We start from the raw sequence: 226,082 nt of genomic DNA on the forward strand, positions 1-226,082 counted from the left end.
GCATGGATATCGGCGAGCGCGACGACGCGCAGCTTCAACCCGGGCGTCCAGCCGGGCGGCGTCAGGGTGTAGCGGGTCACGTTCAGCCGGGCCAACGGCTCGACGGCGAAGGCGTAACCGCCGAGCGCCGCCATGCTGGCGATACCGCCGCCGATCACTTTCAATAATCCGCGGCGGGTAATCATCTATTCGTCCTCGAGTGTCAGCCGGAACTGCGTCGCCTCGACCTCTTTCGGCGGGTTGAAGCCGATATGTTTCCAGGCATTTGCGGTCAAGATACGACCGCGCGGCGTACGCTGTATGAAGCCCTGCTGGATCAGGTAGGGCTCGATGATGTCTTCGATCGCATCACGCGGTTCCGAGAGACCGGCGGCGATGGTTTCGATGCCGACAGGCCCGCCGGCGAAATTCTGTGCGATCATGAAGAGATAGCGGCGGTCGAGCTGGTCGAGCCCCATATTGTCGACCAGCAGCCGCGTCAGCGCCTCGTCAGCGATCTTCCTGGTCACGGCTTCGGCGCGCGCCACTTCGGCGAAATCGCGCACCCGCCGCAACAGCCGGCCGGCAATACGCGGCGTACCGCGGGCGCGGCGGGCGATCTCGCGCGCGCCATCGTCTGTCATGCCGAGGCCCATCAGCCGGGAACCTCGGCGCACGATCGATTCCAGTTCCTCGACCGTGTAGAAGTTGAGACGCACGGGAATGCCGAAACGGTCACGCAGCGGCGTGGTCAAGAGGCCGAGGCGGGTCGTCGCCGCGACCAGCGTGAACTTCGACAGATCGATCTTTACCGAACGCGCCGCCGGGCCTTCGCCGATGATCAGGTCGAGCTGGAAATCTTCCATCGCAGGATAAAGAATTTCCTCGACCGCCGGATTGAGCCGGTGGATCTCGTCGATGAAGAGCACGTCGCGTTCTTCGAGATTGGTAAGCAAAGCCGCAAGGTCGCCAGCCTTGGCGATAACCGGACCGGAGGTCGAGCGAAAGTTGACGCCGAGTTCCTTGGCCATGATCTGCGCAAGCGTCGTCTTGCCGAGGCCGGGCGGGCCAACGAAGAGCACATGGTCCAGCGCCTCGCCGCGGTTCTTGGCCGCTTCGATGAAAATCTTCAGGTTGGCGCGCGCTTCCGCCTGGCCGGTGAATTCGTCCAGCGACTGCGGGCGCATGGTCGCATCGAGATCTTCACCGCGCTTTTCCGGCGTTATCAGACGTGCCGCGTCAGTCATGCATTCGTTCCAATTGGTCAGTCGTCATGGCGCAGGTACTCACCTGCGTCCGGCCCTCTTCCGTTCTGCCTTGAGCGCCCCGCCAAGGCAAGCGATCATCGCGCCAGTTCCTTGAGGCCGAGGCGAATGAGCTTGGCACTGTCGCCCCCCTCACCGCCATTCTTCAACGCGGCGGCCACCGCATTGGCCGCCTGGTCGCGTGAATAGCCGAGATTGGTGAGCGCCGAAACCGCATCCGATACCGGCGCGGACGCGACCCCTTCGCCGAGTTCCTGCTTGAGGCCGATCGAGCCCGACATCTCGCCGGCAAAGGACGGTGCCTTGTTCTTGAGCTCGGTGACGATACGAACCGCCACCTTGGGCCCGACGCCCGGCGCACGCGAGACCGAGGTCTTGTCCTGCAACGCAATTGCATTTGCCAGTTCGCCCGGCGTCAAGGTCGAAAGTACCGCGAGTGCCACTTTCGAGCCGACGCCCTGCACGCTTTGCAGGAGGCGGAACCATTCCCGCTCCAGCGCAGTCAGAAAGCCGAAGAGCTTCAACTGGTCCTCGCGCACATAGGTCTCGATGAAGAGCATCGCCGCCTCGCCGGCCGATCCGAGCTTGGACAGCGTGCGCGCCGAACAAAAGGCGACATAGCCGACGCCATGCACGTCGAGCACGACATGATCCTCGCCGATCTCGTCGATGGTACCCTTCAATTTGCCGATCATATGGCGTCTCTCGCGGTGGGCTGGGATGGTCGCTCAGACCATCGGAAAATTTCTTGTCTACAGTGCCGCGCGTCTACAAGACTCGCTAAGGTCGCTTTAACACTTTAGATCTGCTGCAACTACGCCATCAATGCGGCGAGCCGGCTTGTCACCGATTGACGGTTGTGAGCATGACAAATGGCGATGGCCAATGCGTCCGCCGCATCGTTGCCCTTGAATTCGACCTTCGGCATCAGAACCTTGATCATCATGTGGATCTGCTGCTTCTCGCCGTGGCCGACGCCGATCACAGCCTTCTTGACCGCGTTCGGTGCATATTCGGCGACCCTGAGGCCCGCGCGCGCCGGCACAAGCATCGCAATGCCACGCGCCTGGCCGAGTTTCAGCGTCGCGGTTGCATCCTTGTTGACGAAGGTCTGTTCGACCGCCGCCTCGTGCGGCTGGTAGCTGTGCACCACCTCGGCAAGCCCGTCGTGCAGCTGGCAGAGTCGCGAGGCGAGATCCATCTCGCCATCGGAGGTCACCGTGCCGGAGGCCACGAAGCGCAGCGAGTTGCCGAGCGTCTCGATGATGCCCCAGCCGGTACGGCGGAGGCCCGGATCGATGCCGATGATGCGAATCGTGTTCTGCATGAAATTCACCCTATGATGCTCGCCCGGACGCTGCCAGCAAAAAGTGAACAAAACAAAAACATACGCACAGGTGAGACGGGCTTCAGGATTTCTTCGCCACTGCCCTTGGATTGAGGAAAATTGAGCTTACATAGCCTTTCATCAATTTCCCTCAATAAAGGGCTCCATGCCATGGCGACTTTCTCCGTCCTCGATCTTTCCCCGATCACGCAAGGAGGCAGCATCGCCCAATCACTCGAAAACTCGCGCCGTCTGGCCCAGGCTGCCGAGGAAAACGGCTACCAGCGCTTCTGGCTCGCTGAGCATCACGGCATGAAAGGCATTGCCAGTGCGGCGACCTCGCTGGTGATCTCGCATGTGGCCGCAGCCACGAAGACGATCCGCGTCGGCTCCGGCGGCATCATGCTGCCTAACCATTCGCCGCTGGTGATCGCAGAACAGTTCGGCACGCTGGCCGCACTCTATCCCGGCCGCATCGACCTCGGCCTCGGCCGCGCACCCGGCACCGACATGCGCACCGCCCAGGCGCTGCGGCGCAACATGGAAGCAAGCGGCAACAACTTCCCGAACGACGTCGTGGAACTGCAGGCCCTGCTCGGCCCTGTTGCAGAGGATCAGAAGATCATCGCCGTTCCGGGCGCCGATACCAACGTGCCGATCTGGCTGTTGGGCTCAAGCCATTTCAGCGCTCACCTCGCCGGCATGCTCGGCCTTCCCTTCGCCTTCGCATCGCATTTCGCGCCAGACATGCTGCTTTCGGCGCTGGAGATCTATCGCGAGCGCTTCACGCCGTCCGAGACGCTCGACAAGCCGCATGTCATGGTCGGTGTCATGGGCGTCGCCGCCGATACGGACGAAGAGGCCAACTATCTCTTCACCTCGATGCAGCAATCCTTCGTGGCGCTGCGGCGCAATGCGCGCGGACAGTTCCCGCCGCCGGTTCAATCGATGGATGGGCTCTGGAGCTATGACGAAAAGATCTTCGTCGACCATTCGATGATGTATGCCGTCGTCGGCGGGCCCGAGACGATCCGCCGGAAAATCGGAACCTTCCTCGATCAGACGAAGGCCGATGAACTGATCATTTCCATGCCGATCTTCGACATGGAGGCGCGCCTGCATTCGCTTCGCCTCTTCGCCGACGCGCAGAAGGAACTCGTCAAGGCCGCATGAAGCCGCAATCAGATCGCTCCGAAGGCCGGTGCGATTTCATCCATGCGTGAAAAGAACCGATCCGGTCCGAGCCCCTGCAGAAAGTTCGGATCGGCATAGCCCCAAGAAACGGCGCCAGCCGCCACGCCAACCTTGCGCGCAGCCTCGATGTCGCGCGCCTCGTCGCCGATCGCCAGCACGCGCGCCGGATCAAGACCGGAGTGACGGATCGCCCGCTTGAAGTGCTGCGCCTTGCCGAAAAGCGCCGCGCCACACTCATAGAGATCGACGGTCGCCGCCACGTCGCCGAGCGCGGCGCGAATGCCCTCCTCCGCGTTCGAACTGACAATCGCAATGCCGATGCCTGCCGCCTTCAATCGCAAAAGCAGATCGGCCGCACCTGGAAACAGCCGCACGGACGCGGCCTCGGACGCCATGGCCCGGCGCATGAAGCCGGCAATCTGCGGCAGCTTCCACATTGGCACGCCGAGATGCGCGATGATCTCGCGATTGCCCATCGTCCTCAGTGACTGGAATTCCTCGACGGAAAGCTCGCGGAAGCCGTAGCGCCGTGCAGCACTGTTGCACGCGGCCATGAAGCTCGCCGCCGTGTCGGCAAGCGTGCCATCGAAATCGAAGATCGCGAAGTCATAGGTCATCGGGCCATCCAAAGAAAAACCCGTGCCCTTTCGGACACGGGTGCATATTCCGGTAACGATAGGCCGTCCGATCAGGCCGACAGCTTCGCCAGGATCTCGTCCGACACTTCGAAGTTCGAATAGACGTTCTGGACGTCGTCGTCGTCTTCGAGCGTGTCGATGAGCTTCATCAGCGACTGCGCCTTTTCTTCATCGACCGGCACGGTGTTCTGCGCCTTCCAGATCGCATTGACAGTCTCGGCTTCGCCGAGCGTGTCTTCGAGCGCCTTGGAAACGTCGCCGATCGCTTCGAAACCGCAGATGATGGTGTGGCCGTCCTCGTCGGTGGTCACGTCGTCGGCACCGGCCTCGATCGCCGCTTCCATCACCTTGTCGGCGTCACCGGCGGAGAGCTTGTAGGTGATTTCGCCGACACGATCGAAGGAGAACGAAACCGAACCGGTTTCGCCAAGCGCGCCGCCGGCCTTGGTGAAGGTCGAGCGCACGTTGGAGGCGGTACGGTTGCGGTTGTCGGTCAGCGCCTCGACGATAACGGCAACGCCGCCCGGGCCGTAGCCCTCGTAGCGGACTTCTTCGTAGTTTTCCGCGTCGCCGCCGGAGGCCTTCTTGATCGCCCGTTCGATGTTGTCCTTCGGCATCGACTGTGCCTTGGCGTTCTGGATCGCCAGACGCAGACGCGCGTTCATGGCCGGATCGGCCATGCCGGACTTGGCGGCAACCGTGATTTCGCGCGCGAGCTTGGAAAACATTTTCGAGCGCACCGCATCCTGACGGCCCTTGCGGTGCATGATGTTCTTGAACTGTGAATGGCCAGCCATGGCACCCTCTGCATGCATGAATTTGAATGGAATGGGGCGCCTTATAGTTTTATTGCTGCTTTCCGTCCAGCCGGGGCGCGGCTTTTCAGTCGGCAGAGACCTGCGCACGGCTGAGCAGAAAGCTGTGTCCGTCGTCGCGGCGACAGGAAAGGCCGGTGCGTTCGGAAGCACACGCGAACGGCCCCCGTGACCAGCTTTGCCCATAGTCGAGCACCTGAGCTGCCGAGCAGCAGCTCGGATCGCCAACGGCGTGATTGAGTGTGGCGGCCCCTGCACGGCCGAGCGTGGCGCGCACATAGCGCGGCGCGACGATATCGCAGGCAAGCTCAGGCCCACCGTCCTGAGGCTGGTACACCGCGGTGCCGCCGGCCGGCGTGTAGACGCAGCCGATATTGCCCGACGGCATCATGAACATCTCCTGTTCGCCCACGGGCTGTGCTGCCGTCTCGGGTAGACTTTGCTGCTGTTGTCCTTCGGGAGAGGGCATGCGCGGTGGCGGTGCGCCGCCCGCCGCGGCAAGGGTCGAAAGGGAGAGAAAAATCGAAACGCCGACCACAAGCAACTTCATTGGGCGATCCTGAGTGTTCAGACGCCCTTGAGAATATAAATCAATGGTTTGCTTGGCAAGGAACGCAACGATACTTTGATGCTGGCGCTGTCAGCGAAGCGTTTTTCGTAGTCGTCGCCGAACATGTCCAGAAAGGCGTCGATCGGCGGGCCACGGCGGTGCATCGGCAGGATCAGCGAGGCGCGCAGCCGGCTGACCACCCGGCTCATGCTCTCGGCACCCATGGTCAGGCCGCCATCGACAGGCACCATGAGCACATCGAGCCGGCCGATCTGGCGGTAGTGGCTGTCGTCGAGCTCGTGATGAAGATGGCCGAGGTGACCAATGCAAAGATCCGCTACCTCGAAGATGAAGATCGAGTTGCCATCGTGCTCCATTGCGCCACCCGCACGGATATCCGTCGTGACGTTACGGATATAGGTGTCGCCCACCACGAGGTCGTGACGGGCGGGTACGCCGTTCTCGCCCCAGCCATGCAGCACATTCTTGATCGCCGGGTCAGGCGCCAGCGTATAGTGGCTCGAATGCGCCTTGTTCATCGTCGCGACCGTCGGAGGCGACGAGGGCGCGAACCAGCCATTGTAATCGGTCGCGATCGACACGCCGTCTGGCGTCTCGATCAGAAAGGTGGAATGGCCGAGATAGGTGATCGTTACCTCACCGACCACGGCCTTTCCCTTGGTGGCAGCAACGGGCGTGAAGCTGGCGAAGGTCGCCTGCGGTATGGCTTCTGCAATCGCCTGGCACTGACTGACATGGCGGGGTGGTTGCTGCGCATGCGCGACCGACGGCCAGAACGCGTGAATGAGCCAGATGGCGGCGAACGTGTAGACAAGGTACCGGAGCATCAGCCTTCACCTCTCTCACTTGCTTTCTGACCTCGGCCCGAAGGGCACGTGGCAGATAGCCGTTGCACAGCGAATGGAAGCCTTTGCCTTCGCTCGGCCTGATGATGGCGTCACGGGCAGGGAGAGAATTGTTCAAGCGCCTGACCACGTCCAGTTACAAACGGCTGGTCCTGCTCACGTTTGTGTCACCGCACTTCAAGAGCGAGGAAGTAAACATGTCCCGCTCCTACGGCAAACGCCCCGGCATTTCTGCCGGGGCGCCGTAATGTACAGACCCGTACCCCTACTCGGCGGGATGGGCCGTAGGCTCCGCCGTCACCACCGGCTTACGCCGCCGGAATGACCTGAGCGCGACGTAGAAGACCGGCGTCAGGAACAGGCCGAGGAAGGTGACGCCCAGCATGCCCGAGAACACGGCCGTGCCGAGCGACTGGCGCATTTCCGCACCCGGCCCGGTGGCGATCATCAGGGGCACCACGCCGAGGATGAAGGCGAAGGCGGTCATCAGGATGGGCCTGAGGCGCAGCTGGCTTGCCTCCACCGCCGCCTCGATCGGGGTCTTGCCCTCGTCCTCACCTTGGCGTGCGAACTCGACGATCAGGATCGCGTTCTTGGCCGCAAGGCCGATCAGAACGATCAACCCGATCTGCGTCAGCACGTTGTTGTCGAGACCGCGGACGGACACGCCGACCAGCGCCGAGAGCACGCCGAGCGGCACGATCAGGATGATCGCGAGCGGCAGCACCCAGCTTTCATACTGGGCCGCCAGCGCCAGGAACACGAAGACCACCGACAGCGCGAAAATGAACACCGCGGTATTGCCGGTCTGGCGCTCCTGGAAAGCGAGTTCCGTCCACTCAAAGGTCGTGCCTTGCGGCAGGATCTGGGCGGCGAGCGCCTCCATCTTGTCGAGGGCTGTGCCGGTCGAGACTCCCGGCGCAGGGTTGCCCTGCACCGGAACCGATACGTACATGTTGTAACGCTGCACGAGCGTCGGACCGGCGGTGTCGCGGATTTCGACGAGCGTGCCCATCGGCACCAGCGCCCCGGTTGCGGAGCGAACCTTCAGCGCCAGAATATCGTCGCGCTCGATACGGTACTGCTGATCGGCCTGCGCCCGCACCTGGTAGACACGGCCGAAGGCGTTGAAGTCGTTGACGTAGGAGGTGCCGAGGTTGATCGACAGCGCCTCGAAGATGTTGGGGATCGGCACGTTGAGCGTGCGCGCCTTGTCGCGGTCGATCGCCAGGAAGTATTGCGGGCTGGAGGCTGAGAAGGTGGTGAACACCCCGGTCAGCCCTTCCGTCTGGTTGGCCGTACCCATCATCTGATAGGCAAGCCCCAGCGCGCGCCGCATGTCGGCGCCCTGCCGATCCATGATCTGCATCTTGAAGCCGCCGGAGTTGCCGATGCCGCGCACCGACGGTGGCGGTACGGCAATGATGAAGGCTTCCTGGATGCTCTGCAGGCTGCCATAGAGCTGGCCGATGATCTGGTTGGCACTCTGGCCGTGCTTCAACCGCTCTTCGAAACTCTCGAAGGGGGCGAAGACCACGCCCGAATTGGACGCGTTGGTGAACGTCGCACCGTTGAAGCCGGCAAAGGCGACGGCGCTCTTCACTCCAGGGACATCCTGGATGATCTTCGACGCCCGCTTGACCACCGCGTCGGTGCGGTCGAGCGAGGCACCGTCTGGAAGCTGGATGACGACGATTGCGTAACCCTGGTCCATGGTCGGCACGAAGCCGCTCGGCACGATCTGCGCCATGTACCATGTGGCGCCGAGCAGGCCCACAAAGACGAGGAGCGCCGCGGCCACTGCCGTCTTCGTCGACACCAGCTTGCGCACGATCCAGGCATAGCCTTCGGCCATTCGGTCGAAACCGTTATTGAAGCCGTTGGCCAGTGCCCGGCCGAAGCGCGTCAGCGGGTTGCGGCTCTCGTGATGGCCGTTTTCGTGCGGCTTCAAGAGGATCGCCGCCAGTGCCGGCGACAGCGTCAGCGAGTTGAAGGCGGAAATGACCGTCGCAACCGAGATCGTCACGGCGAACTGCAGATAGAACTGGCCGGCGATGCCGGGGATGAAGGCCGTCGGCACGAAGACGGCGGTCAACACCAGCGAGATCGCGATAACAGCGGCTCCCACTTCGTCCATGGTCACGTGCGAGGCCTCACGCGGGGTCATGCCGCGCGCGAGATTTCGCTCGACGTTCTCGACGACCACGATCGCATCGTCGACGACGATACCGATCGCCAGCACCAGGCCGAACAGCGTCAGCATGTTCAGCGAGAAGCCGAAGGCGTAGAGGAAGGCGAAGGTGCCGACCAGCGACACGGGGATGGCGACGATCGGGATGATCGCCGTGCGCCAGGACTGCAGGAAGACGAGAACGACGATGGCAACGAGCAACGCCGCTTCGCCGATCGTCTTGTAGACCTCGTTGATCGATTCCGAAATGAACTCGGTCGGATTGTAGACGATCCGGTATTCGAGCCCTTCCGGGAAATCACTCGCGACGTCGGTCATCACCTTCTGGATCTGCTCGGCAGCGTCGAGCGCATTGGTGCCCGGCCGCGAGAAGATGCCGAGCGCCACCGCCGGGCTGCCGTCGAGATAGCTGTTGTTGACGTATTCGCGGGCACCGAGCTCGACGCGGGCGACATCCTGCAACTGCACGAGGCGACCGGTTTCCGTCGCCTTGACGATGACGTAGCGAAACTGCCGCGCATCGCTGAAGCGGCCGTCGGTGGTGACGGTATACTGGAAGGCGCTGTCGCCCGGCGCCGGCGGACCGCCGATCGAACCGCCGGAGACCTGCACGTTCTGCTCGCGCAACGCTTGCACCACGTCACCGGCCGTCATGCCATAGGCGGACAGTTTTTCCGGATCGAGCCAGACGCGCAGCGCATATTCGCGCTCGCCGAACAGGATGACGTCGCCGACGCCGTCGAGCCGCACCAACAGATCGCGGATGCGCGTGCGGGCATAGTTCGAGACGTAGAGCTGGTCATAACGTTCGGTCGGCGAGAGCAGATGCACGACCATCATCAGGTCGGGCGAGCTCTTGGCCGTGGTGATGCCGATGCGTCGGACCTCTTCCGGCAGGCGCGGTTCGGCGATCGACACGCGGTTCTGCACCAGCACCTGTGCCTGGTCGAGATCGGTGCCGAGCTTGAAGGTAATCGTCAGCGCCATCGAGCCGTCAGCGGTCGAATAGGAGGACATGTAGAGCATGTTCTCGACGCCGTTGATTTCCTGTTCGAGCGGCGTCGCCACGGTGTTGGCGACCGTATTGGCGTCGGCGCCGGGATAGGCCGCCCGCACGACAATGGTCGGCGGCGCGATTTCCGGGTACTGCGCCACCGGAAGCTGGAAATAGGCAATGCTGCCGACGATCAAAAGGACGATCGAAAGCACCGAAGCGAAGATCGGTCGATCGACGAAGAAGTGAGCGAACCTCATTGCGTCGTCCCCGCCGCTTGCGCCTCAGGGGGAAGCTGAATCATCTCGGGCTTTACCTTGGTGCCGGGGCGCGCCCGCATCAGGCCGTTGACGACAATGGTCTCGTCGCCCGTCATGCCGCTGCGGATGACCCGATAGCCATGCAGTTTCGGTCCGAGCCGCACGGGCTTGGTCACCACCGATCCATCGGCTGTCACCTCATAGACGATCCGCTCGTTCTGGTCGGCGCCGATCGCCTCATCCGGAATGAGCACGGCCTTGTAGGTGTTCGAGCCTTCGATCTGCACACGGCCGAAGAGACCAGGCTGCAGCACCAGCTTCGGGTTGTCGAGACGGGCGCGCACGCGCATGGTGCCGCTCTGCGGGTCCACACGGTTTTCGGCAAAGTCGAGCTTGCCCTTGAACGGTTCCTCCTGCGAGTCGGCGATTGTGACGAGTACCTCGAGCGCACCGCCGCCTTCCTGCAACGCACTGCCGCGTTCGCGCGCGACCCGCGCATAGGACAAGAGCCGCCGTTCGTCGACGTCGAAGTAGAAGTCGATCGGATCGAGCGAGACGATCGTCGTCAGGACGGTCTGGTCCGCCTGCACCAGGTTGCCCGTCGACAGCAAGCGCCTGTCGACGCGGCCGCTGAGCGGCGCGGTTATGGTCGTGTAGTCGAGGTCGAGCTTGGCGCGCTCGACCGCCGCTTCCGAACCGCGCACCAGCGCCTGCGCCGAAAGCAGCGCACGACGATGATCGTCAAGCGTCGAAACCGACAGCGTGCCGGTGCCCGTCAGCGATTGCGTGCGCTTGAACTGGGACTCGGCGAATTCCAGCGTTGAGCGCGCCGATTCCAGGGTCGACTCGGCCTGGGAGAGGGCCGTGCGGTAGGGACGCTGGTCGATGACGAAAAGCTTGTCGCCCTTCTTCACCAGGGCGCCGTCGGTGAAATTGACCTCGTCGAGATAGCCGCCGATGCGGGCGCGAACCTGCACCTCGTCGACCGGCTCGAAGCGGCCGATGAACTCGTCGCTGTCGATCACGTCACGCACGACCGGCTTGGCGACGGTCACGACAGGCAATTGCGCGTCCTGTGCTTGGGCACCAACAGCGGAAAGAAGGGAAAGAGAAGCGCCGACGATCATCGGCAAATGCCATTTAGACAACATGCACGCCCTCCGAATGCACTTTGGATGGCGGTGAGCAGCCGGACCGACCAACCACCGCAATCCTTTGAATACTTCAGAACAGGACATGAGCGGAAAATCGCCGCATCACTCTCCCGCTCCGCACAAATACTCGGATCGGCAGCGACCCAAGAGGCAAAGTCACACAAGCAATTAAATGATACAGCGGTCCCCGCTCTGGGCCGGCGAACGCTGTTGGATCGAGATCGCCGGGCAGAGAGCGCCTGCTCCCGATTGTCCGGTGTCGGCAGCACAAGCCCGCAATTCAGGACTGCGGACGGTATTCATCACTGGAAAACACTCGAATACATCACGCCCCGGCCCGGCGTGATTTCGCGATAACCTGCCATCATTTGATGGGGTTGTCACCTTGAAAAAAATCAATTCCCGGAAGGCGATACGTGGCAGCGTGCGCTTCAACCGGAAGCGCGTTCGACAAGCAGGCGGTGCTGCTGGCTTCGTTTTTTAGGACCAGAAATCCGGGATCGTCTCGCCCAGCCTCGGGCCGAGGCGCAGCGGCGCGATCTTTTCGGCAAGCCCGGTGCGGTCGGAGATCTCGACGCCAAGCCCGCAGATGGTCGCGGGACCGGAGGCCGCCTCGAAACGCCCCTTTGGCATCTTCGAAATGAACCGGTTGAGCGGCTCTTCCTTGTCCATGCCGAGCGAGGAATCGTAGTCGCCGCACATGCCGGCGTCGCTCATATAGGCCGTACCGCCATTGAGGATCTGGTGGTCGGCGGTCGGCACGTGCGTATGGGTGCCGACGACGAGGCTGGCGCGGCCATCGACGAAATGGCCAAAGCACTGCTTCTCGCTGGTGGCTTCCGCATGGAAATCGAAGACAATCGCATCCGCCTGCTCGCCGAGCGGGCAGGCGTCGAGGATGGCTTCCGCCGTCTTGAAGGGATCGTCGAGCTCCGGATGCATGAAGACGCGGCCCATGACGTTGGCGACCAGCACGCGGGCGCCGTTGCGGGCGAAAAATAGGTTGGAGCCGCGGCCAGGTGTGCCGGCCGGATAGTTGGCAGGGCGCAGGAACTGATCGTGCCGTTCGCAAAAGACGACCGCTTCCTTCTGGTCCCAGACGTGATTGCCGGTCGTCACCACGTCGGCGCCGGCGTTGATCGTCTCGAGAAAGATGTCTTCGGTGATGCCGAAACCGCCGGCCGCATTCTCGCCGTTGACGACGACGAAATCGAGCTTGAGGTCACCAACCAGTCCTGGAAGCCGCTCCCAGACCGCCGTACGGCCCGTCTTGCCCACCATATCTCCCAGAAACAGAAGCCTCATGCTCGCTCAAATCCCACCAGGGCAGCCCGGCGGAAGCGCGTCAGCGGTTGTTGCGTCCGGAACTGCGTAAAACAAAGAGATAGAGCGTCTACACGATCCCGACCGCGCAGGAAACGCCTTAGATGAAATCAGCGAAAACCGCGCAACGACCTGCCGCCCCGACCTCTGCGGTCTCAAGGCTTTAGCCCACTCCACGGTCTTGGCGAAATGAACTCAGAAATGCCGAAACCCGCTCTCGGTGAGCACGGCGTCGAGCGCGACATCGTGCGGTTCGGCCGGCACGGATGTCACTTCCTGGCAGTCGAAGGCGATGCCGATCAGCTTTGGCAGGTGGCCCTTGTTGCGCAGCCGGTCGATGGCGCGGTCGTAATAGCCGGCGCCATAGCCGATCCGGTGGCCGGTCGAATCGAACGCGGAAAGCGGTACGAGCATGATATCCGGATCGAGTTCAGGTGCGTCCGGTCCCGGACCTGTCGTGCCGAATCCGGTGGCGATGACGTCAATGCCATCGAGCAATTCGCGGAAGATGATCGTCTGCTTGTCCATGATCACGGGAAGGCAGAGCCTGGCACCACGCTGCTTCAGCCGCGCCATCAGCGGCCGGATGTCGACCTCGGAGCGGATCGGCCAGAAGCCGGAGACGATGTGTCCGGGATCGAGCGCGATGACGTCGCCAGCGTGATCGGCCATGGTCAGGCTCGCTTCGATCCGCATCTCCGCCGACATTGCATCGCGCAATGCCAGCCTCTCCTTGCGCAGTGCTGCCTTCAAATCCCTCGGTGACATCGCGTCCTCTCCTGCCAACCCGCCGCCCGCCATCGTCGCCGGAGAAAATCACTTCCCGAAATGGCACAAGTTCCCCATCTCTCGCCGATTCCCGGGCCGGCCACCAGCCTGTTTACGCAATGGCATCTTTCGCCCACCCACCGGCATCGCCGCATTTGCAGCAGTTTGCGACAATCATGCCACCTCCTTCCCGGTTCGGCACAGCATTAGCTTTCCATTCATCATGGGCAAGGGTTCCGCTTTCGCGAAACATGAGCCGCGTGCAAATAAGGACACGATTTCAAATAATTAGCAGGAACTAATGCCCGTGTTCGATGTATGGACGCGCTCCTGCAGGCAGCAGTGGAAAAGCCGACGTCCATGAAGGACCAGATGAACGAACTCGACCCGTTGGAACTGCGTTGCCTGACGCTCGCCGCACGCGGCCGCACGCGCCAGGACATGGTGCGCGAGACCGACATTCCGCTCGATCGGATCGATCGGGCACTAACGGATGCCATGCGTAAGTTGCAGGCGGGCAATCTCGCCGAAGCGGTGTTTCGCGCCGCCAGGCTGGACCTCATCTCCTAGAGCATCCCGCTCTCAAGTGGAATCACTGGAGGCGGAAAGATGCTCTAGAATCAAAGTGCTAAAGCGTCTTTGTGCGTTCACCTGAACGCACGGCGCTCTAATCCCGTATCTGCCGGTAAGATCGCTCACAACAGCCAGTGCGACCGGTAGGCGATCGCCAGCTTTTCCCGCTGCATCATGTCGGCTGCCTCATGATAGATCCCCGCATCGCGCAGGAGCGCCGGCTTGCCTGATGGCACGTCCACCGGCACCTCGGGAAACAGGACGTCGCAAGACCATTGCATCGCTCGACGCCGGAGCGCGATGGAGGCTTCGGAAAACGCGAAGAGGACAAGCACGCTCATGGAGAATGACCCTGCGCAAGATGATCGAACCAGCCAATCTTCGTCCTCGCGTTGACATCTGACAAACGAATTGCGAGCATGGCTGCTATCAGAATTTCTGATGGATACAACCATGTCCCTCCCCCTCGACAGCGAATTGCTCAGAACCTTTCTTGCGGTCGTCGACACCGGCAATGTCACACGCGCCGCCAATATTGTCGGGCGCACGCAATCCGCCGTCAGCATGCAGATCAAGAAGCTCGAGGACATGCTCGGCGACGCGCTGTTCGAGCGCCACTCGCGTGGCGTCGTGCTGACGCCGCAGGGATTGCGGCTGCTCGACAATGCCAGACGCATCGTCACGCTGCTCGACGACACGGCCACCGCGATGCGCCAGCCCGCTCTCGACGGCGCGGTCCGGATCGGCATACCCGAGGAATACATCAACTCTACCCTGCCGAAAGCGCTCGGAACCTTCGCCGCCATCCACCCCGGCGTCGAAGTGACCGTTCAGCAGGGCGCTTCGATGACCAACATCGCGGCACTGGAAGCCGGCGAGCTCGATCTCGCTGTCGTCTTTGAACCCGGCGGGCGCACGAAGAACGAAGTGCTCATGATGGACCCGACCGTCTGGGTGACCTCGGAGCAGCACCGCACCGACGAGCGGCGACCGCTCCCGATCGCCACCTATACCTATCTGGAAGGCGGTTGGTGCGACGACCTCGCCCAGCGCAATCTCAGGAAATGCCGCCTGGAAAGCCGCGTGGCCTATGTCAGCCGCACGAGCGGCGGCTTGATGGCTGCAGTGGTGTCGGGCCTTGCCATTGCGCCGCTCGCCCGCAGCAGCATTCCGGCCGGGTGCCGCGAACTGACGGCCGACGACGGCTATGAAGTGATCGACCACTCCAACGTCGTGTTGCGGGTATCGAAAGCGGGGAACGGCAAGGACCGGATCGTCGAGGCCATGGCCGACGCCATTCGCCGGGCCTTTGCCGGAGATTGAACGGCTGCCTGAAGGGGGGGAGAAGGTGCGATCCACACAACCGATGGATAGTTTACGATCCCGGGTACCTACAAAGTAGGTGGGCGCCATGTGTCCAGACCCACGAGCCCGGACAGGGACGGCTCCCTTGAGATCGAGTATGGCCCCGGGGATTGTGGTTCCTGTCGGGAAGCGCAGACCGCAGTCGATATATAAAGTGTCTCGGTGCTTCGCGCCAGAGGCTCGCCACCGAAACCTTTAGCTTGCTGGTGTCGTGGTGCGGCCGTTCAGCTTGGCGGCAATGCTGTGGATCTGCGCGGTGACTTCGCTGAGGGCAGAGGCCAGCGCCTCCTCGCTCTTCATCTGGTCGGAAAGTGCGGCATCGCGACCATCAGTCAGATTGCCGACCTCGGCCTCGAGGCTCTTCAGCCGGCGGTTGACCTCGCTGAGCTCGTCCATGACCATGATGCCGGCCATGACGGTGAGGCGCAGATCGCCGATCTCGCCAAACTGGCTCTTGAGATGTCCGACATACTGATCGAATTTCGTGGCAAGCTCGGTCAGGTGACCTTCCTGCCCTTCCTCGCAGGCCATCCGGTAGGCCTTGCCGTCGATCGATACTGTGACCTGCGCCATGTCGCTTTATCCTAGCGGTCGAGCACCGCCCGAATGGTTTCCATCGCCGTCACGAGGCGGCGGGAAACCTCGCGGTTAACCTCCTCGAGCCGGTTCGCCCGGAACTGCGACTGGTCGAGTTCCTGTGCCAGTCGCGACCGGTCGGTGTTGACACGCCGAACCTCGCCTTCGAACTCGCCGAAATCCCGTTCCCTGTCAAACCGACCGTCGATCGCATTCTCCAGGGATTGCACTGCGTTCCGCAGTTCATCGATCGCCGCTTTGACAGTCTTTGCCGGCATGTGTTCCGAATACCTCGCCCGTGAGGCCGAATCGCCCGAATCCCGTCCGCCGCTTCGGCTCGATCTTTTTTAAACCTATTACGTAAGTCTCAACAATGCCAAGCTCCGCAAACAACTACGGAAGCTGTGGATGGATTGCGTAGCCGGCTTTCTTCAACGGCAGTGCGAAAGCTCTGTTGCATTGCGAGACAAGGACCGGAACGACCTGCCGTCAAATGGCCGCGGAAGGCCCGTATTTATTGACTCGCACGGCGCACCTGCTATGTGTCAGCCGCTTCTTGCGCGGTCTTTGGAGGATAGAGACCGTTCCCTGACCACCGAACGCAAAACGGAACAGTCATGATCTCTCGCGAAAAACACGACCGGATGGCAAATGCGATCCGTTTCCTTTCCATGGATGCCGTCGAGAAGGCAAATTCCGGCCACCCAGGCCTGCCCATGGGTGCAGCCGACATAGCGACAGTCCTCTTCACGCGCTATCTGAGCTTTGACCCCAAGAACCCCTCCTGGCCGAACCGCGACCGCTTCGTGCTGTCGGCCGGCCATGGCTCGATGCTGCTCTATTCGCTGCTCTATTTGACCGGCTACGAAGACATCACCATCGACGAGATCAAGAACTTCCGCCAGCTCGGCGCCCGCACCGCCGGCCACCCGGAATACGGCCACGCCGCCGGCATCGAGACGACCACCGGTCCGCTCGGCCAGGGCCTTGCCAATTCCGTCGGCATGGCGATCGCCGAACGCAAGCTTCGCGACGAATTCGGTTCCGACCTGATGGAGCACTATACCTATGTGCTCGCCGGTGACGGCTGCCTGATGGAAGGCATCAGCCAGGAAGCGATTTCGCTCGCCGGCCACCTGAAACTCAACAAGCTGATCGTCTTCTGGGACGACAACAACATCTCGATCGACGGCCCGATCTCGATCGCCGACTCGACCGACCAGCACGCCCGCTTCCGCGCCTGCCACTGGAACACCATCGCCGTCGACGGCCATGACCCGGAAGCGATCGCCGCCGCGATCGATGAGGCCCAGAAGTCCGACAAGCCGACGATGATCGCCTGCAAGACGACGATCGGCTTCGGTGCGCCGAACAAGGCCGGCACCCACAAGGTCCACGGCTCGCCGCTCGGCGCCGAGGAAATCGCCGCCACCCGCAAGGCACTCGGCTGGGAAGCCGAAGCCTTCGTCGTTCCCTCCGACGTGCTCGACGCCTGGCGTCTGGCCGGCCTGCGCTCGACCAAGACGCGCAAGGAATGGGAAGAGCGCCTCGAAAAGAGCGATGCCGAGAAGAAGGCCCAGTTCGTTCGCCGCTTCTCCGGCGAGCTCGAAGGCCGTCTGTCCTCCGCCATCGACGACTACAAGAAGAAGCTTGCTGAAACCAAGCCTTCGCCGGCAACCCGCAAGGCTTCCGAAGACGCGCTCGAAGTCATCAACGGCGTTCTCGCCGAAACCATTGGCGGCTCGGCCGACCTGACCGGCTCGAACAACACCAAGACGAGCCAGACCAAGTCGATCACGCCTGACGATTTCTCCGGCCGCTACATCCACTGGGGTGTGCGCGAGCACGGCATGGCCGCTGCCATGAACGGCATGGCGCTGCATGGCGGCGTCATCCCCTATTCCGGCGGCTTCCTGATCTTCTCGGACTATTGCCGCCCGTCGATCCGGCTCGCCGCGCTGATGGGCATCCGCGTCATCCACGTGCTGACGCACGATTCCATCGGCCTCGGCGAAGACGGCCCGACCCACCAGCCGGTCGAGCACATGGCAGCACTTCGCGCCATTCCGAACCTCCTGATGTTCCGCCCGGCCGATGCCACGGAAACGGCCGAATGCTGGCAGCTGGCGCTCGAAAGCCACAACCGCCCGTCCGGCATTGCGCTCACCCGCCAGAACCTGATGGCCGTTCGCACCGAGTATGAGGAAGAAAACCTCTGCGCCCGCGGCGCCTATGACCTGATCTCGGCCGCCGACGCCAAGGTGACGATCTTCGCCACCGGCTCGGAAATCGAAATCGCCGTCAAGGCCTGCCAGGCACTGACCGCCAAGGGCATCTCGACGCGCGTCGTCTCCGTTCCCTGCTTCGAGCTCTTTGCCGAACAGAGCGAAGACTACCAGCAGGCGATCATCGGCAACTCGCCGGTCAAGATCGCCGTCGAAGCCGGCATCCGCCAGGGCTGGGATCATTTCATCGGCAGCGACGGCGCCTTCATCGGCATGTCGTCCTTCGGTGCCTCCGGTCCCTACAAGGACCTTTACAAGCACTTCGGCATCACGCCCGAGGCGGTGGTCGCCGCTGCGGAAGCAAAGCTTTCCTGATCAAGTTGCGGGGCGCGCCGAAAGGCGCGCCCCGATTTTTTCGTACTACGTCATCCAGACAGGGAGAGACCCGATATGACAGTAAAAGTCGCCATCAACGGTTTTGGCCGCATCGGCCGCAACGTGCTCCGCGCGATCGTCGAATCCGGCCGCACCGACATCGAAGTCGTTGCCATCAACGATCTCGGCCCCGTTGAAACCAACGCCCACCTGCTGCGCTATGACTCCATCCACGGTCGTTTCCCGGCCGAGGTGAAGGTCGAAGGCGATACGATCACCGTCGGCGGCCGCAAGCCGATCAAGGTCACGGCGATCAAGGATCCGGCAACGCTTCCGCACAAGGAACTCGGCGTCGACATCGCGATGGAGTGCACCGGCATCTTCACCGCCCGCGACAAGGCTGCAGCGCACCTGACCGCCGGCGCCAAGCGCGTCATCGTTTCGGCTCCGGCCGACGGCGCTGACCTGACGGTCGTCTACGGCGTCAACCACGACCAGCTGACCAAGGACCACCTGGTCATCTCCAACGCATCGTGCACCACGAACTGCCTGGTTCCGGTCGTCAAGGTCCTGAACGATGCCATCGGCATCAACCACGGCTTCATGACCACGATCCACTCCTACACGAACGACCAGCCGTCGCTCGACCAGATGCACAAGGACCTCTACCGCGCCCGCGCTGCCGCTCTGTCGATGATCCCGACCTCGACCGGTGCTGCCAAGGCCGTTGGCCTGGTTCTGCCGGAACTGAAGGGCAAGCTCGACGGCACGTCGATCCGCGTTCCGACCCCGAACGTCTCGGTCGTCGACTTCAAGTTCGTCGCCAAGCGCAACACCTCGGTCGAGGAAATCACCAACGCCATCAAGGCTGCGTCGAACGGCGCGCTGAAGGGCGTTCTCGGCTACACGGAAGAGCCGCTCGTTTCGCGCGACTTCAACCATGACAGCCACTCCTCGATCTTCGCGATCGACCAGACCAAGGTCGTCGAAGGCAACTTCGTGCGTATCCTCACCTGGTACGACAACGAGTGGGGCTTCTCGAACCGCATGGCCGACACGGCGGTCGCCTTCGCCAAGCTCATCTAAGTCAGATGTTTCGCGCCCTTTCTCCAAAGACGGTCCGCTGGCGTCCGCTGGAAGGGGAAGGGCTCGAACACCTGACGCTGACGCAAACCGAAACAACCGACGGCGCGGTCATCCGCGCCGTCGGCGTTCTCATCGGCAACCGCGGCGGCACGCCCTATGGCGTGCGCTACCGGATCGATTGCGACGACACTTGGCACGTTCGCAAGCTCATGGTCGACACGACGGACGGCCGGAGCCTTCATCTGCGCTCGGACGTCCCGGGCCAATGGATGACGGCGCGAGGCGCTCCCCTTCCCGAGTTCGATGGTTGCATCGATATCGACCTCGCCGGTACACCCTTCACCAACACGCTGCCGATCCGCCGGCTCGGCCTCGATCGCCAGTCCGGCACTGTAAAGCTCAAGATGCTCTACGTGCCGTTCGACACGTTCGAGCCCGTCGTGGACGGCCAGCACTACACCTGCCTCGATGATTTCAGGCTCTACCGCTACGAGGCCGAGGATCGCAGCTTTGCCGCGGACCTGCCCGTGGACGAGGACGGCCTCGTCATCGACTATCCCACCCTTTTCCAAAGACTATCACCGGAGACTATCTGATGACTTTCAAGACCCTCGACGATCTGACCGACATCGCCGGCAAGCGCGTGCTGGTGCGCGTCGATCTCAACGTGCCGGTCAAGGACGGCGTGGTGACGGACGCGACCCGCATCGAGCGTGTGGCGCCGACCATCCGCGAACTGGCCGAAAAGGGCGCCAAGGTCATCCTGCTCGCCCATTTCGGCCGCCCGAAGGGTGAACCGGTCGCCGACATGTCGCTGAAGACGATTGCGCCGGCCGTCGAGGACGTGCTCGATCAGCGCGTCCACTTCGCCGCCGACTGCATCGGCGACAAGGCGAAGAACGCCATTGCCGAAATGAGCGACGGCGATGTGCTGCTGCTTGAAAACACCCGCTTCCACAAGGGCGAGGAAAAGAACGAGCCGGCCTTCGTCGAAGCGCTTACCGCCAACGGCGACATCTACGTCAACGATGCCTTCTCCGCCGCCCACCGCGCTCATGCCTCGACCGAGGGCCTTGCCCATCACCTGCCGGCCTATGCCGGCCGGACCATGCAGGCCGAACTCGAAGCGCTCGAAAAGGGCCTCGGCCAGCCGAAGCGGCCGGTCGTCGCGATCGTCGGCGGCGCCAAGGTCTCGACCAAGATCGACCTGCTGCAGAACCTGGTGACCAAGGTCGACGCGCTGGTCATCGGCGGCGGCATGGCCAACACCTTCATCGCCGCCAAGGGCATCAATGTCGGCAAGTCGCTCTGCGAGCATGACCTCGCCGACACGGCCAAGGCGATCATTGCTGCCGCCGACAAGGCCGGCTGCGCCATCGTTCTGCCGGACGACGGCGTCATCGCCCGCGAGTTCAAGGCCGGCGCCGACAACGAAGTGGTCGATATCAACGCCATTCCCGCCGATGCCATGGTTCTCGACGTCGGTCCGAAGTCGATCGCCGCCGTCAACGACTGGATCTCCAAGGCCGAAACGCTCGTCTGGAACGGTCCGCTCGGCGCCTTCGAGATCGCCCCCTTTGACAGGGCGACGGTTGCCGTTGCCAAGCACGCGGCCGCCCGCACCCGCCAGGGATCGCTGGTCTCGGTTGCCGGCGGTGGTGATACCGTCGCAGCACTGAACCATGCCGAAGTCGCCGACGATTTCAGCTATGTCTCGACCGCCGGCGGCGCATTCCTCGAGTGGATGGAAGGTAAGCCGCTCCCGGGCGTCGACATCCTCAAGCAGAAGTAACGCATCCAATCGGCGCGCGGACACAACCGCTGCGCGCCGGTCAACCAAGAAAAAATCTTGATTGTTCAATCGATTAAAAAATTTTAAATCGTTTTAGTCGCTTTTCTCGCCATTTTCCTGGACAATTTCGCCTGTTACTCGCGCCCTCGTTTGGAGCGTGGCGGCTGCCCTGTGCGCCGTCGGTCCGAAACTGTTTGTTTCAGTACCTGCCTGGTCCCTGGTGATCAGCGCTGTCTAGGGAGAAAAACATGAGCGAAAGACTGGAAGACATCGCAATTGCCATGGTCGCCAACGGCCGGGGGCTGCTCGCCGCCGACGAGTCTACGGCCACGATCAAGAAGCGTTTCGATACGATCGGCCTCGAATCCACCGAGACCTCCAGGCGCGATTACCGCGAAATGCTGCTGCGCGCCGACAAGGCGATGCGCAAGTACATCTCCGGTGTCATCCTCTATGAGGAAACCCTGTTTCAGCATGCCGTCGACGGCACGCCGCTGGTCGAAATCATCCGTGCCGCCGGCGCGATCCCCGGCATCAAGGTCGACGCCGGCGCCAAGCCGATGACCAATTTCCCGGCAGAGACGATCACCGAAGGCCTCGATGGCCTCGCGCAGCGGCTGGCGAAATATTACGAAGCCGGCGCGCGCTTTGCCAAATGGCGTGGCGTGATCGCCGTCTCCGATACCCTGCCGAGCCCGGGCGCCGTTCGTGCCAACGCTCATGCGCTCGCCCGTTATGCCGCCCTTTGCCAGGAAGCCGGCATCGTGCCGATCGTCGAGCCGGAGGTGCTGATGGATGGAGCGCCAGGCGACCATTCGATCGACCGCGCGGAGGAAGTGACGGAGTGGGCGCTGCGCACCACCTTCGAGGAACTGGCCGCCATGCGCGTCAGACTCGAAGGCATGATCCTGAAACCGAGCATGGTCATCGACGGCAAGAAGGCCCGCAAGGCTTCCGTCGCCGAGGTGGCCGAGCGCACGATAAGGGTGCTGAAACGCACGGTGCCTTCGGCCGTGCCTGGCATCGCTTTCCTTTCCGGCGGTCAGTCGACCGAAGAGGCGACGGCCCATCTTTCGGCGATGAACGCCACCCACGACCTGCCGTGGAAACTCACCTTTTCCTATGGCCGAGCCCTGCAGCAGGAGGCACTCAACGCCTGGCACGGCAAGGCCGACAACATCGGCGATGGCCAGCGTGCCTTCTCGCATCGCGCTGAGATGTGCAGCCTTGCGGCCAAGGGCACCTGGAAGAAGGATCTCGAGAAGGCCGCATAAGGCATGGTCGAGAGATGAGATCCGAGGGGCCGCAAGTCGGCCCCTCTTTGCTTCGGCTACATCCGCAGCAGGAATGCGTCGTCAACATCGCGGAGCGCCTGGACAGCAGGGCCAGCCAAGAGCTGGCTGCCCGTGCCGGATGGAACTTGTCACCGGAACAAGTTGGCGCCTTTGACGCGTGCGAACGCTGGCTTAAGTCTTGGCTTCACAGCCAACCGTAGAGAAAGCCGGTGCCATGACCTCCGCCGCCTCGCCACAATCCATCGCCTACGTCACTGTCGACGTCTTTACCGCTGAGCGTTTCGCCGGCAACCAACTCGCGGTCATCCCGGATGCCCGGGGCCTGAGCGACCAGCAGATGCAGGCGATCGCGACCGAGTTCGGCTACTCCGAAGTCACCTTCGTGCTGCCGCCGCGCGACCCCGCCAACACGGCGGAGGTCCGGATCTTCACGCCGACGATGGAAATTCCCTTTGCCGGTCACCCGAATGTCGGCACCGCCTTCGTGCTCGGCCGACAGAAGGAAATCTTCGGCCGTGTGCCCGGCGGCATCCTGCGCTTCGAGGAAAAGGCGGGGCTCGTCGAGGCAACATTGTCGCGGGAGAAGGGCGAGGTCATCGGTGCCCGCATCGTCGTTCCGCGCGGTCTGACGGCCGGCCCGGAAATCGACGCCGGGACGATCGCTGCCTGCGCATCGCTCACATCGGAAGCCATCAGCACGCGCATCCATACGCCTATCCGGCTTTCCGTCGGCCTGCCCTTCGCGGTCGCGGAAATCAGTGATATCGCGTCACTTTCGACGGCACGGCCGAATGTGACGGCCTTCCATGCAGCGAATGCGCGCTACAAGCCCGAGGAAGACAGCTTCAGCCTGTTCCTCTATGCACGATCGCTGCAAACGCCCTGGCAGATCCGGGCGCGCATGTTCGCACCGCTTGACAATGTCAACGAAGATCCCGCGACCGGCAGCGCCTCGGCCGCTCTTTCGGCCTATCTCGTCTCGCTGCTGCCGGATCAGGACATCGATGTCGAGATCGCGATCGAGCAGGGCGTGGAGATGGGCCGGCGGAGCCTCATCGGCGCTTCTGTCCGCAAACAAGGCGGCATCGTTCGCCAAGTCAGGCTTTCCGGCAATTGCGTCAGCGCGATGCGCGGTCTGATCGACCTGTAATGCTTTCCCGCGGCGACCGTTAGAGCATTTCACTGTTTCATTGAAACAGCGAATTGCCCCAACTGTTTGAAATTGCGCAATCCGGACGGAAAACCGTTTTACACTTTTCCTCGAATTGCTCTAGGCGGCCTCGCCGGGCTCCGGCAAAAGCTTGAGAATATCGGCGAACATATCCTGCCATTCGGCGTCGTCCATCTCGACGAAACCGAAGCCACGCAACAGGAAGACGCCCTCGGTGGCGAGGAAGGCGAGCCGCGCCCGGCGCCCCTCCTCCGTCGACAGGTCGATGCCATCGAGGCGAGCGCGGTACCAGGCGCGGTTCTTCGCCATATGCTCTTCCCGCTGCAGAAGTGCGGCCATCATGCCGGATGTGCGGGCATTGTCGGCCGTGTTCATTCGCGCAGTCACCGACGCATGGGCGCGCATCGCCTTGACCGGATCAGGATCGTCGCCGCCCTCGGCCGCAACCGCGGTGTCGAACTCGTTGAACCAACGCTCCATCATCGCGTCGATCAGACCGTCCTTGTTGCCAAAGCAATATTGCACGCCGCCCTTGGTGATGCCGGCCGCCTTGGCGACGGCATCGATCGTCAGGCCGGCAGCGCCGACGGCGTTCACGATCGCCTCCGCCGCATCCAGAACCTTGTTACGATCGATTGTTCGACGTCGTCCCATCTTGACTTCCTATTTCAAATCCATACGTACGTATTTAAATAATGACCCTGACGTTAACAAGACCTAGCCCCCAATTCCCTGTGGGTGGCCAATTGAGGTGTACTATGCATCCGCAAAATCGCTGGCTCGTTCTGGCCATCGTATCGAGCGCACTCCTTTTGATCGTCGTCGATATGACGGTGCTCTATACTGCCCTTCCCCGCCTGACCCATGACCTCGGCGCCAGCGCATCCGAGAAGCTCTGGATCGTCAACGCCTACGCCCTCGTCGTCGCCGGCCTTCTGCCCGGCCTCGGCACGCTCGGCGATCGGCTCGGGCACAAGAAGCCCTTCATCGTCGGTCTCGCGGTCTTCGGCGTCGCGTCGCTGATTGCCGCCTACGCGCCCACCCCTGCGATCCTGATCGGCGGGCGTGTGCTGCTTGCAGTCGGCGCCGCGCTGATGATGCCGGCAACGCTGTCGATCATCCGCCTCACCTTCACCGACGAGCGCGAGCGGGCGCTGGCGATCGGCGTCTGGGCCGCGATCGCCTCCGGTGGTGCCGCCATCGGACCGGTGCTTGGCGGCTTCCTGCTCGAATATTTCTGGTGGGGCTCGGTCTTCCTCATCAACGTGCCGATCGTCGCCATTGCCCTCCTGCTCGGCCTCGGCGTGCTGCCGAACACATCAGGCAATCCGAAACATCCGTGGGATGCACTCGGATCGTTCCAGATCATGGTCGGTCTCGTCGGTCTCGCCTATGCTGTCAAGGAAACCAGCAAGCGCGAACCATCGCTGGAAGCGGGCCTCGCCGCCGCCGTGATCGGTGCCATCGCGCTCATTCTTTTCGTGCGCCGCCAGCGCCGGAGCCCGCATCCGCTGATCGATTTCGGCCTCTTCCGCAATGCGGCGTTTTCCTCCGGCGTCGCTGCCGCGCTGGTCGCATCCGCCTCCATCGTCGGCATCGAGCTGGTCCTGAGCCAGCAGTTGCAGCTCGTGGATGGTCTTTCGCCGCTTCAGGCCGGCCTCTTCATTCTGCCAATCCCACTCGCGGCCTTCGTCGCCGGTCCGCTGACCGGCACCCTGCTGCCGCGTCTCGGCGCGGAAGTGGTGCTGCGCTCCGGCCTCATTCTCGCGGCCCTCGGTCTCGGCGGATACCTGCTGACCCATGAGGCCGGCGCGCTGACCCAGATCGTCACCCTCGTCGTCCTCGGCCTCGGCATCGGCGCCTCGATGACCGCCGCCTCCAGCGCCATCATGTTCAACGCCCCGCCGGAGCGGGCAGGCATGGCGGCATCGATCGAAGAGGTCTCCTTCGAGCTCGGCGGCGCGATCGGCATTGCCGTTCTCGGCACCGTCATGTCGGTCGTCTACACCGCCTTCCTCGTGCTGCCGGAGGGTGCAGCCATTTCACCGATGGCGCGCGACAGCCTCGACGAAGCCCTGCTTCTCGCCGAGAAACTGCCGGCGGATGTGGCTGGCGAACTGGTAACCCGCGCCCGGCTCGCCTTCGAGCAGGCCTTTACCGCAGTCGTGATCGTGGCGACGGCCATGCTCTTTGTCACCGGCGCGGCCATCTGGTGGTTGACGGGTGGCGGCAGCACTGCGCCGGCGGAATCCCGTCAGGCAAGCCACCACTGAAAGCAACCGCCGGCACCCTCCGGCGGTTAGCGCAACCCCGCCTCGCATTGCGCGATCGCCTCGACCATCGCCTGGAAGCGGACATGGTGGCGAACCGCGTCGAGGTCGGAATCCTGCTTGAACCAGAGCAGCTGGTAGCACGAACTCTGTGGCAGCAAGGTTTCGAGCAGGTCGAGCGCCGCGTCGGTATCGCCGAGGATGGAATAAACGCAGGCCGTATTGTACCGCGCGACCACGTCGTCGGGATCGATTGCCAGAGCGCGCGCCGCCCATTCCCGGGCGCGCTGGGCTTCGCCCATATGAGCGAGCGCCAACGCGCCGCGATGCGCGGGGCCGGAGTTTTCCGGATTGAGTTCCAGCGCCCGCTCTGCCCGAGATATCCCGATCCTTGCCCATTGCGCACGTTCGACGTCACGGCCGAGCGATTTATAGGCGCTCATGAGATGGATCGGCGACAGATAGTCGTCCGGCCGAATGTCAGCAGCGCGCTTGAAGAACTGGATCGCCGTTTCGAAGGCACCCTGCATAAACAGGAAACGGGCGTAATGGAAATTCGCCTCATAGAGGCCGGCATCGAGCGTCAACGCCCGCTCGAATTCGGCGACCGCCTCATCGTCCTGGCCGTCCTGGTGCAGCACTAGGCCGCGTGAGGCATGAGCCTCCGCAAGGTTCGGATCGATCTCCAGCGCTTTCGCGGTTGTGGAAAGGATGCTTTGCAGCGGGAATTCGTCCTCGTGCCAGTCGCGCAGCGCCGACTCGCAATCGGCGATGCCGGCATAGGCGCGGGCAAAGTCAGGGTCGAGCTCCACCGCCTTCAGGAACATGCGCCGCGCGAGCAGCAGATAGGAGCGGGTCCAGGCATGCGAAAACTGCCGGCCGCGCAGGTAGTAGGTATAAGCTTCGACGCTCGTGGTCGGGTCGCTCTCGATCGCTTGTCTCTCCGCCGGCAAAAGCTTGATCTTGAGCTGATCGACGATAGCGTGGGTGATCTCGTCCTGAATGGCGAAGATATCCGTCAGGTCGCGGTCGTAGCGGTCGGCCCAGAGATGGGTACCGGTCAAGGCATCAATGAGCTGGCCGGTGATGCGCACCCGCGAACCCGCCTTGCGCACGCTGCCCTCGAGGATGTAGCGGACGCCCAGTTCCTGGGCCACCTGCTTCACCTTCACCGACCGCCCCTTGTAGGTGAACACGGTGTTGCGGGCGACGACATGCAGCTTCGAGATCTTCGACAGATCGGTGATGATGTCTTCGGTGATGCCGTCGGAGAAATATTCCTGCTCGGGATCATGGCTCATGTTGGTGAACGGAAGCACGCCGACCGAGAGCCCGTAGCCGTCATCAAGCACGATGGGGCCGACCCCGCTTGGCGCCGCCGCAACTTTCGTCGGCGCACCGAGCGCCACCGAATAGACATGCACGCACGCGGCAATGTTCTTCAGCGTGTGCTCACCCTTGTCGATGAAGCCGATATCAAGGCGGGTGCCGACGTGATCGCGCACCGTGGCGGAAACGGCAACGCCGGATGGCTCCGCCAGCCCTTCGAGACGGGCGGCGACATTGACGCCATCGCCGAAGATATCTCCGTCCTCGACGATGATATCGCCGAGATGCACGCCGATGCGGAGTTCGATGCGCTTTAGCTGCGGCACACTTTCATTGCGGATCAGCATGCCGCGCTGAATATCGACGGCGCAGGCGACCGCATTCACCACGCTCGCAAATTCGACGAGAATGCCGTCGCCGGTCAGTTTGACGATGCGGCCCTTGTGGCGGTGGATCTTGGGATCGACGAGTTCATTCTTGTGTCGCTTCATCGCGGCGAGTGTGCCGGTCTCGTCAGCGCCGATCAGGCGGCTGTATCCCACGACATCGGCGGCGAGAATGGCAGCGAGACGGCGTTCCAAGAAACCCTCGAATTCACTTCCGGAGTGAAAGAGGTAATCTAGCGCGTTATTCCCCATCTGTCCTGCGCCCTTTTGTAGTTGTAGCGAATATACGTACAACCCAATAGCATCGCGCAATCGGCCCCGGAGTTTCCAAGGAAACGGGTAGTTAGAGGCAAGATGGCCCGGTTAAGGCCGGATCAGCACGGTCACCATCATCATGACGATGGCGAAGACCGCGATCTTCCAGAAGTCGCGGCGGCGGCGCAGGCCCGGGATCCCGAGTGGCCACAGAAGCTGGATAATCATTGCCAGGAGCAGGATAAGGGCGAGCGCCTTCTGCATATAGCCCTCGTCTTCCGGGAGGCTGCCTCAACCGGCAAAGCGTTCGCAACGCCGGCACACTTCGTCGCACGGAGCACCGCCTCCCCCAAGGACTAGCGATACGCTGCGCTTGGCAAAAAGGGCTAGTGTTTTCGCGGACGATTTGCAATGACCGGCGACCGCTTGTTTCGTTCAATCGTCTCCGGTCGAAGGAAACAGGCGGCAAATCAAGGCACTGTAATCAAAGCGCTGTAGAGAGAAACCGGCTGGCAATTCACCGGGCACCGCCCTAACTTGCTGACGGCAGAACGAATTTCGGATGGATGATGAGAAATAACCTGCTCCCGGTCGCCGCCCTCCTGCTCGGCACCTTGTTTCTCTTTCTGGGCAATGGTCTTCAGGGACTGCTTCTTCCCGTTCGCGGTACTGCTGAGGGATACCCGACCACCATCCTCGGTCTGATCGGTACGTCCTGGGCGGCCGGCTTCGTCCTCGGGTGCTTCTTCGCCCCGAATGTCGTCAAGCGCATCGGCCATGTGCGCGCCTTCAGCGTCTTCGCCTCTCTCATCGCCATCGTCGCGCTGTTGACCGGCATCATGATCGATCCGACCTGGTGGCTGATCCTGCGCGCGCTCACCGGCTTCTCCACCGCCGGCACGTCGATGATCATCGAAAGCTGGCTGAACGAGCGCGCCACCAATGAGAGCCGCGGCGTCATCTTCTCGCTCTATATCGCCATCACGCTTTTCGGCGTCGTCGGCGGCCAGATGATGATCCCCTTTGGCGACACCTCGACCAGCATCTTCTTCATGATCTGCGGCATCCTCTATTGTGTCGCCATGCTGCCGACCTTGATGTCCAAGGCCGCCTCGCCGCAACCGCTGAAGAAGGTCAGCCTCGACCTGCGCGGCCTCTACCGGAACTCGCCGGTTTCGTTCCTCGGCATCCTGCTCGTCGGCATCGCCAATGGCGCCTTCGGCACGCTTGGCGCCGTCTTCGGGCGACAGGCCGGCCTTTCCGACAGTACCGTCGCGGCCATGATGAGCGTGGCGATCTTCGCGGGCGCGGTGATGCAGCTTCCGGCAGGCCGCCTCTCCGACCGCATCGACCGTCGCTATGTCCTGGCCGCCCTTGCCGGTGTCGGCGCCGTCGCCGGCCTGCTCATCTTCCTGATCGAGCCGAGCCAGGTCTGGATCGTGCTGACGCTGATCGCAATCTATGGCGCCGCCGCCAACGCGCTCTATCCGATCGCCGTTTCCCACGCCAACGACTTCGCAACCGCCGAAGACTTCGTGAAGGTCTCCGGTGGCCTGCTGCTGCTCTATGGCATCGGCACGATCATCGGCCCGACGATCGGCGGTCCGGTCATGACGGCAACCGGTCCCTATGGGCTGTTCATGATTACCGCCTGCGCCCACATTTTGATCACAGCCTATGCCATCATCCGCAGCCGGATGCGCGCGCCCGTGCCGGTCGCCGACCGCGACGCCTTCTCGCCGGTCAATGCCGGTGCGCCGACGACACCGGAAAGCCTGCAGCTTTCGCCGCGCGCTGCCCCGTTCGAGGAAGCGCATAGCGAACCGGACAACAACCAGAAATGGGAGGATCAGACGGATGAGCCTGTTTGACGACGACCGACCACAAAAGAAGCTGGTGCACGAAATCGGCAGCGATCTTTCACTGCTTTCAGTCGATGAACTCACCCAGCGCATCGCCCTGTTGACGGAGGAAATCGCCCGGCTCGAAGCCGAGCGGACGCGCAAATCCGCGAGCCGCTCAGCCGCCGAAGGCCTGTTTCGCTGAGACCTTGCGGGAGCGGCCGCAGCGCAGCAAAACGAGGCGCGTTTAACGGCAAATTAAGCATTATCTGCGATTGTCAGGGCATCCGGAGCTTTCCGGTTTCAGACAATTTCTCCGACTGGCGAATGGGTCTGATTTTTCTCCCTGTTTTACCTTGAGAGCCGCTTTTCGCGGCTCTTTTTTTGTTTTGGCATAGCTTTCGCTAAAGAACTGTGGAGATTAACCCTTTCTTAAGAATACCCTTGCGCGAAATGCGCTATCGGATCATTCTTCGAGCATAGAGACGGCAAGGATTTATTTCCTATAACTGTCCACTACCTGACTGTCGTGATGCGTTTGAACCAGGGAAAACAGGTCATGTCCGAGAGAGGATTGAATACGGTCAGTTTCGCAGGACACGCAGCGTCCTCGGCACAATTCAAGACGCTCTATTCGGAAGGCATGGGTCTGGTCGAGGAAACGGCGACATATCTCGATGGTCCCGGCCGCGCCGCCTCGAAGGTTCTGCCGCGCATGGCGTCGGTGCTCTATGCAGCCGAGTCCATGCGGCTTACCACCCGCCTGATGCAGATGGCGTCGTGGCTGCTGCTGCAGCGCGCCGTCAACAACGGTGAGATGAGCCGTGACCAGGTGATGTCGGAAAAGAGCAAGGTGCGCCTCGACAGCTTCAACGTCGACAAGTCCGCTCCCGGCTGGGCCGAACTGCCGGAATCCTTCCGCGACCTTATCGAGCGCTCGCTGCGCCTGCAGAACCGCGTCGCCCTGCTCGACCGCGAAATCTACCGCCCGCACGAAGCCGCCGCCATCGTTCCGGACAACCAGAACGGCGTCAAGGCGCAGATCAAGCTGCTGCAGACGGCCTTCGGCACCAACTGATAGCTCTTCGCTTCAGCGTGCGGAAAACAGAACCCGGCCATCGCCGGGTTTTTTGTTTCTCGCGTCGCTGGTGTCACTATCGCGCGCGCCGCATCTTCGCCAGCAGAAGCAGCACCAGCACGCAACTAAGGAAACCAAGAGCCAGCGGCAGTCCCCGATGGCCAAGCCACTGCATGGCTAGTCCTGTCGCGGGCGACCCCACGATGCCGCCGAGACCCCACGCAACCGCGAAAGCCGCATTGCCGGCGATCAGGGCCTGGCCGGTGAAACGTTCGCCGAGCTGGATCAACGACATCGTGTAGATGCCGAACGAGACCCCGCCCCAGAGGAAGACGAGCGGCCAGACGAGCCAGGAATTGAAGGCCCATGGCAGCAGCAGGCACCCGACCAGCGAGACCAGCACACAGAACAACATCGCCCGCATCGAGCCCATCTGCTCGGCCATGCGCCCGAGAAATATCTGAAGCAGCGCATTGCCGGCGATGAAACAGGTAATGAGAGAGGCGATACGCTCCACGGTGCTTCCGAGCGTGGCACCATAGGTGGCAAGCATCGAAAGCAGGATCTGCTCGAAAGCGGCAGCGGTGAAAACCGCAAACAGAAGAAGAGGTGCCAGCGCCAGGAAGCCGCCGACGGAAGTTGCCTCGCCATCCTGCGGCATATCAGGCAGGCGCGGCACGACTGCGAGCAAGATCATGCCGCAGAGAAGGAAAGCCACGATGCCGATGAGGAAGGGCGACCAGCCCTCCGTGCCGACGAGGCCGAGCGACAGCGGACCGATGGCGAAGCCGCCCGAAACAATCGAAGAATAGAGCCCCATGATGCGGCCCCGGCGCGACGGCGGGGTGATCGTGATCAGCCAGGTTTCGCTGATCACGGAAAGCGGATTGGCAAAGAAGCCGAGCAGGAAACGCAGCGGCATCCAGGCCCAGAGCTCCTGGGTCCAGGCGATCGCGATCAGCGTTAGCGCGGCAAACAACGAGCAAAGAATAGCAAGCCACGCCGCGCCGAAGCGCCGAACCAGCGCCGGAATGAGGGGAGCGGAAACGATGAAACCCAGCGGCGTCATCGCCGCCGACAGGCCGATCAGTCCCGGTGTCGTTCCCTGCCGCTCCAGAATGAAGCTGAGCAGCGGATAGGTCAGCCCCTGGGCGACCGCGAACACCGTGACCGTTGCGATGGTGCCGGCGATCGCCGCCCAAAGGATTGGTTGTTCGCGCGGCAGGATCAGGTCGCGTAATTGACGACGCTGCGTCGCACGCAGAGACTCTTGGTCCGATATCATTTCGACACGCGCCTCATGCCTGCCAGAGATGTTTGGCGATTTCGATCTCGACCTGTCGCCTTGCGAGGCCGATATCGTCGATCAAATGCGGGTCGCTCCTCGAGACCCGTTTGAGGTCCCGGCGAAAACGGGCCCTCCTGTCCCAGGTCGCGATAACGCCTCTGAGCGTTGCGAGGCCGGCGCGCAAAGGCATCGGGTTTTCTTCGCGCACGCGTGCCTGATGCCGGAATAAAGGAATGGGAATGTGGTTCATGGCAGCCTCCATATCGGCCCGAAAGACCGACGAATTCTGCAGGACACGAACCGGGGCGTAATTAAGCGCGTCCAAAAAGTTCTCAAAAACCTCCAAACGAACTATAGATGCGCCCATGCAGGAAACGCGCTTCGCCTTTGGTCCCTTCGTACTTGATCCGGGTGCGGGAACGCTCCTCCGGGACGATGATCCTGTCGCGATCGGCTACCGTGGACTGAGGCTGCTTGCGGCGCTCGTCGGGCGGCCCGGCGAAATCCTGGGCAAAGCCGAACTGATGGATGCGGCCTGGCCGGAAACGGCTGTCGAGGAAGGCAATCTGACCGTCCAGATCGCGCAGCTCAGAAAGCTGCTTGGCCCCGCCGCCGATGGTGGCGAGTGGATCTCGACGATCCCGCGCGTCGGCTATCGCTTCACGGGAAGTTCGAGGACGCTCGGTGCGGCAAAGCGGCGCCTCCCCCTGCCGGACAAGCCGTCGGTCGCCGTTCTGCCCTTCGTCAACGTCAGCAACGATCCCGAGCAGGAGCCCTTCACGGATGGGCTGACCGAGGACCTGATCACCGACCTTTCGAGGATCCCCGGCCTGTTCGTCATCGCGCGGAACTCGTCCTTCGTCTACAAGGGCAAGGCGGTGGATGTGCGCGCGATCGCGGAAGACCTTGGCGTGCGTTACCTGCTGGAAGGCAGCGCCAGGCGCGCAGCGGGACGCGTGCGTATCAATGCCCAACTGGTCGACGCACTGAGCGCCGACCATCTCTGGGCGGAGCGCTTCGATCGCAGCCTGGAAGACATCTTCGCCGTTCAGGACGAGGTTACGGCCAAGATCGTGGAAGCGTTGCTCGGACAATTGCGCCCGCCGCCGCTGCCACGCAACCGGCCCGGCAACATCGAGGCCTACGATCTCTGCGTGCGCGCCCGCAGGTTGATGGATGATACGCCGCAGGCCGCCCAGGAAGCGCACCTGATGCTGACGCGTGCGGTTTCGCTCGACCCCGATTATGCCGAAGCCTACCGCTGGCTGGCGATGAACCAATGGATGGGACGGGTGCACTCCGGCGGACCGACGGAGGCCGCCCGCAGCCTTGCCCTGGAGCTCGCGCGCAAAGCCGTCACGATCGACCCAAACGATGCCGGCAGCCGCTGGATCCTGGCCTACCTGCTCGCATATGAGCGCAGCTTTACCGAGGCGGAGGCGGAATTCGCCAAGGCGATCGAACTCGACCCGAACGAGGCCGACACCTGGGCGGCGTTGTCCGACATCGACGTTCTCGCCGGGCGGGTCGAAGAGAGCCTCGCGCATATCCGCAAGGCGTTCCGGCTGAACCCGTTTCCGGCAAGCTGGTACTATCTGACGCTCGGCCAGGCGCAATATGCGGCCGGCGATTACGAGGCCGCTGTCGAGACGCTGCGCAGGGACGAGACCTATCGCACGAGCTCACGCCGGTTCCTGGCGGCAAGCCTCGCCCAGCTGTGCCGCCTCGACGAGGCGCATACGGAAGCGGACCTGTTTCTCGTCGCCAACCCCGGCTTCACGATCCGCCACTGGGCGGCGACCGAGCCGTTCCGTAACGACGCCATGCTTGCGCATTTCGTCGACGGCTTTCGCAAGGCCGGCCTTCCCGAGTGACGGGCGAGCCGGCGGCATCCTGATCGGCCAACAAAAAGCCCGGCGCGATGGCCGGGCTTTAAGAATGCCGAGAGGCGTTCGATTAGAGGCCGAGGCCTTCGAAGCGCTTCTTGAACTTGGAGACGCGACCGCCGCGGTCCATGAGCTGCTGGTTGCCGCCCGTCCAGGCCGGATGCGACTTGGGGTCGATTTCCAGGTTCATGGTGGCGCCTTCAGAACCCCAGGTCGAGCGGGTTTCGTATTCGGTGCCGTCAGTCATGACTACCTTGATGACGTGGTAATCGGGATGGATGTCTGCCTTCATAACGATCTTCCTAGAGTTCCAGGGTCCAATTGTCGCAAGGCATTGCGACTTCGAGACCGAACACGTAAATGAAGCCGCGGACCGGCTGAAGGGCCACGGCTTCCCAATTCGATGCCGTGCCTATACATCAAGGTCTGCGGGATAACAAGTGCCGCGCGGAAGACTCATGGGCAAAGCCTTTCCTCCGTGGTTGGCGAAAGGGGTCAAGTGTCCGAACGAGAAATCCAGGCGCCAGCGCGTAAATCCATCCGCCCGCTGGCCACGCTCCTACCTTATCTCGCCCGCTACCGCCATCTGGTCGTCGGCGCAAGTATCTCGCTGATCCTCGCCGCGGTCACGACGCTGGCGCTGCCGCTCGCCGTCAGGCGCATGGTCGACAACGGCTTCTCCAGTCCCGATTCCGGTTTCATCAACACCTACTTCTCGATGTTGATGATGCTCGCCATCGTGCTCGCTCTGGCAAGTGCGGCGCGCTACTACTTCGTCATCACACTCGGCGAGCGCATCGTCGCCGACCTCAGGCGCAACGTCTTCGATCGCGTCACCCGGCTTTCCGCCTCCTTCTTCGACGTCAACCAGTCCGGCGAGATCGTCTCGCGGCTGACGGCCGATACGACCCAGGTCAAGTCGGCGGTCGGCGCCACCGCCTCGGTGGCGCTGCGCAACCTGATCCTGTGTCTCGGCGCCATCGGCATGATGGTCTATACCAGCCCTAAGCTCTCGAGCCTGGTGCTGATCGCGATCCCGATCATCGTCTTCCCGCTTGTCGGCTTCGGCCGCTCCGTCCGCCGCCGATCGCGCGAGGCTCAGGACACACTCGCCAAGGCGTCCGCCTATGCCGGCGAGGCAATCGCCGCATCCCGCACCGTGCAGGCCTTCAATGGCGAGGCACTCGCCAACAACCATTTCGGATCCGCTGTAGAAGATGCCTATGGCGCTGCGCGCGCCGCGATCAAGGCGCGCTCGGTGCTCACTGCCTTCGCCATCACCATGGTTTTCGGCAGCGTCGTTGCGGTGTTGTGGTTCGGCGCGCATGATGTGCTGTCGGGCAATCTTTCCGCCGGCACCCTCAGCCAGTTCCTGCTCTACTCGGTCTTTGCCGCAGGCAGCCTCGGCTCGCTCTCCGAAGTCTGGGGCGAGCTCTCTCAGGCCGCCGGTGCCGCCGAACGGCTCAACGAACTGCTGACGGAGATCCCAGAGATCCAGGCGCCGGCAAACCCCGTCGCCATGCCCGCACCGGCCGACGGCGCCATCGCCTTCGACGACGTTTATTTCGCCTATCCGGCGCGACCCGACTACAAGAGCCTGAACGGCCTCAGCTTTGCGATCAAGCCAGGCGAGACTGTCGCCATCGTCGGCCCTTCCGGCGCCGGCAAGAGCACGGTCTTCTCCCTGCTCCTCCGCTTCTACGATCCCGCCAAGGGTGCTGTAACCGTCGACGGGCTCGATGTCCGCACGGTCGATCCGAAGGAACTGCGCGACCGGCTGGCGATCGTGCCGCAGGATGTCACCATCTTCGCCTCCTCGGTTCATGACAACATCGCCTTCGGCGTGCCTGGCGCGACCCGTGAGGCGGTGCGCGCTGCGGCCGTCGCCGCCCAGGCAGACGAGTTCATCAACCGCCTCGACAACGGCTACGACACGCTCGTCGGCGAACGCGGCATCACGCTATCCGGCGGCCAGCGGCAACGCATCGCCATTGCCCGCGCGATCCTGAGGAACGCACCGATCCTGCTCCTCGACGAGGCCACCTCGGCGCTCGATGCCGAAAGCGAGACGCTGGTGCAGAAAGCCCTCGATGGCCTGTTGCGCGAGCGCACGACGATCATCATCGCCCACCGGCTCGCAACGGTTCTGAAGGCGGACCGCATCCTGGTTATGGATCATGGCCGGATCGTCGAGGAGGGAACGCACGTCTCCCTCATCCGCCAGGGTGGCCTCTACGCCAAGCTTGCGCGGCTGCAGTTCGACCACGGCGCCGAGGCCCTGTTCGTCGCCACGAAAAACTGAGGCGTTGCGACGACGACCCTCCCGATTTCACACCTGGCAGTTGCCGGCTGAGAAGCGAGCCCTATTGTTATGGGGCCGGCCTGCCAAAGGCCGTTCTCTGCGGTTCGCAGACATGATCGGGAGGAAATTCGCATGGCATTTTCGCAACTGACCCGGCGCGCAACGCTGATGCTGGGCCTGATGGCGCTATCGGCGCTGCCCTTTAGCACCCCGGCCCTCGCCCAGGGCTTCCCGGACCGACCGATAACACTGGTCGTTCCCTTCGCCGCCGGCGGGTCGACCGACGTGGTCGCCCGCATCGTCGCGCAGAAAATGTCTGAAGACCTCGGCGAGCAGGTGATCGTCCAGAACGTCGCCGGCGCCGGCGGCAATCTCGGCGCGGCCAATGTCGCGCGCGCCGATGCGGACGGCTACACGATCCTGATGGGAACCGTCGCCACCCACGCGCTCAACCCGCTGATCCTCAAGACCAAGCCCTATGATCCGCAGAAGGACTTCGCTCCGATCTCGCTGCTGGTCATCGTGCCCAACGTGCTGGTCGTCAATCCGGAGCTTCCAGCCAAGAACGTCGAGGAACTGCTGGCGCTCTTGAAAGCCAAGCCCGACGAATACAGCTATGCCTCCTCCGGCAACGGCACGCCGCTGCATCTCTCCGGCGAGCTTTTCAAGAAAATGGCCGGCGTCAGCATGCAGCATATCCCTTACAAGGGCGCCGGTCCGGCGCTGAACGACGTCATCGGCAACCAGGTGCCGATCATGTTCGACAACCTGCCCTCGTCCTCCGGGCACATCAAGGCAGGCACGCTGAGGGCACTTGCCGTCACCACGGCGGAACGCGCGCCCTCCTTCCCCGATGTTCCGACGGTCGCTGAATCCGGCATCCCAGGCTATGAGACCTATACCTGGAACGCGCTCTTCGCCCCGGCGAACACGCCGCAGCCTGTGGTCGCCCGCCTCAACGAGGCAGCAAACAAGGCCCTGAAGGATCCCGCCGTCATCGAACGCATGAAGGAATTCAGCGCCAAGATCGTCGGCTCGACGCCGGAAGAGCTCAGTGCGCATGTGACGGCAGAACTGGCGAAGTGGACGCCGGTCGTCCGCGACGCCAACGTGCAGATGGATTGATCGTCAGCCGACTTGTCCAGACATTCGAAGCATTTGCCAAGTTTAGCTGCACGCTCCGCCGTCCCCTCTCCCCGCGTGCGGGGAGAGGGCTAGGGTGAGGGGCAGCCCAAAAGCGAGCGGCGGGAAGCGATCACACCCCAGCAGCACCCCGCCCCGCCACCCGGCCGGAAAAGATGCAACCGCCGAGGAAGGTGCCTTCGAGCGCATTGTAGCCATGCATGCCGCCGCCGCCGAAACCGGCGACTTCGCCGGCGGCATAGAGGCCCGGCACCGGCTCACCCGATTGTTCGAGCACCTGGCCCGAGAGGTTGGTCTGCAGGCCGCCCAGCGTCTTGCGGGTCAGGATATGCAGGCGAACGGCAATCAGCGGCCCGGCTTTCGGATCGAGCAGCCGGTGCGGCTTGGCAGTACGCAGCAGCCGATCGCCGCGATAGGCGCGGGCGCCGCGGATCGCGGTGACCTGCGCATCCTTGGAGAACGGGTTGGTGATCTCGCGATCGCGCGCCTCGATCTGTCGGCGTAGATGGTCGAGCGACAGCCGGTTCTCGCCCGTCAGTGCATTCATCGCCGGCACAAGGTCCTCGAGCCGGTCCCGGACGATGAAATCCTCACCCTTGTCCATGAAGGCCTGGACCGGCGCTGGCGGGTTCTTGCCGAGCCGCTTCAGGAGCAGAGAGATGCTCTTGCCGGTCAGATCCGGGTTCTGTTCCGAACCGGAAAGCGCAAACTCCTTCTTGATGATCGCCCGCGTCAGGATGAACCAGCTGTAGTCGTGACCACTGTCGCGGATCGCCTGCAATGTGCCGAGCGTATCGAAGCCCGGCATCGCTGGCGCGGAAAAACGGTTGCCGTCGGCGTCGCACCAGAAGGATGATGGGCCGGGCAGGATGCGGATGCCATGATCCGGCCAGATCGGGTCGAAGTTCCTGAGCCCCTCGGTGTAGTGCCACATGCGGTCTGAGTTGATGACCGAGCCGCGCGCCCGGCTGCTGATCTCCAGCATGCGTCCGTCGACGTGATGCGGCACGCCCGAGACCATGGTTGCCGGCGGTTGGCCAAGGCGCTTGCGCGGCCAATTGCGGCGAACGAGATCATGGTTGCCGCCGATACCGCCCGAGGTGACGACGATCGCACCCGCCGATATCTCGAAATCGCCGGAGACGTCGCGTGAACTGCGCTCGCCCCGCCCGACCGGATCCTCCTTCAGCAAGGCACCGCGGGCGCCCGTCACCGTTCCATCCGTGATGATGAGCTCATCGACCCGATGGCGGAATCGGAAGCGCACCAGACCGCGGCTTTCCGCCTCCCGCGTCAGCCGCACGAACGGATCGAGTACCGCTGGCCCCGTGCCCCAGGTGACATGGAAGCGCGGCACCGAATTGCCGTGGCCATGGGCAAGGCCGCCGCCGCGCTCGGCCCAGCCGACGACCGGAAACCAGCGCATGCCGAGGGAATGCAGCCAGCGGCGCTTTTCGCCTGCGGCAAAGTCGAGATAGGCTTCCGCCCAAAGCCGCGGCCAGTGGTCCTCCGGACGGTCGAACTGCGAAGACCCCAGCCAGTCCTGCCAGGCAAGCTCACGCGTGTCACGAATGCCCATGCGCCGCTGCTCGGGGCTATCGACGAAGAACAGACCGCCCAGCGACCAGAAAGCCTGACCGCCAAGGTTTTGTTCGCCTTCCTGATCGAGAACGATGACCTTGCGGCCAAGGGCGGCCGCTTCCGAGGCGGCAACCAGGCCGGCAAGGCCCGCACCGATGACCAATACATCGCAATCCACGAAATGCCCTCCCCTGCACCCCATACAGCGCCGCCATACGAATGGCTGCAGCAACTGTTACGCGTACGTCAAGGTCAATTCAAGGGTCGGGCGTTGGCCGCGGTATGTTTCGCGGCCGCGGCCTATTTTTCGGTCAGCTTGAGTTCGATGCGGCGGTTCTGGGCCCGGGCCTCCGGGGTCTCGCCCGGCGCAATCGGCTGATACTCACCGAAGCCGGCCGCGACCAGGCGATCGGCAGGCACCCCCTTCGAGATCAGAAATTTGACCACCGAGGTGGCACGCGCCGAGGAAAGTTCCCAGTTGTCCGCATAGCGGCCTGTTCCGGAAAGCTGGACATTATCGGTATGGCCGTCGACGCGCAGCACCCAGTTGATCTCCGCCGGAATCTCCTTGGCGAGATCAAGCAGCGCCGAGGCGAGCTTGCCCATCTCCGCCTGCCCCTCGGGATTGAGTTCGCTGCCGCCGGATGGGAACAGCACTTCCGACTGGAACACGAAGCGGTCGCCGACGATGCGGATGTTTTCGCGGTCGGAGAGGATTTCCCTCAAGCGTCCGAAGAAATCGGAGCGGTAGCGGTTGAGCTCCTGCACGCGCTGGGCAAGCGCCACGTTCAGGCGGCGGCCGAGGTCGGCGATCTTCGTCTGCGACGCCTGGTCCTTCGCCTCCGATGCCTGAAGCGCGACCTCGATGGCGGCGATCTGGTTGCGCAGCGCGGCGATCTGCTGGTTCAGGAGCTCGATCTGGCTCATCGCCCGGGCGCTGATCTCACGCTCGTTCTCAAGCTCCGAGCCGAGGCGCCCGATCTTCTGGTTGGCGACATCGGTACTGCCGGCGCCCTGATCGAGCAGCGCCTGCAGCCGCGAGCGCTCGCCTTCCGACTGGGACAGGGAAGCCTGGAGATTGGCGAGCGAATCCTCGAGATCCTGCTTGCCGCTCTTTTCGAGCGCCAAGAGCTGCGTGAGCTCGTTGATCTGGCTGTTCAGCCGGGTCAGCACTTCGTCCTTGCCGCTGATTTCGCGGCTCAGCAGAAACTGCCCGAGAACGAAGACGGTGAGCAGGAACATGATCGAAAGCAGGAGCGTCGACAGCGCGTCGACGAAGCCCGGCCAATAATCGATCGTGCGCTGCGTGCGGCCTTTGCGGGCGAGCGCCATGGATTACTCTCCTCCGGTCTCGTCCAACTGTCCGAGCTTGGCCGGCAATGACGACCTCTCGCTTGTCACGGCGATCCGCTCGCCTCCGATGCGCGACGACAATTTGTCGAGCGTCCTGCGCATCGCCTTGGCCTCTTCCTGCTGGGCTTCGATCCAGTCCCGGAGCATCTGCTGCTCGCCGCGCATATTTTTCACCAGGCCCTGGATACCCTCGGCAAGGCTTGCCATGGCGGCGGTCGTGCGCTGGCTCGAACCGCCCTCCTGGTTGAGGCGGACCAGCTGATCCGTAAGTTTTTTCAACTCCTCGACCGGCGCACCCGACGGCGCATCGAGCGCAGAAGTCAGCTCGGAGCCGACATCGGTCACGGAAGAAAGCCAGTTTTCAAGCTCGGTATAGAAACGGTTCTGGGCGCGGCCGGCCTGCAGATCGAGGAAGCCGAGGATCAGCGAACCGGAAAGACCGAACAGCGATGTCGAGAACGCCGTACCCATGCCGGTCAGCGGCGCCGACAGGCCGCTCTTCAAGGCCGCCAGAATGTCTTCGGTGGTTCCCGAACCGGCATCCAGCGATTGGATGACCGTGTTGATCGAGCCGATGGTGCCCAAAAGACCCCAGAAGGTGCCGAGCAGACCGAGAAACACGAGAAGGCCGGTCAGATAGCGCGAGATGTCGCGGGATTCATCGAGGCGGGTCGCAATCGAATCCAGAATGGAGCGCAGCGCCGTCGTCGAGATCGCCGTCTGACGGGCACCGATCAGTGCCCGCATCGGCGCCAGCAGCACCGGATCGCGGCCCACCTTGTCGGCACTGCCGGCGGCGCGAAAGGAGTTGAACCAGCGCACTTCGGGACGCAAGCCCAGCACATGGGTGAATACGAGCAGGATGCCGATCAGCAGCACCCCAAGGATCAAGCCGTTGAGGCCGGGGTTGGCCAGAAAGGCGTTGTGTGCCTGCCGAAAGAGGATTGCGCCCACGAAACCGACGATGATCAGGAAGACCACCATGGTCCAGAAATAGTGCATGGGGCTCGAAAGCTTGTGCGGATTATAGCCTTCTTCCATGCCTTCCCGACCGTTCCATCCGGACAGATGCAGTTTCGTCATGGGTGTAAGTATCTCCCGGTTTTTACTTGTCGGAACGGCGCGGCGCCGGCCCGGAGACTACTGCATAATTCCCGAAACCGAAATCGATTCAAGGACGAAATTCAGCCGTTCCCAAAGTGGGGCGACGGCCGCGACGCGCGTAGATAGGCACAGGCATGTGGCACTGTCGTGTTGCCCCATTCCGGATCAAGCGGAAAAACAAAGCCTCCGGCGGGTGAGCGCCGGAGGCCGAGCATAGGAATAGGGTCGCTGATTACTTCGTCGGCACCGGGCGGTGCACGACGTCGTTCAGCGCCTTGACGATATATTCGTTGCCGCAGACGACCGAACCGTCGTCGACCGGCTTGGCGCCGCCGTTGATATCGTGCGCCCAGCCGCCGGCTTCCCGGATGAGAAGCACGCCAGCCGCGATGTCCCAGGCGGCGAGGTCGCGTTCCCAGTAACCGTCGTAGCGGCCGGCGGCCACATAGGCGAGGTCAAGCGAGGCGGCACCCATGCGGCGGATACCGGCCACTTCGCCCATCACGTGGCGCAGTTCGATCAGGTACTTGCCGTGGTTGCCGCGGCCGAGATGCGGCGTGCCGGTGGCGATCACGGCATCGGAAAGATGCTTGCGCGAGGCGACACGCAGGCGACGGTCGTTGAGGAAGGCGCCACCGCCACGCTCGGCGGTGTAGAGTTCATCGGTCGCCGGGTTGAAGATGACGGCGCCGACGATCTCGCCCTGGCGCTCGAGTGCGATCGAAACGGCGAAGTGCGGGATACCGTGCAGGAAATTGGTGGTGCCATCGAGCGGGTCGACAATCCAGCGATGCGCGCCGTCGGTGCCGACGATCTCTTCACCTTCCTCGCCAAGGAAGCCGTAGGTCGGACGGGCCTTGAGGAGTTCCTCGCGGATGAGCTTTTCGGCCTTGCGGTCGGCCTGCGAAACATAGTCGCCCGGTCCCTTGAGCGAGACCTGCAGGTTCTGGACTTCGCCGAAATCGCGGGCCAACGACTTGCCGGCCTTGAAGGCGGCCTGAACCATGACATTGAGAAGTGCTGAACGGGCCATCTGGCGATCCCTTGATAACGAAGGCCGATCGAAAACAATCGATCGGACGTTGAACCTGCTTGACGGAACGCGGCCGCATTGCCGGCCCTACTTGCAAATTCCCTTGATCGGAACCGATCCAAGGAAGCAGGGCAAGCCGCAGATTGAGCTCCGTCGTCAAAAAACCGAGTGAATTCTCACTCCGCTCGCCGTCGCCGCCAACTGTCGCGGCACCACGAGCAAAACCGCGGCCTCAGAACCACAAATGGCCCGCAAGTTCAAGCGAAATAGCATTTCCGCCGAACGACCGCCAAAGATTCGACCGCGAGCGGCGCCGTTCAGCTCCGGCGATATTTGTTGGCGGCGCTGAGTGCCTGCTTCTGCTGCTCTTCGTTGAGACCGAGATAGAAGTCTTCGAGCGCGTCGTCTTTCAGACCGGCGCGACGCGAAAGCACATACCATTTCGCCGCCTCGACCGGATTGGGCCGGGTGCCGATGGCGTTGACGTAGAGATGCGAAAGCCGGTTCTGTGCAACCACGTTGCCGCCCTCGGCCGCCCGCCGCATCCAGCCGAAACCCTCTTCGAGATTACGCTCGCCGGCAATGCCCTCGATCATCCAGATCGCGATGTCGAGTTGAGCGGTGTCGTACCCCGCCCGCGCCGCGCGGATCAGCCATTCGCGCGCCCGCGTCCGCTTGCTTTCCTCGATGCCATCGACATTGACCAGGATCTGCGACAGCGCATATTGCGCATCCGCGATGCCCTGTTCGGCCGACTTTTCGTAATAGGGCATCGCCAGTTTCAAACCCTTGGGTCCGGGATTGTCGGCGACGAGCGTCTGGCCGTAGTTGAATTGCGCCGAGCCATTGCCGAGATCGGCCGCCTTCTTCATCAGCTCTTCGGATTTCTTCCGGTCGCGCTTGACGTAACGGCCCTCCATCAGGATCAGCGCGTATTTGAACATCGCGGCCGGATCGCCTTTTTCCGCGGCCTGACCGTACCAGAAGGCAGCCTGCTGGGGATTGCGCACGACGCCCAGTCCCTGCTGCAGGATCTCGGCGATCAGGGTCTGCGCCGCCGGGTCGCCAAGCTGCGCGCGCGGCAGCGCCAGATCCATCGCGGTCAGGTAGTAGCCGCGCTGGAACGCGCCATAGGCATCGTCGACCTTGCCGGTAAAGGGCTTTTCCGCTGGCAGTGCCGGCAATTCGGCACCCATGCGATCGAAAACAGTGACGCCGGACGATGGGACAGAGCCGTCGGCCGGCTTCTTATTGGGGCCGACAGCGGACTTGTCGTCTTTCTGGTCGGTCGGCGTCGCGCCCTCCGGCATCGCCGCCCCGTTGAAGGGCGTGATGCGGCCGCGCTTTTCGACGCCGGCGTCCTCGCCACTCTTCTGCTCCTGCGCATGCGCAGGCATAGCCAGGGCGACGGCCATGGCAACAAGGGAAAAACCTCGACTCAATCTGGAAGGCAGACGGCTCAACATCGAAACGTCTTAATCTTCAAACCGTGGCGCTTTTTCGTCAAGAAGTGCGTTGACCGCAGCAACGACGGAAGGCGCCTGGCCGGGTTCGCCGAAGACGGCAAGACGAAGCGCCACGAACTCAGCACCGGTCTCCGCCACCGCAAGTGCCGATTGCGGGTCCGTGCCGCCCATGACGATGCAGGGAATCTCGATCATCGACGCCCACCATTCGGCCAGCGCCAGGTTCTTCGGATGCGCCTCCGGCTTGATGTCGCCATCCGTCTTGCCGAAGAACACGTAGTCCGGGCGCACTTCGCCGATTTCCAGCGCGTGGTGACGGTCGGCCGCATTGCCCCCGCCGACGATCAGCTTCGGCGTGTGCTTCTCGACCGCCTCACCCAGCACTTCCGCATTGCCGGCAACGTGCAGGCCGTCGGCCTTGGCACGTCCGGCCACGCGGGAGTCACCCTCGATGAGCGCGGCGGCGCCGGCCTCCTGGATCACCGGCACCAGACGCTCGGCGTGCTTCTGGAACTCGGAGTCATCAAGTGCGTATTGCGGCACGATCACCGAGGCGACGTCGCCGCCCTTCAGGGCATCGGCGAGCACGTTTGCGCGTTCCGCCGCATCGGGCATGTCGGGCGCGATCAGCACCAGGCGGCAACGTTCTGTTGTCATATCAAGACATCCATTTCCGGCTGCATCCGCCAGGATGGCGAAACCAGCGCTCGATTTCATTTGGGAAAACCGATAGACGGAGACTGCAAAAGGATCAACCGCCCCCCATGCTTCCTGATCTCGACTTCTATCTTATCGCCATTCCGGCAGTTCTGCTCGTTGGCCTCAGCAAGGGTGGCATGGGGGAAGCGCTTTCGCTGATGGGCGTTCCGATCCTGTCGATGGCGGTGTCACCCGTCCAGGCGGCCGCTCTCCTTCTCCCGATCCTGATCGCGATGGATCTCGTCTCGCTTTGGATGTGGCGCAAGCACGGCGATCGCACCACCCTCTTCATGCTGTTGCCCGGCGCCATCGCCGGCATCTTCATCGGCTGGGCGACCTCGGCCTACGTCTCGCGGGACCTCCTTCGCCTGATAATCGGCCTGATCACCGTGCTCTTCGTGCTGCGATACGTCTACAATGTCTGGCGCACGCGCCTTGGCATCACCATCGCGCCGAAGAAGCAGCGGGCCGGTCCCGCAGCACTCTGGGGTTCCTTTGCCGGTTATGGCAGCTTCGTCGCCCATGCCGGGGGCCCGCCTTTCCAGATCTACGCGCTGCCGCTGCAGCTCGACCCGCGCGAATACACCGGCACCATCGTGCGCTTCTTCGCGATCCTGAATGCGGTGAAGCTCATCCCCTATTTCGCGCTCGGGCAACTGGATCTGAGCAACCTGAAAATCTCGGCGACGCTGTTTCCGCTCGCCATTGTCGCAACCATGTGCGGCGCCTGGATCGTTCGCCGCATGAAGCCGCAGATCTTCTACCCCTTCATGTATACCATGGCCTTCATCGCGGGCTCGAAACTGCTTTGGGACGGTATCAACAGCCTGGTCGCAGGCGGGTGAGCCGCGGACCCAAGTATTACGGAAATATTGCAAAGCAAAATTAGCATTTCGCATCGCACAAATTTCTTGCTGCTTCGCAAAATTTCGCCTAACGTCCGCGCATGACGATCGCGGACCCTTTCGATGCCATTGCGGACCCGAACCGGCGCCACCTGCTGGAGGAACTGCGGCGCGCGCCGAGAACCGTGAACGAACTGGCGGAGGGCCTGCCGATCAGCCGCCCGGCCGTATCGCAGCACCTGAAGGCCTTGCTGGATTGCAATCTGGTCTCGGTTTCGGCGAGCGGCACCCGGCGGATCTATGCGATCAACCGGCCGGGTTTCGACCGTCTCAATCTGTGGCTCGATCAGTTCTGGTCCTGAGCCCGGCGGCGCGAACGCTGCGCCCGAAAGAAACAGACCGGGCGTCAAGCCCGGTCCAAAATTCCGTATATTCCACTGTGGGGGGATTGGTTCTAAACCTTGTTGCGCCTACTCAGAGGGGAGATGGCGCCTCCCGATAGTCCTGGGAAATACCGTTGATAATCAGTGAGTCGAGGAACGAAGCCTTTCGATTTCGTCCTTGATGCGCAGCTTCCTCCGCTTGATGTCGTTGATCAGTTCGTCTTCCACCGACGGCTGATTCAATGCCGCATGGAGCTCCTGCTCCAGGACGCCATGTTTTTTCTCAAGCGTTGCAAGATGAGCCTCAACAGTCATTTGGCAGTCCCTTCCTTTTGCTTGCATCCGGCATGCGAATGCCGGATGTTCCATGGTTTGTAACCTTACTACTGTGCCATGCCATTTTTCATTTGTCGAAGGCGAAATGATGACGTCGGATAACTTCCCGTTACCGCCCAAGATGTGATAGAGCGACGCATGGAATTCCGGTTCGAGGAGGACTTCGCAACCGGGCTGATGGGGATCGCTTTGCATGCCGGACCAGGACCAGGCCGAACTCAGACTGACCGCCGCGCGGCTGAGGCAGGAACATGAAGACTACGACGCTGCCATCAACGCTATGATCGAGACCGGCTGCGACGCGCTGAGAATCCAGCGCATGAAGAAGAAGAAGCTGGCGATCAAGGACAAGATCAGCAAGATCGAAGACCAGATCATCCCCGACATCATCGCCTGAACGCGGAACAGGACAGACGTGATCGACACCACGACCCCACCCGTCGCCATCATCATGGGAAGCCAGTCGGACTGGGAGACGATGAAGAACGCCGCCGACACGCTCGACGCGCTCGACATTGCCTATGAGGCTCGCATCGTTTCCGCCCATCGCACGCCCGATCGGCTGGTCAATTTCGCCAAGGGCGCTCGCGACGAGGGCTTCAAGGTGATCATCGCCGGCGCCGGCGGCGCTGCCCATCTGCCGGGCATGTGCGCCTCAATGACGCCGCTGCCGGTCTTCGGCGTGCCGGTGCAGTCGAAGGCGCTTTCCGGCCAGGACAGCCTGCTCTCGATCGTGCAGATGCCCGCCGGCATCCCCGTCGGGACGCTGGCGATCGGCCGCGCCGGCGCCGTCAATGCCGCGTTGCTTGCTGCAGCCGTGCTCGCGCTCAGCGACGACGATCTCGCCGACAGGCTCGACGACTGGCGCGAACAGCAGACGATTTCGGTCGCCGAATACCCGGTGGACCAGGCATGACCACCATCGGCATTATCGGCGGCGGCCAGCTCGGCCGCATGCTGGCGATGGCAGCTGCCCGATTGAACTTCCGCACCGTGATCCTCGAGCCGCAGGTCGACTGTCCGGCGGCACAGGTGGCGAATGAGCAGATCATTGCTGCCTATGACGACGAAGCCGCGCTCAGCCAGCTCGCGACCGTGAGCGACATCATCACCTACGAATTCGAGAATGTGCCGGTCGCGGCCGCCGAACGGCTCGCCGCGAAACGACCTGTCTTCCCGCCGCCGAAGGCGCTGGAAGTCGCGCAGGACCGCCTCGTCGAAAAACGCTTCATCAATGACTGCGGCATTGCGACGGCGCGTTTTCACGCCGTCGACAGCCAGGCCGATCTCGAAGCAGCACTCGCCGATTTCGGCGGATCGGGCGTGCTCAAGACCCGTCGCCTTGGCTATGACGGCAAGGGACAGCGCGTGTTCCGCTCCGCAGCCGACAGTCCTGCCGGCGCCTTCGCGGAGCTGGGCGGCGTGCCCCTGATCCTGGAGAGCTTCGTACCCTTCGAACGGGAGATCTCGATCATCGCCGCCCGCTCCACAGATGGCACGGTCGCCTGCTTCGATCCGGCCGAGAACGTGCATCGCAACGGCATCCTCCACACCTCGACGGTACCGGCAGCAGTCGGCGACGGCACGGCGGACGCGGCCCGCAAGGCCGCCAAGGCGATCCTCGATGCACTTGGTTATGTCGGCGTCATCGGCGTCGAATTCTTCGTACTTGCCGACGGCAGCCTGATCGCCAACGAGATGGCGCCGCGCGTGCACAACTCCGGCCATTGGACGGAGGCGGCCTGCGTCGTCTCGCAGTTCGAGCAGCATATTCGTGCCGTCTCGGGATTGCCGCTCGGCAATCCCCGCCGCCATTCCGACTGCGTCATGCAGAACCTGATCGGCGACGACCTCAACGATGTCCCGGCATGGCTTGCCAAGGACGATGTTCTGGTGCACCTCTATGGCAAGACCGAAGCGCGCGCCGGCCGCAAAATGGGCCACGTCACACGGCTCGTCCGCGGCTGAAGACCGCAGAAATGCGGGGCAAGACGCCAAAATGGGGCGTCTTGTGGTTGACACCTTAGGGGGGACACGGTATGTGCCATCCCACCTTAAAGGAGCGCGCTGAACGGCGCGCTTTTGATTGTTAGAAGATACCGGGCGAATTTTCGTTCCCCGAAACCTGCGGATCAGGAAAATGAAGATCAAGAATTCGCTCAAGTCGCTGAAGACCCGTCACCGCGAAAACCGTCTGGTTCGTCGCAAGGGCCGCATCTACATCATCAACAAGTCGAACCCGCGCTTCAAGGCTCGTCAGGGCTGATCTAAGCCGGGTGGCAGACATCGCTTCGGCGATGTCCCAAAATTGATTATGAAGTTGATCCATGGCGGGCTAACATGCTCGCCATGCGAGTTTTTGTACCCCTGATTCTGGCGTGTTCCGCCCTGCTCGCCACCTCCATCGGAGCTGGCAGTTTCTCCTTCGCGGCGGAAGCATCGACCCAAACGGAATCGGCCAGCCTCACCACACCCAAGCAACGACTGGACGGCCTGTTCGCGGACCTCAAGAAGGAACGCGATGCCGACAAGGCGCGTGAACTCGCCAACCAGATCCGTGTGGAATGGCAGGATTCCGGCAGCGCCACCGTCAATCTCCTGATGCAGTGGGCCGACAAGGCCATCACCGACAACAAGCAGGCGGCGGCGCTCGACATCCTCGACCAGGTGATCACGCTTGCGCCCAACTATGTCGAAGGCTGGAACCGTCGCGCGACCCTGCATTACACGATGGGCAACTATCGGAAATCGATGTCGGACATCAACCGCGTGCTGACGATCGAGCCTCGTCATTTCGGCGCGCTTGCCGGCATGGCAGCGATCCTCGGCGCCTCCGGCAAGGACGAGCTCGCCATGCGGGCCTGGGAGCAGTTCCTGGACATCTATCCCGCCGATCGCAAGGCGCAGGAGCAACTGGGCGAGCTCGCCGAGAAGCTCGCCGGCAGCAAGACCTGAGCGAACGCGACACACTCGACTCTAGCCTTCAATGCCCCTCTGCACCAATGAAAGCACTCTTCTCGAAGTAGCGACAGCCGCTCGGCGTTTCATTGAGCCGATCTGGCTGGAATGGCACCGGGCTTGGGGTGGCGATCTCCCCGCGATCGCTTCACAATGGACCTGCGGCCGTTCGAGCCTGTTCCTGGCACGTGTCTTGATTGCCCAAGGCCTCGATGCCCATTGGGCCTCTGGAGCGCCGCAGAGTGCGCCTTCCGGGCCTGACATCGGCCCCTACGGCTTCTTCTGCGGGGAACGCTAGCAAAGCCATGCCTGGGTCGAATGCGGCGATTACATCGTCGACATCACCGCCGATCAGTTCGGCGCCCCTCCGGTGCTCGTTGTCGACAGCACGGACACCCGCTACAACAAGGGCGACCGGGATACCGCGCTGCCTGAGTTCGTGCTTGCCCGCCAGCGCGCCGTTGACGCCATCTGGCCACGATGGCAGTCGATGGGCTCCCCTGCCCCTGAAGCCTCTCCAACGCAGACGCCTTGACGGGCCTACGGACGCCGGAAGACAGATTGAGACAATGGTACCAGCCACATTCCTGCTCATTGGACTAGCGCTCGTCGGCATTGCCTACAGCCTCTGGCACGCGCGAGCCTTCACCCGGCGGTTTCCGAATGCCGGCGAACTGATCGACATCGGCGGTTATCGCATGAACAGCGTGCACCTGCCGGCAGGCGAGCAGGCCGATCTCCTGCCCGTCATCTTCATCCATGGCGCCAGTGGCAATCTGCTCGATCAGTTGCATGCCTTCGCCCCAGCCCTTGATGGCCGCGCCGAGATGCTGTTCGTCGATCGTCCGGGTCACGGCTACTCCGAGCGGGGCGGAGCGGAAAACGACCTTCCGGACGGCCAGGCGACGGCGATCGCAAAGCTGATGGAAAAGCGCGGCATCCGTCGCGCGGTCATCGTCGGCCATTCCTTCGGCGGCGCCATCGCTGCGAGCTTCGCCCTGCATCACCCGGAAAAGACGGCCGGCCTCATCCTGCTGGCGCCCGCGACGCACCCCTGGCCAGGCGGCATCGAATGGTACTATCGCCTCACGGCGCTCCCCCTCGTCGGCTGGCTCTTCGCCCATACGCTGGTGACGCCCCTGGGGCAGCGCCGCATCGAAGGCGGCACACACTCGATTTTTTCACCCAATCCGCGGCCCGACGACTACATCGACAAGACCGGCCCGCATCTGGTGCTGCGTCCGGCGACCTTCCGCAACAATGCGCGCGACATAGCCAATCTCCATGCCTATCTGACCGCGACGGCACCCCGCTACCGCGAGATCACGACACAGACCGTGATCATCACCGGCGATAGCGACGGCATCGTGCTGGCCGACATCCATTCCCGCGGGCTGGCGCGCGATATCCCCGGCGCGGAACTGCTGTGGATCGGCAATCTCGGCCACAAGCCCGACTATGTGGTCACGGACGTGGTCGTGGCTGCGCTCGAAAAGATGGCGGGCCAGCCGACGGATCTCGAGCAAATAAAAAGGCGGGCCGAAGCCCGCCTGATCATGTCGTCCGAAGCCATCGGCCAAGTCTGACCCGATTCGCACTTTGCCAAGGCTGCATCAGATGCCGCTCATGCCGTCCGAACCGATATAGGCGATGCGCAGCATGTTGGTGGCGCCAGGCGTACCCAAGGGCACGCCGGCAGAGATGATGACGCGTTCGCCGGGCTTGCCGAAGCCTTCGGCCGCAACGATGCGGCAGGCACGGTTGACCATATCGTCGAGGTCCGTCGCGTCCTCGGTGACGACGCAATGCAGGCCCCAGACGACCGAGAGACGGCGTGCCGTCTGGACGATCGGCGAGAGAGCGATGATCGGAACCTGTGGCCGTTCGCGGGCGGCGCGAAGACCGGTGGTGCCGGACGAGGTGTAGCAGACGATCGCGGCAAGACGGAGCGTCTCGGCGATCTGGTGGGCAGCGAGCGAAATCGCGTCGGCACCGGTTGCCTCCGGCGGCGTGCGCTGCGCGTAGATGATGCTGGAATAGTGCGGGTCGCGCTCGACGTTGCTGGCGATCGACGCCATGGTCGACACGGCCTCCACCGGATACTCGCCCGAGGCCGATTCTGCCGACAGCATGACGGCATCGGCGCCTTCGAAGACGGCCGTCGCAACGTCGGAAACTTCGGCGCGCGTCGGAACGGGTGCGGAGATCATCGATTCCAGCATCTGCGTGGCAACAACCACCGGCTTGCCAGCGCGGCGACATGCGCGCGTCAGCTGCTTCTGCAGGCCCGGCACCGATTCCAGCGGCATTTCGACGCCGAGGTCGCCGCGCGCGACCATCAGCGCGTCCGAAAGCTCGATGATCTCATCAATGCGGTCGAGTGCCTGCGGCTTCTCGATCTTCGACATCAGGCCGACGCGGCCGCGGGCGATCTTGCGGACTTCGGCCAGGTCTTCCGGCCGCTGCACGAAGGAGAGCGCCACCCAGTCGATCTCGCCGGTGGCGAGAACGGCGTCGAGGTCAGCGCGGTCCTTGTCGGTCAGAACACCGACCGCGAGCAGCGTGTCCGGCAGGCTGACGCCCTTGCGGTCCGAAATCTTCGTTCCCGCGACGACCGTGGCCACGATGCTCTTGCCGTCGGTCTTCTCAGCGCGCAGATGCAGCTTGCCGTCGTCGATCAACAGGCGATGGCCGGGCTTGACCGCTTCGAGGATTTCCGGGTGCGGCAGGTAGACGCGCGTGTTGTCGCCGGGCACGTCCTTGTTGTCGAGCGTGAAGGTCTGGCCGACCTTGAGATCCACCTTGCCTTCTGCGAACTTGCCGACGCGCAGCTTCGGGCCCTGAAGATCGGCGAGAATGCCGATCGGCCGACCACAGTGGCTTTCCACCGTGCGGATGCGCTGAACCAGCGTGCGCATCACGTCGTGGCTCGCATGGCTCATGTTGATACGGAACAGATCAGCCCCGGCCTCGTGCAGCTTCTGGATCATCTGCTCATCGGAAGACGCCGGTCCGAGCGTGGCGAGGATTTTGACTTTTCTGTTCCGCTTCATCAATTCTGGCTTTCCTGCGTGCCGGGCGTTTCGGAGAGCTGAACCATCCAGCTCCCTTGCCGCCCCGTGTCGTATTCCTTGAATCCCATGCGCTGGAAGCCGCGGGCGAAGCAGTCCTGAACGCCCGCGATCTTGAACTCGTTCTCGGCGACGCACATGTTGACGTCACCGGTCCAGCGGCCGCCGCGGGCCGCATCTTCCGCGTAGAGATAATAGTATCGTGACTCAAGCTCGCCCTCGATCAGGGTCGCGCAGGTGGTGGCCGGAACCTGCCACCAGCCCTCCGTTACCCAGCCTTCCTTGGCCCGGTAACCGATCGCCACGCCGACGAGATTTTGCGTGCCGTTGCAGACGCGAAAATCGGCGCGCGCTTCATCGGCAAAGAGAAATGAGCTTGAGGTTGCCAGGAAAAACAGGAGGATACCTCCCAGTGTCGTCAGCCCCGGCTTCGCTTTGGAAAAAGGATTTCTGGACACGGTTTCCGATGGAACTCCGTTTTGATTTGCGTGGCACTTTCTTGCGACGGCCAGCCCCGAAAGTCAACGTAACTCTAATCGATTACAATCGGCAAATTGCGTTCAAATTGCGCTAAACAGTTGCGCGTTTCTTGCGATTGACGCGCGTGCGTGCGATCAGCGAGGACGAGGCTAGACAAGAGACTGGACCGGCATGCAACACTATTCTCCCTATGAGATTATCGAAGCCAAGCCTGCAACCGGGCTCGTTTTGCTTGCCGACCACGCGATGAACCGGTTACCGGCCGAGTACGGCAGTCTCGGCCTGCCCGCCTCGGCGTTCGAGCGACATATCGCCTATGACATCGGCGTCGAGGCACTGGTGCGGCAGCTCTCGCGAATACTCGATGCGCCGGCCGTGCTCGGTTGCTTCTCCCGCCTGCTGATCGATCCCAATCGCGGCGAGGACGACCCGACGCTGGTCATGAAGATCTCCGACGGCGCGATCGTGCCCGGCAACCACCCAATCAGCGCAGAGGAATGGGAGAACCGGCTGAACCGGTTCCACCGCCCCTATCATCGCGCCGTTTCCGAGACGATCGGCCGAAGCGCCGAGGCGCATGGCGCGGCACCGCTGGTCATTTCGATCCACTCCTACACACCGGCCTGGAAGGGTGTGGCCCGCCCCTGGCACGCTGCCGTCCTCTGGGACAACGATCCGCGCGCCGTCCTGCCGCTGATCGCGAAACTAGAGGCGTCGGGCGATATCGTCGTCGGCAACAACGAACCCTATGACGGTGCGCTGCGCGGGGATACCATGTTCCGGCACTGCATGATGCCGGGCATTCCCCACGCCCTGATCGAGGTGCGCCAGGACCTGATCGCCGACGAGACGGGCGTTGCTGGCTGGGCCGAGCGGCTGGCGCCAATCCTTGCGGGTCTCAACGCCATGACCGAATTGCATCGCTACGAGCGCCACGCCTCCCGCACCGGCGCCTATTAGAGCTTGGGTCCGGAAGTACGCAGTAACCGAAGAGGATCAACGTCCATGACCGAACTGACCCCGGAGCAGCAGACGGCATTCGAGGCAGCCGCCTTTCGCCGTCTCGTCACCCATCTGCGCGAACGCGCCGATGTCCAGAACATCGACCTGATGAACCTCGCCGGCTTCTGCCGCAATTGTCTTTCCAACTGGTACCGAGAAGCCGCCGAAGAGGCAGGCGTTGCTCTCGCCAAGGAGGAATCTCGCGAGATCATCTACGGCATGCCCTATGAGGAATGGCGCGAGCGCCATCAAAGGGAAGCGACCGCCGAGCAGAAGGCAGCCTTCGAGATCAACAGGCCGAAGGAATAAGGGCGTTTCGGCGGCGCTTGCCACGGAATTGACCGCGTTGTTGCGCATTGACCCTTGACCTTGGCGGCCGTTTTCGGCACGTCACGGCACCCACGAAATTCAATTCCCCGTATCAAGGAGAAGACCATGTCGGATGCTCACGGCGTCGCACGCGATCAGCTTCGCGCTTTCATCGAGCGGATCGAACGCCTGGAAGAAGAAAAGAAGACCATCGCGGACGACATCAAGGACGTCTACGGCGAAGCCAAGTCCATGGGCTTCGACACCAAGATCCTGCGCAAGGTCATCTCGATCCGCAAGCAGGACCACGACGAGCGCATGGAACAGGAAGCGATCCTCGACACCTACCTCCAGGCGCTCGGCATGGTGCCGGCAGCCGCCGAAGAATAAGCAGGCTTGCAGGGCCGCCGACAGGCGGCCTCGTCCGGACAGCGATAGGGAGCAGGCTGCCCCCGACCCGACCAGAGACGACAGCACCCGAAAGCACGATACAGAATCAAAAAGCCCGCCGGTTCGGCGGGCTTTTTCGTGTCTGCTGTTCGGCCGAAGCTCAGTTCGTGCTGAACTTCTTCACTTCCATGAAGTTGACCGCATTGCCGCTGAAGCGGGCCGTGTCCACCGTGCCAGCGCCGTTCGAGAAGCCGGCGGCATAGACCGTGGTCGGTGCGGTGCGGAGCGACTTGCTGACGAAGCGCGGCGCCTTGACCGGCTTGGAAAGCGTCGCCACACGACCCGTCGTCAGCGCCCATTCGGAAATGATCTTCTGGGTCAGCTTCGGTTCGGTGCGGACCGACGAGCGGGTCGCTGCGTCGGCGTCGTTCTTCTTCGGTCGGCCGCCCTTTGCCGGCGCTTCGGCCTGCGTATCGAAGGCATCGTCGAAGAAAGCCGCACGGGCGTTCGTGTTCGATTGTGGCGCATAGGCCGCCATTTCGATCGGCTGTTGCGATACCGGCTCGCGCTGGGCCGGCGTCGGAGCAGCAAGCGCCACACGGGTCGCAGCCTCGGCGGCAACGTCACGCGGCGGCTCTGTGGACGCAACCACCGGGCGCTCCGCGAAGGATGGAACCACGACCTGCGCATCGGCAACGGCGGCAAGGGCCGCGTCACCCGCAGGTCGCATCGCCGGAACCGGAACGAAACCAAGCGCCTGCACATCCGCGGAAGGATCGGCCGAAGCGACAAGCGTATTCATGTCGCGACGGTCAAGCATCTGCGGCACCGGCACCTTCATCGAGCCGAGATCGGCGAATTCGCTCGGCATTTCCGTGGTCTGCGGCAGGGCAGCAGCAAGCGCATCCTGGGCCGCGTTCTTCTGCGGCGCCACCAGCGCAACAGCTACGCCGCCATCGGCCGGCGCATCCTTGAAGGCAGGACGAACGGCCGGAACCGGTGCATTGATGTTCTGTTCGGCTGTTGCAGTGGCAGCAGCTGTCGGTTCGGCAGCAACCGAGCCGGCGACACCTGGCAGCGCTTCTTGGGCTGCGGGAGCGGAAGCTGTCTGTACCTTGGCGGGCGCAGCGCCGCCTTCATCGTCAGCGCCCGGACCGGCCGCAATCGCCGAGGGTTCTTCATCCTCGTCGCCGCCACCGCCAAAGAGCATGGCGAACAAGTTGCCGCGACGCTTGCCGCTTGCGCTATCGCCAGGACCGGTTGCGCCGCCACCGGCGACTTCGATCGCCGAGGCACCGACGCGACGTTTGTAGTCGGCGACCGCCTGGTCATAGCCCGGAAGCGGCTTGCCGTCGGACGGCAGATGCATGGTCTTGCCATCAGGGAAGAGGCGTGCGAGTTCGGCGCGGCTCATGCGCGGCCAGGCGCGAACGCCGCCAACATCCATGTGAACGAAAGGCGAGCCGGAGGTCGGGTAATAGCCGACACCACCCACCTGGAACTTCACGCCGATTTCGCGCAGCGTCTTCAGCTTCACGTCGGGAAGGTAGAAGTCCATCGCCTTGCCGAGCATGTGCTGGCTCTTCTTGGCGACGCCCTTCGAGCGCGAACGCAGCATGCCGTTGGTTGCCGGCGAACGATAGGCCGAGACGACGTGGATATAATCGCGCGAACCGCTCTTCTGGTAGACTTCCCAGACGAGGTCGAGCAGGCGCGGGTCCATCTTGGTCGGTTCGTTGCGACGCCAGTCGCGAAGGAATCGGTTGATCTCCTGCAGGCCCTTGGTGTCGTAACGGCCATTGCGCTTGAAGGTGATCTGCGCCTTTTCCTGGGTATGAATGAAATAGAGTTTCAGTGTCCGGGTCTGGCCCGCGGCCTCTACGGGAGGCGCGAAACCTGGAGTCACGAGGGAAGCCGCAATAGCAACGGATGTAAGAACCTGCGGCACCTTACGGGTAAAGGCCGCGCAGACTCTCGCTAAGGAGCCGAGCGGCTTCTTAAAACCGAACAAATTTGGCATTCAATCCCCGTCCGACGGACAACCGTGCTTCGCTGTCTCAGATGACTGTCAAATAAGGTGACAGCATGGCAAATATGCCACAGTCGTCACCGCCCCTTATAATATAGTGAACACTTCACTAACAAGGTCTAAACGGCGGTGACTGAATAGCAGGGCTAATGAATTGTGAATGCGTCGATTTTATGCCGCCTCCCTCAATGGGTTCTCGGGATCGATGCCATAATCCTTCAGCTTGCGGTAGAGAGTAGACCGGCCGATGCCGAGCTTGCGAGCCACCTGGCTCATCTGTCCGCGGTAGAATTTCAGCGCAAAACGAATCAGTTCCTCTTCCACTTCGGCGAGCTTGCGGACGTCACCACCCTCGTCGACGCTGGCGATCGCGTTGTCCATCCGCGGGTCGTGCCCGGCATCGCCTTCCATCGATTTCGCCGCACTCGCGAAGTCCGGATAGACATTCGGCACCTGTTCCGCCGGCCCGCTTTCCCGTTCCGGACCGGCTTCGCCCCAGGAGAAGCCGGAGCGGTCGGAAACGACGTAGCCCGGGATCTGGGTGGCGATCTGCGGAAAATCCTTCACCGTCAGCTCGTTGCCTTCGGCAAGCACAACAGCCCGGAAGATCGCGTTTTCGAGCTGCCGGATGTTGCCTGGCCAGTCATAGGCAGTCAGCAGCGCCAAGGCGCCGCTCGAAATGGCGAGCGGTGTGTGCAGGCGCTGCTCGGCGGCAAAACGCTCGACGAAGGAACGCACCAGAACCGGGATGTCTTCCTTGCGCCGACGCAGCGCCGGGATGGTGATCGGGAAGACGTTGAGGCGGTAATAGAGGTCCTCGCGGAACCGGCCCTCGCGCACTTCGTTGATCAGGTCCTTGTTGGTGGCCGAGATCAGCCGCACATTGACCCGGTGCGGATGGCGCGCGCCGATCGTCTCGATCTCGCCCTGCTGCACGGCACGCAACAGCTTCACCTGGACTTCGAGCGGCAGGTCGCCGATCTCGTCGAGGAACAGGGTGCCGCCGTCGGCATCGACGAACTTGCCGGTGTGTTTTTCCGTCGCGCCGGTAAAGGCGCCCTTTTCGTGGCCGAAGAGAATGCTCTCGACCAGGTTATGCGGGATCGCGCCACAATTGACGGTGACGAAGGGCTTGCCGACCCGGTCGCTCGCCGACTGGATGGCGCGGGCCACCATTTCCTTGCCGACGCCGGACTCGCCTTCGAGCACGATCGGAATGTTGGACTGGGCGGCACGGCGCGCCAGGTCGATCACCCGGATCATCGCCGGGCTTGCCGAAACGATGTCCTCGAAGCCGACGGCGCCGCCGCGCGGACGGCGCGAGGTTTTGACCTTGCCGTCGCGGCTCGCCATCTTCAGCGCATTGCTGATCGCGACCGACAGCCGCTCCGGAGAGACGGGCTTCACCAGGAAGTCGAAGGCACCCGCCTGCATCGCGTGAACCACGGTTTCGATGCCGCCCTGGCCGGTCTGTACGATGACAGGCATATCGACGCCGCGCTCGGCCAGCGCTTCAAGGAAGCCGTGCCCGTTCATTTCCGGCATCAACAGGTCGAGCAGAATGACATTGATCATGCCGCCCTTGCGCTCCAGGAGCTCCAGACCGCTGCGGCCATTGTCGGCGAGATGCGCTACATGGCCGAGACGCTCGATCATGTTCGTCAACAACCGGCGCTGCACCGGATCGTCATCAATGACCAGAATATGTGATGTCACGGAAGCCTCCTGCTTTGGACACGCAGTACTATTTGGCCAACCTCATGTGCCAAATGACGTCAGGCATCTGTGCCATAAAGGGCTGAACATCATGTTTTGAGAAATGCTTGCATTTTATCCATTGCCGGCGATAGCAATGGAACCCATATCGCTTGCCTTCTTCCTGTCACGAACGAGAGAAATCCGACGATGACCTTCCGCCCCTTCGCTCCCGAGCAATCCGCTGTCCGCGCCGCCGCCGGGCAATCCCATGGCGCTACCGCGGATCTCGGCGACCTGCCCTCCTGGCGGCTCGAAGATCTCTATCCGTCGGCCGCATCGGATGCCTTTCGCAACGACCTGAAAAAGGCCGAGACCGAAGCGACCGCCTTCGAAACCAAGTGGAAGGGCAAGCTGGCCGAGGCCGCGACGAAGCGTGGTGACGACGGCATCGGCGCCGCCGTCCGGGAGTTCGAAGCGCTCGAAGATGTCATGGGCCGCATCGCTTCCTTTGCCGGCCTCACCTATTTCTCGGACACGTCCAAGCCCGAGAACGGCAAGCTTTATGGCGACGTACAGTCGAAGCTCACCGACATGTCGGCGCATTTGCTGTTCTTCTCGCTGGAGCTCAATCGGATCGATGACGCGATCCTCGACAAGGCGCTGGAAAACGATGCGCTTGCCGCGCACTACAGGCCCTGGCTGACCGACCTGCGCATGGACAAGCCCTATCAGCTCGACGACAAGCTGGAGCAGCTTTTCCTGGAAAAATCGATGACGGGTGCTGCCGCCTTCAACCGGCTGTTCGACGAGACGATGACGAGCCTCACCTTCAGCGTCGATGGCGAAGCCCTGCCGCTGGAAGTCGCCCTGAACCTGTTGCAGGATCCGGCGACAGAGGTCCGCCAGAAGGCGGCGATGGCGCTTGCCGAAACCTTCAAGGCCAATATCCGCACCTTCACGCTGATCACCAACACGTTGGCCAAGGACAAGGAAATCTCCGACCGCTGGCGCGGTTTTCAGGACATCGCCGACAGCCGCCATCTGGCGAACCGCGTCGAGCGCGAAGTTGTCGATGCGCTGGCCGAAGCCGTCAAATCCGCCTATCCGCGCCTGTCGCATCGCTACTACACGATGAAGGCAAAATGGCTCGGCATGCAGGAGATGGATTTCTGGGATCGCAATGCGCCGTTGCCGGAAACGCCGAACGCGCTGATTTCCTGGAACGAAGCCAAGGACACGGTTCTCTCCGCCTACAATGCCTTCGATCCGGAAATGGCCGCGATCGCCCGCCGCTTCTTCGACGAGAGCTGGATCGACGCGCCGGTGCGGCCGGGCAAGGCACCCGGCGCCTTCGCCCATCCGACGGTACCATCCGCGCACCCCTACGTGCTCGTCAATTACATGGGCAAGCCGCGCGACGTCATGACGCTTGCACACGAACTCGGCCACGGCGTGCACCAGGTGCTGGCCGGGGGACAGGGCGCGCTGATGGCGTCTACTCCGCTGACCCTGGCTGAAACCGCGTCCGTGTTCGGCGAGATGCTGACCTTCCGCGCGCTGCTCGACCGGACGAAGGACAAGCGCGAGCGCAAGGCCATGCTTTCCCAGAAGGTCGAGGACATGATCAACACGGTCGTGCGCCAGATCGCCTTCTACGAGTTCGAGCGCAAGGTCCACACTGCCCGCAAGGAAGGCGAACTGACGGCTGACGACATCGGCAAGCTGTGGCTGTCGGTGCAGAACGAGAGCCTCGGGCCGGCGATCCGAATCTCCGAAGGCTACGAGACCTATTGGGCCTATATCCCCCACTTCGTCCACTCGCCTTTCTACGTCTACGCCTATGCCTTCGGCGACTGCCTGGTGAACTCGCTCTACGCCGTCTACCAGAACGCCGAAAAAGGCTTCCAGGAGAAGTACTTCGAACTGTTGAAGGCCGGCGGCACCAAGCACCATTCCGAGTTGCTCGCGCCCTTTGGCCTCGATGCCACCGATCCGTCGTTCTGGGCACAGGGACTGTCGATGATCGAAGGGCTCATCGACGAACTCGAGGCGCTTGATAAGGCCTGATCCGGGCACAGGTCCGGATCACGGCGCGATCGACAAGACGACTTTATGAGCGACACCGCACCCTATGTGCTGTTCCGGGACGACAGCGAAAACCGCACCACGGTTTTCGCTGAGCCTTCGCGCATCGTCACCGCGCGCACGAAAGCCGAATTCACCCGCGGCCTTGCCGAGCTCGAGCGCGCCCACAAGGCGGGCAAGTGGCTCGCCGGCTTCATGTCCTACGAGGCCGGCCACCTCTTCGAGCAGAAACTCGCAAGGTTTGCCGAGGAGGGCCGCGAAACGCCGTTGATGTCCTTCGGCATCTTCGACGCGCCCTCGGAAGACCATCCCCTCGCCGAGCCGCAGCGCCGGACCGAGAACGAACCCTTCCTCGCTGAGCCACGCGCCGGCTGGGACTTCGGCACCTACCGCGAGCGCTTCGATCGTCTGCACCAGCATCTGCGCCAGGGTGATTGCTACCAGGCCAACCTGACGATGCCGATCCGTGCCCGCTGGTCTGGCGATCCGCGCGCCGCCTTCTGGTCGCTGATCGACCGCCAGCCGGTGAAATACGGGGCGCTGGTTGCGCTTGACGGGCCGGTCCTCCTGTCGCGTTCGCCGGAACTCTTCTTCCGCGTCGATGCGGACGGCTGGATCGAGACGCACCCGATGAAGGGTACGGCCAAGCGCGGCGCCTCTGCGGCCGAAGACGCCCAGATCATCGCGACCATGCGCGCCGACGAAAAGACCCAGGCTGAAAACCGGATGATCGTCGATCTCCTGCGCAACGACATCTCGCGTATCACCGAAGTCGGCACGCTGAGCGTCCCCAAGCTCTTCGAGATCGAGACCTACCCGACCGTGCACCAGATGGTGAGCCATGTCCGGGCAAAGCTCCTGCCCGAGATCGGTATCGAGGACATCTTCGCCGCCCTGTTCCCCTGCGGCTCGATCACCGGCGCGCCGAAGATGCGGGCCATGGAAATCCTGCACGATCTGGAAGACGGACCGCGCGACGCCTATTGCGGCGCCATCGGCTTCATCGCCCCGAGCGGGATCATGCGCTTCAGCGTCGCCATCCGCACGATTTCGCTTTTCCCCAACGGCGAGGCTATCTTCAATGTCGGCGGCGGCATCGTCTTCGACAGCAACGCCCGGTCCGAATATGACGAATGCCTGCTGAAGGCCCGCTTCGCCATTGGCGACGACAAGATCGCGCTGGGCGATGACGAGATCGCACGATGACGGACTTCTCGCTGATCGAAACGCTGCGCTACGAGCCCGAAAACGGCTTCGTCCGATCGCGCCTGCATTTGGCGCGGCTGAAGCGATCGGCGCGACGTCTCGGCATTCCAGGAGCGGAAGGCGCAGAAGCGGCCCTGTTGGCAGCGGTGGAGAGCGGCCACGACAAGCTCGTACTCCGCGTGCGGCTCGAGCTTTTCCCCGACGGACGCATCGAGGTAAAGGCCGCACCGTTCGTACCGTTGTCGGACGATACGATCTGGCGGGTGCGGATCGCCGCCACCCGGCTCAACTCGCGTGATCCGCTGCTGCGCTACAAGACCAGCCGCCGGGCGGCCTATGAAACGGCCCGTGGCGAGTTCGCAGCAAGCGAGGCTGACGAGGTTCTTCTGCTCAACGAGAAGGGCGAGGTCTGCGAAGGCACGATCACCTCGGTTTTCCTCGACGACGGTAGCGGTGTCCTGAAGACACCGCCGATCGCCTGCGGCCTGCTCGCCGGTGTGCTTCGTACCGAACTCATCTGCCAACGACGCGCGCGGGTAGCGCGCCTTTCGCCGGCGGATCTCACAAGCGGAACGGTCTATGTCGGCAATTCGCTACGCGGTATGATCCGGGTGAGACTCCTGGTCTGAACCGGGAAGCGTGTAGCGTCTGACACGATCCCGCCCATCGCGCTTGGCGAGGTAGAGCGCCTGGTCGGCGCGCGCATAGAGATCGCTGACGGAATCGCCATCACGATATTCCGCAAGCCCGACCGAACAGGTGTAGAAGAACTCCGGAATATTCTCGAGCGGCCGGGAGCTTCTGACCCTTTCGAGCAGACGGTCGAGAATGCGATTGCCTTCGCTGATGGTGGTATCAGGCAGGATGAGCATGAATTCCTCACCGCCGATCCGGCCGAAGCAATCCGAGCGGCGCACGAATTCCTGCATTTGACGCGCGAAGTCGAGCAGAACCTCGTCGCCGCGCTGGTGCCCGTGGCGGTCGTTGATCGCCTTGAAATAATCGATGTCGATGATCGCGACGCAACCCCACATATGCGGATTTTCGGCACAATTGGCGATGAATTCAGTCAACCGCCCCATCGTGTAGCGACGGTTGGGCACACTGGTCAGCTCGTCGACCTGGGCCGCCCGAAGCGCGAAATCGCGGTCCTGCCGGAGCTCGCGCTCGCCCGCATGGATAGTGGTGACATCGACGGCAATGCAAAGCATATAGCCGTCGGAATCCACCGTCTCCGTCATCCACAGCCAGCGGCCGTCATGCAAGTCGGTTTCCATGGCACGAAAAGGCACTTTGCCGCGCCGGTGAGCCGTCGAGGCAATCCAGGCGTTGACGTCGTCGGTTTTCAGGACGGTCCCCTGACCGGCCGCGTAGTTGCGGCGCATGATCTCCGCCCAGGTCGGGCTCTCGTCTGGACCGACGTGATAGGCCGCGCGAAATGCCGTGTTGGCAAACCGCAATCGATCGTGCTGATCGTAGAGCGCGATCAGTACGGGTGTTTTGCTCTGTAAGGCCGCAAGAGCCTTGAGATGACTACCGGTCACGGTCTGTCACGCCTCCGGGTCGGACAATATCAATCATGGCGCGAAGCGGATGCTTCAGACGAAGCTATAGCACGAAGTGCTTGTGACAAGCGTTTACGCGTGTGAAACGATGGGGATATGGTTAAATCACCGTCTTGGACCGGCCGAAGTGCATGAAGCATACGCCCTACGACGGTTCCTCCAAGCCCCTCACCATCGGCCTTGCCCAGCTCGATCCCGATCGCTGGATCGAGCCTGACGAACAGCTACAGCACTATCTCTCAGAAAAGAAGTGCCTTCTTGCGGAAGCGTGAGGCAGTCGCGGCCCTGCTTTCGATCGCCGGATAAGCACTATCTCAGATAGCGGTTGACCCGCCGGCTCTTTATTGTGACAGCGATCTATGCTCTACAGCGCCCGCGTGCCGCATTCGGCACCGAAGCCGCTGCGGCACACCCGTCAAGCTGGAACAGCGGCACCAGCCGCTTCCTCATGCTTAGTCACCCACCGTCACAGGAAAGTTTCCTCAGGAGTAAGACAAAAATGGCAGATACCACCTACCCGGTTTACGGCGAGATCACCGGTCCGATCGTCATGATCGGTTTCGGTTCGATCGGTCGCGGCACCCTGCCGCTGATCGAGCGCCACTTCAAATACGACAAGAACCGGTTGATCGTGGTCGAACCCCGTGAGGACGCCGCCGACAACGAGATTTTCGAACGGCATGGCGTACGTCACGTTCGCGCTCATGTGACGAAGGACAACTACAAGGAACTGCTGAAGCCGCTGCTCACCGAAGGCGAAGGCCAGGGCTTCTGCGTCAACCTGTCGGTCGATACCGGCTCGCTCGACCTGATCAAGATGTGCCGCAAGCTCGACGTTCTCTACATCGACACGGTCGTTGAGCCGTGGCTCGGTTTCTATTTCGACGCCGAAATGGACAATTCCGAGCGCACCAACTATGCGCTGCGCGAAACCGTTCGCAAGGAAAAGGAAAAGAACCCGGGCGGCACCACGGCCGTTTCCACCTGCGGCGCCAACCCGGGCATGGTCTCCTGGTTCGTCAAGCAGGGCCTCTTGAACCTCGCCAACGACCTCGGCGTGAAGTTTGAAGAGCCGCATCAGGACGACCGCGAAGGCTGGGCGAAGCTGATGAAGAAGGTCGGCGTCAAGGGCGTGCACATTGCCGAGCGCGACACGCAGCTGACGAAGAAGCCGAAGCCGCTCGACGTGTTCTGGAACACTTGGTCGGTCGAGGGCTTCATCTCCGAAGGTCTGCAGCCGGCCGAACTCGGGTGGGGCACCCATGAAAACTGGATGCCGAAGAACGCCAAGAAGCACAAGAAGGGCTGCAAGGCTGCGATCTACCTGGAGCAGCCGGGCGCCAACACCCGCGTACGCACCTGGTGCCCGACGCCTGGCCCGCAATACGGCTTCCTCGTCACCCACAACGAGGCGATCTCGATCTCGGACTTCTTCACCGTTCGCGATAAGGACGGCGAAGTGACGTACCGTCCGACCTGCCACTACGCCTACCATCCGGCCAACGACGCGGTCCTGTCGCTGCACGAGATGTTCGGCAACGGCGGCAACGCCCAGCCGGTCCATCACGTTCTCGACGAGAAGGAACTCGTTGAGGGCCTCGACGAACTGGGCGTCCTGCTCTACGGCCACGACAAGAATGCCTATTGGTTCGGCTCGCGCCTGTCTCTGGAAGAGACCCGCCGCATCGCTCCCTACCAGAACGCCACCGGCATGCAGGTAACCTCTGCGGTTCTCGCCGGCATGGTCTGGGCGATCGAAAACCCGAAGGCCGGCATCGTCGAAGCCGACGAGATGGACTACAAGCGCTGCCTGGAAGTACAGCTTCCCTATCTCGGTCCGGTTGAAGGCCACTACACCGACTGGACCCCTCTCGACGGTCGTCCGGGCCTGTTCCCGGAAGACATCGACACCAAGGATCCCTGGCAGTTCAAGAACATCCTCGTTCGCTAAGCTTTTGACGTAAAACGTCATCCGGCCCGTGGCACGACCGTGTCCCGGGCCTTTTCATCTGTGCGGGAAAAGGCGCCGGCAGCCCCCTGCTGCTCTTGCTTTCAACTCATGATCGCGGCATGGTCATGCCGGAATGAAACAGTCCGCTCGGCCCAATGCGGGGGAAATCGCCTATGAAGCCATTCGCAGTTCTGACCCTTATCGCAACCGCCGCGGCCTTGGCATCCTGCCAGTCGTCGCCCCGGATCATCGATGAGGGCGGGCCGTCGCGCCAGGCGACCGGCGTCGAAGGCTCCTGGGTGGACCCGAACGGCATCGTCTCGACTTTTGCGGGCGGCACCTTCTCGACCCGCACGACCGACACCAACCAGCTGCTTGCTTCGGGCAACTACATCAAGACGAGCCCGACGCTCGTCGAGATCAACATGACCTCGCTCGTGCGCAATACCCAGTCCAAGGTCGCTTGCGCCCTGGTCACGCAGAACCAGCTCAATTGCACCACCGATGCCGGCGCGCAGTTCTCGCTGGCGAGGCGCGGCTAAAACAGCGCATACGCAAGTATCGAAGCCCCCGATCGGGGGCTTTTTTTGTTGCAGGATCGCAGCTTAACCTCGTTATAAATTGACAAAGCGAGCTTGGTTTTAGCGCTTGAAGTCACCTTCAAGTGATGAAAACATCCGGCCCGGCAAAGCCACTCCGACCGTGGGGAACGGTTCCGTCTTCACGGCTCCGGAAACGGTCGGCTGACAACCGGCAAACAGGAGAACATCATGATCAGACACATGCGGACCGGCCTGATGACCGCGTCCATTCTTGCCCTCTCCTCGGGCGCAGCCTTCGCCGATTATGAGCTGAACATCCTGCACATCAACGACCTTCATTCCCGCATCGAGTCGATCAACAAGTTCGACTCGACCTGCTCGGCGGAAGAGGAAGGCAAGAACGAATGCTTCGGCGGCGTCGCTCGCTTGAAAGCCCTGATCGACACGAAACGCCAGGAACTCTCCGGCAAGAACGTGCTGCTGCTCAATGCCGGCGACAACTTCCAGGGCTCGCTGTTCTTCACCACCTATAAGGGCCTGGCCGAAGCCGAGTTCCTCAACCTGATGAAGTTCGATGCGATGACCGTGGGCAACCACGAATTCGACGAGAGCGAAGACGGCCTGGCCGGCTTCCTCGACAAGATTACCTTCCCTGTCGTCACCGCCAACGTCCTGCCGAGCCACAAGTCGAAGATCGGCGACCGCATCAAGCCGTCGATCGTGCTCGACGTCGGCGGCCAGAAGGTCGGCATCGTCGGCGCCGTCGCCAACGACACGCCGGAACTCTCCTCGCCTGGCCCGGACATCCTGATCGGCGACGACGTTGCCACCACCACGGCCGCTGTCGAAGAACTGAAGAAGCAGGGCGTCGACAAGATTATTGCGCTGACCCATGTCGGCTATCCGCGCGATCTCGCGGCAATTGCCAAGATCCCCGATGTCGATATCGTCGTCGGCGGCCACTCGCACAGCCTCTTGTCCAACACCGACCCGAAGGCCGAAGGCCCCTACCCGACGATGGTCGACAATCCCGGCGGCTACAAGGTTCCGGTCGTCCAGGCCGCATCCTACACCAAGTATCTCGGCGATCTCGTCGTCACCTTCGACGACAAGGGCGTCGTCAAAGCCGCCAAGGGCGATCCGATCCTGGTCGACTCGTCCGTCAAGCCGGATGAGGCCGTGCTGGCGCGCGTCGCCGAACTCGGCAAGCCGATCGAGGAATTGCGCTCGAAGATCATCGCCAAGACCGAAGCGCCGATCGACGGCTCGCGTGAGAATTGCCGCACCAAGGAATGCGAAATGGGCAGCCTGCTCACCGACGCCATGCTCGACCGCGTCAAGGGCCAGGGTGTCACCATCGCCATCACCAATGGCGGTGGCCTGCGCGCCTCGATCGACGCCGGCGACGTTTCGATGGGCGAAGCCATCACCGTTCTGCCGTTCCAGAACACGGTCGCCACCTTCCAGATCAAGGGCGACGGCATCCGTGAAGCGCTGGAAAACGGCCTCAGCAAGCTCGAGGAAGGCGGCGGTCGCTTCCCGCAGGTGGCGGGCATGAAGTTCTCCTTCGACAAGTCGAAGCCGGTCGGCAGCCGTGTCGTCTCGGTCGAGGTAAAGGAAGGCGAAGGCTACGTCGCCCTCGATCCGGCCAAGACCTATTCGCTCGTCACCAACAACTACATGCGCAATGGCGGCGACGGCTACGACGTCTTCAAGGAGAAGGGTGAAAACGCCTACGACTACGGTCCGGGCCTCGAAACCGTGCTCGCCGACTATCTCGCCGCCCACCAGCCGTTCAAGCCCTATACCGATGGCCGCATCACCGAGGTCGCTTCGGCTGCAGGTGCTGCACCGGCAGAACCGGCGACGGAAACGAAGCCGGCGACGGGCACCGACACCACGGCAACCCAGCCGGCGGCAACCTCCGGCGATGCATCAGCGCCCGCGGCAAGCGGCCCGCAGAAGCACGTGATCGCCAAGGGCGATACGCTCTGGGACCTCGCCAAGTCGTTCTACGGCGAAGGCTCGCTGTGGAAGAAGATCTCCGAAGCCAACGGCAAGCCGGCGCCGCGCGCGCTGCATGTCGGCACGGAACTGGAAATTCCGGCAAAGTAAGACAATTTGCCTCTACTTTCAGAGCCGGCGCGGGCTTCCCCGCGCCGGCTTTTCTTTTTAGAAGGATTTGAAACCGAAAGCAGTGTCCCGATTGAACGGGACCGACGAGGACCGAGATGACCGAACAGCTTGACGTGACCGCCCCTGCCGACCACCCTTCCGTCAAATCCGGAAAGGTCGGCATTCTGCTGGTCAATCTCGGCACGCCCGACGGCACCGACTATACCTCGATGCGCCGCTACCTGAAGGAGTTCCTGACGGACCGCCGGGTGATCGAATGGTCGCGGCTGTTCTGGTACCCGATCCTGTTCGGCATCGTGCTCAACACCCGTCCCGGCAAGGTGGGCAAGGCCTATGAGACGATCTGGAACAAGGAGCTGAACGAAAGCTACCTCAGGACCTACACCCGCAACCAGGCGCAACTGATGGCCAAAACGTTCGCCGATCGCCCTGATGTGATCGTCGACTGGGGCATGCGCTACGGCCAGCCCTCGATCGCCTCGCGCATGGAAGCGCTGCAGAAGGCCGGTTGCGAACGCATCCTCGTCTTCCCGCTCTATCCGCAATATGCGGCAGCCACGACCGCCACCGTCAACGACAAGGCCTTCGAGGCGCTTTTGAAGATGCGCTGGCAACCGGCGCTGCGCACGGTTCCGCCCTACCACGACGATCCGGTCTATATCGACGCGCTCGCGACCTCGATCGAGCGCCATCTGGCGACGCTCGACTGGGAACCGGAAGTGGTTCTGACCTCCTTCCACGGGATTCCGAAGAGCTATTTCGACAAGGGCGACCCCTATTATTGCCAATGCCAGAAGACCGCGCGGCTGCTGCGCGAAAAGCTCGGCTGGTCCAAGGAGAAGCTGCAGGTCACCTTCCAGTCGCGCTTCGGGCCCGAGGAATGGCTGCAGCCCTACACCGACAAGACGGTCGAGAAACTCGCACAGGAAGGCGTCAAGCGTATTGCCGTCATCAATCCCGGTTTCGTGTCCGACTGTCTGGAAACGCTGGAGGAGATCGCCGAGCAGGCGGCCGAGAGCTTCCACCACAATGGCGGCGACAAGTTCACCCACATTCCCTGTCTCAACGACAGCGCCGAAGGCATGGCGGTCCTCGAACACGTCGTGCGCCGCGAACTCGCCGGCTGGCTCTAGCTCCCATTCCTTGCCGCGCCGCTTGAAAACGGTGCCCCGATCACCACTTCTGGATGAATGGAACACGCACGCGCTCACCGGCGAGTGCGCGTCCCTAACATTTTGAATCTATGCGCAATCCGCGGAAACCGATTCCGGACCGACAACTATTGCGCTAAAGTGCTGTCTCGGGTCGGGATTGCAAATTTAGGGGGCATCTCTTGGGCGGGTTGGATATCGTCGTCGTCGGTTTCGTGGTTCTCATCATCCTGGTCCTCTTCATGGGGATCAAGACGGTGCCGCAGGGCTACCGCTACACCATCGAGCGCTTCGGTCGTTACACGAAGACGCTGGAGCCAGGTCTGAACCTGATCGTGCCCTTCATCGACCGGATCGGCGCCAAGATGAACGTGATGGAGCAGGTGCTCGACGTTCCGACCCAGGAGGTCATCACCAAGGACAATGCCAGCGTCTCGGCCGACGCCGTTGCCTTCTACCAGGTGCTGAACGCAGCTCAGGCCGCCTATCAGGTCGCCAATCTGGAAAACGCCATCCTCAACCTGACGATGACCAATATCCGCTCGGTCATGGGCTCGATGGATCTCGACGAACTGCTCTCCAACCGCGATACGATCAACGACCGATTGCTGCACGTCGTCGATGAGGCTGCCAGTCCCTGGGGCATCAAGATCACCCGCATCGAGATCAAGGATATCGCACCGCCGAAGGACCTTGTCGACGCCATGGCAAGACAGATGAAGGCCGAACGCGAAAAGCGCGCCCAGGTATTGGAAGCGGAAGGCTCGAGAAACGCGCAGATCCTGCGCGCCGAGGGCGCCAAGCAGTCGGCGATCCTCCAGGCCGAGGGCCAGCGCGAAGCGGCCTTCCGCGATGCGGAGGCCCGCGAACGTCTGGCCGAGGCCGAAGCCAAGGCGACGCAGATGGTCTCTGCCGCGATTGCCGCCGGCGACATCCAGGCGATCAACTACTTCGTCGCGCAGAAGTACACCGAGGCGCTCGCCTCGATCGGCACCGCCAACAACCAGAAAATCGTGCTGATGCCGATGGAAGCCTCCGCACTGATCGGCTCACTCGGCGGTATCGGCGCCATCGCCAAGGAGGTTTTTGGCGATGGACAGACGGCACCGGCGACACGCCCGCGCCCATCGACTCCTCGGACCACGCCCGCCTTCCCGGCAGATCCCTCGCAAGGGAAGTAGGCGATGATCGAACGCGCCATTCAAGAACTCGGTCCCTGGAGCTGGTGGGTTCTCGGCTTCGTGCTGCTGGCAGCCGAACTCGTGGCACCCGGCGTGTTCCTGATCTGGATCGGCATCGCCGCGCTCATTATCGGAATGCTCTCCCTTATGCTCTGGGAGACCGGCTTCTGGATGTGGCAGGTTCAGTTCGTCCTCTTCGCCGTCCTCTCGGTGGTCGCTGTGCTGCTCGGCCGCCGCTTCGTTCTGTCCTCAGCCGAAACCAGCGACGAACCCTTGCTGAACCAGAGAGCGGAAAGTCTCGTCGGTCGTACCGCGGTGCTGGAGAAACCGATCGCTGAGGGCCGCGGCCGCATCCGGCTCGACGATACGTTCTGGATCATCGAGGGGCCGGACCTGCCGGCCGGCACCCGGGTCCGCGTCGTTTCCAGCCATGGCCGAAACCTGACCGTCGAAAGCGCCTGATCGGCAAGCGGCTGATGCCACGACGTTTTTCCCATTTGGAAACGATTGCTTAACCACGTCGCTTTACGATTGCGAAAGGATTGCAATCAGGCTTCGTGGACAAACGGCATATGGTGCCAGGCTCATCTCGCTCGACCAAAGGAGACGCGCGGCGTTCGACCTCGCTGGCGTTGCTATTGGCCGGCACTGCCCTGTTCGCACCATCGTCATTGCGCGCGCAAACGGCCACGGCCCCGACGACCTCCTATGGCGTCGCCACCACCCCGGCAACAGTCCCGGCCACCACGCCCGCAATCGCCGATCCGCAAACCACCGGCGCCGTCAGCGGCGACGATCTTCCGCCGGCGCAGAACGAGGATTTCCTCCGCCTCAACCAGCGGGAGCCGACGATCGATGGCCTGAGGCTTCGAACCGATACGGAGGGGTATCGTACCACGCCGGGCGTTCGCATCGGGACCTTCACGCTGCGCCCCAGCGTCAGCGAGAGCATCAACCATGAATGGCGCAACGACGGTGACACCAAGACGAACCGCGGCTATCTCGAAACCGGCATCCGCGGCACCCTGACCTCCGACTGGTCGCGGCATCAGTTGACCGTCACCGGCGAAGGCATCCTGCAAAACAACATCTCTGGCGAAGGCGAGGAAGAGCCACGCGCCGATGTCGACGCGGAGCTGCGGCTTGATCTCTGGGACGAAACGGTTGCACGACTCCGGGCCGGATACAGTTTCTACCGAGAAGACGCCGACGACCCGAACGCGATCTCGGACGCCAAGACCCAGTCGGCGGTCAACACCTACCGCCTCGGCGCCGCCATCGAGCGCGATTTCGGTCTGATCCGCGGTTCGGTCGGAATCGATTTCGACCGCCAAACCTATGGCGATGTCGAGCTGGAGAACGGCACGACACTGTCCGAGAAGGACCGCAACCGCAACACCGGAAACTTGATTGCCCGCGTCGGCTACGAACTGTCGCCGGCGCTGATTCCGTTCCTCGAAGCCTCCGTCGGCAAGTCGCTTTACGACCTGCGCGAGGACACGTCCGGCTTCGAGCGTTCCTACCAGACCTATGCCGGACGCGGCGGTATCGAGGTCGATCTCGGCGAGAAACTCTATGGTGAGCTCGGCCTCGGCTACGAGACCTATCGCTTCGACGATGACAGGCTCGAAGACGTCAGCGGCCTGTCCGTCGACGGCCGCCTCAACTGGTCGCCGCAGCGCGGCACCGATGTGCTCTTCGCGGTTTTGACGGATCTCGATCCGTCGACGACGGCGGGCGTTTCCGGATCGATCGACTATACCTTGACCAACATCATCACCCACCAGATGCGCTCCGATCTGGTCGCACGATTGTCCAACACTCTGATCATCCGCAAATATCCGTCGGACTCCCGCTCCTCCGACGAGACCACCTGGCGAACCGGCGCCGGCCTCACCTACGACATCAACCGCTACTTGGCGCTGACAGGCGACGTCAGCTACGAGCGCACCACGCCCGACGTCGGCGATCCGACCGACATCACCCGTGTCGGCGTCGGCCTCGTCCTGCGGCGTTGAGCCAAAGGTCAGCCGCCGGCAAAGCTAGAGCGGTAACAACACTCATTGCCAGCAGCCAACAAAAAAAGGCCGCATTCCTCGGGGAACGCGGCCTTCTCGTTTCGGTGGAACCGAATTTACCTCAGGCTGCCGAGCAGCGTCTTCAGCGGCCCCTCGACGCTCGGGCGGATGTCGCCGCGTTCCAGAGCAAAGGCAACGTTTGCCAGGATGAAGCCGTCCTTGGCGCCACAGTCATAGGTGTCGCCACGGAAGTGATAGGCGGCGAACTGCTGGCTGTCGGAGAGCTTGAGCATGCCATCTGTCAGCTGGATTTCGTTGCCGGCGCCGCGTTCCTGCTTTTCGAGGATCGGGAAGATCTCCGGCTGCAGGATGTAGCGGCCGTTGATGAAGAAGTTGGACGGGGCTGTGCCCGGTGCGGGCTTCTCGACCATCTTGGTGATCTTGAAACCATCGCCCACCTTGTCGCCGACGCCGACGATGCCGTATTTGTGGGCCTGGTCCGGTGCGCATTCCTCGACGGCGATGACGTTGCCGCCGCTCTGCTCATAGAGCTCGACCATGCCCTTGAGGCAGCCCTTTTCGCCCTTCATGATCATGTCCGGCAAGAGCAGCGCAAACGGCTCGTTGCCGACGAGGTCACGGGCGCACCAGACCGCGTGGCCGAGGCCGAGCGGGGCCTGCTGGCGGGTAAAGCTGGTCGTGCCGGCCTTCGGCAGAATGCTGTCGAGCAGGGCGATCTCGGCCTTCTTGTTGCGCTCGCGCAGCGTCTGATCGAGCTCGACCTGAATGTCGAAATAATCCTCGATCACCGCCTTGCTGCGGCCGGTGACGAAGATCAGATGCTCGATGCCGGCTTCCAGCGCCTCATCGACCACATATTGAATGACCGGCTTGTCCACCACCGTCAGCATTTCCTTCGGCACGGCCTTGGTAGCCGGCAGGAAACGTGTGCCCAGCCCTGCGACTGGGAACACGGCTTTGCGGACTTTACGCTTGTCGGTCATCGATACCTCCTTGATAGGAACTCACTCATAAGTCTTACCGGATGGTCCCGGACTACAATCCGTCTGAAACCATACAGCGCTCCGTAATGGAGCCGCAATCTCTATGCCGTCAGCTGAACACAGCCTGAACCGACGGAACAAATGCATATGCGAACTCCACGACCATGGCTTGACATTTTCTACAGCGGAAGACGCCACCACAATTTCATGGTAAAGGGTTTGTTGACCACGTTTCTGTAGATTCGTTGCAATCCGGCAATGCAACAATCGCGGCCGGATCCGAAACAGGAGCCGCCGACGACTGCCCCCACCGTCGAGGCTGGCCCCAGACTGCCACCTTGCGGAGTGATTCGGGCCATGACGGCCGAAGCCCCCGCAGAGAAACGGAACCGACAGCTGATGATCAGAAACCGCAGGACGTTTTTCCGTCATATCGCAGCCGCCCTCGTCCTATCCGCCGCAACACTCGGCACCGCGCCCGCGCGCGCCGATGCCGGATTCCAGAACTGGATCAACGAATTCTACACGACGGCCGCCAAGGCCGGCATCAGCAAGTCGACCTATCGCCAGGCCTTCGCCGGCGTGAAGTCGCCTGACCAGACGGTGATCGAGAAGGCGAACTACCAGCCGGAGTTCAAGCACAAGATCTGGGAATACATCGATTCCCGCGTGAACCCGTACACCAAGCGCGTCGGCCAGGAGATGGCGACGAAGCACGCCCGCACGCTGAACGCGCTGGAAAAGCACTTCGGCGTCGACAAGACCATCCTGCTGGCGATCTGGTCGATGGAATCCAACTACGGCGCCGTGCTCGAGAAGGATGACCGCCTGCACTATGTGCCGCGCGCGCTCGCCACCCTTGCCTATGCCGATCCGAAGCGCTCGAACTACGCCAAGAAGCAGCTGATCGCCGCGCTGAAGATCCTCCAGAGCGGCGACATCACGCCGCGCGAGCTGACCGGGTCCTGGGCGGGCGCCATGGGCCACACCCAGTTCATCCCGACGAGCTACCTGCTCTATGCGGTTGACGCCGACGGCAACGGTCACCGCGACATCTGGAACTCGGTGCCCGATGCGCTGGCGACCGCCGCCAACCTTTTGAAGAAGAACGGCTGGCAGCCGGGCGAAACCTGGGGCTACGAAGTCGCGCCGCCGGCAAATGCCGCGAAATATTCCGGCCAGACGAAGACGCTCGCCGAATGGGCGTCGCTCGGCTTCGGCCGACCCAACGGCAAGGGCTTCCGCAACGGCAGCATACGCGCCGAACTCAAGCTGCCGAGCGGTGGCGAGGGTCCCGGCTTCCTGATGACCAAGAACTTCTTCGTCATCAAGCGCTACAACGCCTCCGACAGCTACGCTCTCGGCGTCGGCCTTCTTGCCGACCAGATCGCCGGCTATCAGGGCATGCAGCAGCGCTGGCCGCGTCCGGACGGATCGCTCGACATCAGCGAAAAGTTCGAACTGCAGAACCGCCTGAAGGAGCTCGGCTACTACAGCGGCGAAGTCGACGGCAATTTCGGTTCCGGCTCGAAGGCCGCGATCCAGGCGTTCCAGTCGAAGAACGGCCTGGCGCCGGACGGAGAGCCGACCCAGATGCTGCTGCGCGCCCTTCGCAACTAGCGGCTCGAAACGGTTTCACGATCGCCACATCCGTGAGATAAATGACGAGTAGCGCGCTGCACCCCGTGCGGCGCACTGAAACGTGAGGGCGGTTGAAAACCGGCGAACACGCGATCAACGGGGCAGAAGAGCAGATGACGAGCAAGCGCCGCAACCAACCGCGCCGAACGCCCTTCGGGATTGCGACGATCTGCATCGCCGCAATGGCGATGGTCGCCGTCAGCCTCTTTGCAAGCTTTGCCGAGGCGCAGGAGCGCGCCCAGCGGCGCACCCTGTTCCAGATGCTCTTCGGCGGCTTGTCGCGCGAGCGGCCGGTCTACGAAGACCGCACCTATTTCCCTGAGCAGCCGCGCCCGAAACGCCAACGCCAGCAGCAACAGCAGCGCCAGAAGGGCCAGGGGCAACAGAAGCAGAAGCCGAAGATCGCCGATGCACCGGCAGTCGCGCCGGTGGTGGTGGAGAAAGCGCCCGACGCCAAGAAGGTTCTGGTCGTCGGCGACTTCATGGCCGGCAGCCTCGGCGACGGCCTGAAGACCGCCTTCGAGATGACGCCCGGCATCGCCGTCGAGACACGGGCGAATGGCTCGTCCGGCCTGGTGCGCGAAGACTACTTCAACTGGCCGGGCACGCTTCCCGGCTACGTCGGCGAGTTAAAGCCATCCGTGATCATCATCAGCCTCGGCGCCAACGATCGGCAGCAGATGCAGATGGGCGACGTCAAGGAGAAGTTCCGCAGCGATCTCTGGACCGAGGAGTATCGCAAGCGCGTCAATGCGCTGGCGGCCCTTGCCCGCAAGGAGAAGCTGCCGGTTCTGTGGGTCGGCATGCCGCCGTTCCAGTCCGCCGCAATGACCGCCGACATGGTGACCTTCAACGGCATTTATCGCGAGGAGATCGAGAAGGTCGGTGGCCAGTTCGTCGACATCTGGGATGGCTTCGTCGACGAGGGCGGCAAATTCGTCCTGACCGGCTCCGACATCAACGGCCAGCAGGTTCGTCTGCGCGGCGCCGATGGCATCAACCTCACCAAGGCCGGCAAGCGCAAGCTGGCTTTCTACGTCGAGAAGGACATTCGCCGGTTGCTCGGCGATGCCGCCGCGACGGACAAGAACGTGCCTGGGGCGGGCGAACTCAAGGACCTGGTGGTGACGGCGCCGCTCGGCAACGAGGATATCGTCAAGACCCAGCCGATCGGCTTGACCGATCCGGCGCTGGATGGCGCGGGGTCCCTGCTTGGCAACGCCGCCCCGGACAAGGGCAATGGCAAGAGCCCGCGCGACCTTTTGGTCGACAAGGGCGATATCGCCGCCGCACCGACCGGCCGCGTCGACGACTTCCGCCTGTCGAAGCCAAGCACTGTCATCAGCAATCCGGTGATCCGCAACTAAAGCCTGTTGCGCAAAAGTGCGCAGCGGTTTTGCGGTATGCGATATATCAAAAACTTAAAGCGCAAGGAGCGAATCTGAAAGATCGCGACGCGCTTAAGAGCAATTCCAGGAAAAGTGTGAAGCGGTTTTCCGTCCGGAATTGCGCTATTTCAGAGACTTAGATCATTTCACCGTTTCGACGAAACAATGAAATGATCTAGAACCAGCCGCGGCCCAAGGCTGTCGGGCCTCCGGCAACAGCCCACAAAAAAGCCCCGCATCTCTGCGGGGCTTTTTTCATGCTTGGGAGTAAACCGTTTATCGCGGCAGGGTGGTTGAGCCCATCAGCGCCTCGTCGATCGCACGCGCCGCCTGGCGGCCTTCGCGGATCGCCCAGACGACCAGAGACTGGCCGCGACGCACGTCGCCCGCGGTCCAGAGCTTCTCGACCGAGGTCTTGTAGTCGCGCTCGTTGGCAACCACGTTGGTCGAGCCGCGGCGGTCGGTGTTGAGCGTCAGCTTGTCGCCGAGATCCTTGAGCACGCTGCTGGTAAACGGACCGCGGAAGCCGATGGCGATGAAGGCAAGATCCGCCTTGATGATGAACTCCGTGCCGGCGACCGGCTTGCGGCGATCGTCCACCTGGCAGCACTTCACGCCGGTGAGGTTGCCATCCTCGTCGCCGATGAATTCGAGCGTCGCCACCTGGAACTCGCGGATAGCCCCTTCGGCCTGGCTGGACGAGGTGCGCATCTTCGTTGCCCAGAACGGCCAGACGGCAAGCTTGTCTTCCTTCTCCGGTGGCTGCGGTCGGATGTCGAGCTGGGTCACCTTGACTGCGCCCTGGCGGAAGGCAGTGCCGACGCAGTCCGACGCGGTATCGCCACCGCCGACGACCACGATGTGCTTGCCGCCGGCAAGGATCGGCTGCGACGGCCAGCCGACGCTGTCGATGTTCTCGCGGCCGACGCGGCGGTTCTGCTGCACGAGATAGGGCATCGCATCATGCACGCCGGCGAATTCGACACCGGGGATGCCCGCGTCACGCGGCGTCTCCGAACCGCCGCAGTAAAGCACGGCATCGTGGTCGTCGAGCAGGCGCTGCATCGGCACGTCAACGCCGACATTGATGCCGCAGTGGAAGGTGACGCCTTCGCCCTTCATCTGTTCGACGCGGCGGTCGATGAAGTTCTTCTCCATCTTGAAGTCCGGAATGCCGTAGCGCAGCAGGCCGCCGGCCTTGGTCTCGCGCTCGTAGACGTGAACTTCGTGGCCGGCGCGGGCAAGCTGCTGGCCTGCCGCCATGCCGGCTGGGCCTGAGCCGATGACCGCGACCTTCTTGCCGGTCTTGGTGACGGCCGGCTGCGGCACGATGTAGCCCATCTCATAGGCCTTGTCGGCGATCGCCTGTTCGATCGTCTTGATCGCCACCGGCGTGTCTTCGAGGTTCAGCGTGCAGGCTTCCTCGCACGGCGCCGGGCAGACGCGGCCGGTGAATTCCGGGAAGTTGTTGGTCGAATGCAGGTTGCGGATCGCCTCATCCCAGTTGCCGTTGTAGACGAGGTCGTTCCAGTCCGGGATCTGGTTGTGCACCGGGCAGCCGGTCGGCCCATGGCAATAGGGGATGCCACAGTCCATGCAGCGAGCAGCCTGCTTCTGCACTTCCGGTTCTGACATCGGAATGGTGAATTCACGGAAATGGCGAATGCGGTCGGATGCCGGCTGGTACTTTGCCACTTGCCGGTCGATCTCGAGAAATCCAGTTACCTTACCCATCGTACTATCCTGAAAGCTTTGCGTCTGAACAGGCGCTTTTGACAAGCGCGCGTGAGGGACCCCCGAACCAGTCTGTGATGAACCGGGAGCCTTGGTCACCGGGGCCTCCTATTCAGCCGCCTCTGCCATTTTCATGCGTTCCATATCCTCGAGCGCACGGCGGTATTCGACCGGCATGACCTTGCGGAATTTCGGCCGGTAATCCGTCCAGTGATCGAGAATCTCCTTCGCCCGGGGCGAACCCGTGTGGTGAAGGTGGTTGGATATCAGCTGATAGAGCCGCTCTTCATCGTGACGCGTCATGTCGCCGGAGACGTCGACCATGCCCTTGTGCATGATGTCGCCGCCGTGGTGATGCAGCTTCTCGAGCATGTCGTCCTCTTCCGGAACCGGCTGCAACTCGACCATCGCCATGTTGCAACGACGGGCGAAATCACCCTCCTCGTCCAGCACATAGGCAACGCCGCCGGACATGCCGGCCGCGAAGTTGCGGCCCGTCGTGCCGAGAACGACGACGACGCCGCCGGTCATGTATTCGCAGCCATGGTCACCCACGCCCTCGACGACCGCGACCGCACCGGAGTTGCGCACGGCGAAGCGCTCGCCGGCAACGCCGTTGAAGTAGCACTCGCCCGAGATCGCGCCATAAAGCACGGTGTTGCCGACGATGATCGATTCCTGCGGAACGATCGTCGCGTTTTCCGGCGGCCGGACGATGATGCGTCCGCCCGAAAGACCCTTGCCGACATAGTCGTTGCCGTCGCCCACCAGGTCGAAGGTGATACCGCGTGCCAGGAACGCGGCGAAGGACTGGCCGGCCGTGCCCCTCAGGGTCACGTGGATGGTGTCGTCCTTCAGGCCCTTGTGGCCCCAGCGCTTGGCAAGCGCACCGGCGAGCATCGCACCGGCCGAGCGGTCGACGTTCTTGATCGCAGCTTCGATCTTGACCGGCGCCTTGGTTTCGAGCGCGACCTTGGCTTCCTCGATCAGCTTGCGGTCGAGAATGTCGTCGATCGGGTGCTTCTGGCGTGTGGTCCAGTAGGTCTCTTCCTTCTTGGCTTCCACCTTGTGGAAGATCTTCGAGAAGTCGAGGCCGTTCGCCTTCCAGTGGGCAAGCGCACCGTCCTTTTCGAGCAGCTCGGAGGCACCGATGATCTCGTCAAGCTTGCGCACACCAAGCGAAGCCAGGATCTCGCGCACTTCCTCGGCGACGAAGAAGAAGTAGTTGATGACGTGCTCGGCCGTGCCCTTGAAGCGCTTGCGCAGAACCGGGTCCTGGGTGGCGACACCGACGGGACAGGTGTTGAGATGGCACTTGCGCATCATGATGCAGCCGGCGGCAATCAGCGGCGCGGTGGCAAAGCCGAACTCATCGGCACCGAGCAGCGCCCCGATGATGACGTCGCGGCCGGTCTTGAGACCGCCGTCGACCTGGAGCGCGACGCGCGAGCGCAGGCCGTTCAGTACCAACGTCTGCTGGGTCTCGGCAAGGCCGATTTCCCAGGGGCTGCCGGCGTGCTTCAGCGAGGTCAGCGGCGAAGCGCCGGTGCCGCCGTCGAAGCCGGCGACGGTGATGTGGTCGGCGCGCGCCTTGGCAACGCCGGCGGCAACCGTGCCGACGCCGACTTCCGAGACGAGCTTGACCGAGACGTCCGCTTCCGGATTGACGTTCTTCAGATCGTAGATCAGCTGCGCCAGATCTTCGATCGAGTAGATGTCATGGTGCGGCGGTGGCGAGATTAGGCCGACGCCAGGCGTCGAGTGACGGGTCTTGGCAACCGTCGCATCGACCTTGTGGCCGGGCAGCTGACCGCCTTCGCCGGGCTTGGCGCCCTGCGCCACCTTGATCTGCAGCATGTCGGCATTGACCAGGTACTCCGTGGTCACGCCGAAGCGGCCGGACGCGATCTGCTTGATCGCCGAGCGCTCGGGGTTCATCGAACCGTCTGGCAGCGGCAGGTAACGGTCGCTCTCCTCACCGCCCTCGCCGGTATTCGACTTGCCGCCGATCCGGTTCATGGCGATCGCCAGCGTCGTATGCGCCTCGCGGCTGATCGAGCCGAAGGACATGGCACCGGTCGAGAAGCGCTTGACGATGTCGGTAGCCGGCTCGACCTCGTCGACCGAGATCGGCTTGCGGCCGAGAGCCTCGGCGCTCTTCACCGTGAACAGGCCGCGAATGGTGTTCATGCGCAGCGCCGAGTTGTTCACCATCTCGGAGAATTCGCGATAGCGGTCCTGAGCGTTGCCGCGCACGGCATGCTGTAACGAGGCGATCGCATCCGGCGTCCAGGAGTGGCTCTCGCCGCGCATGCGGAAGGCATATTCGCCGCCGATGTCGAGCGTGTTGGCGAGAACCGGATCGGCACCGAACGCCGCCTTGTGGCGGGCGACGGTCTCGGCCGCGATCTCTTCGAGGCCGATGCCTTCGATCGTCGTCGCCGTGCCGAAGAAGAACTGGTTGACCAGCTTCGACGACAGACCGACGGCGTCGAAGATCTGCGCACCGCAATAGGACTGGTAGGTCGAGATGCCCATCTTGGACATGACCTTGAGGATGCCCTTGCCGACGGCCTTGATGTAGCGATAGACGACCTCGCTCGCATCGACTTCCTTGGGGAACTCGCCGCGCTTGTGCATGTCGATCAGCGTGTCGAAGGCGAGATAGGGGTTGATCGCCTCGGCGCCGTAGCCGGCGAGCAGGCAGAAGTGGTGCACTTCGCGCGGTTCGCCGGATTCGAGCACGATGCCGACCGAGGTGCGCAGGCCCTTGCGGATCAGGTGGTGATGCACGGCGGCGGTCGCAAGCAGCGCCGGGATCGCCACGCGGTCCGGACCGACCTGACGGTCAGAGAGCACGATGATGTTGTAGCCGCCCTTCACTGCCGCCTCCGCACGTTCGCAGAGACGATCGAGCATTTCGGGCATGCCTTCGGCACCGCGCGAAATGTCATAGGTGAAGTCGAGCGTCTTGGTGTCGAAGCGATCCTCGGTGTGACCGATCGAGCGGATCTTTTCGAGATCGCCATTGGTCAGGATCGGCTGGCGCACTTCGAGGCGCTTCGCATGCGCCATGCCCTCGTGGTCGAGGATGTTCGGACGCGGGCCGATGAAGGAGACGAGGCTCATCACCAGCTCTTCGCGGATCGGGTCGATCGGCGGGTTGGTAACCTGCGCGAAGTTCTGCTTGAAATAGGTATAGAGCAGCTTGCGCTTGTCCGACATCGCCGAGATCGGCGTGTCGGTGCCCATCGAGCCGATCGCTTCCTGGCCGGTCGTCGCCATCGGCGACATCAGGATCTTGGTGTCTTCGAGCGTGTAGCCGAAGGCCTGCTGGCGGTCGATGAGCGACACGTCGCGACGCAGCGCGCGCGGCTCTACCGGCTTCAGCTCTTCGAGGATGAGCTGGGTGTCTTCAAGCCACTTGCTGTAGGGGTGCTTCTGGGCGAGCGAGGACTTCACCTCCTCGTCGGAGATGATGCGGCCCTGCTCCATATCGATCAGCAGCATCTTGCCCGGCTGCAGGCGCCACTTCTTGACGATCTTGTCCTCGTCGACCGGCAGCACGCCGGATTCCGAAGCAAGGATGACGCGATCATCAGAGGTGACGATGTAGCGGGCCGGACGCAGACCGTTGCGGTCGAGCGTGGCGCCGATCTGGCGGCCATCGGTGAAGGCGACTGCCGCCGGTCCGTCCCACGGCTCCATCAGCGCCGCATGGTATTCGTAGAAAGCCTTGCGCTCAGGCGACATCAGCTGGTTGCCGGCCCAGGCTTCCGGGATCAGCATCATGACAGCATGCGACAGCGAATAGCCGCCCTGCACCAGGAACTCGAGTGCGTTGTCGAAACAGGCGGTGTCCGACTGGCCTTCATAGGAGATCGGCCAGAGCTTGGAGATATCCTCGCCGAAGAGCGGCGAAGAAACCGACGCCTGACGCGCCGCCATCCAGTTGACATTGCCGCGCAGCGTGTTGATTTCGCCGTTATGCGCGACCATGCGGTAAGGGTGTGCGAGTTTCCAAGACGGGAAGGTGTTGGTCGAGAAGCGCTGGTGCACGAGCGCCACGGCACTTTCGAACCGCGGATCGGACAGGTCCTTGTAATAGGCGCCGACCTGATAGGCGAGGAACATGCCCTTGTAGACGATCGTCGAGGACGACAGCGATACCGGGTAGAAGTTGCTCTCCTCGCCCTTGTATTCGTCATAGATGCGGTTGGAGATCACCTTGCGCAGAGTGAAGAGACGACGCTCGAACTCGGGGTTCGTGGCGGCGTCGCGGCCGGCGCCGATGAAGATCTGGACATGGCGCGGCTCGGTCGCGGCAATCTCGGGCGCCTTCGACAGCGAGGAATTGTCGACCGGCACGTCGCGGTAGCCGATGAGCACCTGGCCCTCTTCGGCGACGACGTCCTTGATCACCTGCTTGAAGTGTTCGACGAGCGCATCGTCCTGCGGCATGAAGATGTGACCGACGGCATATTCGCCGGCCTTCGGCAAAGTGATGCCCTGCTTCGCCATTTCCTCGCGGAAGAAGCGGTCGGGAATCTGCACGAGAATGCCCGCGCCGTCGCCCATCAGCGGGTCGGCACCGACAGCACCACGGTGCGTCAGGTTTTCGAGCATGAACAGGCCGTCGCGCACGATCTGGTGCGACTTCTGACCCTTCATATGCGCGACGAAACCGACGCCGCAGGCGTCATGTTCGTTGCGCGGATCGTAGAGACCCTGTTTTCGCGGCAGGCCAGTCGGGAATGCGGGCGTTTTTTCAGCCGTCGCAACGCTGTGTGCGAGGTTGAGCCCAGATTGCTGTGATGGCGAATGATCCGTCATCGTTTTCCCTCCTGTTAAACCCGGCACCGCCGGGCATGGCACCGCCCGCGCATGGCTCTTCGTTGCGCGCAAAGGCACGCCAAAAAGCCGGGGCACTATCGTCTCATGATCCTGATCAGGTCGCAAATAAGCACGGCATCATCAGGCACTGATGTCTGCGACCATCCTGACGGCAGGCGATAACAACCGGATGAAATCCGGCAAATCCCCCCGCTTCGCACGCCGGGTGCCATTTTTTTAGGCACTCGCGGCGATTGTTCCGGTCCCTAGACCGAAATAGGACAGCAAACCTGTCCTATTTCATGTGCTCTATGCCAGAAACTACCCCCCTCCGCAAGAGGCATATCAGCAAATAATAGAGAAGATTTTGCCGAACATTGCCGGAAGTTTCCGGCTTTTATAATTTAATTACAGCTTTCCGGCGTTTTCTTCCTTTTGGTTTCAAACTGGTCTCCAGTTGGCCTTTCGGCCGCTGACCGTGATTGATCCGGCCGAGAACTCGGCTAAGGTCGCCCAAATCCGTCGAAAAGACTGTAATACAGGGTGGAATGTGATGATTTTTTCGTCTGACAACTGGGCTGGCGCCCATCCCGCTATTGCCGAAAGCCTGATGGCGCATGCAGGCGGATATGCGTCCGCCTATGGCACCAGCGACCTCGACCGGAAGGTGGAGAAGAAGTTCGCGGAAATCTTCGAAAGGGATGTCGCCGTCTTCTTCGTCGGCACCGGAACGGCTGCCAATTCGCTGGCACTTGCGACAGCCAATCGCGCAGGCGGCATCGCCTTCTGCCATCGCGAAGCGCATGTCATCGCCGATGAATGCGGCGCGCCGGAATTCTTCTCGCACGGCGCCAGGCTGAAGCCTGTCGATGGACCGCGGGGCAAGATGGAGGCCGCGCGCCTCGAAGCCGAGATCCGGCGCTTTCCGCTCGACAATGTCCACGGTGGCCAGCCGACAGCGGTCTCGCTGACCCAGGCAACGGAAAGCGGCACGGTCTATTCGCTCTCGGAGATCGAGGCGATCGCGGCCGTTGCCAAGGCGCACAAGTTGCCGCTGCATATGGATGGTGCCCGCTTCGCCAATGCGCTCGTCGGCCTTGGCGCAACGCCCGCTGAAATGACCTGGAAGCGCGGTGTCGATCTCGTCTCCTTCGGCGGCACCAAGAACGGCTGCTGGTGCGCCGAAGCGCTGGTGCTCTTCGATCTCTCGAAGGCCCACGAAATGCATTTCCTGCGCAAGCGCTCAGCCCAACTCTTCTCCAAGTCGCGCTTCGTCTCCGCACAGTTCGATGCCTACTTCGCCGGCGATCTCTGGCTGAACCTCGCGCGCCATGCCAACGCGATGGCCGCACGCCTCGCCGAGGGCATTGCCGCCTCGAAGACGAGCCGTCTCGCCTGGCAGGCGGACGCCAACGAGGTTTTCCCCATCATCAGGAAAGACGTGGCCACGAAGCTCAGGCAGGATGGCGCCGTCTTCTACGACTGGCCCGTGCCCCACGACCTTGATGGAAGTCTTGCGCCGGATGAGGGTCTCTACCGCCTCGTGACCAGCTTCGCGACGAGGGCCGACGACGTCGACCGGTTCGTCGCCGCCTGCTGAAGCAGTACCAGGAAAACGGCGAACGCTGTTCCGTCCGGACGACCATCCCGCCACCTGAGCGGGGTGATCCCCCGTATCAAGCCTGTCCCTGCAGCGTCCTCACATTGGAGAGGATCTCGGCCGAAAGTGCTGCACTCAGCTTTCGGTCCACGCCCTTGCTCGGCACCAGCACGAATTCGACGTCTTCGAGCGGCGGCAGGGCGCCGGCGGGTATCTCCTTCAAGCCCTGCGGCACCATGCTGCGCGGCTGGACGAGCACGCCCATTCCGGCGCGCGCGGCCGCCGTCAGCCCGCTGAGGCTGCCGCAGGTGCAGACGATGCGCCACGGCAGGCGATGCCGGTCGAGCACTTCGAGCGCGACGCTGCGGGTGATGCTCGGCGGCGGGAAGGCGATCAGCGGCAGTACCTTGTCACGCCTGATCCTTTCGGGGTCGCGGGCGAGCCAGACGAGCGGCTCGCGATAGACGAGCTCGCCTCTCACGTCGCCGAGCCTGCGCTTGGCGAGCACGAGATCGATCTCGCCGTTGTCCTGCATATGGTAAAGCACGCCACTCAAGGCGACGGTCAGTTCGAGATCGACCGACGGATGAGCACGGACGAAATCTTCGAGTACCGCCGGCAGCCGGCTCATGACGAAATCCTCGGAAACACCAAGCCGCAGGCGACCACGCAGACTGCTTTCGGCAAAAAGCGCACGCACCTCGCCGTCGATCGTCAGCATCGAACGCGCATGGGCAAGCAGTGCCAGCCCATCCGCCGTCAGCGAAACACGGTGGGTATCGCGGGCAACCAGGGTTCGCCCGAGCGATGCCTCAAGCCTTTGAATATGCTGGCTGACGGTCGATTGCCCAAGCGACAGTTTCTCCGCCGCGAGTGTGAAACTGCCCATCTGTTCGAGCGCGACGAAGCTGCGCAACTGCACGAGATCCAGCATGGCTCATCCCAAATCGCGATAACTGTTATTCCTTGCATCCTGCTTCATAATGAGTGATCCCGGCAAGACGTTTGATAACAGCAAGTGACCGGATATGCGCCGCTACCTTCCCGATACCTTCACCATCCTGCTTCTGGCGACGGTGCTCTTGGCATCCGTCCTGCCGATCCATGGTGAGGCAACCGCCTGGTTCGGTTTAGCGACCAAGGTGGCGGTCGGCATGGTCTTCTTCCTGCACGGCGCGCGCCTTTCGCGCGACGTGGTGATCGCCGGCATCCTGCATTGGCGGCTGCACCTGACGATCCTCGCCTCCACCTTCGTGCTCTTCCCGCTGATCGGTCTTGCAATCGGCTTCGTCCCGACCTCGATCCTTCCGCAGTCGCTCTACACCGGCATCCTGTTCCTCTGCGTGCTGCCCTCGACGGTGCAGTCTTCGATCGCCTTCACCTCGATGGCCGGCGGCAATGTGCCGGCCGCGATCTGCTCGGCCTCCGCCTCCAACATATTCGGCATGTTCCTGACGCCGCTTTTGGTCGGGCTGCTGTTTACCGCCGGCGGCCACGGCGGCGTGACGCTCGATGCACTGGAGCAGATCCTGCTGCAACTGCTCGCCCCTTTCGTCATCGGCCAGCTGCTGCAGCCCTTGATCGGCAACTGGATCCGGGCGCGCAAGGGACTCTTGGCGCCCGTCGATCGCGGCTCGATCCTGATGGTCGTCTATCTCGCCTTCAGCCAGGCGGTGACATCGGGCCTTTGGCAGACCTATTCGCTGGCAGATCTCGGCGTCCTGGTCGTCATCGAGATTGTCATGCTGGCGCTCGTGCTCGCCGTCACCATGTTCGGCAGCCGACTGCTCGGCTTCGACAAGGCGGATGAGATCGCCATCACCTTCTGCGGCTCGAAGAAGAGCCTTGCGAGCGGCGTTCCGATGGCGAGCGCCATCTTCGCCGGGCAGAACATCGGCGCGATCGTGCTGCCGGTGATGCTGTTCCACCAGATCCAGCTGATGGCCTGCGCCGTCATCGCACAGCGCTACGCCGCCAAGAAGCAGGCCTCCGCCGTGCCCGCGCCGGCCAGATCCTAAAGCCTGTCGCGCAAAAGTGCGCAGCGGTTTTGCGACAACGACATGCGAAACATCAAAAACTTAAAGCGCAAGGAGCGAATCTGAAAGATCGCGACACGCTTTAGAAAGTCAGGAAAATCTGACGCGGGCTGCGTTCGGAACTGCGTGATTTCAATGAGCCAATAAAAAAGCGGCGCCCCTGAGGGGCGCCGCCTGTCTTGGGAGATTGTCTTCGCGGTTAGAGGGTCTGGGCCTCGATCTGCTTCGGCTGCGAGGCAACGGACGAAATCTCGATCCGGCGGGGCTTGGCTGCTTCCGGAATCTCGCGGGTGAGGTCGATGTGCAGCAAGCCGTTCTTCAGCGAAGCGGACTTGATCTCCACGTGATCGGCGAGCTGGAAGCGGCGCTCGAAGGCACGCTTGGCAATGCCGCGATGGAGAAACTGGCTTTCGTCGCCCTTTTCCTCGGCTTTTTCGCCCTTGACCGTCAGCGTGTGCTCACGGGCCTCGATCGAAAGCTCGCTCTCGTCAAAGCCGGCAACGGCCATGGTGATGCGGTAGGCGTTTTCGCCGGTGCGTTCGATGTTGTAGGGCGGATAGGTCTGAGCTTCACCCGGCTGGCCGAGGCTGTCGAGCATCGTGAACAGGCGATCAAAGCCAACGGTGGAACGGTAAAGGGGAGAGAAATCAAAGTGACGCATTGTGTCCTCCTTGGAGCAACGGTTTGCGATGTCTGGTCGGCCACCCCATTCTGGCAGCGGCAAGACCGGTGAACGGACCCGTCTTCGGCGCCCGTGACCCTGATTTGGGGAGGAAAATTCGCGACTTCAAGACGCGAGCGCTTACGATTTTCCCGTGAACCCGACATGAACGGCCGCTTCGGCTTCCGTTCAGGCCCGGTGGGCTAGAAGAAAACTCTGGGCGGCAACTCCCAGGCTGAAGTGATACGTCCCTTCCTCTTCAGCAGCCGGAAACGGTGATCGTCCGGATTTCACCCACCGTTTCCGGCTTTTTTCTTTGACGACTGAGACCCTGCCGCCTATCCCTTGATGATACCGATCAACCCGCTCTTGGCCGTCACCACGTCATGACCTCGATCCTCCACTCGACACCGGACAATCCGACCCCGGAAAACTACGTGGCTGGGTTCTTCGATGGCGTCGGCGGTCGCAAGATTCGCTACGCGATCTTCAGGACGAAACAGCCTGTTGCGCGCGGCACGGTCGTCCTGCTGCAGGGCCGCAACGAATCGATCGAGAAATATTTCGAGACGATCGCTGATCTCACGGCTGCAGGTCTTTGGGTCGCAACCTTCGACTGGCGCGGCCAGGCGGGCTCCGAGCGGCTGCTGCCACACCCGGGCCGCGGCTACGTCGACCACTTCTCCGACTATGAACGCGACCTCAGCACCTTCCTCGAACAGATCGTGCTGCCGGATACGCGCCTGCCCTTCTCGATCGTCGCCCATTCCATGGGTGCGCTCGTTGCCCTGTCGCTGGCACCGATGCTAGCAAGCCGGATCGACCGGCTGGTGGTGCTGGCACCCTTCGTCGGCCTTGGCGGACAGGCGCTCGGCGAGCCCAGCATTGCGGCGATTGCGACCCTCATGCGCTGCATCGGCCTCGGCACCCTGCCGGCCCATCCCGACAAGGGCAACCGCCCGTTCGAAAGCAACGTGCTGACGGCGGACCGGCGCCGCTACCTGCGCAACATCGCACTGACCGACACGCATCCGGAACTGAGGCTTGGCCCGCCCACCGCGCGCTGGCTGAGCGAGGCCTTCCGCGCCATGCGCCGCGTCATCCGTCGCGAGCATCTGACGCGCATCACCCTGCCGACGATCATCCTGGCGCCGACGGCTGACCGTCTGGTGCCGCATCTCGCCGTCGAGTGGTTGGCGCGCAACTTCCGCGCCGCCCAGATGATCCCGATCGATGGCGCCCGCCACGAACTGCTGCATGAAGCGGATCGCTATCGCGCCCAGGCGATGGCCGCGATCCTTGCCTTTGTCATCCCCGAAGAGGGTGACGAACGCGAAAACAGCGCCGCCTGATACAGGCGGGCACACTCGCCAATCGTTTGATTTCGCATCTCGCTTCGGTATCAGCGCCGGAGCGTGGCGGCCTCAGCCTTTGAGGATTTCCAGCGCCTGAGCATGCAGTTCGGCGCTGCCGGCAGCGATGACTTCGCCGCCCATTTCCGCCGGTCCGCCTTGCCAGTTGGTGACGATACCGCCGGCCTGCTCGATCAGCGGAATGAGGCCGCCGACGTCGTAGGGTTTCAGTCCGCATTCGATCACCAGGTCGATATGACCCGCGGCGAGCAGCGCGAAGGCGTAGCAATCGCAGCCGTATCGGAAGAGCCGGACCTTGCTCTGCAGCGCCTCGTAGCGAGTCTTGAACGCGCCGGTGTAGAGGTGCGGCGATGTGGTGAACAGCACCGCATCCGAAAGCGAATTGCATGCACGGGTCGAAAGCACCTTTTCGCCACCGGGACCCCGGTAGGTCGCCATCTCACCATCGGCGAAATAGCGCTCCCCGGTGAACGGCTGATCCATCAGGCCCATGACCGCTTCGCCATTGCGATAGAGGCCGATCAGCGTGCCCCAGACCGGCAGGCCGGAAATGAAGGCGCGCGTGCCGTCGATCGGGTCGATGACCCACACATATTCGCGGTCGAGCCCGACATTGCCATGCTCTTCGCCAAGGATGCCATGCTCCGGAAAATGCTTCTCGATCAGCGCACGGATCGCAGCTTCCGCCGACTGGTCCGCCTCCGTTACCGGATCGAAGCCGCCTTCGATCTTGTTGACCACGCTGGTGCCGATCCGGAATCGCGGCAGGGTCTCTGCCTTGGCAGCTTCAGCAAGGCGATCGAAGAAGGCGCGGTCAGGCAGCATGGCTCTCTCTCAGGGAAGCATGGACGAAGGAAGGTTCGTCCTGCATAGACGAAATTTACCGAAAGGCAAACGCGCTGATGCGATGGCAGCAGCCGCCAAATCGCCTGTGTTTTCATATTTCTAGCGTTTCAATCGGTTCAGATACCGCTTTCGACTGAAAAACGTTTGATGCACTGCAAAAGTCTTCACTGCTTCAACTTGACATTTGTGCAGTGCAATATTAAGGTTTGGGTACAGTCACCTGTGACTGTAAATACCCTCCTTGGGTGTTTCCTCCCTAGACTTGACCGCGCCGTTGGCGCGGTTTTTTTTGAAGCTCCGCGACAGAAAATCCGAAGGTCACTCCGCTGCGAGCGGAAGGTAGGCGCCGTAGTCTTCGACATGGCGGGCAAGCGACGCGACGAAGGTCGTGAGATCTGCAACCAGCACGCCGAAGCCGGGCTTGCGCACCAGCGTCGTCTCATCCACATAGAGCGCCCGGTTGATCTCGATCTGCAGCGCATGCAGCCCGCGTGTCGGGCGACCGTAATGCTCGGTGATGAACCCGCCCGCATAGGGTTTGTTGCGCACGACGCTATAGCCGAGCTGCTGCAACAGATCGACTGCGGCGCGCGACAGTTCACCCGCGGCACTGGTGCCGTAGCGGTCGCCGATGATGAAGTCGGGACGCTGGGCGCTGCCGGGCAGATGCACGTTCCCGGGCATCGAGTGGCAATCGATCAGCACCGACAGGCCGAACTGCACGTGGGTGCGCGCGATCAGTTTGCGCAGGGTGGCATGGTAGGGCTTGTAGATCGTCTCGATCCGCGTCAGCGCGTCTTCCACCGGGAAACGTCCGCGGTAGATCTCCATGTTCTCGGCGACCAGCCGCGGTATCGTGCCGAGGCCGCCGGCGACGCGCATCGAGCTGATATTGGCGTGCGGCGGCAGCGGGCCGTCGAACATGCGCGGGTCAAGCTCATAGGGCTCACGGTTGACGTCGAGGAAGGCGCGCGGGAAATGCGCCAGCAGCATCGGCGCTCCGAGAAAAGTCGCGTTCTGAAACAGCTCATCGACATAGTGGTCTTCCGACCGGCGAATCGAAACAGCGTCGAGCCGCGACTGATCGAGAAAGCGCTGGGGATAGGACCGACCGCTATGCGGTGAATTGAACACAAAGGGAATGCGCTGGATCGGAGGTTCCAGGACCTCAAACAGTTCCCTCTCCGCAATTTCCCCCATCTGAACCCTTTTTTACCATATGCGGTTCTTACAATTGTCATCATGTTGCCAGTTGGTCCGCTCTGTGTCCATAGTGACCAATCACAGCTCCCGGGGAATTGACGTCCCGCGTTCACGAGATATTTACCGCGTTGGGGTTTGGATAAAACGCCGCAATCTACGCGCAATAAACTGAAAAAAGAGAAGCACGGCCGAATTCATGACTGCGAAAATCCTTCTTGCCGAAGACGACAACGATATGCGCCGGTTCCTGGTCAAGGCGCTCGAAAAGGCCGGCTACAAGGTCATGTCCTACGACAACGGCGCCAGCGCCTATGACCGGCTTCGCGAGGAGCCATTCTCGCTTCTCCTCACCGACATCGTCATGCCCGAGATGGACGGCATCGAGCTGGCGCGCCGCGCGACCGAACTCGATCCGGACCTCAAGGTCATGTTCATCACCGGCTTTGCCGCCGTTGCGCTCAATCCCGACTCCAAGGCGCCGAAAGATGCCAAGGTGCTTTCGAAGCCCTTCCACCTCCGCGACCTCGTCGACGAGGTCAACAAGATGCTGGCCGCGGCTTAAGCGACTAGTTTTCCACAGTCGCTGCCGCTTGCGGCACACTGTGGCGACAAGCCAAGACGATTTCCGATCGACCGCCGCGATCCACAAGGATCTCCGGCGGTCTTTTCGTTTCAAGGCCTTAGCAGGAATCCCGCAAATCCGGGCCCTCGCCACGCCGCCGCGACCGACCCCCGGATGGGAAAAAACATGCCTTCGAAATTTCTGTCAAAAAACCTTCGAAAACCCTATTGACGCGACAACGGGTTTTGTGGTCTATGCGCCGACATCGGATGGGCGTGTAGCTCAGCGGGAGAGCACTACGTTGACATCGTAGGGGTCACAAGTTCGATCCTTGTCACGCCCACCATTCGAATTCCAAGGGCCTTTCGAGAAATCGAGAGGCCCTTTTCGTTTGTCCCGGGACGCGCCGGTTGGCGACACCCTCCACCCATCCCAATTCTGTACGAAGTTTAATGTCTTGCGCCATGGAAGCGCCCCGTTCCGCGCCCTAGTTTGCATTCGCAATCCGATCGCACCCGCAGACCTTTAATCGCATCCGTGACCAACGGCCGGCCACCCATCTCGCGTCTCGATACGCGAACGCGACGTCGTGCCGACCACATCTTCTCTGAATGAGAAAGGAACGGACAATGCCTGCCGTCAAGAACATCCTGCTCGTACACGGCGCCTGGGGCGATGCTTCCCATTGGCGTCACGTGATCCCGCCACTCCACGCCAAGGGCTACAGGATCGCTGCAGTGCAGAACCCACTGACCTCGCTTGCCGACGACATCGAGCGCACGCGCAAACTGGCGGAATCGCTTGATGGCCCGACCCTGCTTGTCGGCCACTCCTATGGCGGCGCGGTGATCAGCGGCACCGGCCATGCAGCCAATGTCGTTGGCCTCGTCTATGTCGCGGCCTTCGCGCCGGATGAGGGCGACAGCCTCGGCAGCATTTTTGCGCGGCGTAATCCACCCTCCGGTGCTGCCAGTATCCGCCCCGACAAGGATGGCTTCCTCTGGTTGGCGCAAGACACCTTCCGCCAGAGCTTCGGCCAGGATTTGAACGAGACCGACGCGCTGGTCATGGCGGTGACGCAGAAGCCGATTGCCGGGCGTTGCTTTGAAGACGAGGCCGGCCCCCCGGCCTGGAAGGAAAAGCCGAGCTGGTACCAGGTATCGCGCCACGACAACATGATCCCGCCGGAAACCGAACAGTGGATGGCTGAACGCATCAAGGCAAAGAAGATCATCACCCTCGACGCCAGCCACGCCTCGCTTGCATCGCATCCAAAGGAGATCGTCGCGCTGATCGACGAGGCGATCGCTTCACTCGGCTAAAGTATGTCGCGCAAAAGTGCGCAGCGGTTTTGCGATAACATCGCGACGAAAAACCCCGTCGATCACCGGACCGACGGGGCCTTGTTCCAGGATCACCGCCAACCGCCGTCGACGGCCAACCATCCAAAGTCGACGCCTTAATGCACCATGGCGGAGGCGGCGGACATCAATTCGTCGCGATGCGGGGCTCCGAACATGTTCTGGCCGCCGTCCGGTACTTCCGTGAAACTCCAGCGCACAACGCCATCACGATCGAGCAGGAACTCGCCGACGAGTTGCCCGGCCCCGGTCGCCATCATCCGTTCGTCGGCCTCGGTGATCTGGTAGCCTTCCGCCTTGTCGAGATAGGCCATAGCTGCGATCGGGTCCATCGGTTCCGGCAATTCGCCCGGCATATTCACCTTCATCGCCATGATCGTCTTCTGGGCGATCTTGTACGGCCAGGCGTCCTCGTCCTCGGTGAATTCGAGGTTGGGCAGCCCGAACGCCCGATGCGAGACCCGTTCGGGATCGGCGGCGGCCAGCAAATTCGGCACAGGATGATAACGGAAATAGAGGCGCGCTCGATCGATCGGCGTATTGACCACCGTCAGGCTCTCGATGCCCCGCTCCCGCAAGGCGCCGTCGAGTTGCGCCATGGCGGCGATCTGCCGTCTGCAGAACGGACAATGCAGGCCGCGGAACAGGCCGACCAGGACCGGTTTGCGGCCGCGAAAATCATCAAGGGCGATCTGACCTTCCTGCGTGATTGCGTCGAGCACCACATTCGGCGCCCGATCCCCCGGCTGCAACGGCCGTCCACTCAGCGGCTCAACCATGTTTCATCTCCTCATCCCGGCCGGAACGCTCCTGGTACGCCTTGTGGCAAGGCAGGCGCTTTTTCTCCGGCAAGCTGTGCGCAGCAATCAAAACGTGGACGCCGCGCCCCAGGCGACGATCGGAAATATCAGTCGAGAAACGGCAAAATCATCAACGCCTCGGGATCGAGACCATGTTGCGCACATATGTCTCTCGCCAAGGCGAAGTACCTTTCCGCTGCATCGAGATCGCCGGCGTCCAGGCAAAGCGTCGCCAAGCCATCATAACACGGAAACAGGAGCTGCGCCTCTTGCGTTTCTCCGCAAAGGTCGAGCGCCTCCTGATAAAGGCCGCGGGCGACATCTGCCCGGCCATGACACTGATGGATCTGGCCGAGCACCAGCAGCGACACCGGCAAGTGGTCGCGCTGGTCGAGTTCCCGGTCAATCGCAATCGCGCGCTCGGCTGCCGGCACGCCGTCCGGCGCACAGCGATCGGTGAAGGTGCAATAGGCGACGGCAAGGTTGGCGAGCAGGCGCGCCTGAAAACCGAGGTCGCCGATACGCCTTGCCATGTCGAAACCGCAGCGGCAAACCTCAATCGCACGTCTCGGATCGGTGACCGCGTAGAACACCGCCAGATTGGTATAGCCGCGGCAGGCGGCATTCAACAGGTTCGCGCCTTCCGCCGCCGCGACGCTTCGCTCGACGATACCGATCGCTTCGGCGCTGCGGCCAAGGCGGGCAAGCGTCACGGCCTTGGTGTTCAGCGCTTCGGCCATGACCCGCATCGCCTCCCGCTCAGTCTCTGGGGTCTCCGGCGTATATGCCGCAATGCGATCCAGGGCGTCGTCCGCCGCCTTGAGGGCGCCGGCATAGTCTCCCATGCGGAAGGCGAGGTGGCCGCATTCCTGTGAAAGATGCGCACCTTCAATCGGCGCGCTCACGCCTTCGAGCAGCTCGGCGGCTGCCGCGAAGGAAGCCAACGCCTCGTCACGCCGCCCGGTTTCCCAGAGATGATGGCCGAATTTGCGCCGGATTCGTGCCGCGGCAATCCGGTCGTCCATGGCGCTGTAAATCTCCAACAGTGCGCCGTAGTGCTGAACCGCCGCCTCACGCTGGCCGGTCGGGCCCAGGAGATCAGCGACGCGTTCGCGTGCGGCAAGCCATTCGGGGCCCTGTTCGCCGGTGGCCGCCAGTGCCGCCATCGCCTGTTCATAAAGGCGGATGGCATCATCATTGGCATAGAGCGCCCGCGCCCGGTCTCCGGCCGCGACCAGGTAATGTGCGCCCTTGGCCTTCTGTTCGGAGAGGCCGAAATGGTGGCCGAGCAGCGCCATTTCCTCGGGCCGGTCGGTATCCTCGCCGAACCGGCGCTCCAGCACCTTGCCGATTAATGCATGCCCGTCCGTGCGCCGACTGAGCAGCAGATTGTTGTAGACCACCTCCTGCAGCAACGTCTGGGTAAACCGATAGGTCTGTGTGCCCAGGAACCCGCCGCCGTCCCTGGCTTCTTCGATGATCTCCGCATCGCAGAGCAGATCAAGAATCGTATCCACCGGTGTCCGCCCCGAAACCGCTTGCAGCAGATCCGCATCGAATCGCGGCCCGATCATCGCAGCGTGGTGCAGCATTCGGCGGGCGTCCGGCGGTAGCCGATCGACGCGGCCGAGCAGTATCGCCTCGATGGTCACCGGAATGTCGGCGGCCGCTTCGCGCTCCACCACCCGCCAGGTCGAGCCGACCCGCTGCACGGCGGATACATCGATCAGGCCGCGCACGATTTCCTCGATGAACAGGGGATTGCCCCCGGCCCGTGCCAAGATGCGCTCGGCGAGCGCCTGAGGCAGCCCATCCCTACCGAAGAATGCCGCAAGCAGCCGACGCCTGTCGGCTTCCGAAAGCGGTGCGAGGCGCAACGCCGTCAAGTTTGTATGGCCGGGCTTCAGCTGATCGGCATCGGCGTCGGGCCGCTGGGTGGTCAGCAGCATCAACGGGCTGCCTTCCGTCCGCTCGAGGACGAAGGATATGGCCTCGAGCGAGGCAGCGTCGGCCCAGTGCAAATCCTCGATCACGAGCAGTAAGGGCGTTCGTGACAGGCGTCGTTCAAAAATCGCCCTCACCCCTGCGAAAAGCTGCCGGCGCATCTGTTCCGGCTCCACATGGCGCAACAGCTCATCCTGGGAACCCAAGCCCAGGATCCGCAGAAACAGCGGTACGAGCTGTTCGAGCTTGTCTTGCGCAAATCCGATCTCGGCCAGTCCCGCGGCGAGTAGCTCTGTCGTCCGCTGCAGGCTGTCGCTCATCGAAATCCCGTAGGCACCGCGCAGCACCGCCGCGAGAACGCCATAGGACGGTTCTCCGAGCGACGAACTGCCGGCGCGGCGAACGACGACGTTCGAAAAGCGCGGATCCGCGGCCACCCGTTCGAGGAATTCTTTGATCAGCCGCGATTTTCCGAGCCCTGCCTCTCCCGTCAGACGCACCAGTTGCGCCGTCCCGCCGCAGGCAAGCTCGAGGCAATCAATGAGGCGCTTCATCTCCGCCTCACGTCCGATCAGCGGCGCACCGAGCCCCAGCGCTTCGAGACCGCGTGCCGTGCGCGGTGCCTCCAGAGACTGCGTCAGCCTGTAGACCTCGACGCTTTCCGCTTTGCCGCGCAGCGTCATCGCGCCAAGCGCCTCGTAGGCAAAGGCGTGGCAGGTCAACCGATAGGTCACCGGCCCGACGAGGATCTCCCCAGGCCCTGCCAGCGTTTGCAGCCGCTGCGCCGTGTTGACTGCGTCGCCGGTCACCGAATAGGCCTTGCCGTCGCCAGCGCCCAAACGCCCCGCCACGACGGTTCCGGTGTTGAGCCCGATATGGAGGTTCAGTGGCTCGCCGATCCGCCGCTGCCAGCGTTCGCCGACCCGCCTTGCCCGAACGGTCATGTCGAGCGCAGCACGAAGCGCTCTCTCGGAGTCGTCTTCGTGCGCCACCGGCGCGCCGAAGAGGGCCAGCAACGCGTCGCCGATGAATTTGTCGACGAAGCCACCGTAAGCCTCGACCGCCTCGGTCAGTTCTTCGAAGAGTTCGTTCTGGAAGGCCCTGAGGACCTCCGGATCCACCTGCTCGCTGAGACCAGTAAAGCCGCAGAGGTCGGCAAAGAGAATGGTGGCTGTGCGGCGGTCGGCGCCCGCCTCCTCTCCGCCAGAAGGTCGCGCCCGAGGCGTCTGTGCCGTCGCAGGTGGCGAAACCGTCGGCTTTATTGGTGCCGGGCTTCCAAGCCGGGTGCCGCAGGTGGGACAAAACGAGAAGTGTGGCGGGCAGAGTGCGCCGCAACCGGGACACGGGCTATGCTGCTTGGCACCGCAATTCGGGCAAAACGCAAACCCGCCTTGGATCTCGCAACCGCACGCGTGGCAGTTCATCGACGACGAACCTTCGAACGAACCAGGCTGGCACGGCGAATGCGGAGCCAGCCGGGACATGATGGCTTCGCAAGAATGGACCCGCATCACCTGCTTTGCAAGCAACAGCAAAAATTGCGATGGGAGACCGCGAATGCGGCCTCCTCCAGGGCCTCCCGACGGTTTCCCGATCGATCAGTCCCGCAATGGTTCGTCGGCAATGTCGGCCTCAAGCGCTGTCAGGAGTGGACGCGGCGCGGCTTTGGTGGACGGGAAAACGTATCGAGATCGATGGCTGCACCTTCCGGCGCGCGGCACACCTCCTCCGGATGCCGGTCGCTGGCCTCGACGGCGAAGTGGATCGCCGCGGTCTCGTTGGTGAAGAGGCCGCCAACGACGCCCTTGCGGTCGGAAACGACCCACCAGCCGTGCCTGTCGCGGCCAACGACGAAACGTGCGCGCGCGCGAAAACCACGCCGAATCTGCTGCGTACTGTCCATGATGGAATGATCCTCGTTGATCGGAAAAAGGCTTAACCGGCAATCCACGGAATGGCGGCCTGGATGCCATAGGCAAGGCCGAGAACGATACCGAGGCGGACGCCGATGCCGAGAAAGGCGTCGCGAACCGCGCTGTCGTTATCCTGGCGGTTCTCGATGTTTTCGTTGCCCTGGGCGCGTCGGCGCTGTTCGGCCTGAGCGGCAAGATGCGGCAAGCGTGACATGATCTGTCTCCTTTTTGACATAAGGTCCCGCGCACCGAGCTCAACGAATGAGGGGATGCTGGCAGGACGGGAATTGTTGAGGGAACTCAGCTCGCGAGCGCGATGCGGACGCCGCGGCCGATATGGGTGGAGGACGGAAGTTCGGTGAGCGGCTCGAGTGCCGCACGAATCTCGGCCGCCGTTTCCGCCGCAACCGGCGTCAATGGCAAGCGCAGTTCGGGGCTGAGGGCCCGCGCCAGGTGCAGCGCATATTTGATCGGTCCCGGATTGGTCTCGCGCTCGAACGCCACCAGCAACGGCCTTATCCGTTCATGGATGGCAAGCGCCGCCCCTGTATTGCCGGTCGTGATTGCCTGATGCATCGCCACCACCAGCCGCGGAACGACATTGGACGCCACCGATATGGTGCCGTGTCCGCCGCAAAGATTGAACGGCAGCGCCGTCTGGTCATGGCCGGAAAGCGGACGAAGGCAGTTTTTCAGCTCAGCCGACATCGAAAGAAGCCAGCCGATGTCGCCGGTCGCATCCTTGATGCCGACGATGCCGGGAAGCTCCGCCAGCCGCTCGAGCGTTCGCGGTGTCAGATCGACGCCGGTGCGGGCGGGCACGTTGTAGAGGATGACCGGCAAATCGACCGCCCTGGTGACCGCCTCGAAGTGCCGATAGAGCCCCTCCTGCGACGGCTTGCTGTAATAGGGCGCGACAATGAGCACCGCATCGGCGCCGAGCGCCTTGGCTTCCGCCGTCAGGTCGATCGTCGTCTCGGTACTGTTGGTGCCGGTTCCGGCGATAACGGGGATCTTCCGCTCGGCGACCTCGACGCAGCGCTCGATCACTATTGTCCGCTCGGTACGCGACAGCGTCGGCGCCTCGCCGGTGGTACCGCAAGCGACGATGCCGGAGATGCCGTGGCATATCTGCCATTCGACCAGCGACATCAGACCGGCGACATCGACCTTGCCGTCGCGAAACGGTGTGACGAGCGCCGTGATCGCCCCGTCGAGGCGCAACGAGTGCATGTTCATGGAAATATCCTTCAGGTGGGAAACTGGCCGCGGTCGGTAGCCGCGATGGCAAGCTGATAGCCGCGGCAGGAACGCAGGAAGGCGCCGAGGATCGCGGCGGCCAGATCGGCATGCCGCGCCTTGAACGTGAGCCGGCCCGCGCCTGGCGGCTGATAACGCAGCGCACAGGTCCAAAGCCCGAGTTCGTTGCTGAGTGTTCTGAGACAGAGCTTTGCCTCAGTCGTAGACGACAGGTGGATGACCGCATCGACCAGGGCATCGGCCGCCATCAGATCGCGGAACCGACGCGACGGCCACTCGTCCACGGCGAGACCGGGCAGTTCCCGGATGACGCGGACAGCCTCCCAGACATGGTGCTCACGCAGGCGGCGAACCGCGCTCAGCCGCAGCAGCAGCACATCCAGGGGATCTGCATTCGCCTCGACAGTAACGGGCCGCTGGCGCAACCCCGTATCGGGCAGAAGGCTCCGGACATGATGACGCAAGCTGAAATCGTGAAGAGACATGGAACTCATCCGTATTCGATGAGGGGAACCTAGCTCCATCAGGCGTCCGGATTCGATTCCGACTTCGGGCACCCGGCATAAGATTTCCGTAAAGCCTTCCGATTGGTGCTGTCCAAGGCATTCACGCGCGGCTAGATTGACGTTCGAAGGGACTGAAAACACCGCGAAATGCAGGCGCGCGGCGTCGAAATAATCTGACGTAAAAGATGACGTGCACGCAATTTTGCGCTAGGTAGCCCCTTCTGTGGCGATAAGGATCGCCATATTTCGCGCAATGCCCTGTCCGTGAAGGAACATGCCCATGCCTGCCTATCGCTCACGTACCACCACCCATGGCCGTAACATGGCCGGTGCCCGCGGCCTCTGGCGCGCGACGGGCATGAAGGACAGCGATTTTGGCAAGCCGATTATTGCAGTGGTGAACTCATTCACCCAGTTCGTGCCGGGCCACGTGCACCTCAAGGATCTCGGCCAGCTCGTCGCCCGCGAGATCGAGGCGGCCGGCGGCGTCGCCAAGGAATTCAACACCATCGCCGTCGACGACGGCATCGCCATGGGCCATGACGGCATGCTCTATTCGCTGCCGTCGCGCGAGATCATCGCCGACTCGGTCGAGTACATGGTCAATGCCCACTGCGCCGACGCCATGGTCTGCATCTCGAACTGCGACAAGATCACGCCCGGCATGCTGATGGCGGCGCTCCGCCTCAATATCCCCGCCGTCTTCGTCTCCGGCGGCCCGATGGAAGCCGGCAAGGTCGTGCTGCACGGCAAGACGCATGCGCTCGATCTGGTCGACGCCATGGTCGCAGCCGCCGACGACAATGTTTCCGACGAGGACGTCAAGGTCATCGAGCGCTCCGCCTGCCCGACCTGCGGTTCCTGCTCCGGCATGTTCACCGCCAATTCGATGAACTGTCTGACCGAGGCCCTCGGCCTGTCGCTGCCCGGCAACGGCTCGACGCTCGCGACCCACGCCGACCGCAAGCGCCTCTTCGTCGAGGCCGGCCATCTGGTCGTCGATATTGCCCGCCGCTACTACGAGCAGGAGGACGAAAGCGTCCTGCCGCGCAACGTCGCCTCCAAGCAGGCTTTCGAAAACGCCATGGCGCTCGACATCGCCATGGGCGGTTCGACCAACACCGTGCTGCACATTCTCGCCGCCGCCCATGAGGGTGTAGTCGATTTCACCATGGCCGACATCGACCGGCTGTCGCGCAAGGTTCCGTGCCTGTCAAAGGTGGCGCCTGCGAAAAGCGACGTGCACATGGAAGACGTGCACCGCGCCGGCGGTATCATGTCGATCCTCGGCGAACTCGAGAAAGGCGGCCTCATCAACCGCGATTGCCCGACCGTCCACAGCGCCACGATCGGCGACGCCATCGACCGATGGGACATCACTCGCACATCGAGCGAAACGGTGCGCAACTTCTTCCGCGCGGCGCCGGGCGGCATCCCGACGCAAGTTGCCTTCAGCCAGGAGTCGCGCTGGGACGAGCTCGACACCGACCGCGAAAAGGGCGTCATCCGCTCGGTCGAACACCCCTTCTCCAAGGACGGCGGCCTCGCTGTGCTTAAGGGCAACATCGCCATCGACGGCTGCATCGTGAAGACCGCCGGCGTCGACGAGAGCATCCTGAAGTTCTCCGGCCCGGCCCGCGTGTTCGAAAGCCAGGATGCATCGGTCAAGGCGATCCTCGGCAACGAGATCAAGGCCGGCGACGTGGTCGTCATCCGCTATGAAGGCCCGAAGGGCGGCCCGGGCATGCAGGAAATGCTCTATCCGACGAGCTACCTGAAGTCGAAGGGACTCGGCAAAGCTTGCGCGCTGATCACCGACGGCCGCTTCTCCGGCGGCACCTCCGGCCTCTCGATCGGCCACGTTTCTCCAGAAGCGGCCAATGGCGGCACGATCGGTCTCGTGCGCGAAGGCGACATGATCGACATCGACATCCCGAACCGCACGATCAGCCTGCGCGTCGACGAGGCGGAGCTTGCGAGCCGCCGCGCCGAGCAGGACGCCAAGGGCTGGAAGCCGGCCGAGCAGCGCAAGCGCAAGGTGACGACGGCGCTCAAGGCCTATGCCGCATTCGCCACCTCGGCCGACCGCGGAGCAGTGCGCGACCTCGGCGACCGCTGAGACGAAAAAAAACAGAGATAGTCCGAAGGCTCCCGATGTTCGGGGGCCTTTTTTTCTTTGGCCGGATGTCAGGCTCTGGCCCGTTCCGCACCGCTGCCTTCTTTGCCCGGCCGCGTGCATCTGTTATTTTAGGCTACCCTAAGATTAAAACAGGTGGGTCATGGCGAACGCTTCCGAACTGCTCGGCACCTGGAAGATGCTCTCCTGGAAACGCAAGGTTGTCGCCACCGGCGAAACCAGCGATGCCATGGGGGCCGATCCTATCGGCTACCTCTCCTACTATCCCGATGGCCGCGTCAGCGCCGTCGTGGTGAGGCGTGATCGCCCCGCATTGAAAGGCGCCGTACCGACGAGCGACGAAAAGGCGGCGCTCTTCGATTCGATGCTCGCCTATGCCGGATCCTACAGGCTTGAGGATGGCCGGGTAATCCACCAGCTGGATGCGAGCTGGAACCCGGCCTGGGGCATGTCCGATCTGATCCGCCCGTTCTACGTGGAAGGCGACAGGCTGGTGATCTACGGCGCACCAGCCATCGACCCCCGGACTGGAGAAGAGGTCACATACAATCTCGAGTTTCGTCGGATGTGACCAGCCGCCATTTCCAGACGTCAGAGATGACGCGTCTCGGCCGGCGCGTGGAACCAGTTGTTGTTGCGTCCGTCCATATATTGCACCGGCGCGTCGGCGAGCACCGCCGGATCGAGATCGTCGAGGCAGGCGACGTTGACCGAATAATAGGCACCGCCGATCTCCTCGATGTAGCCGTGGCCGAAGGCCGCGACGCCACAGATCTTGCAGAAACGGTGATGCACGCTGTTGCTGCTAAACTGGTAGTCGGCGATGTTGGCTTCGTCACACTGCAAGCGGAAACCGTCGGGCTTTACGATTGCCCCCCAATAGCGCCGCTTCCAGCAGATCGAGCAATTGCACTTGCCGGTGCCGGCATCGAGGTCGACATCGGCCTCATAGCGGATATTTCCGCAATGGCAGCTTCCCTTATAGGTCAGTTTCATAACCGTCACTCCTGCTTTCCGGGCCCAGGCAGACCCCGCTTTGCCGCCCACCAATTTGACAACACGCTGTCAGATTACGGCCCATACAGTTCATTTGCACATTGACAACATATTGTCAACTGAAAGCAGTTACGCGGTGCGTCCGTCAGAGATGACGAACCTCGGCAGGTCTTTCATCCCATCGGTCGTTGCGGCCATCCAGATATTCCACCGACACCTGGGCGAGGACGGACGGATCGACATCATCCAAGCGGCAACATTGATACAGAAGGCGCAATTGCACTTGGCCGTCCCGGCATCGAGATCGAAAGTCGCCTCGTATCGCACCTTGCCGCAATGGCAGCTGCCCTTGTAAGTCCTCTTCGCCATGCTCTCCTCTCCCTTGCTGAAAGGGCTTGCTGAAACGAGAGCATCATGACAACATGATGTCATGCAAAAATTTTCACACAACGGGTGGCACTGTCAACATGAAAGACCCTGAACGCACGCACGCCGGCGACGCCTTTGCGGAATTTGCGATAACCGCGTTGCGGCTTGCCGGTCCGCTGACGCAGGCCGGCGACGCACTCGCCAAACCTTCCGGACAGACGAGCGCCCGCTGGCAGGTACTGGCAGCGGCAAACCACGCCCCCATGTCGGTCGCCGATGCCGCGCGCGCCCTCGGCCTCGCGCGCCAGGGCGTGCAGCGCATCGCCGACCTGTTGGAAGCGGAAGGCCTGATCGCCTACAGAGACAATCCGACCCACCAAAGGGCAAAACTCATGGTCCTGACGGCGGCCGGCGAAACGGCGCTGCACGAAATCAAAGAGCGGCAGGCGGCTTGGGCCGACAGGCTCGGTGCCGAATTGGGTGAAAGACGCCTGCGACAGGCCTCGGCCTTGATGGCGGAGATCATCGAAGTCCTCAAGGAACGATCCTCACCGGAAGATCCCGCCCCCTAGAGCATCCCGCTCTCAAGTGGAATCACTGGAGGCGGAAAGATGCTCTAGATTCAAAGTGCTAGAGCGTCCTTTGTGCGTTCACTTGAACGCACGGCGCTCTAAGCAACCGCCGTTCAAGCCAGTGTCAGGAGATCCGCGCGCAGGCGGTCCGGTCCACCTTCGCCAAGTACCGGATCGAGCGCCTCATGCAATGCCTTCCAGATGGGTATGGCACGCGCCAGCAGCGCTGCGCCCTCCTGCGTCAGCCGCAGCCGCCGCGACCTTCGGTCCTCCGGGTCGGGAAAGCTCTCGATCAGGCCGCGCCGTTCCAAGGGCTTCAGCGCCGCAGTCAGCGTCGTCCGGTCCATGGCGAGCAGCGACGCAACCGATCCCATGTTCGGAGGCGCAGGACGATTGAGCGACATCAGCAGGGAGAACTGCCCATTGGTGATATCGAGGGACCGCAGCGCCTCATCGAACCGGCGGGCTATGGCACGCGCGGCACGCTGCACATGCAGGCAGAGGCAGGTATCCTTCACATGCAGGGTGGTCTCGAACGGAATTAAAGGCATCTTTGACATGGCTGATTAATGTTGATATCAACGTAATTAGTCAAGTGCAACGTTGGAAGGAGGAACGGGCATGAGACAGGACCACGCAGTCGTATCGCCTCAGGAGTGGTTGGAAGCGCGCAAAACTCTGCTCGCGCTGGAAAAGGAACACACCCACGCACGCGACAAGGTCAATGCCGCCCGGCTGGCTCTGCCCTGGGTGAAGATGGAAAAGACCTACGTTTTCGACACGGTGACCGGACGCAAGTCGCTGTCCGAACTGTTCGACGGTCGCAGTCAGCTCATTGTCTACCATTTCATGTTCGGCCCCACCTGGGAGGCCGGCTGCCCCGGCTGCTCCTTCCTGGTCGACCACTTCGCCGGCATGCTGCCACACCTCAACCACCACGACGTGACGCTGATCGCCGCATCGAATGCGCCGCTGGCGAAGATCGAAGCCTACAGGAAGCGCATGGATTGGCACTTCCCCTGGGTCTCTGCGGAGGGCAACGGCTTCAACCATGATTACCACGTCGCCTTTTCTCCGGACGAACTCGCAAGCGGCAAGGTCGCCTACAATTTCACCGAGATCGAAAGCGCCAACGCGCATGAGGAACTGCCAGGACTGAGCGCCTTCCAGAAAGGCGAGGACGGCGCGATCTATCACACCTATTCGTCCTATGCCCGCGGTCTTGAGGAACTGGTCGGCACGCTGATGCTGCTCGACCGCGCGCCGAAGGGCCGCAACGAAGACCACACCATGAGCTTCGTCCGCCGCCACGACGAGTACGAAAAGGAGCGCGGGCGCAAGGCAGGCTGACCCTCCTCGTCCTTCGCGGGCGGAACCTTTCGCCTGCGAAATCGTTTCCAGAACGCTCGCGTGCCGGGTCGATGATCTGTGCCCGGACCAAGAAGGAAATCCCGTGAAAGCAGAACCGGAAGAAGCGCACCGCTGGCTCGAACAAATGCTGGGCGACTGGCACGTTCGCACGACCGGATCCGATGGCGAGCCCGACGGGAGCGGCCCCTGGACCGAACACGTTCGCTCGCTTCAGGGCCTTTGGATCGTGTGCGAAGGTCAGGGAACGATGCCGGGCGGCAGCTTCGGCGAAACGCTCATGACGCTCGGCTACAATCCCGAGACGAAACGCTACATCGGCACCTGGGTCGGCTCCATGCTGACCCACATGTGGGTCTATGACGGCGAACTGGATGCGGAAGGCAGATCCCTGTCTCTCTACTGCGATGGACCGGATTTCGAAAACCCCGGCAGAACCGCGCGGTACCGGGACGTCATAACGCTCCTCGATCACTCCCGGCGCTTGCTGACGGCGCAAGTGCAGGCGCCGGACGGAAGCTGGAAAGACATGATGACGGCGGAGTATCTGCGCCGGGATTGACCGCGGGATCGGCGACGATGCTCGGTTCCCGGCCGCGTCCCGCTTCAACCCGCTCCGGCGACGGTCCTTTCGAACATGCAACCAAGCGGCACGAAATGCGCCGCGCCTAGCAAACTGGAGGAAGGCAATGGCAGATCACGGCAAATTTGTTTGGTATGAACTGATGACGACGGACATGGCCGCGGCGGAGACCTTCTATAAGGACGTCGTCGGCTGGGATGCCCGCGATGCCGGCATGCCCGGCATGAGCTACACGCTGTTCAGTATCGGCGAGCTGCCGGTTGCCGGACTGATGACGATGCCGGAAGGTGCGCTCGAAATGAAGGTACCACCCGCCTGGCTCGGCTATGTCGGCGTCGACGATGTCGATGCGACCGCCGCCAAGATCGCCGCCAAGGGCGGCAAGGTTCATCGGGCGCCGGATGATATCCCGGGCATTGGGCGCTTTGCCGTCGTCACCGACCCGCACGGCGCCGTGTTCGCGATCTTCAAGGGTACGGGCGATCCGCCGCCGGTCACCGATCCGATGTCGCCCGGTCTCGTCGGCTGGCACGAACTCGCGTCCGGCGACCTCGACACCGCCTTCCCCTTCTACGCCGAGCTCTTCGGCTGGACGAAGGACCAGGGCATGGACATGGGCGAGATGGGCACCTACCAGATCTTTGCCCATGGCGGCGCTCCGATCGGCGGGATGATGACCAAGCCGAAGGAAGTGCCCGCGCCCTACTGGCTCTACTACATCAACGTGCCTGCGCTCGACGCATCGATCGAGCGTATCAAGGCCGGTGGCGGCAAGGTCGTGCTCGAGCCGATGGAGGTGCCCGGCGGCGCCTGGATCGTCCAGGCGCTCGACCCGCAAGGTGCCCTTTTCGCGCTGGTCGCGCCGAAGCGCTGAACGGTCGCGTCAACCGACAAGCACGCGCATGAGACAGGGCCCGCCTCCCATCAGGAGGCGGGCCTCTTTTCTATCCGATGGGCGCTGTGCGGTGACGGAATGCAAGCCGCTGCCCTGCACCACGCGCATCCCTCGGTTGCGGAGCGACCCCTAGTATTTCAGGGTATTTCAAGGTTATTTAACACCTTATACGATAACAGGGGCAACGAGCACACTGATTTCGGATGGGTTTCTTGTCACACGACAAGAATTGTCGCGACAGCCCAAGCGATGAGCGGCGACATGAGTGGAGCAACTTCGCGTAAATGAAGAACAAAGGCGGCAGCTATACGCCCCCGGAAACGGGCGTTGCAGAAGCGCGCACGGCGAAGGCGCTGCGCCGCAAGCTCCAATGGCTGCTCGCCATCGTCGTTGCCTGCACCGGCGTGCTCGCCACCGAGATCATCGCCGCCTCCTATAGCGATTTCGTCATCGCTCGCCGCAACCTGACCGAAGTCATGGCCTTCTGCCGCGTGCTCGACGCTGCAAACTACCTCTCGGCCGAGCGCGGCCCGTCCAATGGCGTGCTCGGCATCGGCGTGGCACCCGGTTCGCCGGTCCAGGCCCGGCTTGCCGAGTTTCGTACCCGCAGCGACGCGGCGCTCGCCAAGCTCACCGAGGACATCGACGGTGCCAGCCGCACCGAACCTGCCGGCGCCCTCTCGCCCATTCTGGTCGAAGTTCGCCGCCGCCTGATGCTGGCGCGCGCCGAGATCGACCGCATTGCCGCGCTTCCGCCCGAACAGCGGGACCTGACGGAGATCCAGGCGACGATCGAGGCAATGTTCGGCGTCATCGACGCGCTTCGCCCGGCGATCGACTGGAACATCCAACGCCTGACCAACACCGACGCGAACCTTGCCGGCATCGCACTTGCGGCACAGATGCTCGCCAATCTGCGCGAGGACGGCGGTCGCCTCGGCTCGCAGGTCATGGCCCCGGTTGCTGTCGGCCAGCCGCTCGAAGCAAAGAACATCGCCGATAGCGAGCGCACACGCGGCAGGCTGCAGGAAATCTGGTCCATCGTCGGCAAGCCCGGCGCCCTTCCCGGTCTGAAACCGGCCAATATCGCAGATCTCGCCAGGATCGACCGCGAATTCTTCGGCGAAGGATTTGCGATCATCGACAGCATCGTCGCCATCGGCAGACAATCGGGCGCCTATCCAATGACCGCCGAGCAATTGACCGACCGCTTCGTCCCGAAGATGAAGCCGCTCGAGGATCTTCGCCGTGCCTTCATGGATGCGACCGTCGCGCGGCTTGCGGCAAACAAGACGAGGGCCTCGGTCAAGCTAGCGGTCGCCAGCCTTGCGACCTTCGCCCTGTTCCTGGTCTTGCTGGTTTTGATGCGCCGCGCCCGCTCGCTCGTCTTCGAACCGCTGCTCATCGCACGCCACAGCATCATCGAGCTCGCCAACGACCGTCCGATCGCCCGCCTTCAGGGCAAGGGCGGTGAAGGCGAGATGGGGCGCCTGTTCGACGCGATCGACGTGCTGCGCAAACGCCTCGACGAACGCGCGCTGTTGATGCAGCACCTTGAACATCAGGCTGAAACCGATGAGCTGACCGGCCTGCTCAACCGCCGGGCGCTGGAACTCATCGGCGGCGCGGAAGACACGGCCGACAGCAGCCAGGACGCCTGTCTGATCCTGATGGACATCGACCATTTCAAGCAGATCAACGATACCCACGGCCATCTGGTCGGCGACATCGTGATCAAGGAAATCGCCCGCGTCATCCGCAACTCCGTGCGCAACTCCGATCTCGTCGCCCGTTTCGGCGGCGAGGAGTTCGCGGTCATCACGCCCGGCGACAACATCGAGTCGGCCCTTGCGCTGGCGGAGCGGATCCGGGCCAACCTTGCGCGCGAGCCGATCGTCGTTGCGGATGGACAGCAACTGAAGGTCACCGCCAGCTTCGGCGTGGCGGAGGGCCGAACCGCAAACGGCGGCTGGAAGCACCTGATCGAGTGCGCCGACACGGAGCTCTATCGCGCCAAATCCGAAGGCCGCAACCGCGTCTGCGGCCACCCGGCAGAGGCGACCCTTTCCCACTTCACGAAGACGAAATCCGCGCGCGCGTAGCCAGAAAATCGAGCACGACCCGCACACGCGACGGCAAGGCTCCGCCTTGGCCGAGAAACACGGCATGAAAAGTCTCGATATCACCGGGATTGAGATGCTCGACCAGCGGCAGCAGCCGGCCGGCCTGGATATCTTCCCTGACCGTGAAGGTCGGAAGCCGGGCAAGGCCCACACCCGCAAGCGCAAGCTGGCGCAAGCCCTCGCCATCGCTGACCCGCACCCGTTCCGTCGGCGACAGAACGATCTGTTCTGCATTCGACAGCAACGGCCAGCCATCGAACGCCCGTGCGTAGCTATGGCTCAGCCGGTTGTGCACATCGATATCCTCGATGGTACGAGGCACGCCAAAACGATCGAGATAGGATGGGGCACCGACGATCGTCATCGATGTGGTGCCGAGCTTGCGTGCGATCAGGCTCGATGTCTTCAGCGGACCGGCACGCACGGCGATATCGACCCGCTCCGCCATCAGATCGACAACCGCATCGGTCTGCAGGATATCGAGGGAGACCGCCGGAAACGCCGACAGGAATTCGGGCAGCACCGGCATCAACGCATGCGTCGCATAGGACGCGCTGACATTGAGGCGCACCCGGCCCTCCGGCGTTTCGCCGGCGCCCGCCGAGCGCTCCGCCTCGTCGATGTCGGCGAGGATGCGTACGACCCGCTCATAGAAGACGCAGCCTTCCGCCGTCAGTTGCAGCCGCCGCGTCGACCGGTTGACGAGCCGGACGCCAAGCCTTTCCTCCAGTCGCTGGACGAGTTTGCTGACAGCCGAGGGCGTCATGCAGCAGACTTTTGCCGCAGCCGAGAAGCCGCCAAGCTCCACCACCTTGGCAAAAACCGCCATCTCCCCAGAACGATTGATCGTCAAGCGCGACATGTGACTTCAACTCACAAATGATGTTCCTTCATGAGGTCTACATCGCAAATGCCCCCAACACCACCTTCTCCTTGAAGCGAGCATCGACGGCCGGTGTCTCGCGCGAACAAAGCCAACGAGGAGATTGAAGACATGGAATACAGACGGCTTGGATCATCGGGACTGAAGGTGCCGGCCTTGAGCTTCGGCGCTGGGACCTTCGGCGGCAAGGGGCCGCTTTTCAGCGCCTGGGGCAACAGCGACGCAGCCGAAGCGCGACGACTGATCGACATTTCGCTCGAAGCCGGCGTCAACCTCTTCGACACGGCCGACGTCTACTCGGACGGCGCCTCCGAGAGCGTGCTCGGCGCCGCGATCAAGGGACGGCGCGATGCCGTGCTGATTTCGACCAAGATCGCGCTGCCGATGGGCGACGGGCCGAATGATGCCGGCACGTCGCGAGCGCGCCTGATCAAAGGCGTCGACGACGCCCTCAAGCGGCTCGGCACCGATTACATCGACCTCCTGCAACTGCACGCCTTCGACGCCGGCACGCCGGTCGATGAGGTGCTATCGACTCTCGATAACCTCGTTACCGCCGGCAAGCTACGCTACATCGGCGCCTCCAACTTCGCCGGCTGGCAGTTGATGAAATCTCTGGCCGTCTCGGAGAAGCACGGCCTCGTGCGCCATGTCGCCCACCAGGTCTACTATTCGCTCGTCGGCCGCGACTACGAATGGGAACTGATGCCGCTCGCCGCCGACCAGGGCGTCGGCGCGATGGTCTGGAGCCCGCTCGGCTGGGGCCGTCTCACCGGCAAGATCCGCCGCGGCCAGCCCTGGCCGGAAGGCAGCCGCCTGCACGACACCGCGGCCTTCGGCCCGCCAGTTGATGACGAGAAGCTCTACAACGTCGTCGACGTGCTCGACCAGTTGACCGAGGAGACCGGCAAGACGGTTCCGCAGATCGCCATCAACTGGCTCCTGGGGCGCCCGACCGTTTCGAGCGTCATCATCGGCGCCCGCAACGAGGAGCAGCTCCGCCAGAACCTTGGTGCCGTCGGCTGGTCGCTGTCGCCGGAACAGATCGCCCGACTCGATGAAGCGAGCAAGACGACGCCGGCCTATCCCTACTTCCCCTATTACCGCCAGGAAGGATTTGCGCGGATCAACCCGCCGCTCGTCTAACCGCAATGGAGCCAGTCTTTCGCACGCCTGAACGGGCGTGCGAAAGCGCTGCAGCGCCTTGATTTTCCTCAGCCACTTTCGCGCTTGCTTTCTTACTTTGCATTGCACAAACTTCCCGGAGATGGGGGCGCAAGACCTACCACAAAGGGGATCAAATTCGGCATGTCGATCAAGGCCAGTATCTATCACCTGACCCACTACACCTATGACCGTCCCATAAGGCTGTCGCCGCAGATCATTCGCCTAAAGCCCGCGGCGCATTCCAAGACGAAGGTCATCAGCCACTCGCTGAAGGTTTCGCCCGCCAATCATTTCGTCAACCTGCAGCAGGATCCCTACGGCAACTACCTTGCCCGTTTCGTCTTTCCCGATCCGGTCAGCGAGTTGAAGATCGAGGTCGATCTCGTCGCCGACATGACCGTCTACAATCCCTTCGACTTCTTCGTCGAAGAAGAGGCCGAGCACTGGCCCTTCCCCTATCCTGCAGATCTCAGCGATGATCTTGAGATCTATATGACGCCGGAACCGGTCGGCCCGGCGCTTGGTGCTTTCCTCGCGACAGTCGACCGCTCGCGGCAACGCACCATCGACATGGTCGTCGGGCTCAATGCGCGCCTGCAAAACGAAATCGGCTACGTCATCCGCATGGAGCCCGGGGTCCAGACGCCGGAGGACACCTTGACGTCGGCCCGCGGTTCCTGTCGCGATTCGAGCTGGCTGCTGGTCCAGATCCTGCGCAATCTCGGCTTCGCCGCCCGTTTCGTCTCTGGCTATCTCATCCAGCTCACGCCGGATCTCAAGGCGCTCGACGGCCCCTCGGGCACCGACCACGACTTTACCGACCTGCATGCCTGGGCCGAGGTCTACCTGCCCGGCGCCGGCTGGGTCGGGCTCGACCCCACCTCGGGCCTCTTGACCGGCGAAAGCCACATTCCGCTTGCCGCAACGCCCCATTATCGCAACGCCGCGCCGATCTCCGGCGGCTTCTTCGGCGATCCCGACACCCGAACCGATTTCGCCTTCGACATGAAGGTGACACGTGTCGCGGAACATCCGCGCATCACCAAGCCGTTCTCCGACGAAAGCTGGGAAGCCTTGAACGCGCTCGGTGAACAGGTCGATCGCGTGCTCCAGGAAAACGACATACGGCTGACGATGGGCGGCGAGCCGACCTTCGTTTCGATCGACGACTTCGAGTCCGAGGAGTGGAACACTGACGCGGTCGGCCCGACCAAGCGCGAGAAGGCGGACGCGTTGATCCGCCGCCTGCGCGAACGCTTCGCGCCCGGCGGTTTCCTGCACTATGGCCAGGGCAAGTGGTATCCCGGCGAAAGCCTGCCGCGCTGGACCTTCTCGCTCTACTGGCGCAAGGACGGCGTGCCGATCTGGCGCCGCCCCGACCTCATCGCCGAGGAGGCAGGCCACCACGACGTCACCGCGAAGGACGCCGAACGTCTGTTGCATCTGATGGCAGGCGAATTGAGCGTGCCGACCGAGATGGTCCAACCGGCCTTCGAAGATCCCGCCGACTGGCTGCTGAAGGAGGCAAACCTCCCCGAGAACGTCGATCCCTCCAATTCCAAGCTGAAGGACCCCGAAGAGCGCAGCCGCATGGCCCGCGTCTTCGAACGCGGCCTGACGGCACCGACCGGCTACGTGCTGCCTGTGCAGGCCTGGAATGCGCGTGCCACTGGCGTGCGGTGGATGAGCGAGAAATGGCAGACGCGCCGCGGCCGCATCTTCCTCGTTCCCGGCGACAGCCCCGTCGGTTATCGCCTGCCGCTCGGCGCCTTGCCCTATGTCGCGCCCTCCGCCTATCCCTATATCCATCCGGTCGACCCGACCGTTCCCCGGAACGATCTGCCTGATTTCGCCGAAAGCAGCGCCCGCCCGCAGCATTCCCGCTTTCAAGCCGCGGAAGTACCGGAAACCCCGCAGGCACAGCCACGCGACGAAATAGCCGGGCTGGTGCGCACCGCCATCAGCGTCGAGCCGCGCGACGGCAGGCTCTGCGTCTTCATGCCGCCGATGGCCAGCGTCGAGGAATATCTCGACCTGATCGCGTCCGCGGAACGCGCTGCAGCCGCGATCGGACTGCCCGTGCACATCGAGGGCTACGCCCCGCCGCAGGACGAGCGCATCAACGTCATCCGCGTTGCGCCGGATCCGGGCGTGATCGAGGTCAATATCCATCCGGCTGCCAGCTGGCAGGATTGCGTCGATATCACCACGGCGGTCTACGAAGAGGCGCGGCAGAGCCGGCTTGGCGCCGACAAGTTCATGATCGACGGGCGCCACACCGGTACCGGCGGCGGCAACCATGTGGTCGTCGGCGGCGCCAATCCCAATGACAGCCCGTTCCTGCGTCGTCCGGACCTCCTGAAGAGCGTCGTCCTGCACTGGCAGCGCCACCCGTCGCTTTCCTATCTGTTCTCCGGCCTCTTCATCGGCCCGACGTCGCAGGCGCCGCGCATCGACGAGGCCCGGCACGATCAGCTCTATGAGCTTGAAATCGCGCTTGCCCAGGTGCCGATGCCGGGTTCGGCGACTCCGCCACCCCTGCCCTGGCTGATCGACCGGCTGTTCCGCAATCTGCTCGTCGATGTCACCGGCAACACCCACCGTGCCGAGATCTGCATCGACAAGCTGTTCTCGCCGGATGGTCCGACCGGGCGTCTCGGCCTCGTCGAGTTCCGCGGCTTCGAGATGCCGCCGAACGCCCGCATGTCGCTTGCCCAGCAATTGCTGGTGCGCGCGCTCATCGCCCGCTTCTGGAAGCACCCTGTTGATGGCCGCTTCGTGCGCTGGGGGACGACGCTGCATGATCGCTTCATGCTGCCGCATCATGTCTGGCAGGATTTTCTCGAAGTGCTCGCCGATCTTCGCGCCCACGGCTTCGACTTGAAGCCCGAATGGTTCGAGGCCCAGCTCGAGTTCCGTTTCCCCTTCTGCGGCGAGGTCGAATACCAGGACGCCAGGCTCGAAATCCGTCAGGCGCTCGAACCCTGGCACGTGATGGGCGAACAGGGCGCGATCGGCGGCACAGTGCGCTATGTCGACAGCTCGGTCGAGCGCCTCCAGGTCAAGCTCGATACCGCCAACCCCGAGCGTTACGCGGTCGCCTGCAACGGCCGGCCCGTGCCGCTGACGCGCACCGGCTCCAACGGCTCGGCTGTTGGCGGCGTCCGCTACAAGGCCTGGCAGCCGGCCTCGGGCCTGCACCCGGTCCTGCCGGTCAACACTCCCCTTACATTCGATATCTATGATACATGGTCGAATCGGGCGATTGGCGGATGCATCTACCACGTCGCCCATCCGGGTGGGCGCAGCTACGACACGTTTCCGGTCAACGGCAACGAGGCGGAGGCGCGGCGCCTGTCGCGGTTCGAGCCCTGGGGTCATACGCCAGGAGGATATCCGCTACGCCCGGAAAGCCCGTCGATGGAATTCCCGATGACGCTTGATCTCAGGCGTCCGCCAGGAGCGTAAATGGCGAAGAAGCAATCAGCCGCCGAGAGCCATCGCGGCACCGAGGACGATCCGGTCTTCGGTTACCGCGCCCTTCCTGATATCGCCGACGAGATGCTCGACCGGGAGGGCAATGTCCGCCCCGTCTGGCAGCGGTTACTCGCGACCCTGGGGCGGCTCGACGAAACGGAACTTGCCAACCGCTTCGCCCGCGCCGACCGCTACCTGCGCGACGCTGGCGTCTTCTACCGTGTCTACGGTGCCAAGGAGGCTTCTGACCGGAACTGGCCGCTGTCGCATATCCCCGTCCTGATAGACGAGAAGGAATGGGCAACGGTTTCACAAGGGCTCGTGCAGCGTGCCGAACTGCTGGAGAAGGTGGTCGCCGATGTCTACGGCGAGAACCGGCTGGTGCGCGAGGGCCTCCTGCCACCTGCACTGGTCGCTTCAAACCCGGAGTTCCTGCGGCCGCTCGTCGGTGTGAAGCCGGCCGATGGTCATTTCCTGCATTTCGTATCCTTCGAGATCGGCCGCGGCCCCGACGGCAATTGGTGGGTGCTTTCGGACCGCACGGAAGCGCCCTCCGGCGCCGGCTTCGCATTGGAGAACCGGGTCGCGACCACGCGCGCCTTCTCCAATCTCTACGCCGAATCCCATGTCCACCGACTGGCGGGCTTCTTCGGTGAGTTCCGAGACGCGCTTCAGAGCCGCAAGCTGCATCCGGATGACCGCATCGCCGTGCTTTCGCCCGGCATCGCCAACGAGACCTATTTCGAACACGCCTATATCGCCCGCTACCTGGGCTTCATGCTGCTTGAAGGTGAAGACCTGACGGTCCTGGGCGGCCGGGTGATGGTGCGAACCGTCGCAGGCCTCAAGCCGGTGGGCGTGCTCTGGCGCCGCCTTGATGCCGCCTTTGCAGATCCCCTCGAGCTCAACCAGTCCTCGCATATCGGCACACCCGGCATCGTCGAGGCGCTTCGCGCCGGCTCCGTCTCGATCGTCAACGCACTCGGCACCGGCATCGTCGAGACACGCGCCTTCCTCGCCTTCCTCCCGGCGATCTGCCACCATTTGCTCGGCGAAGAGCAGAAGCTGCCCTCGATCGCCACCTGGTGGTGCGGACAGCCGGCCGAGCGCGAACAGGTCGCTGCCAACCTCGATCGCATGGTCATCGGCCCGGCCTATGCGACGCGCCCCTTTTTTGATGACAACGGCCAGTCGGTGCTCGGCGCCACGCTCGACGAGAATGCCCGCGCCTCGATCGCCGATTGGCTCGGCGCCGAGGGCGGCAATCTCGTCGGCCAGGAGGTCGTCACGCTCTCGACCACCCCCGCCTGGGTTCGCGGCCGGCTGACGCCACGGCCCATGAGCCTGCGCGTCTTTGCAGCACGCACCCGTGACGGCTGGCAGATCATGCCCGGCGGTTTCGCCCGCATCGGCTCCGGCGACGATGTCGCGGCAATCGCCATGCAGGCAGGCGGCACTGCCGCCGACGTCTGGATCGTCAGCGACCGGCCGGTGGAACGCACGACACTGCTTCCGGCTGAGGAAAGCTTTACCCGCAACATGCCGGGAAGCCTGCCGAGCCGCGCAGCCGACAATCTCTTCTGGCTCGGCCGCTACATCGAGCGTTCGGAAGGGGCGCTGCGCATCCTGCGCGCCTGGCACGGCCGCTTCGCCGAAACCGCCGATCCGGACCTGCCGCTCCTGAGGGATGTCAGCGACTATCTCGGCGCGCTGGACATCGACACGCGCCAGGCGGTGCCCGACAGTCTTCTTGCCAACATCTCCAGCGCCCTTTTCAGCGCCGGCAACATCCGCGACCGGTTCTCCCCGGACGGATGGTTGGCGCTCAACGACCTGTCGCAGACGGCGCGCAAGTTTCACGCGACGGTGCAGGCCGGCGACGATGCGACCCGCGCGATGACGGTGCTGCTCCGCAAGCTCGCCGGCTTTGCCGGTCTCGTGCATGAAAACATGTACCGTTTCACCGGGTGGCGCTTTCTGTCGATCGGCCGATACCTGGAGCGCGGCCTTCACATGACGCGGCTGCTCGGCCATATGTCGGGCACGGATGCACCCGACGGCGCCTATGACATGCTGCTCGAGATCGGCGACAGCGTCATGACCCACCGCCGGCGCTACAATGTCAGCACCGCCGCCTTGACCGTGACCGACCTTTTGGCGCTCGACCCGCTCAACCCGCGCTCGGTGCTCTACCAGTTGAACGAGATCAAGACCGAGGTGGAACTGCTGCCGAACGCCTTCGTCAACGGGCAGATGTCACCCTTCTACCGCGAGGCGATGCGCCTGCATTCGGGCCTCGCGGTGATGACGCCGGAAGCGATGAACCTCGGTGTCTACAATCGCCTGGAGCGGGATCTCGAAAGCCTGTCCGATCTGCTCGCGCGAACCTATCTCGGCTAGCGGGCGAAGGGACGGACATGCTCTACGATATCAGCCTGAAGATCACCTATGACTATGAAGTACCGGTTTCCGGCGGGCGCCATCTCGTGCGCGTGATGCCGGCGACGCTCCCCGGTCGCCAACGGCTCATCGTCGGTTCGCTGAGCTGCCAGCCAATGCCGGCCGAGCGCGCCGAAAGCGTCGACTTCTTCGCCAACCCGTTCACCTCGATCCTGTTTCGGTCCTCTCACGACGACCTGACGATCCGCATGCAAGCGCGGGTACAAGTAGAGCCGCAGCCCTTGACCGCGGACTTTTCGCCTGACCTCGCCGGCCTGCCGGCCGAGCTCTCCGCTTGCTGGTCCGTCGACGCCGAAGCACCGCACCACTTCACGGGACCAAGCCCGCTCCTGCCGGAAGCACCTGACATTGCCGCCTATGCGCGGGCAATCGTCACGGACACCATGACGGTCCGACAGATCGCCGCAGCACTTTGCGAGCGCATCCACCACGATTTCACCTATGACGGCGAGGCCACGACGGTGAACACGACACCGGGCGAGGCGTTCAAACTGAAGCGCGGCGTCTGCCAGGATTTCGCCCATGTAATGATCGTGGCGCTGCGAAGCCTCGGCATCCCCGCCGGCTATGTCAGCGGCTTCCTGCGGACAATCCCTCCACCCGGCAAGGAACGCCTCGAGGGTGCCGACGCCATGCACGCCTGGGTGCGGATCTGGTGCGGTACCACAGGCGGCTGGCTCGAACTCGACCCGACCAACAATATTCCGGCAGGAACCGACCATATCGTCGTCGGTCACGGGCGCGACTATGGCGACGTTGCGCCCGTCATCGGGGTCCTGAAGAGCTATGGCAGCCAGACGACGAAACAGGCCGTTGACGTCATTCCCGTGCCCTGACCCGAATTGACACACCGCAATTCTCGTTTTCATACACGGCATATGCCGCGGAACCCGCTGTAAGCACTGGTTTTCCTGCATTCCGTTAAAATTGCAGCGATCGCCGGAACGAAATCGTAAGCCATCGACGCTATTGATGCCCGCAAGCTTGCAACGTGTTCCTCTGGGGTGTGCAAAGATGGGAAGACGATACACTGTAGGCCGGTCCTTCGTAGCGATGCTCAAGGACCGGGGTGGCAATTTCGGCATTATGGCCGCACTCGCAGCGCCATTGATATTGGCAGCCGGCGGCGTCGCCATAGATATGGCCGGCATGATGACGGCCAAGAACCAAATGCAGGATGCAGCGGATGCCGCAGCGCTTGCGGCGGCCTCTTCTCTGGTTGCGAAGGATCCACCGACGATTGCGAAAGCAAAGGAAATAGCTGCGGCCTTCCTCAAGAACCAGTCGGGCGGCACCGCCGTCGACGTTCCTGGCGGGCAGGATCCAGGCGGCACGGGATCGCTGGCCAAAACCGCTTCGGCGGAAGCGTCGACGGCCGGCCAGCCGGTCATCGAGATCATTGAAAACAGCAATGGCCCTACCGGTAAGGCCTACAACGTCACGGTCCTGAACAAGCAGACGTTCCAGTTCAACGCGATGACACGCCTGCTCGGGAAGACATCAATCAACATCGAAACCCGTGCCACCGCCGAAAGCGCGACAGAGAGCAAGAATGCGCTCTCGATGTATCTGGTGCTCGACCGCTCCGGCTCCATGGCCTGGAAGACCAATACCAAGGACACGACCAAGACGTCGTGCCCGAACTACACGGAATCGAACTGGAGCAAGTATCCGAACCTGAAGGCAAGCAACCCCTGCTATGTGACGAAGATCGACGCGCTGAAAAGCGCTGTCGGCGATTTGGTCAAGCAGCTGAACACCGCCGACCCGAACACTCTGTATGTCCGCACGGCGGCCGTCTCCTACAATTCCGCGCAGGACACGGCAGGGAACCTCGCATGGGGTACAACGGGCACCTCGACTTATGTGAACGCCCTTGTCGCAACAGGTGGCACGGCATCGGGCAACGCGTTCAAGACAGCCTACAACCGCGTTGCCGCGACGACCGAGGATGACGCCCACAAGGCTAAGAACGGCCAGGTTCCCACAAAGTACATCGTCTTCATGACCGACGGCGACAACAACAACACGAGCGACGACACGACAACCCTGACGTGGTGCGACACCGCACGAAAGAACAAAGTTCAGGTCTATACCGTCGCATTCATGGCGCCGGATCGCGGCAAGGCGTTGCTCAAGGCCTGCGCTACGACCGAAGCGAATTACTTCCAGGCGGAAGAAGCCGCCGATCTGATCGCAGCCTTCAAGGCGATCGGTGAAAAAGCCTCGGCCATGGCTACGCGCCTGACGAAATAAAACACCAAAACTGTGCCCTTCTTGCCGCCCGGTCCTGCCGGGCGGCATTTGCTTTCGGTATCGCCGGCCTGCTCCACCAACGACTTCCCACCGTTTGAGACAGTTCTAATCCATTTAAAAACATCTGTTGCAAGCGCTTCGGATCGATGCATAAATTGCCTTTATCCCCGGTCGGGTCCGGCCTGCGACCTCCCAACGCAAAAGGGTAAAGACAGTTTCATGATGAACAGGCTCTCCACCAACGACGTGCCGCAGCCCGCCCTGAGGTCGTCCGAACCCGGCCAGCTCGCCGTCGAAATCCTCGAACGCCTGAAGTATCGCATCGGCAAGGATCCGAAGGTTGCCAAGCCGCACGACTGGCTGACGGCCGCGATCCTGGTCGCCCGCGACCGCATCACCGACAAGTGGATGGATTCCACCCGCAAGACCTATGCGACCGGTGCCAAGCGCGTTTACTACCTCTCGCTCGAATTTCTCATCGGCCGGCTGATGCGCGACGCCATGACCAATATCGGCCTGATGGACGAGATGCGTGATGCGCTCGCTTCGCTCGGTGTCGATATCGATGTCGTTGCCGAACTCGAGCCGGATGCGGCGCTCGGCAATGGCGGTCTTGGCCGTCTCGCCGCCTGTTTCATGGAATCGATGGCGACCGTCGACGTGCCCGCCTATGGCTACGGCATCCGCTACATGCACGGCCTCTTCCGCCAGCAGATGGCCGATGGCTGGCAGGTGGAGTTGCCGGAAACCTGGCTTGCCCACGGCAATCCCTGGGAGTTCGAGCGGCGCGAAAGCTCCTACGAAATCGGCTTCGGCGGGGTGGTCGAAACCGCCAATGTCGATGAGGAAATCCAACGTTTCGTCTGGAAGCCGGCCGAACGCGTCATCGCCACAGCCTTCGATACGCCCGCCGTCGGCTGGCGGGCAAAACGCGTCAACACGCTTCGCCTCTGGACGGCGCAGCCGATCGACCCGATCCTGCTTGCCGCCTTCAACGCCGGCGACCACATCGGCGCGCTGCGGGAGAGCAACAAGGCGGAAAGCCTGACCCGCGTTCTCTACCCCGCCGACGCGACGCCTGCCGGCCAGGAACTGCGGCTGCGCCAGGAATATTTCTTCTCCTCCGCCTCTCTGCAGGACATCCTGCGCCGGCATCTGCAGCAATATCCGGACTTCACCTCGCTGCCGGACGCCGTCGCCATTCAGTTGAACGACACCCACCCGGCCATCTCCGTTGCCGAACTGGTGCGCCTCCTGACGGATCTGCACGGCCTCGATTTCGAGCAGGCCTGGGACATCACCCGCCGCACGATCTCCTACACCAACCACACGCTTCTGCCGGAGGCGCTCGAAAGCTGGCCGGTGCCGCTCATCGAGCGGCTGCTGCCGCGCCACATGCAGATCGTCTACGCGATCAACGCCAAGATCCTCATCGAGGCTCGCCGGCAGAAGGGCGCAACGGACGACGAGATCCGCAACATCTCGCTGATCGACGAGAGCGGCGAACGTCGCGTGCGCATGGGCAACCTTGCCTTCGTCGGTTCGCATTCGATCAATGGCGTTTCGGCACTGCATACGGAGCTGATGAAGGAAACGGTCTTTGCCAACCTGCACAGGCTTTATCCCGATCGCATCAACAACAAGACCAACGGCATCACCCCGCGCCGCTGGCTGATGCAGTGCAATCCCGGTCTTTTCGGCCTGATCCGCGACGCGATCGGCGACGAGTTCATGGACAATACCGAGGCGCTGCAGGCACTCGATGCCTTTGCGGACAAGGCGGATTTCCAGGAGCATTTCGCCGCCGTCAAGCGCGCCAACAAGGTCCGCCTCGCCCAGCTCGTTCAGAGCCGGCTCGGCATCAGGCTCGATCCGTCGGCGATGTTCGACATCCAGATCAAGCGCATCCACGAATACAAGCGCCAGCTTCTGAATATCATCGAGGCGGTGGCGCTCTACGACCAGATCCGCTCGCATCCGGAACTCGATTGGGTCCCGCGCGTCAAGCTCTTCGCCGGCAAGGCGGCGCCCAGCTATCACAATGCCAAGCTGATCATCAAACTCGCCAACGACGTCGCCCGCGTCGTCAACAACGACCCGGCAGTGCGCGGCCTCTTGAAGATCGTCTTCGTGCCGAACTACAACGTCTCGCTCGCCGAGATCATGGTTCCGTCCGCCGACCTCTCCGAGCAGATCTCGACCGCCGGCATGGAAGCGTCTGGCACCGGCAACATGAAGTTCGCGCTGAACGGCGCCTTGACGATCGGCACGCTTGACGGCGCGAACGTCGAGATGCGCGACTGGATCGGCGAGGAAAACATCAAGATCTTCGGCATGACCGCCGAAGAGGTGACGAAGGCCCGCGCCGAGGGCCACAATCCGCGCGCCATCATCGAAGGATCGCGCGAGCTGTCGCAGGCACTGCAGGCGATCGCCTCGGGCGTCTTCTCGCCGGACGACCGCAACCGCTTCTCCGGTCTTATCGACGGCATCTACAATCACGACTGGTTCATGGTTGCGGCCGATTTCGAGGCCTATGCCAAGGCGCAGCGCGAGATCGACCAGCTCTGGACGACACCGTCCGACTGGTATGCGCAAGCGATCCGCAACACCGCACGGATGGGCTGGTTCTCATCCGATCGCACCATCCGGCAATATGCCGGGGAAATCTGGAGAGCTGGATGACGCCTTCGGCCGGCAAGGACCCGGAACCCGCAGCTTCAGGTCTGCTGTCAGCGCCGGATATCGCGGCCATTCTTTCGGGCACGCACGAAGACCCCTTCGCGGTCCTCGGCGTGCACCCCGCCGGCAAGGCCGTCCTTGCCCGCTGCTTCATCCCCGATGCCGAGACCGTGACGGTGGAAACGCTCGCCGGCAAGGAACTCGGCACGCTCGAGCGACGTGACGACGCCGGCTTCTTCGAAGGGTCCGTGTCGCTGAAGAAACCCCAGCCGGTGCGCTACCGCGCCCGCAATGAGGGCGGCGAATGGATCGTCGTCGATCCCTATAGCTTCGGTCCGGTGCTCGGCCCGATGGACGACTACTACATCCGCGAAGGTTCGCACCTCCGGCTCTTCGACAAGATGGGCGCGCACCCGATCCACCACGACGGTGCCGACGGCTACCACTTCGCCGTCTGGGCACCCAATGCCAAGCGCGTTTCCGTCGTCGGCCAGTTCAACGACTGGGACGGCCGGCGACACGTCATGCGGCTGCGCACCGACACCGGCATCTGGGAAATCTTCATTCCCGGCGTCGAAGGCGGCCTCGCCTATAAATACGAGATCCTCGATCGCAACGGTACGCGGCTGCCGTTGAAAGCCGATCCTTTTGCCCGGCGCTCCGAGCTTCGCCCCAACACCGCTTCCGTGACGACGCCGGAGATTGCGCAAACCTGGGACGACGAGGCACATCGCAAGCATTGGGCAACGGTCGATGCCCGTCGCCAGCCGATCTCGATCTACGAGGTCCATGCCGGCTCCTGGCAGCGCCGCGACAATGGCGAAATGCTCTCCTGGGACGAACTGGCGGACCGGCTGATCCCCTATTGCGTCGACATGGGCTTCACCCATATCGAGTTCCTGCCGATCTCCGAGTTTCCCTTCGATCCGTCCTGGGGCTACCAGACGACAGGGCTCTATGCGCCCACCGCCCGCTTCGGCGAGCCGGAAGGCTTCGCGCGTTTCGTCAACGGCTGCCACAAGGTCGGCATCGGCGTCATCCTCGACTGGGTGCCGGCGCATTTCCCGACCGACGAGCACGGTTTGCGCTGGTTCGACGGCACGGCACTTTACGAACACGAAGATCCACGCCAAGGCTTTCACCCGGACTGGAACACCGCAATCTACAATTTCGGCCGCCAGGAAGTCCTGTCGTTCCTCGTCAACAACGCGCTTTATTGGGCAGAGAAGTTCCATGTCGACGGCCTGCGCGTCGACGCGGTCGCCTCGATGCTCTACCTCGACTACTCGCGCAAGCACGGCGAGTGGGTGCCGAACGAGTATGGCGGCAACGAGAACCTCGAGGCGGTTCGCTTCCTGCAGACGCTGAACACGGAAATCTACGGATCCCATAAGGGCATCCTGACGATCGCCGAGGAATCGACCTCCTGGCCGAATGTATCGCATCCGGTCCATGCCGGGGGTCTCGGCTTCGGCTTCAAGTGGAACATGGGCTTCATGCACGACACGCTGCAATATCTGTCGCGCGAGCCGGTGCACCGCAAGTTCCACCACAACGACCTGACCTTCGGCCTGCTCTACGCCTTCAGCGAAAACTTCGTTTTGCCGCTGTCCCATGACGAAGTCGTGCACGGCAAGGGATCGCTGATCGCCAAGATGGCCGGCGACGACTGGCAGAAGTTTGCCAATCTCAGGGCCTATTACGCCTTCATGTGGGGCTATCCCGGCAAGAAGCTCCTGTTCATGGGACAGGAATTCGCGCAATGGCGCGAATGGTCCGAGGAGCGCGCGCTCGACTGGAACCTGCTCGAATATCACCTGCACGAGGGCATGCGGCGCCTCGTGCGTGACCTCAACGGCACCTACCGCGCCAAGCCCGCCCTTCATGCCCGCGATTGCGAAGGCGACGGCTTTGAGTGGCTGCTTGCCGACGACCGCGACAATTCGGTCTTTGCCTGGCTGCGCAAGGCGCCCGGTGAAAAACTCGTCGCCGTCATCACCAATTTCACGCCCGTGTACCGGGAGAGCTACGCCATCCCGCTGCCGGTTGAAGGTCGCTGGAAGGAGATCCTCAACTCTGACGCGGAAATCTACGGAGGGAGCGGCAAGGGCAACGGCGGCGCCGTCTATGCCGGGAAGAGCACCACGGGAGCAATCATGGCCAACATCACGCTGCCGCCGCTGGCGACACTGATGCTGGAGCAGGAGTAAACTTCATCCGGTCCGCCAGTCGAAATCGGCAGGCGGAACGAGATTGTAAAATTCGAGGGCCGCAAGGCGTCGCCAAAAGCCGCCGTGACGACCCCGGAAGTCAATGATTGGGGAGGACAAATGGTGGAAAAGCGTTCGCAACCTCTGGCACGTGATGCCATGGCCTATGTTCTCGCTGGCGGTCGCGGCAGTCGTCTGAAAGAACTGACGGACCGACGGGCGAAGCCGGCGGTCTATTTCGGCGGCAAGGCCCGCATCATCGACTTCGCGCTATCGAATGCGCTGAACTCCGGTATCCGCCGCATCGGCGTCGCCACCCAATACAAGGCGCATTCCCTGATCCGACACCTGCAGCGCGGCTGGAACTTCTTCCGCCCCGAGCGAAACGAAAGCTTCGACATCCTGCCCGCCAGCCAGCGCGTTTCCGAGACGCAATGGTACGAAGGCACTGCCGACGCCGTCTATCAGAACATCGACATCATCGAGGACCACGGCGTCGAGTACATGGTGATCCTCGCCGGCGACCATATTTACAAGATGGACTACGAATTGATGCTGCAGCAGCACGTCGATTCCGGTGCCGACGTCACCATCGGCTGCCTCGAAGTGCCACGCATGGAAGCGACCGGCTTCGGCGTCATGCATGTCGACGACAAGGATCGCATCATCGCCTTCGTCGAGAAGCCGGCCGATCCGCCCGGCATTCCCGGCAATCCCGACATGGCGCTTGCCTCCATGGGCATCTATGTTTTCCACACGAAGTTCCTGATGGATCTTCTGCGCCGCGACGCCGCCGATCCGAAATCGAGCCGCGACTTCGGCAAGGACATCATTCCCTACATCGTCGACAACGGCAAAGCCGTCGCCCACCGCTTTGCGCAGTCCTGCGTGCGCTCCGATTTCGAGCGCGAGGCCTATTGGCGCGACGTCGGCACAATCGATGCCTATTGGCAGGCCAATATCGACCTGACCCACGTGACGCCCGAGCTCGACATCTACGACAGCACCTGGCCGATCTGGACTTTTGCCGAGATCAAGCCGCCGGCGAAATTCGTGCATGACGACGAGAACCGTCGCGGCTCGGCAACGTCGTCGCTCATATCAGGCGACTGCATCATCTCGGGCGCCGCTCTCAACCGCAGCCTGTTATTCACAGGCGTCAGAGTAAATTCATATTCCCGTCTGGAGAATGCCGTAGTTCTTCCCGATGTGAAGATCGGTCGCCATGCGCTCTTGAGCAACGTGGTCATCGACAGCCGTGTCGTGATCCCGGAGGGGCTCGTTGTCGGTGACGATCCGGAGCTCGATGCCAAGCGTTTCCGGCGTTCGGAGAACGGCGTCTGCCTGATCACGCAAACGATGATCGACAAGCTGGGAATGTAGGCACTCCATGAACGTCCTGTCCGTTGCGTCCGAAGTCTATCCGCTGATCAAGACCGGGGGGCTCGCCGATGTCGTCGGCGCGCTCCCGGCAGCGCTTGTGCCGCACGGCGTCAAGACCCGCACCCTGGTGCCCGGCTATCCTGCCGTGCTGCAGAAGCTGAAGAAGAAAAAGAAGGTCGGCAGTTTCGACAATCTGTTCGGCAATCCGGCAACAATTCTCGCCGCCGAGGTCGACGGGCTCGACCTTTTGGTCCTCGACCAGGCCGCACTCTATGCGCGCGACGGCGGCCCTTACGTCGATGCGACTGGCCGCGACTATGTCGACAACTTCCGCCGCTTCGCAGCACTCTCGCTTGCGGCCGCCGAGATCGCCGGCGGCGATGTCGTTTCCGGCTGGAAGCCCGATATCGTCCACGCTCATGACTGGCAGACGGCTTTGACGCCGGTCTACATGCATTTCGGCTCTGCTGCCGCGACACCGACGGTCATGACCATCCACAACATCGCCTTCCAGGGCCAGTTCGGCGCCTCAGTCTTCCCCGAGCTTGCGCTGCCGCCGGAAGCCTTCTCGATGCAGTTCGTCGAATACTACGGCGATGTCGGCTTCCTGAAGGGCGGTCTGCAGACCGCAAACGCGGTCACCACGGTCAGCCCGTCCTATGCACAGGAGATCCTGACGCCGGAATTCGGCATGGGCCTCGAAGGCCTGTTGAAGAGCCGCGTCGCCGATCTCTCGGGCATCGTCAACGGCATCGACGCCGATATCTGGGATCCGCAGACCGACCCGCACATCGCCCAGCATTTCAGCGCGACGACCTTGAAGCAGCGCGCCGGCAACCGCCGGGCGCTCGAAGAACGCTTCGGCCTCGAAAAGGGCAACGGTCCGATCTTCTGCGTCGTCAGCCGGCTCACCTGGCAGAAAGGCATGGACCTCGTCGCCGAGGTCGCGGACGAAATCGTCGCTATGGGTGGCAAGCTCGTCGTGCTCGGTTCTGGCGATGCGGCGCTCGAAGGCGCGCTGCTGGCCGCCGCCTCCCGCCATCGTGGCCATATCGGCATGGTCACCGGCTACAACGAGCCGCTGTCGCACCTGATGCAGGCGGGGTCCGACGCGATCCTCATCCCGTCGCGATTTGAGCCCTGCGGGCTGACCCAACTCTATGGCCTGCGCTACGGTTGCGTGCCGGTTGTCGCCCGGACCGGCGGGCTTGCCGATACTATCATCGACGCGAACGAGGCCGGGCTTGCGGCCAAGGTCGCCACCGGCTTCCAGTTCACGCCAGTGAATGCTGACGGGCTGCGTCTTGCGATCCGGCGCGTACTGCGTGCATACAGCGAACCCAAGGTCTGGGCGAAAATTCAGACCCAGGGCATGAAATCGGACGTTTCCTGGGCCACAAGTGCCGATCGTTACGTCTCTCTATATTCCGGTCTTCTCGGGAAAGGTTAAGTCAGCATGATAAGAACGGTTACCACAACCCCCTATGGCGACCAGAAGCCTGGCACGTCGGGGCTGCGCAAGAAGGTCCCGGTCTTCCAGCAGAAGAACTATGCCGAGAACTTCATCCAGTCGATCTTCGATTCGCTCGAGGGCTTTCAGGGCGAAACACTGGTGATCGGCGGCGACGGCCGCTACTACAACCGCGAAGTCATCCAGATCGCCATCAAGATGGCGGCGGCGAACGGCTTCGGCCGCGTACTCGTCGGCCGTGGCGGCATTCTGTCGACGCCGGCCGCCTCCAACGTCATCCGCAAATACAAGGCCTTTGGCGGTATTGTGCTCTCGGCCAGCCACAATCCCGGCGGCCCAACGGAAGATTTCGGCATCAAGTACAATATCGGCAATGGCGGTCCGGCACCGGAAAAGGTCACCGACGCGATCTATGCCCGCAGCAAGGTGATCGACAGCTACAAGATCTCGGATGTCGCCGACATCAACCTCGATGCCGAAGGCACCCAGGAGATCGACGGCATGACGGTGACCGTCATCGATCCGGTGGCCGACTACGCCGAGCTGATGGAAAGCCTGTTCGACTTCGCAGCCATCCGCAAGCTGATCTCGGGCGGCTTCCGCGTCGTCTTCGACGCCATGAGCGCCGTCACCGGGCCTTACGCCAAGGAGATCATCGAGAAACGCTTGGGCGCACCCAAGGGCTCGGTGATGAACTTCATTCCGCTGCCGGACTTCGGCGGCCACCACCCGGACCCGAACCTGGTGCACGCCCGCGCGCTCTACGAGACGATGATGGCGCCCGACGCGCCGGATTTCGGCGCCGCCTCCGACGGTGACGGCGACCGCAACCTCGTCATCGGCCGCGGCATCTTTATCACGCCCTCCGACAGCCTCGCGATGCTTGCCGCCAACGCGCATCTGGCGCCCGGCTACGCCAAGGGCCTTGCCGGCATTGCCCGTTCGATGCCGACCAGCGGCGCGGCCGACCGCGTCGCCGAGAAGCTCGGCATCGGCATCTACGAGACGCCGACCGGCTGGAAGTTCTTCGGCAACCTGCTCGACGAGGGCATGGCGACGATCTGCGGCGAGGAAAGCGCCGGCACCGGCTCAAACCATGTGCGCGAAAAGGACGGCCTCTGGGCCGTCTTGCTCTGGCTCAACATTCTCGCCGTGCGCAAGGAAAGTGCCCTCGACATCGCTCAGAAGCACTGGGCGACCTACGGCCGCAACTACTACTCGCGCCACGACTACGAGGAAGTGGATAGCGACGCCGCCAACGGCCTGATCGCCAACCTGCGCGACCAGCTTGCCACGCTTCCCGGCATGTCCTTCGGCGCGCTCAAGGTGGCGACATCAGACGACTTCGCCTACAACGACCCAGTCGATCATTCCATCAGCAAGAACCAGGGCATCCGCATCCTGTTCGAGGGCGGCTCGCGCGTCGTCTTCCGCCTGTCAGGCACCGGCACCTCGGGCGCGACTTTGCGCGTCTACATCGAGCGCTTCGAGCCCGATGCGGCGCGCCACGACATCGAAACGCAGACAGCGCTTGCCGATCTCATCGCCGTTGCCGACGAGATCGCCGGCATCAAGACCCGCACCGGCCGCACCGAGCCGAGCGTCATCACCTGAGATACTGGGCCGCTTTATGCGGCCCTTTTTCTGTCGACCGAACACCCCCTTTGCCCGGAAGGGCAGAGGGGGTGTTCGGGCACATCTGGAACAAGAGGGCCGCCTTCATGCCGACCACCGGAAATCCACCCCTCGGCGCCACCGTCACGCCTGAGGGCACAGTGTTTTCCGTCTGGTCGCGCAACGCCGCGCGCATCGATCTCTGCCTGTTCGACAAGACCGGCTCCAGGCAATTGCGGCAGCTACCGATGGTCCGCAACGGCGACCTGCACAGCCTGACGGTTGTCGATGCGCCGAAGGGCACGCGCTACGGCCTTCGTGCCGACGGCGTCTACTCACCCGACCACGGCCTCTGGTTCGACCCTTCCAAGCTCCTTGTCGATCCCTACGCCATCGAACTCGACCGGCCTTTCCAGCATGATCCGCGCCTGACGATCTTTGGCGAAGACACAGCTGATCTGGTGCCAAAAGCCATTGTCACCGAGGCGAAGATCGTCAAGCCGAAGGCGCCACTCTTCCGTGCTGGCGGCCTTATCTACGAGATCGCCGTCAAGCCCTTCACCATCCTCCATCCGGATATCCCGGAAGCCAAGCGTGGCACCGTGGCGGCACTGGCCGAGCCCGTCATCATCGAGCATCTCAAGCGCTTGGACGTCTCGGCCGTCGAACTGATGCCGATCGTCGCCTGGATCGACGAACGCCACCTGCCGCCCCTCGGTCTCAGGAACGGCTGGGGCTACAATCCGATCGCGCCGATGGCGCTCGACCCGCGGCTGGTGCCGGGCGGCATCAAGGAACTGCGCAAGACGGTCGAGGCGCTGCGCAAGGCCGGCATCGGCGTCATCCTCGATCTCGTCTTCAACCATTCCGGCGAAAGCGACCGCTTCGGCACCACGTTGTCGATGCGCGGCCTCGACAACCTGACCTATTATCGTCATGTCACCGATCGCCCAGGCGAACTCATCAACGACACCGGCTGCGGCAATACCATTGCCTGCGACCACCCGGTGGTCGAAGCGCTGATCCTCGACAGCCTGCGCCATTTCGTGCATGCCGCCGGTGTCGACGGCTTCCGCTTCGACCTCGCCTCGATCCTCGGCCGCGACATGGGTGGTTTCCATCGCGAGGCGCGGCTCTTCCAGGCGATCTCGGCCGATCCGCTGCTTGCCGACCGCGTGCTGATCGCCGAACCCTGGGACATCGGCCCGGGCGGCTACCAACTCGGCAACTTCCCCTCCCCCTTCCTTGAATGGAACGACCGCGCGCGCGACGACATCCGCATCTACTGGCGCGGCGACCGCCACGCGATCGGCGCTCTGGCGACGGCGCTCGCCGGCTCGTCGGGCAGTTTTGCCCGCTGGGGCGAGAGCGGGACACGCACCGTCAACTTCATCGCCGCCCATGACGGCTTCACGCTCGCCGACATCGTCTCCTACGCCGGCAAGCACAACGAGGCGAACGGCGAAGAGAACCGCGACGGCCACAACGAGAACCACTCCTGGAACAACGGCGCGGAAGGCGCCACCGGAGATCCGGAAATCCTGACGGCCCGACGTCATGACGTGATGGCGCTGCTCGGCACGCTGTTTTCCTCCCGCGGGACGATCATGCTGACCGCCGGCGACGAAGGCGGGCGCAGCCAGCACGGCAACAACAACGCCTATTGTCAGGACAACGCCATTACCTGGCTCGACTGGACCGCGATGGACGACGATATCGTCGCCCACACTGCCGCCCTGTCAGCAATGCGCGGCCGTTTCAGCGTTTTCGATGAGACCGCGTTCCTGACCGGAAACGGCGATGTCGATTGGCGGCGGCTGGACGGACAGCCCATGGCCGTCGGCGACTGGGAGCATCCGGCGACGGACAATCTGATGATGGTGCTCGCCACCCATGACCGCACGCAGAAGCGGGCGACGCGCCTTGCCGTCGTCATCAACCGCAGCCACGCGCCCCACCCCGTCAGGCTCCCCGACAGCATCGACGGAAAGTGGCAGAACGTGCTCGCAAGACCTGCCATTCCGGACCATGTCGCGCCGCGGTCCGTCACCTTCCTTGTCGAAGTTTTCTAAAGCTTTTCCACCGCTTGCAGGTTGCACCGGGCGGGCCTATAGATCGTTCGGGGGGCTTGTTTCGGGGCGTTTACATGCTGCAGGACATATCACTTTCTGAGATCAAGGTACTGGTCGGCAAGGAGGTCGGCGTTTCCGACTGGATCACGGTCACTCAGGAAACGATCGACAAGTTCGCCGAAGCGACCAGCGACTACCAGTATATCCACGTCGATCCGGTCCGCGCCGCCGCCGAAACACCCTTTGGCGGCACGATTGCGCACGGGTTCCTGTCGCTCTCGCTGCTTTCGGCCATGAACTACAATTGCCTGCCGAAGATCCGCGAACAGACCATGGGCATCAACTACGGCTTCGAAAAAGTGCGCTTCATCGCTCCGGTGAAGAGCGGCGCCAAGGTGCGCGGCCACTTCGTGATGGCCGATGCGCGCTTCCGCGGCGCCAGCATGCTGATGATCACCTACGACGTCAGCGTCGAAATCGAGGGCGAGCGCAAGCCGGCGCTGACGGCCACCTGGCAGACGATCATCCAGTTCGATCCGAAGGATCGCCCCGCCGACGCTTGAGGCGGCATGGCCCACGCGTCCTGCCAGCACAATGAGAGCGGACAATTTTCAGACGGTCTGAGAAAGCCGGGAAGCGCTTGCAGGCACTTCCCGGCTCTTCTATTCAATGCCCCGCGTCGGCAGCACCTTCGGACAGCAGACCGAAGACGAAGGGCGAGAACGACCGCCAGCACTCGACCCGGAACTGGTCCTCACCGGTGCGGAGGAGAATGATCTCCGCCTTGCCGAAGATGGTGCGCGAGCAGGCGCCGACAGGGAAGATCTGCAGCGACAGATCCTGCGGGCAGCCGCTGTTAACAGCCACGTCCGCGCCCGCACCGCTGACGATGACGGCAACGTTGCGATGCGAAATGTCGACCGCCGAATGTAGTGTCCCGCTCGAAGCAGCCGCCGCCATCAGGTCGGCTTCGCCTTCATCGAACACCAGCCACTCGTCCGGCCCGATCCACAGGGCATGACGCTGGCCTGATGAGGCCGAGGTCTTCGGCCGCGTCGGCAGGGTGACGCCGAGCGCTGCCGAGAGCGCCGGCAGTGCATCGGCACCGGCGCGCAACGAGATGCGTGTCGCCGCCGGTGCCGGCGTCAGGATCGCTTCGGCCGAGCCGCCGCGCGAGGTGAGCGCCGCCTTGCGGCTTGCAATTGCCTGATCAACCATGGAGGCGACCCCCTTCCTTGTCAAAGAACACCATGTCGCTCACCTCGACGGCGATCGTGCGATCGGCCATCGGCACGTAGAGTGTCTGGCCGAGGCGCTCGCGCCCGCCGGCAACCATCGCCAGCGCGATCGAACGACCGCAGTTTTCCGACCAGTAGGACGACGTCACATGGCCAAGCATGGTCATCGGCTTCGGCTGGTTCGGATCGGCCACGATCTGCGCGCCCTCCTCCAGCACCACCTTCGGATCCTTGGTGAGCAGGCCGACGAGCTGTTTGCGGCCATCCTTGACGAGATCCGGGCGCTTGAGGCCGCGGATACCGACGAAGTCGGGCTTCTTCTTCGACACCGCCCAGGAGAGGCCGGCATCGTCGGGCGTCAGCGTACCGTCGGTATCCTGGCCGACGATGATGTAACCCTTCTCGGCGCGCAGCACGTGCATGGTTTCCGTGCCGTAGGCGCAGGCGCCCATTGGCTCGGCCCGCGCCCAGATCGCTTCCCAGACCGCCTGGCCGTAATCGGCCGGAACGTTGACTTCGAAGCCGAGCTCGCCAGTGAACGACATGCGGAAAAGCCGGGTCGGGACGCCGCAGATCTTGCCTTCCGCAACGCTCATATGCGGGAAGGCCTCGTTGGAAAGGTCGATGCCTTCAACCAGCGGCGCGATGATCTCGCGTGCCTTCGGCCCCTGGACGGCGATGACGGCCCACTGTTCCGTCGTCGAGGTCAGCCACACCTTCAGATGCGGGAACTCGGTCTGCAGATAGTCTTCCATGTGGTTCATGACGCGCGGCGCACCGCCGGTCGTCGTCGTTACGTGGAAGCGGTCCTCGGCAAGCCTGCCGACCACGCCGTCGTCATAGACGAAGCCGTCGTCGCGCAGCATGATGCCGTAGCGGCAGCGGCCCGGCTTCAGGTTGTCCCAGGCATTGGTGTACATGAGATTGAGGAACTGCGCCGCATCCGGGCCGACGACCTCGATCTTGCCGAGCGTCGAGGCGTCGAAGACACCGGCGACGTCACGCACCGTCTTGCACTCGCGCGCGACCGCCTCGTGCATGTCTTCGCCGGCGCGCGGATAGAACCAGGCGCGCTTCCAGTTGCCAACGTCTTCGAACTCGGCGCCATGCGCCTCCTCCCAGGCATGCATGGGCGTCTTGCGCGCCGGATCGAAGAGGGCGCCGCGCGAATGGTTGACGATCGCGCCGAAGGTTATCGGCGTATAGGGCTGGCGGAAGGTGGTGAGGCCCACCTGAGGGATGTCCTTGCCAAGCGCTTCGGCGGCGATCGCCAGACCGTGCATGTTGGACAGCTTGCCCTGGTCGGACGCCATGCCGTTGGTGGTGAAGCGCTTGATATGCTCGATCGAGTGCATGCCTTCGCGCACCGCCAGGCGGATGTCCTTGGCGCAAACGTCGTGCTGGAAGTCGATGAAGGCCTTGACCGTCGTGTCGGGGCCAGCCCCTTCCGCAGCGCCGATCATGCCGCCGGTCCAGCCGAAGCGATTTTCACCAGAAAGCGCCACCTGCGCCCCGCCTTCGGCACCGGCCGCACGGGCGGTCAGTTCGCCGGCGGCAAGCGCCTCGTCGATCGTTGCCTGAAGATCGTCGGTGCCGTTGCAGGCGCCGATCGACAGGCAATCCTGCAGATAGGTGCCGGGCAGGAAGCGCTGCGTTGCCGCATCGAACTTCACCTTGCCGCGCGACTGCGAGAAGAGGTGCACCGACGGCGTCCAGCCGGCCGAGACCAGCAGCGCGTCGACGGCGATCTTGCGGGCCGAACCGCCACCGTTGCGGGCAACGCTGATCGAGTTCACGCGCAGCTTGCCGCCGGCCTTGATCACCGAATGCCCGGTCAGCACTTCGATGCCGAGACGGCGTGCCTCGGCGAGAACCGCCTCGCCGGGATTCTCGCGGCAATCGACGATGGCCGCCACGGTAACACCGGCGCGCTTCAGGTCGAAGGCGGCTTCATAGGCGGAGTCATGGGCGGTGTAGACGCCCACCTTCGAGCCGACGGCGACGCCGAAATGGTTGAGATAGGTGCGGCCGGCCGAAGCGAGCATGATGCCCGGCCGGTCGTTGTTGGCAAACACCATGTGCCGTTCGATCTGGCCGTTGGCGAGGATCACTTTCTTGGCGCGCACCTGCCACAGCCGCTCGCGCGGCAGCGACTTGTCGAGCGCCGCCAGATGATCGGTCACCCGTTCGACCAGGCCGACGAAATTGTGGTTGTAGTAGCCGAACCCGGTGGTGCGGGTCAAAAGCGTGACGTTGTCCATGGCGGCAAGCGCCTTGGCAGTCTCCTGCGCCCAGTCCCAGCCGTCCTTGCCGTCGATCGTCGTGCCGCTTTCATAGCGCAGCGCACCGCCCACTTCCGGCTGTTCGTCGCAGATGATTACCTTGGCGCCCGCCTTGGCGGCGGCAAGTGCTGCCGAAAGTCCGGCAACCCCGGCACCGATGACGAGCACGTCGCAATGGGCGTAGCGGCTCGCATAGTGATCCGGATCGGCTTCCGTCGGGGCGACGCCGAGACCGGCCGCGCGGCGGATGAAGGGTTCATAGATCGCGTGCCAGGCGGCCTTCGGCCACATGAAGGTCTTGTAGTAGAAGCCGGCGGCGAAGAACGGCGACATCAGATCGTTGAGACCGCCGGCGTCGAAGGCGAGCGACGGCCAGCGGTTCTGCGATTCCACCTTCATGCCGTCGAAGACTTCCTGCACCGTGGCGCGCACGTTCGGCTGCCGTCGGGCGGCATCACGCGAGACATCGAGCAGCGCGTTCGGCTCTTCCGCACCGGCCGACAGAATGCCGCGCGGGCGGTGATACTTGAACGAACGGCCGACAAGGTGAATGCCGTTGGCAAGCAACGCCGAGGCGACCGTATCGCCCTCGAGCGCCGTCAGCGTGCGGCCGTCGAAGGTGAAGCGTGCGGTGCGCGCCGGTGTCAGGCGGCCCACGCCTGGAATGCGATTGGCCCCCATCATTTCGCAGCTCCCTTATCCTGCTCGCTCTGAAGAATGGCGGCGATGTCAGGCTTCGGCTCGCCAGCCTTGTAAGTGGTGTAGAAGCGGTCGCTGACCGTGTCGCGCGCGGCGTTGAAGAAACGGCCGCAGCCATGGATATGGCGCCAACGCTCGAAGATCAGACCCTTCGGGTTCTGACGCAGGAAGAAATATTCCTCGAATTCCTCGTCGGTGATGTCGGCGATGTTGGTCGGACGGGCGATATGGGCGTCGCCGGCGCCGCGGAATTCGAGCTCGGAGCGCTCTTCTTCGCAATAGGGGCAGTAGATCAGAAGCATCTCGAAATCCTCAGTGCGCAACGGCAGCGGCAGCCGCCTCGTCGATGAGCCGGCCGGTGCGGAAGCGCTCCAGCGTCAGGCCCGCGGCGAGACGATGCGGCTCGCCCTTGGCGATCAGATGGGCGAAGAGATTGGCCGAGCCCGGCGTCGCCTTGAAGCCGCCCGTACCCCAGCCGGCATTCAGGAACAGGCCCGGAACCGGCGTGACCCCCTGGATCGGCGAGCGGTCCTGGGTGACGTCGACGATGCCGCCCCACTGCCGCATCATCTTGACGCGGCGGAACATCGGAAAGAGCTCGCAGATCGCGTCCAGCGTATGGGTGATGATCTGCAGGCCGCCGGTCTGCGAATAGGAATTGTACTGGTCGGTGCCGGCGCCGATGACGAACTCGCCCTTGTCGGACTGCGAGATGTAGGCATGCACCGAGTTCGACATGACGACGCAGGGGAAGATCGGCTTCAGCGGCTCGGAGACCAGCGCCTGCAGCGGCTGGCTCTGCAGCGGCACACGCACGTCGGCCATCTGCATCAGCACCGAGGAATGGCCGGCGGCGGAGACGCCGACCTTCTTGGCGCCGATGTAACCGCGGTTGGTGTCGACGCCGACGACCCGGCCGGTCTCGTCACGGCGGATGCCGGTCACTTCGCAGTTCTGGATGATGTGCACGCCGCGGTCAGAGGCGGCGCGTGCGTAACCCCAGGCAACCGCATCGTGGCGGGCCGTGCCGCCGCGGCGCTGAAGGGCCGCGCCGTTGATCGGGTAACGCGCCGTCTTGGCGATATCGAGCGGCGGACAATAGGCCTTGGCCTGTTCCGGCGTCAGCCATTCATTGTCGATGCCGTAGAGGCGGTTGGCATTGATATGGCGCTTGAACGACTGCTGGTCGTGGATGTTGTGCGACAGCATCATGACGCCGCGCGGCGAATACATGACGTTGTAGTTCAGATCCTGCGACAGGTTTTCCCAGAGCTTCAGCGAATGCTCGTAGATGTCCATGCTCTCTTCATAGAGATAGTTGGACCGGATGATCGTGGTGTTGCGACCGGTATTGCCGCCGCCGATCCAACCCTTTTCGAGCACCGCGACATTGGTGATGCCGTGCTCCTTGGCGAGGTAATAGGCCGCACCGAGGCCATGGCCACCACCGCCGATGATGATCGCATCATACTCTTTGCGCGGCTCCGGCGACGCCCATTGCGGCGCCCACCCCTTGTGGCCGCGCAACGCCTCGCGCGCCACGGCGAAAACTGAATATTTGCGCATCGGCCTCACTCCATGAACCCCGTTCTCATTGGCGTTAGAGATCGCAAATCCGACGCCCGCGCAACGTTTCTTTTGCGACGCAATTGCGTGGACTTGCGCGCAGTTGCGACATGGTCGCCGATCGGCTACTGCCGGGGCGGGAACAGGTGCCGCCCCGCATCCCAGGATTTTTCAGCGCTTCCTCATGTCGTCGCTGGACTTTCGCCTGATGATCTGGTATCCGCTCCTCTAATCGTAAAGCTTCCAGCTTAGCGAATGTCATTCTTTTGCCTCCGGCACCTGACGGAGTCACAAACAACTCGAACCAAAGGAACGGGATTTCACGTGCAGGTACTTGTCCGCGATAACAATGTCGATCAGGCGCTCCGCGCTCTCAAGAAGAAGATGCAGCGCGAAGGCATTTTCCGCGAAATGAAGATGCGCGATTTCTATGAAAAGCCGTCCCAGAAGCGCGCCCGCGAAAAGGCTGAAGCCGTTCGCCGCGTCCGCAAGCTGGCACGCAAGCGTGCACAGCGCGAAGGCCTCCTGGCCCGCTGATTTGTCGTTTTTTCGACGCTTTCCGATGTAAGTCGTGGCGGGGGCGAAATATCGCCACCGCCTTTTTTTGGTATGGACATCTTTTCCGCCGACAGGCTAGCGTGATCGACGCTGCCGGTGACGGATGGCCGGCCGGAGCGTTTAACCGGGCGGCTTGCCGAGGCACGATGAAGCCCGGCTGCGGAGCCCGCGGGGAGTTTCAGCGGCTCTACTGCATAGTTCCTTAAATCGGGTTCGATTTAAGGGCAGAATTATGCAGAAACTCAACGTGTTACAGCGACCTTGGCGCGTCATGAAGACACGCGGCGCTGTAGGAACGGAAGCCGATAGCTTTCGAGACCTTGTCGATTTGAGGGATCAACCTTTGACACTTGCTGCCATGACTGCGGACGTCTCCGGTTTTACTGTCCATGAGGCGTCTCGCCGCCACCAGCGCAAGCCGAGGCTTGCCGCCATGCTGCTCCTTGGTTCGGCCCTTCTTCTCGCAGGCTGCACGACCGACGGCCCGGACTCGATGACCAACAAGGTCGAGCGCGAACAGGGCTCGCAGGAAAATATCGCCTCGCTCTCGAGCGTCATCGCCTCCAACCCGAGCGATCCCGAAGGCTACAATGTCCGCGGCTCATCCTATGGCCGCGCCGGCGAATACCGCCGGGCCATTGCCGATTTCGACCAGGCGATCCAGCTGAACCCACGCTTCTACCAGGCCTATGCCAACCGGGCGCTGGTTCACCGCAACATGGGCAACACCCAGGCCGCACTTGCCGACTACAACATGGCGCTGCAGCTCAACGCCAACTACGACGTCGCCTATATCGGCCGCGGCAACCTCTATCGCCAGGCCGGCCAGCTCGATTCCGCCTTCAACGATTTCAACAAGGCGATCCAGCTCGACACGACCGATCCCCGCGCCTATCACAATCGCGGCCTGATCTACCAGGCACGCAACCAGCACGGTCAGGCGATCGAAGACTTCTCGACCGCGATCTCGCTGTCGCCGAGCTCGCCGGAGCCCTACAACGGCCGCGGCATTTCCTATGTCGCCCAGGGCGACGACGACAACGCCTTCTCGGATTTCAACACCGCGATCAATCTCAACGGCAAGGTCGCCGAATCCTGGGCCAACCAGGCGCTGATCTACGAGCGCAAGGGCGACAAGGCCAAGGCATCGAAGTCCTATTCGCACGCATTGCAGCTCGACCCGAAATACGAGCCGGCGCGCGCCGGCCTTGCCCGCGTCAAGGCATCGTAAGTCCTTCCCCGAGCATGTTCCTCGAAACGCCCGCGACAGTTCGCGGGCGTTTTCGTTTGTGCCGCTTGCCACCCTGCCCTCTCCGCCAAGGCGGAACCTTCCCGGCCATCGTTCGTTTGCCAAAGGCGTCACTGCCTGTTTCCTCGGATCGGCTCCGATTCAAGGGAAGACATGCAGCTATTCGAAGTACTACCGCGACCAAGCGCCCCAAGGGACGCGCGGCGCAGTAAGAACGGAGACCAAGCCATGATCAAACGAACCCTCGTCACTGCGCTGGCACTGGCCGCGCTTGCCACCGGTCCGGCCGCCGCGCAGAACTATGTCGCACTCGGCCGTCTCGTCTGCGGTTCGGAAGGCGGCACCGGCATGATCGTGACCTCGACGAAGAACCTGATGTGCACGTTCACGCCCACCAATGGCGGACCGAAGGCCGTTTATGCCGGCACGATTCGCAAGATCGGCATCGACATCGGCAAGACGGGCAAGAGCACGATGGTCTGGGACGTCTTTGCCAAGACCGGAACGCCGGTTAGCGCGTTCGCGCTTGCCGGCGAATACTACGGCGTCGGCGCCGATGCGAGCCTCGCGGTCGGCGGCGGCGCCAAGGTGATCGGCGGCGGCACGAACAAGGCCTTCATGCTGCAGCCGGTCAACGTTCAGGTCCAGGAGGGGCTGAACGTCGCGGTCGGCATCGACCAACTGACGCTGGTACCGGCCGGTTAGATCGGCCTCGAAGACGCATGACGCCTTGTTGCGGAATGCGTCGCATGCCCCACAATGCCTTCCAACGCAAAACGCCCGCCGAAAGGCGGGCGTTTCATTGTCGATCGATGCGAACAGCGTTAAGCGTGCAGCGCCTTGACGATATCTTCCGTCACCTTCTTGGCGTCGCCGAGCAGCATCATCGTGCCGTCCTTGTAGAACAGCGTGTTGTCGATGCCGGCATAGCCGGAGCCGAGCGAACGCTTGACGAAAAGGCAGGTCTTGGCCTTGTCGACGTCGAGGATCGGCATGCCGTAGATCGGCGAGGACTTGTCGTCACGCGCGGCCGGATTGGTGACGTCATTGGCGCCGATGACATAGGCGACATCGGCCTGAGCGAACTCGGAGTTGATGTCCTCGAGCTCGAACACTTCGTCATAGGGCACGTTCGCTTCCGCGAGCAGCACGTTCATGTGGCCGGGCATGCGGCCCGCGACCGGATGGATCGCGTACTTGACCTCAACGCCCGCGGCCTTCAGCTGGTCGCCCATTTCGCGCAGCGCATGCTGTGCCTGGGCAACGGCCATGCCGTAGCCCGGCACGATAATCACCTTGGAGGCGTTCGCCATCAGGAAGGCCGCATCGTCGGCAGAGCCCTGCTTGACCGTGCGCTGAATGCCATCGTCGCTGACGGCCGCCGCGGTCTCGCCGCCGAAGCCGCCGAGGATGACCGAGATGAACGAGCGGTTCATGCCCTTGCACATGATGTAGGAGAGGATCGCACCGGAGGAGCCGACGAGCGCCCCGGTGATGATCAGCGCCAGGTTGCCGAGCGTGAAGCCGATGCCGGCTGCGGCCCAACCCGAATAGGAGTTGAGCATCGACACGACCACCGGCATGTCGGCGCCGCCGATCGGGATGATGATCAGCACGCCGAGTATGAGCGACAGCGCGACGATCAGCCAGAACACCGTGGTGCTCTGCGTCAGCACGAGCATGACCACCAGCACGACCAGCGCGATTGCCAGACCCGCATTGATGGCGTGGCGTCCCGCAAGCATAATCGGCTTGCCGGACATGCGCCCGTCGAGCTTCAGGAAGGCGATGACCGAACCGGTAAAGGTGATCGCGCCGATGGCAACACCGAGCGACATTTCGACCAGTGCCTGGGCGTGGATGTCGCCGAGGGTGCCGATGCCGAAGCTTTCCGGCGCGTACATGGCGGCAGCCGCCACCATGACGGCGGCAAGACCGACCAGCGAGTGGAAGGCGGCAACGAGCTGCGGCATCGAGGTCATGGCGATGCGACGGGCAATGACAGCACCGGCGCCGCCGCCGATGGCAAGGCCAAGCACGATCAGCATCAGGCCACCAAAGCTGGGCTTTGCCAAAAGCAACGTCGTGACGATGGCAATGCCCATGCCGACCATGCCGTAGGTATTGCCCTTGCGGCTGGTGGTCGGATGCGAAAGGCCGCGTAGCGCCATGACGAACAGGACGCCGGAGACGAGATAGAGGAAGGCTGCGAAGTTAGCGTTCATCGGGCCGGCCTCACTTGTCTTTTTTCTTGTACATGGCGAGCATGCGCTGGGTGACGAGGAAGCCGCCGAAGATGTTGACGGCGGCCAGCACCAGCGCCACGAAGCCGAAGCCGGTGGCAAGCCCAGAGGCGGAGATGCCGACGGCAAGCAGAGCACCGACGACGATGACCGAGGAAATCGCGTTGGTGACCGCCATCAGCGGCGTGTGCAGCGCCGGGGTCACCGACCAGACGACGTAGTAGCCAACGAAGATCGCCAGCACGAAGATCGCCAGACGAAAGACGAAAGGATCGATCGCGCCGCCGGTCGCGCCATGGGCGACAGCACCAGCCGCGTCCGGCACGTATTCGGCAGCGGTGCGGACCGCTTCCACCGCCCGGTCGAGATCGGCGAGCGCCTTGTCGAGAAGTTCATTCGCCATCACTTGTCCCCCTTGCTGGCGCCGAACTTCGGATGCACGACCTCACCACCATGGGTGAGCGCCGTCGCCTTGACGAGTTCGTCCTCCATGTTGAGCGCGAGCGCCTTGGTTTCCTTGGACACCATCGTTTCCAGGAAGGTGACGAGGTTCTTGGCGTAGAGACCGGACGCGGAGGCCGCGATGCGGCCCGGCACGTTGAGATGGCCAATGACCTTGACGCCTTCGACCTCGGCGACCTTGCCGGGCTCAGCACCCTCGACGTTGCCGCCGCGTTCGACCGCAAGATCGACCGCGATCGAGCCGGGTTTCATGCTTTTCAGCATGTCACGGGTGACGAGCCGCGGCGCCGGACGGCCGGGGATGAGTGCAGTGGTGATGACGATGTCCTGCTTGGCGATATGCTCGGCAACGAGTGCGGCCTGCTTGGCCTGATACTCCTTGGACATCTCCTTGGCGTAGCCGCCAGCCGTTTCGGCCGCCTTGAATTCCTCGTCCTCGACGGCGATGAACTTGGCGCCGAGCGAGGCGACCTGTTCCTTGGCTGCCGGACGCACGTCCGTCGCCGAGACCACGGCACCGAGACGGCGGGCCGTCGCGATTGCCTGCAGGCCGGCAACGCCCGCGCCCATGACGAAGACCTTGGCGGCAGGAACCGTCCCGGCCGCCGTCATCATCATCGGCAACGCCCGATCATATTCGCAGGCGGCGTCGATCACGGCCTGATAACCGGCGAGGTTCGCCTGGCTCGACAGCACGTCCATCGACTGCGCACGGGTGATGCGCGGCATCAGTTCCATCGCAAAGGCGGTAAGCCCGGCCTTGGCCATCTCGGCGATCGCCGCCTCGTTGCCATAGGGATCCATGATGGCGAGCACGATAGCGCCCGACTTGTAGCCGCCGATTTCGGCGGTCGTCGGCCGGCGCACTTTCAGCACGACATCGGCCGTCTTGGCGTCGGCGATCGTCCCGATCCGGGCCCCGACCTTTTCGAACTCAGCGTCCGGAATGCGCGACAAAAACCCGGCGTCCGCCTCGATGACGACGTCGAAGCCGAGGCTTTTCAGTTTCTTCACTGTGTCCGGTGATGCGGCAACGCGACCCTCGTTTGGGTCCGTTTCCTTGGCGACAAAGACAATCTCGCTCACAAATCCCCCTCCTTGGCCGCAATCGAGCCAAGGCCGGAATGCGGGCATTCTCTCCGACTGCAAAGCGTGCGGCCAATCGAGCCTGCACGCCCCCATATGCCAGGCACTGGGGTGCCAGGCACATATATTCTGGAAACAGACACCCCAGGTGTTCGAACCGCAGGCAGTCCGGCGCCGATCGACGCCGAGTCGTGCTCGGCATCGCGGGTCTGCATTCCACTCCCCCTCACGCAGTGAGGAAACACGTCCCATTGCAGTGAATGCCCGGGCGTGGAGATCTCTAGGCTCTACAGCACCGCACATCCTATTGGCTGCACAAAGGTCGCTGTAGCATTTTGAAGTGCTGCGCAGCGTCGACGCCTCCAGTCGACGGCATGCACCTTCGTCCGGGCTCGCGCCCGGTTGCCGAGGAAACGTCAAGCCCCTCGGCAATCGGTCCAATGACGCTGATTAGCGCAGGAAGAAGAAACCTGCGACGTTGAGCAGAATGAAGAGCACGAGCGAGGAGAAGAAGCCCATAGTCGTGAAGAATGCGGCAGCCATGGCAATCAACAGGGCCACGCAAAACAGCGTGCCGTACTTCGATGCGCTCAGGAACATGAGATAGGTCTTCTCGTGCTCCGGATAATCCATCGAAGCGCCCACATCGACCGGTCCAGAATGATGCTCAGCCATCGTTCAAATTCTCCCTGAATGCCACGGCGCGACCCTTGATCGCCGCCGCTCCTAATCGAAGCATGGCTCCCGCGAAAAGTCGCGAAAACCCTTATAGCTGCCCTTACACAATGCTTAGGCCGGGTGCAACGAAAACCCGTCCTTTAGCAGTACCTGATGGGGCGATATGTCGCGGCCGGCAGCAAGGGTGGCGCGCACGGGCGCGCCTCACCATCTGATGTCGACATCAAAGACTGCTAGCGGAAGACGGACGTTCGATAAGAGCGTCCATAACCGGTTTGCGCCATGCGCGCGGTCGGCAGGATCGTCAGCGGCGCGAACGGCACCTCGCTGCGATCGGCAAACATCATGCGGCGTTCGAAAGGCTCCGAATCGAAAATCGGGTAGCGGTCGAGGATCGAGGGCCGCTGCCCCCTCACCTGCGCCACAAGCAGGGCGCCATCGGCATTGTAGACCCCCAGGTTCTCGCGCTTGGCGACCACGGTCTCGGAGGCGAAAATGCGCTTGTAGAAGGCGGTGTGGCGCGGCCGGCAGGCCGTCAGGCAACGGTCGGCGGAAAAGTATTCGCAGGCCATGGCGACCGGGCGGAGCGTGAGGTAGGGAAGCGCCCGCATATCGTCACCGATGACATCAGGGTCGACGGCCAATCGGCCCGGATCGACGAGCACCATGCCGGCATCGAGGAACGCGTCGATCTCGGAGCCGAAGATCAGGCCCGATGTACTGGCGCGGTGCTCCGGCGTTACGTGATGTACGCGCACGGTGCTGACGAGGCTCTCATCGAGATAGATGCCGAAGACATAGGCGTGGCTGTCGAAGTCGAGATCGTCGATCAGCGTGGAGCCCGTCAATTCCATCAGATTGACGGACTTGTAGGACTTGTAACGCAGCCGCGCGATGTCCTCCATGTCCTCGCCGGTTTCGACCCGCCGATATTCGACACGATCGAGCAATTGCATCAGCTTTTCAGAAAAACGCCCAGGCTCCGCCTGGTGAATCGTCTCACCCATATTCCAGACCTCATGGTTAACAAATCGTTAACCTATTGACGGAAAATGGGGCGGCAACCGCAAAACGGAACAGTTCACTGTTAACTTTTTGTTAACCCTAAAAATTCGTAAATTAATTCGGTTGATTTGGAGCAAAACGCACCAAATCGAGATGCATTTGCCCCAACTAATCAAGGGCTTGCTGCCGAATGCGCAGCATCAAAACGGAACGGAATTTGGGGTCGCAGCGTCAGGCGATGCGCTTGCTGCTGGGTTTAGCGCCTCGTTTTGGCACACCGTTCTTGCAAAGCGTTGCAATAGCAGAAGCGGGCATGGGGGCGGCGAAGACGAAGCCCTGTATCAAATCGGCACAATTATGCTCGGTGATGAGCTGCAACTGATCCGTCGTCTCGACGCCTTCGACGACGATGCGCAGGCCGAGGGCGCGGGCAAGATTTGCCGTCCCGCGCAGGAGCTTGAAGCGGCGCGAATCCTCACGGATGTTGCGCACGAAGGACCGATCGATCTTGATGATGTCGACCGGCAGGGCATCGAGATAACTGAGGCTGGAGTATCCGGTGCCGAAATCGTCGATGGCAATGGTGATGCCGAGACCCCGCAGCTCGCGCAGGATCGCCTGCACCTTGAGCGGCTCGTCCATCAGGCAGCTTTCGGTGACCTCCAGATGCAGCCGCGAAGCATCGAGGCCGGTTGCCTGAAGCGCATCCGTGACCATCGTGACGATTTCGCTGCTGCGTAGATCGAGCACCGAGAGGTTGACGGAGACGGACACATCGCTCGGCCAGTCCATGCAATCCCGGCATGCATGGTCGAGCACGAAACGCGTGATCTCCGTGACCAGCCCCAGTTCCTCGGCGAGCTGAATGAACACGTTCGGCGGCACCGGCCCGCGCTCCGGATGCGTCCAGCGGGCCAGCGCTTCGCAGCATTCGACCCGGCCGCCGCTCGGCGCGAACATCGGCTGGTAGGAAAGCGTCAGGCTGCGCGCATTGATCGCCTCGCGCAAATCCGCCTTGAGCTTCTGGCGGTCGACATAGCGGGCGTCCATCTCGACTTCGAACGCAGTGCAGCCGCCGCGGTTGCGCAGCTTGGTTTCCGAAAGCGCGAGATCCGCCTTGATCTGCAGGTCTTCGAGTTTTAGATCCACGTTCGACGCGATGACGAAGCCCGCGCTCATGGTCATGTTGAAGGTGAAGCCGCTGGCAACATAGGTGCCGCGCAGTTCCGTGTGCAGCCCCCGCATCCGCTCTTCCAGATCGGCCACGTCAGCCCTGTTCGGAAAGAACACGACAAACTCGTCGCCCATCAGCCGCGCCGCGATCGCATCATCACCGGCGAGCGCCTTCAACCGGCCGGCGATCGCCTGCAGCAGCTTGTCGCCGACGATGTGGCCGCGCATGTCGTTGACATGCTTGAACTCGGTGACGTCGAGGACCATCAGGCCGACGAGCCGGTCCTCCTTCTCGTCGCCGCTTGCGGCGGCCACAACCAGCTCTCCGAAGTAGTCGCGGCTCGGCAGCTCGGTCAGCTTGTCGAAGCGCACCATGTGCAGAATCTGCTTGTCCGCCTGTACGCGTGCCGTCACGTCCTCGAAGATCAGCACGATATCGCCATTGTCGCGGCGGCTGGCGGAAAACTCGAGGTGCAGTTCCTCGCTGACCGGGATCAATACCTGCGGGCGCTTGCCCTTGAGCAGAAGATCGAGCTGACGCGAGATCGCCTTGGTCTTTTCGGCATCGAGCCGCATGCGCCGCGCGCCGCGCCGGATCACGTCATCGAGCAGCCAATCCTTGAGTTCGGTCCTGTCGCCAAGCGCCAGCAACTCGCTGGCACGCTCATTGGCCACCACCACGCGGCCGTCGCCATCCAGCATGAACAAGCCATGCGTCATATTGTTGAGCGCCGCGTCGAACTGGCCGGCAATCGTCGCGATCTCGCGCGCCGCCAAAACATTCTCATAGAGAAAGGCGCGCACATTGTTGGCCATCATCCAGGTGGAAAGGATGAACGGCAGGATGAGGAAGGCAAGCGCCAGCATGAACACGTCCTGCAGCGTCATCAGGCCGATCACGATCGGCAGGCATGCGGACGAGGACAGGAGAAGCACGGCCCGCTCCGAGCCGTAGTTGCGCCCAACGAGCGAGATCATCGAGGCCAGCGTCACCGATATGGTCGCAAGCTCTGAAAAGGAATCCTGACTGACGGCAATGGCATAACCGCAAGCGATGCCGCAGGTGAGCGTGACGCTGACACCGCCGACGATATAGCGGTTCTCCCATTTGCGGACCATCGCCCGGTCGGCATTGGAGAAATCCTGCCGGTCGAACCGCGCCATATCGACATTGCGCAGCGCCCAGAGCACGAAGATCACGCCGGAGCAGGCGAGATAAAGCGGATCACTGGTCTTGAGATAGACGAGCAGAAACGTCACGACATGCGACAACATGCCGATCAGCAACGTCTTGCGATGTTCGTAGAGCGAGCTCACGGATGACAGATACACGTCAGTCGGAAGAGCGCTCTGTCCAAGTCGCATCATGAACCAAGCTCCGGTTTACCGGATTGTTAGGGGTGATGACTTAACGAATGATTTCGTCTAACGCCCCGAAAAAAGTACCGAATCCCAGAATAACCACAGGGCCGTGCCGGCAAGACCCAAGAGTTCAACTCAATAGTGCGAACCGCGCTGAACAGTACTCGGTTTCTGCAACCAAACATAGGTATCCACGACACAAAAGGCCCGACTGCAACTTCGACAATTCAGCGATGCTGGCGGACGATCCAGAATTTGCGTGCGCGATGGTTACTCGATCTTAAAGAATTACCTGCGATTTCCTGCCGTTTTTAGTTCGTGTTCGCTACCGATCCGCCTTGGATCAGCGCGGTGATCACGCTCACTACGTTCTCAGTTGACTTTCATCAGCATCTGAAGGCAAGGCTTTTCTTAAGCGTATTACGGAGCCTGATGATGTCGAAACCTGTCGTTGCCATCCCCTGCGATTTCCGCGAATTCGACGGCAATGTCTGGCATGTCGTTGCCCATCAATATGTGCGCGCCGCCGTCGAAGGCGCCGGCGTTATGCCCTTCCTCATCCCGGCGCTCGAAACCGGCAACGACATTGACGAAATCCTCGACCGCGTCGACGGCGTGCTTGCAAGCGGCGCCCGCTCCAATGTTCATCCCTCGCTCTATGGCCGCGAGGCCAAGGACAGTGACGGACCTTTCGATCCCGGCCGCGATGCGACCAGCCTGCCCCTGATCCGGCGCGCGATCGAGCGCGGTGTGCCGTTGTTTGCCATCTGCCGTGGCATCCAGGAACTGAACGTCGCACTCGGCGGCACGCTGGCGAGCGAAATCCAGGATCAGCCGGGGATCTGGGATCACCGCAAGCCTGACGTGAAGGAACTCGACGTTGCCTATGGCATCCGCCAGGACGTCATCGTCAAGGAAGGGAGCTGCCTCGCGCCCGTGCTTGGCGCCGGCCGCATCCGCGTCAACTCGTTGCACCGACAGGCGATCGGCGCCGCTGCTCCGCGCCTGGCTGTCGAAGCGGTGGCTGACGACGGCACGATCGAAGCGGTTTCGGTGATCGGCGCCAAGGCCTTTGCCGTCGGCGTACAATGGCATCCGGAATACTGGGTGCGCACCGACACCCCCTCCGCCAGCCTGTTTAGGGCCTTCGGCGACGCGGTGCGGACTTACGCCGCCGGCCGTTTGGCCGCCTGACATCACGGCTTCCGCATCGCCGCCTGAGGCAACGACGCCGGGTGTCAAATCGCGCGTCGGCTGAACGGCGTTTCCGGCACCGGCGTCAAAGCCCTTCCGGTCGCAAACCAGGCTGCGATATTGTCGACGACGAGATCGGCCATGGCGTTGCGTGTGACCACCGAGGCCGAGGCCACATGCGGCAGGAGCGACACGTTCGGCAAAGCCATCAGCGCGTCCGGCACCTGCGGCTCGTTTTCGAAAACGTCGAGCCCCGCACCGGCAATCACCCCGCTCTGAAGCGCCGCGATCAGCGCCGGTTCGTCGACGGTCGAGCCGCGGCCGACATTGATCAGCACGCCGTTTCCGCCGAGTGCCACGAGAACCTCCGCATTCACCGTATGGCGCGTCGCCTCGGTGCCGGGCACGATGACAATGAGCGTATCGACCGCCGCCGCGAGGCCGACGAGCGTCGGATGGTAGGCATAGGGCAGGCCCTCGCGCGGGCTGCGCGTGTGATAGGCGATCGACACCCCGAAGGCTTCCAGCCGCCTGGCGATCGAAAGCCCGATGCGACCGAGGCCGTAAAGACCGACGCTTCGGCCGCGCAGGGACAGCGGCGACAGAGAAAACGCGCCCTCGCGGCTCCAGCGTCCCTGGCGCAGCCATTGTTCTGCCTGAGGCAATTGCCGGAGTGTATTCAGCAGAAGACCAACCGCCGTGTCGGCCACCTCTTCGGTCAGAACATCCGGTGTATTGCTGACGGCAACGCCCTTGGCGGCGGCATGTGCGACCTCGACGCCGTCATAGCCGACGCCGAAATTGGCGATGATCTCGAGCTGCGGCAGGACATCCATCAGGGCACCGGGCAGCCGGCCGGCTACTGCAACCGCTTTCACGTCCTGCATATCCGGCGTCACCAATGCTGGATCGGCACTCTCGATCCTGACGACTTCGAATTGCCCGACCAGTCGATCGATGACCCGTTGATTGATCTTTCCGGGCACGAGAACGCGCGTGCGGTTCACAGACATGGGCAGCTCCTGTCGGGAGGGAGATCTCAGGCGATGACGCGCAACGGGCCCGTTGATTGGCGGATGCGCATTTCCGGCTTGATCAGATGGATACCGTCGGGTTCGTGGCTGCCGGAAAGCTTGTCGAGCAGCGCGCGGGCAGCACTGCGGCCGACATCGGCCTGGCCATTCCAGACGGTGGTCAATGCCGGCGTGGCGATCGACGCCTCTTCGAGGTCGTCGTAGCCGGTGACAGAGATATCGACGCCGGGCACCAGACCGGCGCGGGCGATGCCGTTCATCATGCCGATCGCCACCAGGTCGTTCCAGCAGACGACTGCCGTCGGCTTCTGCGGCAGGGAGAGCAGATGCACCGCCGCCTCGAAGCCACCCTGCTTCGTACGGGGACCGGGGATGCGCAGCTCCGGATCGACCTCGATATTGGCCTTGCGCAGCGCGTTGACATAGCCCTGATAGCGGTCGCGCCCGGTCGACGTCTGGTCGGTACCGCCGACCATGGCGATGCAGCGATGGCCAAGGCCGATAAGGTGGTTGGTGGCAAGCGAGATGCCGTAGGCGTCGTCGCCGCGGAAGATCGGCACGTCCACGCCCTCGATCGAACGGGCGATCAGGATCGCCGGCATGCCGTTGTCCTCGGCAAGCTGGATGTCCTCCAACGGCGTACCGATCGCAGGCGACATGATCACGCCATCACCGCCGAGCTGCAGCAGCGTCTCGATGAAATCGCGCTGCTTGTCGACCGAATCGTAGTGGTTGGAGAGAATGAAGGTCTGCTTGTCGCGGTCGAGCTCCGCTTCGATGGCTTTGAGGATTTCCCCGTAGAACGGGTTCATGATGTCGTGCACGACGACGCCGATGATGCCGGAGCGGGATGTTCTGAGACTGGCGGCGCGGCGGTTGTAGATATAGCCGAGCGCGCGGGCCTGCTCCTTGATCTTATCGCGGGTGACGGTCGCCACCAAAGGACTGTCGCGTAGAGCCAGGGATACCGTTGCCGTCGAAAGACCGAGTGTTTCCGCGATCGTCGAAAGCTTGACCTTTTGCGCCACGATGCCCCCTGTAGCCTTGTTCCGCCCCCGGCCGCAGCCCCACAATCCAATCCGAGTGAGGTTCTTGCAGCATGCCTCACGGCACTTTTCGTACATCCCAGCGGACGTACGCGTGCCATAAATTTAAATCCCTTTTAAACTGTTTAAATCGCCACGGCAATATGCGGCGAACAAGGCTCAGTCGGCGGCCCGTGCGGCCTGGAGATTACTGTCGACGGCGCGCAGCAGTTTCATCAGCGTGCGCACCTGCTTGTCGGTCAGGCCGCGTGTCGCGAGCTTTTCCGAATGCTGCCCCGCCTCGGCGATGATCTGCAGCCGGTTGCGGCCGGGCTCAGTAAGATAGACCTTGGTGAGCCGCGCATCGTCCTCGTCGGGACGGCGCTCGAGGAAGCCCTGCGCTTCCATCCGCCCGATCGTGCGGGTCATGGTCGGCGCCTTGACCCCAAGCCTGGCGGCAAGCCCACCCGCGGTCATGCCGTCGGCTTCGGCCAGCGCCAGCATTACGCCGTCTTGCCCGGCGTAAAGACCACTTTCAAGAAGATTGCGGGAGAGTACGGTGCGCATGGAACGCGCTGCCTGGACAAGGATAGCGGCAAGATCGTGCGGCTCATTCAGGAACTCGTCCTTCTTCTTGCCGTTCTTGCCTTTCTTTTCGGCCTTGTTCTTCTTGCCCATTGGACCTCCTGCCGAATCCCCGAGTCGAACACTTATAACAATACAGCTTGCGATTACGAACTGTATGACTCAAATAACAATTTTACGACAATTGACGTGGAGGATCGAAGAGAAATGTCGATGCCTGAGCCGCGATGGCAGGACAATCGGACCGACCTTCCGGCCGACGCTCGCCGTGACTGGATCGCCGTGCTGCCGCTCGGCGCCCATGAACAGCACGGTCCGCATCTGCCCTTCGAAACCGACACGCTGATCGCCGAGGGCATCGTCTCCCGCACGATCGCCGCCATGCCCGCCGGCCTGCCGGTAGCCTTCCTGCCGGCCGAGCCGGTCGGTTACTCCATCGAGCACATGGATGTCGCCGGCAGCCGAACCCTTGCCTATGGCGAGGCGGTCGAGCGCTGGCTCGGCATTGCCGGCGATCTCCATCACCTCGGCGTCCGCAAATTCGTGATGCTGAACGCCCATGGCGGCAACTCGCCGTTGATGACGGTCGTCGCGACCGAAGCGCGCATACGCTTCAACATGCTGGCCGTCGCGACGAGTTGGACCCGCTTCGGCCAACCGGACGGCTGGATCAAGCCGGAGGATAAAGCCTTGGACATCCACGGCGGCGACATCGAGACATCGGTGATGCTGGCGCTCCATCCGGACAGGGTCGACATGGCCAAGGCCGAAAATTTCACCTCCCGCCAAGGCGAATTTTCTGAACGCTTCAAGCATCTGCGCGCTTACGGTCCCCACGCCTTCGGCTGGAAGATGCACGACCTGAATGGCGAAGGTGTCGCCGGCAATGCCTCGGTTGCCACGGCGGCACGGGGTGAGATTTTGATCGCCCATGCCGTCCGAGGGTTTATCGAACTCCTTGAAGATGTCAGGGATTTCGATCCCGACGATCTGACCTGAAGCGGGGCGGCAAACACTTTCTTTGCGCTTTTGCGCTATCAGATGCGCAGTTCCCCGCGGGCGTAGGGCAGAAAAACCATGGCGAAGATCATTGCGCTCGGCGCCTATTTCTACCAGGCGGTCATCGCCTTTGGCCTGCTGATCGTCGTCGCCCACTGGCTGGCGCCGGCCGACTATGCCAGCTATTCACTGTTCATCTCCATCTGCCAGTTCGCTGCGATCGCCGCCTTCGAATGGGTGCGTTTCGCCTGCATGCGTTTCTACCCTGGGGCGGATGCGGACAGTGAAGCGGCGGAGCGGCGGGCGATCCTGACCGAAGCCCTCGCCTGCGCCATGCTGTGCCTGATCGCGGCGGGCGTGTCCTTGATCTTCGGCGTGCCGCCGGTCGTGGCGCTTGTCGGCGGCCTGGTCTCGATCGCACAAGGCGGCAGCGATCTGCATCTGACCATGCTGCGTTTTCGCCAGGATTTCCGCGCCTTCTCGGTGCTGCAGGGCTCCCGCGCCACCATTCTCGCCGCGGGTACGCTCCTCGGCGCACTCATCTCGCCAAGCTTCCTGTCGACCGTCACGGGCCTGCTCGCCGGTTACATTGCCTATGGCCTGCTTGCATTCCTTCTTTCCCGCCGCGCCGACACGCGCCCAGCCGCCGCGCTCGACAATGTCCGTATCCGCAAGCATCTCATCTATGGCAGCGTGTCGGCCGGGGCCGCCACTGCCGCCATGTTCGCGCCCTTGGCACTGAAGGCGATCTTCACCTCGGCGCTCGGCGCGACGGGTGCTGCCGGCGCCCTGCTTGCGCTCGACCTGCTGCAACGCCCGTTCGTGCTCATCGTTTCGGCCCTTCAGGCGATCCAATATCCGGAGATCGTTGCCGCGCATGACCGGACCGGCGATCGCGCCGCTCTTCCCCGCCAACTCGGGCAATACTACGCGCTGCTGACGAGCTTTGCGCTGATGATGGCCGCCGGTATCTTCGCTGCACTTCTCCCGGCCACCTGGCTCGTCATCAGCCCGGACCTGCAGCAAGGTTTCCTCGCAACCGCGCCTGCCATCATCGTCCTCTCGCTCGTTCGCACGCTGACGCAGATCATGCTGCCGACGCCGCTGCACCTGAGGCAACGCCTTGCGTTGATCCTGCTGCTCGCCGTAGCCGACTGCGTGCTTCTAAGCCTTGGAGCATTGGCAGTCCTGGCCTTGGCTGGGGCGAACGATGCGGCGTTAGCCTGGGGCAGCGCCATCGGCGCGATCCTCGCCGCCCTCATCGGCCTTCGCCTGATGTCCTCGCTCGCCTTCGATTTCTCCTGGCCGCCCGTGCTCTTCGCCGCCGCCGGACTTGGCGCGGCCGTGCTGGCCTTCTCCCTCTCCGGTGAAACCAGCTACGTTACGATCGGTACCGGTATTGTTGTCGGTGGTCTGTTCTGCCTGCTCTCGCTCAACCAGTTGCGGCTGATGATGCGGTCGCCGAGACCCAGCACGGCCTAGGCGCTAAGAAAAACTGCACGAATTTCCGGTTAGATCGCGCCGAAAGAGCGGAGAGCGCCCCATGAACATCGTCGTCGGCATAGCGACCGCAGGCCGCCGCGAGGTCCTCTCCGAAACCCTGCTGCATCTGACGCGGCAGACGCGACTACCGGACGCCGTCGTCATCTGCCCAAGCACGCCGGAGGACGTCGACGAAGCCAGAATCGGCTCGCTTCCCTTGAAGGCCCGTATCGTCGCGGGCAACAAGGGTTCCAGCGCACAGCGCAACGCCATCCTCGACCAGGCGACAACCGCCGATCTGATCGTCTTTTTCGACGACGATTTCCTGCCGCGCAGCGATTTTCTTACCGAGGCTGAAAGGCTGTTCGATCGCGAGGCTGATCTCGTCGTGGCAACCGGCCTGGTTCTGGCCGACGGCATTCATGGCCCGGGCATATCGATTGCCGATGCCAAGGCGATCCTCGAGACGGATCCCGGCGCTCAGCCGCACGATGTCACACAGCCGGCCTTCAACGCCTATGGCTGCAACATGGCCTTCCGCGTATCGGCGATTGCCGCCGAACGCACCCGTTTCGACGAGCGGCTGCCGCTCTATGGCTGGCAGGAGGATGTCGATTTCTGCCGGCGTCTGGCCGCGCACGGGCGCATCGTGAAATCGCCGGCGCTGCGCGGCGTCCACCTCGGCAACAAGCGCGGCCGCACCTCGGGCCTGCGCTTCGGTTACTCGCAGGTCGCAAATCCGCTCTATCTGCGCAACAAGGGCACGGTCGGACTGAAATGGGCACTTCGCCTCATGGGCGGCAACTTCGCCGCCAACATCCTCGGCAGCCTCAAACCGCAAGGCCTCGTCGATCGACGCGGTCGGCTCAAGGGCAATCTGATTGCATTTGGTGATTTTGTCCGGGGTCGACTGGACCCGATGCGGGTTCTCGACCTTTGACGCTCCAAAATCGCGCAGAATGGATCAGATGTGCTGCGCCGCCAGCATGTTGAGCAGCACGACCGCACTCCCGTCCCAGGAAAAGCGCTTCGCATTGTCAAAGCCGGAACGCCGCAAATCTCGGCGAACGGCCTCGTCGGCGGAGATCGTCCGCATCGCGTCGACCAAAGCCTCCGTCTTCAACGGATCGAAGTAGCAAACGGCATCGCCGCAGGCCTCGCGAACCGGCGGAATATCGGCGGCGAGCACCGGGCACCCCTGCGTCATCGCTTCCAGCGGCGGGATGCCGAAACCTTCATAGAGGCTGGGAAAGACGAAGGCGACAGCGCGCCGCTGCAGCCCGGCGATCTCGTCATCGGTCAGGCGGCCCGGAAAGATCAGGTTGCCCTTCGACGTGGGCGCGATATCGCGGAACACGGTCGGGTCGGTGCCACCCACGACCACGAGCTTGTGGTCGCCGGCACCAAGTGCCTCGAAGGCGCGCACCGCAAACTCGACATTCTTGTTGGGCTTCAGCGTGCCGACCAGCAGGAAGAAGGGCGTATCGGCAAGCCCGAGCCGCTGGATGACGCCCTCGTCCGGCTGAAGTCGCGCGAAGTGATCCGTCGCGTTGTAGATGACGTCGATGCCAGCAGCCGGCACGCGGAAGACATCGGCAAGCTCCTGGCGCGAAAAGTTCGAGACGGTGCCGAGCTTTGCCCGCCTTGCAAGGATGAAACCGAGCGCCCCATGAAACAGCCGGTAGCCGCGCCCGAACGAGGCCGGATGGCGAAACAGGGTGACGTCGTGGATCACCACCACCTGGTCGCCGTGCAGCACCGGGCCGCTGCCGCCGAAGCCGATCAGCGTATCGCGGCGCGCGCGCCAATAGAGCGCGCCCTGCTCCCAGACATGGCCCGGTCCGGAGCCGAACGGCTCGACCGAAATCGCCTTGAGCCCGAGATCGTCGACAGCCTTGCCCGGAGTAAGCAGCCGCCAGCGCGCGTCCTTCAGCGCATGCGGCACCTGCCCGGAAGCGATGCGCGCATCCAGCGCTCGGGTCATCTCACGGGCAAAGCGCTGCACGCCGGTAAGCGGCTGGGTCAGGAACCGGCCGTTGATGGAAATCGTCTTCACCTGCACACCCCTAGGATCTGCCGCGCACTCTCTCCGATTTTGATGAAAGGAGGGTTATCGCAGACCGCTGAGGCGATCCGCCCGCGCCCGCCAAAATCGCCCGCGCCATTTGCGCATCGCCGCCGCATCTCCTATATGAAACCCGACTTGGATGCCTGCCCGCCGCATCCGGAAATCCTAGAGGTTCCCATGACCGAAACATCCCCGCAGAAGCCGATCCCCGTCACTGTGCTCACCGGCTATCTCGGCGCCGGCAAGACGACGCTTTTGAACCGCATCCTCAGCGAGAACCATGGTCGCAAATACGCGGTCATCGTCAACGAGTTCGGCGAGATCGGCATCGACAACGACCTGATCGTGGAATCCGACGAGGAAATCTACGAGATGAACAACGGCTGCGTCTGCTGCACCGTGCGCGGCGACCTGATCCGCGTGGTCGAGGGCCTGATGCGCCGCCCCGGCCGCTTCGACGCGATCATCGTCGAGACGACCGGCCTTGCCGATCCGGTGCCGGTCGCCCAGACCTTCTTCATGGACGATGACGTGCGCGCCAAGACCGAGCTCGACGCGGTCGTTGCGCTGGTCGATGCCAAGCACCTGCCGCTGCGGCTAAAGGACAGCCGCGAGGCCGAAGACCAGATCGCCTTTGCCGACGTCGTGCTGCTCAACAAGACCGACCTGGTCACACCTGAGGAACTGGAGCGCATCGAAGCGACCGTGCGCGTCATCAATCCGTCGGCCCGCATCTACCGCACCCAGCGCTCCGACATCGATCTTGCCAAGGTCCTCGATCAGGGCGCCTTCAGCCTGGAAAGGGCGCTAGAAAACGATCCGCACTTCCTCGACCAGGACGATCACGAACACGATCACACCTGCGGTCCGGATTGCGGCCACGATCATCACCATCACCACCATGATCACGACCATCATGATCATGACCACGATCACGACCATCATCATCACCACGATGCCCCCTCGCCGATCCACGACGTGACGGTGCAGTCGATCTCGCTGCGCGGCGGCGAGATGAACCCGGATCGCTTCTTCCCCTGGATCCAGAAGATCACCCAGACGGACGGCCCGAACATCCTGCGCCTGAAGGGCATCATCGCCTTTGCTGGCGATGCCGAGCGTTACGTCGTTCAAGGCGTGCACATGATCATCGAGGGCGATCACCAGCGTGCGTGGAAGGAAGGCGAAAAGCGCGAAAGCCGCCTCGTCTTCATCGGCCGTGACCTCGATCGTGAAAAGCTCGAGCGCACCTTCAAAGCCTGCGAGGCGCAGCCGAACTGATGCCGACTGTCGCTCCCCTCGATCTCGAAGGTCACGTCGTCGGCGTGGCCTTTCTCAAAGGCGTCCCCTTCTTCGCCGAAGCCACCGGTGCGATCCATCGCCTCGACCTCGGCCACAAGACGACGGAGGTCCATGAGGGCCTGCTGTCGCTCGTGGTGGACGACGCCAACGACACGCTGCTGACCGGCGGCGAGGACGGCAAGGTCATGCGTACGGCCGCCGACGGCACCACCTCGCTGGTCACCGAAGCGCCACGCAAGTGGATCGCGCAAGTTGCGACAGGCCCGCAAGGCGCCGTCGCCTATGCCTATGGCAAGACTACGCATGTGCGTCTTGCGGAGGGCACGACGAAGGAATTTACCGAGGAACGCACCGTCGAGGGCCTCGCCTTCGCGCCGAAGGGTTTGCGCATCGCCGCTGCCCGCTACAATGGCGTGTCGCTGCATTGGGTCGGCACCTCCGGCCAGCCGATCGATCTCGAGTGGAAAGGTGCGCACACCGGCGTCACCTTCTCGCCGGACGGCCGCTTCCTGGTGACGACAATGCAGGAAAACGCGCTGCACGGCTGGAAACTCGACGCCAAGCCCGGCGCCGAAGCCCGCCACATGCGCATGACCGGCTATCCCGCCAAGGTGAAGTCGGTCTCCTGGTCAGCCAAGGGCAAATGGCTCGCCTCCTCGGGCGCCCCGGCCGCGATCGTCTGGCCCTTCCAGGGCAAGGACGGCCCGATGGGCAAGGCGCCGCTGGAACTCGGCACCCGCGCCGACATCATGGTGACCTCGGTCTGCTGCCATCCGGCCGAAGACATCGTCGCGATCGGCTATCAGGACGGCATGATCCTCGGCGCGCGCTTTGCCGACAGCAAGGAAGTGCTGCTGCGCCGCCCCGGCAAGGGCGCCATCACCGCCATGGCCTGGAACAAGGACGGCCGGCAGCTCGTCTTCGGCTCGGCCGAGGGTGACTGCGGTGTCGTCGATATCGCGGGATAGCAGGCGAACAATGACCGCAGGCGCAGAAGCTCCACTCTATGCTGGCTCGGCCGTTGTGCCTCTGGCGGACGGCGAAGTCTGGAACCGCATCCGTGCGGAAGCCCGGGCGCTCGCCATGCGCGAGCCGGTCATGGAGCAAACCCTGCGGCTGATCACCGAGGCGCGGTCGGATGCGGCGGTGCTCGCAGGTGTTCTCGCTTCCCATCTTTCCGTCGCCCGTGTCGACGAACGGTCGCTGGCGCAGCTGCTTTCGGACGTCTTCGACGCCGATGCAGCAGCTCTGCGCGCTGCCGAGGCGGACCTCCAGGCGGTGATGGAGCGTGACCCCGCCTGCCCGGGCCTCTTGCATGTCCTCCTCAATCTCAAGGGCTTCCAGGCGCTGCAGACCTATCGCGCGGCTCACCGGCTCTGGATCGATGGCCGCAGGCAAGTCGCCAACTGGCTCTCGAACCTCGCCTCGCTTGTCTTCGGTCCCGATATCCACCCGGCCGCAGCAATCGGCAAGGCGGTGATGCTCGACCATGGATCCGGCATCGTCATCGGCGAGACCTCCGTGATCGAAGACCAGGTTTCGATCCTTCAGAACGTCACGCTCGGCGGCACCGGTAAGGAAACCGGCGATCGGCATCCAAAAATACGCCAAGGCGTCATGATCGGCGCCGGCGCCAAGATCCTCGGCAATATCGAGGTCGGAGCCTACAGCAAGGTCGCGGCCGGCAGCGTCGTCCTGAAGTCCGTGCCGCCGCGCACCACGGTCGCGGGCGTGCCGGCAACGGTGGTGCGCATTCACCGTGTCGACGAGGTGCCGGCGGCCGAGATGGACCAGACGATCGTCTGATCCATCTCGGCCCGCGTCAGACCCGCTCCCGCTTCAGATCTTCACCAGCGCGGCGGTGACAAACATGAAGGCGGCGCCGGTCGCGAGACCGGCCAGAACAGGCGGCGTCAGGAACACGTCGCGCCCGCGCTCGCTTTGCCGCATCAGATAGGCGCCGACTTCGATGATCACCTGCAAGATCGCCCCTGCACCAACCGCAAGCGCCAACGCCGACCACTGCGCCGAGGTTGCAAGGCTTCCGAGCCACATGCCGATCACCGCCGGACCGCCGGCAAGCAGCGTCAGCCCGATGAACGTCCAGATGGACGGCCTCTTTTTCAGGATCGGAGCGGCAATGCCGATGCCCTCGGTGACGTTGTGGAGCGCAAAGCCCAGCACCAGGAAGGTACCGAGCCCAGCCGACCCCGCCGCAAAGGCGGCACCGATCGCCAGCCCCTCGCCGAGATTGTGCAGGCCGATCCCGAGCGCGATGTAAGTGGAAAGCGCAAGCCCGGCCGGCGCACCGCTTCGCCGCCCGATCGCTATCAGCAGGAGGAAGCTGCCCAAGCCCGCCAGCACCACCATGACCGGCCCTTGGAAGATCGCGGCCGCCTCGCCGGCAAGTTCGAGCGCTTCTGCACTCGCATCGACAAGCAGGAAGCCGAGCAGGCCGATCGTCAGTGACAGCAGGAACGCCATGCCGTCGCGGCCGACGCCACGCAGCACCGGATAGAACATCAGGCCGACGGCCACCGGCACGATGCCGACGATAATGCCGACCAGCGCCTGCAGTCGCAGTTGGCCTGTCGTTGCCTGCGGCGTCGGCACGGCGACGGCAATGTCGTGCACAAACGTGGCCCCGGTGTTGGTCACCACCTTCACAGCATGCGCCTCGCCCAGCATCCATGGGAATGGCAGGTTCAGCCATGCTGCCCTGCCCCGCGCGATCGGCCCCGACGGATCCTGGGTGAACTGCCAATAGGCGTCATCCACCTGAACCTGCGCCACTGTCATCGGTTCGGATCCACCGGCGCGAACAAGGAGGCGAAGGCCGCTATCGTCGAGCACGGTCCTTTCGAAGGTCAGGTTTTCGATAGGCGGCGCGCCATTGCGGAATCCTGACAACGGATCGGCCGATAGAATCCAGGCAACGGCAATGGCAAAGGCGATGAGAGGCAGCGCCAGCCACACCAGGTTGGTCTTTGCCGCGCGGATAGCAGCTCTCGGCAGGGTCTCGTTCATGCCAGCGCCTCCACCACGTCGAACATGCCGACCCAGCCGAGCTCGGTAAACTCGGTCTGATGCGGGTGGAACATGTAAAGACCGGGCTCATGCTCGGCGAAGGTGAATTCGAGAATGCCGCGCTGTGCCTGGCACTGGGTGATGAGATCGACGGTTTTCAATGTCGGCGTCAGCGTCGTGCCCTGATCGTAATAGTCGAAGAAATTGGCGTGCAGGTGGAACGAGTTGATTGGGTCGAACTCGATGACGTTGACCAGATAGATGCGCACCGGTTTGCCCTTCACGATCCGGATCGGCCGCTTCATGAAGGCGTGAGCGACGGTGTTGACCGCGTAGAACTCGTTTTCCGCATCGAAATTGGTGTCGAAGGCGTTCATCACCATCACCAGTTCCTGCCAGCCGGCATTCTCCGGCGTGCCGAGCAGTCGGGAGCGGGCGACGTCCACATGTTCCGGCCGGCGCTCCGGATCCGGGTCGATGACGAAGGCGCCGTACATGCCCTTGTGAATATGCCGGCGCAGCGGCATCGCATGGCAATGATAGAGATGGCAGCCAAACGGCTTGGCGTCGAACTCGTAAATGAACTCATCGCCCGGATCGACCATGCCCGCACCCGGCACGCCATCCATGCGTGCGGCATGGATGCCGTGGAAATGGATCGAGTGCGGATGAGACGCATAGTTGCGAAAGACGATTCTCAGCCGCTCACCCTCCTTCGCCCGCAGCGCCGGCCCGGGGACACGGCCGTTATAGGTCCAGGCGGGAAACTTGATGCCGGGAGCGATCTCGATCTCGCGATCCTCCGCCCTCATCTCGAAGGTGCGTAGCGTCCGCCCGTCCGGTAGCGTTGAAACCGTCCCGGTCTCCCAATCGGTCAGCATGTCGGTCGGGTCGAAACCGTTGGCGGCGCTGTCAACATCGCCGACTGTCATCATCGCGCCATGCCCCATGGCGGGCATCGGGTCCTGGGTGGCCGCCCTCGCCGGCGCAGCATGACCGGCATGGCTCGCCTGCTGTTGGCCCACGGCGGCGCTGGTGCAGATCGCGGTCCCGCCCGCCGCCGCCAGCCCGCCCATCAGGAGGCTCCGCCTTCGGAGCAGGTCTGGTCTCGTCGGCTTGTCCATTTTCGGCCCCTCTCTCGATTGGATAACGTGCGCGCCGCGCTGCGATGGCATATGTCAGCAATCCGCCACATGCTTTTGCAAATCATTTGCATCTACATCAATAATGCAAATGCAACTCATTCGCAATTAACTTGCAAATCGAGCGATCTTCCGCAGGGGCCTACGGGACAGCTCGGCCAAGGTCGCACCTGCCATCGGCCCTGAAACGAAAACGTCCCGGAAAGCACGCGCTTCGGGGACGTTGTTCGGAACCCGGTGCACGGACCGGAACCGGGCTCGTCCGCATGGCAAAGCCCGACCGGCGCCAGTCTCACCAATCGAGTTCGAGTTGCGGAAGCCCGTTCGAGGTTTTTTCGATCGTCCGACCCGTTTCATCCACGGTCGCCGTGACCCGTTGACGGAAGGCCGAGAAGCTCTCGAAGGTGACGACGTCGACCGGTTCGTCGAATTTCATCGTCAGGCGATAGCGCCCCGGCTGCGCCGTCAGCGCCTGCACCGACAGGATCTCGCCTTCGAAAGCCTGGCCGAGATAGCGCCCCTTCACCCGCGAGCCCAGCATCCAGGGATTGAAGGGCGGCCGGTTGCCGACGGCGGCGTGCAGTGTGTTCCAGTCGCGAAAGCCGTATTGCGCGGCGATCAATTCAAGCGAACGGGAATGGCCGATGGTTTCGCCTTCGGCAGCAAGGCGGGTACGCAGGCGCCTGGCCTGATCTTTTAGGGCATCGAGTGAGGGAAGCGTGGTTGTTCCGCGCGTCATGAGAGGGTCTCCTGCAGCGGCATGCATTCCTTGGAGATGGGAGCCCGCATTGCCACCGGTTCGCATGCCGTTTCGGCTGACCGTGTCTCGAAGAAGGACTTCACCAAAGCATGACGCTCGCGGACGGCAGGGACCTTCACCCTGCCGTTTCCATAGGGGATGCCGTCTCGACTGTCAAACCTCGCCTGGAAATGCGGCCTTCACGCCCGCACGAAAGACGATTGCACAGGCGCAAAAGCTGTGGGACGACTACAGCGCCGTGCGTCTTATCAGACGCGCAAAGGTCGCTGTAGCACTTTGATTTGCTGCATGTCTTTGTCCTTAAATCGAGGTCGATCTAAGGAGACATGCAGTACGGGAGACGACGAGGGAGGACATCATGACCGACATGACGATACTCGCATTCGCGCTGGTTGCCTTCATCGGCATCGCGACACCGGGCCCGACGGTTCTGCTCGCGCTCACCAACGGCTCGCGTTATGGCGTGAAGCGCGCAATCGCCGGCATGCTCGGCGCCGTGCTCTCCGATTTCGTGCTGATCGGCGCCGTCGCACTCGGTCTCGGCGCCCTGCTCGCCGCCTCCGAATTCTGGTTTACCGTCGTCAAATGGCTGGGCGCCGCCTACCTCGCCTTTCTCGGCATCATGCTGTTGCGGTCGAAAGGGACGATCCAGGTCGCAACCGAGGCAAGCGGCTCCGGTCATCCCGTTTCCGCTGTCGCCATCTTCGTCAAGAGCTTCCTCGTCGCCGTCACCAACCCGAAGGGCTACCTGTTCTTCACCGCCTTCCTGCCGCAGTTCATCGACGCCGCGGCGCCGCAAGCACCACAATATGCCACCCTGACATTCGTCTTCGCCTCGGTCGATCTTGCCGTGATGTTCGGTTACGCGCTGCTCGGTGCACAGGCCGCGGCCTTCCTCAAGCACTCCGGCGCCGTCTGGCTCGATAGACTCTGTGGCGGCGCGCTACTGGCGCTCGCCGGCTCGCTCGCCCTCTATCGCCGCGCCACCGCCTGAAATGCTGTTTCGTCAGCACGTGCTCGCAGCCATCGCCAGCGGCGACGTGACCTTGGCCTTCCGACGCTGGACGAAGCCGACGGTCAGGGCCGGTGGTACGCTGCGCACCGCAGTCGGCGTTCTCGCCATCGATGCCATCGACGAGATCGAGGAAGGCGCAATCACCGACGGCGACGCGCGCAAGGCCGGCTTTGCCGACCTCGGCGCTCTCTTGAAAGAGCTTGCCGCTCGCCGCGAGGGCCGCTGCTATCGCATCGCCTTCCACCGAGCCGGCGACGATCCGCGCATCACGCTGCGGGAAATGTCCGACTTCGGCAGCGAAGAACGGGCAGAGATCGGCCGCAAGCTCGATGACTTCGACCGCAGCGCGGGCATGGCCTGGACGATACCGGTGCTCACGCTGATCGCTGCCTGCGACGGAACCACCGCCACGGAATTGAGCGCCGCCATCGGCATGGAAAAACTGAAACTCAAGACGCGCATCCGCAAACTGAAGGAACTCGGCCTCACCGAAAGCCTAGCCGTCGGCTATCGCCTGTCCGAACGCGGCCGCGCCTTTCTCAAGGGGGCAGTAACGCACAAAAAGGCGGACGGCGCCGAGGACACCATCCGCTTCTCGTCTTGAGGCACATGCGATCCACGGGAACACAGCGCGAACACCATCGTTGCGCGTATCGGTGGCTCCTTCTAATCCCGATTGCCACTGTTGCGTGCCTGGAGCAGGTGTGAGACGACTTGCCACCGAGACGGGCAAGGCGAGGAGACAGGCATGATCGGCTACACCATGGTCGGGACGACGGACCTGAAACGCGCAGAGCGTTTTTATGATCCGCTGATGACGCTGATCGGCCAGGAACGCTGCTATTGTGACGAGCAGGTGTCCTCGTGGGGCCGAAAGGACGACGACAAGGCGCCGCGCTTCTTCGCCTGCTACCCCTTCGACACGCGTCCCGCCTCGGTCGGCAACGGCGCCATGACGGCCTTCCTGGTGGAAAGCGCCGGGCTGATCGACCGGTTGTTCGAAATCGCAATGGAGCGCGGTGGTAGCGAAGAGGGAAAACCGGGCTTCCGCCCGCAATACGGAGACGGCTTCTACGCGGCCTATGTGCGCGACCCGGACGGCAACAAGCTTGCCTTCGTCGGCTACGACGCGCGCACGGAGACCTAGTCGGTCCTTTGCCCGGGCACCCCTAGCGTCGCGTCGACCACCCGAACCAGATCGCCACGGCCGCGAGCATCAGTGCGAGCACGCGTCGCACCAGGCGTTCGCGTGACGGCGAGTTGAGGACCGGCTCCAATGCGCCTGCCAGAAACACGATCGCGGCATGCACCGCAGTCGCGACGCCCACATAGATCGCAGCAAGCGTCAGGTTCTGTGGCAACAGCGGCCGCGCGTCGTCAACGAAGGTCGGCAGGACGGTGACGAAGAACAGGGCCGCTTTCGGATTGAGCAGATTGGTGATCAGGCCACGTCGAAAATAGAAGGATGCGGGTTTGCCGCTCGGACCGGCCTCCTCGCCGTCGGCGTTCCAGGCGTCGAAGGCAAGATAGAGCAGGAAGCCGACCCCAGCCCAGCGAAGTGCGCCGTAGAGCGTGTCCGACTGACCGACGAACTCGGCAACCCCGAAGGAGGCGGCGAAGCCCACGAGTGCCAGGCCGAGCGCGACGCCGGCAACGGTCGCCATGCCGGGCCGACGCCCCTCCGCAGCCGCAACCATGGCGAGGTAGGCCATGTTCGGCCCGGGCGTCAGTTCGATGATGAAGGATGTCAGCAGAAAGGGCAGCAGGGTCGCTGCCCCGAGAATGAACGGATCCATGCGGGAGATTTCCATGCACTTGCAACGAGGCCTTGTCCGCAAGGACAGGTCAGCGACGCCGCGTTGTCAAGGAAGATCAGGAAATCATCGGGAGAGCGCGCGGCCCATGGGGCGTCTGCTCCCTCACCGGTCGCATCGGACCAGCGAGGGAGCAGCGAAAAATCCGCCTCCGCAGGGTTGGAGGCGGAAAGGGGTATCAAGCCGCGCGGCGGACCGGCGGCATCGTCAGCTTACGGCCGCTGGCGACGATCAGGCCGGCAGCGCCCTCAAGCCAGTTGTCCCGAAGCTCGAGCGCCAGGAACCGGTTGCGCTCAAACGGGCCGGGCATGACGAGGTGCTGCGTGCGGCCCGCGAAGAAGCCGAAGCGCTCGTAATAGGCGGCGTCGCCCACGAGCAGGATCGCGCCATGGCCGCGGTTCTTGGCCTCTTCGATCGCCGCCCGCATCAGCATGCCGCCGATGCCCTTGCCCTCATGATCAGGATCGACCGCGAGCGGACCGAGCAGCAATGCCGGCAGGGCATGGCCCTCGCGGTTGACACCGGCTTCGACGTTCCACAGGCGAACGGTACCAATCACATGACCGTCGATATCACGCGCGACGAAGGCGAGGCCCTCGGCCGGCAACCGACCGCTGCGCAGCTTTTCCGACGACTTGCGGCGCCGCTCCGGCCCCATGGCACGGTCGAGCAGGTTCTCGCGCGCGACGACGTCGCCCGGATTTTCGGCATCGATTACAAATGTAGTGGGCGCAAAGAATGCGCGCAGGGCGTCAACAACAGCGGCCATCGGGGCCTCCCGTCATCAAAACCGCTTCAGGCGGACCGAACAAAAATTGTGAAATGGCGCTCCCGCCCCAAGACGGGAGCAATCCGGATCAGATTACGTAGGCCTTCAGCGGCTCGAAGCCGTTGAAGGCGACGGCCGAGTAGGTCGTCGTGTAGGCGCCGGTGCCTTCGATCAGAACCTCGTCGCCGATCGAAAGCGTGATCGGCAGCGGATACATGTTCTTCTCGTAGAGCACGTCAGCCGAATCGCAGGTCGGGCCGGCGAGTACGCAAGGCTCCATTTCGTCGGCATCGCGCGCCGTGCGGATCGGGTAGCGGATCGCCTCGTCCATGGTTTCGGCGAGACCGCCGAACTTGCCGATGTCGAGGAACACCCAGCGATGGGCGTCGTTGTCCGACTTCTTCGACACCAGAACGACTTCCGCCTTGATCACGCCGGCGTTGCCGACCATGCCGCGACCGGGCTCGATGATGGTCTCCGGGATGTTGTTGCCGAAGTGCTTCTTCAGGGCACCGAAGATCGCCTGGCCGTAGGCTTCCGCCGTCGGGACGTCCTTCAGGTACTTCGTTGGGAAGCCCCCACCCATGTTGACCATCTTCAGCTCGATGCCGCGCTTGGCAAGCTGCACGAAGACGCGCTTGGCATCCGAGAGAGCCGCATCCCAGGCGTCGAGCTTCGTCATCTGCGAACCGACATGGAACGAGACGCCGTAGGAGACGAGTCCATGCTGATGGGCATAGACGAGCACGTCGACAGCCATCTGCGGGACGCAGCCGAACTTGCGTGACAGCGGCCATTCGGCGCCTTCGCCATTGGTCAGAACGCGGCAGAACACGCGGGCGCCGGGAGCGGCACGGGCGATCTTCTCGACTTCCTCGTGGCTGTCGACCGCGAACAAATTGACCCCAAGCGCATGGGCGCGGGCAATGTCGCGCTCCTTCTTGATGGTGTTGCCATAAGAAATGCGGCTCGGGGTCGCACCGGCATCGAGCGCCATTTCGATTTCAGCGACGGACGCGCAATCGAACGAGGAGCCGAGACCGGCGAGAAGGCGCAGGATTTCCGGCGCCGGATTGGCCTTGACGGCGTAATAGATCGAGCTGTCGGGCAGCGCGTGGCGGAAGGCCTTGAAGTTGTCGCGCACGACGTCGAGGTCGACAACGAGGCATGGGCCTTCGGGTCGTCGGGTGTTGATGAAGTCGATGATGCGTGCCGTGGTCATGGCCATATTCCCCTGATCCAAAATGCTCCGCTTTCGCGGAGGACAAAGGGCATACGCGCACATGCGCTGGAACCAGCCGGTGGAGACCCCGGAACCATGCATGCGCTCGATGCGCGAACGGTGAATCAAAGCCCGCCTAGGCTTCAATTCGGCTTTGTCTGCCATGGATTGGAGGGGATAACCCAACCGCACTTCCGGCAATGAAGGTGTGCCTCTTCAGTAACCCCGGCTGTTGGAAAGCCGGCAGACACCAGAAAGGCCCGCACCGTCGTTGCTTCAAGATGTCCTCGCATTTCCCGGTTGGCCGGAATAGCGACTGGAGGGGTTAGTTCCAGGTACCTTACCGATACCCTCACCTAATCGAGGGTCGGCGGACACCCACAGGCACGTGCGACTTTGGGCAAGGGCGTAGGTAAGAAAAAAGCCTGTCGCAATCAAGAGTTTTTTCGCACTGGCAGTTGAATTTTTTTCCAAGCAGGCAAAACTGGCGGTGTTCACAAACATTGAACGATCTGCGCCGGATCGATCAATGCTGTAAATTATTGAAAAGGGTCATTATTTTCAGCATGCGCCGGTATCCGCCGAAACCGGTGCATCAGGCGCAAGCGACGGACAATCTGCCGTCGGCATCCTCGGCGCGAAAAGAGGCGTTCGCATCGAATCGGCGCAACGCGATTGAGAGCACGAAAGAAAGATTGCCATGGACACACTCACCCGCATCCGCGCCTTCATCGACGTCGTGGACGCCGAGGGGTTCTCGGCCGCCGCCAGGCGCGTCGGCAAGTCGAAGGCGCTACTTTCGAAATATGTGCGCGAACTCGAGGACGAGCTCGGCGCGCTGCTGCTCAACCGCACCACCCGGCAATTCTCGCTGACCGAAGCCGGCCATACCTACTACCGCACCGCCTCGGAAATCCTGAAGGAGATCGACAACCTTGCCGATCTCGTGCGCGCCAACAACTCCGACCTGAAGGGACGGCTGCGCATCACGGCGCCGCGCACTTTCGTCGATGCCGAGATCGGCCAGTCGCTCATCGACTTCGGCAAGCAGCATCCTGAGCTCTCGCTGGAGATCGTCTCGGACGACCGCTTCGTCGATCTCGTCGAGGAAGGCTTCGACGCTGCCATCCGCATAACGCGACTGGAGGATTCCACGCTTATCGCCCGCAAGCTCGACGATTTCCAGGTGCTGATCTGCGCCGCGCCGGAGTTTCTTGAGAAATCCGGCCCGATCGAACACCCGACCGATCTTTCCAAGCTCCCCTGCATTCTCGACACCAATGGCCGCTCCTATTCCAACTGGCGCTTCGTCGAGCCCGACGGCTCGGCCTTCACCGTTCCGGTCAGCGGCCCGATCGAGGTCAACAGTCCGCTTGCCGCTCTGAGGGCCGCCGTCTCCGGCATGGGCGTCGCGGTCATTCCCGATTTCATTGCCCGGCCGAAGATCGCGGCGGGCGAACTCGTGACGATGTTTGACGATTTCCTGCCGCGCGACCGCGGCATCTATGCGATCTATCCGCATCGGCGCTATTTGCCGACCAAGGTCAGGACGCTGGTCGATTTCCTGCATGCCTGGTTCCGCAAGCCACGCTGACCGCCTCTGCATCACCGAAGCTGCCGCCGGCGCATGTGATCGGCCAAGTCCCAATTCCGTCCCATTTCCGGTACATTCCCGGAAACGAATCGCGGGAGATCGCCCCGCCGAAAGGATTGCCGTTTCATGAGAACCAAACGCCTCATCATGGCCGGCCTTGCCACCCTGCTTGCGCCGTCGCTGGCCCTTGCCCATCCGCACATCTTCGCGGAAGCGCGGCTCGAGGTGGTCTCCGACGACAAGGCCGAAGTCAGCGAACTGCGAAACGTCTGGCGTTTCGACGAGCTGTTTTCGTCGAGCGTGGTGCTCGATTTCGACAAGAACTCGAATGCGATGCTCGATCCGGACGAACTGGCGGAAGTCGGCCAGACCGTGCTGGAGTCGCTGTCTGAGTACAATTACTACACGACGATCCTCGACAACGGCAAAACCATCAAGGTCAACAAGCCGGACAGCATCACCGTCGACTACAAGGACGGGCAGCTCATGATGATGTTCGCCGTCAAGCCGGCCGAGCCGATGCCGCTCAAGGGCAAGCTTTCCTTCGGCGTCTATGATCCGACCATGTATACGGCGATGGATTTCGCGACCGACAACGACCTGACCGTCGTCGGCGAGAAGATCAACGCCTGCGAACACAAGGTCGTCCGCCCCGATCCCGACGAGGTTCTCGCCGAGAACAAGGACACCCTGACCGATGCCTTCTGGAGCGATCCGACCGGCACGGACATGTCGAAGCTCTTTGCAACCAGGATAGAGATCACATGCTGAACACCCGCAGGATCGGACGTCTGGTCACGGCAGCGCTCATCGTCACGGCGCTCTCCGCAACGCTTGCGGCGGCCCAGTCGCCGCTCGGCATCGGCACGGCCGAGCCTGCATTCAAGACGACCGGCTTCCTCGGCGGTTTCTTCGCCTGGGTGAACATGGAGCAGCAGGGCTTCTACCGGTTGATGACCAACGCGTTGAAGGGCATGCGGGAAAACCCCTGGCAGCTCTGGTCGCTGGTCGGGCTCTCCTTCACCTATGGTGTCCTTCATGCCGCCGGCCCCGGCCACGGCAAGGCGGTGATCTCCTCCTACATGATCGCCAACGAGACCGAGCTGAAGCGCGGCGTAATGTTGTCGTTCCTTTCCTCGATCTTGCAGGGGATCGTCGCGATCCTTTTGATCGGCGCCGTCTATCTGCTGCTGCGCGGTTCGTCGATCAACATGACCACGGCGACGCGGTGGCTGGAAATCGCCAGCTACGCGCTCATTGCCGCTTTCGGCGGATGGCTGCTTCTGCGCAAGCTGCGGTCGATGCTGCGTCCGGTCGCCGTGGCCTCAATCGCCGGCGGCGGGCATATCCATCTCGCGCACGATCATGATCATCACGATCACCATCATCACGAACACGGCGCTCACCATGGGCACAGCCATGGCCCTGGCGAAGTCTGCGCGAGCTGCGGGCATGCGCACGCCCCCGATCCGTCGATGCTGAAGGGCGATCGTTTTGCGCTCCGGGAAGCCTGGTCGGCCGTTATCGCCGTCGGGCTGCGGCCCTGCTCCGGCGCGCTGATCGTGCTGTCGTTCGCGCTCCTGAACGGGCTCTATCTCGGCGGCGTGCTCTCGGTCTTCGCCATGTCGATCGGCACGGCGATCACCGTCTCGATCCTCGCGACCATGGCCGTCACTGCCAAGGGCTTTGCGCTGCGCTACGCGTCGAGCACCACGTCAGCAGCCCGCATCTCCAACGGCATCGAGATCGCCGGGGCGGCACTGGTTCTGATCCTGGGGCTCGTTTTGTTGGGCGCTGCGCTGCAGGGGTGAATCACCTACCCGACGGGCACCACAGATGAATTTCGATACGCTTGAGTTCGAGGAAATAGCCGCGAAACTCGGAAAGGACGGCTGGGCCATTAAGTACATATGGTCCGGGGAATCCGCCGCCTTCAAGTTCTGGCTTTCCGAGAAACATGGAATTGGAGCAAGCGACGTTAACGGTGGCTACTCGTTCTGGGTCGTCGATGACTACTGGACGCGGCCCTCCGGCGCGCGGAATGACTATGACGCATGGTATTCGTTCGGCTACTTGCTCGAAGATTGCCCGGAGTCAACGCCCGAACAAGCCGGTTTCACACGTGTGCCAACCAAAAAAAGCGCGTTTGAGCGAGCCGGGCGCGGGCAAGTCTGAGGCAATTCCCGCTCTCGCGACTTCTTGAGGCTAACTCACAGCCCGCGCTTGCGCTGGTAGCGGGCTCTCAGCCAGAACAGCAGGAAGAAGCCGAGCACGAAGATCACGCCGAAGGCGGCGGCAAGCCAGGGCGAGATGTCGCCAAGCTTCAGCATGATCGACGGCAGCACGAAGAAGCCGAGGCCGGCAACGACGAGAATGATCGCAGCGGCGATCGCCGGTGACTTTTCCTTGTTCTGCATGACTTCCCTGCTGTTGTCTGGTGCGACCGAGCGTCAGGCGCTTACTTGGACGCCTTCCGCTCCAAGTCCGCACGTATATCTTCAAGCCGCCGCTTCTGGCGACCATCCTCGTCGAAGTTATCAGCTGCGAGCCAGGTTTCGAATGCGGCATTGAGCAGCGGCCATTCGCTGTCGATCATCGAGAACCAGGCCGTGTCGCGGTTTTCGCCCTTGGAGATCATGTGCTGGCGGAAGATGCCCTCGAACGTAAAGCCGAGGCGCGCCGCCGTGTTGCGGCTTGCCATGTTCTCGCTGTGGCATTTCCATTCGTAGCGGCGATAGCCGAGATCCTCGAAGACGTGTTTCGCCATCAGGTAATGGACTTCGGTCGAGAGCGGTGAGCGGGCCATGGCGGCGCCATGGGCGACAGAGCCGACTTCAACGACGCCATTGGCGGGATCGGCACGCATGTAATTGGCCATGCCGACGACGATACCCGTCGCCTTGTCGCGAAACACTTCGGTGACCCAACCGGACTTCTCCTGCGCCGCCGTTAGCCAGGCATCAAAACCTTCAATGTCCTTGAAGTCCGGCTGCGTGAAATACCTGAGCAGCGGATTGATCGCCATGCCGCCGAGACCGTCCCAGAGGTCCTGAAGATGCCGGTCACGCTCATAGGGCTCGAGCTTGACGAAGCGCCCTTCGAGCGCGACGCCCTTCGGCGCCGGGCATCCTTTCCAGTTCTTGAGATCACGCATCGGCCGCTCCTCCGTTACCCCTTGCACTTCGCAATAGGCCAGAGTGGCGACCGATACAAATTCAAACTGGTTATGAACCCATGAGGATCAGGCGAGGATGCTAGGCCGTAGCCGGCACCTTGGCGGCCGATACGGTCGCCTCGATGTGGTCGACCAAAGCGTCCGGGAGACCGAGGCGGCCGGCCAGCAGGTCGAGATAGCCACGCTCCGCACGCGTCTCCGGCTCGATCGTCAGGCGCGATGCGGTATAGACCTCGACGCGCTCTTCTTCCGTCTTTGCCGCGCCGACGATCGCGTCGATATCGACAGGGTTGGCAAGCTCGCTTTCGAGGAAGGCGGCGGCATCGGCTGAAAGGCCGGAGACCGACAGTTTGTCCATGATGTGCTGACGCTCGGCCTCGTCGATGTGCCCGTCAGCGCGCGAGGCTGCGATCATCGCCCGCACCAGCGTCAGCGCGAAGTCGTGGCTGACGGCCTCCGGCGCAGACGCGAAGCCGGAATCGGCCGGCGGCGGCAGGAGTTCCGGTTCCCCCTTGGCAACGGTTGCGCCTCCCGGCGTGTTGCCGGCCTGATAGTTCTTGTAGGCCTGGTAACCGAGACCCGCGATGGCCGCGAGGCCGCCGAGCACGGCGGCATTGCCGGCCAGCTGGCGACCAGACTTGGTGCCGAGCAGGACCGCGGCGATGGCGCCCGTCGCCAGCGGATTGTCCTTGGCAAGCTGCGTCGCCTGGGTCGCGCGATCGCGCACCGTGCCGCCGGCACCGGGCACCTGCGATCCCAGAAACTGATCCAGCAATTTCTTCGCGTCGAACATCGGGTTTCGCTCCTTGTCGGTTCCGGGCGGTTGAGGTCAACCGAAACGGAGCGCCGCCCGCGCTCGCGCCGTCGAATGGATTGAGACATAGGAACGTTGCAGGGGAAATACAAATTCGCGCCAGAGGCGTGCGACCAACAAGGAGCGGGGTGACCGAAGAAAAAAGCCGGGCTTACGCCCGGCCTTCAAATGTAGAAACAGTGCTTCCCGTTTAGCCCTTGAGGGCGAAGGCTTCGGCCGCAAGCTTGGTGATGCCGTCCCAATCGCCCTTGGCGACCAGATCCTTCGGTGCGACCCAGGAGCCGCCGACGCAGACGACGTTCGGCAGCGTCAGATAGTCGCGCGCGTTGGAAAGCGAGATCCCGCCGGTCGGGCAGAACATCGTGCCGGCCAGCGGCGAAGACAGCGACTTGAGATAGGCGGCACCACCGGCCTGTTCCGCCGGGAAGAACTTCATGACGTCGTAGCCTTCTTCGCGCAGGCCCATGACTTCGCTCGCCGTCGCGGCACCCGGCAGCAGCGGCACTTCGTGGTCGTTCGCGACATCGATCAGTTCCTGCGTCGTGCCGGGGCTGACGATGAACTTCGAGCCGGCTTCGACAGCCGCTTCGAATTGCGCGGCATTGAGGATCGTGCCGGCGCCGGCAACCGCGCCTTCCACTTCGTTGGCAACCGCGCTGATCGCTTCGAGCGCTGCCGGCGTGCGCAGCGTGATCTCGATCGCCCTCAACCCGCCGGCAACCAGAGCGCGCGCCAGCGGCACGGCGGTCGCGACGTCGTCGATCACGAGGACCGGAACGACCGGCTGCAATTTGAGGATGGAAAGAAGCCTGTCGGTTTTCGCGCTCATGCCGATCGTCCTTTTTAAAACGATTGAATATGCCCTCCGCATACTCCGCCGGCCACCGGTTGTCGAGACCCAAGGGCGCAAGTGTGCGGCATTCTCATGTAAGCTGAAGATAAAATATTACCTACAACAAAGAGATGACTTGAGCCTTCGCACGAAAGCGATAGTTTGATGACGGCGAGCCTATCGAAATGGCGGATTATCCATGGCGAAGGAAATAGAACGCAAGTTTCTGGTCGCGTCCGACGGGTGGCGAGAGCATGCGGACAAGGGCATCGACCTCAGGCAAGCCTATGTCGTCACCATGGACGACCGCTCGCTGCGCGTGCGCATCCACGGCAACAAGTGGGCGCGCCTCACCATCAAGATCGGCAAGTCGGCGCTGGTCAGAAACGAATATGAATACGATGTACCTATGGACGACGCCCGCGAGATGCTGACGCAGGCGGTCGGCATCGTCATCGAGAAACGACGATATCGCGTGCCGTACAGGGGCTTCGTCTGGGAAGTGGATGTCTACGAAGGCGCGCTCAAGGGCCTGGTCGTCGCCGAAGTGGAGATGAAGCGCGAGACCGACTTGCCGGCGCTGCCCAATTGGATCGGCCGCGAAGTCACCGGCGACCGCCGCTACTCCAATCAGGCACTTGCCACAGAGGGGCTGATGGAACCCCAATCATGACCTACGCCTTCCGGCCCGGACGGCCGTTCACCAACGATTTCCGCGCCATTGCCGCCGAACAACTCACGCAGGCGGTCATGACCCTCGAAGACCGCCCTGATGGCCTCCACGAGGCCATCCATGAGGCCCGCAAGAACTTCAAGCGTCTGCGTTCGCTCTATCGGCTCGTCGCCGCCGACGCGCCGCAATTCCAGAAGCACGAAAACACGCGCATTCGCGACATGGCCCGCAATCTCTCAACCGTCCGCGATGCGGCAGCGCTGGTGGAAAACGCTCAATACCTGAGGTCATCGGCTGCCAGCATCGAACAGGAGAAGGCTCTCACCCACATTTGCAAGCGGCTGGAGAAACGCCGCGACCGCATCGCTGCCTGCGAGACCGACATCGAGGACCGCGTTGCCGCAACCATCGTCACTTGTGAACACGCCCTGCAGGCACTGGCCCATGTCTCTTTTGACGATCGTCGCCGCAGAACCGCCGCCCGACTGACGAAAGGCTGGCAGCAGACGCTCAAGCGCGCCGCCCGCGCCAAGGAAGCCTGCGGCTCGAGCACCGAAGCCGGCGCCTTCCACGAGTTGCGCAAGCGGGCGCAGGACTACCGCATGCATCTGGGACTTATGCGCGACACCTGGCCGTCTGCTATCCAGGCCAAGCGCAGCGAGGCCAAGATGCTGGTCGACACGCTCGGCCACCTCAACGATCTCTCCGTCATGATCCAGTTGATCAACGAAGATCCGGCGCTGGCCGGCAACAGCCAGGACCAGGCCCATCTCATCGCCGCCGTCATTGCCCGGCAGGAAACCTTGCGAGACGACGCGTTGACACTGGCAGCTACGGTCTTCCAGGAGCAGCCCGCCGAAGAGAGCCGGACGATCCGTCTGCTCTGGCTCGACGCCGCGCGCTAGCACAGCCACCCCGGCGTATCCGCCCAAGGCGCGACAGAGTGCCCCTCTCGCCTGCCGCGATTGCGCTCGCGGCGCGAAAGCTGTATTTGCACCGGCCATGACCGACATTTCCACCACCCCGCGCCCTGAGACCCATGGTGAGACCCACGGCCAGTTTCTGGTCGCCGCGCTCTATCATTTCGCAAGCTTCCCGCGCTTCGCCGAATTCCGCGAACCGCTGCAGGCCGTCTGCGACGAGAACGGCGTCAAGGGCACATTGCTCATCGCCCATGAGGGCATCAACGGCACGATCGCCGGCACGGATGCCGGCATCGCCACGGTGCTTGCCTTCCTGCGCGCGCAGCCGGAGCTTGTCGCATTGGAGCACAAGGAAAGCCGCGCGTCCTCGATGCCGTTTCTGCGCATGAAGGTGCGGCTGAAAAAGGAAATCGTCACCATGGGTGTCGAGAACATCGACCCCAACAAGATCGTTGGTACCTACGTCGATGCGAAAGACTGGAACGCGCTGATCTCCGATCCCGAGACGATCGTCATCGACACGCGAAACGACTACGAGACGGCGATCGGCATCTTCAAGGGCGCGGTCGATCCGCAGACCAAGACCTTCCGCGAGTTCCCGGACTGGGTGCGCAACCACACCGGCCTGCACAACAAGCCGAAGATCGCCATGTACTGCACCGGCGGCATCCGCTGCGAGAAGGCGACCGCCTTCATGAAGGAACAGGGCTTCGACGAGGTCTACCACCTCAAGGGCGGCATCCTGAAGTATCTCGAGGAAGTGCCGCAGGAAGAGAGCCTCTGGGAGGGCGCCTGCTTCGTCTTCGACGATCGCGTCTCCGTTACCCATGGTCTGGAAGAAGGCGAGCACACGCTCTGCCATGCCTGCCGCCAGCCGCTGACCAAGGCCGATCTCCTCTCGCCGCACCACGAGGACGGCGTTTCCTGCATTCATTGCCACGAGGTCCGCACAGACGAGGACCGCGAACGCTACCGCCAGCGCCAGAAGCAGATCGAGCTTGCGAAGAAGCGCGGCGAACGCCACCTCGGTAGCTGAACGGCGGTTTCGCCCCTCATCCGCGCGGTGAGGGAGGCCCCTCATCCGCCTGCCGGCACCTTCTCCCCGCAAGCGGGCGAAGGGAGATCTGGCGCCGTCTCATCACAGATCAGGCTCCGGCATTTGGGCCGCCGCTTTCAAGCAGGTCCCGACCGGCAGCGAAGGTTCCAGCACGACGGCCGCTGTCGGGCACGTCCCCTCGCCCCGCCTGCGGGGAGAGGGCTAGGGTGAGGGGCAACCCTGCTGCTGCAGCTACCCCGGCAGCGCCTCGCATTCATCCAGCGCCAACGCGCTGCGGTCCCATTCATGCCGGCTGCGGGTGAATATCGCATCGGTCGGCTGGAACACTGAGGGATCGTCGAGCGTACCGGCATAGATCGACCAGCGCCAATCGTCAGGCGGTCCGGAGCCGAAGACCTGGCTGCCGCAGGTTTCGCAGAAATAGCGGACCGACACATTGCCGTTTTCGGCGCGTGTTTCGTAGCCGCGGCAGGTGCCTGACATTACCACGTTCGCGCGATCGAAGATCATGTAGCAGCAATGGCCGGTTCCGGTGGTGCGCTGGCAATCGCGGCAATGGCAGAAGCCGGAATAGAGGGGTTGCCCCTTCGCCTCGTAGCGGATTGCGCCGCAGAGACAGCCGCCTTTCATCACACTCATGTCGTCTCCTCCTCGAAGCGTCGGGAGGATAACCGCGCGGAACGCACGGTCAAAGCAAAACCGCGCGCCGGAATGCGGCGCGCGGTTGCTGTTTCGATCAGAAGCTTACCAGCTCGGGATCAGCGCGCCCTTGAAGGTGTCGTTGATGAAGGCCTTCACCTTTTCGTCGTGATAGGATTCGACCAGCGTCTTCACCCACGGCGCATCCTTGTCGGCCTTGCGCACGGCGATGACGTTGGCATAGGGCGACTTCTCGCCTTCGATCGCGATCGCGTCCTTCTTCGGGTGCAGGCCGGCTTCCATCGCGTAGTTGGTGTTGATGACGGCCGCATCGACGTCCTGCAGCGAGCGCGGCAGCTGGGCGGCATCAAGCTCGGCGAAGGTGATGTTCTTCGGGTTCTCGGTGATGTCGGCAGGCGTGACCTTCAGGCCGGCCTCTTCCTTGACCTTGATCAGGCCCTTGGAGGCGAGAACCAGCAGCGCGCGGCCGCCATTGGTCGGGTCGTTCGGGATGGCGATCGTCGCGCCGTCCTGGAGTTCGTCGAGGCTCTTCACCTTCTGCGAATAGACACCCATCGGCGTGGTAATCGTGGTGCCGACGCTGACGATCTCGAAGCCGCGATCGGCGATCTGGTTGTCGAGATAGGGCTGGTGCTGGAACGAGTTGGCGTTGAGATCGCCATCGGCCAGAGCCTGGTTCGGAACGACGTAGTCGGAGAATTCGAGGATCTCGATGTCGAGGCCCTTGGGTGCCGCGACTTCCTTCACCTTCTCCATGATCTGGGCATGCTCGCCCGGCGTGACGCCGACCTTGATGGTCTCGGCAAGCGCCGTGCCGGCGGTAAGAGCGGCAATCGCTGCCGCGATGATAAGCTTCTTCATGGATGTCTCCTTGTTCACGTTCAGTCTTGGGAGGAAATCAGGTCTTGCGGTTTTTCTTGTCGAAGCGCCGCGCCAGGCCGTCGCCGGCACTCTGGACGAGTTGCACCAGCACGATCAGCACGATGACAACGACGAGCATTACGTCGGGCATGAAGCGCTGGTAGCCGTAGCGGATGCCGAGGTCGCCGAGCCCGCCGCCGCCGACGGCCCCGACCATCGCCGAATAGCCGATGAGACTGACGGCGGTCATGGTGAGCGCCAACGTCAGAGCCGGACGCGCTTCGGCAAGCAGCACCTTGAAGACGATCTGCATCGGGGTGGCGCCCATGGCGCGCGCCGCCTCGATCAGCCCCTTGTCGATCTCGCGGATCGCCGCTTCCACCAGACGCGCGACGAAGGGGATCGTCGCGATCGTCAAAGGCACGATCGCCGCCTTGGTGCCGATCGAGGTGCCGGTCAAAAGCCGGGTAAAGGGAATGATCGCGACGACCAGGATGATGAAGGGCGTCGAGCGCGTGGCGTTGACGATCAGCCCGACGATGCGGTTGAGCGTCGGCGCCGGGAAGAGCTCGCCCTTGCCGCTGGTCGCGAGGAAGATGCCGATCGGCAGGCCGATCAGCGAGCCGATGAGGCCAGCGACGGCAACCATGTAGATGGTGTCGACGGTGGCACCACCGATGCGCAGGAGAATATCAGGCGACATAACCGAGCACCTCCGTTACCAGACCGTTTTCGGTGAAGAAGCGTTCGGCGCGACCGGATGTCTCGGCATCGGCGCCATAGGCAACGACCAGCGAGCCATAGGGCGCGCCGCCGATCTCGTCGATCGTGCCGGCGATGATGTTGACCTCGGCGCCAACCGATTTGATCAACTGAGAGATCAGCGGCCTTTCGGCCGCCGCACCAAAGAAGGTGAGCCGCACGACGGCACGGTCTCCAGGTGCGGGCTGGGCTTTGAGCGCCCGGGCCACCGCGTCCGGAAGCTTGGAGCCCGGCAAGCCCGAAAGCAGCGCGCGCGTCGTCTCGTGTTTCGGATGCGTGAAGACGTCGAAGGTGTGGCCGCGCTCGACGATGCGGCCGTGATCGATGACGGCAACATCCGAGGTCACCGCCTTCACCACTTCCATCTCATGGGTGATGAGCAGCACGGTCAGGCCAAGCTCGGCATTGATCCGCTTCAACAGGTCCAGGATCGACTGTGTCGTCTCCGGGTCGAGGGCCGAGGTCGCTTCGTCGGAGAGCAGCAGCTTCGGCTCGGTCGCAAGCGCGCGGGCGATGCCGATTCGCTGCTTCTGGCCACCGGAGAGTTCGGCCGGGTAGCGCCCGTGCTTGTCGGCAAGGCCGACGAGATCAAGCAGCGGCCGCACGCGCTGATCGATCGCGCGCTTGTCCATGCCTGATATCTCGAGCGGCAGCGCGATATTGCCGAAAACGGTGCGCGAGGAGAGCAGGTTGAAATGCTGGAAGATCATGCCGACGTTGCGGCGAAGCGTGCGCAGCGCCGCATCGTCGAGCCCGCCGACATCGACGCCGTCGACCAGCACCTTGCCGCCGCTCGGCTTCTCCAGGCCGTTAACGAGGCGGATCAGCGTCGATTTGCCGGCGCCGGAGCGACCGATGATGCCGGTGATCGAGCCACGGTCGACCGTCAGCGAGACATTGTCGAGCGCGGTGAAGGCGCCGCTTTGGCCGGAGGCGGGGAAATGCTTGGAAACGCCGTCGAAGACGACGGCTGCGTCAGCCGGTGACGTGGCTTTCAAGGCGGAAACGCTCATCGTTCGGAGATCCCCGAAAGAGGCGCAGTCGGAATGTGCGGATACATTAGGTGCTCTCGGATGTTCAAAACTCGTGATCCCGGCAAAGTCGGGATGGAAGGCGCGTCCGGTCAGGCCGACATTCGACAACGCATTCGGAACAGGGAGCACTTCTCTAGCATCAAGAAACCAGTCAGTTCAACTTTGGCGCCGCATGGCCCGCATGCGACATAATCTACGGCTCTTATGGAGAATTGTCCGGGCGTTTCACAGGCATGATTTTCCGCAATAGGAAGGAGATCGGCAAAACCATGCTCTTTTGCTGCACTGGGTGCCGCATCCCGCAGATCGCCATCTTGGAAATCCTTGTTTGAACGGACTGCACCCGACCGCATTTCATGCTAACGGGCAGGAACAGGGTTACGAGGTAAGAAATGCGCATCGTCTTGACCGGAAGCTCGGGCCGCATCGGCCGGGCGATCTATAACGCGCTCGCCGCAGACCATGATGTCATCGGCATCGACCGCACGCCTTTCGGCACGACCGCGATAGTTGGCGATCTCGTCGACGGCGAATTGCTGGAGCGGGCCATGGAGGGGGCGGATGCCGTGATCCATACGGCAGCACTGCATGCGCCGCATGTGGACATGCTCGCCGACCAGGAATTCGAACGCGTCAATGTGATGGGCACGCATCTGGTGATCGCTGCCGCCCAGGCGACGGGTGTCGGCCGTATCGTCTTTACCAGCACGACGGCTCTTTACGGCCACGCGGTCACCGCCGGAGGCTGCGCCTGGATCACCGAGGAGACACCGCCAAAGCCGCACACCATTTATCACCACACCAAGCTTGCGGCCGAAGCCCTACTTGAAAATGCTGCCGACCGTGCCCTGCATGTGCGGGTATTGCGCATGTCGCGCTGTTTCCCGGAGGCGGCCGACCGCGTCGCGAGCTATCGCTTGCACCGTGGCATCGATGTGCGCGACGTTGCGGCGGCGCATGCGGCGGCACTCGACAACGGCGGCCCTTTCTTCCAGCGTTACATCATCTCTGGCGAAACGCCGCTGCTTCCGACCGATTGCCGCCGTCTGGCAGAGGACGCCGCAAGCCTGTTGCGCGAACGCGCGCCAAAACTGTCGCAGGCTTTTGCGGATCGCGGCTGGCCGCTGCCCGCCACGATCGACCGGGTCTACGACCCGAGCGCCGCAATCGAGAAGCTCGATTGGAAGCCGCGCTACGGTTTCAAGGAAGTGCTGGCCCAGCTCGACCGGCAGAGCCTCGAGGTCCTGCCGGTCCGGTGGTGATCTTGGGGTAACGCAAATCCGGGAGAACCGTTTCGCGTTCTTCCCGGAGTTGTGCTTGATGCGGGTCGGCTGAAACCACGCGCCCAATTGTCAGGCGTGGTTGCCCTTCGGGAACTCTTCGGCGAGCGCCTGGTACCAGTGACCACTCTTCTTGATGGTGCGCACCTGGGTATCGTAGTCGACATGGACGATGCCGAAACGCATCTTGTAGCCTTCGGCCCATTCGAAATTGTCCATCAGGCTCCAGGCGAAGTAGCCGCGCATCGGGTAACCCTCGGCAATCAGGTCGGCCGTGACAGACAGATGGTCGGCGATGTAGTCGAGTCGCGGCTGGTCGTCGACGATGCCGTTTTCGACACCCATGTTGTAGCAGGCGCCGTTCTCGGTGATGTAGCAGTCGGGCAGCTGGTAGGTCGCGTTGAGCGTCCTGACCAGGCTACCGAGCGCCGGTGCGTAGACCTCCCAGCCGATATCCGTCTTGGTCTCGCTCACCGCCTTGGCGTTGATCGTCGCCGGGTACTCCGCACTCTTCGCCGGGTCGGCGCTGACCCGCATCGGCGTGTAGTAGTTGAGCCCCCACCAGTCGAGCGGCCGGGAGATCGTCTCCATGTCGCCGTCTTCGATCGTGGGCATGCGGTGGCCGAGCGCGCTCATGAAGCTCTCGGGGTATTCGCCTCTAAAGATGGGGCCGAAGAAGACACCATTGTGGAAGTCGAAGGCCCGTTCGGCCGCTGCCATGTCGGCCTTGCGGTCGCTGCCGGGATACACGGAGTGCGCATTGATGACGATGCCGGCAGGCAGGTTCGGCCGCTCCGAGCGGATGGCATCGACGCCGAGCCCGTGCGCCAGATTGGTGAAGTGCAGCGCGTGAAGGGCTGCATCCATGTTGCGCTCGCCCGGCGCATGGATGCCGTAGAGATGGCTCAGCCACACCGAACACCACGGCTCGTTGAAGGTCGCAACCGCGTCGAGACGATCGCCGAGACGGGCGATCACCGTCTTGGCGTAACGCTGGAAGGCGTAGGCCGTCGTGCGCGCCGTCCAGCCTCCCTCGCCCATCAGCGCCAGCGGCAGATCCCAATGGTAGAGCGTGGCGAATGCCCTAATGTTGCGGGCCTTAAGCCCGTCGACGAGACGGTCGTAGAAATCGAGCCCCTTTTCGTTGATCGGGCCGGTGCCTTCCGGAATGATGCGCGGCCAGGCGATCGAGAAGCGGTAAGCCTCGACGCCGAGGCTCTTGATCAGGTCCAGATCCTCGTCCAGCCGGTTGTAGTGGTCGCAGGCGACATCGCCATTGTGCCGCCCGAAGACACGGCCCGGCATGTTGGAAAACGCGTCCCAGATCGACGGCTTCCGCCCATCGGCCTTGGTGGCACCTTCGATCTGGAAGGAGGCGGTCGCCACCCCGAATACGAAGTCGCCCGGGAAGCGCTGGGCCAGGATCTTGGGATCGGTCATCTCTCTGCCTCGTCTTGTTCCGGCCCCGCCGGAAACGGGACCATGTTGCTTTCTTTTGTTTCGCGGCCGACCTAAAGCCGTGTTGGCAAATGTCAACTCGCGAAAAAGGGCGGGAATGCCCCGCCCTTTCGCCGGTTCTTGTGCTCCGCTACACCTTTACCCACGCACCATTTCGTTTGGATGACTGGACGCAAGCGTCGACGAAGACCATGCCCTTCATGCCGTCATCGATGGTCGGGTAGGTGACGGCGGCATCGACCTTCTCGCCCTTGCGCTTGGCGAAGATGGCGCGCGCCGCTTCCGTGTAGATATTGGCAAAGCCTTCGAGGTAACCTTCCGGATGACCGGACGGAATCCGGCTGACGCGGTTTGCCGCAGCACCCGCCCCGGCACCCGCCCGGGTGAGCAGTCGCTTCGGCTCGCCGAACGGCGTGTGCCAGAGATAGTTCGGGTCCTTCTGCGTCCATTCGAGCCCGCCCTTGGTGCCGTAGACGCGCACCATCAGGCCGTTCTCGTGGCCGGGCGCGACCTGGCTGCACCAGAGCAGCCCCTTGGCCCGCTCACCGTCCTTCGCCTTGAAGCGCATCATCACATGCGCATTGTCGTCGAGCTGACGACCAGGAACGAAGCTGTCGAGATCGGCCGAAAGCTCCTCCAGTTCGAGACCGGAGACGAAGGCGCCGAGATTATAGGCGTGCGTGCCGATATCGCCGGTCGAGCCGCCGGCGCCCGAGCGCGCCGGATCGGTGCGCCAGGCCGCCTGCTTCTGGCCGGACTGCTCGATATTTTCGGTCAGCCAGTCCTGCGGATATTCCATCTGCACCAGCCGCACCGCGCCGATCTCGCCATTGGCGACCATCTCGCGCGCCTGGCGGACCATCGGATAGCCGGTGTAGTTGTGCGTCAGTACGAACAAGGTATCGCTGTCCTCGGCCGCCTTCTTCAGCTTCTTGGCGTCGGCAAGCGTCGAGGTCAGCGGCTTGTCGCAGATCACGTGGATGCCGCGCTTCAGAAACTCCTTGGCAGCGGCGTAGTGAACGTGGTTCGGCGTGACGATCGCCACCGCCTCGATGCCGTCCTTCAGCTTGGCTTCGCGGATCGCCATCTGCTTGAAGTCGGAATAGACGCGCGACGGGTCGAGCCCGAGCTCGCGGCCCGAGCTTTCCGCCTTTTCCGGCGTCGACGACAAGGCGCCCGCCACCAGTTCAAAGTGATCGTCGAGCCGTGCCGCCATACGATGCACTGCGCCGATAAAGGCGCCGGAGCCGCCGCCCACCATGCCGAGCCGGATGCGGCGCTCGCGCTTCTCGCTCGTTCCTTCGATTGCCATTTGGATTCTCCCCTGTTTCCGTTCGTGTGTTGTGTTGTTTGTCGCGGCTTTCGCCCCCCGTCCGCGCGGTGAGGGAAGCGCCCCTCATCCGCCTGCCGGCACCTTCTCCCCGCAGGCGGGGAGAAGGGACTGGATGCGCCCGCCAGGCCCCAAGCAACTCTCTCTGAGAGCGCTGCAGGTTCAACCGCGGCCACAGTCCGCGTCCCCTCTCCCTGCAAGCGGGGAGAGGGTTAGGGTGAGGGGCAAACGCTACCTCAGATCCCCAGCATGCGCCGGTTGGCGGCCTCGTCCGTGCCCGCTCCGGCGAAATCGTCGAAGGCTTTTTCGGTGACGCGGATGATGTGGTGCTTGACGAAGTCGGCACCCTCGCGCGCACCATCCTCGGGATGCTTCAGCGCGCATTCCCATTCGACCACGGCCCAGCCGGAGAAATCATTGGCCGCCATCCTGGAAAACACCGCGCCGAAATCCACCTGGCCGTCGCCGAGCGAGCGGAACCGTCCGGCCCGGTTGACCCAGCCCTGATAGCCGCCATAGACGCCCTGGCGTCCGGTCGGATTGAACTCCGCATCCTTGACGTGGAACATCCGGATGCGGTCCTTGTAGATGTCGATGTTGTCGAGATAATCGAGGCACTGCAGCACATAGTGCGAGGGGTCATAGAGCATGCAGGCGCGGGCGTGGTTGCCGGTGCGCTCCAGAAACATCTCGTAGGTGATGCCGTCGTGCAGGTCCTCGCCCGGATGGATCTCATAGCAGATGTCGACGCCGTTTTCCTCGGCATGGTCGAGGATCGGTTTCCAGCGCTTCGCCAGTTCGTCAAACGCGGTTTCGACGAGGCCGGCCGGGCGCTGCGGCCAAGGATACACGAAGGGCCAGGCGAGCGCACCGGAAAAGCTCGCCATCGCATTCAGCCCGAGGTTCTTCGAGGCGGTCAGCGCCAGCTTCACCTGTTCCACCGCCCAGGCCTGCCGCGCTTTCGCATTGCCGCGCACCTCGGGTGCGGCAAAGCCGTCGAAGGCCTCGTCATAGGCCGGGTGCACGGCGACGAGCTGGCCCTGCAGATGGGTCGAAAGCTCGGTCACCTCGACACCGTTGTCGCGGGCCGTGCCGGCGAATTCGTCGCAATAGGTCTTCGAGGTCGCTGCCTTCTGAAGATCGATCAGCCGCGCGTCCCAGCTCGGGACCTGCACGCCTTTGTAGCCGCAATCGGCCGCCCATTTGGTGATCGCGTCCCAGGAATTGAACGGTGCCGCATCGCCGGCAAATTGCGCAAGAAAGAGCCCTGGCCCCTTGATGGTCTTCATCCCGATTTTCCTCCCGATGAAACGGCCATTGATGATGTCGGCCTGTCCGGTCAGTCGGCGACAAGGAGGTACAATGGCACCTTGTTTTCGCCACAACTGGCGGACCTGAAACGTTGCAGGCGCCAAAGCTAGCAGATTTTCAACCGGGGGCAACTGGCGAGGGCACAGATTCCCGAGAGATTTGTAATCGATTTCATATTGCAGCCCACCTGCGTCGCCGACACCCGCAGTCGCCGCAAACCGGCGGCCCGGAGAGACCGGGCCGCCGCGTGCGCAAACTCGCGAGAGTGCTTAGACGTAGCGGTTGACGACGTTTTCGAGCAGTTCCTGCTTGCCGGACTTCGGCTGCGGGTTGAGATCCGATTTCAGCACCCAGGCCTCGATCTCCTCCAGCGAGAAGCCGCCGTCGAGCATCTTCTTGGCTTCCGGCACCTGCCAGCCGGCATAGCGCTGATTAAGCGGTGCCGAGAGCGCCTTGTCCTCGATCATCTTTGCTGCCGCCTTCAGACCACGGGCGCAGCAATCCATGCCGCCGATGTGACCGATCAGCAGGTCCTCGGGATCGATCGACTGCCGGCGCAGCTTAGCATCGAAATTGGTACCGCCGGTCACGAACCCGCCGCCGGCGAGAACCTGGTAATAGGCAAGCGCCATTTCCGGCACATTGTTCGGGAACTGATCGGTGTCCCAGCCGGACTGGTAGTCGTTGCGGTTCATGTCGATCGAACCGAAGATGCCAAGCGCATTGGCAAGCGCCAGCTCGTGCTCGAAGGAGTGGCCGGCGAGGATCGCGTGGCCCTGTTCGATATTGACCTTGACCTCGTTTTCCAGACCGTAGTTCTTCAGGAAGCCGTAGACGGTCGCGACGTCGTAGTCGTACTGGTGCTTTGTTGGCTCCTGCGGCTTCGGCTCGATCAGGATCGCGCCCTTGAAGCCGATCTTGTGCTTGTACTCGACGACGAGATTGACGAAGCGGCCGAGCTGGTCGAGTTCGCGCTTCATGTCGGTGTTGAGCAGCGTCTCGTAGCCTTCGCGCCCGCCCCACAGCACATAGTTCTGGCCGCCGAGGCGCTTGGTCGCGTCAAGGCAGGTCTTCACCGTTGCCGCGGCGAAGGCGAAGACATCCGGGTCCGGATTGGTGGCCGCACCCGACATGTAGCGCCGGTTGGAAAAGAGGTTCGCCGTACCCCAGAGCAGGTTGACGCCGGTCTCGGCCTGCTTCTTCTCGAAATGATCGACGATCTCGTTGAGATTCTTCGTGTTCTCCGCAAAGCTCTTGCCTTCAGGACGCACGTCCGCGTCATGGAAGCAGTAGAAGGGCACGCCGAGCAGATCGAAGAATTCGAAGGCGACGTCGGCCTTCAGCTTCGCGGCGTCCATCGTGTCCTTGAACCACGGGCGCTCGAAGGTCTGGCCGCCGAAGGGATCGCCGCCCGGCCAGACGAAAGTGTGCCAGTAGGCGACGGCAAAGCGCAGGTGATCTTCCATGCGCTTGCCGAGAACGACCTCGTCCTTGTTGTAATGACGGAAGGCAAGCGGGTTGGCGCTATCAGGGCCTTCATACTTGATCTTGGCGATATCGCCGAAAAATCCTGTGCTCATGGGTTTGGCTCCTCTCAAGGATGATGCGAATGGGATGGATTTCGGCCGGCGTCGCCCGTTCGATAGGCGCGGCCATTACGTGGAAGGTAATTGGTTTCATTCCCTCGTCCGGCGATAGCTGGGGCATCGAAACGCCAAACGAAAGGAACACTTCGATGCACGACTTCAACGCCATCGCCGAAGCCTACATTGCCGCCTGGAACACAACCGACGCCGCCGCCCGCTCTGCGCTGATCGAGAAGGCGTTCACCGCCGACGTCGCCTACTGCGACCCGATCATGCAGGGCGACGGCCATGCCAGCATCGATGCGCTGATCGCCGGCGTCCAGGGGCAGTTCCCCGGCTTCCGCTTCACGCTGAAGGGGGCTGCGGACGGTTATGCCGACACGATCCGCTTTTCCTGGGCGCTCGGCCCGGAGGGCGTTGCCTCGGTTATCGAAGGCACGGATGTCTGCCAGGTCGAGAATGGCCGCCTGAAGACGATCACCGGCTTTCTCGACAAGGTCCCCGCCCGCTGAGCGGCCGGCACTCGAACCGGATCCGCGGTGCAGCGTCGTCACGACGCCGCACCCTTGATCGCCGGATAGAGCCGGCGATAGCGCTGGTAGCTCGCCTCATAGACTGAGACCAGCGGCGCTTCCGGCGCGATGGTCTCGGCCGTGCGCGGCGCGTAGCAGGTGGCAACCGGATCCGCGCCCGTCGCGGCGATGAGACCAAGGCGGGCAGCACCGAAGGCGGCACCGAAATCGCCGTCGGCGGGCAAATCGACAGGCAGGTCGAGCGCAGTGGCGATCGACTTCAGCCAGTAGCGCGAGCGCGAGCCACCGCCGATCGCCGTCACCCGCGAGAGCGTCGTGCCGGCGGCACGCAAGGCCTCCAGGCTGTCGCGAATGGCGAAAGAGACGCCCTCCATCACCGCTTGGGTCAGCACCACGCGGCTGCTTTCATGGCCAAGTCCGACGAAGGCGCCGCGGATCGCCGCGTCGTTGTGCGGCGTGCGCTCGCCGGAGAGATAGGGAAGCAAGGTGACGCCGGTCGGCGCCTTCAGGTCATCACCAAGCTCGGCGCTCAAATCGGCAGCACTGAGACCGGCGATGCCCGAGTACCAGTTGAGCGCATCGGTCGCCGACAGGATGACGCCCATCTGGTGCCAGGTGTTCGGCAGCGCATGGCAAAAGGCGTGTACGGCGCTTTCCGGATTGGGCAGGTAGCTCGCATTCGCGGCAAAGAGCACCCCTGAGGTGCCGAGCGAGACAAAGGCATGCCCTTCGCCGACAGTGCCCATGCCGCAGGCAGACGCCGCATTGTCGCCGGCACCGCCGGCAACCACGGCATTGCCCGAGATACCCCAGCGCCCAGCGAGTTCCGGGCGTAGCTTGCCGGCCGGATCGGTCCCTTCGACCAGGCTGGGCATCTGCTTCTCATCCATCCCGGTGGCGGCAAGCAGGCTCTCCGACCAGCGCCGCTTGCCGGTATCGAGCCAGGAGGTGCCGGCGGAATCGGACATTTCCGACATATGTTCGCCGGTCAGCCATAGGCGCAAATAGTCCTTCGGCAACAGTACCCAGCGCACCCTGGCAAAGATCTCCGGCTCGTTGGCGCGCACCCAGGCGAGCTTCGGCGCCGTAAAGCCAGGAAAGACGATGTTGCCGGTGATCGCCCGGAACTGCGGGTCGGCGTCGAGCGCTGCCGCCTCGCGGAAGCTGCGGGTGTCGTTCCAGAGGATGCAGGGCCGAAGCACCCGGTCGTCGGCATCGATGAGCGTCGCACCGTGCATCTGGCCAGAAAGGCCGATGCCGCGCACGGCTGCAAGTTCCCTGGGGTGCGCTGCCTTCAGGCCGGCAATCGCCTCCTCGGTTGCGCGCACCCACTCGGCCGGGTCCTGCTCCGACCAGCCGGGATGCGGCCGCGAGACGTCGAGCGCGCCGGAGGCCGAACCGATGATGCGCTGGTCGCCATCGATGAGCATTGCCTTGACGCCCGAGGTGCCGAGATCCAGTCCGAGATACATGCTTGCCTCCATTGAGCAATTCCAGACCGGTTTGCCGTCCGGAACCGCGCAGTTCCAAATCGTTACGCCGGCTCGACCGGCAGGTTATCCCTAAGGAAAATCTCGATGCGGATGCGCTCCTGCGCCCCGATCACCGCGAGTCCATCCGCACGGGCCTTCAGCACGCGGATGGCGCTGCGCACCTCATGCCCGGCATCCTGATTGAGGAGCGCGTCCAAGGTGCCGGAGTCGAGTGCCGCGCGGCTATGCGGTGTCAGCTCGTGCGCGATGGCGCAAATATCAGCCTGACGCCCGGCCTTTTCGAGTGCTGCGATCAGGCCGCGATTGCCGGCGCCGAGACTGTAGATGCCGGCGAGGTCCGCATGATCGGCGACAAGTCCCGACACAAGGTTCTCGACTTCGGTGGGATCGTCATGACCCTCGACGACGGGCAGAAGCCGGCGGCCCGGGGCGCTTTCGGCCATCGCCGCGCTGAAACCTTCGAGGCGATCACGATGGTCGCGCACCAGCATCGAGCCGGCGACGATCGCGACCGGTCCTTCGCGACCGCTGAGGAAACGCCCCATCAAGGTGCCTGCGGTCCGGCCGGCGGCGATGTTGTCGACGCCGGCAAAGTGATCACGCGACGATCCCGGCAGATCGGAAACCAGCGTCACGACGGCAATACCGTCTTCACGAAGCCGATCGACAGCCGCAACGACCTCGGGCGCATCGATCGCAACCACGGCGACACCGGCAGGGGCGAGTGCCCGCGCCTTTTCCAGCGCCGCAGCCAGGGCCGCCTTATCGAAGGCCGGGACGGAGAGCACGGTGATCGCGGTGCGCTCGACCGCAGACCGCACTTTCGCCGCCTCCACTTCGGCCACAAGGCCGCGCATGAAGGTGTTGTCGCCCTCGGGCAGGATGAAGATCAGCGGGTAGATGCGGCTCTTGGCGAGATTGGCGGCGGCGACGTCACGCACATAGCCGAGCGTCGTTATGGCGCGCTCGACCTTGTCGCGGGTGACACCGCGCACGCCGGGACGATTGTTCAAAACCCGGTCGACGGTGGCGAGACTGACCCCGGCTTTAGCAGCGATATCGTGAACTGTCGGACGCATGTTTTCCTCCGGGTTCTGCCTTTAGAGGAATTTCTGATGTACGTAAATCAGAAATCTTCAAAACGGCGAAAACAGGCGTCCGTGCGCCGGCGGAAGGACGGCACGCTGTCACTTTAAACGATTGATTCCGAATGATTTAACGAGTGTTGTGAAACTTGCCGGATACTAGCCGAGCCGCTTGCTGAAAGCCGCAGTAAACGTGACCTCTCCGTGCGCGGAACCCGCCTCGGCCAACACTACATCCATGAAACCGTCCGTGACACGCACGACCGCAAAGCCGCCCATATAGGCAGCCTTCGGCTTAATGAGGTCGAGCCCGCTCTGCCGGTAGATCATTGCGGTTTCGTGCTGGTGTCCGTGGAACAGGCCGATGACGTTGTAGCCCTTGAGCGAGTCGAGCAGCGCCTGGCGCTGATCGACACTCCACCAATGCGGCGCGCCATCGCCTTCATCATCGAAGGTCTTGGCCTTCACATCCCAGACCTCGGTCGAAAACGCGTCCCAGCCATAGTGCTGGAACAGTATGACGGGCCGGCCATCGCCGGCATAGGCAGCCAGATCCTGTTTCAGCCAGGGCAGCGCATTCACCGCGCCCTTCGTCTCATCGCCGCCGAAGCGCTGCAGCTGCACAAGGTGCAACCCGCCCCAATCCCAGGAGTAGCAGTCCGAAAGCGGGTCGTAGTTGGTCACCGGCACCGGCGGCTTGTAGAAGACCGTCTGGCGATGATTGAGCTCGACATAATCGCGCAGCTCGCGGCGATACCAGTCGACATGCAGCGGCGGGCCGTCCTGGTCGAGGTCATGATTGCCGAGCCCGACGAATACGGGCATGTGGACGCGATCCGCCCCCGCCCCTTCCTGATAGCGACTGGAGAACTGCTGCAGCTGCCGCCCTTCGCGCGGCTGGCGCACCTGGCCGCCGCCGTCGTCGGTGATGTCGCCGCCAAGCACCAGGCCGAGTGGCTTGCCGATCTGCCGTCCGGCACTTGCGAGACCGCTCGGCTTGCCCGCGACCGTTTCCGGCCAGCGCATGGCATGCACGGCGTTGAGCGCCGCCACATGGCGCAGCAGGTTCGCGTCGGTCTTGCCTTCCGCCGCGCAGTTCGGCGCGAGCCCCTCGATCGAAACGAGGCAAGCATGAATGTCGTTGGAGAACAGGAACGTCGCATCGATGGCCGGTGCGGCAGCGCGACTGCGCGAGGCGGCAAGCCCCAGCCCGACGCCGGCAAGGCCCGTCATGAAAGACCGCCGTGAGATAGCCGTCGAAACCCGTTCCTTCATCCCGCCGCCCCTCGCCATCAGTCGACGGGAGTGTGCAGCAAGGCTCGGCTCGCGTAAACCGTGCGGACTTGTCTGAGGATGGAAACGAGGAAAGACGGGCGCTCGCCCGCCTACCTACCTCTCATGGGAAAGTATGATGGGCCGCCTCGACCCATCATCCTCTTGTCCTAGTGACCGCCGCCGCTGGGGCCGGCGCCCTGCGGCTTCTTGATCATCATCACACCGAAGATCAGCGACAGGAACAGCACCGTCAAAAGCACGAAGATATCGCCGAAGGACAGGATGATCGCCTGCTTCTGCGCCATCGCAGCAAGCTGCTTGACGGCGATCGTCGTGCCGTCGAGACCATGGGCGTTGAAGTTGGCGGCCATGTTGTTGAACCGCTCCATCGCCTCCGGATTGCCCCACTGCACATGCTCGGCGAGGCGCGCATAGTGGAAGTCCTGGCGCTGGGTCAGGATCGTGTTGATGACCGCGAGCCCGACTGCACCGCCGAGGTTTCGGGTGAGGTTGAACAGGCCGGACGCGCCGCGCATGCGCGCCGGCGACATGGTGCCGAGCGCGATGTTGTTGATCGGCACCATGCAGAGCATCAGCCCGACGCCGCGCAGAATCTGCGGGATGAACAGCTCGTAGAAGTCCCAGTCGGCGGTCAGATGACCCATGATCCAGGTGCCGGCGGCAAAGCTCGTAAAACCGATCGTCATCAGCACGCGCGGATCGAGCTTTCCCGAAAGGATGCCGGCGACCGGCGCCGTGAAGAACATCGCAAGGCCCGAGACGAACATGGTCTCGCCGATCATCAGCGAATCGTAGCCACGGATGCGCCCGAGATAGAGCGGATAGAGATAGGTGAGGCCATAGAGCCCGATGCCCATGACGAAGGAGAACATCGAGCCGAAGGCGAAGTTGCGGTTGGCAAAGGCCCTGAGGTCGACGACCGGGAACTCCACCTTGAAGGCCCGATAGAAGAATATGATGGCGGCGATTGCCGAAGCGACTGCGCCCATGACGATGTGCTCGTCATTGAACCAGTCGTTGGTGTTGCCCTCTTCGAGCACATATTCGAGCGCGCCGAGGAAGATCGCCATCGAGGCTAGGCCCCACCAGTCGAACTTCTTGAACAGGCCGAGTTCCGGCTTGTCGAAATCGATGAAGGTCCAGGTGAGCGTCGCGACGATGATGCCGGGAATGACGTTGACGAGGAACAGCCAGTGCCAGGAGAAGGCGTGGCTGAGATAGCCGCCGACGGTCGGGCCGATCGTCGGCGCCAGCGTCGCGATCAGGCCGATGATCGGCGAGACGATGTTGCGCTTCGACGGTGGGAAGATGGTGAAGGCTGCCGCAAACACCGACGGGATCATGCCGCCGCCGATGAAGCCCTGGATGGCGCGATAGACGATCATCTGGTCGATGTTCGTCGCCGTTGCCGCAAGCGCGCTCGCCGCGGTGAAGCCTGCCGCCGAAACCGAGAACAGCACGCGCGTCGAGACGATGCGCGCTAGCGTTCCCGACAGCGGGATCATGATGACTTCGGCGATGAGATAGGAGGTCTGCACCCAGCCGATCTCGTCCGAGCCGGCCGACAGGCCCGCCTGGATTTCGGCGAGCGAGGCCGAGACGATCTGGATGTCGAGGATGGCCATGAACATGCCGACGACCATGGCGAAGAAGGCGATCAGCCTCTTCGGATCCATATGTTCCTCGACCTTCGGTGCGGCGGCCGCCACCGAACCTGCTGTTGCCGTTGCGGCCATCTCAGCCACTCCTTGCAAAGGCGCGCCTTGAGGCGCGCCGGCGTTTGGGCCTGATTACTTGGTGGCGGCGACCTTGGTCTGATCCGGCGCCGTGCGCGTGTCGACGTCGACGATGACACTCAGGCCGGCACGCAGGTGTCCTTCGGCCAGCACGTCGGCCGGGAGCGTGATGCGCACCGGCACGCGCTGGATCACCTTGGTGAAGTTGCCGGTGGCGTTTTCCGCCGGCAGCAACGAGAAGACCGAACCGGAGGCTGGCGAAATCGAGGCAACGGTGCCTTCGATCGCGTGATCCTCATAGGCATCGACATGGACTTTGACCTTGGAGCCCGGCACCAGATGGGCGATCTGGGTCTCCTTGAAATTGGCGTCGATGTAGAGCTGGTCGACAGGAACGAGGGCAGCGAGCCGCTGGCCGGCCGAAACGAGGTCGCCGACCTGCACCGCCACGTTGCCGACGATGCCGTCATAGGGCGCCTTCAGGACGGTGAAGCCGAGGTCGCGATTGGCCTTGTCGCGCGCAAGCTCGAGCGAGCGGATCTCGCTTTCGGCTTCGGTGCGCTGGGCTTCGAGAACCGTGATGCTCGCATTGGCAGCGGCGATGTTGGCATCGGCGCCGGCAAGGTTCGCCCGTGCCTGGTCGAGCGCCACATCGGCGTTGTCAAGCGAAGCGACGGTGCCAACGGCCTTGGACTGGAGGTCGCTTGCGCGCTTCTGCGCAAGCTCGGCGCCGCGCACCGTCGCTTCGAGAGCCTTCTTCTGCGCTTCGGTCTGGGCCAGGCTCGCCTTGGCACCGGCAATCTGCGCATCGAAACGGCTGAGTGCAAGTTTCTGGGTGGCAATCTTTGCCTCGGCCTGCTCGGCAGCGATACGATAATCGCCATCGTCGAGGGTAACGAGAGGATCGCCGGCCTTCACCTTCTGGTTGGCGACGGCATCGACCTTGGCGACGTATCCCGAAACCTTCGGCGAAATCGTCGCGATGTCGCCTTCGATATAGGCGTCATCGGTCGAGACCATGAAGCGGCCATTGGTCCACCAGTCGTAGCCGAACCAGGCGCCGGCGGCGAGAAGCGCCAGACCGAGCACCGGAACGATGGGCTTGCGCGCCTTCTTCGGCGGCTGCGCCGCTTCTGCGGGAGCCTGGACAGCGGCCTGCTCCGCCGCAGGCGCCTTTGCCTCAAGCGCGGTTTCCTGCTGCACTTCAAAATTCTCGTCGACTGGACGGACGCGAGCAGCGCTGGATGTGTTGGATGCGGACATTGGGCACCGGCCTGGTTAAAGATTGCTGAACGAACTGAACCGTTCGGTTCGATCGAGCTTGACATAGGCCCTTTCTGGTCGCATATCAAGAGGAAATCGAACCACGCGGTTCGATGACTGAAATTTAATGCAAGCAGGACGGAAACAAGCGACCACCATGAGCACGGTGAAGACCGGAACCCAGGACATGATCCAGCCGAATGTCGGCCAGGACGAAGATCTCTTTTCGATGGGCGGCCGCCACGCCGCCGGCGAGGACCCCGCCAAGCGCGAGCAGATCCTCGAAGGTGCCCGGCGCGCCTTTCTGAGCCAGGGTTTCGACGCTGCCAGCATGAACGACATCACCCGCGAGGCCGGCGTCTCCAAGGGTACGCTCTACGTCTATTTCGAGAACAAGGAAGACCTGTTCAAGGCTCTGATCATCAAGGGCAAGACCCGGGTGGTCCAGACCGCCAAGCACGCGCTCAACGATCACGACGACGTCGAGGAATCGCTCTACGATTTCGGCGTGACGCTGACGACCAGCATGACGGCCGAAGAAACGATCCGCTCCATGCGCATGGTGATCGGCGTGATCGATCGCATGCCGCATCTGGCCGAGCGCTTCTTCAGCGAGGCGCCGGAAAACGGTTATACCGTGCTCAAGGCCTATCTCGACCGGCAGGTTCCTGCCGGTACTCTGGATATCGACAACACCGAGATGGCCGCCCGCCAGTTCATCGAAATGGCGCAGGCCGGGCTCTTCAAGCACCGCCTGTTCGGCGGCATGTGCACCGCACCGCCGAAGGAACAGATCGAGGCGACGGTGACCGCCGCCGTCCGCGTCTTCATGTCCGCCTACGGACCGAAGAAATAGGACGGCTGGCGCCGAACTCTTCCGACCCCTCCGGCGTTACAATCCAGCAATTGCGATCAAGCGCGCCTTCCGGCAAGACCCTATCACCAGGGCGCTGCCAAAGGAGTGATGATGAGTGCCATCGGACGCGCGGTCTGGTTCATCGAGAGCCATTTCGCAAGGGACATATCGCTGGATGAGATCGCCGGGGCCGCTGGCCTCTCGCGCTTCCATCTCTCGCGCGTTTTCGGGCTGGTCACGGGCCGTTCGATCAGCGCCTATATTCGCGGCCGGCGCCTCAGCGATGCCGCTTACGCCCTGGCCGATGGTTCCCTCAGCATTCTTTCGGTAGCCCTCGAAGCGGGCTACAACTCGCACGAGGCTTTCACCCGCGCCTTTCGCGACCAGTTCGGCGTGACGCCCGAGACGGTGCGCAAGCAAAGGCACGTTCGAAACATCGAACTGATGGAGCCTTTAAGAATGGACGATACCCGCCTTCTCAAGATCGACCCGCCGCGCTTCGAAGACAGCCCGCCCCTGCTTCTGGCGGGCCTAGCGGAAACCTATGCCTACAGCCGCACCGAGGGCATCCCTTCGCTCTGGCAGCGGTTCAACCGCCACTTCGGCAACATAGCCGGCCAGAAGGGCGACATCGCCTACGGCGTCTGCACCCAAAGCAATGGCGAGGCCGGAACCTTCCGCTACATGGCAGCCGCAGAAGTCAGCGAAACCGACGACCTGCCGGAGGGCTTTTCGACGCTGAAGCTGCCGAAGCAGCGTTATGCCGTCTTCCTGCACCGCGGCCACATCTCCGCGATCGCCAAGACCGCGGACCATGTCTTCGGCACCTGGTTGCCCGAGTCCGGACTTCAGCACGGCGAAACGCCTGATCTCATCGAACGCTACGACGAGCGCTTCGACCCACATTCGGGCATGGGCGTCGTCGAACTGTGGATTCCGATCAGATCGTAAACGGTAAAGCGCCGCCGCAAATAGCGGCAGCGCTTGTCACCTTCGCGATGTTTCTTAAATACTTTCGGCGATTCTTGCGCGACGACGCGCCACCCACAAAGGAAGATCGCCGATGCAGGATATCCTGTTGCTTGCCCAAGACCCCGCCGCCTGGGTTGCCCTCGTCACGCTTGTCGTCATGGAGGTGGTTCTCGGTATCGACAACCTGATCTTCATCTCGATCCTCACCAACAAGCTGCCGCTTGAGCACCGCGAAAAGGCCCGCCGCATCGGCATCGGTCTCGCTCTCGTCATGCGCCTTGCCCTGCTCGGCACCGTTGCCTGGATCGTCAAGCTGACGACGCCGGTGTTCGAGGCCTTCGGCCACGGCTTCTCCTGGAAGGACATGATCCTGATTGCCGGCGGCCTGTTCCTCGTCTGGAAGGCGACCAAGGAAATCCACCACAATGTCGATCCGGCCGATCATGGCGAGGACTTCATCGCGTCTTCGGCGATCAACAGCTTCGGCGCTGCGATCGCTCAGATCCTGTTGCTCGACCTCGTCTTTTCGGTCGACAGCATCATCACCGCCGTCGGTATGACGCCGCACCTGCCGATCATGGTCATCGCCGTGATTGCCGCCGTGACCGTGATGCTCGTCGCCGCCAATCCGCTCGCCAACTTCATCGAGAAGAACCCGACGATCGTCATGCTGGCGCTCGCCTTCCTCTTGATGATCGGCACGACGCTGATTGCCGAAGGCATGGGCCTGCATGTGCCGAAGGGTTACATCTACGCCGCCATGGCTTTCTCGGCCCTTGTCGAAATCCTCAACATGGTCGCGCGCAATGCGCGGCTCCGGAAGGCAGGCAAGCTCAACTGACGAGCTGAGCCACGACGGTCTCATCGCGAAAAGGCCCGCATCGCCGATGCGGGCCTTCTTGTTTGCGGGAGTTCACGAAGACGCGGGACCGAACCGACCGGCCGTCAACCGCGAGCCTTCAGCGAAATACAGGATCACTCCTCCTCTTTCGCTGAGCCATGCCGGTGGCTGGCTCCACGCCTTCTGATTGGACAACGCCTCTCCCGAGGAAACGTTCCGCTGACCTCCGGTCCGGTTCAGACGTCTGCGCGATGACCGACTTCGACCAGAATGTTGCCGGGAATGACCACATAGAAGACGTAGGCGCCGTGCCGGTCCTCCGGTGCGATCACCTGGGCGCCGGATCCACGCACCCGCCGGTAGGCGTCGTCGACCTCGGCCCGCGCCGGCAGCAGGAAGCCGATGTGGTAGGTCTGGGCACCGAGGTTCAACTGGTCGCCGCCGCCAAGTGCCGTGATCGGCGGGCTGACGACGAGCACGAGGCCGAAACCATCCGTCAAGCGATAGAAGGCGTCCTTGCCGCGCTTTTCGACCAGCGTCAGGCCGAAATGGTCGATGAGGAAGGAAGCCGTTTCGGCAACGACGGGGCTATAGAGGTCGATATGATTCAGTCGCATGTTCACAGTCTCCGTGTTCGAGAAACGCGGCGGACTGCGTCGATATGCATACCCCGCCGCGGACCGATGCGATTGCATCGGAACCACGTCGTGGGTTCGAACGGGACGTTCGAGCAGAGCTTCGTTAGAAAACCGAAGGGACCGGGCTTACCATATCCGGTCCTGCCTTTTTCGACGCATCCTGCTTACAGCAGAACGGAAGCGGACGGAAGATGGAATGGCGATCAGTTCTTTCCGGCGTCCGGATCGATGTGCTGGAGTTCCTGCAGATAGGCGTCGAGACGATCGAACTTCTGCTCCCAGAAGCGACGGTAGCTGTCGAGCCAGCTGTTGACGTCCTTCAGCGGCGCGGCCTCGAGCCGGCACGGGCGCCATTGCGCTTCGCGGCCCCGGCTGATCAGCCCGGCGCGCTCGAGAACCTTGAGATGCTTGGACACTGCCGGCAGGCTCATTGCGAAAGGTTCCGCCAGTTCGCCGACCGAGGCCTCTCCGAGGGCGAGACGGGCGAGGATCGCCCTTCGCGTTGGGTCGGCCAGGGCGGAGAGCGTCGTCGACAAGCGATCTTCCGGCATTTTCTAAAAAACCTTTCAGTTAAATAACCTTTCGGTTCATTATCGTCCAGGGCCGGCAGTGTCAACAAAAACCGACGTGGTCCACTTTCCGTTGACATGATCGGTGTTCTATGGTCTCACGCGAGCCGACTGGAATAGCCTGCCGATACCGCTGTTGCGGCACCCTTGCGGGCCTTTCCTTCCCATAAAATGCGCGCCCCGGCGGTCGGATTTCTTTTCCGGCAAGGGGCGAAAAGCACGTCAGACGGGCAAAAAGACCATGGCAAATTCAGCAGTCCGGGTACGCATCGCACCCTCCCCCACCGGCGAGCCGCATGTCGGCACGGCCTATATCGCTCTGTTCAACTACCTCTTTGCGAAGAAGCACGGCGGCGAGTTCATCCTGCGCATCGAAGACACCGATGCGACCCGCTCGACGCCGGAGTTCGAACAGAAGGTGCTGGACGCGCTGAAATGGTGCGGGCTCGAATGGTCTGAAGGTCCTGATGTCGGTGGTCCCTATGGCCCCTATCGCCAGAGCGACCGCAAGGACATGTATCGCCCTTACGTCGAGAAGATCGTCGAGAACGGTCACGGCTTCCGCTGCTTCTGCACGCCCGAGCGGCTCGAGCAGATGCGCGAGAGCCAGCGCGCCGCCGGCAAGCCGTCGAAGTATGACGGCCTTTGCCTCAACCTTACGGCCGAAGAAGTGACGTCGCGCGTTGCCGCCGGCGAGCCGCATGTCGTGCGCATGAAGATCCCGACCGAGGGCTCGTGCAAGTTTAACGACGGCGTCTATGGCGATGTCGAAATCCCGTGGGATGCCGTTGACATGCAGGTGCTCTTGAAGGCCGACGGCATGCCGACCTACCACATGGCAAATGTCGTCGACGACCACCTGATGAAGATCACCCACGTCGCGCGCGGCGAGGAGTGGCTGGCTTCCGTGCCGAAGCACATCCTGATCTACCAGTATCTCGGCCTCGAGCCGCCCAAATTCATGCACCTGTCGCTGATGCGCAATGCCGACAAGTCGAAGCTGTCGAAGCGCAAGAACCCGACGTCGATCTCCTATTACACCGCGCTCGGCTACCTGCCGGAAGCGCTGATGAACTTCCTCGGCCTGTTCTTCATCCAGATCGCCGAAGGCGAGGAACTGCTGACGATCGACGAGCTCGCGGCAAAGTTCGATCCGGAGAACCTTTCGAAGGCCGGCGCGATCTTCGACATCCAGAAGCTCGATTGGCTGAACGCACGCTGGATCCGCGAAAAGCTCTCGGAAGACGAGTTCGCCGCCCGCGTCCTTGCCTGGGCGATGGAAAACGACCGCCTGAAGCAGGGCCTGAAGCTCAGCCAGTCGCGCATCTCGAAGCTCGGCGAACTGCCGGATCTCGCAAGCTTCCTGTTCAAGTCCGATCTCGGCCTGCAGCCGGCTGCCTTCGCCGGTGTCAAGTCGACGCCCGAAGAACTGCTCGAGGTCCTCAACGCCGTTCAGCCGGATCTCGAAAAGATCCTCGAATGGAACAAGGAGTCGATCGAAGCGGAACTGCGCGCGGTCGCCGAACGCATGGGCAAGAAGCTGAAGGTCATCGTGGCGCCGCTCTTTGTGGCGGTTTCCGGCTCGCAGCGCTCGTTGCCGCTGTTCGACAGCATGGAAATCCTGGGCCGCGCCGTGGTACGCCAGCGCCTGAAGGTCGCTTCCCAGGTGGTCGCCTCCATGGTCGGCAGCGGAAAGTAAGGAGAGCACGATGAACGACAAGACCGAGACCACTGGCCTCTCCTCCGACGCAACGGAAGTCCGCGCACAGAAGCTGAAGCTGCTGCGCGAACAGATCGGCGACGTCTATCCGGCGCATTTCCACCGGACGATGAGCAATGCCGAACTCACCGCCAAGTACGAAGGCCTGGAACCGGACACCGAGACGCAGGATGTCGTGACCGTTGCCGGCCGCGTCTACTCCTCGCGCAACTCCGGCATGTTCATGGACATCCATGACGCCTCCGGCAAGATTCAGATCTTCAGCCACAAGGACGTGACGAGCGAAGAGGCCCGCGGCCTGCTGCCGATGATCGACATCGGCGACATCATCGGCGTCACCGGCGTCGTGCGCCGTACCAAGCGCGGCGAGCTGACGATCAACGCCCAGGCGATCACCATGCTGACGAAGTCGCTGCTGCCGATGCCCGAGAAGTGGCACGGCCTCTCCGACATCGAAATTCGCTACCGCAAGCGTCACCTCGACATCATGACCAACGAGGAATCGAAGCTGCGCTTCCAGCAACGCAGCCGCATCGTTTCCGGCATCCGCCGCTTCATGGAAAACGACGGCTTCATGGAAGTCGAAACGCCGATGCTGCATTCGGTCTACGGCGGCGCTACCGCCGAGCCGTTCAAGACGCATCACAACACGCTGAAGCTCGACATGTTCCTGCGCATCGCGCCGGAACTGTACCTGAAGCGCACGCTGGTTTCGGGCCTCACCGACAAGGTCTTCGAGATCAACCGCAACTTCCGCAACGAAGGCGTCTCCACCCGGCACAATCCGGAATTCACCATGATGGAGTGCTACTGGGCCTATGCCGACTACGAGGACATCATGGACCTCGTCGAGCGGCTGTTCGCCGAGCTGGCGATGGCGATCCACGGTTCGACCGAATTTGCCTACGGCGACAAGGAAATCTCCTTCAAGGGTCCGTTCCGCCGCGTGCCGATGCCCGACGCCGTCAAGGAAGCGACAGGCATCGACTTCCTGGCGATGAAGACCGACGAGGAAGCCCGCGCGGCCGCCAAGGCTGCCGGCTTCGAAGTCGAGAAGGACTGGACCTGGGGCGAGTGCCTCGCCTTCATCTTCGAAGAAAAGGTTGAAGGAACGCTGATCCAGCCGGCCCACGTCACGCATTTCCCGAAGGACATCTCGCCCTTCGCCAAGGAAGTGCCGGGCGAACCGCGCCTGGTCGAGCGTTTCGAGACCTATTGCAACGCCTGGGAACTCGGCAACGCCTTCTCGGAACTCAACGACCCGGAAGAGCAGCGCGCCCGCATGGTCGAGCAGCTCGAACAGGCGCATGCTCGCGGCGAAAAGGCCAAGCAGCTCGACGACGAGTTCCTCGATGCCATCGACCAGGGCATGCCGCCGGCCGGTGGCCTCGGCATCGGCGTCGACCGCCTGATCATGCTTCTGACCAATGCGCCGTCGATCCGCGACGTCATCCTCTTCCCGGCACGCCGCCAGAAGGCCGACTGATCAAGGTCGCATTGCCACGAACACGAAGGCCCGCCGCACCAGCGTCGGGCCTTTTATTTTCTGATGATGATCCGACGTCTCGGACGCAGCGTGGTCTCAGTGACCGGCCGGCGCCTCGGCCGTTTCCTCCGGTTCGGCCGCATGTTCGGCACCGCCTGCTTCGGCGGTCTTGGCTTCGGCCGGATCCGCGGACGGATCGATGCACGACGAGTGGTCGTCCATCGCTGCCATCATCATGCGGATATCATCCATCGAGAGATCGACCGTCTTGCCATGAAAGACGCCGACGGAATTCGCCGTACCGGCATTATAGGAAGCGCGGAACGTTTCGCTCATTCCAGGCACGCTCTGCGGGCCTGGAGCGAAAAGCACCTCCGCCCCGATTGCGGCTCCGCGAACCTGCGCCCGATCCTCCGGGCCGGCCGCGTCGAGCACGACGACCTGATAGAGATCGGCGCTCTCGGCCTTCGCCAGCGCGCCGACCACACGCAGGGCCGTGCGCATGCGTGCCTCGCCATCGGCGCGATCGGTCTTGACGTGCATGCGGATCCAGCGCTGGCCGTTATGGCTGAGCTTGAGGGTCCGCAGCATCGTGCATTCGAGACCCGATGTATTCGGCTTGGAAAGCCCCGCCATCAGTGCGTCCCGGCTGACATAGACAGCGGCCCCGCCGGATGCGGCCGACACGCCGAAGGCGGCCGCGAGGATGACGAGCAGCCTCTTCGATGGCCGAAACTTGCCGAGGATAGCCTTCACGAGGGTGACTCCGCCGTCATATCCAGGAATTGCAGAAAAGCCCGAAAGGGCGCGCCTCAACATTAGGCGCGCCACCCTTTCGGAAAGTTTAAGCTGCTGCGAGGGAGCCCGCCATGTCTGCCGGTGCAGCGATGTTCCAACGGAAACCGGCCAGGAAGGCGCTCAGTCTCGGCCCAGGCGCCCGCGAGGGAGATTGACTTTCACAGCCATCTTGCCTCCATTGCGGGCCGTCAAACACAAGAACAAGAAAAGAAGAACGCAATGCACAAAGTCATCTTTGATACGGACCCGGGCATCGACGATGCGATGGCGCTGCTTTTCCTGCATCGTCATCCGGCTATCAACCTGATCGGCATCACCACTGTCTTCGGTAATGCCTCGGTCGAAACCACGACCCGCAATGCGCTGTTCCTGAAGCAGCAATGGGGCATCGATGCACCGGTTGCCAAGGGCCTCGACAAGACCTTCGACCCCGACCGTCCGCATGTCGGCTGGCCGACCTTCATCCACGGCGACGACGGCCTCGGCAACATCGATGTCCCGGAGACTGTCGACCTGCCGATCGACCCGCGCCCGGCGCACCGCTTCATCATCGATACGGTCCGCGCCCATCCGGGCGAAGTGACGCTGATCGCCGTCGGCCGCATGACCAACCTGGCGCTGGCGCTGCGCGAGGATCCGGATTTTGCCGCACTCGTGCGCGAAGTCGTCATCATGGGCGGCGCCTTCGACGTCAACGGCAACATCACACCCGCTGCCGAAGCCAATATCCACGGCGACCCGGAAGCCGCTGACGTGGTGATGACGGCCGCGTGGCCGGTCACCGTCGTCGGCCTCGACGTCACCACCCAGACCGTGATGACCAAGGCGATGATCGCCGACATAGCCGAGCGCGGCGGCGAGGCCGGCAAGCTGCTTGCTGACATCTCGAAGTTCTACGTCACCTTCTACGAGCAGCATGTTCCCGATGGCATGGTCGTGCATGACAGCTGCGCCTGCGCCTATGTCGTGGCGCCCGATCTCTTCACCGTCAGAAGCGGATCGATCCGTGTCGTCTGCGGCGGCATTGCCGACGGCCAGACGATCCAGAGCCCCGACAACAGGCTCTTCCCGCCGAGCCCGTGGGACAATCTGCCAAGCCAGAAGGCCTGCATCGACATCGATGCGGCCCGCACGCTGAAGCTGATCAGCGACACGCTTGTCTTGAACGACTGAACCTGATCGAGGCGCGACCGATGTTGCGCCTTGAAAAACTTGAACAAGATGGCTGGCGGACGCGCGTTCGCCGGCTATCTTTATGTCCATGAAACCGGACGCCCTGCTCTATCCCGCCCCCAAGGGTCTCTACTGCCAGATTGGCGATTTCTACATCGACCCGGTGCAGCCGGTCGAAAGGGCGCTCATTACCCATGGCCATTCCGACCATGCCCGCGCCGGCAACGGCCAGGTGCTCGCCACCCGCGAAACCCTCGACATCATGCGCATTCGTTACGGAGATGGATTCTGCGGCACGAGCCAGGCGGTCGAACTCGGGGAAAGGCTGACGCTGAACGGTGTCGAGGTGGGCTTCCATCCCGCCGGCCACGTGCTTGGCTCGGCACAGATCTCAGTGCATGCCAACGGTATCCGCATCGTCGTCTCCGGCGACTACAAACGGCGACGGGATCCGACCTGCACGGGTTTCGAACCGGTTGCCTGCGACGTGTTCATCACCGAGGCCACCTTCGGTCTGCCGGTCTTCCACCACCCGGACGACCGGGCCGAGACGCGCAAGCTGCTCACCTCGCTTACCCAGTTTCCCGAACGGACCCACGTGGTCGGCGCCTATGCGCTCGGCAAGGCGCAGCGTGTCATCGCGCTGCTGCGCGAAGAGGGCTACCACCAACCGATTTTCATTCACGGCGCCCTGCAGCGGCTGTGCGACTACTACCAGAGCCAGGGCATCGATCTCGGCGAACTCCGCCCGGCAACACTTGCCGCCGACGAAAAGCAGGATTTCAGAGGGACCATCGTGATCGGTCCGCCCGCCGCCTTCGCCGACCGCTGGTCGCGGCGCTTCGCCGATCCGATCGCCATCTTCGCCTCCGGCTGGATGCTGATCCGGCAAAGAGCGAAGCAGCGCGGCGTCGAACTGCCACTCGTCATCTCCGACCATTGCGATTGGGCCGAGCTCACGCAGACGATCACCGAGATTGCTCCCGGCGAAGTCTGGGTCACGCACGGCCGCGAAGAAGCACTGGTGCGCTGGTGCGAGCTGCAAGGCATCGCCGCCCGCCCGCTGCATCTCGTCGGCTACGACGACGAGGGAGAGTGACGGATGCACGCCTTTGCCGAGCTGCTCGATCGCCTCGTCCTGAGCCCACAGCGCAACGCCAAGATCCGCCTGCTTGCCGATTACTTCCGGACCGCGCCGGATCCGAGCCGCGGATATGCGCTTGCGGCAGTCGCCGGCACGCTGTCGCTGAACACGGTCAAGCCGGCGATGATCCGGGACCTGCTCCTCGAACGCATGGACGCGGTGCTCTTCCAGTACTCCTACGACTATGTCGGCGACCTCGCCGAAACGGTGTCGCTCGTCTGGGAACCCCCGGTTGGTACGGTTCAATCGGACATCCCGCTGGGTGCCGCCATCGAGCGCCTGCAGATGACCGGGCGCGCCGACGTGCGCAGCGTCGTGCGCGACATGCTCGACCACCTGGACACCTCGGCGCGCTTCGCCTTCCTCAAACTGGTGACCGGAGGTCTGCGCATCGGTGTATCGGCGAAGCTCGCCAAGCAGGCGCTTGCCGACATGGGCGGCAAGGATGTCGCCGAGATTGAAACGCTCTGGCACGGCCTGTCGCCGCCCTATCTGCCGCTCTTCCGCTGGCTCTTGGGCGAGGCGGATAAGCCCGAGCTTTCGACGCCGGCGGTCTTCCACTCGGTCATGCTCGCCAATCCCGTCGCTGAGGGCGATCTCGACGCGCTCGACCCCAGGGATTTCGCGGCCGAATGGAAGTGGGATGGGATCCGCGTACAGCTTGCCAATATCGGCGGCGTCAAACGTCTTTACTCCCGCAGCGGCGACGAAATTTCCGGCGCCTTTCCCGATGTGCTGGAGGCCGCGGACTTCACCGGCGTCATCGACGGCGAACTGCTCGTCGGCGGCACGGCGCGCACCAATCGCGCAACCCGAAGCTTCGCCGACCTGCAACAGCGCCTGAACCGCAAGACCGTCAGCCACAAGCTCATCGAGGCCTACCCGGCCTTCATCCGCGCCTATGACATTCTCTTTTCAGGCGATGAGGACGTTCGCCCGCAAGGCTTCGTCACACGAAGGGCAATGCTTGCCGATCTCGTGGAAAGTGCTGCGCCACAACACTTCGACCTCTCGCCGCTGGTGCCGTTCTCCTCCTGGGAAGAGCTTGACCGGCTGCGCGCCGACCCGCCCGATCCAGTCATCGAAGGCATCATGCTGAAACGGCTCGATTCGCCCTACACGCCCGGCCGTGTCAAAGGTCCCTGGTTCAAGTGGAAGCGTGCGCCCTTCAATATCGATGCGGTGCTGATGTATGCACAGCGCGGCCACGGCAAGCGCTCGAGCTACTATTCCGATTACACCTTCGGCGTCTGGACTGTCATCGACGGGAAGGAAACGCTCGTACCGGTCGGCAAGGCCTATTTCGGCTTCACCGACGCCGAGCTAGAGCTTCTCGACCGGTTCGTCAGGGACAACACGACCGACCGTTTCGGGCCCGTCCGTGCCGTCAGGGCCGAACCCGATTTCGGTTTCGTCGTCGAGGTGGCCTTCGAAGGCATCAACCGCTCGACCCGGCACAAATCCGGCGTGGCCATGCGCTTCCCCCGCATTGCCCGCCTGCGACAGGACAAGCTGCCACGCGATGCCGATCGCCTGGAGACGCTGCAAGCCATGATCGAGGCGCGGGAAGGCGCGTAGCATCGCGCTATTCATCCGAAAATCTCGGAACACCGGCGACAGCTGAGCGTTAGGAGGGGCTATCAACCGAAAGGCGGTGTTCCATGCCAGCCAAATCGAAGGCTCAGCAGAAGGCAGCCGGTGCGGCCCTGGCCGCGAAACGCGGAGAGACCAAGAAGTCCAGCCTCAAGGGCGCGTCCCGCGAGATGGAAAAATCCATGACGGAAGGCGAGCTCAAGGAACTCGCCGAGACCAAGCGGAAGAAGCTACCCGAGCGCAAGGGCGGTTGAGTGCGAAACCTCGAATAAAAGAGCTGGCTAAAACAAGAATTATTAAGACCCTTTTGGGATTATCCGGGTCGATACACAGCCATTCGCGTGCCGCCGGGGTGATTTGTGCCTGCCAGACATGCTTTCAACCTCGGAATGAAGAGGCTCTCCAGGGTTTTAACGCCAAGCTACCTTCCGGCGGTCATCGCGGCTTTCGTGGTCCTGGTGGCCGGCATCCTGGCGGACAATCAGAACCAGGTGGTAGCCGAGGCGCGGTTGCGCGCACGGGTAGCCGAAGAGCTCAATCCCATCCGCTCCAAGCTCGAAGCCAACGTCAACGGCAATATCCAGCTCGTGCGCGGCTTGATCGGCACGCTCGTCACCGAGCCGGGCATGGATCAGAAGCGCTTCGCCGCCCTTTCGCGCAGCATCTTTACCGAACGCTCGCAACTGCGCAGCATCGCTGCCGCGCCGAACCTCGTCGTCTCGCTCGTCTACCCGCTCAAAGGAAATGAGAAGGCGCTGGGGCTCGATTACCGCAAGAACGAGTTGCAGCGCGCTGCCGTCATGCGTGTCAAGGACACCAGGCAGATGGTGCTTGCCGGCCCGGTGGATCTCGTCCAGGGCGGACGTGGGCTGATCGGCCGCTTCCCGGTTATGATCAACGCCGGCGGCGGCAGCAATCGCTTCTGGGGCATCGTCTCCGCCATCATCGACATAGACCGCCTCTATCGTGACAGCGGCCTCCTTTCCGAACAGCCCGGCATAGATATCGCCATAGCCGGGCGCGACGGCACCGGCGCGGAAGGGCAGGTCTTCTTTGGCGACCCCGCGATCTTCAAGCATTCGCCGGTCGGGATGACCGTGCTGTTGCCGGGCGGCTCCTGGCGCATCGCAGCCGTTCCCAGGGGCGGCTGGCCGACGACGGCCGGCAATGCCTGGTTCATCCGCGGATTGATCGTTCTCGGCGGCTTGATGATCATCCTGCCGATGGTGCTGACCGGTCGCCTGATGAGCGAGCGGCAGATGAACATCCGCGCGCTGAGGCACAGCAAGGCGCAGCTGCAAGAGCTCTCCCATCGGCTGAAGATCGCGCTGGACTCCTCGCAGATCGGCATTTGGGAGCTGGATATTGCGAGCGGCAAGCTGCTTTGGGACGACCGGATGCGCGAACTCTACGGTCGCGCCGGCTCCACCCGCGAGACCTATGAGGACTGGAGAAGCGCCCTTTATTCCGACGATCTCCAGCGCGCCGAGGCCGAGTTCGCAGAAGCGCTCGAGACGGGCGACGCCTACAACTCGGACTTCCGCATCTGCCTCCCAGACGGCAGTTTGCGTCACATTCGCGCGATCGGCTCAGCCTATATCGGCGCCGATGGCATGCGGAAGGTCGTCGGGGTCAACTGGGACGTCACCGCCGACTTCGAGACCCGCGAAACCCTGTTCGAAGCCAAGCGCATGGCCGAGGCACACAGCGTCGAGCTCGAGGCGGCGCGCCATCGCATGGAATTCAATGCGCTGCACGATCCGCTGACCGGCCTGCCGAACCGCCGGTTCCTCGATCAGGTCCTGGCCGAGCGCAACAGACATTTCGCACCGGAGGCCCGGCTCAGCATATTCCACATGGACCTCGACCGGTTCAAGCAGATCAACGATACGCTCGGCCACGCCGCCGGCGACGAGATCCTGCGCCATGCCGCCGAGCTGCTCCGGGGCAATGCGGATGCCAGGGACTTCGTCGCTCGCATCGGCGGCGATGAGTTCGTCATCGTTCGCCAGGATGGCGGGATGGAACCGGACGCCGCACTCGCATCCCGCATCATCGAGGCGATGAGCGTGCCCGTCCGCTACAAGGACCAGGAGTGCCGCATCGGCGTCAGCATCGGCATTGCTGCTCAGGCCAAGGCAACGGATGATCTGTCGCACGTGCTGGTCAATGCCGATATTGCGCTCTACGAAGCCAAGCGCCGCGGCCGCAACCGGCACGAGACCTTTACCGGTGAGCTGAAGACGGCCGTTTTCAAGACCAAGCAGACGGCCGACGAGATCCTTCGCGGGCTGGAGCACAACGAGTTCATCGCCCATTTCCAGCCGCAGTTCTGCCCGCGATCCCTCGACATAACAGGTGTCGAGGCACTGGCGCGCTGGGATCACCCGTCCAAGGGACTGCTCGGCCCGCATACCTTCCTGAAGACGGCGGAAGACATTAACGTGGTCGCGTCGATCGACCAGGCAATCCTGGAACAGGCGCTATTCCAGATCTACCGCTGGGAGGCGGGCGGCATCCATATTCCCAAGGTCTCGGTCAATCTGTCCTATGCACGTCTTCACGACGAAAACCTGATCGATCGCCTCGAACAATTGCAAATTCCGGCGGGCCGCCTGTCCTTCGAACTCCTGGAATCGATCTCCTTTGACGAGAGCGACGTGACCGTGCTTTCCAACATCCGCCGAATCAAGGAACTCGGCATCGACATCGAGATCGACGATTTCGGCACCGGCTATGCCTCGATCCTGAGCCTTCTGAAGCTGACCCCGCGGCGGCTGAAGATCGACCGCCAGCTCGTCCTGCCGATCCTCGACTCGCCCGCCGAAAAGCGCCTCGTCGAATCGATCATCGATATCGGCACGTCGCTCGGCATCGAAGTAATCGCCGAAGGCGTCGAGACGCTGGAACACGCCCACATCCTGAAGGAACTCGGCTGCCACGGGCTGCAGGGTTATGCCTTCGCGCGGCCGATGAACGCCAACGACCTCGCGACCTTCGCCTTCGAGCGCCGCTGGCTTGCGGCCTGAGAAGCACGCCGGCCTGCTGCAAAAAACACGGTGCGTGCATTTTTCGCACCGGTAAGGCTTGGCAGCTTTGCCGCGAATCGCCATAAAAACAATTGCCTGCCTCCACGTCTTGGGATCGGCGGCATCACCTGCGGCAGTCGCTGATGCGACCGCCCTTTCGGGCCTCTAGGGCGTCCCGCTTCAAGGGCAACCCACTGAAGCGGAAAAGATGCTCTAGATTCAACATCCTGGTGCGTCCCCTGTGCATTCTTTTGAAAGCACGGCGCTCTGGTGCCCGCTCTCCATGAAACCCGAACGAAGGGAACGGTACGATCGAATACGCGGGAAAATTGCTTTCTGTCTTCATTCTCGCCCCATTTGCGGGAAGCCTCCTTGCAATCTTCTTTCCGCCCGATCAACGCGGTGCGACAGCCTGGTTCGCAGGAACGATCGCGCTCCTGTGTTTCCTCGTCGCCGCCAGCCTCTATCCCTTCGTCACCTCGGGCGGCGTGCTGCGCTACGACATCGCTTGGCTCCCTGAACTCGGCCTCAATTTCACGCTCCGGATGGACGGCTTCGCCTGGCTCTTTACGGTGCTGGTGACGGCGATCGGCGTGCTCGTCGTGCTTTACGCCCGCTACTACATGGCCGCGGAAGACCCGGTGCCGCGCTTCCTGGCGCTGTTTCTTGCCTTCATGGGCTCGATGCTCGGCGTCGTGCTTTCAGGCAATCTCATCCTGCTTGCGGTCTTCTGGGAACTGACGAGCATCGTTTCGTTCCTCCTGATCGGCTACTGGCACCACAATGCCCATGCCCGCGACGGCGCCCGCATGGCGTTGACCGTGACCGGCACGGGCGGCCTCTGCATGCTCGTCGGCCTCCTGCTGATGGGCCGCATCGTCGGCAGCTACGACCTCGACGTCGTGCTGGCGTCGGGCGATCTGATCCGCAACTCGCCGCTCTATATGCCTGTCCTGATCCTGGTCCTGCTCGGCGCATTGACGAAAAGCGCGCAGTTCCCGTTCCACTTCTGGCTGCCGCACGCGATGTCGGCACCGACCCCGGTCTCCGCCTACCTGCACTCCGCAACCATGGTGAAGGCAGGCGTCTTCCTGCTCGTGCGTCTGTGGCCGGTGATGGCCGGTACCGAGGCCTGGTTCTGGATCGTCGGCCTTGCCGGGCTCTCCACCCTGCTGCTCGGCGCCTATTTCGCCATCTTCCAGCAGGACCTCAAAGGCCTGCTGGCCTATTCCACCATCAGCCATCTCGGCCTGATCACGGTGCTGTTGAGCCTCGGCAGCCCGCTTGCAGCGGTCGCCGCGGTCTTCCACATCGTCAACCACGCCACCTTCAAGGCGTCGCTGTTCATGGCGGCTGGCATCATCGACCACGAGACCGGAACGCGCGACATGCGCAAGCTCGGCGGGCTGATCCGCTACATGCCGGGAACGGCGGTGCTCGCCATGGTCGCGAGCGCTGCCATGGCTGGTGTTCCGCTTCTGAACGGTTTCATCTCGAAGGAAATGTTCTTCGCCGAGGCGATCGAGACACACCAGGCCAACATCCTCGACACGATGACGCCCTATATCGCGACGCTCGCCGGCATGTTCGCGGTCACCTATTCGCTGCGTTTCATCCATAGCGTCTTCTTCGGCAAGACGCCGGAGGATCTGCCAAAGGTGCCGCACGAGCCGCCGCGCTGGATGCGCGTGCCGATCGAATTCCTGGTGCTCGCCTGCCTGGTCGTCGGCATCATTCCGGCGATCACCATCGGTCCGTTCCTGCACACGGCGGTCGTATCGATCCTGGGCGCCAGCACGCCATACTACAGCCTCTCCGTCTGGCATGGCTGGAACCTGCCGCTAATCATGAGCTTCGTGGCGCTGGCGGGCGGCGTCGGCCTCTATTTCCTGATGCGCAATTATCTTGCGACCAGCATCGAGGGGCCGCCGATCTTCCGCCTGCTGCACGGCCAGCGCATCTTCGAGCGCGTGCTCGTGACGCTCTCCTGGAAATGGGCACGTTCGCTCGAACAACGGCTCGGCACCCGGCGGCTGCAGCCGCAGATGCGCTTCCTCGTCTTCATCGCCGTCGCCGCCGGTGCGCTGCCGCTGCTTCTAAGCAAATACGAGCTGCCGCCGCTTCTCGTTCGCAGCATCGATCCGGCCTTCGCGCTGCTTTGGGCGGTCGGCATCGCCTGCGCGATCGGCGCGGCGCTGCTGGCAAAATTCCACCGGCTCGCCGCACTCGTGCTGCTTGGCGGCGCCGGTCTCACCACCTGCCTGACCTTCGTCTGGCTTTCGGCGCCGGACCTTGCCGTGACTCAGCTGCTCGTCGAGATCGTCACGACGGTCCTCATCCTGCTCGGTCTTCGCTGGCTGCCGAAGCGTATCGAGGATACGCAGGAATCGGAGCTGCTGTCATTGCGGGTCCGCTTCCGCCGTCTGCGCGACTTCCTGCTGGCGATCGCCGCCGGCGGCGGCGTGGCGCTCATCGCCTATACGATGATGACCCGGCCCATGCCCGAGACGATCGCCAGCTACTTCCTTGAGCGCGCCTACAAGGAGGGCGGCGGCACCAACGTCGTCAACGTCATCCTCGTCGACTTCCGCGGCTTCGACACGCTCGGCGAAATCGCCGTTCTGGCAATCGTCGCGCTCACGGTCTTCGCTCTGCTCCTGCGCTTCCGCCCGCAGGCCGACAGCCTGGAGGCACCGGAACAGCAGCGCGTCCAGAACGCCTTCGACGACGACCACCCGGATCGCAGCAAGGGCGACAGCGTCGCCGAGTATCTGTTCGTGCCTTCTGTGATCATGCGCTGGATGTTCCCGGTCATCGGCATGCTCGCCGCCTATCTGTTCCTGCGCGGCCATGACCTGCCGGGCGGCGGCTTTGCGGCCGGCATCGCCATGTCGATCGGCTTTATCCTGCAATACATGTCCGGCGGCACCCGCTGGGTCGAGGAACGGCTGCGCATCCATCCGCTGCGCTGGATGAGCATCGGTCTGCTGGTTGCCGCGACCACCGGCATCGGCTCCTGGCTCTTCGGTTATCCGTTCCTCACCTCGCACGCGCAATACGTGACGCTGCCGATCGTCGGGAAGTTCCCGCTCGCCAGCGCGCTGTTCTTCGATCTCGGCGTCTTCTCGCTGGTGCTCGGCGCAACGGTGCTGATCCTCATCGCCCTTGCCCACCAGTCGATCCGTGCGCCGCGTGCCCATGCCCGCGCCACGCGGAGCGGAAAGGAGGCCCGCTAATGGAGATCATCCTCTCTGTCGCGATCGGCGTGCTGACCGCATCGGGCGTCTACCTGCTGCTGCGTCCGCGCACCTACCAGGTGATCATCGGCCTCTCGCTGCTTTCCTATGCGGTCAACCTCTTCATCTTCGGCATGGGGCGTCTTCGCGTGAACGCGCCGCCGGTGCTGGAACCCGGCGGCGTCGGCGACCTCAGCCGCTATACCGATCCGGTGCCGCAGGCGCTCGTCCTGACCGCGATCGTCATCGGCTTCGCGATGACCGCGCTCTTCCTCGTCGTGCTGCTCGCCTCGCGCGGCTTCACGGGCACCGACCACGTCGACGGCCGGGAGCAGCGCCATGACTAACTGGGTGCACCACCTGCTGATCCTGCCGATCCTGCTGCCGCTGATGGTCGGTGCCGCGATGATCCCGATCGACGAGCGCAACCGCATGCTGAAGGGCGTGATGGGCTTCGTCTCGACGCTCGCGCTTTTCATCCTCTCGATGGTGCTGATGCGCATCGCCTCGATAGACGGCGCCCCCGCCGGCAGCGGCGTCTATCAACTCGGCAACTGGCCGGCGCCCTTCGGGATCGTGCTGGTGCTCGACCGCCTGTCGGCGCTGATGCTGTGCCTGACGAGCGGACTGGCGCTTGCCGCCCAGGCCTATTCGATCGCGCGCTGGCACACGGCCGGCCACCACTTCCATTCGCTGGTCCAGCTGCTGATCGCCGGTCTCAACGGCTCGTTCCTGACCGGCGACCTCTTCAACCTCTTCGTCTTCTTCGAGATGATGCTGGCGGCATCCTACGGCCTGCTGCTGCACGGCTCCGGGCCGCTCCGCGTCAAGGCGGGCCTGCATTACGTTGCTATCAACCTCGCTGCCTCATCGCTCTTCCTGATCGGCGTCAGCCTGATCTATGGCGCGACCGGCACGCTCAACATGGCCGATCTCTCGATGAAACTGGTGACGCTCTCGCCGGATGACCGCCAGATGGTTGAGGTCGGAGCGGGCGTGCTCGGTGTCGCCTTCCTGGTGAAGGCCGGCATGTGGCCCTTGAGCTTCTGGCTGCCGACAGCCTATTCGGCCGCGACGCCGCCGGTCGCCGCCGTCTTCGCGATCCTGACCAAGGTCGGCATTTACGTCATCCTCAGGCTTTCGCTGCTGGTCTTCGGCGCAAGCGCCGGCGCTTCCGCAGGCTTCGGCCAACCGATCCTGCTTCTGGGTGGCCTGCTGACAATCGCCTTCGGCGCGATCGGCGTGCTGGCCTCCCAGGCAATGGGCCGTCTGGCCGCCTATTCGGTGCTGGTCTCCTCCGGCACCCTGCTCGCCGCAATCGGCCTCGGCCATCCGAGCATGATTGCCGGCGCGCTGTTCTATCTCGTCAGCTCGACACTGACGATCTCCGCCTTTTTCCTCTTGATCGAACTGGTCGAGCGTGGCCGTGACGCCGGCGCCGACGTTCTGGCGGTGACGATGGAAGCCTACGGCGATGCCGACGAGGACGAGGAGGAAGAAGTGGTCGGCGCCGCGATCCCCGGCACCATGGCGATCCTCGGCCTCTGCTTCTGCCTTTGCGCCCTGCTGCTCGCCGGCCTGCCGCCGCTCTCCGGTTTCGTCGCCAAATTCGCGATCCTCGGCGGTCTTTTCGGCCTGTCGGGAACCGAAGCCGCTCCGGTGATATCCGCAGCCGACTGGACCTATGTCACCCTCTTGATCGTCTCCGGTCTGGCGGCGATGATCGCCATGAACCGCGTCGGCATCCGCACTTTCTGGGCGTCGATTGAAAACACCGTGCCGCGGGTGGTCGTCATCGAGATCACACCCGTCGTCGTGTTGCTCGCCACCTGCATATACCTCAGCGTGCAGGCCGGCCCGACGATGCGCTACATGCAGGCGACGGCGGACTCGCTTCTGAACCCGGCAGGCTATGCAGAACGCGTACTCACCGCACCTCGGGCGGGAGGGCAATAGCCGATGCGCACCTGGTTTCCCTACCCGCTTCTTTCGGCCGGTTTGCTCGCCATCTGGCTGCTGCTCAATCAGTCGGTCGCCCCCGGCACGATCCTCATGGGTTCCGTGCTTGCCACCGGTCTCGGCTGGGTGACGCTCAAGCTCGGTCTCGCCCGTTCGCACCCGCGGCGGGTCCTGCTGATGCTGCGTTTCGGCTTTACCATTGCGCTCGACATCATCCGATCCAACCTGGCCGTCGCTGCCGTCATTCTAAGGGGCCGACGCAGACCGCCGAATTCCGGCTTCCTGACCGTCGATATCGATCTCGATGACGAAAATGCCCTGGCGCTGCTCGCCTGCGTCATGACGGCGACGCCGGGAACGGCCTGGCTCGAATACGATCGCCTGCGCAAATCCCTGCTCTTCCATGTGCTCGACATGGAGAACGAGCGCGTTTGGATCGATACGGTCAAGCGCTACGAGGCCGCCTTGAAGGAGATATTCGGATGATGGAACTCACGATCATCTGGTCGATCCTGATTGCCCAGATCATGCTCGGCCTGGCGATGGCGTTCGCCTTCTACCGCATGGTGAGAGGACCGCGCGCGCAGGATCGCATCCTCGGCCTCGACACGCTCTACATCAACGCCATGCTGATGCTGCTCACCTTCGGCATCCGCACGGCAAACTCGATCTATTTCGAATCGGCGTTGATCGTCGCACTGATCGGTTTCGTTTCGTCGATCGCCTTCGGCAAGTTCCTGATGCGCGGGGAGATTATCGAATGAGCCATGTCACCGACCTTCCCGTCTGGGCGGCCATTCTGGTCTGCGGGCTCACGGTTCTGGGCGCTGCCATAGCGCTGATCGGCTCGGTCGGCCTGCTGCGGTTTACCAGCTTTTACGAGCGGCTGCATGCGCCGACGCTGGCAACCAGCGGCGGCGTGCTGCTGATCTGCACAGCCTCGATCATCTGCTTCGCCGTGCTGCAGAGCCGCTGGGTGTTCCACGAAATCCTGATCATCGTCTTCGTTCTCGTCACCACACCGATGACGCTGATGTTGCTCGGGCAGGCCGCACTCTATCGCGACCGCGTGGAAGAAAAACACGGCGTGCCGCTCAAGCAGCGTCCGCCGCGCGAAGAACAGGTAGAGTAGGTTTCAAGCCGTGCAAAGACGCAGAAAGCCGCCAACAAATTTCTGAAATGCGCTGGCCTATTCGCCGCGGCCCCTGAACCGTCGCTGATAGGCGGGATCGTAGAGCGAACTCTCGCGGAAATCGGAGGCTTCGAGCCCCGGGCCGACGAAGATCAGCGCCGTGCGCTCGATCGGCTCTTCCGCGACCTTGGCGGCGATGTCCCCGAGCGTTCCACGCACCACCCGCTCGTCCGGCCAGGAGGCTTTAACGACGATAGCAACAGGGCAATCGGCGCCATAAAGCGGCGTCAGTTCCTCGACCACCTGCTGGAGCGCGTGGATGGCGAGATGGATCGCCAGCGTCGCGCCGGTGGCGCCGAAGGCGGAAAGCGTTTCGCTGTTCGGCATCGGCGAGGCACGGCCCGAAACGCGGGTTAGCACCAGGCTCTGGGCAACCGCTGGGATCGTGAGCTCGCGGCCAAGGGCTGAGGCGGCGGCGGCAAAGGACGGCACGCCCGGCGTCATCGTGTAGGCGATGCCGTGCTTCTCCAGCCGGCGGATCTGCTCGGCCACTGCACTCCAAACCGAGAGGTCGCCGGAATGAAGCCGCGCCACGTCGAGACCGTCGGCAGCTGCCTTCAAGTATTCCACCTCGATTTCGTCCAGCGACATCGGCGCGGTATCGACAATGCGCGCACCCGGCGGGCAATACTGCAGGAGGTCGGGCGAAACGATCGAGCCGGCATAGAGGCAGACCGGGCAACGCCCGATCAGGTCGCGGCCCCGCACCGTGATCAGATCCGCAGCCCCCGGGCCGGCGCCGATGAAATGTACCGTCATTTGCCACTCTCACTTTTCGTTCTGGCGCCGTTGCCGACGCAAACTGCTTCACGCTCCTGCTGGTTTTGCTCACTTTTCTTCCGCATTTCCGGACGCAAAACCGCTTCGCACTGCTGGTATTGTTCTAGCTCTTCGCCCAGGACCACTGGGTCACCGGCATGGCAGGCCGCCATCCGGTCATCGCGCCAACGGGACCGGCTCGTGCGATATCGATGCGGATCAGCGAGCCACCGAGCCGCGCGTGATGATCGAGCAGCACCGCTTCCATGTCCGTCGTCACCGCGTTGGCGACCAGACGTCCACCAGGCCCGAGCGCCGCGATCGCGGCCTCCATCACGCCGGCTTCGCTGCCGCCGCCGCCGATGAAGATCGCATTGGGCTGCGGCAGGCCGGCAAGGGCGGCCGGCGCATCACCTTCGACCACCGTCAGCCCCGGCACACCGAACATTGTCGCGTTGCGGCCGATGCGGACCGCACGCTCCGGCGACACTTCGATGGAGATCGCGCGCATGGTCGGGTCGGAGAGCATCCATTCGATACCGATCGAGCCGGAGCCGCCGCCGATATCCCAGAGCAGTTCGCCCTTGCGCGGCGCCAGTGCTGACAGCGTCAAAGCCCGCACCTCGCGCTTGGTGATCTGGCCGTCATGTTCGAACAGCGCGTCGTCGCGGCCGGCCGCAAGCGGCAGGATGCGTGCGCCCTCGTCGGCCGTCACCTCGATGGCGCAGACATTCAAGGGGTGCACGAGGCCGAGCATGAAACGCGAGGCGATCTGCGTCGTCACCCGTTCGCCGGCGCCGCCGAGCGCCTCCAGAACCGTCAGCCGGGACTGACCGAAGCCGCTGGCGACCAGCAGCTCGGCCAGGTCCCGCGGGCCGGCCCCGTCCGATGTCAGCGTCAGCACGCGCGCGCCCGGATGCAGGTGCGGCCGCACCAGATCGAGCGGACGTCCATGCACCGAGACGAGCGTCGCATCCTGCAAGGCCCAGCCCAGCCGCGAGGCGGCAAGGCTGATCGAGGACGGTGCGGGGAGCGTGCGGATTTCGGCAGACGCAATACGGCGCGCCAGCGTCACCCCGACGCCGAAGAAGAATGGGTCGCCCGAGGCAAGCACCACCACGGGGCTGCCACGGCGACCGACGATTTCCACCACCGAGCGCTCGAGCGGGCTCTGCCAATGATGAGCCTCGCCTGTGATAAGGGGAGCGGCGAGCTCCAGGTGGCGATGACCGCCATAGACGACGGGTGCCTCGGCGATCAACCGCTTGGCCTCGTCGCCGAGACCCGCTACACCATCTTCACCGATACCGATGACGGTCAGCCAGGGGGAGACGATGGCGGGTTCGCTGTTCGACACGTCAGCCATGGAAAAACCTCGTGTTCTGATATTGGGCGGCACCACCGAGGCGCGCGAACTGGCGCGCCGGTTGGCCGAAGACGCCCGCTACGACACCGCAATCTCGCTTGCCGGTCGTACCGCCGACCCGCGGCCGCAGCCGGTCAAGACCCGCATCGGCGGTTTCGGCGGCGCCGATGGGCTGGCGCACTTCCTGCGCGACGAAAACATCGCCCTGCTGGTCGACGCCACGCATCCCTTTGCCGCGCGCATATCGCACAACGCCGCGGAAGCGGCGCAACGAACCGGAATTCCGCTGCTTGCCCTGCGCCGACCGGAATGGCTGCCCCTGCCCGGCGATCGCTGGACCACCGTCGACAGCGTTGTCGAAGCGGTGAGCGCGCTTGGCGATCGCCGCCGGCGCGTCTTCCTCGCCATCGGCAGGCAGGAGGCTTTCCACTTCGAGGCAGCCCCGCAGCACAGCTACGTTATCCGCAGCGTCGATCCGGTCACTCCACCGCTTAACCTGCCCGACCAGGAGGCAATCCTGGCGACCGGCCCCTTCAAGGAAGCCGACGAGGCTGTGCTGCTCGAGAGCCGGAAGATCGACGTGATCGTCGCCAAGAACAGCGGCGGCAGCGCCACCTATGGCAAGATCGCCGCGGCGCGCCGGCTCGGCATCGAGGTGATCATGGTCGAGCGGCGCAAACCGACGGACGTGCCCGCCGTTAGCAGTTGCGGCGAGGCACTCGACCGCATCGCTCACTGGCTCGCCCCCGCATAGAAGCGCGGCGTGTAGACGAGATCGGGCTGCCCATCCCGCTCGACGATGCGGGTTTCCGGAGAGCCGATGATGACGCAGGTCGCCATGTCGGCGCGATTGGCATCGGCTTCGCTAAGCGGCATCACCGCGATCCGCTCGTCCGGCCGTCCGGCCGCGCGGCCGAAGATGACCGGCACCGTTGCCGGCAGCACACCGCGCAGGATCTCGAAGGCTTCGCCGAGTTGCCACGGGCGTGCCTTGCTGATCGGATTGTAGAGCGCAATGACGAGGCCTGCTTCCGCCGCCAGCCGCAAGCGCCGGGTAATGACTTCCCAGGGCTTCAGGTTGTCGGAGAGAGACATCGCGCAGAAATCATGACCGAGCGGCGCGCCGATACGGGCGGCGACGGCGAGCATCGCGGTCACGCCGGGCGTAATCACCAGTTCGACCGATTTCCATTCCGCCGGCCCCTTGTCGATCGCCTCGCAGACTGCAGCCGCCATCGCAAAGACACCGGGATCGCCGCCGGAGACCATACAGACCTTCACGCCGGCAGCAGCCCGCGTCAGCGCCACCTGTGCCCGGTCGAGCTCCTCGCGATTGTCGGAGGCGACGCGCAGCTGGTCGGGACGCAGGTTCAGCCGATCGAGATAGGGAAAATAGCCGTAAAACTCTTCCGCCGCCGCAACAGCTTCCGCCGTCTCCGGCGTCATCTGCTTCGGGCTGCCCGGGCCGGTGCCGACCACATAGAGCGTACCGGTCATGGCCTGTCCTTCCAGCCGGGCACGAGCACCAGCGAGAAATAGGGCGCCTCGTCATCGGCCTTGTCGGCCAGCGCCGTCATCGCCGCGTTCTTCATCGTGCCGCGCTCGACATAGACGGCCTGGTCGAGACGACCCGAGGCGGCAAGCGCCCGGCGGATCTTCGGCAGGTTGCGGCCGACCTTCATGATGACGGCGGCTTCCGTGTCCCCAAGTCGCCGGCCAAGCTCGGCCTCGGCCATGGTGCCCGGAAGCACCGAGAGCACATCATCGCCCTGCACCAGCGGCAGGCCGGCAAGCGACCAGCAGCCGGACATCGCGGTAATGCCGGGGATTACCTCGACCGGGAAACGGTTGGCCAACCGTACATGCAGATGCATGTAGGAGCCATAGAACAGCGGATCGCCTTCGCTGAGCACCGCGACCGTGCGCCCGGCGAGAAGATGCGCCGCCACGGCTTCGGCGGATGCATTGTAGAAATCGGTGATCTGGCTCTTGTAGGCGCCGTCGTCCTTGTCGATCTCGGTCGTCACCGGATAGTAGAGCGGCAGCTCTAAGAGATCGGGCTTCAGCAGGCCTTCGACGACCGCGCGGCCGTTGCCGCTGCGCCCGGCCTTGGCGAAATAGGCAAGCACGTCGGCTTCGCCCAGCGCCTTCACCGCCTTGACCGTCAAGAGCTCCGGATCCCCCGGGCCGGTTCCAACGCCGATCAGGCGCCCCACGCCGGCGCCGCTCACAGGCCCGGCCTCGCGAGCGAATTCAGCGCCGCAGCCGTCATGGCGCTACCGCCGAGGCGACCGCGCACGATGGCGAAGGGAACGCCATAGGAATTCTCGGCCAGCGCATCCTTCGATTCCGCCGCGCCGACGAAACCGACGGGCATGCCGAGGATCGCCGCCGGCTTCGGCGCGCCGTCACGCAGCATTTCGAGCAGGAAAAACAAGGCCGTCGGCGCGTTGCCGATCGCCACGACCGACCCGGCCAGGCGCTCGCTCCAGAGCCTGAGCGCGGCGGCAGAGCGGGTGTTGCCGATCGCGGCGGCAATCTCAGGCGTGCGCGGATCGCGCAGCGTGCAGATCACCTCGTTACCGGCCGGCAGCCGCGCGCGGGTGATACCGTGCGCGACCATCTCGGCATCGCAAAGGATCGGCGCGCCGGCCTTGAGCGCCGCGCGGGCCGAGGTCACGAAATCGGGAGAGAAGACGAACTGCTTGGTCGCTTCGACGGAGCCGCAGGCATGCACCATGCGCACCGCCAGATCCGCTTCCTCCTCGGAGAATCCGGAAAGGTCGGCCTCGGCGCGGATGATCGCGAAGGAACGCTCGTAGATGGCGTTGCCATCGCGGATGTAATCATACTCAGGCATGTCTATTCCTGTTCGAACGCTGCCGAGACGCGCGCAGCTCCGAGCCGTGTAAGACAGGACTGCGCCGATTCGCCAGCGTCTTTGTTTTGCCGCACCAGCCGGCCGAGGCGGGCAAGCGCGGATTTCACTCCATTCTCATCGGTGTAGGCGGTTGGCAAGCCGTTGGCAGCCCCATTTACGACAAGGCCGTATCCTGATGACGCACCGACCAACGTCAGCTCCGATGGCCTCGGTCGGGCACAGCCCTTCGCGCAGCCGGAAAGATGCACGGTAAGCGAGCCGTCGAGCAGCTCGGGCGCCATCTCGACAAGGCTTTGTGCCATGCCCTTGGTCTCCATCCACGCGGAGGCGCAGCCCTTGCTGCCGGCGCAGGTGGCGATCGCGTTGCGCGGGTCGTCTTCGACGATGCGAAAACCATGCGCCGCTGCCAGGCTCTGGGCGACAGCCGCGGTCTCGTGGCTGAGGCCAAGCACGAAGAAGGCGTGCCCCGGCGCAAGCCGGATCGCAGTGGCGCCAAGCTCCTGGACCTGATGGAGGAAGGCCGCCAGCGCGGAGGCTTCCACCTGTGCAAAGGCAAGGCCGAGACCAAGAACGACCCCGGCGTCACCGAGGTCATGACTGCCGGGAATCGAGGCCGAACTCAGAACTGCCGGACATTCGGACAATGCCTCGCACCGACAAAGGGCGCGGACTTCCGCCGGGTCCAGATCGCGCCCGCGCGCCGTCGTGCCGAGGCTCGCCAGTTTTTCGAGAATGGTGATCAAGGCCGGCACGACCGCGTTGCCGGCAAACGTCCCGATGATCGATCCCTTCGCTGCCGTCCCGCCCAGCGACAGCAGCCATCCAGAGCCGTCGGGCGTCGAAAGCGCCTGAAGGCGAATATCGGCAACCACAGCACCAAGACCAAAGCGTCCGCCACCGTCGATGACGACCGACAATTTGGGCGCAAGCCTCAGCATCGGCCGGCGCGCCTGCAGGGCTTCCCGAAGCCCTGCCGCGATCGATCGGGGATCGGCGATCTCTGTCGGATCGATACCGGCCAATGGCGGCACCTCAATCGCAAGGCCCTCGGCGATCATGATCTCGGCATCCCCGATCGCCTGCGCCAGCGCCGGCACCGTCGCCTCGCTCAGGCCGCGCAACTGCAGGTTTCCGCGCGCGGTAATCTCGATGATGCCGTTGCCGAATGTCTCGGCGGCGGCCGCAAGCGCGATGACCTTGGGAATGATCAGGCTGTCGTCATCGGGCCTGAGCCGCACGAGCAGGCCATCGCCGGTCTGCATCGGTGCGGCGAGCGACGGACAGGCGCCGCGCCGCATCGAGGCGCTGGCACCGGGTTCTGCAGTCGATGGAAGGGCACAGGTGCTCATCAAATCCGTCATCGCTCGAGGTTCTCCTCCCTGAAGAAGCCCCTTAAGACGCTATAACACAGCCGCAAACCTTGAGTGAGATCAATCACGGCGCGGTCTGTCCGGCGTCCTCACTCCTCGAAGTCGACACCTTTGCGAAGCAGGTAGATGTCCATGATCCAGCCCATCCTCTCGCGCGCCGACGCCCTTGTTTCGAGGATCCGGTCCTTCACCTCGGCAACGCGGCCGGAAATGACGATCTCATCCGGCGTACCGAGATAGGCGCCCCAGTAGATCTCGGCATCCGGATCGTCGATCCGCTGAAACGCCTGCTCGCCGTCGAGCATCACGACGGAAGTCTGGCTCTTTTCCGGAAAGCTCTCGTGCAACCGGCGCCCGGTGGTGATCTCCACCGGCTTGCCGACGAGGTTCAGCGGAATGCGGTGGCTGGCGCAGAGCGCCTGCAGGCTGGTGATCCCCGGAACGACGTCATAGTCGAAGGCAACCTGCCCGCGCGCCTTGACCCGCTCGACGATGCGGATGGTGCTGTCATAGAGCATCGGATCGCCCCAGACGAGAAACGCGCCGGTTCCATCCTCGCCCAATTCCTTCGCCAGCAACCCCTCGTAGATCGCAGCGATCTGAGCGTGCCAGTCGTCGACGCTGCCGTCGTAGCTGACGCCCTCGGTGCGGCGCACCGGCACAGCGAATTCGACCGTGCGGCTGTCGCCGCGCGTCACGTAGCGGGCGCAGATGTCGCGGCGCACTTCGGCCAGCTCGGTCTTCTTCGCCCCCTTGGTCGGGATGAACAGCACGTCGGCGCGGTTCAGCGCATTGATCGCCTGTACCGTCATATGCTCCGGATTGCCCGAACCGATGCCGATGATCAGAATTTTGCGCATGTCCTCGCCTCCGCCTGCCTTCTCTCGGCGTGTTTGGCGGATCGCCGTCTCCGGCGCAAGACCTCACCGCGACAGCGGAAACGTCAACGCCGACCTCAGTTCATTTCGGCGACAGCCGGATCTTCGGGCAGCCGCCAGTCGATCGGATCAAAACCCTTGGATTCCAGGAAGGCATTGGCCTGGGAGAAATGCCGGCAGCCGAGAAAACCGGAATGGGCCGACAAGGGCGAAGGATGCGGCGCGCGCAGCACCAGATGGCGCGACCGGTCGACGAAGGCCGCCTTCTTCTGCGCGTAGGAACCCCAGAGCATGAAGACGACGGGATGATCCGCCTCGTTGACCGCGCGGATGATTGCGTCCGTGAACTTCTCCCAACCGCGCCCCTGGTGTGACGCCGCATTGCCGCGCTCCACCGTCAGCACGCTGTTTAAGAGCAGCACACCTTGCTTCGCCCAGCTTTCGAGGAAGCCGTGTCGCGCCGGCGGAATGCCGAGATCTGTATTCAGTTCCTTATAGATGTTGACGAGCGAGGGCGGTGTTCGGATACCGGGGCGCACGCTGAAGCAGAGCCCGTGCGCCTGGCCGTCGCCGTGATAGGGGTCCTGGCCGAGGATGACGACGCGCACTTTGTCGAGCGGCGTCAGGTCGAGCGCGCGGAAGTATTCAGGTCCCCGCGGAAAAATCTGTCTGCCTTCGTTCCTTTGGGCGAGCAGGAACTGCTTGAGCTCGGCCATATAGGCGCTGGAAAATTCCGGCGCCAGCGCTGCCTTCCAGCTCTCTTCGAGCTTCACCGCCGTTTCCATCGCACCTCCGGTCCATCAATTGGCTTCGAGGCCAGCAATTTAGGCCGCCCGACCGCCATCGCAAGCCCTATCGCGGATGTTGCACGGCTTTTGCCTGGAGCGGATGGGCGCGCCGGACGCTGCGCTAGCCGTCTGCAAGAGCATTGTATTTCAATGGATACAACGCTAATCAGGAAGCGATATCGTTGTATCCTAAGAGATATCACGCTTCGTTGGAGGAAATCGATGATCAAGAGAAGAGACTGGCTGAAGGGCCTGGTGTTGACACTCTGCCTCGCCTGGGCCGGTACCACCGTCATGCCGGCATCGGCGCAGGCCGAAGAGAAGGTAACGGTCTTTGCGGCCGCTAGCCTCAAGAACGCGCTCGATGCGATCAATGCCGAGTGGCGGAAGGAAAGCGGCAAGGAAACGACCGTTTCCTACGCGGCAAGCTCGGCGCTCGCCAAGCAGGTCGAGCAGGGTGCACCGGCCGATGTCTTCATCTCCGCCGACCTCGCCTGGATGGACTATCTCACGGACAAGAAGTTGATCAAGGACGACACCCGCTCCAACCTGCTCGGCAACCGCATCGTACTCGTTTCCGGCAAGGCCGACGCAGCAGCCGTCGATATCAAGCAGGGCTTCGACCTGGCAGCCATGCTCGGCGACGGTCGCCTCGCCATGGGTGCCGTCGATTCCGTTCCGGCCGGCAAATACGGCAAGGCGGCGCTCGAAAAGCTCGGCGCCTGGAAGGCCGTAGAGCCCAAGGTCGCCGGCGCCGAAAGCGTGCGCGCGGCACTCCTCCTCGTCTCGCGCGGCGAAGCACCCTATGGCATCGTCTACCAGACCGACGCGGCCGCCGACCCGGGCGTGAAGGTCGTCGGTACCTTCCCGGAAGACAGCCATCCGCCGATCATCTATCCGATCGCGATCACCGCCGAGAGCAAGAGCCCGGATGCCGCCGCCTATGTCGACTTCGTCAAGTCGGCAAAGGCTGCCGCCCTCTTCGAAAAGCAGGGCTTCACCGTCCTTAAGTAATCGGCCTGAAAAGACGGTGGATCTCGGCTGTCCAGAGGCAGGCGAAGCATCTATCGTCACGCGTCGCCCGCGCCCAAACGCGGGCGACGCAATCATTCGTCAGAGGCAGGGGCGGATGCAGGCGGACAGCCACATCTCACCAGCCTCGTATCGGGGAGCGACATCTGTTGGACTGGCTTGCAGTAAGCGATGCGGAATGGACGGCGATCCTTTTGAGCCTGCGCGTCGCAACCGTCGCGATGATCTGCAGCCTGCCCTTCGCGCTCGCCATCGCCATGATGCTCGCCCGCGGCCGTTTCTGGGGCAAGACGCTGCTGAATGGTCTCGTTCACCTGCCGCTGATCCTGCCGCCGGTCGTTACCGGTTTCCTGCTGCTCCTGCTCTTCGGCAGGCGCGGACCGCTCGGCGCCTTTTTTGCCGACTACTTCGGCCTGGTCTTCTCCTTCCGCTGGACCGGCGCGGCGCTTGCCTCAGCGGTCATGGCCTTTCCGCTGATGGTGCGCAGCATCCGCCTGTCGATCGAAGCAGTCGACCGCAAGCTGGAAGACGCAGCGACCACGCTCGGTGCCAGCCCGCTCTGGGTGTTTGCCACCGTCACCTTGCCGCTGATCATCCCCGGCATCATCGCCGGCATGATCATCGCCTTTGCCAAGGCGATGGGCGAGTTCGGCGCGACGATCACCTTCGTCTCCAATATTCCCGGGGAAACGCAGACGCTTTCCTCCGCCATCTACACCTTCACCCAGGTGCCGGGCGGCGACGCCGGTGCCATGCGGTTGACGATCATTTCGATCGTCATTTCCATGGCCGCGCTCATTTTCTCCGAACTGCTGGCGACCTTCGCCGCCCGTCGGGTGGCGGCCCAATGAGCCTCACCGTCGAAGCCCGCCACCAGTTCGGCAACTTCTCGCTCGATGCCGCTTTCACCTCGGACGGCGGCGTTACGGCGCTGTTCGGTCGCTCCGGCTCCGGCAAGACCTCGCTGATCAATATCATCGCCGGGTTGTTGAAACCGCAAAGCGGTCGCGTTGTGCTCGATGGCGACGTCATTGCCGACAGCGAGCGTCGGGTCTTCACGCCCGTGCATCGCCGCCGCTTCGGCTACGTCTTTCAGGAAGCGCGCCTCTTTCCGCATTTGAGCGTGCGCCGTAATCTTGCCTATGGCCGCTGGTTCGCCGGCAAGAGCGGCGCCGGTGGCGACTTTGCGCGCATTGTCGAGATGCTCGGCATCGGCCATCTGCTGGAACGCAACCCTTCAGCCCTTTCCGGCGGCGAAAGGCAGCGCATCGCGATCGGCCGTGCGCTGCTGGCAGCACCCCGCCTGCTCCTGATGGATGAACCGCTCGCGGCGCTCGACGAGGCCCGCAAGGCCGAGATCCTGCCCTATCTCGAACGGCTGCGTGACGATGCTGGCATCCCGATCGTCTATGTCAGCCATTCCGTCGGCGAAGTCGCCCGGCTGGCGCGCCGCGTCGTCGTCCTCGAAAACGGCCGGGTCACCGCATCGGGCGCGGCCGCCGAGGTCTTGAGCGCGCCGGCCGCCATGCTCGCCACCGGCAGGCGCGAGGCCGGCGTCCTGCTGGAAGGCGTGGTCGAGGGAACCGATCCGTCCCACGAACTGACGACGGTCCGGGTCGGACGGGAACGGCTGCGCATTGCGGGTGTCAGCGCGGCACCCGGCAGCAGGCTTCGCCTGCACGTCGCCGCGCGCGACGTCATGCTGGCGACATCAAGACCTGTGGAGATCAGCGCGCTCAACGTGCTGGAAGGGCGCATCCTTGCGATCGCGACGGAGGAAGACGGCAGCGTCGATGTCAGGGTGACTTGCGGCGATGCGACGATTGCCGCCCGCATCACTCGGTTTTCACGCGACGCGCTTGCGCTTGTTCCCGGCAAGACGGTCTACGCCATCATAAAATCGGTGGCGATCGATCACTGAGCTTTGCCCGGAACGACCTCGCCAGCGCCTGCTGGCGGATCGCTGCCGCGAACGGATTCGAGCCAGGCAAGATCCTCGGCGATCGCGGCTTGCGTTTTTTCCTCCATCTCGCGGTAGCGCCGGATCAACGTTTCGCCAAAAGGTGTCACCTGCGCCCCGCCACCCTGTTTGCCGCCGCGCTGCGACTCGACCGAAGGCTCGGAGAACATCCGGTTCAAAGCATCGACCAGCAGCCAGGCGCGCCGATAGGACATGTCCATCGCCCGGCCGGCCGCAGAGATCGACCCGGTCTCGCGGATCAACTCCAACAGCATGATCTTGCCGCGGCCGAGCCGGGCGGCGGGCGGAAAATCGATGCGCAGGACGGGGCGAAGATCGGGGCGGCTCTCACTCATGCGGGCGAGCATAGAAGCTCCCCGGGCAAACCGGAAGTCCGCCCGATGGCGAGGCGGACCAGCTTTCCCAAACAAAGTGAGCCGGCAAACCCTAGCTTTCGAGCAATGGCCAGATAGCAGGTCTTGATCTCGCGGCGGCGGCATGCACCGATGACCGTGACACGTCCTGCCCGAAAGTACCTCCCCATGCCCGGTCCCGCGCTTGATCCCATCGCCACCGATACCGCCCTGCCCGCCAAGGCCGACGTCGTCATCGTCGGTGGTGGTATCATCGGCGTCAGCACAGCCCTCTTCCTCGCCGAACGCGGCATCGATGTCGTGCTTTGCGAGAAAGGCATGCCCGGAGCGGAGCAGTCGAGCCGCAACTGGGGCTGGGTGCGGGTCATGGGCCGCGACGAGCGCGAGATCCCACTGGCGATCGAGGCGCTGAGGATCTGGGACACGCTCGACGCCCGCATTGGCGGCGAGACCGGCTTTCGCCGCAGCGGCATTCTCTACATCTCCGAGAATGAACGTGATGTCGCCAACCGCGATGCCTGGCTCGCAATGGCCCAACCCTATGGCGTCGACAGTCGGCAGCTTGGCGCTGATGCGACCGCGGCGGCAATGCCGGGCGCCGCCCTTCGCTATGAAGGTGCGCTCTTCACCCCAAGCGACGGCCGGGCAGAACCGCAAAAGGCCGTGCCCGCGATCGTCGCCGGCGCTCGCCGCGCCGGGGCACGCATCGTCACCGGCTGCGCCGTGCGCGGCGTCGAGAGGACGGCCGGGCGGATCTCCGCGGTTGTGACCGAGAAGGGTCGCATCGAAACTTCGACGGTCGTCGTCGCCGGCGGTGCCTGGTCGCGACTGTTGCTCAAGCGCCTCGGCATCCGCCTGCCGCAACTGAAAGTGCGCAACACGGTCTTGAGAACCGGACCCGTTTCCGGAGGTCCAGAGGGTGCGGGCGCGACCGCAACTTACGCCTATCGCAAGCGGTTCGATGGCGGCTACACGATTGCCGACGGCGCGGCCAATCTGCACGCGATCGTGCCCGATAGCTTCGCGTTCTTCCGCGATTTCCAGCCGGCGCGAAAGGCGGAAGGCGAGGCCGTGCAGGTCGGCCTCAGCGCCCAGAGCTGGAACGAGCTGTTCGAAATCGGCGCCGTCCCGCTCGATCGCCCGGGCGCCTTCGAGCGTCACCGCGTGCTTGACCCCAACCCGGATTCGCGCCGCGCACTTCATGCTCTCGACGCCGCCGCAAAAGCCTTCCCATTTCTGCGTGAAGCCAAGGTGCAGCAGATCTGGGCCGGCCTGATCGACGTGACGCCGGATGCCGTTCCGGTGATTTCAGCGGCAGAAGGCGTTCCGGGACTGATCATCGCGACCGGATTTTCGGGCCACGGTTTCGGCATCGGACCGGGCGCCGGGCATCTCGTTGCGGATCTCGTGACCGGAGACAAACCGGTCGTCGACCCCACCCCATTCCGGCTCTCGCGCTTCCTCGATGGGACGCCGATTGCGATCGCCCCGCCGGTTTGATCGCCGTACGGCGAAACGCCCGCGAAAGAAAATTACAAGCAGCGACCGGCAAGGCCATGCGCAACACAACGCGTGAGCGCACTCCCGGCAGGATTCTATCTTTCTTCGCTCCAGCCCACCCCTCGATGCCGAAAGACCTTCATTAGCCCCGGAACTCGTGGCAGTCTGTGAGCATTCCCGTCGGGAGAACGGGGCTTAAGGAGGAGTCTGTGCAGACCTCGGGCGGAGGAGCCTTGTGGGGTCGGAAGGCACGTTCCCCTGATACGTCAAGCCTACCGTTTTCCCGCTCTCGAATTGGTGCGCTGCGCACTCCGGAGGAGGCCGGAAAACGCATGAGCGATCTCGATCGACTTAGCCTGCATGTCCCCGAACCCGCCGTTCGGCCCGGCGGCCAGCCGGATTTCTCCAACGTCAAGATCCCGAAAGCCGGCTCCGTTCCGCGCCCGGAGGTGGACGTCGCGCCGGAAGAGATGCGCGATCTCGCCTATTCGATCATTCGCGTCCTGAACCGCGACGGCGAAGCGGTCGGCCCCTGGGCCGGTCTGCTGTCCGACGACGAGCTTCTGGCTGGTCTCAAGCACATGATGACGCTGCGCGCCTTCGACGCGCGCATGGTGATGGCGCAGCGTCAGGGCAAGACCTCGTTCTACATGCAGCA

208 protein-coding genes, 1 tRNA gene and 1 other RNA gene (2 of these 210 cut by a window edge) are annotated in these 226,082 nt (G+C 63.1%); 110 read left to right on the forward strand and 100 right to left on the reverse strand.

Annotated features, from left to right (window positions below):
- The 4 genes from AC3WWH_RS14890 to ruvC form a co-directional block, all read right to left on the reverse strand.
- Positions 1-185 carry the 5' portion of a metallophosphoesterase gene (locus AC3WWH_RS14890; protein WP_057254687.1) on the reverse strand. Its footprint begins 718 nt before the window's first position, so the window shows 185 of its 903 coding nt (coding positions 1-185); its start codon is at positions 183-185; its stop codon lies off the left edge, out of view.
- Positions 186-1,226: a Holliday junction branch migration DNA helicase RuvB gene (gene ruvB / locus AC3WWH_RS14895; protein WP_058321036.1), complete on the reverse strand. Its 1,041-nt coding sequence runs from the start codon at positions 1,224-1,226 to the stop codon at positions 186-188.
- A 95-nt stretch (positions 1,227-1,321) separates the two neighbouring features.
- The gene (gene ruvA / locus AC3WWH_RS14900) at positions 1,322-1,939 is read right to left on the reverse strand and encodes a Holliday junction branch migration protein RuvA (protein WP_057254685.1); all 618 of its coding nucleotides are present in this window, start codon (positions 1,937-1,939) and stop codon (positions 1,322-1,324) included.
- 119 nt (positions 1,940-2,058) lie between these two features.
- Entirely contained in the window at positions 2,059-2,571 is a 513-nt protein-coding gene (gene ruvC / locus AC3WWH_RS14905) for a crossover junction endodeoxyribonuclease RuvC (protein ID WP_057254837.1), read from the reverse strand.
- A 171-nt stretch (positions 2,572-2,742) separates the two neighbouring features.
- On the opposite strand from ruvC, the gene AC3WWH_RS14910 reads away from it, so the two are divergent.
- Positions 2,743-3,744, forward strand: coding sequence for an LLM class flavin-dependent oxidoreductase (locus AC3WWH_RS14910; RefSeq protein ID WP_057254684.1), 1,002 nt, complete (start codon positions 2,743-2,745; stop codon positions 3,742-3,744).
- An 8-nt stretch (positions 3,745-3,752) separates the two neighbouring features.
- On the opposite strand, the gene AC3WWH_RS14915 is transcribed toward AC3WWH_RS14910, so the two are convergent.
- The 8 genes from AC3WWH_RS14915 to AC3WWH_RS14950 all read right to left on the reverse strand — a co-directional run bounded on the left by AC3WWH_RS14915 (position 3,753) and on the right by AC3WWH_RS14950 (position 13,324).
- On the reverse strand, positions 3,753-4,382 hold the full coding sequence (locus AC3WWH_RS14915) for an HAD hydrolase-like protein (protein WP_057254683.1): 630 nt from the start codon (positions 4,380-4,382) through the stop codon (positions 3,753-3,755).
- Positions 4,383-4,453: 71 nt separating this feature from the next.
- Positions 4,454-5,200 (reverse strand): YebC/PmpR family DNA-binding transcriptional regulator, encoded by a 747-nt coding sequence (locus AC3WWH_RS14920; protein WP_057254682.1) that lies wholly within the window; start codon positions 5,198-5,200, stop codon positions 4,454-4,456.
- Positions 5,201-5,285: 85 nt separating this feature from the next.
- Positions 5,286-5,768 (reverse strand): hypothetical protein, encoded by a 483-nt coding sequence (locus tag AC3WWH_RS14925; protein WP_244495717.1) that lies wholly within the window; start codon positions 5,766-5,768, stop codon positions 5,286-5,288.
- A gap of 17 nt (positions 5,769-5,785) precedes the next feature.
- Positions 5,786-6,619, reverse strand: a complete 834-nt coding sequence (locus tag AC3WWH_RS14930) for an MBL fold metallo-hydrolase (RefSeq protein ID WP_082640690.1) — start codon at positions 6,617-6,619, stop codon at positions 5,786-5,788.
- A 280-nt stretch (positions 6,620-6,899) separates the two neighbouring features.
- Positions 6,900-10,079, reverse strand: coding sequence for an efflux RND transporter permease subunit (locus AC3WWH_RS14935; RefSeq protein WP_058321034.1), 3,180 nt, complete (start codon positions 10,077-10,079; stop codon positions 6,900-6,902).
- Positions 10,076-11,230 carry an efflux RND transporter periplasmic adaptor subunit gene (locus AC3WWH_RS14940; RefSeq protein WP_058321033.1) on the reverse strand — a complete coding sequence of 385 codons (1,155 nt, stop codon included), beginning with the start codon at positions 11,228-11,230 and terminating at the stop codon, positions 10,076-10,078. The genes AC3WWH_RS14935 and AC3WWH_RS14940 overlap by 4 nt, the downstream gene beginning before the upstream one ends.
- A gap of 483 nt (positions 11,231-11,713) precedes the next feature.
- Positions 11,714-12,538, reverse strand: a complete 825-nt coding sequence (locus tag AC3WWH_RS14945; protein WP_058321032.1) for a TIGR00282 family metallophosphoesterase — start codon at positions 12,536-12,538, stop codon at positions 11,714-11,716.
- Positions 12,539-12,751: 213 nt separating this feature from the next.
- Complete coding sequence (locus AC3WWH_RS14950) at positions 12,752-13,324, reverse strand: 5-formyltetrahydrofolate cyclo-ligase (protein WP_057254677.1); 573 nt, start codon at positions 13,322-13,324, stop codon at positions 12,752-12,754.
- A 372-nt stretch (positions 13,325-13,696) separates the two neighbouring features.
- Here AC3WWH_RS14950 and AC3WWH_RS14955 point away from each other — a divergent pair, with 372 nt between their 5' ends.
- Positions 13,697-13,894, forward strand: coding sequence for a helix-turn-helix domain-containing protein (locus AC3WWH_RS14955; RefSeq protein WP_244495716.1), 198 nt, complete (start codon positions 13,697-13,699; stop codon positions 13,892-13,894).
- A gap of 125 nt (positions 13,895-14,019) precedes the next feature.
- Here AC3WWH_RS14955 and AC3WWH_RS14960 read toward each other — a convergent pair whose 3' ends face one another.
- Positions 14,020-14,238: a hypothetical protein gene (locus AC3WWH_RS14960; protein WP_058321031.1), complete on the reverse strand. Its 219-nt coding sequence runs from the start codon at positions 14,236-14,238 to the stop codon at positions 14,020-14,022.
- 112 nt (positions 14,239-14,350) lie between these two features.
- On the opposite strand from AC3WWH_RS14960, the gene AC3WWH_RS14965 reads away from it, so the two are divergent.
- Positions 14,351-15,220 carry a LysR family transcriptional regulator gene (locus tag AC3WWH_RS14965; protein WP_058325933.1) on the forward strand — a complete coding sequence of 290 codons (870 nt, stop codon included), beginning with the start codon at positions 14,351-14,353 and terminating at the stop codon, positions 15,218-15,220.
- Positions 15,221-15,245: 25 nt separating this feature from the next.
- Here the strand turns inward: AC3WWH_RS14965 and ssrS are convergent.
- From ssrS to AC3WWH_RS14980, 3 genes are all read right to left on the reverse strand, one after another.
- A non-coding RNA gene (gene ssrS / locus AC3WWH_RS14970) (6S RNA) lies at positions 15,246-15,403 on the reverse strand.
- Positions 15,404-15,457: 54 nt separating this feature from the next.
- Entirely contained in the window at positions 15,458-15,835 is a 378-nt protein-coding gene (locus AC3WWH_RS14975) for a cell division protein ZapA (RefSeq protein WP_057254675.1), read from the reverse strand.
- Between the two features lie 11 nt (positions 15,836-15,846).
- On the reverse strand, positions 15,847-16,116 hold the full coding sequence (locus AC3WWH_RS14980) for a DUF4164 domain-containing protein (RefSeq protein ID WP_057254674.1): 270 nt from the start codon (positions 16,114-16,116) through the stop codon (positions 15,847-15,849).
- Positions 16,117-16,455: 339 nt separating this feature from the next.
- On the opposite strand from AC3WWH_RS14980, the gene tkt reads away from it, so the two are divergent.
- From tkt to AC3WWH_RS15010, 6 genes are all read left to right on the forward strand, one after another.
- Positions 16,456-18,438, forward strand: a complete 1,983-nt coding sequence (gene tkt / locus AC3WWH_RS14985) for a transketolase (RefSeq protein WP_058321030.1) — start codon at positions 16,456-16,458, stop codon at positions 18,436-18,438.
- Positions 18,439-18,513: 75 nt separating this feature from the next.
- Complete coding sequence (gene gap / locus AC3WWH_RS14990; RefSeq protein ID WP_058321029.1) at positions 18,514-19,524, forward strand: type I glyceraldehyde-3-phosphate dehydrogenase; 1,011 nt, start codon at positions 18,514-18,516, stop codon at positions 19,522-19,524.
- A 5-nt stretch (positions 19,525-19,529) separates the two neighbouring features.
- Positions 19,530-20,120: a putative glycolipid-binding domain-containing protein gene (locus AC3WWH_RS14995; protein WP_058321028.1), complete on the forward strand. Its 591-nt coding sequence runs from the start codon at positions 19,530-19,532 to the stop codon at positions 20,118-20,120.
- Positions 20,120-21,316 (forward strand): phosphoglycerate kinase, encoded by a 1,197-nt coding sequence (locus tag AC3WWH_RS15000; RefSeq protein WP_058321027.1) that lies wholly within the window; start codon positions 20,120-20,122, stop codon positions 21,314-21,316. Before AC3WWH_RS14995 ends, AC3WWH_RS15000 begins: the two co-directional genes overlap by 1 nt.
- A 248-nt stretch (positions 21,317-21,564) precedes the next feature.
- Positions 21,565-22,590, forward strand: coding sequence for a class I fructose-bisphosphate aldolase (locus AC3WWH_RS15005; protein ID WP_057254669.1), 1,026 nt, complete (start codon positions 21,565-21,567; stop codon positions 22,588-22,590).
- A 235-nt stretch (positions 22,591-22,825) separates the two neighbouring features.
- Positions 22,826-23,761, forward strand: coding sequence for a PhzF family phenazine biosynthesis protein (locus AC3WWH_RS15010; RefSeq protein ID WP_058321026.1), 936 nt, complete (start codon positions 22,826-22,828; stop codon positions 23,759-23,761).
- 120 nt (positions 23,762-23,881) lie between these two features.
- On the opposite strand, the gene AC3WWH_RS15015 is transcribed toward AC3WWH_RS15010, so the two are convergent.
- Complete coding sequence (locus AC3WWH_RS15015; RefSeq protein WP_058321025.1) at positions 23,882-24,436, reverse strand: TetR/AcrR family transcriptional regulator; 555 nt, start codon at positions 24,434-24,436, stop codon at positions 23,882-23,884.
- A 104-nt stretch (positions 24,437-24,540) separates the two neighbouring features.
- Between AC3WWH_RS15015 and AC3WWH_RS15020 the strand changes: the two genes are divergently transcribed.
- The gene (locus tag AC3WWH_RS15020; protein WP_058321024.1) at positions 24,541-26,055 is read left to right on the forward strand and encodes an MFS transporter; all 1,515 of its coding nucleotides are present in this window, start codon (positions 24,541-24,543) and stop codon (positions 26,053-26,055) included.
- Positions 26,056-26,081: 26 nt separating this feature from the next.
- On the opposite strand, the gene AC3WWH_RS15025 is transcribed toward AC3WWH_RS15020, so the two are convergent.
- Positions 26,082-28,019: a tetratricopeptide repeat protein gene (locus AC3WWH_RS15025; protein ID WP_113399021.1), complete on the reverse strand. Its 1,938-nt coding sequence runs from the start codon at positions 28,017-28,019 to the stop codon at positions 26,082-26,084.
- 111 nt (positions 28,020-28,130) lie between these two features.
- A complete protein-coding gene (locus tag AC3WWH_RS15030) occupies positions 28,131-28,286 on the reverse strand; it encodes a hypothetical protein (protein WP_110879124.1) in 156 nt (51 codons plus the stop codon).
- A gap of 305 nt (positions 28,287-28,591) precedes the next feature.
- Between AC3WWH_RS15030 and AC3WWH_RS15035 the strand changes: the two genes are divergently transcribed.
- The 3 genes from AC3WWH_RS15035 to rcdA all read left to right on the forward strand — a co-directional run bounded on the left by AC3WWH_RS15035 (position 28,592) and on the right by rcdA (position 30,941).
- Positions 28,592-29,893 carry an MFS transporter gene (locus tag AC3WWH_RS15035; protein ID WP_058321090.1) on the forward strand — a complete coding sequence of 434 codons (1,302 nt, stop codon included), beginning with the start codon at positions 28,592-28,594 and terminating at the stop codon, positions 29,891-29,893.
- Positions 29,880-30,068 carry a DUF1192 domain-containing protein gene (locus AC3WWH_RS15040; protein ID WP_057254664.1) on the forward strand — a complete coding sequence of 63 codons (189 nt, stop codon included), beginning with the start codon at positions 29,880-29,882 and terminating at the stop codon, positions 30,066-30,068. The genes AC3WWH_RS15035 and AC3WWH_RS15040 overlap by 14 nt, the downstream gene beginning before the upstream one ends.
- A gap of 354 nt (positions 30,069-30,422) precedes the next feature.
- Positions 30,423-30,941, forward strand: coding sequence for a protease adaptor protein RcdA (gene rcdA, locus AC3WWH_RS15045; RefSeq protein ID WP_043610604.1), 519 nt, complete (start codon positions 30,423-30,425; stop codon positions 30,939-30,941).
- A 76-nt stretch (positions 30,942-31,017) separates the two neighbouring features.
- Here the strand turns inward: rcdA and AC3WWH_RS15050 are convergent, their stop codons facing one another.
- Entirely contained in the window at positions 31,018-32,226 is a 1,209-nt protein-coding gene (locus AC3WWH_RS15050) for an MFS transporter (RefSeq protein ID WP_082640689.1), read from the reverse strand.
- 13 nt (positions 32,227-32,239) lie between these two features.
- On the reverse strand, positions 32,240-32,419 hold the full coding sequence (locus tag AC3WWH_RS15055) for a DUF1127 domain-containing protein (RefSeq protein ID WP_057254832.1): 180 nt from the start codon (positions 32,417-32,419) through the stop codon (positions 32,240-32,242).
- Between the two features lie 175 nt (positions 32,420-32,594).
- Between AC3WWH_RS15055 and AC3WWH_RS15060 the strand changes: the two genes are divergently transcribed.
- Positions 32,595-34,103, forward strand: coding sequence for a winged helix-turn-helix domain-containing tetratricopeptide repeat protein (locus tag AC3WWH_RS15060; protein ID WP_058321022.1), 1,509 nt, complete (start codon positions 32,595-32,597; stop codon positions 34,101-34,103).
- An 82-nt stretch (positions 34,104-34,185) separates the two neighbouring features.
- On the opposite strand, the gene rpmE is transcribed toward AC3WWH_RS15060, so the two are convergent.
- Positions 34,186-34,407, reverse strand: a complete 222-nt coding sequence (gene rpmE, locus AC3WWH_RS15065; RefSeq protein ID WP_034806140.1) for a 50S ribosomal protein L31 — start codon at positions 34,405-34,407, stop codon at positions 34,186-34,188.
- Positions 34,408-34,614: 207 nt separating this feature from the next.
- Between rpmE and AC3WWH_RS15070 the strand changes: the two genes are divergently transcribed.
- Positions 34,615-36,417, forward strand: coding sequence for an ABC transporter transmembrane domain-containing protein (locus AC3WWH_RS15070; RefSeq protein ID WP_110879127.1), 1,803 nt, complete (start codon positions 34,615-34,617; stop codon positions 36,415-36,417).
- A gap of 132 nt (positions 36,418-36,549) precedes the next feature.
- Positions 36,550-37,542 carry a Bug family tripartite tricarboxylate transporter substrate binding protein gene (locus tag AC3WWH_RS15075; RefSeq protein ID WP_057254660.1) on the forward strand — a complete coding sequence of 331 codons (993 nt, stop codon included), beginning with the start codon at positions 36,550-36,552 and terminating at the stop codon, positions 37,540-37,542.
- Between the two features lie 130 nt (positions 37,543-37,672).
- On the opposite strand, the gene AC3WWH_RS15080 is transcribed toward AC3WWH_RS15075, so the two are convergent.
- The 6 genes from AC3WWH_RS15080 to AC3WWH_RS15105 form a co-directional block, all read right to left on the reverse strand.
- Positions 37,673-39,319 (reverse strand): FAD-binding dehydrogenase, encoded by a 1,647-nt coding sequence (locus AC3WWH_RS15080; RefSeq protein ID WP_093233896.1) that lies wholly within the window; start codon positions 39,317-39,319, stop codon positions 37,673-37,675.
- A gap of 122 nt (positions 39,320-39,441) precedes the next feature.
- A complete protein-coding gene (locus tag AC3WWH_RS15085) occupies positions 39,442-40,473 on the reverse strand; it encodes a peptidoglycan -binding protein (RefSeq protein WP_058321021.1) in 1,032 nt (343 codons plus the stop codon).
- 3 nt (positions 40,474-40,476) lie between these two features.
- A complete protein-coding gene (locus AC3WWH_RS15090) occupies positions 40,477-41,577 on the reverse strand; it encodes a hypothetical protein (RefSeq protein ID WP_057254657.1) in 1,101 nt (366 codons plus the stop codon).
- A gap of 253 nt (positions 41,578-41,830) precedes the next feature.
- On the reverse strand, positions 41,831-42,631 hold the full coding sequence (locus AC3WWH_RS15095) for an inositol monophosphatase family protein (RefSeq protein WP_057254656.1): 801 nt from the start codon (positions 42,629-42,631) through the stop codon (positions 41,831-41,833).
- A gap of 317 nt (positions 42,632-42,948) precedes the next feature.
- Complete coding sequence (locus tag AC3WWH_RS15100; RefSeq protein ID WP_245296007.1) at positions 42,949-44,028, reverse strand: tetratricopeptide repeat protein; 1,080 nt, start codon at positions 44,026-44,028, stop codon at positions 42,949-42,951.
- A 78-nt stretch (positions 44,029-44,106) separates the two neighbouring features.
- Positions 44,107-44,754 carry a thiamine phosphate synthase gene (locus AC3WWH_RS15105; protein WP_057254654.1) on the reverse strand — a complete coding sequence of 216 codons (648 nt, stop codon included), beginning with the start codon at positions 44,752-44,754 and terminating at the stop codon, positions 44,107-44,109.
- A 107-nt stretch (positions 44,755-44,861) separates the two neighbouring features.
- Between AC3WWH_RS15105 and AC3WWH_RS15110 the strand changes: the two genes are divergently transcribed.
- A complete protein-coding gene (locus tag AC3WWH_RS15110) occupies positions 44,862-45,641 on the forward strand; it encodes a sulfite exporter TauE/SafE family protein (protein ID WP_057254653.1) in 780 nt (259 codons plus the stop codon).
- A gap of 101 nt (positions 45,642-45,742) precedes the next feature.
- Positions 45,743-46,003 (forward strand): ArsR/SmtB family transcription factor, encoded by a 261-nt coding sequence (locus AC3WWH_RS15115; RefSeq protein WP_057254652.1) that lies wholly within the window; start codon positions 45,743-45,745, stop codon positions 46,001-46,003.
- 162 nt (positions 46,004-46,165) lie between these two features.
- Here the strand turns inward: AC3WWH_RS15115 and AC3WWH_RS15120 are convergent, their stop codons facing one another.
- A complete protein-coding gene (locus AC3WWH_RS15120; protein ID WP_082616141.1) occupies positions 46,166-46,339 on the reverse strand; it encodes a YdcH family protein in 174 nt (57 codons plus the stop codon).
- A 214-nt stretch (positions 46,340-46,553) separates the two neighbouring features.
- Here AC3WWH_RS15120 and AC3WWH_RS15125 point away from each other — a divergent pair, with 214 nt between their 5' ends.
- From AC3WWH_RS15125 to AC3WWH_RS15155, 7 genes are all read left to right on the forward strand, one after another.
- Entirely contained in the window at positions 46,554-46,757 is a 204-nt protein-coding gene (locus AC3WWH_RS15125; RefSeq protein WP_057254651.1) for a YdcH family protein, read from the forward strand.
- A gap of 54 nt (positions 46,758-46,811) precedes the next feature.
- Positions 46,812-47,276, forward strand: coding sequence for a 5-(carboxyamino)imidazole ribonucleotide mutase (purE, locus tag AC3WWH_RS15130; RefSeq protein ID WP_057254831.1), 465 nt, complete (start codon positions 46,812-46,814; stop codon positions 47,274-47,276).
- Positions 47,273-48,328 carry a 5-(carboxyamino)imidazole ribonucleotide synthase gene (locus AC3WWH_RS15135; protein ID WP_057254650.1) on the forward strand — a complete coding sequence of 352 codons (1,056 nt, stop codon included), beginning with the start codon at positions 47,273-47,275 and terminating at the stop codon, positions 48,326-48,328. Before purE ends, AC3WWH_RS15135 begins: the two co-directional genes overlap by 4 nt.
- Before the next feature lie 172 nt (positions 48,329-48,500).
- Complete coding sequence (gene ykgO / locus AC3WWH_RS15140) at positions 48,501-48,626, forward strand: type B 50S ribosomal protein L36 (RefSeq protein WP_034806120.1); 126 nt, start codon at positions 48,501-48,503, stop codon at positions 48,624-48,626.
- Between the two features lie 74 nt (positions 48,627-48,700).
- A complete protein-coding gene (locus AC3WWH_RS15145) occupies positions 48,701-49,315 on the forward strand; it encodes a tetratricopeptide repeat protein (RefSeq protein WP_057254649.1) in 615 nt (204 codons plus the stop codon).
- A gap of 373 nt (positions 49,316-49,688) precedes the next feature.
- Positions 49,689-49,853: a hypothetical protein gene (locus AC3WWH_RS15150; RefSeq protein ID WP_156414730.1), complete on the forward strand. Its 165-nt coding sequence runs from the start codon at positions 49,689-49,691 to the stop codon at positions 49,851-49,853.
- A gap of 34 nt (positions 49,854-49,887) precedes the next feature.
- The gene (locus AC3WWH_RS15155) at positions 49,888-50,904 is read left to right on the forward strand and encodes an alpha/beta fold hydrolase (RefSeq protein ID WP_082640688.1); all 1,017 of its coding nucleotides are present in this window, start codon (positions 49,888-49,890) and stop codon (positions 50,902-50,904) included.
- Between the two features lie 27 nt (positions 50,905-50,931).
- On the opposite strand, the gene pyk is transcribed toward AC3WWH_RS15155, so the two are convergent.
- Together pyk and AC3WWH_RS15165 are read right to left on the reverse strand one after the other, a co-directional pair.
- Entirely contained in the window at positions 50,932-52,371 is a 1,440-nt protein-coding gene (gene pyk / locus AC3WWH_RS15160; RefSeq protein ID WP_057254648.1) for a pyruvate kinase, read from the reverse strand.
- On the reverse strand, positions 52,371-52,847 hold the full coding sequence (locus AC3WWH_RS15165; protein WP_057254647.1) for a DUF1036 domain-containing protein: 477 nt from the start codon (positions 52,845-52,847) through the stop codon (positions 52,371-52,373). Before AC3WWH_RS15165 ends, pyk begins: the two co-directional genes overlap by 1 nt.
- A gap of 193 nt (positions 52,848-53,040) precedes the next feature.
- Between AC3WWH_RS15165 and AC3WWH_RS15170 the strand changes: the two genes are divergently transcribed.
- The 3 genes from AC3WWH_RS15170 to AC3WWH_RS15180 all read left to right on the forward strand — a co-directional run bounded on the left by AC3WWH_RS15170 (position 53,041) and on the right by AC3WWH_RS15180 (position 54,570).
- Entirely contained in the window at positions 53,041-53,829 is a 789-nt protein-coding gene (locus tag AC3WWH_RS15170) for an N-formylglutamate amidohydrolase (protein WP_058321019.1), read from the forward strand.
- Positions 53,830-53,874: 45 nt separating this feature from the next.
- Positions 53,875-54,180, forward strand: coding sequence for a DUF1244 domain-containing protein (locus tag AC3WWH_RS15175; protein ID WP_058321018.1), 306 nt, complete (start codon positions 53,875-53,877; stop codon positions 54,178-54,180).
- A gap of 126 nt (positions 54,181-54,306) precedes the next feature.
- Positions 54,307-54,570 carry a DUF2312 domain-containing protein gene (locus AC3WWH_RS15180; RefSeq protein ID WP_057254644.1) on the forward strand — a complete coding sequence of 88 codons (264 nt, stop codon included), beginning with the start codon at positions 54,307-54,309 and terminating at the stop codon, positions 54,568-54,570.
- A 160-nt stretch (positions 54,571-54,730) separates the two neighbouring features.
- Here the strand turns inward: AC3WWH_RS15180 and AC3WWH_RS15185 are convergent, their stop codons facing one another.
- Positions 54,731-56,590, reverse strand: a complete 1,860-nt coding sequence (locus tag AC3WWH_RS15185; RefSeq protein WP_058321017.1) for a peptidoglycan L,D-endopeptidase MepK — start codon at positions 56,588-56,590, stop codon at positions 54,731-54,733.
- Between the two features lie 180 nt (positions 56,591-56,770).
- The gene (locus tag AC3WWH_RS15190; protein ID WP_057254642.1) at positions 56,771-58,315 is read right to left on the reverse strand and encodes a sigma-54-dependent transcriptional regulator; all 1,545 of its coding nucleotides are present in this window, start codon (positions 58,313-58,315) and stop codon (positions 56,771-56,773) included.
- A 189-nt stretch (positions 58,316-58,504) separates the two neighbouring features.
- On the opposite strand from AC3WWH_RS15190, the gene AC3WWH_RS15195 reads away from it, so the two are divergent.
- Genes AC3WWH_RS15195 through AC3WWH_RS15205 form a run of 3 tightly spaced genes read left to right on the forward strand, consistent with a single transcriptional unit; the run spans position 58,505 to position 62,217 of the window.
- Entirely contained in the window at positions 58,505-60,364 is a 1,860-nt protein-coding gene (locus tag AC3WWH_RS15195) for a M3 family oligoendopeptidase (protein ID WP_058321016.1), read from the forward strand.
- 45 nt (positions 60,365-60,409) lie between these two features.
- Positions 60,410-61,588, forward strand: coding sequence for an aminodeoxychorismate synthase component I (locus AC3WWH_RS15200; protein WP_058321015.1), 1,179 nt, complete (start codon positions 60,410-60,412; stop codon positions 61,586-61,588).
- Entirely contained in the window at positions 61,585-62,217 is a 633-nt protein-coding gene (locus AC3WWH_RS15205) for an aminotransferase class IV family protein (protein WP_058321014.1), read from the forward strand. Before AC3WWH_RS15200 ends, AC3WWH_RS15205 begins: the two co-directional genes overlap by 4 nt.
- Here AC3WWH_RS15205 and AC3WWH_RS15210 read toward each other — a convergent pair.
- Entirely contained in the window at positions 62,182-63,132 is a 951-nt protein-coding gene (locus AC3WWH_RS15210) for a GGDEF domain-containing protein (RefSeq protein WP_057254638.1), read from the reverse strand. The genes AC3WWH_RS15205 and AC3WWH_RS15210 overlap by 36 nt on opposite strands.
- Before the next feature lie 152 nt (positions 63,133-63,284).
- Here AC3WWH_RS15210 and AC3WWH_RS15215 point away from each other — a divergent pair, with 152 nt between their 5' ends.
- The 8 genes from AC3WWH_RS15215 (at position 63,285) to AC3WWH_RS15250 (ending at position 72,132) form a co-directional block, all read left to right on the forward strand.
- Positions 63,285-63,425 carry a hypothetical protein gene (locus tag AC3WWH_RS15215; protein ID WP_373419820.1) on the forward strand — a complete coding sequence of 47 codons (141 nt, stop codon included), beginning with the start codon at positions 63,285-63,287 and terminating at the stop codon, positions 63,423-63,425.
- A gap of 227 nt (positions 63,426-63,652) precedes the next feature.
- Positions 63,653-65,104 carry a homospermidine synthase gene (locus tag AC3WWH_RS15220; protein WP_057254637.1) on the forward strand — a complete coding sequence of 484 codons (1,452 nt, stop codon included), beginning with the start codon at positions 63,653-63,655 and terminating at the stop codon, positions 65,102-65,104.
- 173 nt (positions 65,105-65,277) lie between these two features.
- Positions 65,278-65,646: an outer membrane lipoprotein Omp10 gene (omp10, locus tag AC3WWH_RS15225; RefSeq protein ID WP_058321013.1), complete on the forward strand. Its 369-nt coding sequence runs from the start codon at positions 65,278-65,280 to the stop codon at positions 65,644-65,646.
- A gap of 228 nt (positions 65,647-65,874) precedes the next feature.
- Positions 65,875-67,761 carry a 5'-nucleotidase C-terminal domain-containing protein gene (locus AC3WWH_RS15230; RefSeq protein ID WP_058321012.1) on the forward strand — a complete coding sequence of 629 codons (1,887 nt, stop codon included), beginning with the start codon at positions 65,875-65,877 and terminating at the stop codon, positions 67,759-67,761.
- Between the two features lie 116 nt (positions 67,762-67,877).
- On the forward strand, positions 67,878-68,915 hold the full coding sequence (gene hemH / locus AC3WWH_RS15235; RefSeq protein ID WP_093233887.1) for a ferrochelatase: 1,038 nt from the start codon (positions 67,878-67,880) through the stop codon (positions 68,913-68,915).
- Positions 68,916-69,115: 200 nt separating this feature from the next.
- The gene (locus AC3WWH_RS15240) at positions 69,116-70,114 is read left to right on the forward strand and encodes an SPFH domain-containing protein (protein ID WP_058325220.1); all 999 of its coding nucleotides are present in this window, start codon (positions 69,116-69,118) and stop codon (positions 70,112-70,114) included.
- Positions 70,115-70,117: 3 nt separating this feature from the next.
- Positions 70,118-70,576, forward strand: a complete 459-nt coding sequence (locus tag AC3WWH_RS15245) for an NfeD family protein (protein WP_058325221.1) — start codon at positions 70,118-70,120, stop codon at positions 70,574-70,576.
- A gap of 110 nt (positions 70,577-70,686) precedes the next feature.
- Positions 70,687-72,132 carry an outer membrane beta-barrel protein gene (locus tag AC3WWH_RS15250; RefSeq protein WP_058325222.1) on the forward strand — a complete coding sequence of 482 codons (1,446 nt, stop codon included), beginning with the start codon at positions 70,687-70,689 and terminating at the stop codon, positions 72,130-72,132.
- Positions 72,133-72,248: 116 nt separating this feature from the next.
- Here AC3WWH_RS15250 and galU read toward each other — a convergent pair whose 3' ends face one another.
- On the reverse strand, positions 72,249-73,136 hold the full coding sequence (gene galU, locus AC3WWH_RS15255) for a UTP--glucose-1-phosphate uridylyltransferase GalU (protein WP_057254631.1): 888 nt from the start codon (positions 73,134-73,136) through the stop codon (positions 72,249-72,251).
- 399 nt (positions 73,137-73,535) lie between these two features.
- On the opposite strand from galU, the gene AC3WWH_RS15260 reads away from it, so the two are divergent.
- Together AC3WWH_RS15260 and AC3WWH_RS15265 are read left to right on the forward strand one after the other, a co-directional pair.
- The gene (locus AC3WWH_RS15260; RefSeq protein ID WP_058325318.1) at positions 73,536-74,756 is read left to right on the forward strand and encodes a lytic murein transglycosylase; all 1,221 of its coding nucleotides are present in this window, start codon (positions 73,536-73,538) and stop codon (positions 74,754-74,756) included.
- 134 nt (positions 74,757-74,890) lie between these two features.
- The gene (locus AC3WWH_RS15265) at positions 74,891-76,144 is read left to right on the forward strand and encodes an SGNH/GDSL hydrolase family protein (protein ID WP_058325319.1); all 1,254 of its coding nucleotides are present in this window, start codon (positions 74,891-74,893) and stop codon (positions 76,142-76,144) included.
- 297 nt (positions 76,145-76,441) lie between these two features.
- Here the strand turns inward: AC3WWH_RS15265 and AC3WWH_RS15270 are convergent, their stop codons facing one another.
- Together AC3WWH_RS15270 and gltB are read right to left on the reverse strand one after the other, a co-directional pair.
- Positions 76,442-77,899: a glutamate synthase subunit beta gene (locus tag AC3WWH_RS15270; protein WP_058325223.1), complete on the reverse strand. Its 1,458-nt coding sequence runs from the start codon at positions 77,897-77,899 to the stop codon at positions 76,442-76,444.
- 108 nt (positions 77,900-78,007) lie between these two features.
- Entirely contained in the window at positions 78,008-82,732 is a 4,725-nt protein-coding gene (gene gltB, locus AC3WWH_RS15275; RefSeq protein WP_058325224.1) for a glutamate synthase large subunit, read from the reverse strand.
- Positions 82,733-83,285: 553 nt separating this feature from the next.
- Here gltB and AC3WWH_RS15280 point away from each other — a divergent pair.
- Positions 83,286-84,332: a threonine aldolase family protein gene (locus tag AC3WWH_RS15280; RefSeq protein ID WP_058325225.1), complete on the forward strand. Its 1,047-nt coding sequence runs from the start codon at positions 83,286-83,288 to the stop codon at positions 84,330-84,332.
- A gap of 76 nt (positions 84,333-84,408) precedes the next feature.
- Here AC3WWH_RS15280 and AC3WWH_RS15285 read toward each other — a convergent pair whose 3' ends face one another.
- The gene (locus tag AC3WWH_RS15285; RefSeq protein ID WP_058325226.1) at positions 84,409-85,266 is read right to left on the reverse strand and encodes a LysR substrate-binding domain-containing protein; all 858 of its coding nucleotides are present in this window, start codon (positions 85,264-85,266) and stop codon (positions 84,409-84,411) included.
- A 94-nt stretch (positions 85,267-85,360) separates the two neighbouring features.
- Between AC3WWH_RS15285 and AC3WWH_RS15290 the strand changes: the two genes are divergently transcribed.
- The gene (locus AC3WWH_RS15290; RefSeq protein WP_058325227.1) at positions 85,361-86,350 is read left to right on the forward strand and encodes a bile acid:sodium symporter family protein; all 990 of its coding nucleotides are present in this window, start codon (positions 85,361-85,363) and stop codon (positions 86,348-86,350) included.
- A gap of 217 nt (positions 86,351-86,567) precedes the next feature.
- Here the strand turns inward: AC3WWH_RS15290 and AC3WWH_RS15295 are convergent, their stop codons facing one another.
- Positions 86,568-87,029 (reverse strand): Hsp20 family protein, encoded by a 462-nt coding sequence (locus AC3WWH_RS15295; RefSeq protein ID WP_057254625.1) that lies wholly within the window; start codon positions 87,027-87,029, stop codon positions 86,568-86,570.
- 386 nt (positions 87,030-87,415) lie between these two features.
- Between AC3WWH_RS15295 and AC3WWH_RS15300 the strand changes: the two genes are divergently transcribed.
- The gene (locus tag AC3WWH_RS15300) at positions 87,416-88,381 is read left to right on the forward strand and encodes an alpha/beta fold hydrolase (RefSeq protein WP_057254624.1); all 966 of its coding nucleotides are present in this window, start codon (positions 87,416-87,418) and stop codon (positions 88,379-88,381) included.
- A 72-nt stretch (positions 88,382-88,453) separates the two neighbouring features.
- Here the strand turns inward: AC3WWH_RS15300 and hisN are convergent, their stop codons facing one another.
- Complete coding sequence (gene hisN, locus AC3WWH_RS15305) at positions 88,454-89,227, reverse strand: histidinol-phosphatase (protein ID WP_058325228.1); 774 nt, start codon at positions 89,225-89,227, stop codon at positions 88,454-88,456.
- 339 nt (positions 89,228-89,566) lie between these two features.
- Positions 89,567-90,448 carry an N-formylglutamate amidohydrolase gene (locus AC3WWH_RS15310; RefSeq protein ID WP_058325229.1) on the reverse strand — a complete coding sequence of 294 codons (882 nt, stop codon included), beginning with the start codon at positions 90,446-90,448 and terminating at the stop codon, positions 89,567-89,569.
- 199 nt (positions 90,449-90,647) lie between these two features.
- Between AC3WWH_RS15310 and cpdR1 the strand changes: the two genes are divergently transcribed.
- From cpdR1 to AC3WWH_RS15325, 3 genes are all read left to right on the forward strand, one after another.
- On the forward strand, positions 90,648-91,013 hold the full coding sequence (cpdR1, locus tag AC3WWH_RS15315; RefSeq protein ID WP_034786813.1) for a response regulator CpdR1: 366 nt from the start codon (positions 90,648-90,650) through the stop codon (positions 91,011-91,013).
- A gap of 271 nt (positions 91,014-91,284) precedes the next feature.
- Positions 91,285-91,359: transfer RNA gene (locus AC3WWH_RS15320), tRNA-Val, on the forward strand.
- A 283-nt stretch (positions 91,360-91,642) separates the two neighbouring features.
- Positions 91,643-92,335: an alpha/beta fold hydrolase gene (locus tag AC3WWH_RS15325; protein WP_058325230.1), complete on the forward strand. Its 693-nt coding sequence runs from the start codon at positions 91,643-91,645 to the stop codon at positions 92,333-92,335.
- Between the two features lie 137 nt (positions 92,336-92,472).
- On the opposite strand, the gene AC3WWH_RS15330 is transcribed toward AC3WWH_RS15325, so the two are convergent.
- The 6 genes from AC3WWH_RS15330 to AC3WWH_RS15355 form a co-directional block, all read right to left on the reverse strand.
- Positions 92,473-93,153: a peroxiredoxin-like family protein gene (locus AC3WWH_RS15330; protein ID WP_058325231.1), complete on the reverse strand. Its 681-nt coding sequence runs from the start codon at positions 93,151-93,153 to the stop codon at positions 92,473-92,475.
- A 128-nt stretch (positions 93,154-93,281) separates the two neighbouring features.
- Complete coding sequence (locus tag AC3WWH_RS15335) at positions 93,282-96,542, reverse strand: adenylate/guanylate cyclase domain-containing protein (RefSeq protein WP_058325320.1); 3,261 nt, start codon at positions 96,540-96,542, stop codon at positions 93,282-93,284.
- Positions 96,543-96,760: 218 nt separating this feature from the next.
- Complete coding sequence (locus AC3WWH_RS15340; protein ID WP_058325232.1) at positions 96,761-97,021, reverse strand: hypothetical protein; 261 nt, start codon at positions 97,019-97,021, stop codon at positions 96,761-96,763.
- Between the two features lie 32 nt (positions 97,022-97,053).
- Complete coding sequence (locus AC3WWH_RS15345) at positions 97,054-97,245, reverse strand: hypothetical protein (protein WP_058325233.1); 192 nt, start codon at positions 97,243-97,245, stop codon at positions 97,054-97,056.
- Positions 97,246-97,331: 86 nt separating this feature from the next.
- Positions 97,332-98,270, reverse strand: coding sequence for a 4-hydroxy-tetrahydrodipicolinate synthase (gene dapA, locus AC3WWH_RS15350; protein WP_058325234.1), 939 nt, complete (start codon positions 98,268-98,270; stop codon positions 97,332-97,334).
- Between the two features lie 11 nt (positions 98,271-98,281).
- Entirely contained in the window at positions 98,282-98,776 is a 495-nt protein-coding gene (locus tag AC3WWH_RS15355) for a hypothetical protein (protein ID WP_058325235.1), read from the reverse strand.
- Positions 98,777-99,077: 301 nt separating this feature from the next.
- On the opposite strand from AC3WWH_RS15355, the gene ilvD reads away from it, so the two are divergent.
- Both ilvD and AC3WWH_RS15365 read left to right on the forward strand, forming a co-directional pair.
- Positions 99,078-100,916, forward strand: a complete 1,839-nt coding sequence (ilvD, locus tag AC3WWH_RS15360; protein ID WP_058325236.1) for a dihydroxy-acid dehydratase — start codon at positions 99,078-99,080, stop codon at positions 100,914-100,916.
- Between the two features lie 160 nt (positions 100,917-101,076).
- Positions 101,077-101,505 (forward strand): lipocalin-like domain-containing protein, encoded by a 429-nt coding sequence (locus AC3WWH_RS15365; RefSeq protein WP_057254614.1) that lies wholly within the window; start codon positions 101,077-101,079, stop codon positions 101,503-101,505.
- 20 nt (positions 101,506-101,525) lie between these two features.
- Here AC3WWH_RS15365 and AC3WWH_RS15370 read toward each other — a convergent pair whose 3' ends face one another.
- On the reverse strand, positions 101,526-101,930 hold the full coding sequence (locus AC3WWH_RS15370; RefSeq protein ID WP_057254613.1) for a GFA family protein: 405 nt from the start codon (positions 101,928-101,930) through the stop codon (positions 101,526-101,528).
- A 129-nt stretch (positions 101,931-102,059) separates the two neighbouring features.
- Complete coding sequence (locus AC3WWH_RS15375; protein WP_373419941.1) at positions 102,060-102,299, reverse strand: GFA family protein; 240 nt, start codon at positions 102,297-102,299, stop codon at positions 102,060-102,062.
- Positions 102,300-102,397: 98 nt separating this feature from the next.
- Here AC3WWH_RS15375 and AC3WWH_RS15380 point away from each other — a divergent pair, with 98 nt between their 5' ends.
- Positions 102,398-102,871, forward strand: a complete 474-nt coding sequence (locus AC3WWH_RS15380; RefSeq protein ID WP_057254611.1) for a MarR family winged helix-turn-helix transcriptional regulator — start codon at positions 102,398-102,400, stop codon at positions 102,869-102,871.
- Positions 102,872-102,984: 113 nt separating this feature from the next.
- On the opposite strand, the gene AC3WWH_RS15385 is transcribed toward AC3WWH_RS15380, so the two are convergent.
- Positions 102,985-103,431, reverse strand: coding sequence for a MarR family winged helix-turn-helix transcriptional regulator (locus AC3WWH_RS15385; RefSeq protein WP_057254610.1), 447 nt, complete (start codon positions 103,429-103,431; stop codon positions 102,985-102,987).
- A 61-nt stretch (positions 103,432-103,492) separates the two neighbouring features.
- Between AC3WWH_RS15385 and AC3WWH_RS15390 the strand changes: the two genes are divergently transcribed.
- The 4 genes from AC3WWH_RS15390 (at position 103,493) to AC3WWH_RS15405 (ending at position 107,819) form a co-directional block, all read left to right on the forward strand.
- A complete protein-coding gene (locus AC3WWH_RS15390) occupies positions 103,493-104,221 on the forward strand; it encodes a DUF899 domain-containing protein (protein WP_058325237.1) in 729 nt (242 codons plus the stop codon).
- A gap of 103 nt (positions 104,222-104,324) precedes the next feature.
- Positions 104,325-104,801, forward strand: a complete 477-nt coding sequence (locus AC3WWH_RS15395; RefSeq protein ID WP_058325238.1) for a DUF1579 domain-containing protein — start codon at positions 104,325-104,327, stop codon at positions 104,799-104,801.
- A gap of 127 nt (positions 104,802-104,928) precedes the next feature.
- Positions 104,929-105,696 carry a VOC family protein gene (locus AC3WWH_RS15400; protein WP_058325239.1) on the forward strand — a complete coding sequence of 256 codons (768 nt, stop codon included), beginning with the start codon at positions 104,929-104,931 and terminating at the stop codon, positions 105,694-105,696.
- 305 nt (positions 105,697-106,001) lie between these two features.
- Complete coding sequence (locus tag AC3WWH_RS15405) at positions 106,002-107,819, forward strand: GGDEF domain-containing protein (protein WP_058325240.1); 1,818 nt, start codon at positions 106,002-106,004, stop codon at positions 107,817-107,819.
- Here the strand turns inward: AC3WWH_RS15405 and AC3WWH_RS15410 are convergent.
- Entirely contained in the window at positions 107,791-108,702 is a 912-nt protein-coding gene (locus AC3WWH_RS15410) for a LysR family transcriptional regulator (RefSeq protein WP_058325241.1), read from the reverse strand. The two genes, AC3WWH_RS15405 and AC3WWH_RS15410, sit on opposite strands and share 29 nt — an antisense overlap.
- A 132-nt stretch (positions 108,703-108,834) precedes the next feature.
- Between AC3WWH_RS15410 and AC3WWH_RS15415 the strand changes: the two genes are divergently transcribed.
- From AC3WWH_RS15415 to AC3WWH_RS15470, 12 genes are all read left to right on the forward strand, one after another.
- Entirely contained in the window at positions 108,835-109,869 is a 1,035-nt protein-coding gene (locus tag AC3WWH_RS15415) for an aldo/keto reductase (protein ID WP_058325242.1), read from the forward strand.
- Between the two features lie 162 nt (positions 109,870-110,031).
- Positions 110,032-113,358: a transglutaminase family protein gene (locus AC3WWH_RS15420; RefSeq protein ID WP_058325243.1), complete on the forward strand. Its 3,327-nt coding sequence runs from the start codon at positions 110,032-110,034 to the stop codon at positions 113,356-113,358.
- Positions 113,359-115,767, forward strand: a complete 2,409-nt coding sequence (locus AC3WWH_RS15425) for a circularly permuted type 2 ATP-grasp protein (protein WP_058325244.1) — start codon at positions 113,359-113,361, stop codon at positions 115,765-115,767. It abuts the gene before it with no gap.
- A 17-nt stretch (positions 115,768-115,784) separates the two neighbouring features.
- Positions 115,785-116,663, forward strand: a complete 879-nt coding sequence (locus AC3WWH_RS15430; RefSeq protein ID WP_058325245.1) for a transglutaminase family protein — start codon at positions 115,785-115,787, stop codon at positions 116,661-116,663.
- Positions 116,664-116,841: 178 nt separating this feature from the next.
- Positions 116,842-118,083: a vWA domain-containing protein gene (locus tag AC3WWH_RS15435; RefSeq protein ID WP_057254600.1), complete on the forward strand. Its 1,242-nt coding sequence runs from the start codon at positions 116,842-116,844 to the stop codon at positions 118,081-118,083.
- 219 nt (positions 118,084-118,302) lie between these two features.
- Positions 118,303-120,768: a glycogen/starch/alpha-glucan phosphorylase gene (locus AC3WWH_RS15440; protein ID WP_093233534.1), complete on the forward strand. Its 2,466-nt coding sequence runs from the start codon at positions 118,303-118,305 to the stop codon at positions 120,766-120,768.
- A complete protein-coding gene (gene glgB / locus AC3WWH_RS15445; RefSeq protein ID WP_058325246.1) occupies positions 120,765-122,975 on the forward strand; it encodes a 1,4-alpha-glucan branching protein GlgB in 2,211 nt (736 codons plus the stop codon). Before AC3WWH_RS15440 ends, glgB begins: the two co-directional genes overlap by 4 nt.
- 120 nt (positions 122,976-123,095) lie before the next feature.
- Positions 123,096-124,358: a glucose-1-phosphate adenylyltransferase gene (gene glgC / locus AC3WWH_RS15450; protein ID WP_057254598.1), complete on the forward strand. Its 1,263-nt coding sequence runs from the start codon at positions 123,096-123,098 to the stop codon at positions 124,356-124,358.
- Positions 124,359-124,365: 7 nt separating this feature from the next.
- Positions 124,366-125,808, forward strand: a complete 1,443-nt coding sequence (glgA, locus tag AC3WWH_RS15455; protein ID WP_058325247.1) for a glycogen synthase GlgA — start codon at positions 124,366-124,368, stop codon at positions 125,806-125,808.
- A 6-nt stretch (positions 125,809-125,814) separates the two neighbouring features.
- Positions 125,815-127,443: an alpha-D-glucose phosphate-specific phosphoglucomutase gene (locus tag AC3WWH_RS15460; RefSeq protein WP_058325248.1), complete on the forward strand. Its 1,629-nt coding sequence runs from the start codon at positions 125,815-125,817 to the stop codon at positions 127,441-127,443.
- 107 nt (positions 127,444-127,550) lie between these two features.
- Entirely contained in the window at positions 127,551-129,515 is a 1,965-nt protein-coding gene (gene glgX / locus AC3WWH_RS15465) for a glycogen debranching protein GlgX (protein ID WP_058325322.1), read from the forward strand.
- Positions 129,516-129,589: 74 nt separating this feature from the next.
- Positions 129,590-130,078: a MaoC family dehydratase gene (locus AC3WWH_RS15470; RefSeq protein WP_057254595.1), complete on the forward strand. Its 489-nt coding sequence runs from the start codon at positions 129,590-129,592 to the stop codon at positions 130,076-130,078.
- A gap of 103 nt (positions 130,079-130,181) precedes the next feature.
- Here AC3WWH_RS15470 and soxG read toward each other — a convergent pair whose 3' ends face one another.
- The 4 genes from soxG to AC3WWH_RS15490 are packed head-to-tail and all read right to left on the reverse strand — an operon-like array spanning position 130,182 to position 135,300.
- The gene (gene soxG / locus AC3WWH_RS15475; RefSeq protein ID WP_058325249.1) at positions 130,182-130,733 is read right to left on the reverse strand and encodes a sarcosine oxidase subunit gamma family protein; all 552 of its coding nucleotides are present in this window, start codon (positions 130,731-130,733) and stop codon (positions 130,182-130,184) included.
- Positions 130,726-133,719 (reverse strand): sarcosine oxidase subunit alpha, encoded by a 2,994-nt coding sequence (locus AC3WWH_RS15480; RefSeq protein ID WP_058325250.1) that lies wholly within the window; start codon positions 133,717-133,719, stop codon positions 130,726-130,728. Before AC3WWH_RS15480 ends, soxG begins: the two co-directional genes overlap by 8 nt.
- The gene (locus AC3WWH_RS15485) at positions 133,716-134,036 is read right to left on the reverse strand and encodes a sarcosine oxidase subunit delta (RefSeq protein ID WP_057254592.1); all 321 of its coding nucleotides are present in this window, start codon (positions 134,034-134,036) and stop codon (positions 133,716-133,718) included. Before AC3WWH_RS15485 ends, AC3WWH_RS15480 begins: the two co-directional genes overlap by 4 nt.
- Before the next feature lie 10 nt (positions 134,037-134,046).
- A complete protein-coding gene (locus AC3WWH_RS15490) occupies positions 134,047-135,300 on the reverse strand; it encodes a sarcosine oxidase subunit beta family protein (protein ID WP_058326848.1) in 1,254 nt (417 codons plus the stop codon).
- A gap of 324 nt (positions 135,301-135,624) precedes the next feature.
- Between AC3WWH_RS15490 and rpsU the strand changes: the two genes are divergently transcribed.
- The 3 genes from rpsU (at position 135,625) to AC3WWH_RS15505 (ending at position 137,812) form a co-directional block, all read left to right on the forward strand.
- Entirely contained in the window at positions 135,625-135,837 is a 213-nt protein-coding gene (gene rpsU / locus AC3WWH_RS15495; RefSeq protein WP_012709405.1) for a 30S ribosomal protein S21, read from the forward strand.
- Positions 135,838-136,201: 364 nt separating this feature from the next.
- Complete coding sequence (locus AC3WWH_RS15500) at positions 136,202-137,089, forward strand: tetratricopeptide repeat protein (RefSeq protein ID WP_057254590.1); 888 nt, start codon at positions 136,202-136,204, stop codon at positions 137,087-137,089.
- Between the two features lie 246 nt (positions 137,090-137,335).
- Positions 137,336-137,812: a DUF992 domain-containing protein gene (locus tag AC3WWH_RS15505; RefSeq protein WP_058325251.1), complete on the forward strand. Its 477-nt coding sequence runs from the start codon at positions 137,336-137,338 to the stop codon at positions 137,810-137,812.
- A gap of 119 nt (positions 137,813-137,931) precedes the next feature.
- Here the strand turns inward: AC3WWH_RS15505 and AC3WWH_RS15510 are convergent, their stop codons facing one another.
- From AC3WWH_RS15510 to AC3WWH_RS15535, 6 genes are all read right to left on the reverse strand, one after another.
- The gene (locus tag AC3WWH_RS15510) at positions 137,932-139,332 is read right to left on the reverse strand and encodes an NAD(P)(+) transhydrogenase (Re/Si-specific) subunit beta (RefSeq protein ID WP_058325252.1); all 1,401 of its coding nucleotides are present in this window, start codon (positions 139,330-139,332) and stop codon (positions 137,932-137,934) included.
- A 10-nt stretch (positions 139,333-139,342) separates the two neighbouring features.
- A complete protein-coding gene (locus tag AC3WWH_RS15515) occupies positions 139,343-139,753 on the reverse strand; it encodes an NAD(P) transhydrogenase subunit alpha part 2 (RefSeq protein WP_057254587.1) in 411 nt (136 codons plus the stop codon).
- Positions 139,753-140,898, reverse strand: a complete 1,146-nt coding sequence (locus tag AC3WWH_RS15520) for a Re/Si-specific NAD(P)(+) transhydrogenase subunit alpha (protein ID WP_492377111.1) — start codon at positions 140,896-140,898, stop codon at positions 139,753-139,755. The genes AC3WWH_RS15515 and AC3WWH_RS15520 overlap by 1 nt, the downstream gene beginning before the upstream one ends.
- Positions 140,899-141,348: 450 nt before the next feature.
- The gene (locus AC3WWH_RS15525; protein ID WP_057254585.1) at positions 141,349-141,573 is read right to left on the reverse strand and encodes an aa3-type cytochrome c oxidase subunit IV; all 225 of its coding nucleotides are present in this window, start codon (positions 141,571-141,573) and stop codon (positions 141,349-141,351) included.
- Positions 141,574-141,809: 236 nt separating this feature from the next.
- The gene (locus AC3WWH_RS15530) at positions 141,810-142,583 is read right to left on the reverse strand and encodes an N-acyl amino acid synthase FeeM domain-containing protein (protein ID WP_058325254.1); all 774 of its coding nucleotides are present in this window, start codon (positions 142,581-142,583) and stop codon (positions 141,810-141,812) included.
- A gap of 229 nt (positions 142,584-142,812) precedes the next feature.
- Positions 142,813-145,122, reverse strand: coding sequence for a putative bifunctional diguanylate cyclase/phosphodiesterase (locus AC3WWH_RS15535; RefSeq protein WP_058325255.1), 2,310 nt, complete (start codon positions 145,120-145,122; stop codon positions 142,813-142,815).
- Positions 145,123-145,551: 429 nt separating this feature from the next.
- Here AC3WWH_RS15535 and AC3WWH_RS15540 point away from each other — a divergent pair, with 429 nt between their 5' ends.
- Positions 145,552-146,310: a gamma-glutamyl-gamma-aminobutyrate hydrolase family protein gene (locus tag AC3WWH_RS15540; RefSeq protein WP_057254824.1), complete on the forward strand. Its 759-nt coding sequence runs from the start codon at positions 145,552-145,554 to the stop codon at positions 146,308-146,310.
- Between the two features lie 44 nt (positions 146,311-146,354).
- Here the strand turns inward: AC3WWH_RS15540 and AC3WWH_RS15545 are convergent, their stop codons facing one another.
- The 3 genes from AC3WWH_RS15545 to AC3WWH_RS15555 all read right to left on the reverse strand — a co-directional run bounded on the left by AC3WWH_RS15545 (position 146,355) and on the right by AC3WWH_RS15555 (position 149,047).
- A complete protein-coding gene (locus AC3WWH_RS15545) occupies positions 146,355-147,317 on the reverse strand; it encodes a 2-hydroxyacid dehydrogenase (RefSeq protein ID WP_058325323.1) in 963 nt (320 codons plus the stop codon).
- A gap of 32 nt (positions 147,318-147,349) precedes the next feature.
- Positions 147,350-148,372, reverse strand: a complete 1,023-nt coding sequence (locus tag AC3WWH_RS15550) for a LacI family DNA-binding transcriptional regulator (protein WP_057254582.1) — start codon at positions 148,370-148,372, stop codon at positions 147,350-147,352.
- Between the two features lie 177 nt (positions 148,373-148,549).
- The gene (locus AC3WWH_RS15555; RefSeq protein ID WP_057254581.1) at positions 148,550-149,047 is read right to left on the reverse strand and encodes a MarR family winged helix-turn-helix transcriptional regulator; all 498 of its coding nucleotides are present in this window, start codon (positions 149,045-149,047) and stop codon (positions 148,550-148,552) included.
- A gap of 114 nt (positions 149,048-149,161) precedes the next feature.
- Here AC3WWH_RS15555 and AC3WWH_RS15560 point away from each other — a divergent pair, with 114 nt between their 5' ends.
- From AC3WWH_RS15560 to AC3WWH_RS15570, 3 genes are all read left to right on the forward strand, one after another.
- Positions 149,162-149,953 carry a creatininase family protein gene (locus AC3WWH_RS15560; RefSeq protein ID WP_058325256.1) on the forward strand — a complete coding sequence of 264 codons (792 nt, stop codon included), beginning with the start codon at positions 149,162-149,164 and terminating at the stop codon, positions 149,951-149,953.
- A 78-nt stretch (positions 149,954-150,031) separates the two neighbouring features.
- Positions 150,032-151,435, forward strand: a complete 1,404-nt coding sequence (locus AC3WWH_RS15565; RefSeq protein ID WP_058325257.1) for a polysaccharide biosynthesis protein — start codon at positions 150,032-150,034, stop codon at positions 151,433-151,435.
- Positions 151,436-151,496: 61 nt separating this feature from the next.
- Positions 151,497-152,375 carry a glycosyltransferase family 2 protein gene (locus AC3WWH_RS15570; RefSeq protein WP_057254578.1) on the forward strand — a complete coding sequence of 293 codons (879 nt, stop codon included), beginning with the start codon at positions 151,497-151,499 and terminating at the stop codon, positions 152,373-152,375.
- A gap of 24 nt (positions 152,376-152,399) precedes the next feature.
- Here AC3WWH_RS15570 and AC3WWH_RS15575 read toward each other — a convergent pair whose 3' ends face one another.
- The gene (locus tag AC3WWH_RS15575) at positions 152,400-153,491 is read right to left on the reverse strand and encodes a glycosyltransferase family 4 protein (RefSeq protein WP_058325324.1); all 1,092 of its coding nucleotides are present in this window, start codon (positions 153,489-153,491) and stop codon (positions 152,400-152,402) included.
- Between the two features lie 189 nt (positions 153,492-153,680).
- Here AC3WWH_RS15575 and AC3WWH_RS15580 point away from each other — a divergent pair, with 189 nt between their 5' ends.
- Genes AC3WWH_RS15580 through cysE form a run of 3 tightly spaced genes read left to right on the forward strand, consistent with a single transcriptional unit; the run spans position 153,681 to position 156,611 of the window.
- Complete coding sequence (locus tag AC3WWH_RS15580; RefSeq protein ID WP_058325258.1) at positions 153,681-154,784, forward strand: CobW family GTP-binding protein; 1,104 nt, start codon at positions 153,681-153,683, stop codon at positions 154,782-154,784.
- Entirely contained in the window at positions 154,784-155,773 is a 990-nt protein-coding gene (locus tag AC3WWH_RS15585) for a WD40 repeat domain-containing protein (RefSeq protein ID WP_058325259.1), read from the forward strand. The genes AC3WWH_RS15580 and AC3WWH_RS15585 overlap by 1 nt, the downstream gene beginning before the upstream one ends.
- A 10-nt stretch (positions 155,774-155,783) precedes the next feature.
- On the forward strand, positions 155,784-156,611 hold the full coding sequence (cysE, locus tag AC3WWH_RS15590; RefSeq protein WP_058325260.1) for a serine O-acetyltransferase: 828 nt from the start codon (positions 155,784-155,786) through the stop codon (positions 156,609-156,611).
- 33 nt (positions 156,612-156,644) lie between these two features.
- Here cysE and AC3WWH_RS15595 read toward each other — a convergent pair whose 3' ends face one another.
- From AC3WWH_RS15595 to AC3WWH_RS15605, 3 genes are all read right to left on the reverse strand, one after another.
- Positions 156,645-157,832, reverse strand: a complete 1,188-nt coding sequence (locus AC3WWH_RS15595) for a ZIP family metal transporter (RefSeq protein WP_058325261.1) — start codon at positions 157,830-157,832, stop codon at positions 156,645-156,647.
- Positions 157,829-158,956, reverse strand: a complete 1,128-nt coding sequence (locus AC3WWH_RS15600) for a multicopper oxidase domain-containing protein (RefSeq protein ID WP_058325262.1) — start codon at positions 158,954-158,956, stop codon at positions 157,829-157,831. The genes AC3WWH_RS15595 and AC3WWH_RS15600 overlap by 4 nt, the downstream gene beginning before the upstream one ends.
- Positions 158,957-159,266: 310 nt before the next feature.
- Complete coding sequence (locus AC3WWH_RS15605; protein ID WP_058325263.1) at positions 159,267-159,713, reverse strand: glyoxalase superfamily protein; 447 nt, start codon at positions 159,711-159,713, stop codon at positions 159,267-159,269.
- A 379-nt stretch (positions 159,714-160,092) separates the two neighbouring features.
- Here AC3WWH_RS15605 and AC3WWH_RS15610 point away from each other — a divergent pair, with 379 nt between their 5' ends.
- The 3 genes from AC3WWH_RS15610 (at position 160,093) to AC3WWH_RS15620 (ending at position 161,896) form a co-directional block, all read left to right on the forward strand.
- Positions 160,093-160,728, forward strand: a complete 636-nt coding sequence (locus AC3WWH_RS15610; RefSeq protein ID WP_058325264.1) for a LysE family translocator — start codon at positions 160,093-160,095, stop codon at positions 160,726-160,728.
- Between the two features lies 1 nt (position 160,729).
- The gene (locus AC3WWH_RS15615; RefSeq protein WP_057254569.1) at positions 160,730-161,353 is read left to right on the forward strand and encodes an ASCH domain-containing protein; all 624 of its coding nucleotides are present in this window, start codon (positions 160,730-160,732) and stop codon (positions 161,351-161,353) included.
- A gap of 144 nt (positions 161,354-161,497) precedes the next feature.
- Positions 161,498-161,896, forward strand: a complete 399-nt coding sequence (locus AC3WWH_RS15620; RefSeq protein ID WP_058325265.1) for a VOC family protein — start codon at positions 161,498-161,500, stop codon at positions 161,894-161,896.
- Positions 161,897-161,918: 22 nt separating this feature from the next.
- On the opposite strand, the gene AC3WWH_RS15625 is transcribed toward AC3WWH_RS15620, so the two are convergent.
- The 3 genes from AC3WWH_RS15625 to odc2 all read right to left on the reverse strand — a co-directional run bounded on the left by AC3WWH_RS15625 (position 161,919) and on the right by odc2 (position 164,560).
- Entirely contained in the window at positions 161,919-162,545 is a 627-nt protein-coding gene (locus AC3WWH_RS15625; RefSeq protein ID WP_058325266.1) for a LysE family translocator, read from the reverse strand.
- Between the two features lie 196 nt (positions 162,546-162,741).
- The gene (locus AC3WWH_RS15630; RefSeq protein WP_058325267.1) at positions 162,742-163,332 is read right to left on the reverse strand and encodes a GNAT family N-acetyltransferase; all 591 of its coding nucleotides are present in this window, start codon (positions 163,330-163,332) and stop codon (positions 162,742-162,744) included.
- Between the two features lie 88 nt (positions 163,333-163,420).
- Entirely contained in the window at positions 163,421-164,560 is a 1,140-nt protein-coding gene (odc2, locus tag AC3WWH_RS15635; RefSeq protein ID WP_234793116.1) for an ornithine/lysine decarboxylase, read from the reverse strand.
- A 694-nt stretch (positions 164,561-165,254) separates the two neighbouring features.
- Between odc2 and AC3WWH_RS15640 the strand changes: the two genes are divergently transcribed.
- The 4 genes from AC3WWH_RS15640 to AC3WWH_RS15655 all read left to right on the forward strand — a co-directional run bounded on the left by AC3WWH_RS15640 (position 165,255) and on the right by AC3WWH_RS15655 (position 168,323).
- Positions 165,255-166,148 (forward strand): LysR family transcriptional regulator, encoded by an 894-nt coding sequence (locus tag AC3WWH_RS15640; protein WP_058325268.1) that lies wholly within the window; start codon positions 165,255-165,257, stop codon positions 166,146-166,148.
- A gap of 126 nt (positions 166,149-166,274) precedes the next feature.
- On the forward strand, positions 166,275-166,919 hold the full coding sequence (locus AC3WWH_RS15645; RefSeq protein WP_058325269.1) for a DUF1007 family protein: 645 nt from the start codon (positions 166,275-166,277) through the stop codon (positions 166,917-166,919).
- Complete coding sequence (locus tag AC3WWH_RS15650) at positions 166,913-167,959, forward strand: nickel/cobalt transporter (RefSeq protein ID WP_113399369.1); 1,047 nt, start codon at positions 166,913-166,915, stop codon at positions 167,957-167,959. Before AC3WWH_RS15645 ends, AC3WWH_RS15650 begins: the two co-directional genes overlap by 7 nt.
- Before the next feature lie 25 nt (positions 167,960-167,984).
- Positions 167,985-168,323: a hypothetical protein gene (locus AC3WWH_RS15655; protein ID WP_058325270.1), complete on the forward strand. Its 339-nt coding sequence runs from the start codon at positions 167,985-167,987 to the stop codon at positions 168,321-168,323.
- A gap of 35 nt (positions 168,324-168,358) precedes the next feature.
- Here the strand turns inward: AC3WWH_RS15655 and AC3WWH_RS15660 are convergent, their stop codons facing one another.
- The 4 genes from AC3WWH_RS15660 to AC3WWH_RS15675 all read right to left on the reverse strand — a co-directional run bounded on the left by AC3WWH_RS15660 (position 168,359) and on the right by AC3WWH_RS15675 (position 170,966).
- Complete coding sequence (locus tag AC3WWH_RS15660; RefSeq protein ID WP_034786975.1) at positions 168,359-168,565, reverse strand: hypothetical protein; 207 nt, start codon at positions 168,563-168,565, stop codon at positions 168,359-168,361.
- Positions 168,566-168,606: 41 nt separating this feature from the next.
- Positions 168,607-169,302: a GNAT family N-acetyltransferase gene (locus tag AC3WWH_RS15665; RefSeq protein ID WP_058325271.1), complete on the reverse strand. Its 696-nt coding sequence runs from the start codon at positions 169,300-169,302 to the stop codon at positions 168,607-168,609.
- Between the two features lie 100 nt (positions 169,303-169,402).
- On the reverse strand, positions 169,403-170,116 hold the full coding sequence (locus tag AC3WWH_RS15670) for a tellurite resistance TerB family protein (RefSeq protein WP_058325272.1): 714 nt from the start codon (positions 170,114-170,116) through the stop codon (positions 169,403-169,405).
- Between the two features lie 211 nt (positions 170,117-170,327).
- Positions 170,328-170,966, reverse strand: a complete 639-nt coding sequence (locus AC3WWH_RS15675) for a 2-dehydro-3-deoxy-phosphogluconate aldolase (RefSeq protein WP_058325273.1) — start codon at positions 170,964-170,966, stop codon at positions 170,328-170,330.
- Between the two features lie 202 nt (positions 170,967-171,168).
- On the opposite strand from AC3WWH_RS15675, the gene AC3WWH_RS15680 reads away from it, so the two are divergent.
- The 3 genes from AC3WWH_RS15680 (at position 171,169) to trhO (ending at position 173,601) form a co-directional block, all read left to right on the forward strand.
- A complete protein-coding gene (locus AC3WWH_RS15680) occupies positions 171,169-171,642 on the forward strand; it encodes a CYTH domain-containing protein (protein ID WP_058325274.1) in 474 nt (157 codons plus the stop codon).
- On the forward strand, positions 171,639-172,547 hold the full coding sequence (locus tag AC3WWH_RS15685) for a CHAD domain-containing protein (RefSeq protein WP_058325275.1): 909 nt from the start codon (positions 171,639-171,641) through the stop codon (positions 172,545-172,547). Before AC3WWH_RS15680 ends, AC3WWH_RS15685 begins: the two co-directional genes overlap by 4 nt.
- A gap of 97 nt (positions 172,548-172,644) precedes the next feature.
- Positions 172,645-173,601 carry an oxygen-dependent tRNA uridine(34) hydroxylase TrhO gene (trhO, locus tag AC3WWH_RS15690; protein WP_058325276.1) on the forward strand — a complete coding sequence of 319 codons (957 nt, stop codon included), beginning with the start codon at positions 172,645-172,647 and terminating at the stop codon, positions 173,599-173,601.
- Between the two features lie 252 nt (positions 173,602-173,853).
- On the opposite strand, the gene AC3WWH_RS15695 is transcribed toward trhO, so the two are convergent.
- From AC3WWH_RS15695 to AC3WWH_RS15710, 4 genes are all read right to left on the reverse strand, one after another.
- Positions 173,854-174,261: a GFA family protein gene (locus AC3WWH_RS15695; protein ID WP_063891571.1), complete on the reverse strand. Its 408-nt coding sequence runs from the start codon at positions 174,259-174,261 to the stop codon at positions 173,854-173,856.
- 105 nt (positions 174,262-174,366) lie between these two features.
- The gene (locus tag AC3WWH_RS15700; RefSeq protein WP_058325277.1) at positions 174,367-175,143 is read right to left on the reverse strand and encodes a MetQ/NlpA family ABC transporter substrate-binding protein; all 777 of its coding nucleotides are present in this window, start codon (positions 175,141-175,143) and stop codon (positions 174,367-174,369) included.
- Between the two features lie 37 nt (positions 175,144-175,180).
- Positions 175,181-175,846 carry a methionine ABC transporter permease gene (locus tag AC3WWH_RS15705; protein ID WP_057254555.1) on the reverse strand — a complete coding sequence of 222 codons (666 nt, stop codon included), beginning with the start codon at positions 175,844-175,846 and terminating at the stop codon, positions 175,181-175,183.
- Positions 175,836-176,918: a methionine ABC transporter ATP-binding protein gene (locus AC3WWH_RS15710; protein ID WP_058325278.1), complete on the reverse strand. Its 1,083-nt coding sequence runs from the start codon at positions 176,916-176,918 to the stop codon at positions 175,836-175,838. Before AC3WWH_RS15710 ends, AC3WWH_RS15705 begins: the two co-directional genes overlap by 11 nt.
- 413 nt (positions 176,919-177,331) lie before the next feature.
- Between AC3WWH_RS15710 and AC3WWH_RS15715 the strand changes: the two genes are divergently transcribed.
- Positions 177,332-178,201, forward strand: a complete 870-nt coding sequence (locus AC3WWH_RS15715; RefSeq protein WP_057254553.1) for an NAD-dependent epimerase/dehydratase family protein — start codon at positions 177,332-177,334, stop codon at positions 178,199-178,201.
- A gap of 90 nt (positions 178,202-178,291) precedes the next feature.
- On the opposite strand, the gene AC3WWH_RS15720 is transcribed toward AC3WWH_RS15715, so the two are convergent.
- The 4 genes from AC3WWH_RS15720 to xylA form a co-directional block, all read right to left on the reverse strand.
- On the reverse strand, positions 178,292-179,659 hold the full coding sequence (locus AC3WWH_RS15720) for a GH1 family beta-glucosidase (protein ID WP_058325279.1): 1,368 nt from the start codon (positions 179,657-179,659) through the stop codon (positions 178,292-178,294).
- 148 nt (positions 179,660-179,807) lie between these two features.
- Positions 179,808-180,989 carry a Gfo/Idh/MocA family protein gene (locus AC3WWH_RS15725; protein ID WP_058325280.1) on the reverse strand — a complete coding sequence of 394 codons (1,182 nt, stop codon included), beginning with the start codon at positions 180,987-180,989 and terminating at the stop codon, positions 179,808-179,810.
- Between the two features lie 254 nt (positions 180,990-181,243).
- On the reverse strand, positions 181,244-182,296 hold the full coding sequence (locus AC3WWH_RS15730) for a sugar phosphate isomerase/epimerase family protein (protein ID WP_058325281.1): 1,053 nt from the start codon (positions 182,294-182,296) through the stop codon (positions 181,244-181,246).
- 291 nt (positions 182,297-182,587) lie between these two features.
- The gene (xylA, locus tag AC3WWH_RS15735; RefSeq protein ID WP_058325282.1) at positions 182,588-183,898 is read right to left on the reverse strand and encodes a xylose isomerase; all 1,311 of its coding nucleotides are present in this window, start codon (positions 183,896-183,898) and stop codon (positions 182,588-182,590) included.
- Between the two features lie 155 nt (positions 183,899-184,053).
- Between xylA and AC3WWH_RS15740 the strand changes: the two genes are divergently transcribed.
- Entirely contained in the window at positions 184,054-184,416 is a 363-nt protein-coding gene (locus tag AC3WWH_RS15740; protein WP_058325327.1) for a nuclear transport factor 2 family protein, read from the forward strand.
- Positions 184,417-184,454: 38 nt separating this feature from the next.
- Here AC3WWH_RS15740 and xylB read toward each other — a convergent pair whose 3' ends face one another.
- From xylB to AC3WWH_RS15765, 5 genes are all read right to left on the reverse strand, one after another.
- The gene (gene xylB, locus AC3WWH_RS15745; protein WP_058325283.1) at positions 184,455-185,909 is read right to left on the reverse strand and encodes a xylulokinase; all 1,455 of its coding nucleotides are present in this window, start codon (positions 185,907-185,909) and stop codon (positions 184,455-184,457) included.
- Between the two features lie 62 nt (positions 185,910-185,971).
- Entirely contained in the window at positions 185,972-187,009 is a 1,038-nt protein-coding gene (locus AC3WWH_RS15750) for a LacI family DNA-binding transcriptional regulator (RefSeq protein ID WP_058325284.1), read from the reverse strand.
- Between the two features lie 165 nt (positions 187,010-187,174).
- The gene (locus tag AC3WWH_RS15755) at positions 187,175-188,248 is read right to left on the reverse strand and encodes a metallophosphoesterase (RefSeq protein WP_058325328.1); all 1,074 of its coding nucleotides are present in this window, start codon (positions 188,246-188,248) and stop codon (positions 187,175-187,177) included.
- 209 nt (positions 188,249-188,457) lie between these two features.
- The gene (locus AC3WWH_RS15760; protein ID WP_058325285.1) at positions 188,458-190,047 is read right to left on the reverse strand and encodes a DHA2 family efflux MFS transporter permease subunit; all 1,590 of its coding nucleotides are present in this window, start codon (positions 190,045-190,047) and stop codon (positions 188,458-188,460) included.
- A 54-nt stretch (positions 190,048-190,101) separates the two neighbouring features.
- Positions 190,102-191,310, reverse strand: a complete 1,209-nt coding sequence (locus AC3WWH_RS15765) for an HlyD family secretion protein (protein ID WP_058325286.1) — start codon at positions 191,308-191,310, stop codon at positions 190,102-190,104.
- Positions 191,311-191,497: 187 nt separating this feature from the next.
- On the opposite strand from AC3WWH_RS15765, the gene AC3WWH_RS15770 reads away from it, so the two are divergent.
- The 3 genes from AC3WWH_RS15770 to AC3WWH_RS15780 all read left to right on the forward strand — a co-directional run bounded on the left by AC3WWH_RS15770 (position 191,498) and on the right by AC3WWH_RS15780 (position 193,979).
- Positions 191,498-192,166: a TetR/AcrR family transcriptional regulator gene (locus AC3WWH_RS15770; protein WP_373419944.1), complete on the forward strand. Its 669-nt coding sequence runs from the start codon at positions 191,498-191,500 to the stop codon at positions 192,164-192,166.
- A gap of 111 nt (positions 192,167-192,277) precedes the next feature.
- Complete coding sequence (locus AC3WWH_RS15775) at positions 192,278-193,117, forward strand: AraC family transcriptional regulator (protein WP_058325329.1); 840 nt, start codon at positions 192,278-192,280, stop codon at positions 193,115-193,117.
- A gap of 112 nt (positions 193,118-193,229) precedes the next feature.
- Positions 193,230-193,979 carry a TerC family protein gene (locus tag AC3WWH_RS15780; RefSeq protein WP_058325287.1) on the forward strand — a complete coding sequence of 250 codons (750 nt, stop codon included), beginning with the start codon at positions 193,230-193,232 and terminating at the stop codon, positions 193,977-193,979.
- A 236-nt stretch (positions 193,980-194,215) separates the two neighbouring features.
- Here AC3WWH_RS15780 and AC3WWH_RS15785 read toward each other — a convergent pair whose 3' ends face one another.
- Together AC3WWH_RS15785 and AC3WWH_RS15790 are read right to left on the reverse strand one after the other, a co-directional pair.
- Positions 194,216-194,596 (reverse strand): VOC family protein, encoded by a 381-nt coding sequence (locus AC3WWH_RS15785; RefSeq protein WP_057254542.1) that lies wholly within the window; start codon positions 194,594-194,596, stop codon positions 194,216-194,218.
- 224 nt (positions 194,597-194,820) lie between these two features.
- Positions 194,821-195,168, reverse strand: coding sequence for an ArsR/SmtB family transcription factor (locus AC3WWH_RS15790; protein ID WP_058325288.1), 348 nt, complete (start codon positions 195,166-195,168; stop codon positions 194,821-194,823).
- Between the two features lie 259 nt (positions 195,169-195,427).
- Here AC3WWH_RS15790 and gltX point away from each other — a divergent pair, with 259 nt between their 5' ends.
- Together gltX and lysS are read left to right on the forward strand one after the other, a co-directional pair.
- Positions 195,428-196,885, forward strand: coding sequence for a glutamate--tRNA ligase (gene gltX, locus AC3WWH_RS15795; protein ID WP_057254540.1), 1,458 nt, complete (start codon positions 195,428-195,430; stop codon positions 196,883-196,885).
- Between the two features lie 10 nt (positions 196,886-196,895).
- Positions 196,896-198,392: a lysine--tRNA ligase gene (lysS, locus tag AC3WWH_RS15800; RefSeq protein ID WP_058325289.1), complete on the forward strand. Its 1,497-nt coding sequence runs from the start codon at positions 196,896-196,898 to the stop codon at positions 198,390-198,392.
- Between the two features lie 96 nt (positions 198,393-198,488).
- On the opposite strand, the gene AC3WWH_RS15805 is transcribed toward lysS, so the two are convergent.
- Positions 198,489-199,148, reverse strand: coding sequence for a hypothetical protein (locus AC3WWH_RS15805; protein WP_057254817.1), 660 nt, complete (start codon positions 199,146-199,148; stop codon positions 198,489-198,491).
- A gap of 261 nt (positions 199,149-199,409) precedes the next feature.
- Here AC3WWH_RS15805 and AC3WWH_RS15810 point away from each other — a divergent pair, with 261 nt between their 5' ends.
- From AC3WWH_RS15810 to mnhG, 11 genes are all read left to right on the forward strand, one after another.
- Positions 199,410-200,363, forward strand: a complete 954-nt coding sequence (locus AC3WWH_RS15810) for a nucleoside hydrolase (RefSeq protein WP_057254538.1) — start codon at positions 199,410-199,412, stop codon at positions 200,361-200,363.
- Positions 200,364-200,451: 88 nt separating this feature from the next.
- Positions 200,452-201,462, forward strand: a complete 1,011-nt coding sequence (locus tag AC3WWH_RS15815; protein ID WP_058325330.1) for a ligase-associated DNA damage response exonuclease — start codon at positions 200,452-200,454, stop codon at positions 201,460-201,462.
- A 3-nt stretch (positions 201,463-201,465) separates the two neighbouring features.
- Positions 201,466-203,085, forward strand: a complete 1,620-nt coding sequence (locus tag AC3WWH_RS15820) for a cisplatin damage response ATP-dependent DNA ligase (protein ID WP_058325290.1) — start codon at positions 201,466-201,468, stop codon at positions 203,083-203,085.
- Positions 203,086-203,168: 83 nt separating this feature from the next.
- Entirely contained in the window at positions 203,169-203,354 is a 186-nt protein-coding gene (locus AC3WWH_RS15825) for a DUF3008 family protein (RefSeq protein ID WP_057254536.1), read from the forward strand.
- Between the two features lie 135 nt (positions 203,355-203,489).
- Entirely contained in the window at positions 203,490-206,129 is a 2,640-nt protein-coding gene (locus AC3WWH_RS15830) for a bifunctional diguanylate cyclase/phosphodiesterase (RefSeq protein WP_058325291.1), read from the forward strand.
- Positions 206,130-206,458: 329 nt separating this feature from the next.
- The gene (locus AC3WWH_RS15835) at positions 206,459-209,365 is read left to right on the forward strand and encodes a monovalent cation/H+ antiporter subunit A (RefSeq protein ID WP_058325292.1); all 2,907 of its coding nucleotides are present in this window, start codon (positions 206,459-206,461) and stop codon (positions 209,363-209,365) included.
- A complete protein-coding gene (locus AC3WWH_RS15840) occupies positions 209,365-209,712 on the forward strand; it encodes a Na+/H+ antiporter subunit C (RefSeq protein WP_057254533.1) in 348 nt (115 codons plus the stop codon). Before AC3WWH_RS15835 ends, AC3WWH_RS15840 begins: the two co-directional genes overlap by 1 nt.
- Positions 209,705-211,321, forward strand: a complete 1,617-nt coding sequence (locus AC3WWH_RS15845; protein WP_058325293.1) for a monovalent cation/H+ antiporter subunit D — start codon at positions 209,705-209,707, stop codon at positions 211,319-211,321. The genes AC3WWH_RS15840 and AC3WWH_RS15845 overlap by 8 nt, the downstream gene beginning before the upstream one ends.
- Positions 211,322-211,324: 3 nt before the next feature.
- On the forward strand, positions 211,325-211,810 hold the full coding sequence (locus AC3WWH_RS15850) for a Na+/H+ antiporter subunit E (RefSeq protein ID WP_057254531.1): 486 nt from the start codon (positions 211,325-211,327) through the stop codon (positions 211,808-211,810).
- Positions 211,807-212,088: a K+/H+ antiporter subunit F gene (locus AC3WWH_RS15855; RefSeq protein ID WP_057254530.1), complete on the forward strand. Its 282-nt coding sequence runs from the start codon at positions 211,807-211,809 to the stop codon at positions 212,086-212,088. The genes AC3WWH_RS15850 and AC3WWH_RS15855 overlap by 4 nt, the downstream gene beginning before the upstream one ends.
- Positions 212,085-212,456 carry a monovalent cation/H(+) antiporter subunit G gene (gene mnhG / locus AC3WWH_RS15860; RefSeq protein ID WP_058325294.1) on the forward strand — a complete coding sequence of 124 codons (372 nt, stop codon included), beginning with the start codon at positions 212,085-212,087 and terminating at the stop codon, positions 212,454-212,456. The genes AC3WWH_RS15855 and mnhG overlap by 4 nt, the downstream gene beginning before the upstream one ends.
- A gap of 57 nt (positions 212,457-212,513) precedes the next feature.
- On the opposite strand, the gene cobM is transcribed toward mnhG, so the two are convergent.
- Together cobM and AC3WWH_RS15870 are read right to left on the reverse strand one after the other, a co-directional pair.
- Positions 212,514-213,275, reverse strand: a complete 762-nt coding sequence (gene cobM, locus AC3WWH_RS15865; RefSeq protein WP_058325295.1) for a precorrin-4 C(11)-methyltransferase — start codon at positions 213,273-213,275, stop codon at positions 212,514-212,516.
- A 124-nt stretch (positions 213,276-213,399) separates the two neighbouring features.
- Entirely contained in the window at positions 213,400-214,641 is a 1,242-nt protein-coding gene (locus tag AC3WWH_RS15870; protein WP_058325296.1) for a bifunctional cobalt-precorrin-7 (C(5))-methyltransferase/cobalt-precorrin-6B (C(15))-methyltransferase, read from the reverse strand.
- Between AC3WWH_RS15870 and AC3WWH_RS15875 the strand changes: the two genes are divergently transcribed.
- A complete protein-coding gene (locus tag AC3WWH_RS15875) occupies positions 214,610-215,395 on the forward strand; it encodes a cobalt-precorrin-6A reductase (protein ID WP_057254815.1) in 786 nt (261 codons plus the stop codon). The genes AC3WWH_RS15870 and AC3WWH_RS15875 overlap by 32 nt on opposite strands.
- On the opposite strand, the gene AC3WWH_RS15880 is transcribed toward AC3WWH_RS15875, so the two are convergent.
- The 6 genes from AC3WWH_RS15880 to ung all read right to left on the reverse strand — a co-directional run bounded on the left by AC3WWH_RS15880 (position 215,374) and on the right by ung (position 220,555).
- On the reverse strand, positions 215,374-216,138 hold the full coding sequence (locus AC3WWH_RS15880) for a precorrin-3B C(17)-methyltransferase (RefSeq protein ID WP_057254526.1): 765 nt from the start codon (positions 216,136-216,138) through the stop codon (positions 215,374-215,376). The two genes, AC3WWH_RS15875 and AC3WWH_RS15880, sit on opposite strands and share 22 nt — an antisense overlap.
- Positions 216,135-216,872, reverse strand: coding sequence for a precorrin-2 C(20)-methyltransferase (locus AC3WWH_RS15885; protein ID WP_058325297.1), 738 nt, complete (start codon positions 216,870-216,872; stop codon positions 216,135-216,137). Before AC3WWH_RS15885 ends, AC3WWH_RS15880 begins: the two co-directional genes overlap by 4 nt.
- Positions 216,869-217,501, reverse strand: coding sequence for a precorrin-8X methylmutase (locus tag AC3WWH_RS15890; RefSeq protein ID WP_058325298.1), 633 nt, complete (start codon positions 217,499-217,501; stop codon positions 216,869-216,871). The genes AC3WWH_RS15885 and AC3WWH_RS15890 overlap by 4 nt, the downstream gene beginning before the upstream one ends.
- A gap of 2 nt (positions 217,502-217,503) precedes the next feature.
- Positions 217,504-218,871, reverse strand: a complete 1,368-nt coding sequence (gene cobG / locus AC3WWH_RS15895; protein WP_058325331.1) for a precorrin-3B synthase — start codon at positions 218,869-218,871, stop codon at positions 217,504-217,506.
- A gap of 110 nt (positions 218,872-218,981) precedes the next feature.
- Positions 218,982-219,752, reverse strand: a complete 771-nt coding sequence (gene cobF / locus AC3WWH_RS15900; RefSeq protein ID WP_058325299.1) for a precorrin-6A synthase (deacetylating) — start codon at positions 219,750-219,752, stop codon at positions 218,982-218,984.
- Positions 219,753-219,847: 95 nt separating this feature from the next.
- On the reverse strand, positions 219,848-220,555 hold the full coding sequence (gene ung / locus AC3WWH_RS15905; RefSeq protein WP_057254522.1) for a uracil-DNA glycosylase: 708 nt from the start codon (positions 220,553-220,555) through the stop codon (positions 219,848-219,850).
- A gap of 225 nt (positions 220,556-220,780) precedes the next feature.
- Here ung and modA point away from each other — a divergent pair, with 225 nt between their 5' ends.
- From modA to modC, 3 genes are all read left to right on the forward strand, one after another.
- Positions 220,781-221,572 carry a molybdate ABC transporter substrate-binding protein gene (gene modA / locus AC3WWH_RS15910; protein WP_058325300.1) on the forward strand — a complete coding sequence of 264 codons (792 nt, stop codon included), beginning with the start codon at positions 220,781-220,783 and terminating at the stop codon, positions 221,570-221,572.
- Positions 221,573-221,739: 167 nt separating this feature from the next.
- Positions 221,740-222,441, forward strand: a complete 702-nt coding sequence (gene modB / locus AC3WWH_RS15915; RefSeq protein ID WP_058325301.1) for a molybdate ABC transporter permease subunit — start codon at positions 221,740-221,742, stop codon at positions 222,439-222,441.
- Positions 222,438-223,511 (forward strand): molybdenum ABC transporter ATP-binding protein, encoded by a 1,074-nt coding sequence (gene modC, locus AC3WWH_RS15920; protein WP_058325302.1) that lies wholly within the window; start codon positions 222,438-222,440, stop codon positions 223,509-223,511. Before modB ends, modC begins: the two co-directional genes overlap by 4 nt.
- On the opposite strand, the gene AC3WWH_RS15925 is transcribed toward modC, so the two are convergent.
- Positions 223,505-223,906 carry a winged helix-turn-helix domain-containing protein gene (locus tag AC3WWH_RS15925; protein WP_058325332.1) on the reverse strand — a complete coding sequence of 134 codons (402 nt, stop codon included), beginning with the start codon at positions 223,904-223,906 and terminating at the stop codon, positions 223,505-223,507. The genes modC and AC3WWH_RS15925 overlap by 7 nt on opposite strands.
- 186 nt (positions 223,907-224,092) lie before the next feature.
- Between AC3WWH_RS15925 and AC3WWH_RS15930 the strand changes: the two genes are divergently transcribed.
- A complete protein-coding gene (locus AC3WWH_RS15930; RefSeq protein ID WP_058325303.1) occupies positions 224,093-225,424 on the forward strand; it encodes an NAD(P)/FAD-dependent oxidoreductase in 1,332 nt (443 codons plus the stop codon).
- A 332-nt stretch (positions 225,425-225,756) separates the two neighbouring features.
- A protein-coding gene (locus AC3WWH_RS15935; protein WP_057254517.1) for a 3-methyl-2-oxobutanoate dehydrogenase (2-methylpropanoyl-transferring) subunit alpha crosses the window boundary here: on the forward strand, positions 225,757-226,082 show its beginning. Its footprint extends 907 nt past the window's final position; the window shows 326 of its 1,233 coding nt (coding positions 1-326); it begins with the start codon at positions 225,757-225,759; its stop codon lies off the right edge, out of view.

This window comes from Ensifer sp. EB106-03-01-XG145, from assembly GCF_058792075.1.

Coding starts and splice junctions, on each gene's coding strand:
- ruvB (WP_058321036.1), bottom strand. CDS start 1,226: ATGACTGACGCGGCACGTCTGATAACGCCGGAAAAGCGCGGTGAAGAT.
- ruvA (WP_057254685.1), bottom strand. CDS start 1,939: ATGATCGGCAAATTGAAGGGTACCATCGACGAGATCGGCGAGGATCAT.
- ruvC (WP_057254837.1), bottom strand. CDS start 2,571: ATGCAGAACACGATTCGCATCATCGGCATCGATCCGGGCCTCCGCCGT.
- AC3WWH_RS14910 (WP_057254684.1), top strand. CDS start 2,743: ATGGCGACTTTCTCCGTCCTCGATCTTTCCCCGATCACGCAAGGAGGC.
- AC3WWH_RS14915 (WP_057254683.1), bottom strand. CDS start 4,382: ATGACCTATGACTTCGCGATCTTCGATTTCGATGGCACGCTTGCCGAC.
- AC3WWH_RS14920 (WP_057254682.1), bottom strand. CDS start 5,200: ATGGCTGGCCATTCACAGTTCAAGAACATCATGCACCGCAAGGGCCGT.
- AC3WWH_RS14925 (WP_244495717.1), bottom strand. CDS start 5,768: ATGAAGTTGCTTGTGGTCGGCGTTTCGATTTTTCTCTCCCTTTCGACC.
- AC3WWH_RS14935 (WP_058321034.1), bottom strand. CDS start 10,079: ATGAGGTTCGCTCACTTCTTCGTCGATCGACCGATCTTCGCTTCGGTG.
- AC3WWH_RS14940 (WP_058321033.1), bottom strand. CDS start 11,230: ATGTTGTCTAAATGGCATTTGCCGATGATCGTCGGCGCTTCTCTTTCC.
- AC3WWH_RS14945 (WP_058321032.1), bottom strand. CDS start 12,538: ATGAGGCTTCTGTTTCTGGGAGATATGGTGGGCAAGACGGGCCGTACG.
- AC3WWH_RS14950 (WP_057254677.1), bottom strand. CDS start 13,324: ATGTCACCGAGGGATTTGAAGGCAGCACTGCGCAAGGAGAGGCTGGCA.
- AC3WWH_RS14955 (WP_244495716.1), top strand. CDS start 13,697: ATGAACGAACTCGACCCGTTGGAACTGCGTTGCCTGACGCTCGCCGCA.
- AC3WWH_RS14960 (WP_058321031.1), bottom strand. CDS start 14,238: ATGAGCGTGCTTGTCCTCTTCGCGTTTTCCGAAGCCTCCATCGCGCTC.
- AC3WWH_RS14965 (WP_058325933.1), top strand. CDS start 14,351: ATGTCCCTCCCCCTCGACAGCGAATTGCTCAGAACCTTTCTTGCGGTC.
- AC3WWH_RS14975 (WP_057254675.1), bottom strand. CDS start 15,835: ATGGCGCAGGTCACAGTATCGATCGACGGCAAGGCCTACCGGATGGCC.
- AC3WWH_RS14980 (WP_057254674.1), bottom strand. CDS start 16,116: ATGCCGGCAAAGACTGTCAAAGCGGCGATCGATGAACTGCGGAACGCA.
- tkt (WP_058321030.1), top strand. CDS start 16,456: ATGATCTCTCGCGAAAAACACGACCGGATGGCAAATGCGATCCGTTTC.
- gap (WP_058321029.1), top strand. CDS start 18,514: ATGACAGTAAAAGTCGCCATCAACGGTTTTGGCCGCATCGGCCGCAAC.
- AC3WWH_RS14995 (WP_058321028.1), top strand. CDS start 19,530: ATGTTTCGCGCCCTTTCTCCAAAGACGGTCCGCTGGCGTCCGCTGGAA.
- AC3WWH_RS15000 (WP_058321027.1), top strand. CDS start 20,120: ATGACTTTCAAGACCCTCGACGATCTGACCGACATCGCCGGCAAGCGC.
- AC3WWH_RS15005 (WP_057254669.1), top strand. CDS start 21,565: ATGAGCGAAAGACTGGAAGACATCGCAATTGCCATGGTCGCCAACGGC.
- AC3WWH_RS15010 (WP_058321026.1), top strand. CDS start 22,826: ATGACCTCCGCCGCCTCGCCACAATCCATCGCCTACGTCACTGTCGAC.
- AC3WWH_RS15015 (WP_058321025.1), bottom strand. CDS start 24,436: ATGGGACGACGTCGAACAATCGATCGTAACAAGGTTCTGGATGCGGCG.
- AC3WWH_RS15020 (WP_058321024.1), top strand. CDS start 24,541: ATGCATCCGCAAAATCGCTGGCTCGTTCTGGCCATCGTATCGAGCGCA.
- AC3WWH_RS15025 (WP_113399021.1), bottom strand. CDS start 28,019: ATGGGGAATAACGCGCTAGATTACCTCTTTCACTCCGGAAGTGAATTC.
- AC3WWH_RS15030 (WP_110879124.1), bottom strand. CDS start 28,286: ATGCAGAAGGCGCTCGCCCTTATCCTGCTCCTGGCAATGATTATCCAG.
- AC3WWH_RS15035 (WP_058321090.1), top strand. CDS start 28,592: ATGAGAAATAACCTGCTCCCGGTCGCCGCCCTCCTGCTCGGCACCTTG.
- AC3WWH_RS15040 (WP_057254664.1), top strand. CDS start 29,880: ATGAGCCTGTTTGACGACGACCGACCACAAAAGAAGCTGGTGCACGAA.
- rcdA (WP_043610604.1), top strand. CDS start 30,423: ATGTCCGAGAGAGGATTGAATACGGTCAGTTTCGCAGGACACGCAGCG.
- AC3WWH_RS15050 (WP_082640689.1), bottom strand. CDS start 32,226: ATGATATCGGACCAAGAGTCTCTGCGTGCGACGCAGCGTCGTCAATTA.
- AC3WWH_RS15055 (WP_057254832.1), bottom strand. CDS start 32,419: ATGCCTTTGCGCGCCGGCCTCGCAACGCTCAGAGGCGTTATCGCGACC.
- AC3WWH_RS15060 (WP_058321022.1), top strand. CDS start 32,595: ATGCAGGAAACGCGCTTCGCCTTTGGTCCCTTCGTACTTGATCCGGGT.
- rpmE (WP_034806140.1), bottom strand. CDS start 34,407: ATGAAGGCAGACATCCATCCCGATTACCACGTCATCAAGGTAGTCATG.
- AC3WWH_RS15075 (WP_057254660.1), top strand. CDS start 36,550: ATGGCATTTTCGCAACTGACCCGGCGCGCAACGCTGATGCTGGGCCTG.
- AC3WWH_RS15085 (WP_058321021.1), bottom strand. CDS start 40,473: ATGGCGCTCGCCCGCAAAGGCCGCACGCAGCGCACGATCGATTATTGG.
- AC3WWH_RS15090 (WP_057254657.1), bottom strand. CDS start 41,577: ATGACGAAACTGCATCTGTCCGGATGGAACGGTCGGGAAGGCATGGAA.
- AC3WWH_RS15095 (WP_057254656.1), bottom strand. CDS start 42,631: ATGGCCCGTTCAGCACTTCTCAATGTCATGGTTCAGGCCGCCTTCAAG.
- AC3WWH_RS15100 (WP_245296007.1), bottom strand. CDS start 44,028: ATGCCTGCGCATGCGCAGGAGCAGAAGAGTGGCGAGGACGCCGGCGTC.
- AC3WWH_RS15105 (WP_057254654.1), bottom strand. CDS start 44,754: ATGACAACAGAACGTTGCCGCCTGGTGCTGATCGCGCCCGACATGCCC.
- AC3WWH_RS15110 (WP_057254653.1), top strand. CDS start 44,862: ATGCTTCCTGATCTCGACTTCTATCTTATCGCCATTCCGGCAGTTCTG.
- AC3WWH_RS15115 (WP_057254652.1), top strand. CDS start 45,743: ATGACGATCGCGGACCCTTTCGATGCCATTGCGGACCCGAACCGGCGC.
- AC3WWH_RS15120 (WP_082616141.1), bottom strand. CDS start 46,339: ATGACTGTTGAGGCTCATCTTGCAACGCTTGAGAAAAAACATGGCGTC.
- AC3WWH_RS15125 (WP_057254651.1), top strand. CDS start 46,554: ATGCCGGACCAGGACCAGGCCGAACTCAGACTGACCGCCGCGCGGCTG.
- purE (WP_057254831.1), top strand. CDS start 46,812: ATGGGAAGCCAGTCGGACTGGGAGACGATGAAGAACGCCGCCGACACG.
- AC3WWH_RS15135 (WP_057254650.1), top strand. CDS start 47,273: ATGACCACCATCGGCATTATCGGCGGCGGCCAGCTCGGCCGCATGCTG.
- ykgO (WP_034806120.1), top strand. CDS start 48,501: ATGAAGATCAAGAATTCGCTCAAGTCGCTGAAGACCCGTCACCGCGAA.
- AC3WWH_RS15145 (WP_057254649.1), top strand. CDS start 48,701: ATGCTCGCCATGCGAGTTTTTGTACCCCTGATTCTGGCGTGTTCCGCC.
- AC3WWH_RS15155 (WP_082640688.1), top strand. CDS start 49,888: ATGGTACCAGCCACATTCCTGCTCATTGGACTAGCGCTCGTCGGCATT.
- pyk (WP_057254648.1), bottom strand. CDS start 52,371: ATGAAGCGGAACAGAAAAGTCAAAATCCTCGCCACGCTCGGACCGGCG.
- AC3WWH_RS15170 (WP_058321019.1), top strand. CDS start 53,041: ATGCAACACTATTCTCCCTATGAGATTATCGAAGCCAAGCCTGCAACC.
- AC3WWH_RS15175 (WP_058321018.1), top strand. CDS start 53,875: ATGACCGAACTGACCCCGGAGCAGCAGACGGCATTCGAGGCAGCCGCC.
- AC3WWH_RS15180 (WP_057254644.1), top strand. CDS start 54,307: ATGTCGGATGCTCACGGCGTCGCACGCGATCAGCTTCGCGCTTTCATC.
- AC3WWH_RS15185 (WP_058321017.1), bottom strand. CDS start 56,590: ATGCCAAATTTGTTCGGTTTTAAGAAGCCGCTCGGCTCCTTAGCGAGA.
- AC3WWH_RS15195 (WP_058321016.1), top strand. CDS start 58,505: ATGACCTTCCGCCCCTTCGCTCCCGAGCAATCCGCTGTCCGCGCCGCC.
- AC3WWH_RS15200 (WP_058321015.1), top strand. CDS start 60,410: ATGAGCGACACCGCACCCTATGTGCTGTTCCGGGACGACAGCGAAAAC.
- AC3WWH_RS15205 (WP_058321014.1), top strand. CDS start 61,585: ATGACGGACTTCTCGCTGATCGAAACGCTGCGCTACGAGCCCGAAAAC.
- AC3WWH_RS15215 (WP_373419820.1), top strand. CDS start 63,285: ATGAAGCATACGCCCTACGACGGTTCCTCCAAGCCCCTCACCATCGGC.
- AC3WWH_RS15220 (WP_057254637.1), top strand. CDS start 63,653: ATGGCAGATACCACCTACCCGGTTTACGGCGAGATCACCGGTCCGATC.
- omp10 (WP_058321013.1), top strand. CDS start 65,278: ATGAAGCCATTCGCAGTTCTGACCCTTATCGCAACCGCCGCGGCCTTG.
- AC3WWH_RS15230 (WP_058321012.1), top strand. CDS start 65,875: ATGATCAGACACATGCGGACCGGCCTGATGACCGCGTCCATTCTTGCC.
- hemH (WP_093233887.1), top strand. CDS start 67,878: ATGACCGAACAGCTTGACGTGACCGCCCCTGCCGACCACCCTTCCGTC.
- AC3WWH_RS15245 (WP_058325221.1), top strand. CDS start 70,118: ATGATCGAACGCGCCATTCAAGAACTCGGTCCCTGGAGCTGGTGGGTT.
- AC3WWH_RS15250 (WP_058325222.1), top strand. CDS start 70,687: ATGGTGCCAGGCTCATCTCGCTCGACCAAAGGAGACGCGCGGCGTTCG.
- galU (WP_057254631.1), bottom strand. CDS start 73,136: ATGACCGACAAGCGTAAAGTCCGCAAAGCCGTGTTCCCAGTCGCAGGG.
- AC3WWH_RS15260 (WP_058325318.1), top strand. CDS start 73,536: ATGATCAGAAACCGCAGGACGTTTTTCCGTCATATCGCAGCCGCCCTC.
- AC3WWH_RS15265 (WP_058325319.1), top strand. CDS start 74,891: ATGACGAGCAAGCGCCGCAACCAACCGCGCCGAACGCCCTTCGGGATT.
- AC3WWH_RS15270 (WP_058325223.1), bottom strand. CDS start 77,899: ATGGGTAAGGTAACTGGATTTCTCGAGATCGACCGGCAAGTGGCAAAG.
- gltB (WP_058325224.1), bottom strand. CDS start 82,732: ATGACGGATCATTCGCCATCACAGCAATCTGGGCTCAACCTCGCACAC.
- AC3WWH_RS15280 (WP_058325225.1), top strand. CDS start 83,286: ATGATTTTTTCGTCTGACAACTGGGCTGGCGCCCATCCCGCTATTGCC.
- AC3WWH_RS15285 (WP_058325226.1), bottom strand. CDS start 85,266: ATGCTGGATCTCGTGCAGTTGCGCAGCTTCGTCGCGCTCGAACAGATG.
- AC3WWH_RS15290 (WP_058325227.1), top strand. CDS start 85,361: ATGCGCCGCTACCTTCCCGATACCTTCACCATCCTGCTTCTGGCGACG.
- AC3WWH_RS15295 (WP_057254625.1), bottom strand. CDS start 87,029: ATGCGTCACTTTGATTTCTCTCCCCTTTACCGTTCCACCGTTGGCTTT.
- AC3WWH_RS15300 (WP_057254624.1), top strand. CDS start 87,416: ATGACCTCGATCCTCCACTCGACACCGGACAATCCGACCCCGGAAAAC.
- hisN (WP_058325228.1), bottom strand. CDS start 89,227: ATGCTGCCTGACCGCGCCTTCTTCGATCGCCTTGCTGAAGCTGCCAAG.
- AC3WWH_RS15310 (WP_058325229.1), bottom strand. CDS start 90,448: ATGGGGGAAATTGCGGAGAGGGAACTGTTTGAGGTCCTGGAACCTCCG.
- cpdR1 (WP_034786813.1), top strand. CDS start 90,648: ATGACTGCGAAAATCCTTCTTGCCGAAGACGACAACGATATGCGCCGG.
- AC3WWH_RS15325 (WP_058325230.1), top strand. CDS start 91,643: ATGCCTGCCGTCAAGAACATCCTGCTCGTACACGGCGCCTGGGGCGAT.
- AC3WWH_RS15330 (WP_058325231.1), bottom strand. CDS start 93,153: ATGGTTGAGCCGCTGAGTGGACGGCCGTTGCAGCCGGGGGATCGGGCG.
- AC3WWH_RS15335 (WP_058325320.1), bottom strand. CDS start 96,542: ATGAACTGCCACGCGTGCGGTTGCGAGATCCAAGGCGGGTTTGCGTTT.
- AC3WWH_RS15340 (WP_058325232.1), bottom strand. CDS start 97,021: ATGGACAGTACGCAGCAGATTCGGCGTGGTTTTCGCGCGCGCGCACGT.
- AC3WWH_RS15345 (WP_058325233.1), bottom strand. CDS start 97,245: ATGTCACGCTTGCCGCATCTTGCCGCTCAGGCCGAACAGCGCCGACGC.
- dapA (WP_058325234.1), bottom strand. CDS start 98,270: ATGAACATGCACTCGTTGCGCCTCGACGGGGCGATCACGGCGCTCGTC.
- AC3WWH_RS15355 (WP_058325235.1), bottom strand. CDS start 98,776: ATGTCTCTTCACGATTTCAGCTTGCGTCATCATGTCCGGAGCCTTCTG.
- ilvD (WP_058325236.1), top strand. CDS start 99,078: ATGCCTGCCTATCGCTCACGTACCACCACCCATGGCCGTAACATGGCC.
- AC3WWH_RS15365 (WP_057254614.1), top strand. CDS start 101,077: ATGGCGAACGCTTCCGAACTGCTCGGCACCTGGAAGATGCTCTCCTGG.
- AC3WWH_RS15370 (WP_057254613.1), bottom strand. CDS start 101,930: ATGAAACTGACCTATAAGGGAAGCTGCCATTGCGGAAATATCCGCTAT.
- AC3WWH_RS15375 (WP_373419941.1), bottom strand. CDS start 102,299: ATGGCGAAGAGGACTTACAAGGGCAGCTGCCATTGCGGCAAGGTGCGA.
- AC3WWH_RS15380 (WP_057254611.1), top strand. CDS start 102,398: ATGAAAGACCCTGAACGCACGCACGCCGGCGACGCCTTTGCGGAATTT.
- AC3WWH_RS15385 (WP_057254610.1), bottom strand. CDS start 103,431: ATGTCAAAGATGCCTTTAATTCCGTTCGAGACCACCCTGCATGTGAAG.
- AC3WWH_RS15390 (WP_058325237.1), top strand. CDS start 103,493: ATGAGACAGGACCACGCAGTCGTATCGCCTCAGGAGTGGTTGGAAGCG.
- AC3WWH_RS15400 (WP_058325239.1), top strand. CDS start 104,929: ATGGCAGATCACGGCAAATTTGTTTGGTATGAACTGATGACGACGGAC.
- AC3WWH_RS15405 (WP_058325240.1), top strand. CDS start 106,002: ATGAAGAACAAAGGCGGCAGCTATACGCCCCCGGAAACGGGCGTTGCA.
- AC3WWH_RS15410 (WP_058325241.1), bottom strand. CDS start 108,702: ATGTCGCGCTTGACGATCAATCGTTCTGGGGAGATGGCGGTTTTTGCC.
- AC3WWH_RS15415 (WP_058325242.1), top strand. CDS start 108,835: ATGGAATACAGACGGCTTGGATCATCGGGACTGAAGGTGCCGGCCTTG.
- AC3WWH_RS15420 (WP_058325243.1), top strand. CDS start 110,032: ATGTCGATCAAGGCCAGTATCTATCACCTGACCCACTACACCTATGAC.
- AC3WWH_RS15425 (WP_058325244.1), top strand. CDS start 113,359: ATGGCGAAGAAGCAATCAGCCGCCGAGAGCCATCGCGGCACCGAGGAC.
- AC3WWH_RS15430 (WP_058325245.1), top strand. CDS start 115,785: ATGCTCTACGATATCAGCCTGAAGATCACCTATGACTATGAAGTACCG.
- AC3WWH_RS15435 (WP_057254600.1), top strand. CDS start 116,842: ATGGGAAGACGATACACTGTAGGCCGGTCCTTCGTAGCGATGCTCAAG.
- AC3WWH_RS15440 (WP_093233534.1), top strand. CDS start 118,303: ATGATGAACAGGCTCTCCACCAACGACGTGCCGCAGCCCGCCCTGAGG.
- glgB (WP_058325246.1), top strand. CDS start 120,765: ATGACGCCTTCGGCCGGCAAGGACCCGGAACCCGCAGCTTCAGGTCTG.
- glgC (WP_057254598.1), top strand. CDS start 123,096: ATGGTGGAAAAGCGTTCGCAACCTCTGGCACGTGATGCCATGGCCTAT.
- glgA (WP_058325247.1), top strand. CDS start 124,366: ATGAACGTCCTGTCCGTTGCGTCCGAAGTCTATCCGCTGATCAAGACC.
- AC3WWH_RS15460 (WP_058325248.1), top strand. CDS start 125,815: ATGATAAGAACGGTTACCACAACCCCCTATGGCGACCAGAAGCCTGGC.
- glgX (WP_058325322.1), top strand. CDS start 127,551: ATGCCGACCACCGGAAATCCACCCCTCGGCGCCACCGTCACGCCTGAG.
- AC3WWH_RS15470 (WP_057254595.1), top strand. CDS start 129,590: ATGCTGCAGGACATATCACTTTCTGAGATCAAGGTACTGGTCGGCAAG.
- soxG (WP_058325249.1), bottom strand. CDS start 130,733: ATGGTTGATCAGGCAATTGCAAGCCGCAAGGCGGCGCTCACCTCGCGC.
- AC3WWH_RS15480 (WP_058325250.1), bottom strand. CDS start 133,719: ATGATGGGGGCCAATCGCATTCCAGGCGTGGGCCGCCTGACACCGGCG.
- AC3WWH_RS15485 (WP_057254592.1), bottom strand. CDS start 134,036: ATGCTTCTGATCTACTGCCCCTATTGCGAAGAAGAGCGCTCCGAGCTC.
- AC3WWH_RS15490 (WP_058326848.1), bottom strand. CDS start 135,300: ATGCGCAAATATTCAGTTTTCGCCGTGGCGCGCGAGGCGTTGCGCGGC.
- AC3WWH_RS15505 (WP_058325251.1), top strand. CDS start 137,336: ATGATCAAACGAACCCTCGTCACTGCGCTGGCACTGGCCGCGCTTGCC.
- AC3WWH_RS15510 (WP_058325252.1), bottom strand. CDS start 139,332: ATGAACGCTAACTTCGCAGCCTTCCTCTATCTCGTCTCCGGCGTCCTG.
- AC3WWH_RS15515 (WP_057254587.1), bottom strand. CDS start 139,753: ATGGCGAATGAACTTCTCGACAAGGCGCTCGCCGATCTCGACCGGGCG.
- AC3WWH_RS15525 (WP_057254585.1), bottom strand. CDS start 141,573: ATGGCTGAGCATCATTCTGGACCGGTCGATGTGGGCGCTTCGATGGAT.
- AC3WWH_RS15530 (WP_058325254.1), bottom strand. CDS start 142,583: ATGGGTGAGACGATTCACCAGGCGGAGCCTGGGCGTTTTTCTGAAAAG.
- AC3WWH_RS15535 (WP_058325255.1), bottom strand. CDS start 145,122: ATGATGCGACTTGGACAGAGCGCTCTTCCGACTGACGTGTATCTGTCA.
- AC3WWH_RS15540 (WP_057254824.1), top strand. CDS start 145,552: ATGTCGAAACCTGTCGTTGCCATCCCCTGCGATTTCCGCGAATTCGAC.
- AC3WWH_RS15555 (WP_057254581.1), bottom strand. CDS start 149,047: ATGGGCAAGAAGAACAAGGCCGAAAAGAAAGGCAAGAACGGCAAGAAG.
- AC3WWH_RS15560 (WP_058325256.1), top strand. CDS start 149,162: ATGTCGATGCCTGAGCCGCGATGGCAGGACAATCGGACCGACCTTCCG.
- AC3WWH_RS15565 (WP_058325257.1), top strand. CDS start 150,032: ATGGCGAAGATCATTGCGCTCGGCGCCTATTTCTACCAGGCGGTCATC.
- AC3WWH_RS15570 (WP_057254578.1), top strand. CDS start 151,497: ATGAACATCGTCGTCGGCATAGCGACCGCAGGCCGCCGCGAGGTCCTC.
- AC3WWH_RS15580 (WP_058325258.1), top strand. CDS start 153,681: ATGACCGAAACATCCCCGCAGAAGCCGATCCCCGTCACTGTGCTCACC.
- AC3WWH_RS15585 (WP_058325259.1), top strand. CDS start 154,784: ATGCCGACTGTCGCTCCCCTCGATCTCGAAGGTCACGTCGTCGGCGTG.
- cysE (WP_058325260.1), top strand. CDS start 155,784: ATGACCGCAGGCGCAGAAGCTCCACTCTATGCTGGCTCGGCCGTTGTG.
- AC3WWH_RS15595 (WP_058325261.1), bottom strand. CDS start 157,832: ATGAACGAGACCCTGCCGAGAGCTGCTATCCGCGCGGCAAAGACCAAC.
- AC3WWH_RS15600 (WP_058325262.1), bottom strand. CDS start 158,956: ATGGACAAGCCGACGAGACCAGACCTGCTCCGAAGGCGGAGCCTCCTG.
- AC3WWH_RS15605 (WP_058325263.1), bottom strand. CDS start 159,713: ATGACGCGCGGAACAACCACGCTTCCCTCACTCGATGCCCTAAAAGAT.
- AC3WWH_RS15610 (WP_058325264.1), top strand. CDS start 160,093: ATGACCGACATGACGATACTCGCATTCGCGCTGGTTGCCTTCATCGGC.
- AC3WWH_RS15615 (WP_057254569.1), top strand. CDS start 160,730: ATGCTGTTTCGTCAGCACGTGCTCGCAGCCATCGCCAGCGGCGACGTG.
- AC3WWH_RS15620 (WP_058325265.1), top strand. CDS start 161,498: ATGATCGGCTACACCATGGTCGGGACGACGGACCTGAAACGCGCAGAG.
- AC3WWH_RS15625 (WP_058325266.1), bottom strand. CDS start 162,545: ATGGATCCGTTCATTCTCGGGGCAGCGACCCTGCTGCCCTTTCTGCTG.
- AC3WWH_RS15630 (WP_058325267.1), bottom strand. CDS start 163,332: ATGGCCGCTGTTGTTGACGCCCTGCGCGCATTCTTTGCGCCCACTACA.
- odc2 (WP_234793116.1), bottom strand. CDS start 164,560: ATGGCCATGACCACGGCACGCATCATCGACTTCATCAACACCCGACGA.
- AC3WWH_RS15640 (WP_058325268.1), top strand. CDS start 165,255: ATGGACACACTCACCCGCATCCGCGCCTTCATCGACGTCGTGGACGCC.
- AC3WWH_RS15645 (WP_058325269.1), top strand. CDS start 166,275: ATGAGAACCAAACGCCTCATCATGGCCGGCCTTGCCACCCTGCTTGCG.
- AC3WWH_RS15650 (WP_113399369.1), top strand. CDS start 166,913: ATGCTGAACACCCGCAGGATCGGACGTCTGGTCACGGCAGCGCTCATC.
- AC3WWH_RS15655 (WP_058325270.1), top strand. CDS start 167,985: ATGAATTTCGATACGCTTGAGTTCGAGGAAATAGCCGCGAAACTCGGA.
- AC3WWH_RS15660 (WP_034786975.1), bottom strand. CDS start 168,565: ATGCAGAACAAGGAAAAGTCACCGGCGATCGCCGCTGCGATCATTCTC.
- AC3WWH_RS15665 (WP_058325271.1), bottom strand. CDS start 169,302: ATGCGTGATCTCAAGAACTGGAAAGGATGCCCGGCGCCGAAGGGCGTC.
- AC3WWH_RS15670 (WP_058325272.1), bottom strand. CDS start 170,116: ATGTTCGACGCGAAGAAATTGCTGGATCAGTTTCTGGGATCGCAGGTG.
- AC3WWH_RS15675 (WP_058325273.1), bottom strand. CDS start 170,966: ATGAGCGCGAAAACCGACAGGCTTCTTTCCATCCTCAAATTGCAGCCG.
- AC3WWH_RS15680 (WP_058325274.1), top strand. CDS start 171,169: ATGGCGAAGGAAATAGAACGCAAGTTTCTGGTCGCGTCCGACGGGTGG.
- AC3WWH_RS15685 (WP_058325275.1), top strand. CDS start 171,639: ATGACCTACGCCTTCCGGCCCGGACGGCCGTTCACCAACGATTTCCGC.
- trhO (WP_058325276.1), top strand. CDS start 172,645: ATGACCGACATTTCCACCACCCCGCGCCCTGAGACCCATGGTGAGACC.
- AC3WWH_RS15695 (WP_063891571.1), bottom strand. CDS start 174,261: ATGAGTGTGATGAAAGGCGGCTGTCTCTGCGGCGCAATCCGCTACGAG.
- AC3WWH_RS15700 (WP_058325277.1), bottom strand. CDS start 175,143: ATGAAGAAGCTTATCATCGCGGCAGCGATTGCCGCTCTTACCGCCGGC.
- AC3WWH_RS15705 (WP_057254555.1), bottom strand. CDS start 175,846: ATGTCGCCTGATATTCTCCTGCGCATCGGTGGTGCCACCGTCGACACC.
- AC3WWH_RS15710 (WP_058325278.1), bottom strand. CDS start 176,918: ATGAGCGTTTCCGCCTTGAAAGCCACGTCACCGGCTGACGCAGCCGTC.
- AC3WWH_RS15715 (WP_057254553.1), top strand. CDS start 177,332: ATGCGCATCGTCTTGACCGGAAGCTCGGGCCGCATCGGCCGGGCGATC.
- AC3WWH_RS15720 (WP_058325279.1), bottom strand. CDS start 179,659: ATGACCGATCCCAAGATCCTGGCCCAGCGCTTCCCGGGCGACTTCGTA.
- AC3WWH_RS15725 (WP_058325280.1), bottom strand. CDS start 180,989: ATGGCAATCGAAGGAACGAGCGAGAAGCGCGAGCGCCGCATCCGGCTC.
- AC3WWH_RS15730 (WP_058325281.1), bottom strand. CDS start 182,296: ATGAAGACCATCAAGGGGCCAGGGCTCTTTCTTGCGCAATTTGCCGGC.
- xylA (WP_058325282.1), bottom strand. CDS start 183,898: ATGAGCACAGGATTTTTCGGCGATATCGCCAAGATCAAGTATGAAGGC.
- AC3WWH_RS15740 (WP_058325327.1), top strand. CDS start 184,054: ATGCACGACTTCAACGCCATCGCCGAAGCCTACATTGCCGCCTGGAAC.
- xylB (WP_058325283.1), bottom strand. CDS start 185,909: ATGTATCTCGGACTGGATCTCGGCACCTCGGGCGTCAAGGCAATGCTC.
- AC3WWH_RS15750 (WP_058325284.1), bottom strand. CDS start 187,009: ATGCGTCCGACAGTTCACGATATCGCTGCTAAAGCCGGGGTCAGTCTC.
- AC3WWH_RS15755 (WP_058325328.1), bottom strand. CDS start 188,248: ATGACGGGCCTTGCCGGCGTCGGGCTGGGGCTTGCCGCCTCGCGCAGT.
- AC3WWH_RS15760 (WP_058325285.1), bottom strand. CDS start 190,047: ATGGCCGCAACGGCAACAGCAGGTTCGGTGGCGGCCGCCGCACCGAAG.
- AC3WWH_RS15765 (WP_058325286.1), bottom strand. CDS start 191,310: ATGTCCGCATCCAACACATCCAGCGCTGCTCGCGTCCGTCCAGTCGAC.
- AC3WWH_RS15770 (WP_373419944.1), top strand. CDS start 191,498: ATGATCCAGCCGAATGTCGGCCAGGACGAAGATCTCTTTTCGATGGGC.
- AC3WWH_RS15775 (WP_058325329.1), top strand. CDS start 192,278: ATGAGTGCCATCGGACGCGCGGTCTGGTTCATCGAGAGCCATTTCGCA.
- AC3WWH_RS15780 (WP_058325287.1), top strand. CDS start 193,230: ATGCAGGATATCCTGTTGCTTGCCCAAGACCCCGCCGCCTGGGTTGCC.
- AC3WWH_RS15785 (WP_057254542.1), bottom strand. CDS start 194,596: ATGCGACTGAATCATATCGACCTCTATAGCCCCGTCGTTGCCGAAACG.
- AC3WWH_RS15790 (WP_058325288.1), bottom strand. CDS start 195,168: ATGCCGGAAGATCGCTTGTCGACGACGCTCTCCGCCCTGGCCGACCCA.
- gltX (WP_057254540.1), top strand. CDS start 195,428: ATGGCAAATTCAGCAGTCCGGGTACGCATCGCACCCTCCCCCACCGGC.
- lysS (WP_058325289.1), top strand. CDS start 196,896: ATGAACGACAAGACCGAGACCACTGGCCTCTCCTCCGACGCAACGGAA.
- AC3WWH_RS15810 (WP_057254538.1), top strand. CDS start 199,410: ATGCACAAAGTCATCTTTGATACGGACCCGGGCATCGACGATGCGATG.
- AC3WWH_RS15815 (WP_058325330.1), top strand. CDS start 200,452: ATGAAACCGGACGCCCTGCTCTATCCCGCCCCCAAGGGTCTCTACTGC.
- AC3WWH_RS15820 (WP_058325290.1), top strand. CDS start 201,466: ATGCACGCCTTTGCCGAGCTGCTCGATCGCCTCGTCCTGAGCCCACAG.
- AC3WWH_RS15825 (WP_057254536.1), top strand. CDS start 203,169: ATGCCAGCCAAATCGAAGGCTCAGCAGAAGGCAGCCGGTGCGGCCCTG.
- AC3WWH_RS15830 (WP_058325291.1), top strand. CDS start 203,490: ATGAAGAGGCTCTCCAGGGTTTTAACGCCAAGCTACCTTCCGGCGGTC.
- AC3WWH_RS15840 (WP_057254533.1), top strand. CDS start 209,365: ATGGAGATCATCCTCTCTGTCGCGATCGGCGTGCTGACCGCATCGGGC.
- AC3WWH_RS15845 (WP_058325293.1), top strand. CDS start 209,705: ATGACTAACTGGGTGCACCACCTGCTGATCCTGCCGATCCTGCTGCCG.
- AC3WWH_RS15850 (WP_057254531.1), top strand. CDS start 211,325: ATGCGCACCTGGTTTCCCTACCCGCTTCTTTCGGCCGGTTTGCTCGCC.
- AC3WWH_RS15855 (WP_057254530.1), top strand. CDS start 211,807: ATGATGGAACTCACGATCATCTGGTCGATCCTGATTGCCCAGATCATG.
- mnhG (WP_058325294.1), top strand. CDS start 212,085: ATGAGCCATGTCACCGACCTTCCCGTCTGGGCGGCCATTCTGGTCTGC.
- cobM (WP_058325295.1), bottom strand. CDS start 213,275: ATGACGGTACATTTCATCGGCGCCGGCCCGGGGGCTGCGGATCTGATC.
- AC3WWH_RS15875 (WP_057254815.1), top strand. CDS start 214,610: ATGGCGGGTTCGCTGTTCGACACGTCAGCCATGGAAAAACCTCGTGTT.
- AC3WWH_RS15870 (WP_058325296.1), bottom strand. CDS start 214,641: ATGGCTGACGTGTCGAACAGCGAACCCGCCATCGTCTCCCCCTGGCTG.
- AC3WWH_RS15880 (WP_057254526.1), bottom strand. CDS start 216,138: ATGACCGGTACGCTCTATGTGGTCGGCACCGGCCCGGGCAGCCCGAAG.
- AC3WWH_RS15890 (WP_058325298.1), bottom strand. CDS start 217,501: ATGCCTGAGTATGATTACATCCGCGATGGCAACGCCATCTACGAGCGT.
- cobG (WP_058325331.1), bottom strand. CDS start 218,871: ATGAGCACCTGTGCCCTTCCATCGACTGCAGAACCCGGTGCCAGCGCC.
- cobF (WP_058325299.1), bottom strand. CDS start 219,752: ATGCGCAAAATTCTGATCATCGGCATCGGTTCGGGCAATCCGGAGCAT.
- ung (WP_057254522.1), bottom strand. CDS start 220,555: ATGGAAACGGCGGTGAAGCTCGAAGAGAGCTGGAAGGCAGCGCTGGCG.
- modA (WP_058325300.1), top strand. CDS start 220,781: ATGATCAAGAGAAGAGACTGGCTGAAGGGCCTGGTGTTGACACTCTGC.
- modC (WP_058325302.1), top strand. CDS start 222,438: ATGAGCCTCACCGTCGAAGCCCGCCACCAGTTCGGCAACTTCTCGCTC.
- AC3WWH_RS15925 (WP_058325332.1), bottom strand. CDS start 223,906: ATGAGTGAGAGCCGCCCCGATCTTCGCCCCGTCCTGCGCATCGATTTT.
- AC3WWH_RS15930 (WP_058325303.1), top strand. CDS start 224,093: ATGCCCGGTCCCGCGCTTGATCCCATCGCCACCGATACCGCCCTGCCC.